We start from the raw sequence: 224865 nt of genomic DNA on the forward strand, positions 1-224865 counted from the left end.
CGGTGCCGCGCACCTCCTCGACGAGTTGGCGCGGGCGTAGATCTCGGGGGTGACTCAGGCTAGCCGCGACGGGAGGGAGGTCGCGGCTAGCCTGAGTCGCATGTGCGGTCGATATGCGTCGTCCCGGCGGCCCGAGGACCTGATCGACGAGTTCGAGGTCACCTCGAGCCGGATCGCTGCGCCTCTCGAGGCCGACTTCAACGTCGCTCCGACCAAGGAGGTGTACGCCGTCGTCGAGCGACCCCGCGCCAAGCAGGAGCCGGTCGAGCGACAGCTCCGGGTGCTCACGTGGGGTCTGGTCCCGTCCTGGGCCAAGGAGGCGTCGATCGGCAGCAGGCTGATCAACGCGCGCATGGAGACGGTCGCCGACAAGCCCGCCTTCAAGCGCGCCTTCGCCGCACGCCGCTGCCTCCTGCCCGCCGACGGCTACTACGAGTGGTACGAGACGGCCGAGCTCACGCGGGCCGGCAAGCCGAAGAAGCAGCCGTTCTACATCCACCCGGCCGACGGGGGAGTGCTGGCGATGGCGGGTCTCTACGAGATCTGGAAGGACCCGACGAAGGTGGAGGACGACCCGGATCTCTTCCGGTGGAGCTGCACGGTGATCACGACCGATGCGACCGATGACCTCGGCCGCATCCACGACCGCATGCCACTGGTGGTCTCGCCCGAGCACCGCGCGGCCTGGCTGGACCCGACGGCGGCGGATCCACGTGAGCTGCTCGACCTGCTCGAGCCCGCGATGCCCGGCCGTCTCGAGGCCTATCCCGTGTCGACCGCCGTCGGCAACGTGCAGAACAACGGGCCTGAGTTGATCAAACCCCTGCCCGTGCAGGCAGGATGACATCGTGAGCGAGACCCGCACGATGACCACACCGCTCGGTGACGCACGGCTGGTGTCGCACCGGTCGCGGCACCCGATCGCCACCCTGTTGCTCAGCCACGGAGCCGGCGGTGGCATCGAGGCGCAGGACCTGCAGGCACTTGCGAAGCACCTGCCCGGTCAGGGCATCAGCGTGCACCTGCTCGAGCAGCCCTGGCGTGTTGCCGGGCGCAAGCTCGCGGGCGCGCCCGCCACGCTCGACACCGGGCTGAGGGCCGTCGTGGACCAGATCCGTCCTCGCACCCCTCTGATCGTCGGTGGCCGGTCCGCTGGCGCGCGATCCGCCGCCCGTTGCGCCCGCGACCTCGGAGCCAGCGCGTGTCTGGCGCTTGCCTTTCCGCTGCACCCGCCGGGTCATCCGGAGAAGACGCGCGTCGGAGAGCTCCGCAACACGCGCGTCGCGACCCTCGTGGTGCAGGGGGAGCGAGATCCATTCGGCCGCCCGGAGGAGTTCCCCTCCGGCACCGAGATGGCGGTGATCCCTGCGGCCGACCACGCGTTCAAGGTGCCCAAGTCGGGCCCGCTGAGTCAGGCCGAGGCGCTCTCGGTGCTGGTCGAGGCAGTGCTCGAGTGGACCGTGCGCGAGGTCGGACGGGACTGACCGGCCCGGCCTGATGACCGGGCAACGCGCGGCGCGGGAAGAATTCGGACACCGGCACCGTTGAGCATCGACGTGACCGCCGTACTCGCCTCCGCCGCAGACTCCACTGCCGCTGACCTATTCTGGGGAGCGATGACTGACGTGGTGCCTGAGAACGAGACAGACGCCGAGCGCTCACTGCGCTTCGAGCGTGACGCCCTGCCCTTCCTCGACCAGCTCTATGGCGCGGCCCTGCGGATGACCCGCAACCCGACCGACGCCGAGGACCTGGTCCAGGAAACCTTCGCGAAGGCCTTCGCGGCCTTCCACCAGTTCAAGCCCGGCACGAACCTCAAGGCCTGGCTGTACCGGATCCTCACCAACACCTTCATCAACTCCTACCGCAAGAAGCAGCGCGAGCCGAAGCAGTCGATGTCCGAGGACGTCGAGGACTGGCAGCTCGCGCGTGCGGAGTCGCACACCTCTGCCGGACTCAAGTCGGCCGAGACCGAGGCGCTCGAGCACCTGCCCGACTCGCAGGTGAAGGACGCACTCCAGCGACTGCCCGAGGAGTTCCGGCTCGCGGTGTACCTCGCCGACGTCGAAGGCTTTCCGTACAAGGAGATCGCCGAGATCATGGACACTCCGATCGGCACCGTGATGTCGCGTCTTCACCGTGGTCGCCGCCAGCTGCGCGACCTGCTCTCGGACTACGTCCGCGAGAACGACCGTGTCCCTGTGAGCCGCGAGGAGGTCGTCTCGTGACTGCTCCCCAGAACGATTCAGGCCAGAACGATTCGGGCGAGAGCCCGAAGGGTGACTGTGCCGACTACCTCGAGCGCATCGTCTTCTTCCTCGACAACGAGCTCGACGAGGCCGACTGCAGCGCGGTCCGGCACCACCTCGACGAGTGTGGTCCCTGTCTGCGCAAGTACGACCTCGAGCGCACGGTCAAGCAGGTCGTCGCGCGCTCGTGCCACGAGTCGGCTCCCGAGGGCCTGCGCGCGCGGGTTCTCGTGCAGCTGCGCGAGGTCCACATCAAGATCACGGAAGTCTGAGCGGACCCGATTCGCCAATGTCGTCCTCTTTTGGGAGGATGAGCCGTTCGTCGATCCAGGAGGATGACCATGGGCAAGACCGGTCGTAAGCGCCGCGCTCGCAAGAAGAAGGGCGCGAACCACGGCAAGCGCCCCAACGCCTGATTTTCAGGCCAGCGCCCGAACCCCCAGCAATCTGCCGGGGGTTCGTCGCATTTCAGGACGCGCGCAGCTCGCGGTTGGTCTCGCGGAGCGCCTCGACGAGCACCAGCAGCAGATCACTGCGGACGCCGGGGCGCCCTGACCCCGGAGTGCCCAGCGTGACCTGCAGGTGCAGCGCGCGCAGGTAGTTCTGGGTGTTGAACGACCGGCAGGCCGCCTGTCCTGCGGGGTCGATCGCGATGGCGCCGTTGGCGAGACGCGCCACCCACGGCTCGAGGATGCTCATCGGCACGATGTCGCGTCCCAGGATGGCGATCGTCGCGCGTGCCAGCCGGTCCGGCTCGCCGGAAACCAGGCGGGTGCCGGTCGGGAGCAGCGTGCGGTCGGCGAGGACGTCGAGCAGGACGGTCAGCTCGGGCAGTCCGAAGTGCTGCGAGACGGCGAGCTCGGCGATCGCGTCGGCGCCGTGGGACAGCGCGAGCGCGGGCCCCTTGCCCTCGACGTGGCCGCGCAGGTCGCCCTCGCGAACGAACCAGGTGGCCACCCGGTCGCCCCACACGAGCAGCTGGCGGGCCGGCAGCACGCGGATGGCGTTCTCGCGGGCCACGCAGTCCGCCATGAGACGGGCCGACCAGCTGCGCCGGAAGACCGTGTCGGTCCCGGTTTCGCCGAGTCCGACCTCGAGTCCGGCGGACATCCCGTCGCCCAGACCGGCCAGGAGCTCGTCGTAGACGCCGGTGCGGATCCAGCGTGCCAGCTCGCCGTAGGCCTGGTCGGTGCGCTCGAGCGGGTCGATGCTTCCGAGGAGGGCGGTGAGTTCGGCGGTGACGTCGTCGAGCGGTCGATCCGTCGGCATGGGCGTCATGCCTCAATCGTGCCAGTGGAGTGGGTGAGGTTCCCAATTGGATTCCACTACTGTCGGGCCATGCCGACCCTGGACGAGATCGCCAGTGCACACACGGATCTGGATGCCGACGAGCTCGCCTGGCTCCATCTCCTCGTTGCGGACTGGCAGATCATCGCCGACCTGTCGTTCGCGGACCTCGTGCTGTGGCTCCCGGACCGGGAGGGACGCGGTTTCTGGGCCGGCGCGCAGCAGCGCCCCACCACCGGCCCGACCGCCCTTCTCGACGACGTCGCCGGCACGTTCATCCCCATCGGTCGCCGCGCCATGCTGGACATGGCGTTCAGCCAGGGCCGCGTCGTGCGCGAGGGGGACCCGGAGTGGGTCTACGACGTGCCCGTGCGGGTGGAGACCATCCCTGTGCGCCGCGGTGAGCGTGTGCTGGCCGTCGTCGCCCGCAACACGAACTTGCTCGGCGTGCGCACACCCAGCCTCCTCGAGCTCAGCTACATCCAGGCCGCCAGCGACCTGACCCGAATGATCACGCACGGGCTGTTTCCGGTCCCGGGTCAGCGCAGCGATCACGCCGACACCCCGAGGGTCGGTGACGGCTTCATCCGCCTCGACGCCGCCGGGAGGGTCGTCTACGCCTCGCCGAACGCCCTGTCGGTCTACCGCCGGCTCGGCCTCACCGGTGACCTGGTCGGCAACCAGCTCGTGGAGCTGACCCGGCAGCTGGTGCCGCCGCGCAACCGGCCCGACGAGGAGACGATCAGCGCCGTGCTCGGTGGGCAGGTCGCGCGCGACACGGAGTTCGCCTCGGACGGTGTCGCGCTGATCCTGCGCTCGCTGCCGCTGCGCCCGATGGGGGAGCTGGTCGGTGGCCTGATCCTGCTCCGCGACGTGACCGACCTGCGCCGGCGTGACCGCGAGCTGGTCACCAAGGACGCCACCATCCGGGAGATCCACCACCGGGTGAAGAACAACCTGCAGACAGTGGCTGCGCTGCTCCGCCTCCAGGCGCGGCGCATGGACAACCCGGATGCGCGGGCCGCGCTTGAGGAGGCCGTACGCCGGGTCGGGTCGATCGCCATCGTCCACGAAACGCTCAGCCAGGCAGTCGAGGAGCACGTCCCGTTCGACGAGATCGCTGACCGGCTGGGTCGCATGGTCACCGATGTCGGCGGGCTCGGCGACGCCGTCGAGGTACGCCGCGAGGGCAGCTTCGGCGTCCTCGTCTCCGAGGTCGCGACTCCGCTGGCGATGGTGCTCACCGAGGTCCTCCAGAACGCCGTCGAGCACGCCTACTCCGTGGGGAACGGTGGCCGCATCCGCGTCGAGGCGCGCCGACTCGTCGGACGGCTCCACGTCACCGTCGAGGACGATGGCGCAGGGCTGCCCGAAGGGTTCGACCTGGACGCATCGAGCAGCCTGGGGCTGTCGATCGTGCGCACCCTGGTCGAGTCGGAGCTCGACGGTCAGCTCTCACTGGGGCCGGCGCATGCTCCGCTCACCGGCGGAACGCGGGTCGAGATCGACGTGCCGGTGTCGTGAGGTCGCTCGATGCCGGCCCGGTGCAGGGGTCGGTCAGGCGGTGCGGACGCGGGCCCGGGCGTTGCGGCGCTTCAGCGCACGACGCTCGTCCTCGCTGAGTCCTCCCCAGACGCCGTGGTCCTGTCCCGCCTCCAACGCCCACGCGAGACACTGCTCGCGCACGTCGCAGCGACGGCACACCTGCTTGGCCTCCTCGATCTGGAGGATGGCCGGACCGGTGTTGCCGATCGGGAAGAACAGCTCCGGATCCTCGTCGAGGCATGCAGAGCGATGGCGCCAATCCACGGCTGGGGAACTCCCTCTATCGTCAGTTCACGCGTCCGGGTCTTTGAGAGCCGTCGCGAAAGTAAGTGGCGTTGTGAACGAGTTCACGAGCGCATCAGCAAGGTTCGCAAGAGTTGAGGCATAGGACAACCCCTGACAACCGTCACTTTGATCACAGATAGATTGGCAACGTGCCCGCCTCATCTGTGATTCCCGCTCCGCTGCGTGTCGCTGCGGCCTTCACTGCCCTGCAGGCGGTGGTCCTCGTGGTCTTGTCGATTGTCCAGATAGTGAACTTCTCGGGCGATCGAGTGGCCATGAACCTGACCACGATCGCGTTCTTCCTGCTCTGCGCGGTCGGCCTGGCTCTCTGCGCCCGGGCCCTGGTCCTCGGACACTCGTGGGCCCGCAGCCCGATCGTGCTCGCCCAGCTGATCCAGCTCGGCCTCGCCTGGAGCTTCGTGCAGGGAGGGGCGGGCAGCGGCGACAAGGCGGTGGCCTGGGTGCTCGCTGCCCTCGCACTGACCGTCCTGGTCGGCATCTTCCACCCGCGGAGCCTCGAGCACCTCGCCGACGAGGCCTGACTCCGCGTCAGGTGCGGCTCAGGCGGTGCCGTAGTCGCGCCAGCGCTCGCGCCTGCACCCGAGACACCTGCATCTGGCTGATCCCGAGCTCGGTCGCGACCTGCTCCTGGGTCAGCTCCTGCAAGAACCGGAGGACCAGCACCGTGCGCTCGGTCGGTGGCATCACGGCCAGATGTGCGTGCAGGTCGGTGCGGAGCTCGACGTCCTCGAAGCCCCCATCAGTGACTTCCCCGTCGACCCCCTCGTCGATCGGCACGGTGGACTGGGGATCGAGTGCGGTGGCCACTCGCCGCCGCGGCGCAGCCAGCCGCTCGGCGACCTCGTCGACGCGTGGTGTGCGCCCGAACTCCTGGGCGAGCGCCGCGGCCGCCGCAAGCGCCCTGGGACGCAGCTCGTGGACGTCACGGGGGAGACGGACGGTGCTCGCCCGGTCGCGCAGGTGGCGGCGCATCTCGCCGACGATCGTGGGAATCGCGTAGCCCACGAACGGGACTCCCCGCTCTGCGTCGTACCGGTCGATGGCGTGGATCAGCCCGATCGTGCCGACCTGGACCAGGTCCTCGAGTGGCTCACCGCGGTCCCGGAACCGCCACGCGCAGCGCTGCACGAGCGGCAGGTGCTGGTCCAGCAGCTCGTCGCGGGAGGTCGGATCGGCCATGGCTCCATCGAACGCTCCCGCCGCCGACCGCGCCACCTGCTCTCCACAGGCAGCGGATCAGCGCTGAGTGACCCGGGGGAGATGCAACAGGGCCCGGTCCGCCGAAGCGGACCGGGCCCTGCAGAGAAGAACGTCAGGCCTTCTTGGTCTCCCAGAAGATGGCCGCGATCTCGTCGATCTTGGCGAGCAGCTCGTCAGCGACGCCCGCGTCGAGGGTGCCCTTGGTGCCACCCGCGCCGGCCAGCTTGGTGGCCTCGTTGATCAGGGTGTGCAGGTTGGGGTACTTCTCGAAGTGCGGGGGCTTGAAGTAGTCGGTCCACAGCACCCACAGGTGCTCCTTGACCAGCGTGGAGCGCTGCTCCTTGATGAGGATCGCGCGGGTGCGGAAGTCCGGGTCATCGGAGTCGGCGACCTTGGCGATGAGCGCCTTGATCGACTCGGCCTCGATGCGGGCCTGGGCGGGGTCGTAGACACCACAGGGCAGGTCGCAGTGGGCCTGGACCTCGACGGTGGGGGCGAACAGTCGCTCAAGCATGCTCGGCGTCTCCTGTCAGTTCGGATCAAAAGTTGGGGGCATAGGTGCGACTGCGAGACTACCCCCATGCACAGCGAGCGCGAGGGGCACCCGGGGGTGGACTCGGGGGTGGGCTCGGGGGTGGGCTCGAGGGTGAGGCGCCGCTGGGGCTGGGCCATCGTCCGCGGACGCTCCATGGAGCAGGGTCTGCGCGATGGTGACCGCCTCCTGGTGCGCTGGGGTGCGTCGCCGCAGATCGGCGACGTGGTGGTGGCGCGGTTCCCCGACGGCACCCTCGCCGTCAAGCGTGCCGCCGAACGGCGTACGACGCGCACCGGCGCCCCGGGCTGGTGGCTGTTGAGCGACAACCCGGGCGAGGGAGTGGACTCGCGCCATCGGGGCGTCGTACCTGCGGAGGACGTGCTCGCCGTCGCCCGCAGGCTGGTCCGCAGGTGCCGGATACGTCACATTCCCAGTCCGGCCTCGTCCGTGGCGCCACCGGTGTGAAAGGATGGCCGTGAGGGAGAACCCCCGGTCGACCGGCTCCGCGACACACCATTCGCGTTGAGCCGGACCCATCCGAAACTTACGATTCCCGTGGAAAGTCTTGCCGAAATGGCCCAGATGAACGAGCTCGAGTCCACCGACCTTCCCGCGGTGCACCCGCTCGCTGGCGACCCGGTATTCGACCTTCACCTCGGCGGCAAGATGGAGATCCGCTCCTCGGTCGAGCTGGCCGGTGCCGAGGAGCTGTCGCTCGCCTACACCCCGGGCGTTGCCCGCGTGTGCGAAGCGATCGCCGCTGACCCCGAGATGACGCAGTACTACACCTGGGTCCCCAACACCGTCGCGGTCGTCACCGACGGCACCGCGGTGCTCGGACTCGGTGACATCGGCCCGGCCGCAGCCATGCCCGTGATGGAGGGCAAGGCGGTCCTGTTCAAGCAGTTCGGTGGCGTGGACGCCATCCCGATCTGCCTGGACACCACCGACGCCGACGAGATCGTCGAGACCGTCGTGCGCCTGGCGCCCAGCTTCGGCGGCATCAACCTCGAGGACATCTCCGCGCCGCGCTGCTTCGAGATCGAGGCGCGGCTCAAGGAGCGCCTCAACATCCCTGTCTTCCATGACGACCAGCACGGCACCGCCGTGGTCGCTCTGGCCGCCCTCAAGAACGCCCTGAAGGTCACCGGGCGCGAGCCCGGCGCCACCCGGGTCGTCATCTCGGGTGCTGGCGCTGCCGGTGTGGCCATCGCGAAGATCCTGCTGGGTGCGGGCATCACCGACATCGCGGTCATCGACCGCCGTGGTGTGGTGAGCTCCGACCGCTCCGACCTCACTCCGGTCAAGCGCGAGCTCGCCGCGCTCACCGCCGACCGCAACGGCCGCAAGGGCACGCTCGCCGACGCGATGAACGGCGCTGACGTCTACCTCGGCGTCTCCGGCGGCACCGTGCCCGAGGAGATCGTGGCCAGCATGGCCGCCGACGCGATCATCTTCGCCATGGCCAACCCCGACCCTGAGGTCCACCCCGACCTGGCGCACAAGTACGCCCGCGTCGTCGCCACCGGGCGCTCCGACTTCCCGAACCAGATCAACAACGTGCTGGCCTTCCCTGGCATCTTCCGCGGTGCCTTCGACGTCCGGGCCACCGCGATCACGGAGGGCATGAAGCTCGCCGCAGCCGACGCCCTTGCCGAGCTCGTGGGCGACGCGCTGTCCGAGGACATGGTCATCCCCGGTCCGTTCGACCCGCGCGTGGGTCCTGCGGTCTCCGCTGCCGTCTCCGCGGCCGCGCGTCGCGACGGCGTCGCCCGCGCCTGAGCGCCGCCGGACGTCCTACGAATGGTGGCCTCTGTGGCGCCGACCGTATGACGTCCCGATAGCGTTGCCCTTATGTTCGCCGTGTACGCCGAGTCCTTCTCGACCGAAGATCCACTGTCCGGCCTCGTGGTCGGGGAGCGCCCCGATCCGGTGGCCCCCGACGGCTGGACCACCGTCACCGTCAAGGCCGCCTCGATCAACCACCACGACGTCTGGTCGCTCAAGGGCGTGGGCCTCAAGGCCGACCGGCTGCCGATGATCCTCGGCTGCGACGCAGCCGGCTACGACGAGGACGGCAACGAGGTCCTCGTCCACGCCGTGATCTCCTCGCCCGACTGGATCGGCGACGAGACGCTCGACCCGAAGCGCTCGCTGCTCTCCGAGCTGCACCAGGGCACCTTCGCGGACAAGGTCATCGTCCCGAAGCGCAACGTGATCGCGAAGCCGGCGTCGATGAGCTTCGCCGAGGCAGCGTGCCTGCCGACGGCGTGGCTCACGGCGTACCGGATGCTCTTCACCCAGGGCGGCCTCAAGGCCGGCGACTCGGTGCTGGTGCAGGGTGCCGGTGGTGGCGTCGCGACCGCGCTCATCGTGCTTGCGCGCGCCGGCGGCCTGAAGGTCTACGCCACCAGCCGCGACGAGGAGAAGGGCAAGCGGGCGCTCGAGATCGGTGCCCACGAGGTCTTCGGGTCCAACGAGCGGCTGCCGTTCAAGGTCGATGCCGTGATGGAGACGATCGGCCGCGCGACGTGGGAGCACTCGATCCGTTCGCTGCGCCCCGGCGGCAAACTGGTCACCTCGGGCAACACCTCGGGCCCGAACCTCGACAACGCGATGCTGCCGCACATCTTCTTCCTGCAGCTGCAGGTGATCGGCTCCACCATGGGCACGCGTGGCGAGCTCGCGGCGCTCACTCAGATGCTCGACGCAACCGGCAAGCGTCCGCTGATCGACCGCGAGATCCCCATGACCGATGCCCGCGAGGGTCTGGCGGCAGTGGCCTCCGGCGACGTCTTCGGCAAGATCATCCTGACCCGCTGATGACCACTCACCAGGTTCACCTCGTCACCGGTGCCGGCTCCGGCATCGGCGCAGCCGTGGCCACCGCACTCCACGAGCGCGGCGACGAGCTGGTGCTTCTCGCGCGCTCGCAGCCGCGGGCCCACGAGCTCCGGCAGCAGTACGACGGAGCACGCGTCGTCGTCGCGGACCTGGCCGATCCCGGGCACCTCGAGCACGCACTGGCCGACGCCAACCTGCCGCCCCGGCTCGACTCGGTCCTCCACATCGCGGGCGTGGTCGACCTCAGCCCGGTCGCGGACCTGCCCTACGAGCAGATCCGCTCGCAGCTCGACGTGAACCTCGTTGCCCCGATGGTGCTCACCCGCGCCTGCCTGCCTGCGCTCCGCGCCGCTCACGGCCTGGTGCTGCTCGTGAACTCAGGAGCGGGGCTCACCGCACACGCGGGCTGGGGTGCCTACGCGGCCTCGAAGTTCGGTCTGCGCGCGTTCGCCGACTCGCTGCGTGCGGAGGAGGCTGCCCACGGGGTGCGAGTCACGAGCGTCTTCCCGGGCCGGACCGCCACCCCGATGCAGGAGAAGGTCCACGAGCAGGAGTCCGCGGACTACGAGGCGGGGAAGTGGATCCAGGCGTCGACCGTGGCCTCGACGATCCTCCACGTGCTCGACCTGCCGCGCGACGCGGTCGTGCCCGAGGTCAGCGTCCGCCCGGGTCCGCGCTGACGCGGTTGCGCGCACAGCTGACCACCTCGGCGAGGTCCAGGCCGTAGGCAGGGCCGTCGGTCGCGGCGTACTCCGCGAGGCGGCCGGCGCCGCGCTCGACGAGTCGGGCCGCACCGGTCTGGTTGCCGCGGGCCGCGTGGGTCAGCCCGACGCAGAGCTGGGCGAGCCCCTGCCACAGCGAGCGTTCACTGTCAGGGCTGGCCTTCCAGCGGGCCTCCAGAACTTCGTGTGCGGAGAACGGCCGACCTTCAGCGAGCAGCTCGCGTGCCCGGTCGAGGGTCTCGGCCGGTGGCAACGGCTCCTCGGAGACCGGCTCGACACCGCTCGTGCTCCCGTAGGGGAGTGGCCGCCCGAGCGCATCGCGGGGGCGTGCCTGCCGAGCGCGGCCCTCGTCGTCGCGGTCCCGGTCAGCCATGGGTGCCAGATTACGTGTGGCCGCCGGGAATTCGTTGGCGCGTGCACGTGTTGGGGCCTCAGTATCGACACGCGCGCCTTTTTTCCGCGCACCTGTCGGATCGGGCCAGGCCCGTTCGTGGAGTAGACGAACGGCGGCCACCCGGCCACCCGTATTCCTTCTGAAAGGCCTGGCCATGACTGCGCCCCTCGACACAGACGACCTCGCCCTCCCTGAGTCGGCGCTGCCCGATCCCGCGCTGGGCGCCGAGTCCGAAGCTGCGACAGCCGGCCGCACGCCGCTCGTGGTCAAGCTGCTGGTCCTCGCCACGTTCGTGGTGATCCTCAACGAGACGATCATGATCAACGCGGTGCCGCGTCTGATGGCCGACTTCGGTATCGACGAGCGCGCCGGACAGTGGATCTCCACCGTCTTCATGCTCACGATGGCGGCCGTCATCCCCGTGACTGGCTGGTTCCTGCAGCGAGTCAGCACCCGCTCTGCGTACGCCGTCGCGATGATCACCTTCAGCATCGGCACGCTGATCGGCGCCCTCGCCCCGACGTACGGCGTCCTGCTCGGTGGGCGCGTCATCCAGGCCGCGGGCACCGCGGTCATGATGCCGCTGCTGATGACCACCCTGATGACTGTTGTGGCCGAGCGTGACCGCGGCCGCGTCATGGGCAACGTGACGCTGGCGATCTCGGTCGCCCCGGCCCTGGGCCCGGCCGTGTCCGGCGTCCTGCTCTCGTTCGGCTCGTGGCGCCTGATCTTCTTCGCCGTCCTGCCGATCGCGGTCGTGGTCGGTGTGCTCGGCTTCCGCTCGATCCCCAACGTCGGAGAGCCGAAGAAGAGCCCGGTCAGCTGGATCAGCGTTGCTCTCGCCGCCCTGGGCTTCAGCAGCCTGGTCTTCGGGCTGAGCAAGTTCGGCACCGGAAGCTGGGTCTCACCGCTGGCGTTCACCCTCGTCGGCATCGCTCTCGTGGCGGCCTTCGCGGTCTACCAGCTGGTCCTGCAGCGCACCGGAGCACCGCTCCTCGACCTGCGCGCACTGACCCACCGCACGTACGCCGTCTCCCTGCTGCTCATGGCCGCTGCGTTCATGGCCTTCCTCGGCTCGATGATCCTGCTGCCGCTCTACCTGCAGAGCGAGGACGTCCGTGGCCTGAGCGCGTTGCAGACCGGCTTCATGGTGATGCCCGGCGGCCTGGCGATGGGGCTGCTCGGGCCTCAGGTCGGCAAGCTCTACGACCGCTTCGGTTCGCGCCCGCTGGTGATCCCCGGATCCATCGGCATGGTCGCGGCGCTGGCTGTCCTGAGCCGCATCCAGGTGGACACGCCGTACTGGCAGATCGTGGTCACCCACGTCGTGCTCATGGCCTGCCTGGCGGCGATCTTCACGCCCGTGTTCACCATCGGGCTCGGTGCGCTGCCGCCGCACCTGTACTCCCACGGAAGCTCCATCCTGGGCACGCTGCAGCAGGTCGCCGGCGCGGTCGGCACGGCCCTGCTCGTCGTCATCATGAAGAACCGGTCGGCCTCGTTGGCGGAGGCCGGTGCCGACAAGGCTGAGGCCTTCGTAGGCGGTCTGCAGTGGGCGTTCGTGGCCGGTGCGGTCTTCGGCGTCGCCGTGATCGTCTGCTCGCTGTTCCTGCCGGCCCGCATCGACTCGCCGGAGGGCGCACCCGCGCACCACTGATCGCAGTCTGATCCGCAAGAAGGCGTCCGCGCTGGTCGGGACTGTCGGTGGCGGGGCATAGAGTCACGGAGTGATCCGACGATGAGCAAGATGGACAACCTGCGCGCGATGCGCGAAGCCCGCTTCGAGGCAGCCCAGAAGGCGGCCAAGCCCGCAGCGCCGCGAAAGGCCCCGGTCGCCCCGGTGGCGCCGGCTGCGGCAAAGGACGCCGCCGTGACTGATGCTCCCGAGCCGGCTGACGCTGCGGAGCCGACTGAGGCCGGCAACTGTGGGCACCAGTCCATGAACGGTCGCCGCTGCACGCGCGAGGCCGGGCATGCAGCGAAGAGCCACCGCTACTCCTGACTGTCGGTCCTCGGCGCTAGCGTGGCGGGATGAGCATCGAGGTGCTGCCCGCCACTGCTGACCGGTTCGACGACGTGGCGACGATGCTGGGTCCGAAGAACCCGACGTCGTCGGTCTGCTGGTGCCTGAGCCACCGCATTGACGCGAAGCGCAACCGGTCGATGGCCGGACCCGAGCGAGGCGAGTTCGTCCGCGACCTCTGCGGCCGTGACGTGTCTCCGGGTGTCCTCGCCTATGCGGACGGGGAAGTAGTCGGCTGGGCCGCTGTCGCGCCACGCTCGGAGCTGCCGTTCGCGCGCTCACGCAAGATCCCGCACGTCGACGACCTTCCGGTCTGGTCGATCTGGTGCATCCGGGTCCGCCCGGGACATCGCGGTCAGGGGATCTCGCATGCCCTGCTGGAAGGCGCGGTTTCCTATGCGCGATCCCATGGCGCTCCGGTGGTCGAGGGCTATCCGACCGACAACGCGGGGGAGAAGGTCGACCTGACCATGGCCTACGTCGGCACCCGGCGACTCTTCGAGGCTGCCGGGTTCACCAAGGCGGCGGACACCGACGCGGTCTCCGGCGGCTTTCCCCGCGTGATCATGCGCCTCGACCTGCGCTGAACCTGGGCGGCTCAGACCTCCGCGAGGAACGCGTCGAGGTGCTTCCAGGCCCGGTCGCGAGCATCGACGCCGGCGACGAGGCCGAGGTGCGAGAGGCCGTCAGCCGCGGCGTACCGGGCGCCGGGGACCGAGCGGGTGCCGGCCTCGACCGCAGGGCCGTTGGCGATCGCGTCGGTGCGGCTGCCGACGAACAGGACGCGGGTGCGGATCGCGGAGAGGCGTACGGCGCGGGAGCGGGTCAGGTTGATGACGCCGCTGAAGAGCTCGTTCTTGGTGACCAGCCGGGTGTGCAGCTGGTTGTAGAAGCGGCCCGGGTAGCCCGGCATGCTGGCGATGAACTGGTCGATCGCCTCCGTGCGGGCGAGCACCTCGGTGTCGAGGATGTTGCGCGCGAGGAACCACGGCTTCGTGATCTCGCGAACCGGTGCCATCGCCCGGAAGCTGGCTCGGGTGAGGTGGCGCGGCACGCCGCCCATGAGCGCGGTGCCAGCGGTCATCAGGGTGCTGCCGAGCACGCGGTCGGCGTAGCGCAGCAGCTGCACTGCGGGGATGAGGCGGTAGTCGATCGGCGTGCCGAAGGCGGTGATCGAGGCGATCGGCAGCGTCGGGTGGGCCGCTGCGGTGAGCAGGCTGACCGTGCCACCGAGTGACCACGCGACGACGTCCACCGGCGCTCCGTCGTGCAGCGCGGAGACGCGCGCGATCGCGGTCGGGAGGATGTCGTCGATCCAGTCCTCGAAGCCCATGTTGCGGTCAGCGAAGGTGATGTCGCCGTAGTCGACCACGTAGGTCTCGTGGCCCTGCTCGAGCAGGTGCTCGGCGAGGCTCTGGCCCGGACGCAGGTCGTAGCAGTTGGTGGCGACGGCCAGTGGCGGGACCAGGAGCACCGGCCGGGCCGTGGTGGCCGGGGTGCTGCGCAGGTAGCGGCGCAGCTGGCGGTGCGGCTCGTCGTGCAGGACCTCCGCGGGGAGGCCGTCGTACTTCTCGATGCCCTCGCCGAACGGCGAGATGGCCCATGCGTTGCGCGCGGCCGCGGCAATCGTGGTCAGCCGGCTCGGCGCCGCGGAAACGGGGACGAGAGCAGCGCTGGAGGCGCCCGAGGGAACGACGTCTGTCGTCGCGGCAACCTCGGTGGGCGTCGTCATGGAAGGCATGGTCCTCAGGGTGGGGTCGGTTTCGGGCAAAGTCCATCAAAGGTGATGGGAATGACGCTCAGCGGGAGGAGTCCCAGCGCAGCGCGCCGATCAGCACCATGTGGAGCTGGCGACGGGCCCTCGCCGCGATCTGGCGCACCTCGTCGGTGCGTCCGCCTGCGCGGGCGAGCTCCTCGGCCTGCGCGAGCATCGCGTTGACGATCAGGTCCGCCAGGACGAGCAGGTCCTCCGATGACCAGCGGGTCACGCCGGGCACCCGGCCGATGTCAGCGGCCAGCTCGCTCTCGACGAGCTGGAGCTGGTGACGGACCGCGTCGCGGATGACCGTCGGGCCGGCGATGCGCTCGCGCGAGATGAAGCGCAGGTGCCGGTCGCTGTGGCGCGCGTGTGTCACGAGGGCCTCGAGCGACCTGTCGACGACGGCCAGGAAGAGCTCCCGGTCATCGGCGATCGGACCGCGGACCTCACGCGCGTCGCGCAGCATCGCGCGGAGCGCGTCGAAGGACTCCTCGACCAGGGTCAGGCCCAGCTCCTCGATGCCGGCGAAGTGCCGGTAGAAGGCGGTCGGCACGATGCCGATCTCCTTGGCGATCTGGCGCAGTGAGATCGCGGCCAGTCCGCCCTCCTCGGCGAGCGAGAGCGCCGCATCGAGGATCGCACGACGGGTGCGCTCCTTCTGCTCGGTGCGGGACACCCCTGGGCTCGACATGGCACCCAGTGTACCCAGAGTGAACACTTGTTCACTGAAGTGGTCAGGGTCACGGCGGATCCGGTTGACCGGCCCTCACGCGGCCGGTCATAGTTTCAGTGCACGATCGTTCACCGAGAGAACGGCCGTTCACCGAATCGAAAGGAGGGGCAATGAGCCTCGCAACGACCATCCTCCGGTCCCGAGCCGTCTCTGCCCTGACCTCCCCGCACGGCGTCGACCGCTACCTCGAGCTGGTGAACCCCATGTGGGCCGCCAACGAGGTCCGCGCCCGCCTGGTGGACATCGACCTTGAGGTCGACGTCCCGGGTGCCGCCCGCGTCGCCACGCTCACGTTCCAGCCCACCAGCACCTGGCGCGGCCACCGCGCCGGTCAGTACGTCCAGCTGGGCGTCGAGCTGCCGGGTGGTCGCCGCACCACGCGCTGCTTCACCGTCTCGAGCCCCGACTCCAAGCCGGGCGACCGGTTCACGGTCACCATGCGGGCCAACCCCGACGGCCAGGTCTCCCAGCACCTGGTCGAGCACGCCAAGCGGGGCACGATCGTCCACCTCTCGCAGGCCGAGGGCGACTTCGTCCTGCCGGACCACGTGCCCGACCACATCCTCTTCATCACCGGTGGCTCCGGCATCACCCCCGCCATGTCGATGCTGCGCAGCCTGCAGCGCCGCACGCACCGCGGCCGGATCACCTTCCTGCACTACGCCCAGTCCGAGGACCACCAGATCTTCAAGGACGAGCTCGCCGAGATCTCCCAGCAGGGCTACGGCATCGACCTGCACCTGGTCTACCCCGAGGCCGGCGGTCGCAACTTCTCCCCGATGGAGCTGGAGCGCATCGTTCCCGGCTTCCGCGACGTGGACACCTGGCTCTGTGGCCCGGCCGGTCTCGTCAACGCCGTCACCCCGGCGTACGAGGGCTCGGACAAGCTCCGGGTCGAGTACTTCAAGCCGCCGACGTTCAGCGGAGTTGCCGGTGGCGAGGTCAGCTTCGCGAAGTCCGGCGTCGCTGCCGAGAACTCTGGCGACAACATCCTCGAGCAGGCCGAGGCCGCGGGTCTGGCCCCTGCCTTCGGCTGCCGCATGGGCATCTGCTTCGGCTGTGTCGCGATCAAGAAGGAGGGCACCGTCCGCAACGTGCTGACCGGTGAGACCTCCTCCCTCCCCGACGAACAAATCCGCATCTGTGTGAGCACGCCTGAGGGCGACTGCTCCGTGGAACTCTGAAAGGAACTGACATGACTGTCACCCTGGACGCACCCGAGACGACTCCGGTCAAGCCCGCCAAGGGCCACAACGCCAGCAAGATCCCGCTCACGCCCGAGCAGCTCGACGCCTTCGGTGCCGAGATGGACGCGATCCGCCAGCGGACCGTCGCCAAGCTCGGCGACGAGGACGCGGCGTACATCCGCAAGATCGTGAAGTGGCAGCGCGGCCTCGAGGTCGCGGGCCGTGTGGGCTTCTACGTCCCGCCGCTGTGGCCCGCCGCCGTCGCCTCGCTCGGCGTCTCCAAGATCCTCGACAACATGGAGATCGGGCACAACGTCATGCACGGCCAGTACGACTGGATGGGCGACCCCGGTCTGAACTCCCGCGTCTTCGACTGGGACACGATGGCCCCGGCCGAGAACTGGAAGCACGGCCACAACTACGTGCACCACACGTACACCAACATCGTGGGCAAGGACCGCGACGTGGGCTACGGCATCCTGCGCATGGACCCGGACCAGAAGTGGCACCCGTACTACCTCGGCAACACGATCTACGCGTTCCTGCTGATGGTCTTCTTCGAGTGGGGCGTCATGGCGCACGACCTGGAGGCCGAAGAGGTCTTCGCCGGTCGTCGCAGCATGTTCCGCGGCGAGAACGCCCCGGTCTGGCGCAAGATCCGCAAGAAGGTCAGCAAGCAGGTCCTCAAGGACTACGTCGTGTTCCCGCTGCTGACCGGCCCGTTCTTCCTGACCACGCTGGCCGGCAACGCGATCGCCAACCTGATCCGCAACGTCTGGACCTTCAGCATCATCTTCTGCGGCCACTTCCCGGCCGGCGTCGCGTCGTTCTCCATCGAGGAGTGCGAGGACGAGTCCCGCGGCCACTGGTACTACCGCCAGCTGCTCGGCTCGGCCAACATCACCGGCGGCAAGCTCTTCCACGTGATGAGCGGCAACCTGTCGCACCAGATCGAGCACCACCTGTTCCCGGACGTCCCGGCCCGCCGGTACCCGGAGATGGCAGTCGAGGTCCGCGAGGTCTGCAACCGCTACGGCCTGCAGTACAACCAGGGCTCGCTCTTCAAGCAGCTGGCCACGGTCTACGGCAAGATCTTCCGCCTCAGCTTCCCGAACCGCACCAAGAAGGCCGACGTCGCCGCCACCTCGGTGGCACAGCAGGCGGTGGCGGCATGAGCCCGGACCAGGTGGTCCAGAGCCTCGCTCGCCTGAACACGTTCTGCGACGCCAGCGAGACCGAGCTACGCACGATCGCCGAGGCCGGAAGCATCGTGACGGTGCCGCAGGGCTGGTCGCTGATCTGGGAGAAGACGGGCGCCGACAAGGCCTACGTCGTCCTCGCCGGGGACCTCGACGTACGCCGTGGCAAGGAGGTCGTCGGGCACCTCACCGCTGGCGACGTCGTCGGTGAGGTCGCGATCGTCCGCCGCCGCCTGCGCACCGCAACGGTCGTCGCCGCCACGCCCCTCGAGGTCCTGCACTTCACCCGCGAGGCCGTCGAGCGCCTGTACGCCGAGGTGCCTGCCTTCCGCGCCAGCCTCGACCGTGCCGTCATCGAGCACGCCTGAGCCCGTGGCTTGAGACTGGCCTCACGTTGCCCGATCACTCTCAGGACAGGACACTGGATTCCATGACCGAGAAGTTGAGCAAGTCCGAGATCCGCAAGGACCAGATCCAGGACTCGGTGGAGGCCGCCACCCATGCTGTCGGCCAGGTCTCCAACGTGGTGATCGGCGCCGTCGGCGACGTGGTCAAGGCCGTTGGCGGTTTCGCCACCGACCTCTTCGAGATCCGCGAGGCTGCGAAGAACGCCCGCAAGGACCAAGGCGTGGAGGATGGCTCGGACGACGAGGACTGACCTCCGCCAGCCCCACCAGCAGAAATCACCCCCGACGCGAGTCGGGGGTGATTTTCGTTGGTGGCGGCGTTCTCGGCGCTACGTTGAGCCCATGGCGCGCAAGAGCAAGGGTGTCGCCCGCCGCATGATCGGAGCCGCGATCAGCGCCGGGCTCCAGGGCGACGAGGTCGGTGGCAGCACGCTGCGCGACGTGCGGCTCTGGGTGGATGTCGCCCGCAACCAGGTGTTGGGGGAGTTCCTCGAGCTGGAGGCGCGACCGGCAGGCCTGCGCTGCGACGTCGTGGTGACCGGCGAGCTGGTCGTGCCGCGCCGGGTCCGTCAACCGCGCGCCGTGCACCTCAGGCCGCTGGCGGTCGAGCTTGCTCCGCTGCGCAAGGTGACGTTGCAGCTCGAGGTGCCCGAGGCCGGACGCAAGGCGGCCGGTCGGGCGCTCGGCAGGGGAGAGGCAGTCACCGCAACGGTGACGTTGAAGGCGACCGACGCGCGCGGGCACGCCGCGAGTGTCGAACGCACGATCCTGCTCAGCCTCGCGCAGTAGCGGTCAGTCGTCGGGATCGTCGAGACGCGCCAGCCAGGTGGCGAAGCGCTCTATCGGGATCTCGAACTCGGGGAACGTGTCCACGAACTCCTGCATGCGGTCAGCGACCCACGCAAGGGTGACTTCCTCGTCACCCCTGCGCTTCTCGAGCTCTTCGAGCCCGCGATCGGTGAAGTACATGCCGTCAGGAGAACGCGCGGCCGAGGAGCTCTGCGTTCTCGACCTGGTGGCGCTTCGCCGTGCCCACCGCGGTGGTCGACGACGACGGACGCGTGATCGGCTGGACCGGACGGCCGAGCTCGTGCACCACGTTCAGCACGTACGACGGCCACGGGCCCTGGTTGAACGGCTCGTCCTGGACCCACTTGACGGTGGCGTCGGGGTACTTGGCCAGCTCGGCCTTGATCTCCTCGATCGGCCAGGGGTAGAGCTGCTCGACCCGGACGATCGCGACGTCCTCCCGCGCGAGCTTCTTGCGCTCCACGACGAGGTCCCAGGTGAGGCGACCGGACACGAGCAGGACCGTCTTGACCTTGGCGGCGTCCACCGAGTCGTCACCGATGACCGGCAGGAACGTGCCGTTGGTGAAGTCGGCCGGCTGGGAGGCGGCCTCCTTGCGCTTGAGCATCGACTTCGGGGTGAAGACGATCAGCGGCTTGTGCTCGCCGCCGAGCGAGTGGCGACGGAGCAGGTGGAAGTGCGACGCCGGGGTTGACGGCTGGGCAACGACCATGGCCTCGTCGGCACAGAGCGTGAGGAACCGCTCGATGCGCGCGGAGGAGTGGTCGGCGCCCTGGCCCTCGTAGCCGTGCGGCAGCAGCATCACGACACCGGAGTCCTGACCCCACTTGGTCTTGCCCGCGGAGATGTACTCGTCGATGACCGACTGCGCGCCGTTGACGAAGTCTCCGAACTGGGCCTCCCACAGGACGAGAGCGTCCGGGCGGGCGACCGAGTAGCCGTACTCGAAGCCGAGCGCGGCGTACTCCGAGAGCAGCGAGTCGTAGCAGAAGAACTTCGCCTGGTCCTCGGTGAGGTTGGACAGCGGGGTCCACTCGTCGGCGTTGTGGCGGTCGATGATCGTCGCGAAGCGCTGCACGAACGTGCCACGACGCGAGTCCTGGCCGGCCAGGCGGACCGGACGGCCCTCCATGAGCAGCGAGCCGAAGGCGAGGATCTCGCCCGTGCCCCAGTCGATCGGGCCGTCGGTGATCGCTGCGGCGCGACGCTGGAGCTGCGGCATGACCTTCGGGTGGACCGTGAAGCCCTCCGGCGGGGTGATGTAGGCGTCGGAGATCCGCTTGAGCACCTCGGAGGTGACTGCCGTGGTGGTCACGCCGGCGAGCTTCTCCGGGTAGTCCGGGACGGTCGTCCACTCGTCGGGCTTGGCGTCGGCGTCGCGCACGTCGGTGAAGACCCGCTCGAGCTGCGCCTGGTACTGGCGGAGGACCTCCTCGGCCTCCTCGATCGTGATGTCGCCACGACCGATGAGCGACTCGGTGTAGAGCTTGCGCACCGAGCGCTTCTGCTCGATGAGGTCATACATCAGCGGCTGCGTGTACGACGGGTCGTCGCCCTCGTTGTGACCGCGACGGCGGTAGCAGACGAGGTCGATGACGACGTCCTTGTTGAACGCCTGGCGGTACTCGAACGCGAGCCGGGCGACCCGGATACAGGCCTCGGGGTCATCGCCGTTCACGTGGAAGATCGGCGCCTGAACCATGCGGGCGACGTCGGTGCAGTAGAGCGACGAGCGCGAGGAACCGGGGGAGGTGGTGAAGCCGACCTGGTTGTTGATGACCAGGTGGATCGTGCCGCCCGTGCGGTAACCACGCAGCTGCGAGAGGTTGAGCGTCTCTGCGACGACACCCTGGCCGGCGAAGGCCGCGTCACCGTGGAGGAGGAGCGGCAGCACCGGGAACTCGTTGCCGCGGTCGAGCACGTCCTGCTTCGCGCGGGCGATGCCGGTGAGCACCGGGTCGACGGTCTCGAGGTGCGAGGGGTTCGCCGCGACGGAGACCTTGATCTTGTCGCCGCTGCCGGCGACGAACTCGCCGTCCGCGCCGAGGTGGTACTTCACGTCGCCCGAGCCCTGGACCGTGCGCGGGTCGATGTTGCCCTCGAACTCGCGGAAGATCTGGGTGTAGGACTTGCCGACGATGTTGGCCAGCACGTTGAGGCGGCCACGGTGGGCCATGCCGATCGCGACCTCGTCGAGGCCGGCCTGGGCGGCTGCCTCGCAGATCTCGTCGACGACGGGGACCGTGGTCTCGCCGCCCTCGAGGGAGAAGCGCTTCTGACCGACGAACTTGGTCTGCAGGAAGGTCTCGAAGGCCTCGGCCTGGTTGAGCTTCTGCAGGATCCGGAGCTGCTCCTCGCGGGACTCCTTGTCGTAGGGCTTCTCGACGCGCTCCTGGATCCAGCGGCGCTGCTCGGGATCCATGATGTGCATGTACTCGATGCCGGTGGTGCGGCAGTAGGAGTCACGCAGGATGCCGAGGATGCCGCGGAGCTTCATGAAGCGGCCGGAGCCACCGAACGAGCCGGTCGCGAACTCGCGGTCGAGGTCCCACAGCGTGAGGCCGTGCTGCTCGATCTCGAGGTCGGGGTGGCTGCGCTGCTTGTACTCGAGCGGGTCGGTGTCCGCCATCAGGTGGCCACGCACGCGGTAGGCGTGGATCAGCTCGAGGATGCGGGCCGGCTTCGAGATCTGGTCGTCGTGCGACGTCGCGATGTCGTTGGCCCAGCGGATCGGCTGGTAGGGGATGCGCAGCGAGCGGAAGATCTCGTCGTAGAAGCCGTCCTCGCCGAGGAGCAGCTGGTGCACGCGACGCAGGAACTCGCCGGACTGCGCGCCCTGGATGACGCGGTGGTCGTAGGTCGAGGTCATGGTCATGATCCGCGAGACCGCGTTGCGGGTCAGGGTCTCCTCGGAGGCACCCTGGAACTCCGGCGGGTAGTCCATGGAGCCGACGCCGACGATGGCAGCCTGGCCCTGCATGAGGCGCGGGACCGAGTTGTTGGTGCCGAGGCCACCGACGTTGGTCAGCGAGACCGTGGTGCCGGCGTAGTCGTCCATGCCGAGCTTGTTGTTCTTGGCCTTGCGGACGATCTCCTCGTACGCCGTCCAGAAGCCGGCGAAGTCCATCGACTCGCAGCCCTTGATGGACGGGGCCACCAGCTGGCGGGTGCCGTCAGCCTTCTGCTGGTCGATGGCGAGGCCCAGGTTGATGTGGGCCGGCGTGACCATGGTCGGCTTGCCGTCGACCACGGCGTACGTGTTGTTGTACTCGGGGTTGGCCTTGATGGCCTTGATGATCGCGTAGCCGATGAGGTGCGTGAACGACACCTTGCCGCCGCGTGCGCGCTTGAGGTGGTTGTTGATGACCGTGCGGTTGTCCCACAGCAGCTTCACCGGGATGTTGCGGACCGACGTGGCCGTCGGCACCGCCAGCGAGATGTCCATGTTCTTCGCGGTCGCGAGCGGGATGCCCTTGAGCGGCGCGTAGGTGGGGTCGTCCTTGGTCGTGACCGGAGCCGTCGGCTTCGGGTCACGCGGCGCAGGGGAGGTGGTGCCCTTGGCCGGCTCGGCGGCCTTGGTGTTGTCCGGCCGCGGCTTGGCGACCGGGATCGGCGCCGTCACCGGCGCGGCGGCGGGGGCCGCTGCAGCGGGGGCGGCCGGGGCCGCGGCGGCGGCCGTGACAGCAGCCGCTGCGGGCGTGCCGTTCGTCCCGTTTCGTCCGGCGAAATAAGCAGCCCACTCGGCTCCGACACTCGCCGGATCCTTCTGGTACTGCTCGAACATCTCGTCGACGAGCCACTCGTTGGCTCCGAAGTCGGAGGTGGGGTTCTGCTGCGAAGATTCAGCCACGGCTTGAATCGCCTCTTCCGGTGCGGCTACTGCTGGTGAGAACAACACGCCAAGGCTAGACCCACCCATGGGGAAATGTGGCAGGTGGGACCACCTATCGGGCAGGGTGAACGAAGACCCGACCCGGAGGGGAGCGCAACCTGATGCGCACTCGCTTGAAAGTCCATCCAAACCTCACAATTTCACAGTCCGGCCCGCAGCCCGGCCCGCAGCCCGGCCGCCGGCTCGTCCCGCTGCTCCTGTCGACGGTCCTCGTCGCCGGTTGCAGCAGCTCCGAGCCGTCGTCAGACAAGCCCGAACCAGAGACTGGTACGCCGAGCAGCGCCGCGCCGCGCGCAGCGATCGGCGCCGGGGTGACGGTCGGCCGGGTTGCTCCACCGGCGCGGGCTGCCGCGGTCAAGTCAGTGGGCGCGGTGGTCCAGCGCTGGGTGGACGCGGCGTACCTCACGCCGTCCGGTGACGTCGCCGCGGCGTTCCCCGGGTTCACGCCCGGGGCGGCAGAGCTCGCCGCCCGCGACCGGGGAGTCACGACGTTCGGCGGCACAGCCGATGCCGAGCTGGTCCCCGATGCCTCGTCGATCAAGGTCGACCTGCTCGGCACGGAGGGCAAGGCCCGAGGAGCGACCGCTCGTGTAGCGCTGACCCTGGACCCCGAGGGGGAGGACAAGGGAGCGACGAAGATCTCGGGCCGGCTGACGCTGGTCCCCGAGGGACCCGGCTGGCGGATCTTCGGCTACGAGCTCCAGCGTCAGTCACCCGACACCCGGAGCCGCCGGGTGATGGCGGGCGACGTCGGCAAGGAGACGGTCTGGATCCTTGCGGTCGGCTCGGACGCCCGTCGCGGGCAGCCGGTCCTGCGCAGCCGCGGGGACGCCATCCAGATGGTCGGCCTCAACACACGAACCGGTGCGGCGACGACGATCGGCGTGCCGCGCGACTCCTGGGTGTCGATCCCCGGCTACGGCTCCAACCGGATCAACGCCGCCCTCTACTTCGGCGGGCCGAAGGCGATGGGCCGCACCGTCGGCAACCTCGTCGGGGTCCAGCCCGACCACGTCATCGTCGCCAGCTTCTGGGGGTTGAGCGAGACCGTCGACGCGATCGGCAGGATCGTCGTGAACTCGAAGCGCGCGTTCTCCGACCAGTACCTCCAGCCGGGCTTCCGCAAGGGACGCAACCGGATCAACGGCCCCAGTGCCGTCAACTTCTCGCGGATCCGCAAGTCGCTGCCGGGCGGTGACTTCGACCGGTCGGCCAATCAGCAGGAGACCCTGCGTGCGATCCAGGCCGCCATTGGCCTCGGCATCGCCAAGCCGGGCTTCCTCGAGACCGGAGCGTTCGCGGCGCACCGCAAGCTGGAGACCGGCATGTCGATCACCGAGGTCTTCCGGATCGCCCAGGCGGTTGCGTCGATCGACCCGCGCAAGACCAGCGGCTGCGTCGTGCAGGGGAGCATCGGCAACGTGAATGGCGCGAGCATCGTGTTTCCGAACACAGCGGCTGCGCGGCGCTACGGCGATGACGCCCGCAAGGACGCCCAGATCAAGAGGTGCTGATCCGGAAAACTGAAAGTGCCCCCGGCAGGATTCGAACCTGCGGCACCCGGTACCGGAAACCGGTGCTCTATCCCCTGAGCTACGGAGGCATGCGCCACTCAGCGGCGCAGACAGGAGACTAGCGGGCGATATCGGTGCAAGAGAAACCGGTGCCCGCCGATAGGCTTGGCTGGTGACTCCCGAGGAACTTTCCAGCACCATCGTCGACGTCCTGACCGCTCTTGTGGCCCAGGGCGCTGTCACGCTGCCTGACGGCGCGCCCACGACGGTGACGGTGGAGCGACCCCGGCAGAAGGGCCACGGCGACTACGCGACCAACGTCGCGCTCCAGCTCTCCAAGAAGGCCGGCATGAACCCGCGCGAGTTCGCCGGCCTGCTGGCCGCCGGCCTCGAGGCGAGCGCCGGCATCGCCGCGGTGGAGATTGCCGGTCCCGGCTTCCTCAACATCACCGTCGAGGCGGGAGCGCAGGGTGCCGTTGCCGGGCAGATCGTCGCTGCCGGCGCGGCGTACGGCGAGACCGCGACGCTCGCGGGCCAGCGGATCAACGTCGAGTTCATCTCGGCCAACCCGACCGGTCCGCTGCACCTGGGCCACACCCGCTGGGCGGTCCTCGGTGACGCGATCGGCCGTGTGCTGGCTGCTGCGGGCGCCGAGGTGACCCGAGAGTTCTACATCAACGACCGCGGCGTCCAGATGAACAAGTTCGCCGCGTCGATCATCGCCGCCGCGCTGGGGGAGCCGACCCCCGAGGACGGCTACGCCGGTGCCTACATCGACGACCTGGCGAAGGCCGTCGAGGCCGCCAGCCCGGGCATCTTCGACCTGCCCGCCGACGAGCGCGTGATCGCGGTGCGGGCCAAGGGCTACGAGATCCAGCTCCAGGAGCAGCAGGAGCAGCTCGCCGGGTTCAACACGCACTTCGACGTGTGGTTCTCCGAGCTCTCGCTGCACGAGGAGGGCCAGGAGACCGGTGGCGTGCCCAACACGCTCGTGCGGCTCAAGGACCTCGGTCACGTCTACGAGGAGGGTGGCGCGCTGTGGATGCGCACCACCGACTTCGGTGACGACAAGGACCGCGTGCTGATCAAGTCCGACGGCGAGCTGACCTACTTCGCCTCCGACACGGCGTACTACCTCAACAAGCGGGCCCGCGGCTTCGACCACTGCATCTACCTGCTCGGTGCCGACCACCACGGCTATGTCGGCCGGCTCAAGGCAATGGCCGCCTGCGTCGGGGACGACCCGGCGCAGACCCTCGACGTGCTGATCGGCCAGCTGGTCAAGATCCTGCGCGACGGCGAGGAGCTCAAGCTGTCCAAGCGCGCCGGCACCATCGTCACGCTCAACGAGCTGGCGGAGGAGATCGGCGTCGACGCGCTGCGCTACTCGCTCGCGCGCTACCCCGCCGACAGCCCGCTCGTGCTCGACGTCGCGGAGATCACCAAGGCCTCCAACGACAACCCGGTCTACTACGTGCAGTACGCCCACGCGCGCACTTGCCGGATGAAGGCCAACGCTGCTGACCTCGGCATGTCCATCGACGCCGCGCGGGTCGCCTTCGACCCCGCGCTGCTCGACCACGAGCGCGACGGCGACCTGGTGCGGGCCCTCGCGGAGTACCCCCGCGTTGTCGCCGCGGCCGCGGAGCTGCGCGAGCCGCACCGCGTCGCGCGCTACCTCGAGGACACCGCCTCGGTCTTCAACCGCTGGTACGACACGAAGGAGTGCCGCATGCTCCCGCAGGGTGACGAGCCCGTCCGGCCTGCCAACCTCGCCCGCCTCGTGCTGGTCGAGGCGACGCAGACCGTGATCGCCAACGGCCTCGGCCTGCTCGGTGTCTCGGCTCCGGAGCGCATGTGATGGCCGGCCGCGTCCCGCCCGGTGACTTCACCGGCACCTCGCCCGTCTGGCTGCGCGAGCCCGCGGACCCCAATGCCCTCGTCCCGGTCCTGTGGTCGCAGACCGCGCGCAAGGACGAGTCCGGTGTGCTGCACGTGGGCGGCATCGCGATCCCGGACCTGGTCGCCGACGTCAACACCCCGGCGTACGTTCTCGACGAGGCGGACTTCCGTGCTCGTGCGGCGGCCTTCCGTGACGGGTTCGCTGGTTACGACGTCTACTACGCCGGCAAGGCGTTCCTGTCCGTCGCCGTGGCGAAGTGGGTCGCGGAGGAGGGGCTCTGCCTCGACGTGTGCAGCAACGGCGAGCTGACGGTCGCCCTGCGCGCTGGTGTCGACCCGGCGCGGATCGGCTACCACGGCAACAACAAGACCCCCATGGAGCTGCGTCGCGCGGTCGTCGCCGGCGTAGGCCGCATCGTCGTCGACTCCTTCCACGAGATCGAGCGGGTTGCGGCGATCACCGCCGAGCTCGGGGTCACGCAGGGCGTGATGATCCGGGTCACCGCCGGTGTCGAGGCGCACACGCACGAGTTCATCGCGACCGCCCACGAGGACCAGAAGTTCGGGTTCTCGATCTCGGCGGGTTCCGCCTTCGAGGCCGCGAAGGCGGTCGTCGCGGCTCCCGGCCTGGACCTGCGTGGCCTGCACAGCCACATCGGCAGCCAGATCTTCGACACCTCCGGGTGGGAGGTCGCGGCCCGTCGCGTGCTGGCGCTCCACGCCCGTGTCGCCGAGGAGCTGGGCCACGTCATGCCCGAGCTCGACCTGGGTGGCGGCTTCGGCATCGCCTACACGACCCAGGACGACCCGGCGGACCCGGCGGACCTCGCGGAGCGGATCACCAAGATCGTCGCGGGGGAGTGCGCCGCGCTCCAGATCGCCCAGCCGCACCTCTCCATCGAGCCGGGCCGCGCGATCGTCGGCCCGGCCATGTGCACCGTCTACACCGTCGGCACGGTCAAGACCGTTGCTCTCGACGGCGGGGCGAGCCGCACCTACGTCTCCGTCGACGGCGGGATGAGCGACAACATCCGCCCCGCCCTGTACGACGCCGACTACTCCTGCACCCTGGCTTCCCGTTCCTCGACGGCTGCCCCGGTGCTGGCCCGGGTGGTCGGCAAGCACTGCGAGTCGGGCGACATCGTGGTCAAGGACGAGTTCCTTCCCGGCGACATCGCACCCGGTGACCTGATCGCGGTGCCCGGCACGGGTGCCTATGGTCGTTCGATGGCCTCCAACTACAACCACGCCCTTCGCCCGCCGGTGGTCGCTGTGCGGGACGGCGCCGCGCGCGTCGTCGTACGGCGGGAGACTGAGGACGACCTCTTGGCAACAGATATGGGAGCAGACGCGTGAACACGAAACCGCTGAAGGTGGCGGTCCTGGGCTGCGGCTCCGTCGGTTCGCAGGTGGTCCGGCTGCTCGGTGAGCAGGCAGGGGACCTGGCGGCCCGGGTGGGTGCGCCGATCGAGCTCGCCGGCGTCGCCGTGCGCCGCCTGGACGCTCCGCGCGAGATCGACCTGCCCGCCGACCTGCTGACCACCGACGCGCTCGGCCTGGTCACGCGCGGCGACATCGACCTGGTCATCGAGGTGATCGGTGGCATCGAGCCCGCCCGGTCGCTGATCCTCGCTGCCCTCGAGAACGGCGCCTCCGTCGTCACCGCCAACAAGGCGCTGCTCGCGGAGGACGGTCCGACCCTCTTCGAGGCGGCGGCCAAGGCCGGTCGTGACCTCTACTACGAGGCGGCTGTTGCCGGCGCGATCCCGATCCTGCGCCCGCTGCGCGAGTCGCTGGCCGGTGACAAGGTCACCCGCGTGCTCGGCATCGTCAACGGCACCACGAACTTCATCCTCGACAAGATGGACACCTCCGGTGCCGGCTTCGAGGAGGCGCTCCAGGAGGCCCAGGCGCTGGGCTACGCCGAAGCCGACCCGACCGCTGACGTCGAGGGCTTCGATGCCGCCGCCAAGGCTGCGATCCTCGCCTCGCTCGCGTTCCACTCCCGCGTGACCGCCGCCGACGTCTACCGCGAGGGCATCGCCGATGTCACCGCTGGTGATGTCGCCTCCGCGCGCGAGATGAACTGCGTCGTCAAGCTGCTCGCGATCTGCGAGCTGCGCGGCGACGCCGTGTCGGTGCGCGTGCACCCGGCGATGATCCCGGCATCGCACCCGCTGGCCTCGGTCCGCGGTGCCTACAACGCGGTCTTCGTCGAGTCCGAGGCTGCGGGCCAGCTCATGTTCTACGGCCCGGGCGCCGGCGGTGCGCCGACCGCGTCCGCCGTCCTTGGTGACCTCGTCACCGTTGCCCGCAACAAGCTCGCGGGCACCCGTGGCGTCGGCGAGTCGTCGTACGCCGCGCGGGAGGTCCTCCCGATGGGGGAGACCGTCACCAGCTACCACGTCCAGCTCGACGTCGACGACCGCGCAGGCGTGCTCGCCTCCGTGGCGACCGCGTTCTCCGAGCAGGGTGTGTCGATCCAGACCGTCCGCCAGGAAGGCCGTGGCGCCGACGCGCAGCTCGTCGTCGTCTCGCACCCCGCAACCGACGCGCAGCTCGCTGCGACCGTCGAGCACCTGCGTGGCATGGACAGCGTCCGCGCCGTCACCTCGGTGATGCGCGTAGAAGGAGGAGAGTGATGGCCCACCAGTGGAAGGGCGTCATCGAGGAGTACCGCGAGCTGCTGGACATCCCGGCAGGCACCCCGGCGGTCACGCTCGGTGAAGGCGGCACCCCGCTGGTCTCGTCGGCCTGGCTCTCCGAGATCGCTGGCGGAGGCGCCCGGGTCTTCCTGAAGGTCGAGGGCATGAACCCGACCGGTTCCTTCAAGGACCGCGGCATGACCACGGCCCTGTCTGTGGCCGTCCACGAGGGTGCGCGCGCTGTGGTCTGTGCGTCGACCGGCAACACGTCGGCGTCCATGGCTGCCTACGCCGCCAAGGCGCGGGTGACCCCGATCGTGCTGGTCCCGGCGGGCAAGATCTCTGCGGCCAAGATGGCCCAGGCGGTCCTGCACGGCGCCAAGGTGATCATGGTCCGCGGCAACTTCGACGACTGCCTCAAGATCTCCCGCGGCCTGGCCGAGCACTATCCGGTCGCCCTGGTGAACTCGGTCAACCCGCATCGTCTCGAGGGCCAGAAGACGGCCTCGTTCGAGGTCGTCGACGCGCTCGGCGACGCCCCTGACTACCACCTGCTGCCCGTGGGCAACGCCGGCAACATCTCGGCGTACTGGCTCGGCTACAAGCAGTACGCCGACCTGGGTCGCGCCACGCGGCGCCCCGTCATGCGTGCCTACCAGGCCGAGGGAGCAGCTCCGCTGGTGACCGGCCAGGTCTTCCCGAATCCGGAGACCAAGGCGACCGCGATCCGCATCGGCAACCCGGCCTCGTGGAAGCTCGCGGAGGCCGCTGCTGCTGAGTCGGGCGGCCGTTTCGCCTCCCTGTCGGACGACCAGATCCTGTCGGCGCAGCGTGAGCTGGCTTCTCAGGACGGGGTGTTCGTCGAGCCGGCGTCCGCTGCTGGTGTCGCGGGCTTCCTCCAGGACATCTCGCGTGGGGACTCCTATGCGGGCGCGACCGTCGTCATCACGGTGACCGGTCACGGCCTCAAGGACACCGCCACCGCGCTCGAGGGCTTCGGCGACCTCGTCGAGACCATCGTCGATGCCGAGGTCGACGCTGCTGCGGCGGCTGCCGGCCTGATCTGATCGGCTGCTTCTGATGGCTCTCGTCTCCGGTCCGGTCCGCGTCACGGTCCCTGCGACCTCGGCCAACCTGGGTCCGGGCTTTGACGCCCTCGGTCTCGCGCTGTCGATGCGCGACACCCTGTCGGCGGAGGTGCTGCCGTCGGGCCTGGTCGTCGAGGTGACCGGTGCCGGGGCCTCCGACGTACCTCGCGATGAGTCGCATCTCGTCGTCCGCTGCATCCGGGCGGCGCTCGCGCGGCTGGGGGAGTCTGCTCCTGGCCTGCGCTTGACCTGCGAGAACGTGATCCCGCACTCGCGCGGTCTCGGCTCGTCCTCGGCCGCGATCGTCGCTGGCCTCGGTCTCGGGCGGGCGCTGGTCGTCCATGGTGCCGAGCAGTTGTCGGACGATGAGCTGTTCCGCATGGCTGCAGACATCGAGGGTCACCCCGACAACGTCGCCCCGGCTCTCTTCGGCGGCTTCACGATCTCCGGTCACGAGCCGTCGGGCTTCTTCTCGGTCAACTCGCCGGTCTCTCCCGTGGTGTCCGCGGTCGTCTTCGTGCCTCCGACGCCGGTCGAGACCAGGGTCGCGCGCGGACTGCTCCCGTCGACCGTCCCGCACGCCGACGCTGCGGCAAACTCCGGTCGCGCTGCGCTGCTCGTCGCGGCTCTCGCCGGCGATCCGTCGCTGCTGCTGCCGGCCACCCGCGAGTGGTTGCACCAGGACTACCGCGAGCCGGCCATGCCGGAGTCGCTCGCGCTCGTCCGCTCGCTGCGGGCTCTGGGCTTTGCCGCGATCGTTTCTGGTGCTGGGCCGACGGTGCTCGCCTTCGCGACCTCTGCGGACGCGCGGGCCGAGCTCCTCACTCGTATGCCCGAGGGCTGGGCGTCCCACGCGCTCGAGGTCGACCACGACGGCCTGATCGTCGGCTGACTGGGCTCGTGGCGCGGCCGCGATCATCGCGGCCGCAGCGACAGCGCTGGCCGCAGCGACACCGCGGCCAGTCTTCGAAGTCGTCGCAACAGTGGTCGAGCACCTCGAGCTCGTTGGGCGTTGGCATGCGGCGTGTTGTCATGGTCGTCTCCCTTTCGATTGGTGTGACTGACACGCTGTTGGTGGCCACCGAGATGTCCGGAGTGCCTGACTGGAGTTGTCCACAGGCTGCCGCCGACAGTCCTGACGATCGCCCGAATGGGTCATCGAAACCGTTACCTCTTCGTGATCCACAGGGTCTCTGATCAGCGCCTTTCCGGCCGGATGTTGTCGGTGGGTGGTGCTTGAGTGGGTGCATGGCCAACTCGGGCACGCGGTTCTCGGAGCTGTCGCGGAGGGATCTCCTCGACAGTGCTTCTGCGCGTGAGCAGGCCCGTCGCCGGGCCGACATCGACTTGTTGTTGATCGCGCGGGAGTGGGCCATCGCCAACGGCCCCGATGTTGTGCATCTGACGAGGGCCGGCAAGCCGGGTCGTGTCCGGCTGCGGGAGTACGGCGCGACCGGCACGCCGCTGGTGGCGTCCACCGCGGGTGCTCAGCTCGCCGCGAGGATGGGCCGGTCCACCGGCACCGGGGATCGGTGGATCGCGGACGTGGTCGACATCGAGCACCGCCTCCCGAGCATCTGGACCCGCACCCTGGCCGGTGCCGTGATGCCCTCCTATGCCCGCCACGTCGCCACCCAGACCCGGGCCCTGTCGGTCGAGGCCGCAGCCTACGTCGATGCCCGCGTCGCCGAGTCGGTCGATGGGCGGATCCCGTGGGGACGGTTCGAGGCCCTGGTGGCGGCCGCGGTCACCGCCGCCGACCCCGCGGCCGCGTCGGCGCGTGAGGAAGCGAACCGCAAGGCCCGCTACGCCCACAAGCACCTGTCGAATGAGGCTGGGATGGGCATCTTCACCATCCGCACAGACGCGTTCGGGATCGCGAAGATCGACGCCACCGTCGACTACCTCGCCCGCATCCTCAAGGACCTCGGCTCCACCGACGGTGAGGACGACCGCCGTGCCACCGCCGCCGAGCTGCTCGCCGACCCCGCAGCCGTGGTCAAGCTTCTGGCGGCGTACGCCGGATGGCGCGACCGACCCACCGATGATGCCGACGACGCACTCGCTCTGGCCTCCGATCGTGGTGGACGCGACCAGGACGACCGCACCGTCCTCGGCGACGCCGACGCCGACCCTGCCGGTGAGTCCCGCGGCATCGTCGACGCCGCCATCAAGCTGTGGGACCAGACCCACAACAGGCCCGACGACGGGCCCACTGACAACCCCAGCGACGGGTCCGGCGACGGGCCCACCGGCGGCGCCTGCGACGGCTCGTCTGGCGGCGGCAAGCCGGTCATCGACTGGTCGCGGTTGCTGCCGACGCTGACGATCTTTGTGCACCTCTACGGCGGCCGTATCACCCAGACCCCCGACAGGACCGGCAGCGGCCGCGCCGACGGGAGCACCGGAGGACGCACTGTGGTCGGTGCCGACCGCGACGGCTCGCCGGACCTGGTGCGTATCGAGGGCATCGGGGTGGTGACGGAGGCGTGGTTGCGGGGGCACTTCAGCCTGCACCCGCATCAGAAGGTGCGGTTGACTCCGGTGCTCGACATCGAAGGCCAGGCCCCGGTCGACGCCTGGGAGATCCCTGATCGACATCGCCAGGCCGTGCGCCTGATGACGCCGGCCGACAGCTTCCCGTGGGGATCCAGCAGCACCAACCGGTCTGATGGATGGCGAAGCATGCAGATCGACCACAACACCCCTTGGACCCCCGACGTCCCCGGGTTGTCCACGATCGGCAACTACGGCCCCCTGACCCAGTTTCACCACAACCTCAAAACCCACTGCGGGTGGGAAGTCCAGCAACCCTTCCCCGGCATCTACCTGTGGCGCGACCCCCACGGCGCCTACTACCTCGTGGACCACACCGGCACCCGCGCACTCGGCAACACCGGCTGAACGATGCGCGCACGACCATGCCGAGTTCCGTGCGCAAGAGTTCGTGCAGTTGGACGGCGGGCGCGGAGCGCGTGACGCATACTGATTGAGTGCAGGACCGAGCCATGCGGGATCAGAAGACGCTTGCGATTGTGACCAGCGTTGGGGTCTTCGTGCTTCTCGTTGCCCTACCCTGGCTGCGCTGTGGCTGATGGTGTCGATCTCTGACCTCGACAGGGACGTCATCAATTCAGGCTTTCGTCTGATCGTGGTTTTCGCTGCTGTGATCGCTGCCGTCCACCTCAAGTGGTCCTCTCGCCCGCGCTGAGGCGAGCATCCGCACGCACATGCCGCGGTCCGAGTGGAAGATCCCGCTACTCCAGCAACAACGCTCCGTTAAACAACGCTCCGTTAAACAACGCTCCGTTAGCGGTCGCTATGCGCGATATTTGGTTGCATGAAGCCGCGCCTGATCGCTGAACACGGGTGGCTGCTGTTGGTGGTCTACCTTCTGGTGGCCGTCGACGTGGCGGGCATGGCGGATGGTGATGTCCTATCCGCCGAGGCACTCGCTGCCCTAGTGGGGTTGTGCTCCTAGCTGCCGCAGTGATCCTGCGATCTGACTGGTACGAGGTGTGCCTGGTGCTGGGCTTCGCAGTGATTGCGGTGCCGTTCCTTCTGGATACCTGGGTCCCGACCTCGTCGCCGTTGGCACGGGTGTTGCTCTGGGCGTTTGCGCCGGCTATCTCGCAACTCGGACGAGTAGGACCGGCCGCTCGCGGCAGTCAATAGCCGACTAGGCGAACTTCGTTCGACGTCGTGGGGCGGAGTGACCCGCCCGCTCTTGCCGCGTTGGGTGCGGTGCTGCCGAGTCGACCGCGTCTCCAACTGAACTGCGATGACGCGGCTCAGGAGTCCTTTGCCGTCGCGATGGCCTTCTCAACGAACACGCAGACCACGATGTAGATGGGCAGGACGACAATCAACTTGAACATCACTCCCATCAACTCGACAAGGCCACCGTCCGGGTCACCTCCTGGAGCCGGAACCGGCTCCGGCAGGTAGAGCCGCCGAAGGACGAACGCCATCACGACGATTCCAATGCCGCCTAGGATCTCGATAGCGATGCGGGTGTCGCGGTCCATAAGGCGTCCTCCGTCACGGCGGGATCTGATGCGACTCGTCCGGATCCAGAATTGCACTCATCTGCTCCGAACGGAGCGCGCTGGTAGATAGCCGGGTCAGTGCTGGTGAATCGCCAGCCGCCATCGGCCAAGCCGTTCCATGAGGTGCCAACGCAACTCGGCGAGGCCCAGGAGAAGAAGACTCGCCGCAAGGAGGATGTCGCGTGCGCTCCCAACCGAAACAGCGAACAGCAGAGCGCCGAACATGGCGAAGCGAACCCACCGCAGTCGTACGAACCGACGTTCGTTGAGTTTGGCACCGTCACGGAGCCATCGCTTTGCCAGCGCTCCCGTCGGGTACCACCCTGCCAAGAAGGCCAGAATTGCCAACTTGTCGCCGTAGTCGGCCGTGCTCAACGCCACGACCACAAACGCGCCGATGAGGTAGATCGACAGCGGCGCGCTTTGCGCCAAGGCAACGGACTCGGGGGACGGCGCCGTGCGGCGCTCCCATTCCTCGAAAGTCTCGGGCGGGTTCACGGTACGACGCTATAGCGGCTGGCCCGGGGGCGCGGGGCTAACGAGCAACGATCTGCCCAACCCTTTCGAAGGGCGACCTAGGGCCAATCATCCGAGAGTCGTTCCCACTGGTATTCCGAACCGTGACCGAGCGCCGCCGTCGGGGAGCGGCCAACACCTGTGCACTACCGCACATCGGAAACCGCCGGTGTTAGGCTGGCAACGCGTCCCGGATCTGTGGACGCCGCCCACCCGGCCGCTTAGGCCGGAGGCACTCCTCCCTCACGCTGCCAGCGTCTATCGACGCCTGCGCGCGGGGAGGGCAACACGAGATAGCCGCCGGCATTCGAGCCTGAGCGGCACTGCGATCCGTGGGAAGGACCTCACGTGACTGAGACCATCGAAGGCCCCGCTGCTGCCAAGAAGCGCAGCGGCAGCCTCAACGCGCTGCTGCTCGCCGACCTGAAGTCGATGGCCGGTGGCCTGGGCATCGCGGGCGCCGCGTCGATGAAGAAGGCCGACCTGATCACGGCGATCAAGGGTGCCCAGTCGGGCGCCGCGTCGGCCGCGGCGAAGGGTGACGAAGCAACCGGTACGTCGAGTGAGCGGCCGCCGAAGGCAGCCCGTGCCCCGCGTGCAGCGAAGGCCGCGACGGCAGCTGAGCCGGCAGCGTCGGCGGAGCCCGCCGAGCGCCCCGAGCGCACCGAGCCGAACGACCGTGAGAACGCTTCCGAGAGCTCCGACGAGCCGGCTCCGCCGCGCAACCGGAACCGGAACCGCAACCGCGATGCCCAGCAGGGCAACCAGGCGGACGCCGACCAGGGCAACCAGCAGGACGCCCGGCACGACACTCAGCAGGACGCTTCGCAGGAGTCCGCCGGTGAGCAGGGCGGCAACCGCGAGGGCAACCAGCGCGGCCAGAACCAGCCCAACCAGCGCGGCCAGCAGGGCAACCAGCAGGGACGCCAGGGCGACCAGCAGCCCCGCCAGAACCAGCCCAACCAGAACCAGCCGAACCAGAATCAGCCGAACCAGGGCAACCAGGCCGGCCAGAACCAGGCCAGCCAGGACGGCCCCGACGGCGAAGGCACGGGCAACCGCCGACGCCGCGGTCGCGACCGCGAGCGGACCCCGGGTGCTCCGGGCCAGCGCGCGCGCAACGAACCCGACACGACGATCCTCGAGGACGACGTGCTGGTGCCTGCGGCCGGCATCCTCGACGTACTCGACAACTACGCGTTCGTCCGCACGAGCGGCTACCTGCCCGGCACGGAGGACGTGTACCTGTCGCTCTCGATGGTCCGGAAGTTCGGTCTCCGCCGCGGCGACGCGATCGTCGGCCAGGTGCGTCAGCCCCGCGAGGGCGAGCGCAAGGAGAAGTTCAACCCGATGGTCCGGATCGACTCGGTCAACGGGCTGGACCCGGAGTCGGCCAAGGACCGCGTCGAGTTCTCGAAGCTGACGCCGCTCTACCCGACCGAGCGCCTGCGTCTGGAGACCGACAAGGACAACATGATCGGTCGCGTGATCGACATCGCGGCCCCGATCGGCAAGGGCCAGCGCGGCCTGATCGTGAGCCCGGCCAAGGCCGGCAAGACGATGGTCATGCAGTCGATCGCCAACTCGATCACCGCCAACAACCCCGAGTGCCACCTGATGGTCGTGCTGGTCGACGAGCGCCCGGAGGAGGTCACCGACTTCCAGCGCAGCGTCAAGGGCGAGGTCATCTCGTCGACCTTCGACCGCCCGGCAACGGACCACACCCTGGTCGCCGAGCTCGCGATCGAGCGCGCCAAGCGACTCGTGGAGCTCGGCCATGACGTCGTCGTACTCCTCGACGGGATCACCCGACTGGGCCGTGCCTACAACCTGGCGGCTCCTCCCAGCGGCCGGATTCTGTCCGGCGGCGTCGACTCCGCGGCGCTCTACCCGCCGAAGAAGTTCTTCGGTGCGGCGCGCAACATCGAGAACGGCGGCTCGCTGACCATCCTCGCGACGGCGCTCATCGAGTCCGGTTCGAAGATGGACGAGGTGATCTTCGAGGAGTTCAAGGGCACCGGCAACATGGAGATCCGCCTGCGTCGCGACTTCGCGGACAAGCGCCTCTTCCCGGCCATCGACGTGGTCTCGTCCGGCACCCGCCGAGAGGAGCTCCTGATGAGCCCTGAGGAGCAGCAGATCATCTGGAAGCTGCGCCGCGTGATGGCCGGTCTCGACGGTCAGCAGGCGCTGGAGCTGCTGCTCGAGCGCCTGAAGAAGTCGCAGAGCAACGTCGAGTTCCTGATGCAGGTGGCGAAGACCACCCCTTCGCAGGATCACGCTGGCTGATCGGATGACCCCTCCGGGGTCACTGGACAGGTACGGTTTTCGCCGTGGCGAAGATCGTGGTTGCGGACGACGACGCGGACATCCGCGACCTCGTGGCCTTCAAGCTCGCCCAGGTGGGTCACGAGGTGACGGTGGTGGCGGATGGCTCAGCGGCGGTCGACGCCTGCCGGGAGGTCGGGGCAGACCTTGCCCTGCTCGACCTGATGATGCCGGGCATGGGTGGCCTCGATGCCTGCCGGGCGCTCCGGCTCGATCCCGCGCTGGAATCGATCCGGATCATCCTGCTCACCGCACGGGCGCAGGAGAGCGACATCGAGCAGGGTTTCGCCGCCGGTGCCGACGACTACGTCACCAAGCCGTTCAGCCCGCGTGAGCTCAGTGCCCGGGTCAGCGCCGCCCTCGGCCAGCCGTGACCGCGGGTCCTGTCCCGGACACCAGCGTCCGGCGCCGCCTCGTCTCGGTGCTCACGCTGATCCTCGTCCTGCTCTTCGCGACCGGCGGCCTCGGCCTGTTGAGTGCCTTCCTGTCGTTCCGAGCGGTGCACCACCTGACCACCGTCGTCCAGCCCGCGTCCTCCGCGAACGCGGCGATCCTGCAGGACCTGACCGACGCCGAGACCGGTGTCCGGGCCTGGGGTCTCAGCGGCGAAGCCAGTGCGCTGGAGCCCTACCGCACGGCCCTCGTCCGGCTGCCCGAGGACGAACGGGACCTGGCGAGGCACCTTCCGGAACGGCCCGGCCTGCGAGCCCTCGCGGACGAGCAGGAGCGACTCGCCCAGCGGTGGTTGACCGAGTACGCCGAGTTGCGCGTCTCCCGCCCGGGCGGATCGGACAACTACGACCCGGAACTCTTCTTCCACGGCAAGGAACTCTTCGACGAGCTGCGCACGATCCACGGACAGATCCAGTCGATCCTGGACGCCGACGTGTCGGATGCCCGCGAAATGGCCGTGAAGCGTGTGCGCAGGACCGGCATCGCGATCGCCGCGTTCACGCTGCTCGGACTCACCCTCGCAGCCTCGTCGGGCCGGCGCCTGCTCCGCGAGATCCGTGATCCCCTGGCCGAGCTCGAGGGAGTGGTGCAGCGACTGGCGCTCGGCGAGCTGGGTGCCCGTGCCCGGGTCCGTGGCCCGCGCGAGGTGCGTCTCGTGGCGCGCGCCCTCAATGCGCTGGCTGACGAGAGTGAGCGCAGCCGGGCCGCCGAGGCCTCGTTCACCTCGGATGTGCGCGCGCTGGACACCGCGCGAGGCGACTTCGTCTCCAACGTCAGCCACGAGCTCCGCACCCCGTTGACCGTCCTCTCCGGCTACCTCGAGATCGTCGAGGACGAGTTCTCGGGCGACGTGAGCGAGCACCACCAGCGGATGATCGACGCGTCGCGACGCAACGTTGACCGCCTGAGTGCGCTCATCGACGACCTGCTCACCCTCTCCCGTACCGAGAACCGGTCGACCGATCTCGAGCAGGTCGACCTGCGCCTGCTGGTCCGTGACGCTGTTCAGGACCTGCGCATGGCGTCGGGCAGGCGGGAGGTGGTGCTGACGAAGCAGCTGCCGGACGACGTGGTCCCCGTGCTGGCCGACCGGGGTCAGCTGGCTCGCGCGATCGTGAACGTCGTCGGCAACGCCGTGAAGTTCAGCCCTGCGGGTTCGGAGGTCCTGGTGCGCGTGGAGTCCACCGCGGATGAGGCCGTCCTGGTCGTCGTCGATCACGGCATCGGCATCCCGGCACGGGAGATCGGTGCCCTCGGCACCCGCTTCTTCCGCGCGTCGAATGCGATGGCGGCCGAGGTCCCCGGCACAGGGCTGGGGCTGCGAATCGTCCAGTCGATCGTCGACAACCACGCGGGTTCGGTGAAGGTGGACTCGGTCGAGGGTGAGGGCACGACCGTCACGATCCGGCTGCCGATTACCGGATGATGCCCTCCGAGTGGCAGAATTCTCTGCTGGCTCCGGTTCACGTGCGTCCACTCCGGACGGGCGACCCGGCACCCTTGACTCCCAGGAGAAAACCGTGAAGAAGGACATTCACCCGACGTACGTCCTCACCGACGTCACCTGCACCTGCGGCGCGTCGTTCCAGACCCGCAGCACGCTGAGCTCCGGCAAGATCCACTCCGACGTCTGCTCGCAGTGCCACCCGTTCTACACGGGCAAGCAGAAGATCCTCGACACCGGCGGCCGCGTTGCCCGCTTCGAGGCTCGCTACGGCAAGAAGTAGCACCTCACCGGCGCCGACCCCCGCGTTCTCGCGGAGGGTCGGCGTTCGGCATTTCTCGCCCGTCACATCTGGCTACACCCTCGCCCCAGGAGGCGGATTCTCGTGTTCGAGGCCGTTGAAGGACTCGCCGCGGAGCAGCTCGAGCTCGAGCAGCGGCTCGCTGAGCCGGCGACGCACGCCGACCAGGTGCTCGCGAAGCGCCTGAACCAGCGGTATGCCGAGCTCACCTCCATCGTGCGCACCTGGCGCGAGTGGCAATCCCTCGGGGACGACATCGAGGCTGCCCGCGAGCTCGCTGCCGAGGACCCGGAGTTCGCCCTCGAGGCGGAAGCCGCCGCGGCGGCCCGCGCAGCGACGGCCGAGAAGCTCCAGCAGCTGCTCGTCCCGCGCGACGCCAGCGACTCCAAGGACGCGATCCTCGAGGTGAAGTCGGGGGAGGGCGGCGAGGAGTCCGCTCTCTTCGCCGGCGACCTGCTCCGCATGTACACCCGGTACGCCGAGCAGCGCGGCTGGCGAACCGAGGTCCTGGACTCCACTCCGTCGGACATGGGCGGCTACAAGTCCGTGACCATGGCAGTCAAGGCCAAGGGCACTCCCGAGCCGGGCGAGGCGCCGTTCGCGCTGCTCAAGTTCGAGGGTGGCGTCCACCGCGTGCAGCGGGTCCCCGTGACCGAGTCCCAGGGTCGCGTCCACACCAGCGCCGCCGGCGTACTCGTGATGCCCGAGGCCGAGCAGGTCGACCTGGTCATCGACGACAACGACCTGCGCATCGACGTCTACCGCTCCAGCGGCCCCGGTGGCCAGAGCGTCAACACGACCGATTCGGCCGTGCGGATCACCCACGTGCCGACCGGCATCGTGGCGTCGTGCCAGAACGAGAAGTCCCAGCTGCAGAACAAGGAGTCGGCGATGCGCATCCTGCGGGCCCGGCTGCTCGCCGCAGCCGAGGAGGAGGCCAACGCCGTTGCCAGCGCCGCGCGCAAGAGCCAGATCCGCACGGTCGACCGCTCCGAGCGGATCCGCACCTACAACTTCCCGGAGAACCGCATCTCCGACCACCGCACCGGCTACAAGTCCTACAACCTCGACACCGTCCTCGACGGCGAGCTGGGCCCAGTCATCGACAGCTGCGTGCAGGCCGATCTGGCGTCGCGACTCGAGGCCCTCGATTGAGCGGCGCGATCCGGCAGCTCCTCGCTGACGCCTCTGCCCGCCTCGCCGATGCCGGCGTCGAGTCCCCGGACAGCGACGCCCGACTGCTCCTTGCCCACGTCCTCCGGGTCAACACCGGCGAGCTGCCGCTCCTCGACCTGACCGGCCGGCTCCCCGACCCCACCGAGGTCGCGTCCTACGACGCGTTGCTGGTGCGGCGCGAGAAGCGTGAGCCCTTGCAGCACCTGACCGGCGTGGCCCACTTCCGCCACATCGAGCTGGAGGTCGGTCCCGGAGTCTTCACCCCGCGTCCCGAGACCGAGCTGCTGGCCGGCTGGGCCATCGACAATGCCCGGGCAGCGGGGGAGAGCCCCGTCGTGGTCGACCTGTGCACCGGCTCGGGTGCCATCGCGAAGGCGATCGCCGACGAGGTGCCCGACGCCCGCGTCCACGCCGTCGAGCTGGACGAGCACGCGCACGGCTGGGCCGAGCGCAACCTGGCCGGCACCGGTGTCGACCTGCGCCAGGGCGACATGGGCACGGCGTTCGACGAGCTGGCCGGCGCCGTCGACGTGGTGGTCTGCAACCCGCCCTACATCCCGCTGGAGGCGTGGGAGTCCGTGGCCCCCGAGGCCCGCGACCACGACCCGCACCTGGCGCTCTTCTCCGGCGACGACGGACTGGTCGCGATGCGCGTGCTCGAGGCCCGCGCGGCGTTCCTGCTCAAGCCGGGCGGTGTCGTGGGTGCCGAGCACGCCGACGTGCAGGGGGAGTCCGCTCCGGCGGTCTTCGCGGCGACCGGACGCTGGACCGAAGTCCGCGACCACCGGGATCTGGCAGGTCGTGCGCGCTACCTGACCGCGCGACTGGCACGATGAGCCCCGTGAAGAGGTTCCCGGCCGACGATCCTGCCCAGCGCGAGGAGGCCCTCGAGGCGGCCACGCTCGCGGTCCGCCGCGGCGAGCTCGTGGTGCTGCCCACCGACACCGTCTACGGGCTGGGTGCCGACGCCTTCGACCCCGCCGCCGTACGCCGCCTGCTCGCGGCCAAGGGCCGTGGCCGGGAGATGCCGCCGCCGGTCCTCGTGGGCGCTGTGTCCACGGTCGACGCCCTCGCGGTGGAGATCCCGGACTGGGCACGGGCGCTGATCGAGGCGCACTGGCCGGGCCCGCTCACGATCGTCCTCAAGCAGCAGCCGTCGCTCCAGTGGGACCTCGGCGACACCCGCGGCACGGTTGCGGTCCGCATGCCCGACAACGAGATCGCTCTCGCGATGCTCGAGCGCACCGGCCCGCTGGCGGTGAGCTCGGCCAACCTGACCGGGCACCCGGCAGCCACCGACGCCGACGCGGCCGAGGAGATGCTCGCCGATGAGGTGACCGTGATCGTCGACGGCGGACCCACCCCGGGCAACACGCCCTCGACGATCGTGGACGCGACCGGCGCCACTGGCCGGATACTTCGTCCCGGTGCCCTGTCTCTCGAGTCCCTGAACGCGGTGACCGAGCCACTCGGCGTCACGCTCGTCGACGAGGGCTGACGTGCGCGAGTACCTCCTCGTCTTCCTGGTCGCGGCTTCGGTGACCTACCTGCTCACGGTGATCGCGCGCGAGATCGCGTTGCGCACCGGGGCAGTGGCGCAGGTCCGGTCCCGCGACATGCACGTCATCCCGATCCCCTACTTCGGCGGACTGGCGATGCTCGGCGGCATGACCGCGGCGTACTTCGTCGCGCGGCAGCTGCCGTTCCTCTCGCTCAGCACCGAGAACGTCTTCAGGGATGCGGGCGTCGTGCTCGGCGCAGGAGCCCTGATCTGCATGGTCGGTGTGCTGGACGACCTGCTGGAGCTCGATGCGCTGACCAAGCTGGGTGGCCAGGTGGTCGCCTCCGGTGTCCTGATCCTCTTCGGTGTGAAGTACCTGTTCCTGTGGGTCCCCGGCGACGTCCAGTTCTCCCTCCAGTCCGACCAGGCTGCGCTCCTGACCGTGATCACGGTCGTCGCGACGGTCAACGCGGTGAACTTCGTCGACGGTCTCGACGGACTGGCCGCGGGCGTGGTCGGCATCGGCGCCAGCGCGCTGCTGGTCTTCTGCTACCAGCTCGCCAACCTCAACGGGCAGACGCTCGCGGTGACCGGAGCACTTCTCGGAGCCCTGCTCGCGGGTGCGTGCGCCGGTTTCCTGTCCCACAACTTCCACCCGGCCAGGCTCTTCATGGGTGACAGCGGATCGATGCTGCTCGGGCTGATGCTGGCGGCCTCGGCGCTCACGCTCACCGGGCAGTTCCCGGCCGGTGACGTCTCGCGCGGCGGCGGCGGATCCGATGCCAGCCTGCTGCCGACGCTGCTGCCGATCATCCTGCCGCTGTCGATCCTGATCGTGCCGTTCGCCGACCTCGTCCTCGCGGTCATCCGGCGCACCCGGCGCGGCCAGATGTTCTACCACCCGGACAAGCAGCACCTGCACCACCGGATGCTCGAGATCGGCCACTCGCACCGCCGCGCGGTGCTGATCATCTGGCTCTGGGCCGCACTCGTCGCCTACGGCACCGTGCTGGCCAGCCTCTACTCCGGCCCGATCGTGCTCACGATCCTCGTGGTCTGGCTCGTGGTCACGGTCGTGCTGACCTTCGCCGTCCCGCGCGCACACCTGCCCCACGTCGACACCGTGCTGGGGACAGGGGAGTGATCCGCGAGGTCCGGCGCACCGCTGCCCTCGTCGCGGTGCTGCTGCTCGCGGTTCTCGGGGCGGCAGTCCTGGTCGACCGCTCCGCGGCGTACGGCGCGGCTGTCGGGGCCGCTGTCGTCCTCGGGGTCCTCGGGGGAGGGTCGATGGCCGTCAGCGTCGTGGCGCGCGCCCTGCCGGGCGCCTCGCTGCTCTTCGCACTCCTCACCTACACGCTCCAGGTGGTCCTGCTGCTGGCCGTCTTCGCCGGCCTCGACGACGCCGGGATCCTCGGCACCCGCATCGATCGCGAGTGGCTCTCCGGCACCGTCATCGCGGGCACCCTGGCATGGATCCTTGTCCAGATTCTGGTCGCCACGCGAGCGCGAATTCCGGCGTACGACGCGCTGCCGGAGCCCCATGAAGGTGAACCTAAGGGTGAGTAGTCCGAACAGGCCGATGCGGGGTGCGCACTCACGGCCTCACACTGGTAGGGTCCGTGGCGCGATGGCTCAGCAGGACAATCCCTCTGCACAACCCACCGAGAAGTCGCCAGGCGACCCCTGGCACGCCTTCGGTTACCTGATGTCCGGCGTGATCCTTTACGGGATCATCGGATGGGGCCTGGACCGGTGGGCCGGCACGGACTTCCTGGTGGGAATCGGGATCGTTTTCGGCGCGGTCCTGGGCATCTTCATGACCTGGCGCCGGTTCCTCCCGGCACCGCATGCGCCCGCCGCACCGAATGAGCCGCAGCACGACCAGCACAGCGACGAAGCAGACGAGACGCAGGAGAAGCAGTGAGCCTGATCGGGATGAACGTGATCGGCGCCCAGGATTTTGTGGCGCCGGGACCGGGCAACTTCGAACTCCCCGGTTTCTTCGAGATCGCGGGTCACCCCGTCACCAAGCCGATGTTCCAGCTGGTGCTCGCCGCCATCGTGGTCTTCGCGTTCTTCTTCCTGGCCGCGCGCAAGCGCGCCATGGTCCCCGGTCGCCTGCAGTACGCCGGTGAGGGTGCCTACGGCATGGTCCGCAACTCGGTTGCGCGCGACATCATCGGCAGCCACGACTTCCAGAAGTTCGTGCCCTACCTGGTGACGCTCTTCTTCTTCATCCTGGTGAACAACCTCTTCGCGTCGTTCCCTGGCATCCAGTTCCCGACGTTCTCGCGTGCCTCGATGGCCTACGCGCTCGCCGGCATGAGTTGGCTCGTCTACAACTGGGTCGGCGTGCGCAAGCACGGCCTGGTCGGCTACCTCAAGCTGCAGTGCGTGCCGACGGGCGTGAGCCCGATCATGTACCCGCTGCTGATCCCGCTGGAGTTCTTCTCCAACCTGGTGGTCCGCCCGGTCACGCTGGCCCTCCGTCTCTTCGCCAACATGTTCGCGGGCCACCTGCTCCTCATGCTGTTCGCGACCGGCGGCCTCCACCTGATCACCGAGGTGGGTGGCATCGGCTACGCCGTCGGCCCGGTCGCCTGGGTGCTCGCGATCCTGATCAGCTTCCTGGAGCTCCTGGTCCAGTTCCTGCAGGCCTACGTGTTCACGCTGCTGAACGCCATGTACATCTCAGGTGCGCTCGCAGACGAGCACTGAGAGCTGTTTGTCTCACCGTTCCAAGCACATCTTGCTTCACCTTAAGTAAGAACAACCGAAAGGAAATCGCCGTGGACGGCAACCTCAACATGATCGGCTACGGCCTCGCTGCCATCGGCCCCGGTGTGGGTATCGGTCTGATCTTCGCCGCCTACATCTCCGGTGTCGCCCGCCAGCCCGAGGCGCAGTCGCGTCTCCAGTCGATCGCGATCCTCGGCTTCGCGCTCGCCGAGGCGCTCGCGATCATCGGTATCGCGCTCGCGTTCGTCCTCTGATCGCCTGCCCGTTCCTGACCTGAAGGACCTCGCATGAAGTCGCTTGTCATCGCCGCTGCCGAAGAGGCTGCCGGTCACGCAGAGGAGCACGGCCCGCTCGCATTCGTGTGGGTGGAGTTCGTTCTCGCCCTGGTCGTGTTCGGCCTGCTCTTCTTCGCCATCAAGAAGTTCGTCGTTCCGAACTTCGAGAAGACCTTCGCTGAGCGCACCAACGCGATCGAGGGTGGTCTGGCCGCGGCCGAGACCAAGCAGGCCGAGGCTGACGCCAAGCTCGCCCAGCTCGAGCAGCAGCTCGCCGAGGCTCGCCACGAGGCTGCGCGCATCCGTGAGGAAGCGCGTGAGCAGGGTGCCGCGATCGTGGCGGAGATGCGGGAGCAGGCCCAGGCCGAGGCTTCCCGCATCGTCGAGCACGGCAAGGTGCAGATCGAGGCGGAGCGCCAGCAGGCGGTCACCTCGCTCCGTGCCGAGGTCGGCTCGCTCGCGACCGGCCTTGCCGGCCGCATCGTGGGCGAGAGCCTCGACGACGACGCTCGCCAGAGCCGTGTCGTCGAGCGCTTCCTCAGTGAGCTGGAGGGCGCACAGTGACCGTGCGTTCTGGTTTCCGGGGCGCCTCTGCTGAGGCGCTGGCCACGCTCTCCACCTCGGTGGAGAGCGCGGCCGACGCCGGCACGACGGGCACCGAGCTCTTCTCGGTGGCTGCCGTGCTGCGGTCCGAGCCGGCGTTGCGCCGGGTGGCGACCGATGTGTCGCTTCCTGCCGAGGCGAAGGCCGGCCTGGTCGACTCGATCTTCTCCGGCAAGGTGAGCGCTTCGACGCTCGCGCTGGTGAAGACGGCCGTCGGTCAGCGCTGGACCGCAACGCGTGACCTTGCCGACGTCCTCGAGCACCTCGGGGTCGTGTCGACCGTCCGGTCGACCGGAGGTGACGCCGGCCGCCTGGCCGACGAGCTCTTCACCTTCGCTGGTGCGGTCCGGGGCAACCCGGACCTGCGCGACGCCCTCTCGGACAGCGCCCGGTCGAAGCAGGACAAGGCGGACCTCGTCCGCGGACTCCTCGACGGCAAGGCGCTGCCCTCAACGGTGGCGCTCGCGGTGGAAGCCCTCTCGGGCTCGCACCGCACTGTGGACGCCGCCCTGACGGCGTACCAGAAGGTGGCTGCCGACGTGCAGGGCAAGGCGGCTGCGGTTGTCCGCGTCGCTCGCCCGCTCACGCCGGCCGACTCCGACCGCCTGGCTGCGGCGCTGTCGCGTCAGTACGGCAAGGACATTCACGTGAATGTCGTTGTCGAGCCCGCCCTGATCGGTGGCATCCGCGTGGAGATCGGTGACGACATCATCGATGGCACGGTTGTCAGCCGCCTGGACGATGCCGCGCGCAAGCTCGCCGGCTAGCCATCGGCTAGACAAAACAGAACTTTCAGCAGAACTTTCGAGCAGCAGACCAAGAGTGAGGAAGACCAAATGACGGAGCTGTCCATCCGTCCGGACGAGATCCGCGACGCACTGCAGCGCTTCGTGTCCGACTACAAGCCCGAGGCCGCGAGCCGGGAAGAAGTCGGCACCGTAGCCGAGGCCGGAGACGGCATCGCCCGCATCAGCGGCCTCCCGTCGGCCATGGCCAACGAGCTGCTCGAGTTCGAGGACGGCACGCTCGGCCTCGCGCTGAACCTCGACACCCGCGAGATCGGTGCCGTTGTCCTCGGTGACTTCGACAAGATCGAGGAGGGCCAGCCGGTCCGTCGCACGGGCGACATCCTCTCGGTCCCCGTCGGCGAGGGCTACCTCGGCCGCGTGGTCGACCCGCTCGGCAAGCCGATCGACGGCCTCGGCGAGATCACGGGCATCGAGGGCCGCCGCGCCCTCGAGCTCCAGGCTCCCACCGTCGTGCAGCGCAAGTCGGTCCACGAGCCGCTCGCCACCGGCATCAAGGCCATCGACTCGATGACCCCGATCGGCCGTGGCCAGCGTCAGCTGATCATTGGTGACCGCGCCACCGGCAAGACCACGGTTGCGATCGACACGATCATCAACCAGAAGCAGAACTGGGAGACCGGCGACCCGTCGAAGCAGGTTCGCTGCATCTACGTCGCCATCGGCCAGAAGGGCTCGACCATCGCCTCCGTGCGTGGCGCCCTCGAAGAGGCCGGCGCCCTGGAGTACACGACGATCGTCGCGGCTCCGGCGTCCGACTCGGCTGGTTTCAAGTACCTCGCTGCGTACACCGGCTCGGCCATCGGCCAGCACTGGATGTACCAGGGCAAGCACGTCCTCATCGTGTTCGACGACCTGACGAAGCAGGCCGAGGCCTACCGCGCCGTGTCGCTGCTGCTCCGTCGTCCGCCGGGCCGCGAGGCCTACCCGGGTGACGTCTTCTACCTGCACTCGCGTCTGCTCGAGCGTTGCGCGAAGCTCTCCGACGAGCTCGGCGCTGGCTCGATGACCGGTCTGCCGATCATCGAGACGAAGGCCAACGACGTCTCGGCGTTCATCCCGACGAACGTCATCTCGATCACCGACGGACAGATCTTCCTGCAGTCGGACCTGTTCGCGGCCAACCAGCGCCCGGCCATCGACGTCGGTGTCTCGGTCTCGCGTGTCGGTGGCGCGGCCATGACCAAGGCGATGAAGGCGGTCACCGGTTCGCTCAAGGTCGACCTCGCGCAGTTCCGCGCGATGGAGGCGTTCGCCATGTTCGCCTCGGACCTCGACGCCGCGTCGAAGCAGCAGCTGGCCCGCGGTCAGCGCCTCATGGCGCTGCTGAAGCAGCCGGCCTACTCGCCGTACCCGCTGCCGCAGATGACCGTGTCGCTCTGGCTCGGCACGTCGGGTCGCCTCGACGCGCTCCCGGTCGAGGACGTCATCAAGTTCGAGCACGAGTTCCTCGACTACCTGGGCCGCAGCCACGAGGGCATCCTCGCGGGCATCCGCGAGACCCAGAAGTTCGAGGACTCCACCGAGACGCAGCTCATCGCGGCGTACGACGCGTTCCTGGGCCAGTTCGAGACCTCGGCCGGCGGCTCCATCAAGCCGGGCACCGAGTCTGTCGAGGCCCTCGAGGACGAGAACGTGGCGCAGGAGCAGATCGTCAAGCAGAAGAAGGCCTGAACCAATGGCCGTATCGCTGCGTGAGTACCGCGCGAAGATCAAGTCGACCCAGTCGATGAAGAAGATCACCCGCGCCATGGAGCTCATTGCTGCGTCCCGCATCATCAAGGCGCAGAACCGGGCACAGGCGGCAGCGCCGTATGCCCGTGAGCTGACCCGTGCCGTGAGCGCGGTGGCGTCGTTCTCGAACGTCGACCACCCGCTCACGACCGAGCCGACCGACGCCAAGCGCGCCGCGGTGCTGATCGTGACCAGCGACCGTGGACTGGCGGGCGCCTACGCGAGCAACGTGCTCAAGGAGGCGGACCGCCTGGCGGAGAAGCTGCGGGCCGAGGGCAAGCAGGTCGACACCTTCATCAGCGGCCGCAAGGGCGAGGCGTACTTCAAGTTCCGCCAGCGTCCGGTGGTCAGGGTCTGGACCGGTTTCTCCGACCAGCCGACCTACGACATCGCCGCCGAGATCGGCCAGGCGCTGATCGACACCTTCCTCGATGAGGACGGCGTGGACGAGGTGCACGTCGTGTTCACCCAGTTCAAGTCGATGCTGCTCCAGGAGCCCCACACCGTTCGACTGCTTCCGCTGGAGGTCGTCGAGGGCACCGAGGCGCCTGAGGCCGACGAGCTCCTGCCGCTCTACGAGTTCGAGCCCTCTCCCGCAGAGGTGCTGGACTCGCTGCTCCCGAAGTACGTCCAGAGCCGGATCTTCTTCGCCCACCTGCAGGCCGCTGCTTCCGAGCTGGCTGCCCGTCAGAAGGCGATGAAGTCCGCTACGGACAACGCCGAAGAGCTGATCAAGAAGTACACCCGAATCGCCAACCAGGCCCGCCAGGCCGGCATTACCCAGGAAATCAGCGAGATCGTCGGTGGCGTCAACGCGCTGGCCGATGCAAACGCCGGGAGTGAGTGAGAGACATGACTGCCACTGTTGAAGAGACCACCACCGCGGGCACCGCGGGCGTCGGTCGCGTCGCCCGTGTCATCGGCCCGGTCGTGGACATCGAGTTCCCGGCCGACGCGATGCCTTCCATCTACAACGCGCTGAAGACCGACATCACCCTGGGCGACGAGACCACCGAGCTCACGCTCGAGGTCTCGCTGCACATCGGTGACGGCATGGTGCGCGCCATCTCCATGAAGTCGACCGACGGCCTGGTCCGTGGCACGCAGGTGCGCGACACCGGTGGCCCGATCACGGTTCCGGTCGGCGACGTCACTCTCGGCAAGGTGTTCAACACCACCGGTGAGTGCATGAACCTGGAGGACGGCGAGACCCTCGACGTCCAGGAGCGCTGGAGCATCCACCGCAAGGCCCCGGCCTTCGACCAGCTCGAGTCCAAGACCCAGATGTTCGAGACCGGCATCAAGGTCATCGACCTGCTGGCGCCCTACGTCACCGGCGGCAAGATCGGCCTGTTCGGTGGTGCCGGTGTCGGCAAGACCGTCCTGATCCAGGAGATGATCGCCCGCGTCGCCAAGAACCACGGCGGTGTGTCGGTGTTCGCCGGTGTCGGCGAGCGCACCCGTGAGGGCAACGACCTGGTCGTCGAGATGCAGGAGGCCGGCGTCTTCGACAAGGTCGCCCTGGTCTTCGGCCAGATGGACGAGCCGCCGGGCACGCGTCTTCGCGTGGCCCTGTCTGCGCTGACGATGGCGGAGTACTTCCGCGACGTCCAGAAGCAGGACGTGCTCCTCTTCGTCGACAACATCTTCCGCTTCACTCAGGCGGGTTCCGAGGTCTCCACGCTGCTCGGCCGCATGCCGTCCGCCGTGGGTTACCAGCCGAACCTTGCCGACGAGATGGGTCAGCTCCAGGAGCGGATCACCTCGACGCGTGGTCACTCGATCACTTCGATGCAGGCGATCTACGTCCCCGCTGACGACTACACCGACCCGGCCCCGGCCGCGACGTTCGCGCACCTGGACGCCACGACCGAGCTCTCGCGTGAGATCGCCTCGCTGGGTATCTACCCGGCCGTGGACCCGCTCACGTCGACGTCGCGCATCCTGGACCCGCAGTACATCGGCCAGGCGCACTACGACTGCGCGGTGCGCGTGAAGCAGATCCTGCAGCGCAACAAGGAGCTCCAGGACATCATCGCGATCCTCGGTGTCGACGAGCTCTCCGAAGAGGACAAGACCATCGTGTCGCGTGCTCGCCGGATCCAGCGCTTCCTGTCGCAGAACACCTACGTCGCCAAGCAGTTCACCGGCATCGAAGGCTCCTCGGTTCCGATCGCGGACACCATCGACGCCTTCAACAAGATCTGCGACGGCGACTACGACCACGTGGCCGAGCAGGCCTTCTTCATGTGTGGTGGCCTTGACGACGTCGAGGCCAAGTGGGCCGAGATCCAGGCTTCGCTCTGATGGCTGGTCAGCTTCACGTCGAGCTGGTTGCCGCCGATCGCATCGTGTGGTCGGGCGAGGCCAAGATGGTCATCGCCCGCACCACCGAGGGCGACGTCGGCATCCTGCCCGGACACGCTCCGATGCTCTCCCTGCTGGTCGATGGCGTCGTCGACGTCCAGACCAACGAGGGTGAGACCTGGGTCGCGGCCGTGGATGCTGGCTTCCTGTCGGTGGCCAACAACCGGGTCTCGATCCTGTCCGAGCACGCTGAGATGTCGCACGAGATCGACCTCGAGAAGGCGCGTCACGACCTCGAGCGGGCGAAGGCCTCGGGCGAGCACGGCGATGAGGCATCGGCTGCGGTGACCCGCGCCGAGGCACGGATCCGGGCAGTCGAGAAGGCTTCCTGAGTTTCGCCTGGACACCTGTTTAACGACCCCGGTCGTGTGGCGCTAGAGTTTCGCCACCGACCGGGGTCGACGCTTTGTGGGGAGGATGGATGGCCGCGTGGCAGTGGGGCGTTGAGGCGCTCGTGGCTGGGCTCTTCCTGGTCGTCTGCTTCGGTCTCTGCCTGGTCATCCGCCGTCGGCTGATCTCCCGCCACGGCGGCACCTTCGAGCTTGCCTACCGCGCCCGCGACGTTGTCGCCGGGCGCGGTTGGGTTCTCGGGATCGGTCGGTACTCCGGCGAGGAGCTCGAGTGGTTCCGGATCTTCTCGGTCTCCCCGCGGCCCCGGCACGTGTGGCACCGCAAGACGATGGAGTACGCCGGGCGGCGTGAGCCCGCGGGCATCGAGACGATGTCGCTCTACCCCGACCACGTGGTCGTGTCGTGCACGACGCCGACCGGTGGAGTGGAGCTCGCCATGAGCCAGCCCTCGCTCACCGGCTTCCAGTCCTGGCTCGAGGCCGGGCCGCCCGGCGCCGAGATCCACTGACCGCCTACCCTGACGCCATGGTGAAGCCTGCTGTTGCGATAGACCGGATCAACGCCGTCTTTGGCCGCCACCCCGGCTACCGGGCGCTGCACGCCAAGGGGCGCTTCTACACCGGCACCTTCACACCGACCCCGGCGGCCGGTGCGCTCTGTGCCGCACTCCACTTCCAGGCGCCGGTCCCGGTGCGGGTGCGCTGGTCCAATGGCGGCGGTCACCCCGGAGTCGGCGACCGCGCTCCCGACGTACGCGGCATGGCGGTCTCGTTCCGGCTCCCGGATGACACGGCGACCGACCTGCTCGGCCAGACCGCTCCGCGCTTTCCTGTGCGCACGGTCGAGGACTTCCTGGACCTGGTCGAGAGCAGCAAGCCGCACCAGGTGCCCGGGTTCCTGCGTCGGCACCGGGATGCGATCGGCGCGATCCTCGCCAACGCCAAGGCCAAGGCGATCATCGCGCCGTTCTCCTACGCCGAGGCGACGTTCTACCCGGTGCACGCCTACCGGTGGACGGCTCCTGACGGCACGCAGCGGTGGGTGCGTTATGTGCTCGAGCCGCTTGCGGCGAAGGATGAGCGCCCATCAGCGAAGATCTCCGGCAAGAACCGGCTCTTCGACGAGATGGAGGCCCGGCTGGCCGAGCACCCGGTGCGCTACCGCCTGCAGGTGACGGTGGCGTCGGCCGGTGACGATCCGCACGACCCCATGTCGGTCTGGAAGGGCGACCGGGTGATTGACGCCGGCACGGTCGAGGTCACCGCCACCGACCCCGCACGCGAGACCGGGGGAGAGATCGTGGTCTTCGACCCGACCCGTGTCGTGGCGGGCATCGAGCTCTCGAACGACCCGATCCTCCATTACCGCGCAGCTGCGTACTCCGAGTCGGCATCGCGCCGGATGGGCTGATGATGACGGAACCCCGGATCGTCATCACCTACTGCACCCAGTGCAAGTGGCTGCTGCGCGCCCAGTGGTACGCCGGGGAGCTGCTGACGACCTTCGCGGACGAAGTCGGTGAGGTCGCCCTCGCGCCGTCCACCGGGGGAGTCTTCCGGATCGATGTCGCCGGTGAGCCGGTGTGGAACCGCAAGCGCGACGGTGGGTTCCCGGAGATCACCGACCTCAAGCGCCGCGTCCGCGACCTGATCGCCCCGGAGAAGTCCCTCGGCCACGCGGACCGGGTGGATCAGTCCGAGGACTGACTGCGCTCTCCGCCCGGGACCCAGAGGACATCCCCGTTCTCACGGTTGGCGTACCGCGCCAGGATGAACAGCAGGTCCGAGAGCCGGTTGAGGTACTTGATCGCCAACAGGTTCATGGTCTCGCCGTGCTCGGCGTACGCCGCCCAGCCGGCCCGCTCCGCACGGCGTACGACGGTGCGCGCGACGTGCAGGTGGGCGGCCGGGATCGTGCCGCCGTTGAGGATGAAGGACCGCAAGGCGGTCAACGACTCGTTGTAGTGGTCACACCAGCCCTCGAGCCGGTCGATGTAGTCCTGCTCGACGCGCAGAGCGGGGTACTCCGGGTCGGGGACGACGGGTGTGCCGAGGTCCGCGCCGACGTCGAAGAGGTCGTTCTGGATGTGCGTGAGGACGGCGACGACATCGTCCCCGAGCGCGGCGGAGCCGGCCGCGTGGGCCAGGACGACACCGATCTGGGCGTTGGCCTCGTCGACGTCGGCATAGGCCACGAGACGCAGGTCGGTCTTCGAGGTTTCGCTCATGTCGGCCAGTCGGGTGGTGCCTGCGTCGCCGGTGCGCGTGTAGATCCGGGTGAGATTGACCATGCGCTGAGACTACCGACGCAACCGATCCGACGCGCCACGCGTCATACCGTGCAGGAGCGGGTACCGGGGATAGCGTGGGGAACGCGAAGGAGTCGTAGATGGGTGATGGCGTGGATGACGGGATGGACGAGCACAGCCTGGAGCTGAGCGGGTCCGTGGACGCGCGCACGAGCCGTGAGGTCCGGTCCGCGCTGCAGGCCCTGATCGAGGTGCCCGGGCGCATCGTGGTGGTCGATCTGCGCCGGGTGACCTCGGCGGACGTCATCGGGCTGCGTGTGATCGCTGCCGCCAGTCGCAATGCGTCGCTCCGGGGGAGCCGGGTCGTCCTCCGCGCCGCCCCGCCTGCCGTGCGCCGGCTGTTCACGATCTCGCGCCTTGCCCGCGTGGTGGAGTTCGAGGAGACCCGCCGGGTGTCGTGATTGCCACACCCGAGATGCGGTGACCAAGGCCACTGTCTCCCCTAGGCTGTCGGCTTATGAGCAAGGACAAGCCCTGGGTGATGCGCACGTACGCCGGTCACTCGACTGCCGCTGCGTCGAACGCGTTGTACCGCACGAACCTCGCGAAGGGTCAGACCGGACTTTCGGTGGCCTTCGACCTCCCCACGCAGACGGGTTACGACCCCGATTCGCCGCTCTCGCGCGGTGAGGTCGGCAAGGTCGGCGTGCCGGTCCCGCACATGGGTGAGATGCGCCGTCTCTTCCAGGACATCCCGCTCACCGAGATGAACACCTCGATGACCATCAACGCGACCGCCATGTGGCTGCTCGCGATGTACCAGGTCGCCGCCGAGGAGCAGAACCCCGGCATGGAGCCGGTCGAGGTCGCCGCTCTGCTGGCCGGCACCACCCAGAACGACATCATCAAGGAGTACCTGTCGCGCGGGACGTACGTGTTCCCGCCGCAGCACTCCCTGCGCCTGATCAGCGACATGATCGCCTACACGGTCAACAACATCCCCAAGTGGAACCCGATCAACATCTGCAGCTACCACCTGCAGGAGGCCGGCGCGACGCCCGTGCAGGAGCTCGCCTACTCGCTGACCACCGCCATCGCGGTGCTCGACGCGGTCAAGGCCGCCGGCCAGGTCTCCGAGGACGACTTCGAGAAGACCGTCGGTCGCATCTCCTTCTTCGTCAACGCCGGTGTGCGCTTCGTCGAGGAGACCTGCAAGATGCGGGCCTTCAACCAGCTGTGGGACGAGATCACCCGCGAGCGCTACGGCGTGCAGGACCCGAAGATGCGCCGCTTCCGCTACGGCGTCCAGGTCAACTCGCTCGGCCTGACCGAGGCGCAGCCGGAGAACAACGTCCAGCGCATCGTGCTGGAGATGCTCGGCGTCTCGCTGTCCAAGAACGCCCGCGCCCGCGCCATCCAGCTCCCCGCGTGGAACGAGGCCCTCGGCCTCCCGCGTCCATGGGACCAGCAGTGGTCGCTGCGCCTCCAGCAGGTCCTGGCCTTCGAGTCCGACCTGCTCGAGTACGACGACATCTTTGACGGCTCGCACGTCATCGCTGCCAAGGTCGCCGAGCTGGTCGAGGGCGCCAAGGCCGAGATGGACCGCGTGCAGGCCATGGGCGGCGCGATCCCTGCGGTCGAGTCCGGCTACATGAAGTCCAACCTCGTCTCGAGCCACGCGGCTCGCCGCGCCAAGATCGAGGCCGGCGAGGAGATCATCGTCGGCGTCAACAAGTTCGAGACCACCGAGCCGTCACCGCTGACCGCCAACCTTGACGAGGCGATCATGACCGCCGACCCGAAGGCGGAAGAGGCCGCGATCGAGTCCGTCCGCGCCTGGAAGGAGCAGCGCGACGAGACTGCTGTCACCGAAGCTCTCGCTCAGCTCGCGGCAGACGCCAAGACGGACAAGAACCTCATGGAGGCCACTCTGGCCGCCGCCCGGGCCGGTGCCACCACCGGCGAGTGGGCCGGCACGCTGCGTGAGGTCTTCGGCGAGTTCCGTGCCCCGACCGGTGTCTCCGGCGCAGTCGGTGTTGCCGAGGCCGGCACCGAGCTGACCGCTGTCCGCGACCGGGTCAAGGCCACCGGTGACGAGCTGGGCGGCCGCCTGCGCCTCCTGGTCGGCAAGCCCGGCCTGGACGGACACTCCAACGGCGCCGAGCAGGTCGCCGTGCGCGCCCGCGACGCCGGCTTCGAGGTCATCTACCAGGGCATCCGCCTGACGCCCGAGCAGATCGTCGCCGCCGCTGTGGCGGAGGACGTCCACTGCGTCGGCCTGTCGATCCTCTCCGGATCGCACATGGAGCTGGTTCCGACGGTGCTCGACGGCCTCAAGGCCGCGGGTGTCGGCGACATCCCGGTGATCGTCGGCGGCATCATCCCCGAGTCTGACGGCAAGAAGCTGATCGAGCTCGGCGTGGCCGCCGTCTACACCCCGAAGGACTTCGGCCTGACGGAGATCATGGGCGGCATCGTCGACGTGATCCGCAAGGCCAACGACCTCGACTGACGTGGAGCAGGTTGTCCAGCGTCTGTGACGCTCGCAACCTTTCAGGTAAGCCTTGCCTTAGTAGGTGCTACCTTCGGAACGTGGGCAAGAAGAAGTCGAAGTCAGGCAAGGGCTGCATGCCCAAGAAGGAGTGCTGCCTCAGCAAGAGCCGGTGTGGGCGTTGCCCCATCCGCATGCTGAAGGAGGGCACCATGCCGTCCGGCTACACCGTCCACAAGCGCAAGCTGGTCAAGGTCGGCAAGAAGGCCGCCTAGGTGATCTGTCAAGCAAGGCAGTCCTGCCTTGGTTGCGTTGTCCCAGTGAACCGCTAGCGTTTGCGGATCCGGGCGATCTGCCCGCAGTACAGACCACGAGGAGACACCCCATGGCCGCCCAGCGCTTCGTCGAGCAGCTCAACGCCCAGATCGGCAACGAGCTCGCTGCCCACAACCAGTACCTTGCGTGCGCGATCTACTACGACGCGCAGACGATGCCGCAGATGGCCGCCTTCTTCTACGGCCAGGCGCTCGAGGAGCGCGACCACGCCATGATGATGGTGCAGTACCTCCTCGACACCGACGCCGACGTCACGATCCCCGCGGTCCCGGCCGCGATCTCCACCTTCGACGACATCGTCGCCCCGGTGGCCCTGGCACTCGAGCAGGAGAAGCGCGTCACTGCCCAGATCAACGAGCTGATCCGGATCACCCGTGACGAGTTCGACTTCGCCTCCGAGCAGTTCATGGGCTGGTTCATCAAGGAGCAGGTCGAGGAAATGGCGACGATGAGCGACCTCCTCACTGTTGTCGGCCGCAACCTCGACAACATCAACAACATCGAGGCGTACGTCGTGCGCGAGCAGGGTGGCGAAGGGGTCGACCCGACCGCTCCGCGCGCCGCTGGCGCCTGACCCCGGACAATCCGCGCTAGCGTGCCGTCATGGCACGCGTGATCGTGGTCGGGGCAGGGGTGGTCGGGCTGACCTGCGCGGTCCGGCTCCTGGAGTCGGGTCATCGGGTCGACATCGTCGCCCGGGACCTGCCGCTGGAGACGACCAGTGCGGTCGCCGCCGCGTTCTGGTACCCGTACCGCGCGTTTCCGCAGGACCGCGTGACGGCATGGGCAGCCGTGTCGTACGCCGAGTACGTCGGGCTCGCCGGCGACCCTGAGGCCGGGGTCCGCATGGTCACGGGCACGGAGGTGCACCGGGAGCGCCAGCAGGATCCCTGGTGGCGCGCGGCGATGCCGTCCTCGCTGGATCGCGAGACGGCGCTCCCCGAGGGTTGCGCCGACGGGTGGACCTTCGTGACGCCGGTCGTCGAGATGCCGTTCTTCCTGCGCTGGCTGACGAAACGGGTCGAGGACCTCGGCGGCACGATCACCCGGATGAACCTCGCCGGGCTACCGCCGGTGGAGCCGGGTGGAGCCCAGGTGGTGGTGAACTGCTCCGGGCTGGGGGCTCGATTGCTCGGAAATGACCGCTCGGTGGTGCCGGTGAGCGGGCAGGTGGTGCGCGTGGCCCAGATCGGGCTCGATCGCTGGTGGCTGGACCCCGAGGGACCGACGTACATCGTGCCGCGGTCCGCGGACATCGTTGTCGGCGGCACGGACGTCGAGGGCGATTGGAGCCGCACGCCGTCGCCCGTCACTGCTCAGGAGATCCTGCGGCGCGCCTCGCGCCTGGTGCCCGGGCTGAGCCGCGCCACCGTGCTCGGCCACCGCGTCGGGCTGAGGCCGGTCCGGCCCGCCGTCCGGGTGGAGCGCGTCGGCGATGTCGTCCACTGCTACGGCCACGGCGGTGCTGGCGTCACACTGGCGTGGGGCACCGCGGACGAGGTCGCGGCGCTCGTCAGCTCTTGAGGAAGCTGCCCTTCAGGGCGACCGCGGCAAGGATGATGCCGACGGCCGCGCCGACAGTCCCCAGAAGTGCGATGGCAGGCGTCGTCTCGTGCCGCAGCACGCTGTGGACGACCACGACCACCACCATCACGACCAGTGCCGCGATCATGCGGTAGGCCACCTCTCCGAAGAAGAGGCGGAAGAACGACTGCGTGGGCGGCGCGGTCGACGTGAGCGGGCGCTCCTCGACGACGGCCGAGGGGTTCAGCGGTCCGTGGATGTGCGGGTACGTCGTCTCCACGCCGTCGGCCGTGACCGGGTCCTCGCTCCAGGGCGCAGTCAGCAGGTCGGTGTCGATCACCAGCAGCACGAGCGGCTGACGGACGTCGGCGTAGTAGCGGGCCCGCACGTCCTCCCACTGGTCGGCGCGGGAGGCGTGCAGGAAGCCGACCTCTTCGAGGGTCTGGCCGAGTGTCGACTGGGCGTAGGAACCGGCGAGCTTGGCGGCTTGCCAGCGTGATCGCTCAGCGATGTGGAAGATCAGCATCAGAACAGTCGGGCCGTCGGGTCGTCGAGCCCGCGGAGACCGTCGTAGTCGACGACCGCACAGAAGATCCCGCGGTCCTCGGCAAGGACACGCGCCTGCGGCTTGATCTCCTGAGCGGCGAAGATGCCGCGCACGGGCGAGAGGAGCGGGTCGCGGTTGAGCAGTTCGAGGTAGCGGGTCAGCTGCTCGACTCCGTCGATCTCGCCGCGCCGCTTGATCTCGACGGCAACGGACTGGCCGTTGGCATCCCGGCACATCAGGTCCACCGGTCCGATGGCGGTCGGGAACTCGCGGCGTACCAGCGTGAGTCCCTCGCCGAGCGTCGCCGGGTGGTCGGCGAGGAGCTCCTGGAGGTGCTTCTCGACGCCGTCCTTCTGCAGGCCGGGGTCGATGCCGAGCTCGTGCGCCGAGTCGTGGTGGATCTCCTCGATCAGGATCCGCAGCGTGTCCGGCTCGCCCTTGCTCGTTGCCTTCGAGGTGACCGTCCACTCGATCGCGCCGTCGTCCGTGGTGCCCTCGCGCACGGAGCACGGCGGGCTCATCCAGTTCAGCGGCTTGTACGAGCCCCCGTCGCTGTGCACCAGCACCGATCCGTCGGCCTTGATCATCAGCACGCGGGTCGCGAGGGGGAGGTGGGCAGAGAGGCGACCGGCGTAGTCCACCTGGCATCGAGCAACGACGAGTCTCACGCGAGGAAGCGTATCGGGCGGTCAGTTCGCCCGTTCACGTCGTGGGCCGACGTACTCGCGGGTAGCCACGCGTGGCAAGATCGCGCGCATGACCGACCTGACCAACGAGCAGATCGCTGACACGCTGATCCTGCCGTACCTCAACCACGCCATCCGCATGTTCGACGCGGGTTACGCCTCCGCCGTCGACATCGACAACGGCATGATCTACGGCTGCGGCTACCCCAAGGGCCCCATGACCGTTGCCCAGGAGCGCGGCCTGTTCACGCCGGCCGAGGGCTCGGCCGAGGCGACCGCCCCCGAGTTCAAGCTCGAGATCAACAAGGTCGGTGTCGTCGGCACCGGCACGATGGCCTCCGGCATGATCCAGGTCTTCGCCCAGGCCGGCTACGACGTCGTCTTCGTCGGCCGCAGCCAGGACAAGCTGGACGGCGTCATCTCCTTCATCGACAAGGGCCTCTCCAAGCTCGTCGAGAAGGGCCGGATCACCGAGGACGCCAAGTCCGACACCCTCGGTCACCTGACCGGCTCCACCGAGCGTGAGGCCCTGGGCGACGTCGACATCGTCGTCGAGGCGATCGCCGAGGACCTGGCCATCAAGTCCGAGCTGTACAAGGACCTCGACCGCATCTGCAAGCCGGGCGCGATCCTGGCCACGACCACCTCGTCGATGCCGATCACCAAGCTCGGTGAGGTCACCTCGCGTCCCGAGTCCGTCATCGGCATGCACTTCTTCAACCCGGCCACGATCCTGAAGCTGGTCGAGGTCGTCACCACCGACGCCACCTCCGCCGACGTCGCCGAGACCGTCCTCGCGCTCTGTGCGAACATCAAGAAGGTCGCCGTCTCGTGTGGCGACCGCTCCGGTTTCATCGTCAACTGCCTCCTGTTCCCGTACCTCAACGACGCGGTCAAGCTGCTCGAGTCGGGCCAGGCGACCATGGAGGAGATCGACGCCGCGATCAAGGAGCAGACCGGATTCCCGATGGGTCCGTTCGCGCTGCTCGACCTGGTCGGCAACGACGTCTCGCTCGCCATCGAGAAGGAGCTCTTCGAGACCTTCGGCGACGCCGCATTCGAGCCGGCTGCGACCCTGGTCGCCAAGGTCGAGGCGGGCGATCTCGGCCGCAAGACCAAGAAGGGCTTCTACGACTACAGCGCCTGAGTCGTCAGCGCCCGGGGCGCGGAGCCGGTCCTGATGGACTGGCTTCGCGCCCTTGCTTGTTGCGCGATTCTGGTGCTTGTAGTGGCGTGCACCGCACAACAAGTGCCCGTTTCACCGGCCGGCCGGTGAAACTGCCGCGGATCAGGCGCGGGCGAGCGCGACGGCTTCCGTCATCGCACCGGTCCAGGCCGGGCCGTGGCCGGGAAGGATCGTGTCGGCGTCGAGCTTGGCGATCACGTCGAGGCTGGCGTCGGCCTGCTCCGCGTCGTGCGCGAAGAAGTCGGGGAGGGGCTGGGGTCCGCGACGGCCAGTGATCGGGTGTCCGGTGATCAGCGCGTCGCCGGTGGCGACGACGCCCGCCTGCTTGAAGTGGTACGCCGTGTGGCCGGACGTGTGCCCGGGGGTCGCGACCGCGAGGGGGCGCCCGGGAAGGTCGAGCTTCTTGCCCGTGCGGCACGCCTTGATGTCGGGCACGGTCGCGTCGCGCGTCGCCCCGACGGCGAGGACACGAAGGCTCCAGAGCAGGACACGCGGGTTCCAGGCACGGACCAGGACATCCATCTCGGTGGCCTGCTGGAGGTACTCACGCTTCGCGTGCGGGACCTCGGCCTGGCCGGTGAACACCGGTGCCTCCAGTCCGCACCACGGCAGTCCGCCGATGTGGTCGACGTGCGCGTGCGTGATCAGGACGCCCGCGACGTCCTCGAGGCGGCGTCCGATGCGGGCCAACGAGGCACGGACCCGACTCGCATCCCCGGGGTAACCGGCGTCGACCAGGGTGACCTGGTCGCCTTCGACGACCAGGCCCCAGTTGACCAGGCCCGTCGAGGCGAGGTGGACGCCATCGGCGATCTGGGTGACGGAGAGGCGGGACACGTGGCCGAGGCTACCGCGCCGCACCGGGTCCCGCCGAGGACCCGTGACGCGGATGACAGACTTCGCCCGTGAGCCTCCACACCACGTCCTACGGCACCCAGGGCAGTCGCGTCGTCCTCTGCCACGGTCTCTTCGGCCAGGGGCGCAACTGGACCCAGCACGCCAAGGCACTTGCTGACCGCCACCGGGTGCTGCTCGTGGACATGCCCAACCACGGCCGTTCCGACTGGAGCGACCGCATGGACTACCCGTGGATGGCGGACCAGGTCGCCGAGCTGCTGGATCCTGCCGACCCGGTCGCACTGGTCGGCCACTCGATGGGCGCCAAGGCCGCGATGCTCGTTGCGCTGCGTCATCCACACCTGGTGGAGCGACTGGCGGTCGTCGACATGGCTCCGGTCGCCTACCCGCACGCATCGGGCTTCCTGGGCTACATCGACGCCATGCTCGCGATCGACCTCGCGACGCTGGCTGGCCGTGGCGATGCAGACGCGGCGCTCCGGGCAGCGGTCCCGGACGACGGCGTGCGCGGGTTCCTGCTGCAGAACCTGCACCGGGAAGCCGGCACCTGGACCTGGCGCCCCAACCTCCGCGTCCTGCGCGAGCAGATGTCGGTGATCGGGGGCTGGTCCGACGACTACGTGGCCGGCCTTGCGCCGTACCAGGGCCCGACACTGTGGATCGGCGGCTCGGAGTCGCCGTACGTCAAGGATGAGTACGCCGGAGCCATGGAGGCGCTGTTCCCGCGGACGCGCCGGGTGACGGTGAAGGGTGCCGGCCACTGGGTGCACTCGGAGAAGCCGGACGTCTTCCTCGAGGTGCTGCGCCGGTTCGTCGACTGAGGCCGGCCCTCAGCCGCCCGCCTGCCGAGCCCGGTACGCCGCGACGGCGGCGCGGTTGCCGCACGCCGTTGAGCAGTAGCGCCGGGACCGGTTGCGCGACAGGTCCAGCACGATGCCGTCGCAGTTCTCGTCGTCGCAGACGGAGAGCCGCTGCATCTCGTCGGACCGGATGACGTCGATCATGGCCATGGCGGTCTCGACGAGGATCTGGGTCCGGAGGCTGGAGCCTGGGGGCTCGGCATGGATGTGCCAGTCGAGATCGTCGTGTCGCACCAGCCGGGGGAGTGCGTCCGCCTCGGCCAGCCACGCGTTGACCCGGTCGACCGCGCCGTCACGGGTGCTCGTGAAGAGGCTGTGCAGGGGTTCGCGCAGGGCGGTGACCTCCTCGACGAGCTCGGCGGTGGCCGCCGGTGCGTAGCTGTAGCTGTGCTCGCGGAACCAGTTGTCCAGGTCCTCGGCGTCGGCCATCCGGTCCACGTCCATCGGATTGCTGTACCGGCTGTTGACCAGCGTCACCGCGGCCAGCAGGTTCATCTCCGTGTCATGAGCAAAAAGCATTTTGACAGGTTACATGATGGACATCTAACGTCATGTCCCATGCGGGGAATGACTCATGACATGCGCAGTGGTCTCCTGTGGTCCGTGCTGGCCGCGGTGACCTTCGGCTTCTCGGGCACGCTCGCGCGGCCGCTTCTCGACAGCGGCTGGAGTCCGGCCGCCGTCGTCCTGGTCAGGGTCTCCATCGCCTCCGCTGTCCTGCTGGTGCCCACTGTCCGTGCGCTGCGCGGCAACTGGAACCTCCTGCGTGCCAACGCGCGCCTCGTCACGGCGTACGGCGCCATCGCGGTCGCCTTCACGCAGTTCGGCTACTACAGCGCCGTGGCGCACATGGACGTCGCGATCGCGCTCCTGGTGGAGTACGCCGCGCCCGTGCTGGTGCTCGGATGGCTCTGGCTGCGCCACGGCCAGCGCCCGAGCCTGCTCACGGCTGCCGGAGCTGCGGTCGCGGTGCTGGGTCTGCTCTTCGTGATCGACGTCTTCTCGGGCGGCGCTCACCTGAGCACCGTCGGCATGCTCTGGGCGCTTGCCGCGATGGGCGGCTGTGGCGTCTACTTCGTGCTCTCCGCCCAGCACAGCACGCTCCCGCCGGTGGCACTCGCCGGCTCGGGACTGTTGCTCGGTGCGCTCCTGCTGGGCGGTGCGGGCGCCGCCGGACTCGTGGAGCTCCGGGCCACGACCGCGTCCGTCCACTTCCGTGACCTGACGGTCCCCTTCTGGTTGCCGCTGCTCCTGGTGGGCGTGGTGGCGACCGCCGTTTCCTACCTGTCCGGCATCAACGGCTCGCGACTGCTGGGCTCCCGCCTGGCGTCGTTCGTCGCGCTGCTCGAGGTGGTTGCCGCGCTCGTCGTCGCGTGGGTGCTGCTCGGTCAGCAGCCACACCTGACCCAGGTGCTCGGAGGTGTCGCTGTCCTCGCCGGCGTGGTCCTGGTCAAGCTGGGCGAGCCTGCGCCCCCGGTGGTGCTCCCGGAGCCGGACGAGCGCGGTGCCGGCCTCGACCTCGTCGCCTGAGGCTTGTAGCGAGCTAGCTTGCTAGCTCGCGTCCTGCCGCTTCACGAGGACCTCGCGCACGATCAGCAGGATGGCGGCGGCCACCGGCACTGCCATGAGCGCGCCGACGACGCCCAGGAGCGCGGCACCGATGAGTGCGGCGATCAGGGTGACCGAACCCGGGACGTCGACCGACTTCTTCATCACCTGCGGGTAGATCAGGTAGTTCTCGACCTGCTGGTAGGCGAGGTAGAACACCAGGCAGATCAGCCCGGTCGTGACCGACTGGGTCAGGCCGATGGCGGAGACGATCACCATCGCGATCGTCGCGCCGACCATCGGGATCAGCGACAGCAGGCCGACGACGAAGCTCAGCGCGACGGCGTACTCGCCGAGGCCGACGACGAAGAGGAAGACCAGCGAGGTCAGCGCGGCGCAGATCGAGACCACGAAGGCTCCCGAGACGTAGCCGCCGACACCCGCCACGATCCGGTCGCCCAGAGAGGTGACCCGGGCCCGGCGTGACGCCGGGGCGAGCCGGTAGAGCGCGTCCTTGATCGTGGGGAGCGACGCCAGGAAGTAGAGCGTGAGCACGATGACGATGAAGGTGCTGCCGAGCGCGGAGAGGACGGCGATGCCGAACCCGAGCACGCCACCGAAGAGCGACTGGGTGAACTCACCGTCGCTGATGTAGTCCTTGGCCTTCTCGATGATCGCGTAGTCGTCGTTCCACTGCTGGATGCGCTCGTTCTGCTGGAGCTGGTCGAGCCAGCCCGGCGCGCTCTCGGTGATCAGTGCGATCTGGTCGCCGATCACGGGCGCGATCGCCGCGACGAAGAGCGCCAGCGTGGCGATCACCAGCGAGATGACGGCGACGACCGACCAGGCGCGCCCGATGCGGCGTCCCCGGAGCTGGCGACGCATGCACCACTCGACGAGCGGGTTCAACCCGGCCGCGAGGAACAGCGCCATCACGATCAGCACCAGGATGGAGCTGATCGAGATGAGCAGGCCGAAGAGCCAGTACGCCGTGAGTGCGCCGAGGCCGCCGAAGATGCCCCAGTAGAACGGCCCGTGGGCGAGAGGAGCCCCCGACTGCCCGCCCCGGGTCACCCTCACTCCTCGCCGAAGCCCGCGACAACGTCGCGCAGGGCTCCGAGCTGGGCGACGATCGCGTCGCGACGCTTGCCCAGGCGGGTCACCTCGGCCTTGAGGGCCGCGAGCTCGCGCTCGGCGTCGGCCTGGCCGGCGCTGGTCAGGCTCTCGGCCTGTGAACGCGCGGAGGCGACGATCTGCTCGGCCTCGCGACGGGCACGGAGGAGCAGGGCGTCGGACTCGGTCTGGGCCTGCTGGCGCTGGGCGTTGGCCTGCGCGATCGCCTCGCCGGCGCGGTTCTCGGCCGCGGTGGCGCGGTCCTCGGACTCCTTGACCAGGCGTCCGGTCTCGCCGAGAGCGCTGGTGTGGTGGTCGGCGGCTTCCTTGGCCAGGCGCTCCTTCTCGACCGCGAGGGTGCGGCGGGCCTCCTGGACCTCGCGGTCGGCGGCGGCGCGGGCCTTCTCCGCCTCGCGCTGGGCGCCGGTGCGGAGCTCGCTGGCCTCCTGCTGCGCTGCGAGGCGAAGCTGGTCGGCCTCGCGCGCTGCGGAGGCGCGCAGGTCGGCGGCCTCGCTGCGGGCGAGAGCGCGCTCCTGCTCGGCGTCGGCCAGGATCCGGGCGCGCTGCTCGTCGAGCTCCTTCAACTGCACGACGCGCATGTCCTCCGCCTCGCGCGCGGCCTCGGCGCGGATCGCCTTGGCGTCGGCGGTCGCCTGCGAACGGATCTCGGCACCCTCGGCGATCGCGGCGGTGCGGATGTCGTCGGACTCCTCCTCGGCGAGGCGGAGCAGCTCGTTGGCGCGGCCGCCGAGGCTCGCGTAGGAGGGCTTCTCGGACTCGGAGAGCCGGGTCTGGGCAGCCTTGAGCTCCTTCTCGAGCTCGAGGACGCGCTTCTCGCTCTCGCCCAGGCTCGCGCCCAGGCCGGCCTTCTCGCCGGAGAGCTGGCGCAGCAGCCCGTCGACGGCAGCGGTGTCGTAGCCACGGCGTACGACGGGGAGTGCGGGCAGCGCGGCAGCGCGCGGCGCGGGTGCGGCGGCAGTGGGGCGGGCCGGGGCGGGTGCGGCAGCAGCAGCGGGGCGGGCCGGGGCGGCCGGGGCGGCCGGGGCGGCCGGGGCCTGCTTGACCACCGGGATGACCTGCGTCGGCTCCGTGTCGGAGTCCGCACGTCCGGACTGCGTCGCCGGCTTGGCGGGCGCGGGAGCAGCCTTCGAGGGGGTGCTCTCGGACTTCTCGCCGAAGATGGACAGACCGTCGTCGCTCATGCTTTTTCCTTCACCAGATCGTGGTCTCGGGGGATAGGCCATCAGTCTGGCTGATCGACCCAACGAACACACCCCGACTCTCCGTGCGGAAAGTCGGGGTGTGAAGTGCTCCACAGTGGGGAGCAGAGGTTGCTACAGGTGCTTGTCGCGAGGCCTCTGAATCAGATGCCGCGGAACAGGTTGATCTTGTCCAGGTGCTTCGCGCGGAGCTCGGCATTCTTCACGCCGAGGCCCTCCTCCGGGGAGAGGGCGAGCACGCCGACCTTGCCCTGGTGCTTGTTGTGGTGCACGTCGAGAGCGGCCTGGCCGACGTCCTCCAGCGAGTACACGCGGGAGAGGGTCGGGTGGATCTTGCCCTGCGCGATGAGGCGGTTGGCCTCCCACGACTCGCGGTAGTTGGCGAAGTGCGAGGAGATGATCTTCTTGAGGTTCATCCACAGGTAGCGGTTGTCGTACTCGTGCATGTAGCCCGAGGTCGACGCGCAGGTGGTGATGGTGCCGCCCTTGCGGGTGACGAACACGCTCGCGCCGAAGGTCTCGCGGCCCGGGTGCTCGAAGACGATGTCGATGTCCTCGCCGCCGGTGAGGTCGCGGATGGCGGCGCCGAAGCGCTTCCACTCGCGCGGGTCCTGCTTGGTGCCCTCCTCGTTCCAGAACTTCGGAGCGAGCTCGGAGCGGTTGATGACCATCTCGGCGCCCATGTTGCGGACGATCTGCGCCTTCTCCTCGTTCGAGACGACACAGACCGGGTTGGCGCCACCGTTGAGGGCGTACTGCGTGGCGAAGCCACCGAGGCCACCCGAGGCGCCCCAGATCAGGACGTTGTCGCCCTGCTTCATGCCGCCACCGTTCTTGGAGACCAGCTGGCGGTAGGCGGTGGAGTTGACCAGGCCCGGGGACGCGGCCTCTTCCCAGGTGAGGTGCTCCGGCTTCGGCATGAGCTGGTTGGCCTTGACCATCGCGACGTCGGCGAGGCCGCCGAAGTTGGTCTCGAAGCCCCAGATGCGCTGCGACGGGTCCATCATCGTGTCGTTGTGGCCGTCGGGAGCCTCGAGCTCGACCGAGAGGCAGTGCGCGACGACGCGGTCGCCGGCCTTCCACTTGTTGACGCCCGGACCCACGGCGAGGACAACGCCGGCGAGGTCGGAGCCGACGATGTGGTACGGCAGGTCGTGGCGCTTGCCGAGGTCCGACTCGCGGCCGTAGCGCTCCAGGAAGCCGAACGTCGAGACGGGCTCGAAGATCGAGGTCCAGACGGTGTTGTAGTTGATCGCGGACGCCATCACGGCGACGATCGCCTCGCCGGCGGCAAGCTCCGGCATCGGGACGTCGTCAAGGTGCAGCGACTTGCGCGGGTCCTTGTCGCGGGACTTGACGCCCTCGAACATGTCGACCTCGTCCTTGTGGACGGTGACAGCGCGGTAGGACTCGGGAAGCTCGAGGTTCGCGAACTCCTCCGCCGGTGCTTCGGCGAGGATCGCGTCGAGGATGTTCTGCACGGGTTTGCTCCCTGTGGTCAGGTACGGATGCTGGCGCAGAATACCCGCGGGTAACCCCCGCTGGCTGCTGCTGTGCTGGACGTCTCAGTCGCGCTTGAAGGACTCTTCAAGCGGTCAGTTCTTCTAGTGTGCGTGGGTGCTCGGCTCGACCAGCTCCACGAGCACGCCGCCGGCGTCCTTGGGGTGGATGAAGTTGACCCGGCTGTCGGACGTGCCGCGCTTCGGGACGTCGTACAGCAGGCGCAGACCGCGCTCGCGCAGGATCGCGCAGACTGCGTCGATGTCGGTGACGCGGTAGGCGAGCTGCTGCAGGCCCGGGCCCGACTTCGCGAGGAACTTGCCGATCGTCGTGTCGGGGGAGAGGGGAGCGAGCAGCTGGATGAAGGAGCCGGTGTCACCGACGGCCACCATGGCCTCGCGCACACCCTGCTCCTCGTTGGTCTCCTCGTGGGCGACCTTCATGCCGAACTTCTCGGTGTAGAAGGCGATCGCCACGTCCAGGTCCGGGACGGCGATGCCGACATGGTCGATGGCGATGAAGAGGTGCTCGGGGATCTCAAGGTTCGAGGAAGTCATGTCCCCATGGTCGTACGCCGCGTCCCGGGCACCGTGACGGGGTCCACATCCCAGTCACCTACCGGGTGTCCGGGGGCGAGGACTACGCTCGAAGCATTCACAGCTTTTCCCATTTCAGGAGGAAACATGTCCGGATCTGTCATCGTCGCGGGTGCGCGCACCCCGGTCGGCAAGTTCCTGGGCGGGCTCTCCAGCCTGTCCGCCGCTGACCTCGGTGGCATCGCGATCAAGGGCGCCCTGGAGAAGGCCGGCATCTCCGGCGACCAGGTCGAGTACGTGATCATGGGCCACGTCATCCAGGCCGGCACCGGTCAGATCACGGCGCGCCAGGCTGCGGTCAAGGGCGGCATCCCGATGAGCGTTCCGGCCAACACCATCAACAAGGTGTGCCTCTCGGGCATCAACGCGATCGCCCTGGCCGACCAGCTGATCCGCGCTGGCGAGCACGACATCATCGTCGCCGGTGGCATGGAGTCCATGTCGCAGGCCCCGCACGTCGTCCCCGGCTCGCGCACCGGCACGAAGATGGGCGACTGGAAGCTCATCGACTCGATGATGTACGACGCGCTGCACGACCAGTTCACCAACCAGGGCATGGGCAACCTGACCGAGGGTTGCAACGCCGCCGGCGCCCACCTGACCCGCGAGGAGCAGGACGCCTTCTCCGCGCAGTCGCACCAGCGTGCTGCTGCTGCCTGGAAGAACGGCGTCTTCGAGGACGAGGTCGTCCCGGTGACCGTCTCCAGCCGTCGCGGCGACACCGTCGTCAGCGAGGACGAGGGCATCATCGCCAGCACCACCGTCGAGTCGCTCGGCAAGCTGCGTCCCGCCTTCGCGAAGGACGGCACCATCACGGCCGGTTCTGCCTCGCAGATCTCCGACGGTGCGGCCGCGGTCGTCGTCATGAGCAAGAAGAAGGCCGAGGAGCTCGGCATCGAGTGGCTCGCCGAGATCGGTGCCTCCGGCCAGGTCGCCGGCCCCGACTCGACGCTGCAGCTGCAGCCGGCCAACGCGATCGAGAAGGCCGCCAAGAAGCAGGGCATCTCGGTCTCCGACATCGACCTCTTCGAGCTCAACGAGGCCTTCGCCGCTGTCGGCATCGAGTCGGCGCGTCAGCTCGGCATCACCGAGGACAAGGTCAACGTCAACGGTGGCGCCATCGCCATCGGTCACCCGCTCGGCATGTCGGGCGCCCGCATCACGCTGCACCTCGCGCTCGAGCTCGCTCGTCGCGGTGGCGGCACCGGTGCTGCCGCCCTGTGCGGTGGCGGTGGCCAGGGCGACGCCCTGATCATCACGGTTCCGGCCAAGGCCTGACTGACCGAGCTTGATGGTTTCTTCTGAACCGAACACCGCAACGGCCGGCCGACCCAAGGGTCGGTCGGCTGTTGCCGTTCCGGAGCTCGTCTCACAGGCGCGCTCGGGTTCCCCTCGAGCCGTTGCGCGACTGATCACGCTCGTCGAGGAGGCCTCGCCGTTGCTGCGGGAGGTCATGCGGGAGATCGCCGCGCACACCGGCTCAGCCACCGGCAGGGCCCGCATCGTCGGGCTCACCGGCTCGCCGGGCGTCGGCAAGTCGACCTCCACGTCGGCGCTGGTGACGGAGATGCGCAAGCAGGACCTGCGCGTCGCCGTACTCGCCGTGGATCCGTCGTCGCCGTTCTCCGGCGGCGCGCTGCTCGGCGACCGCGTGCGGATGTCCGACCATGCCACCGACCCGGGGGTCTACATCCGGTCCATGGCGTCGCGAGGCCACCTCGGCGGGCTCTCGTGGTCGACCCCCCAGGCGCTCCGCGTGCTCGACGCGGCCGGCTTCGACGTGATCCTCGTCGAGACCGTCGGTGTCGGTCAGAGCGAGGTCGAGGTGGCCGGTCTGGCCGACACCACGATCGTGCTGCTCGCCCCGGGCATGGGTGACGGCATCCAGGCCGCCAAGGCGGGCATCCTCGAGATCGGTGACATCTACGTCGTCAACAAGGCCGATCGCGAAGGCGCCCACCAGGTGCAGCGGGACCTGCGCGGCATGATCGCCCTCTCCGACAGCTCGGGGCGCGGTGACCACGCGTGGAAGCGGCCGATCCTGGCCACGGTTGCCCAGCAGGGCACCGGGGTCCCCGAGGTCGTCACGGCCATCGAGGAGCACCACCGCTTCCTCGTCGAGAGCGGCGAGCTGGCTCGGCGCCGCGGTCGGCGCGCGCGGGTCGAGGTCGAGGAGATCGCCCTCGGCGAGCTCCGTCGCAGATGGGGTGCGGTCTCCGGTCGAGGCGACCTGGAGGCCCTCGCTGCCCGGGTCGCGGCCGGCGAGCTCGATCCCTACGCCGCCGCGGACGAGCTCCTCGGCAACCAGGTGTGACCTGCGCCGGCGGGTCTGGTCGCCAGCGCGCCTGCGTGCGCTGAGGCAGGACTCCTGTTACCAATGGGGTTGACTACCTGTGTGCCCAGCTGGCGCGCACATCCCGGGACCGTGAGGACGACCTAGCAATGAACGTCAAGAAGCTGATCCTGCTGGTCGGAGCGCTGTTCATCGCGTTCTGGCTCTTCCAGGACCCGCAGGGTCTGGCCGACGTTGCGAGCACCTTCGGGGAGAAGGGCTGGGACGTGACCCAGCAGCTCTTCGAGTCGGTCATCTCCTTCGTGTCCTCGATCTCGTCCTAGCCGGGCGGCCATGGGACTGGTCCAGCGCCTCACCGACCCGAACATCCGCAAGCACCTGCTGCGGGACGAGGGTGAGGTCATCGTCGACGAGGTCAGCCACCACTGGGTGGTCTTCGTCGTGCCGGTGCTGGAATACCTCCTGGCGATCGCGGTGCTGATCGCGTTCCCGTTCTTCCCGGTGGACCTGGCCTGGCTGCCGCTCCTGCTCGCGTTCGCGATCGCCGTCCACGCGACGTACCGGTCGCTCGTCGAGCACATGGACCGCTTCGTCATCACCAACATGCGGGTGTTCCGGGTCAACGGCGTCTTCTCCCAGCAGCTGGCCACGATGCCGCTGAGCAGGATCCTCGACATCACCGTGCAGAAGCCGTTGCGCGGCCGGGTGCTCGGCTACGGCCACTTCGTCTTCGAGTCGGCTGCGCAGGCACAGGGTCTGCGCGAGATCCGCTACGTGGCACGCCCGGACGCGCGTGACCTGGCCATCCAGCGGGTCGTGCAACGCGCCGGCCTGCGGGGCCCCAAGGTCAATTGATGGCCCTCGACTTCGACCCGATCGACGAGGCCGCGCGGCAGTGGACCCTGCGCTGGGGCTACGAGTCCGGTGCAGTGCCCGCGATGCACGCGGTGACGTCGCTGATGCGGGTCCAACAGCTCGTGCTCGGGGAGCTCGACGCGATCCTCAAACCCCACGACCTGACCTTCGCGCGCTACGAGGCGCTCGTGCTGCTCACGTTCTCGTCGCGAGGGTCGTTGCCGCTCGGGAAGATGGGCGAGCGCCTGCAGGTGCACCCGACGTCGATCACCTCGATCGTCCAGCGCCTCGCGGGCCAGGGCCTGGTCGCGCGGCTCAGGCACCCCGACGACGGCCGGGCTGTCCTCGCCGAGATCACCGACGCCGGTCGGGCACTGGTCGAAGCTGCCACCGCCGACCTGGTCGCCGCGCAGTTCGGCCTCGGCTCGCTCGACGACGAGGCGCACAAGACGCTCTCCGAGCTGCTCCGCCCGGTACGACGCGCGGCCGACGACGCCTGAGGGGTCCCCGAGACCCGCTCTCAGGAGACTCGCGCGACCGTCTCGCGGACGATGACCGTCTGGCCGGCGATGCAGGCCGCGGCCTCGCTGGCGAGGAAGAGGACAGCGCTGGCGACGTCGTCCGTCGACTCGGCATCCGCCGGGTCGACGACGCCGCTGAGCTCGGGCACGACCGGACGAGTGACGGCAAGGCTGGTCGACACCGCGTTGACGCGAACGCCGCCGCCGCCCCAGGAGACGCCCTGCCGTGCGGTGTGGCTGATCAGGTCGGCATGTGCCGACGCGGCACCACGGCTGAACGCGAACCACTCACGCAGCGCGTGGGTGTGGATCACGGCGCCGCCGCCGCGCAGAGCGCTGCTCTCGAGCCACGGACGCAGCTGTCGGGTCAGCTGCACCGGACCGACGTGGCCATCCGCAACGGCCTCCCGCACGAGGTCGGGATCCTCCTGGGCAGCGTGGGGGAGTCGCAGCCCGGCGGCGTTGACGAGCACGTCGACGGGCCCGATCTGCGCAGCGAACTCCGCGAGTGCCTCGGCGTCGGTCAGCTCGAGCCGGTGGTGCTCGATGCCGGTCAGGTCCTCGTCGGAGGTGGTGGCGCGGCTGCGCGGCCCGGTGGCGACGACCTGCGCGCCGCTGTCCGCGAAGGCCCGGGCGATGCCCAGGCCGAGTCCGCGGGTGCCGTCGGTGACGACGACCCGGCGTCCGCTGAAGTCAAAGGTGGCCATGCTCATGGCGGTTGTCCTTCCCGAGAGAACGACCTGATCATGCCACGGCCCGGGCCGATCCCCCTTCGTGCCGGGGCCGGTTCGGATCGCTGGGTGGTCTCGGGGAAGATGGGGGCATGACGCAGCAGCCGTTCTCCCGCCCCGGTGCCTTTGACCTGTCGTCCCTGAGGCGGCCCACTCCCTCAGCGAACGATGCGGGCGGCCCGGGCAGTGGCGGGGCCGACGGCAGCGTGGGATCGGCGTACTCCATCGAGGTCACGGAGCAGAACTTCCAGGGCGTCCTCGAGGCGTCCATGACGGCTCCGGTCGTCCTCGTGTTCCACTCGCCGACGCGCTCGCCCGAGTCCACGACGTACGCCGCGCACGTGACGTCGGTGGTCGACCAGTTCGACGGCCGGTTCCTGACCGGTGTCATCGATGTGGACGCCGTGCCCCAGATCGCGCAGGCGATGCAGATCCCGCAGGTCCCGCTGCTGCTGATCCTGCTCGACGGTCGCCCCGCCAGTCAGCCGATCCCGGGTCTGTTGTCCGGCGAGGAGCTCGACACGCTCTTCCAGACGATCGGGCAGCAGCTCACGGCGCAGGGCGTGACCGGGCGGCACCAGCCGCGCACGGCGCCTCCGGCCGAAGGCGCCGAGTCGGGCGTCGACCCGCGCTACGCGCCGGCACAGGACGCACTCGAAGCCGGTGACATCAACCGTGCGGTCGAGGAGTACCAGAAGCTCGTCGACGGCAACCCTGCCGACGTCGAGGCTGCGGCAGGCCTGGCCATGGCCAAGGTCCTCCAGCGCACGCAGGACGCCGACCTCAACGCGGCGCGCGTCGCGGCAGCTGAGGCGCCCGACGACGTCGACGCGCAGACGATGGTCGCCGATCTGGACATGCTCGGCGGCCACGTCGAGGACGCCTTCAACCGGTTGATCGCGCTGGTTGCGCGCACCGCCGGCGATGACCGGGCCAGGGCCCGCGAGCACCTGATCGGCCTCTTCGCCGCAGTCGGCAACGACGACCCCCGGGTTCTGCGTGGTCGCCAGAACCTCGCGTCCGCTCTGTTCTGAGAACCGTCTGGCCGGCCCGCTGGCCGATAAACCGGTGGAGAAGCGTGACGCGTCCACCGAGACTGTCTGAGTGAACCGTCGAGACTCCCTGCTGGCCCTGTCGGTCATGGTGATCTGGGGAGTCAACTTCCTCGCCATCGAGTGGGGGCTGCGCGACGTACCGCCGCTGCTCTTCGCCGCTCTCCGGTTCGTCGCGGTCCTCGTCCCGGCGATCTTCCTGGTGGCCCGTCCGCAGGTCTCGTGGTGGACCCTGGCCGGCGTCGGGCTGTTCATGTCGGCCGGCCAGTTCGGCTTCGTGTACGCCGCGATGGAGGCTGGCCTGCCGCCGGGGATCGCCGCGCTGGTGCTCCAGGCGCAGGTCGTCTTCACGATCGTCATCGCCGCGGGAGTGCTGCGCGAGCTGCCCACACCGGTGCAGGCGCTCGGCATCGTGGTCGCCGCACTCGGACTGGCGATCGTCGGGACAGGACGTGGGGGAGACGTGACGGTGACCGCGCTGCTGCTCTGCCTGGCCGGTGCTTTCAGCTGGGCGATCGGCAACGTGGTGGCCCGCGCGGCCAAGGCACCCGGGGGACTCGGAGTCACCGTCTGGTCGGCGCTCTTCGTGCCGCTGCCGCTGATCGCCGTCTCGCTCCTCGTCGAGGGGCCTGAGCGCGTCAGCGACGCCCTGACCGGGATCGGCTGGGAAGCGATCGCCTCGACCGTCTTCACCGCAGGAATCAGCTCGTTGCTCGGCTACGGCATCTTCAACAGCCTGCTCGCGCGCAACCCGGCGCACCTCGTGGTGCCCTGGGTCCTGGTCGTCCCGCCGGTCGCGATGGTCGCTGCCTGGATCGCATTCGGAGACCGTCCCAACACCGACGAACTGGCTGGGGGCGCGGTCATGCTGCTGGGCGTGCTCGTGGCCCTGCGCCCGCCTGCGACGACGCGTGTGGAATCACCCGCGCCGGCGCTGGTTCAGCTGCCGGACTCCGTGTAGGTCGAACCACCGCCGACGTTGGCGAGCGCGGAGGCGATGCGGCGGGCGGTGAACTCCGCAGCACGCTCGGCCACCTCCTCGGGCGTGCAGAAGGCGACGTCGCGGATCTCGCGCTCCTGCATCACGACCTCCTCGAGCACCGAGGTGTCGCGGACGCCTCCGTCGAAGACCAGGCAGAGCGCGTCGTCCCAGCCACCCCACGGGGGAAGCCAGTCGGTGAGCAGGAGCGGGCCGGGCTCGACGGTCAGGCCGAGCTCTTCCTCGGCTTCGCGGACTGCGGCGAGCTGGGGCGACTCGCCCACCTCGACGACGCCGCCGGGAAGGTCCCAGTCCTTCTTGTAGGTCATCTGGCACAGCAGCACGCGACCAGAGGTGTCGCGGATCAGCACCTGGCCGATGGCGCGCTTGCGCGGCAGGAACGAGTTGAGGAGCGCCCGGAAGCCCGCGGGCTCGTGCACCGGTGCATCCGAGGCGAGCCGCGCGAAGACGATGCGGTCCGCTCCCTCGACGTACCCCCGGAGAGTGCCCTCGCGGTGCAGGCCGGACCAGGTCGCCACGCGCTGGCCGACCTCGTCGGCAGGGTCGATCAGGACCTCGACGCGACCATGGCTGGCCAACGCCTGCTGGACCGCGTCCGACACCGTGCCGACGGCGTCCAGGAAGCCGCGCTCCTGGACCTGGAGCGCCCACGAGATCCGGGAAATGCCCTCGGCGATCGTGGTCGAGGTGACGGGCTGGTCGGGCACGGCACCACCCTAAGGGGTGGCTGTCCGCCCGGGCTGTCGCGACCCGTCAGCTGGCGTTCGTGCCCAGGTAGCGAACCCGCACGTCGATTGACGCGGTCTGGCTCGCACCGACGTTGTGGTTGCTGAAGAGCTTGATGTACTGCCCGACGTTGCAGGTCACGATGGCGCTGAGCTGCTGGCCCTGGGGCGTCGTGAAGCTCTGCACCTGTGCGTCGTCGACCCGATGGCTCTCCGAGGGCTGGGAGAACTCCGTCGCGTCGACGAGGTGGAAGACGCCGAGGGTGGTCGTGGCGCGCCCCGTGCTGCTGATGGTGCCGAACTGCCAGGTCACGGTCGCATCCACGAGCCACTGGCCGGACTGCGTGCAGGCGATCCGCGTGTTCTGAGCCGGGTCGAACATGCCCGCGGAGTAGTTGTACGGGTTGGTGAAGCTCCACACCGTGAACGGCGCGGAGTTGCTGATCGACTGCCCGCTGCTGTTGCGGAAGTAGCCGGCGGGCATGCTCGTCCCGCCTGCAGGTCCCGTCGGTCCGGTGGCGCCGCTGGGACCAGCCGGTCCGCTGGGTCCCGTTGCTCCTTGCGCTGCGAGGAGACCCCAGTACGCCGAACCGCTGGCCGGGGTGCGGCCCGTCGAGGGAACCTTCGCCAGCCACGACGACCCGGCGTACGTCACCACGTCGAGCGCGGCGAACGGGGTGCCTGCAGCCCACGCTCCCCGGTAGCGGTAGCCCTTGCTCCAGCTGATCGTGCGCTCACCGCTCTTGCACCGCTTGCCCGCCTGGTGGTCGATGATCCGGACCGCCGCGGTGCTCTTGTTCACGCACGCAGTGATCTGGCCCGAGGTCGTCGAGGGGATCGCCGCGAAGGCGACAGCGCCACCGACCAGGGTGGCCACCGAGGCCCCGGCGATGAACCCGGGCAGGTGCCGACGGATGAGCGGAGCTGCCACGGAGGACCTCCCGGAGGATGGGTACTTCCCTCAGCGAAGCACCCACGGATGGCTCGTGTCCGGCGTTTGCCCGAAGTGGCTCTCTTGCGGAGCTAGCTGCGACGCAGCCACACCGTCGCGAGGGGAGGCACGTTGATCTCGGCCGACGCGGGCTGGCCGCTCCACGGGATCTCCTCGGCAACGACACTGCCCAGATTGCCCACGCCGGAGCCGGTGTAGTCACCGGCATCGGTGTTGAGCACCTCGTCCCAGGTGCCGGTGGCGGGCAGGCCGATCCGGAACCCGATGTGGGGCACCGCGCTGAAGTTGCTGACGCAGACCAGGTCGGGTGACTCACCACCGCGCCGGATGAACGAGAAGAGCGAGCGGCCGGCGTCGTTGGCGTCGATCCAGGTGAAGGCCTCGGGGTCGGCATCCGCGGCCCAGAGCGCGGGGGTGTCGCGGTAGACGCCGTTGAGGTCACGCACCAGGGACAGGAGTGCCTTGTGCTCGGGGTTGTCGAGCAGCCACCAGTCGAGCTCGCGGGCCTCGGCCCACTCGGACTCCTGGCCGAACTCGCAGCCCATGAAGAGCAGCTGCTTGCCGGGGTGCGCCCACATGTAGCCGTAGTAGGCACGGAGGTTGGCCAGCTCGCGCCAGCGGTCGCCGGGCATCTTGCGCAGCAGGGAGCCCTTGCCGTGCACGACCTCGTCGTGGGACAGGGGAAGCACATAGCGCTCCGACCAGGCGTAGGCGAACGTGAAGGCCATCTCGCCGTGGTGCCAGGAGCGGTGGACCGGATCGCGCTGGATGTAGCCGAGCGAGTCGTGCATCCAGCCCATGTTCCACTTCAGGTCGAAGCCCAGGCCGCCCCACTCGGTCGGCCGGGTCACACCCTCCCACGCGGTCGACTCCTCGGCGATGACCATCGCGCCCGGCACGGTGCGGTGCACGGAGTCGTTGAGCTCGCGCAGGAAGTCGACGGCCTCGAGGTTCTCCCGTCCGCCGTGGACGTTGGGTGTCCACTGCCCCGGCTCGCGGGAGTAGTCGAGGTAGAGCATCGAGGCGACCGCGTCGACGCGCAGGCCGTCGATGTGGAACTCCTCGATCCAGTAGAGCGCGTTGGCGACGAGGAAGTTGCGCACCTCGGGGCGGCCGAAGTCGAAGACCAGCGTGCCCCAGTCGGGGTGCTCGCCGAGGAACGGGTCCGGGTGCTCGTAGACCGGCTCGCCGTCGAAGCGGGCCAGCGCGAACTCGTCCTTCGGGAAGTGGGCCGGCACCCAGTCCAGGATCACGCCGATCCCGGCCTGGTGCAGCGTGTCGATCAGGTGGCGCAGGTCGTCGGGGGAGCCGAGGCGTGAGGTGGGCGCGTAGTAGCCCGTGACCTGGTAGCCCCACGACCCGCCGTACGGGTGCTCCATGACCGGCAGGAACTCGACGTGGGTGAACCCCGCGTCGACGACGTACGCCGTGAGCTGGTCGGCGAGCTCGCGGTAGGAGAGACCCGCGCGCCACGAGGAGAGGTGCACCTCGTAGACCGACATCGGGCGCGTCGCGGGGTCATGCGCCCGGCCGGCGAGCCACTCCTTGTCGCCCCACTTGTAGCTGGACTCGGTGACCACCGAGGCGGTCAGCGGAGGGATCTCGGCGGCCCGGGCGAGCGGGTCTGCCTTGTCGCGCCAGACGTCGTCACGACCGCGCAGGTGGAACTTGTAACGCGCGCCGGCGACGACGTCCGGGACGAAGAGCTCCCAGACGGCCGAGCCGCGGGAGTGAAGGCGGTGGCCCTCGCCGCGCCAGTTGTTGAAGTCACCGATGACCTCGACCTCGAGCGCGTTGGGCGCCCACACCCGGAACATCGTGCCCACCGGATCGTGCTGCGGTTGCGCACCGAGCACGCGCCAGAGCTGCTCGTGCCGTCCCTCCGCAATCAGGTGGAGGTCGAGCTCGCCGAGCGTGGTGGAGGTCATCGGTCACCCATCATTCTTCGTGGATCATTCGTCGTCGATCGCCTTCTCGGCGATCTCGGCCTGCAGCGACCGGAGCTTGCGGATCTTGCGCTTGTCGTTCCAGCGGAGCAGGCCCCACCAGGTGAGCATCAGGAAGACCAGGCCGGCCACGACGGCGCCCGAGGCGGTCGCGTTGCGGAACCCAGGCCCATTGACATCGAGGATGCGCTCGCCGGCGTGCGCGCCGTCGCCGGAGCCGAGCACGATCCCGAGTGTGAGCAAGTTGGGGAGCGCGAGCACTGCTGCGATCAGGAGGATGAAGAGCCGGAGTCCCAGCTTGAAGCCGCGCAGCGCCTGCCTCGCGATCACGAGCGGGATCAGCGTGCAGAAGAAGCCGAAGCCGAGGCCGTAGAGCGTGCCGACGGTCATCCTTCCGTCGATGCGGTCACCGAGGTACTGCGCCCACTCGCGGGGCACGATGGCCACGGCGAGGACCCCAGCCAGTAGCGCCAGCAAGGCGAGGAAGACCAACAGTCCGAAGCGGACCATCCAGGACTTCGCTGAGGTCTTCCGCTTCGGGGACGCGGCAGGGTTGGTGGTGGTCCCGAGGGTGTCGTCGTTCATGGCGTCACTCTGCAACAGCCGGGGGTGCTCCGCCAGCGAGGCGCGCCACCGCCGACAGGGGGATCATCACCCAGCCGGGGCGGTTGCGGGCTTCGTAGACGCACTCGTAGACCGCCTTGTCCGCCTCGAAGGCCGCAAGAAGGACTCGCTCGGCAGCGGTCACCTCACGCCCGGCGTACGCCGCCACGAAGGCGTCCCTGTTGCGCTCCGACCACTCGTCGGCACGGTGCAGCCGTTGCTCGACGACGTCGCTCTCGGCGCGAGGGTCGGAGTCGAACTCGCGGTGGACGACCTGCGCGGCGTAGTCGAAGGAGCGGAGCATGCCGGCGACGTCGCGCCACACCGATTCGGGAAGCAGGCGGTCGGCCAGCGGCCGGGCGGGTTCGCCCTCGAAGTCGACGAGCTTCCAGCCCTTGACGGTCCGCAGGGTCTGGCCGAGGTGGAGGTCGCCGTGGATGCGCTGGACGGTCAGGCCCTCGAGCCCGGCGACGGCGGCGAAGAGTGGCCGCAGCTGCTCCGCGTACGCCGCCAGCTCGGGGAGGACGTCCACGGCGGCGTCGAGACGTGCCGTCATGCCGTCGGCCACCTGCTGGAGGGCGGCCTGGTCGAGCTGCTCGGTGGGGAACTCCTCGGCGAGGACGACATGCGTCTCGGCGAGGGCGATGCCCAGTCGGGCCGACTCGCCGGCAAAGTCGCCGCCCACCTCGTCGGCATGCAGATCGGCCTCGGCGAACAGGTTGCGCACACTCGCCCGGGCGAGCTCCCACCCGTCGCTCGCGGTCCGCAGGAACTGTTGCAGCATCGCCAGCTGGATCACGGATCCGCCGGATCCCTCCGGGGCTTCGCCGGTGACGTCGAGCCATCCGTAGAGGGCGGCGACGTGGTCGCACCCGGCGCGCGTGAGCACGTCGTGGACCTGGATGTCCGGGTTCACCCCCGGGGTGACCTTGCGGAAGACCTTCATCAGCGCCTGCTCGCCGAACACCACCGATGAGTTCGACTGCTCCGCTGAGAGCATCGCGGCCTGCGCGGTCAGGTCGAGCTCCTCGTCCGCGGAGCGGTGGAAGAGCAGGCCGTCGGCGGCCGTACCAGCGGTCGGCTCAGCGGTCGGGGCGCTCCCGAACGCCCGGAGCCACAGTGCCATCGCCTCGCGGTCGTGCACGGCGTCGTAGACGTGCAGGTCGTCCCAGCGGCCCACGAAGGCGTGCTCGAGGCGCTCCTCTGGCTCACGACGCAGGGACAGCGGCACCTGGTAGAGCTCGACCCCTCCGACGCCGTCGTCGTAGGTGACGCTCACCAGCTCGACGACGACCTGAGCGCCTCCGTCGCCGCCGAGCTCGCCGGCACGGCGTGCGCCGGTGACGCGGAAGGGGCGTCCCTTCCCCCCGAACCAGCGCGCGGTCCCGATGAACCGCTCGAGATCCGGGTGGAAGTCAGCAGGGATGGGGGGCAGCGTGGTTGCGGGGTTGGTCACGAGCCGGTCGCCTCCTCGGCGGATCGGGAGAGTCGGAACCAGTAGAAGCCGTGGGCGCCAAGTGTCAGCAGATAGGGCAGTTCCCCGATCGGCGGAAAAGGAACCCCGCCGAGCAGCTCGATGGGCGAGCTGCCCTCCCAGCGCCGCAGGTCGAGCTCGATCGGCTGCGGGAAGCGGGAGAGGTTGTTGACGCAGAGGATGACGTCCTCGTTGCCCTCTGCGTCGATGTGCTCGCGGACGTAGGAGAACACCGTCGGGTTGGAGCCGCCGAGGTCGTGGAACGTGCCGAGGCCGAACGCGGAGTGCCGGCGGCGAGCGTGGATCATCCGCTGCGTCCAGTGCAGCAGGGACGAGGTGTTCTCCAGCTGGGCCTCGACGTTGACCGACTGGAAGCCGTAGACCGGGTCCTGGACCACGGGCAGGTGCAGCTTGCCCGGAGTGGCCGAGGAGAACCCCGCGTTGCGGTCCGGTGTCCACTGCATCGGAGTGCGGACGCCGTCGCGGTCGCCGAGCCAGATGTTGTCGCCCATGCCGATCTCGTCGCCGTAGTAGAGGACGGGTGAGCCGGGCAGGGAGAGCAGCAGTGCCGTGAACAGCTCCATCTTGTTGATGTCGTTGTCCAGCAGGGGAGCGAGCCGTCGGCGGATGCCGATGTTGGCCTTCATCCGCGGGTCCTTGGCGTACTCGGACCACATGTAGTCGCGGTCCTCGTCGGTGACCATCTCCAGGGTCAGCTCGTCGTGGTTGCGCAGGAAGATGCCCCACTGGCAGCCGTCCGGGATCGCCGGTGTTTCCTCGAGGATCTCCGAGATCGGGTAGCGCGACTCGCGGCGCACGGCCATGAAGATGCGCGGCATCACCGGGAAGTGGAAGGCCATGTGGCACTCGGTGCCGACCCAGTTGCCGTCCGTGTCGTGCTGGCCGCCGAAGTACTCGACGACGTCGGCCGGCCACTGGTTGGCCTCGCACAGCAGCACCGTGTCGGGGTAGTTGGTGTCGACGAAGGTGCGCACGGCGCGCAGGAACTCGTGGGTCTCCTTGAGGTTCTCGCCGTTGGTGCCCGGGCGCTCGTAGAGGTAGGGAACCGCGTCGAGCCGGAATCCGTCGAGACCCATGTCGAGCCAGAACGAGAGTGCCTCGAACATCGCCTCGTGGACCTTCGGGTTGTCGAAGTTGAGGTCCGGCTGGTGGCTGAAGAACCGGTGCCAGAAGTACTGCTGGCGGACCGGGTCCCAGGTCCAGTTGGAGGGCTCGGTGTCGACGAAGATGATCCGCGCGTCCTCGTAGAGCTCGTCGGTGTCGGACCACACGTAGAAGTCGCCGTAGGGGCCGTCGGGGTCGGAGCGGGAGGCCTGGAACCACGGGTGGGCGTCCGAGGTGTGGTTCATGACGAAGTCGACGATCACCCGGATCCCCCGGGCGTGTGCCTCGTTGAGGAAGAACTGGAAGTCGTCGATCGACCCGATCTCGGGGTGCACACCGATGTAGTCCGCGACGTCGTAGCCGCCATCGCGCAGCGGGCTCGGGAAGAACGGCGGGATCCAGAGGCAGTCGACGCCGAGCCACTGGAGGTAGTCGAGCTTCTCCGCGAGGCCGAGGAAGTCACCGGTGCCGTTGCCGTCGGAGTCGCGGAACGAGCGGACCAGCACCTCGTAGAACACTGCGGTGCGGAACCACTCGGGCTGGCTCTTCATGATCGACTCCGTCATGCGGGGCTCCTGACGGTGAGAACGTGGGCGGGCTCGTCGCGCGGGTCGAGCCGGACGTAGTTGCTGGCCGACCAGGTCCAGTCCTGGCCGCTGATCTCGTCATGCACCTGGAAGACATCCGGAAGGCCGAGGGCCGCGGGGTCCAGGTGGACCAGCGTCTCGTGGGTTGCATGGGGGTCGACATTCACCACGACGATCACCGTAGACCGGCCCTGGTCAGTGACCGCGGACTTGGAGAACGCCAACACCTGCTCGTCGTCGGTGTGGTGCACGCGCAGGTTGCGCAGCTGCTGGAGGGCCGGGTTGGCCCGCCGGATCTCGTTCAGCCGCGTGAGGTACGGCGCCAGCGAGCGGCCCTCGGCCGCCGCGGCGTCCCAGTCGCGGATCCGGACCTGGTACTTCTCGGAGTCGGCGTACTCCTCCGAGCCGGGCTTCACCGCGACGTGCTCGAACAGCTCGTAGCCGGCGTAGACACCCCAGCTCGGGCTGCCCGTGGCGGCGAGCACGGCGCGGATCTTGAACGCCGCCGGACCGCCGTACTGGAGCGAGGCGTGCAGGATGTCGGGGGTGTTCACGAAGAAGTTCGGCCGCATCAGGTGCGCGGACGAGTGGGCCACCTCCGCGAAGTAGGCCTCCAGCTCGCGCCGCGTCGTGCGCCACGTGAAGTAGGTGTAGGACTGGTGGAAGCCGACCGAGCCGAGAGCGTGCATCATCGCCGGGCGGGTGAACGCCTCGGACAGGAAGATGACACCCGGATCGATCCCCCGGATCTCGGCGAGCAGTCGCTCCCAGAAGGCGACCGGCTTCGTGTGCGGGTTGTCGACGCGGAAGACTCGCACCCCGTGTTGCATCCAGTGGCGGACCACCCGGAGCACCTCGTGGTAGATCCCGTCCGGGTCGTTGTCGAAGTTGACCGGGTAGATGTCCTGGTACTTCTTCGGCGGGTTCTCGGCATAGGCGATCGTGCCGTCGGCGCGCGTCGTGAACCACTCCGGGTGCTCCGCCACCCACGGATGGTCGGGCGCGGCCTGGAGCGCCAGGTCGAGCGCGACCTCCAGACCCAGCTCGGTGGCCCGGGCGACGAAGGCGTCGAAGTCGTCGATCGTGCCGAGGTCGGGGTGCACGGCGTCGTGGCCGCCGTCGCGCGAGCCGATCGCCCACGGGGAGCCCGGGTCCCCGGGCTTGGCGTTGGTCGCGCCGCCGGGCTCCTCGGCTGTGTTGGGGCCCTTGCGGTTGACCTCGCCGATCGGGTGGATGGGCGGCAGGTAGAGGACGTCGAAGCCCATGGCGGCAACGGCGTCGAGACGCTTGGTCGCGGTCTCGAAGGTGCCGCTGACCACTTCGCCGCTGTCCGGGTCGACGTAGGCACCTTCGGAGCGCGGGAAGAACTCGTACCAGCTGCCGACCAGGGCGAGCCGCCGATCGGCGTACGCCGCGAAGGGGCCCTCGATGCTCACGAGGTCGCGGACGGGATGCCGCGTCAGCAGGTCGGTCAGCTCGTCGGAGAGCAGCACCGCCAACCGGTCTCCGGTCTCGGCGCGACCGGGGCGCTCGGCGGCCTTGACCGCCCTGGTGAGCACGCCTCGGTCGCCACGCTTCAGCCCGTCGCGGTCCACGCGGGCGAGCAGGAGGGCAGCCTCGGCGAACATCAGGTCGACGTCGATGCCGGCGGGCACCTTGATCCCGGCCGCGTGCTTCCACGTCGACCACGGGTCCGACCAGGCGTGGATCTCGAAGGTCCAGGGGCCCTCGGCGTCGGGTGTCAGCCACGCCTCGTAACGGTCGACGGCGCCTGCGACGGGCGCCATGCGGAGCGGACTCCGTCGTGCGCCGTCGGGGTCTGTCGCGACGACCTCGGCTGCGAGCTTGTCGTGCCCCTCACGAAAGACGGTGGCGCGCACGGGGAAGGGTTCGCCGACCGTGGCCTTGGCAGGGCGGCGACCGAGGTCCACCACGGGGAAGACGTCCATGACAGGGATGCGACCGACCATGAGCCAACCCTAGGGGTGCCTGTGGGTTACTTCACAGTCGCTTCGCAAACGTTTTCTCTCGCGAGGCAGGGATCACGGAGGCGGCAGGATGAAATCTCTGCCGATTCGCGTCATGATGGGGTGGTTGCACCGTTTCGTCGGTGGAAGCCGACGAGACGCTCTCGGGAAATAGAAGTGGAGATCAGCCAGATGGACGCGCTTTTGCTGCTCCTGTGCATCACGGGCATTGCGGCTCTGTGTGTCGGCCACATGCTGCGCAACCGCCAGGTCCACGCGGAGCACTGGCTCTGGAAGAAGCAGCGGCTCACCCGCGCGCGCTTCCTGCTCCACGGCGGCGGCGCTGTGAGCACCCTGAGTGCCCTCGCGCTCTTCATGAGCTGACCCCTGCGTCTTCAGGGCCGGCGAAGGGTCAGCGCGGTGACCCGTGCGACCACCATCGCCAGATAGAGCATCCCCGCGATCTGCTCGAGCATCACGAACGACCGCGCGTGCGGCGTCACCGGCACGATGTCGGAGAGTCCTGTGCTGCTCAGGGTCGTGACCGACAGGAACAGCAGGTCCATCCAGCTCCGCGGGTCGCCCGCGTCGACGGCAGCGATGAACGAATCCGGCCACACGATCTGCACCGCGGCGTACAGGTAGGCGAAGGCCCACGCGAGCACGGTGAAGGTCGCACCCGTTGCCCACAGCTCGTCGGTCGTGGCGACGTCGTCGGCGAACATGTACCGCACCAGGGCGTAGGTCGTGTAGACGTAGAACGCGCTGTGGAAGAGCGCTGAGACGAGCACGACGGTCTCGTTGCCCGGCACGAAGCCCTCGGCAACGGTGAGGACCACGACGGGCAGGCCGAGCAGCACCGCCAGCCACGTGAGCGCCGGGGTCAGCCGCACCGCCCGGACGGCGAGGGTCAGCACCAGCAGCCCGAACACCCCGAAGACGGCCCTGCCCACCGGCTGGTCGCCGAGGAAGGGGTAGGCGACGATGCCGAGGAGCTGGACGAGCAGCAGCACGGCAGACGGGTGGCGACGGCCCAGGTCGATGGTGTGGGAGAGCGGCGAGGTCACGGTGCCACCGTAGTCATCGGGCAGCCCGACAACGGCTCAGCACTCGCGCAGCACCAGCACGGCCCGCCCCGCGAGCTTGAGTGTCGCGCCAGTGGCGAAGCGCGTGCCGACGGTGAGGTCCGGGTCGGTGCTGACGGCGACCTCGGCGGTCTGCACCCAGTCGTTCTCGGGCAGCAGGATCGGCGTCGCGTCGGGTGCGGCGTTGAGCCAGATCACGAACGACGCGTCGATCTGCTGCTCGCCTGTGGGGCCGGGGGAGCGCAACGGCTTGCCGGACACGAACATCCCGATCGCCTCGAGCTCCGGGTCGTGCCAGTCGGCCGGGGTCATCTCCCGGCCGCTCGGGTGCAGCCACGCGAGGTCCTTGGGGCCGTCCTTGATCGTCGGTCGACCCTCGAACCAGTGCCGCTGACGCAGTGCGGGATGGTCACGCCGGATCCGCAGCGCGGTCTTCGTCAGCTCGTAGACGTCGAGCCATGCGTCGTCGGGTCGCCAGTCGACCCAGGACGTCTCGTTGTCCTGGCTGTAGGCGTTGTTGTTGCCGAGCTGTGTGCGCCCGCGCTCGTCACCCATCGTCAGCATCGGGACGCCGTTGGTGAGGCACAGCGTGAGCATCAGGTTCGCCGCCTGGCGCCGGCGCAGCGCGAGGATCTCGACGTCGTCGGTCTCACCCTCGAACCCGTGGTTGTTGGACCGGTTGTTGTCGGTGCCGTCGCGGTTGTCCTCGCCGTTGGCCTCGTTGTGCTTGTGGTCGTAGGAGACCAGGTCGCGCACGGTGAAGCCGTCGTGGGCGGTCACGAAGTTGACCGAGTTGTACGCCGAGCGGCCGTCGTCGGCGTACAGGTCGGACGAGCCGGCGAGCCGGGTGGCGACCTCGCGGATCCCCCCGCTGTGGCCGAGCCAGAAGTCGCGCAGGGTGTCGCGGTACTGGTCGTTCCACTCGACCCACGGGGGCGGCATGCGGCCGACGAGGTAGCCGTCCATCGACGCGTCCCAGGGCTCAGCGATCAGCTTCACGTGGCGCAGGATCGGGTCCTGGCCGATCGCGACCAGCAGGTCGCACGCCATGTCGATGTCGTAGCCGGTGCGGGTCAGGGCGGACATCAGGTCGAAGCGGAAGCCGTCGACGTGCATCTCGGTGACCCAGTAGCGCAGCGAGTCGAGGATCAGCCGCAGCGCCTGCGGGTTGTTGGTGTTGACCGTGTTGCCGCAGCCCGTGACGTCCCAGTAGGTGTCGTCGAACATCCCGTCGACGCCCTTGACGCGCTTGTAGAAGCCGCGGTCGTCGAAGCCGCGGAAGCACAGGGTGGGCCCGAGCGGTCCGCCTTCGGAGGTGTGGTTGTAGACGACGTCGAGGAGGACCTCGATGCCGGCGGCGTGGAAGGCCTTCACCATCTGCTTGAACTCGGTGACCTGCTGCCCGCGGTCACCCGAGGAGCTGTAGGCGCCGTGCGGTGCGAAGTAGCCCAGCGAGTTGTAGCCCCAGTAGTTGGCCCGACCGTCCTCGGCGAGCGCGGTCTCCGAGTAGAACTGGTGGACCGGGAGCAGCTCGATCGCGGTCACCCCGAGGTCGCGCAGGTAGTCGACGACGGCGGGCGTTCCGAGCCCGGCGTACGTGCCGCGGAGCTCCTCCGGGACCCGGTCGTGCAGGGCGGTCATGCCCTTGACGTGCGCCTCGTAGATGACGGTGTCGCGCCAGCGGCGGTACATGGGGGAGTCGTCCCCCCAGTCGAAGCCGTCGCCGTTGGAGTCGCCGACGACGACGGAGCGCGGGACGTACGCCGCGGAGTCCACGTCGCTGCGGGTTTCCGGGGTGCCGTGGACATAGCCGAAGACCGCGGGGTCGACCCGGAACTCTCCGGAGATCGCCCGGGCGTAGGGGTCGAGCAGCAGCTTGCCCGGGTTGAAGCGCAGCCCGTTGGCGGGCTCCCACACTCCGTCGACCCGGTAGCCGTAGAGCTGTCCCGCAGGAACCTGGGGGAGCGCTCCGTGCCAGATGCCCTGGGTCTGCTCGGTGAGCTCGTGGCGCGTCTCGAGTCCGTCGTCGTCGAACAGGCACAACCACACCGCAGCCGCCTCGGGGGCGTGCACGGCGAAGTTCGTCGAGTCGGGCGACCAGGTCGCGCCGAGGGGGAAATGGCGGCCCGGCCACACCGGAGCCACCTGGCCAAGGAACGTCCACAAACCCGGGGTCACCCAGCCATCCTCCCGGATGCGGGGAAGAATGCACGGCGTACTGATGGGTAGCCCATCTGGCGGTCTGTACGCAGACGAAATCGATGCGAGGAGTGGCACGACATGGGTGAGTTCGTCCGACTTGAAGTTGCCGACGGCGTGGGCACGATCCGTCTCGAGCGTCCCAAGATGAACGCGATCAGCCTCCAGGTGCAGGCTGAGCTGCGCGAGGTCTGCGCCGAGGCGACCGAGCGCGACGACGTACGCGCGGTCGTGGTCTACGGCGGCGAGCGGCTCTTCGCGGCCGGCAACGACGTCGCCGAGATGGCCGAGATGTCGTACGCCGACATGGTCAAGGCCACTCGTGGTGTCTCTGCCGCCGCGAGCGCCATCGCCGACATCCCCAAGCCCGTCGTCGCTGCAGTCACCGGCTACGCCCTGGGCGGCGGCTGCGAGCTGACGCTGGCCGCCGACATCCGCATCGCGGCCGACAACGCCACGTTCGGCCAGCCCGAGGTCCTCCTCGGCATCATCCCCGGCGCCGGCGGCACGCAGCGTCTTGCGCGCCTGATCGGTCCGAGCAAGGCCAAGGACATCATCTTCACGGGCCGGTTCGTGAAGGCGGACGAGGCGCTCGCGATCGGTCTCGTCGACCGCGTGGTGCCCGCCGAGTCGGTCTACGACGAGGCGGTGGCGTGGGCGAAGCAGTTCTCCGGTGCGGCAGCCCTGGCGCTGCGCGCGGCGAAGGAGTGCATCGACCGCGGCCTGGAGACCGACCTCGCGACGGGTCTCGCGATCGAGCAGCAGCAGTTCGCGTCTGTCTTCGCGACCGAGGACCGCACGATCGGCATGACCTCGTTCCTGGCCAACGGCCCGGGCAAGGCGGAGTTCGTCGGCAGGTGAGCCTTTGTTCGTGTCCCGGCCGGGCATCGCTCGGCTAGGGTCACGAGTCGACGCAGCACGCACACAGCACCACGAAGGAAGGGCGGCCATGGCCGACGCGCAGGACAAGCCGACGCAGGACTCGACCGAGGTCACCCCCAAGGCCCCGACGAAGGCTCGCAAGCCGCGTGCACCCAAGGTCACCCTGAGTGTCGGTGGGGTGCGTCGCTACGCCGCGCAGGCGGTCTGGTTCATCTGTGTCGTGTTCGCGCTGTTCCTCGCGGTGGGAGCGCTCACCTATGCGCTCAACGCCAACCCGGACAACGGGCTCGTCGACTTCGTCCGGACCTGGGCCAACCGGGTCGACCTGGGTGTCTTCAGCCCGGTCAACGGCATCAAGGAATTCACCGGCGAACATGCCGACGTGAAGAACGCCCTGTTCAACTGGGGACTGGGGTCGGTCTTCTGGCTGGTCCTGGGGCGCATTCTCGACCGCGTGCTCCGTCCCTGAGCCTGGGCAACATCGCGCCACAGCGGTGCCGTGTGAGGCACCACACCGTGGACCGCGGTTCCGTGGCAGGGCAACGCGCCAGTAACATCACGAACAAATCCGACTGCACAGGAGGGGCCTCCGGGCCACACCATGAACATTGTTGTCTGTGTGAAGCACGTGCCGGACGCCACGGCCGACCGCAAGTTCGAGAGCGACAACACCGTCGACCGCGTAGGCGTCGACGGTCTCCTCTCGGAGCTTGACGAGTACGCCGTCGAGCAGGCGCTCCAGATCGCTGAGAAGAACGAGGGCTCTGAGGTCACCGCGATCTGCATCGGCCCTGAGGGCGCGGTTGACGCTGCCCGCAAGGCTCTGCAGATGGGTGTCGACAAGGCTGTCCACGTCGTCGACGACGCCATCGCTGGCTCCGACGCCGTTGCCACCTCGCTGATCCTGGCCGAGGCCATCAAGAAGATCGGTGTCCCGGACCTGGTCATCACCGGCATGGCCTCGACGGACGCCGGCACCTCGCTGGTCCCGGCGATGCTGTCGGAGCGCCTGGGCCTGCCGCAGGTCACCTTCGCCTCGGTCGTGGAGACCCAGGGCGACCAGATCCGCGCCAAGCGTGACGGCGACGCGGCCACCGAGGTCATCGGTGCCACGCTGCCCGTCGTCCTGTCGGTCACCGACCAGACCGGCGAGCCGCGCTACCCGTCGTTCAAGGGCATCATGGCGGCCAAGAAGAAGCCGCTCGAGGTCCTCTCGCTGTCCGACCTCGGTGTCGACGCCGGTCAGGTCGGTCTCTCGGTGGCGTGGACCGCTGTCGAGTCGACCACCGCCCGCCCGCCGCGCACCGCTGGCGAGATCGTCAAGGACGAGGACGGCTCGGGTGCTGCTGCGCTCGCCGGGTTCCTCGCTTCCAAGAAGTTCATCTGAGAAGGCTGAGGAATAGATAGCCATGGCTGAGATTCTGGTTCTCGTCGACCACGTCGACGGTGCTGTCCGCAAGACCACCAACGAGCTCCTCACGATCGCGCGCCGCATCGGCGAGCCGTCGGCGGTGTTCATCGGCTCGGGCGAGGCCCCGGTCGAGGCGCTGAAGAAGTTCGGCGCCGAGAAGATCTACGTCGTCGACGACGCGGAGATCAAGGGCTACCTCGTTGCTCCCAAGGCCGAGGTCCTGCAGCAGATCGCGGCGACCGCCAACCCGGGCGCCATCCTGATCTCGTCCTCTGCCGAGGGCAAGGAGATCGCCGGTCGCCTGGCGATCAAGCTCGGCTCGGGCGTCATCACCGACGCCGTGGACGTTGCCGCTGACGGCACCACCACGCAGTCGGTGTTCGCGGGCAACTTCACCGTGAACGCGAAGGTCACCCAGGGCACTCCGATCATCGCGGTCAAGCCCAACGCTGCTGCTCCTGAAGAGGTTGCTGGCGCGGGTGCGGTGGTTCCGACCGCCGTCACCATCTCTGACGTGGCCAAGGCTGCTCAGATCGTGGCGTCGCAGCCGCGTCAGTCCACGGGTCGTCCCGAGCTCACCGAGGCCGCCATCGTGGTTTCGGGTGGCCGTGGCACCGGTGGCGACTTCACCGCGGTCGAGGCGCTCGCCGACGTCCTCGGTGCTGCTGTGGGTGCCTCGCGTGCCGCTGTCGACTCCGGCTGGAAGCCTCACACCTTCCAGGTCGGCCAGACCGGCAAGGTCGTCTCGCCGCAGCTCTACGTGGCCAACGGCATCTCCGGTGCGATCCAGCACCGCGCCGGCATGCAGACGTCGAAGACGATCGTCGCGGTCAACAAGGACGAGGAGGCGCCGATCTTCGAGCTCGTCGACTTCGGCGTCGTTGGCGACCTGCACACGGTCCTCCCGGCGCTGACGGCCGAGATCACCGCTCGCAAGGGCTGATCTTCACCTCGCTGCAAGCGAACGCCCCGCTCTCCTTCGGGAGGCGGGGCGTTCCGCATTTCCGTTGACACGTCGCAACCTCGAGGTCGACACGGCCCAACCTCGAGGTCGACACGGCCCGACTTTGACGCGACGCCGCGCTTCGGTCGTCTTACGGCGCGGTCGCGTGAATAGCGTGAAGACTTTTCGTCAGCATGTGACGAAAAGTCTTCACCTTGATGCGGTCGACCTCATGCGGCGCCAGGTCGAGTCGAGGTTGCGACGTGTCGACCTCAGGACTCGACGCCGAGGGCGCCGAGGATGTCCTTCTCGGGAAGGGGAGCGGCCTCGACGGAGCTGGACGACGTGGCGGCGACCGCGTTGGCGACGAGCTGGCGGCGGGACTCGGTGAACGTCGTGCGGATCGTGCCCTCGCCCTGCTCGAGTGCCTTGAGGTTGCGCGCCCGGACCTCGCGGCCCCACTTGTCCGCGGCGACGAGACCGTCGCACTGGACCTTGATCGACTCGATGATCGACCAGATCGTGTCCTCGTCGATCAGAGGCGTCTGCGACGCGCGGGCGGTCTCGGTGACTGCCTTCCCGGTGGCCTCGAATGCGCCCTTGACCAGGTCGTTCGTGCCCTTCTGGACAGCGCTGCCCATCTCGGCGCCCTCCTGCGCCAGGGCCGCCTGCTGCCACATCGCCAGCGACGTGCGGGCGGAGGGGAGACCCATGGTGCGGAACACCTGGCAGCGGCGCTGCATCGTCGCGGAGACGAGGATCAGGTTGCGGATGGACGGAGCCTGGGCGTAGCCGAGGAAGAACTGCTGGCGCCAGTCGAACCAGGTCTTCTCGATCTCGCTGCTCGCGGTGGCCAGCTGGCCGTGCAGCTCGCGGAGCTCGTTGACCGTCATCGTGCGGTCCTGGAACTGCACCGACCCCATGTCGCCCAGGACCTCGGCGCCCTTCAGCGCCTCGTCGGCCGCCGCGAAGTCGGCGCGCACGACCTCGTTGATCTGCTCGAGGGCCGCGAGCACCGCGACGACGTCCTGGAGCGTCTCCACGGTGTTCTTGTGCAGCTGCTGCCCGCGCGTGACGTTGTCGGCGAGGCGCAGCTCCATCTCCTTGAGCTTCGTCTCGGCGATGTCGATCTTGTCGGAGATCGGCTTGGCCTCCCGGACCAGCGTCTTCAGGCTGTACGTCGCGCCGCGGATGAAGTCGACGACCTTGCGGACCGCGCTCTCGACCTTCTCGTTGCGGTACTTCTTCTGGAAGCCGTCCATCTCGCGGAGGAGGTCGTTGACCATGTCCTCGGCAGGCGGGACCTTGATGTCGCGCTGGGCGGCGAGGAGCTGGGTGCTCGACGCGTTGAGCTTCGTGAGCACCGGCTCGCCGAAACGGATGATCGCCTGGAAGTCCCCGACCATCTGGGCGGCGACGCCAGGAGCGTTGCGCTCGAGGTCGGCGCGCTGCTCATCGGTCAGCAGCGATCGGAACTGGAACGTCGCCTCCGACGGCGCGGCTGCCGCTGCGTCCTCGGGGGTCACCTTCGCGAGGGCGGACTCGAGAGCGGTTGCGGGCTCCGGGTTCGACTCGGGAGCACCGAGGAGCTCCTTGAAGTTGACGCCCGGAAGGGCCGGAGGCGTGGGCGTTGCGTTGCTCATGACGGCTTGTCCCCCTGGGGATCGGTTGGGTCGGAGTAGATGTCCTTGACGGTCGCGTTCATCGAGCCGACCAGCGACTCGAGGGCGACCTTGAACTCAAGATCCTGGCTGGCGTTGACCTGCCGGATGTTGGTGACGAGCTGGTCGTCGGTGGCGGCCACGGCCTCCTCGACCTCGGCCCGCCGGGCTGCGGCGTTCTCCCAGAGCCGCGGGCTGCGGATCAGGTCGAGGTAGTAGTCCGGACCGAGGGCGCGCTCGAGCTTGGTCAGCACGTCGATGTACTCGATCGAGGCGATGCGCACCTGCTGCTCCGTGCCGGTGCGCCGGATCCTGCGGAACAGCTCGCGCACGTTGGCCCGGATCGAGGTGAGCCGCTGGGCTGCGGCCGGGTCGAACTCGGATCCGTGAAGCGTCTGGAGGGAGTCGAGGCGGGCGAGGACGTGCCGCAGCTCCTCGGGTACGTCGCGGGCCGTGGTGGCGGTGCCGCCCTGCCGGAGACGGCGTACGACGAGGGCGCCGGCTGCGGCGACCACGGCGAGGCCGACCAGGCCGCCGCCGACACCGACGACGGTGCCGAAGCCGGAGCCACCGTCGTCGCCGCCGGATCCCGAGCCGCCCGATGTGGAGGTCCGCCAGCTGTCGCTCTCGAGGGTCTGGAGAACCGCAGCGCCGCCCTCACTCTCGCCCGCACTGTTCAGGGCGGTGAGGAGAGCAGTGGCATCGTCGCCAGCTGTGCCGTAGGAGTCGCGCGGACCGTCGATGACGACGATCACGGTCTCGTAGTCGTCGGTGGCTCGCAGCAGCTGGGCGGCGAGGCCCGAGGCGCTGAAGGTCTGCGTCGCATCCTCGGGCAGCGCGACCACGGCCACGTCCTGCTGGCTGGCCACGCCCTCGATCGCACTTGCCGAGGAGAGATCCGCCGACTGGTCGACGTACACCGCGGAGCCCTGCAGCTCCTCGGCGGCGTCCTGGACGTAGTCGACCTCGGTCCGGACCAGCCAGACGGGAACGATGGGGGACAGGGTCATGGCATCAGAAGTTGTTGATGACCGACGCGAAGACCGCGTCGATCCGCTCGGGGTCGGATGCGTCGAACGACTGGCCGCCGGAGGCCTTCGCGATGCGCGCGAGGACGTTCTTGTTGGCGTCGTCGCTGTAGACGATGGTGAAGATCCGGACCGGCGTGTCCGCCGCGCCCTCCTTGGCCGACCGGTTGATCTTCACCAGGAGGGAGTCGATGGAGGTCTCGGAGTCGGTGTCCTCGCCGTCCGAGAGCACGACGATGGCGTTGATCCGGCCCGGCTGGGCGTTCTTGACCATGTAGTCGTAGGCCTTGCTGATCGCGTCGTAGAGCGGGGTGCCGCCGCGGCGTGCGTGGGCGAGGTCCTCGATCTGACCTTCGAGCTTCTCCCGGCCGCTGCCGAGCGCTCCGAACGGGTGCACGGGCACGAGGTTCTCGCCGAGGTCGCTGCGGACGTCGGTGGTGAACGCCCAGACCCCGACCTGGTCGCTGGGCCGGAAGTGGTCGAGCGTTCCGGTCGCGCCGTCGATCGCTCCGTCAAGCCGGGTGCGACCGTCGCCGATGCCCTCGTCCATGCTGCCCGAGATGTCGATCAGCTCCAGGACAGCCGACGGCTTGCGGATCTCGAGCCACTGGTCGATGGCTGCCGAAACGACCTCAGGTGTCGGCTTCGGCAGCGTGACCTTCGGCTGCGCGGGGTCGATGCCGATGGAGGCATTGAGGTCCTGCGACACGTCGACGCCGTTGAGCACCGGGCGGAAGCCGTAGGACGGCAGCACCTCCTGCGCCGGCTTCGTCTGGAGGAAGTCGACGAACGCCTTGCCGGCTGCCTTCTGTGCCGCGTTGACCCACGGCTCGTCGAGCACGACGGCGGGGTTGTCGGACCACATCGATCCACCGGACGGGTAGACGGCGACGAGCTTCTCGCGCGGCGGCACGAGGTCCTCGCCCGGCTGCACGGTGTGGCTGTCCGGGTTGCCCTTGTTGTAGTTGAACAGCGACGTCTCCTCCAGCGCCACGGCCGAGACGTACGCCGAACCGCCGGCGTTGCGTGTCCCGTCGTACAGCGTCTTGAGGACCGCGCCGGTGGTGTCGCCGTAGTGGATCGCGCCGGACTCGAACGTCCGCGAGAACTCCTTGGCCTTCGCGACATCCGCGGTGCTCAGGTCCTTGGCCTTGCCGGACGCGGCGTAGGACTGCATGAGGATGATGGACAGGCCTGTGGTGGAGGTGTTGGGGTTGGTCTTCGCGATCTTGAAGTCGCCCCAGAGCGGCTTGCCGACGCTCGACCAGCCCTTCGGGTCGGAGACCAGCCGGCCGATGTCCTGGAGGCTGATCGGCTTCTGCGGGTAGCCGAGCGCCTTCGCCATCGACTCCGGCACGCCGAGCACGACCGGAGTGCGGGCGAACGACGTGGCACCTGCGACGCCGTCGTTGCCGGCTGCCTCCACGCGGTCCGTCCACACAGTCGAGGCCGGCGACCAGATCGTCGGCCAGAAGGCCCGGTCCTTCAGGGGCCAGCTGTCCGGGTCGGCGCCAAGGATCTTTGCGCCGTTGCCGGACGACACGTTGATCGGGTAGATCGTCGCGCACTCGTCGAGGCCGTCGTGCAGCTGCGACTGCTTGAAGTCCTCGCCGAGCTTCTCGATCAGGTTGACCTTCTCGGAGGACGTCGCGACGACGACGCTGGTGCAGCCGTCCTCACCCGGTGCGGCACCCTCGGGGCCGCCCCCGTTGCCTCCGGTTCCGGTCGAGCAAGCGGCTGCGAATGTGGACGCGGCGGCAATGAGGGCGGCGGCGGCCGACCTGCGCAGGTTCCTCATGGAATGTCCTCTGGGGTCGTGACGACCGGTCGCCCTAAATCCTAGGTCGCGATGAATCTAGTACGGGGTGGTCAAGGTTTCGGTCATCAACGTGAAGACTTTTCGCCAGCATGTGACGAATTGTCTTCACGCTCAAGCAGTGGCGCGAGCGATCGTGGGGAGCAGCAGGTCGTACGCCGCCGATGTGAGGTGGAAGCCGTCGTCCAGGAAGGCGTCCGGGCCGAGCGGAGCGAGCAGCGAAGGCGTGTCGATCACCGTGCCGCGTGCCGCAGCCACGTGGGCCGCAGCGGAGCGGGCGAACTCGGTGAGCCTCGCGTTGCTCCAGCCCTGTGCACGCACCTCGTCGGCGCCCGGGCTGGTGACCAGGACGACGCGTCCGGGCACGCGTGCGACGAGGGCCTCGATCTCTCGCGTGAAGACATCCAGGGGCACCTCACGCCACCCGGCGTCGTTGGTGCCGATCGAGACCACCACGACGTCGTACGCCGCGAGGTCGAGGCCGTCGACCTGCGTCGCGAAGTCCGTGGCAACGGCACCACCGAAAGCGCGGACCGTGGCGTCGGGGAGCTGTGCCACCAGGGCGGGGCCGACACGGGCGAGGTGACTGTCTCCGAGGACGAGGACGCTCATGGGGCGAGACTACGAGCGCTGTGCACGCCGGGCCGCGCGGCGCAGCGCGGGCACGTAGAGCAGGTGCCCGAGCTGGCTGATGTGGATGCCGTCGGGAGTGCGACCGGCACGGCCCAGTCGCGCGATCACGGCCGGGGTCTCCACGACGGTTCCTCCGGCCGCCCGCACGACGGCGGAGGCCTCGACGGCGTAGCGCGCCATGTGAGCGTCGTCGTAGCCGACCGCCCGCGCGTCCGCCCCCGGACTGGTCACGAACACGAGCGGGGTGCCGGCCAGCCGACCGATCACGGATTCGATCGCCGCAAGGAAGTGGGGCAACGGCACCGGTCGCGAGCCCGCGTCGTTCGTGCCGACACCGAGCAGCACGACGTCGTAGCCGGCTGGATCGAGCTCTCCCAGCTGGTCGAGGACCTCGGGGGCGGTCGCGCCACCAACGGCGCGATTGGTGGTCTCGCGGGCGATGAGCCGGGGGTAGCGGGCGAGCCGAGCCAGCTGGCTGTCGCCGAGCATGAGAACGCGCATGGGTCGAAGCGTAGGGGCCCGTAGGCTTCTCCTGTGAGCATCGAGCAGGACGTCAAGGCAGCAGCGACCCGCGCCCGTGAGGCGAGCCACGAGCTCGCCCTCGCCACCCGTGCGGTCAAGGACGCGGCGCTGATCGGCATGGCCGACGCGCTGATCGCCAACCAGGACACCATCCTGGCCGCCAACGCGGAGGACGTGGCGCGTGCCGAGGCAGGCGGCACCGAGCCCAACATCATCGATCGGCTGCGCCTCACCGAGGACCGGATCGCCGGCATGGCCGACGGACTGCGCACTGTTGCCGGCCTGGCTGATCCGGTCGGTGAAGTGGTCCGGGGCAGCACCCTGGCCAACGGGCTCGAGCTGCGGCAGGTGCGGGTGCCGTTCGGCGTGGTCGGGATGATCTACGAGGCTCGCCCCAACGTCACCGCTGACGCCGCGGGCATCTGCCTCAAGTCCGGCAATGCCGTCCTGCTGCGTGGCAGCTCCAGTGCGCGGTCGAGCAACGCCGCGATCATCGACGTACTCCGTGACGCGGTGGAAGCCGCCGGCCTGCCGGCCGACGCCGTCCAGGCCGTGCCGGGGGACAGCCACGACAGCGTCAAGGCGCTCATGCGTGCGCGCGGCCTCGTCGACGTGCTCATCCCTCGCGGTGGCGCGGGCCTGATCCGCAGCGTGGTCGAGGAGTCGACCGTGCCGGTCATCGAGACCGGCGTCGGCAACTGCCACGTCTACGTCGACGCGCGCGCCGACCTCGACAAGGCGCTCAGCATCGTCATGAACTCCAAGACCCACCGCACCAGCGTCTGCAACTCGGCTGAGTCGCTGCTGGTGCACGAGGCGATCGCGGATGAGTTCCTTCCGGTCGTCATCGAGGCGCTCCAGGGCGCGGGCGTCACGATCCACGGCGACGACCGCTTCACCGAGTACGACGGTGTGCAGACCGCCACCGACGAGGACTACGGCGTCGAGTACCTCGCCCTCGAGATCTCGGCGAAGGTCGTGTCGGACCTCGACGAGGCGATCGGCCACATCCGCCGTTTCTCCAGCCAGCACACGGATGCGATCGTCACCGAGGACCAGACGGCCGCGCGTCGTTTCACCGCGGCTGTCGACTCGGCGGCGGTGCTGGTCAACGCGAGCACGCGCTTCACCGACGGCGGCGAGTTCGGCTTCGGTGCGGAGATCGGCATCTCCACCCAGAAGCTTCACGCGCGCGGCCCGATGGGACTGCCGGAGATGACCAGCACCAAGTACATCGTGATCGGCGACGGGCACACGCGCTGACCCTGTAGGTTTTCGGCCATGGTTGCGTGGGGCAATGAAGCCGTGCAGGGGAGCAGCGGGGCAGCTGCGTGAAGTCCATCCTCGGTACCCTGGGCTTCAGCCTGCTCGGGTCGCTCATCCCGATCTTCAACGTCGAGGTCTACCTGATCGCGATCGCCACCCAGATCCCGAGCTCGGCGGTCATCCCGGTGTCGATCGCCGCGGGTGCGGGCCAGACCCTCGGCAAGATCGTCTGGTACCACGCGTCCGCTCGCTCGATGGACCTGCCGTTCGTGCAGCGCCGCTTCGAGAAGCCGAAGTTCAAGGCGCAGTACGAACGCTGGGAGCGCGTGATCAACGGGCACCCGTGGGCAGGCGCGGGGATCACCTTCGCGTCGGGCCTGATCGGCTTCCCGCCGTTGCTCGTGATCGGCGCCATCGGCGGCGCGCTACGGATGAACCAGGCCGTCTTCATCAGCATGATCTTCCTCGGCCGCACGCTGCAGTCGTGGGCGATCCTGATCGGCCTGGTGTCGTTCTTCGAACTCACGCCACTGTTCCACTGAGTCGCTGAACCGGACGGCCGACCGCTATTCTGTGCGCCATGTCGCTGAGCACCCTGGTCATTGCCCTGTCCGAGACTGTTGCCGAGCACTCCGCTGAGCCCGCAGTCTCGCCCTACACCGTTGGTGCTGTTGCGCTGGGCATCCTGATCGTGATGCTGCTGATCCTGCTTGCCTTCGGCGGCGGTCGCGAGCACAGCTGACCATGGGTCGGCGGCGCGTGGGGGTCATGGGCGGCACGTTCGACCCGATCCACCACGGCCACCTGGTCGCCGCGAGCGAGGTCCAGTCGTGGTTCGACCTCGACGAGGTCGTCTTCGTGCCCACGGGCAATCCCTGGCAGAAGACCCGCAGTGCGGGACGCGACGTCTCGCCGGCGGAGCACCGTTACCTGATGACGGTGATCGCCACGGCTGCCAACCCGCGCTTCCGCGTCTCGCGCGTGGACATCGACCGCAACGGTCCGACGTACACGATCGACACGCTGCGCGACCTGGCCGCGGAGATGCCGGACGCGGACCTCTACTTCATCACCGGCGCTGACGCGCTGACCAACATCTTCACCTGGCGTGACGTGGACGAGCTGTTCGCCCTCGCGCATTTCGTGGGCTGCACCCGGCCGGGCTACGACATGGGCCCCGGCACGTTGGAGAACATCCCGGCGGACCGTGTGACCATTGTCGAGATCCCGGCACTGGCGATCTCCTCCACCGACTGCCGCGAACGCACCCATCGCGGGGAACCGATCTGGTACCTCGTGCCCGATGGCGTCGTCCAGTACGTCGCCAAGCACCAGCTCTATTCCAAGGACTCCGCATGACCGGCATCGAACCCTCCATCGAGCTCATCCACGTCGCTGCCCGCGCGGCCGCTGACAAGCTCGCGACCGACATCCTCGCTTTCGACGTGAGCGAGCAGATCGGCATCACCGACGCGTTCCTGCTCGTGTCGGGCAAGAACGAGCCGCAGGTCAACGCGATCGTCGAGGAGATCGAGGACAAGCTCCGCGAGATCGGCGCCAAGCCGATCCGCCGCGAGGGTCGCCGCGACGGCCGCTGGGTCCTCCTGGACTTCGGCGACATCGTCGTCCACGTGCAGCACGAGGAGGAGCGCCAGTACTACGCCCTCGAGCGGCTGTGGCGCGACTGCCCCGTGATTTCCCTGCCCGCTGATCTGCACGGCCCCGTCGCTCCCCAGGAGTGAGCTGCTGCTCATGAGTGATGCTCCCCGCCGGCTGATCCTGCTCCGGCACGGCCAGACCGCCTGGAACGCCGAGGGGCGCGCTCAGGGGCACTCCGACATCGAGCTGGACGACTCCGGCCACGAGCAGGCCCGCGACGCGGCGCCCTGGGTCGCGGCGTACCAGCCGGTGGCGCTGTGGTCCTCGGACCTGGCCCGCGCGCGCCAGACCGCGGCGTACGTCGCGAAGGAGACGGGGCTCTCCGCTGTCTTCGACGAGCGGCTGCGCGAGTTTGCGCTGGGGGAGCGCACCGGGCTGACGAACGAGGAGTTCGGGGAACGCTTCCCCGAGCAGTACGCCGCGTTCCGCGAGGGCCGCTGGGACCCCCTGCCCGGCATGGAGACCACCGAGGAGCTGGGGGTCCGTGTGACCGCGGCGCTCGAGGAGCTCGCGGACACGCTGTCGCCGGGGGAGACCGCGGTCGCCGTGGCGCATGGCGGAGCGATCAAGGTGAGCGTCATGGCGCTGCTCGGCTGGACTCCCGAGATCGCACAGGCGCTCCGTCACCTGAGCAACTGTGGGTGGGCGGTGCTGGAGCTCGAGGGGTCTGGTGGGGGCCGCTGCTGGCGTCTTGCCGCGTGGAACCGCGTGGTTCCGGACCCCGATTTCACTTCCTCGTAGCCGTTGGCTAATATTCCTTCTCGTTGCCCGGTCATCCGGGAGACACCCTGGGGGTGTGGCGCAGCTGGTAGCGCACCTGCATGGCATGCAGGGGGTCAGGGGTTCGAGTCCCCTCACCTCCACAGGACAAGGAGCGGCCTCCGAACTGCGGAAACGCAGCTCGGAGGCCGTTTCACATTTCCGCCGAAGGCTCTGCACAGGCTGGCTCCTGCCACACTTGCCGACGTGAGCGCACCGGCACCCCAGCCCATGATCCTGCTCGTCTCGGGCGACGAGATCGACGTCCTGTCCGAGCAGTTCGGTCGCTACGAGCATGAGTACGACGTGGTTCCCGCGACCAGCGCCGCGGACGCGACGAACCTGCTGTCGAGCGCTGTCGCCGAAGGCCGACCAGTCGCGCTGATCGTCACGGACTCCGTCCTGCCCGACCAGAGCGTCCTCTACGCACTGCACGACTGGCGTGCGCTGGTGCCGACCAGCCGCCGGGTCGTCGTGATCCCGATCGCCCGCTTCGCCGAGGACACCGTCACGCTGCGGCCGTCGCTGCAGAAGGGAAAGTTCGACACCTACCTGGTGCTCCCGCAGGGGCAGCGCGATGAGGAGTTCCACTACGCGATCACCGAGCTGCTGAGCGACTGGGGCGCGACGGTCGCGGTCTCCGAGATCGACAGCATCCGGATCATCACGCCGGAGGCCAGTCCGATGGCGCTGGCGGTCAGGGACTTCCTGGACCGCACCGGGTTTCCCCACCGGACCTACCCGCCCGACTCGCCGCAGGGACGAGAAGCGCTGGCACTCCTCGACAACGCCAGCACGCCGACGTACCCGTTGGTGCACCTGACGTCTCGGCCCTTCGCCGACCGGCCGATCATCGCCCCGACCTCGGTGCGCGAGCTGTCGGCACTGATGTACGGCCGCCCGTCCGACATCGAGCTCGACGGCGTGGTCGACCTCGCCGTTGTCGGCGCCGGGCCGGCCGGCCTCGCCGCGGCTGTGTACGGCGCCTCCGAGGGCCTGAGCACCGTCGTGCTCGAATCCGACGTCATCGGCGGACAGGCCGGCACCAGCTCGATGATCCGCAACTACCTCGGCTTTCCGCGCGGCATCTCCGGGATGCGGCTCGGGCAACGTGCCCGCACGCAAGCGATCCGGTTCGGCGCCCGGTTCTTCACCGGGTGGCCGGTCGAGTCGCTCCAACCGGGCAAGGACGGCGCACCGCACGTCCTGGTGACCAGCGGCGGCGAGGTCCGGGCCCGGGCAGTGTTGGTCGCCTCGGGGGTTGCCTACCGCCGCCTGGGCGTCGCGCCGCTGGAGGAGCTGGTCGGTGCCGGGGTCAACTACGGCGCTGCGATGACTGCTGCTCGTGAAATGGAGGACCGCGACGTCTACGTGGTGGGCGGCGGCAACTCCGCCGGGCAGGCGGCCGTGCACCTGGCCCGGTTCGCCCGCTCGGTCACCGTCCTGATCCGGGGGAAGGACCTCACCGCGACCATGTCGGCGTACCTCATCGACGAGATCGAGTGGAATCCGCGCATCACCGTCCGGGTTGCCACCGAGATCATCGACGGTGGTCCCGATGACAGCGGGCAGCTCGGCTGGCTCCAGCTCTGCGACGTGCGGACCCGGGTGGAGGAACGGGTCACCGCGGCCGGTCTGTTCCTGCTCATCGGCGCGGCCCCGCACTGCGAGTGGCTCGGAGACGAGGTGCTCCGCGACGAGCACGGGTTCGTCCTGACCGGCCGCGACGTGCCGACCGACCGATGGTTCGACGAGCTGCCTCCGGAGAACCTTGCGACCTCCGTCCCGGGCATCTTCGCCGCAGGCGACATCCGGTCGGGATCGATGAAGCGGGTCGCGGCGGCGAGCGGCGAGGGCGCCTCGGCGATCTCGCTGGTGCACGGATACCTCGAGGGGCTGCCTGCTGACGGACGGTGACCGCGGGGTTCGCGACGATCAGGTCGCGGGAAGCAGGACCGTCACCCGCATCCGGTCGTCGTGGTCGCACGGCAGGTCCACGGGAGCGCCGTGGATCGTGTGCTGCCCGTCGGAGCAGAGCCGCACCTGGCCGCCGGCCGCGGTGACCAACTGCTCGACGAGCGCGAGTCCGAGACCGGATCCGGGACGCGACCGCGCCTCGGGGGCCCGCGCGAATCGGCGTGTGGCCTGCGACAGCATCTCCGGGGACATGCCGGTCCCGGCGTCGGTCACCGTGAGGACCGCCCAGCCGCCGTCGCGGCGTACGTCGAGCTCGACGGGGGTCGTGCCGTGCAGCAGGGCGTTGTCGAGCAGGTTGGCCACGATCCGCTCGAGGGTGTGGGCATCGGCGTCCGTAGTGACGTCCCCCTCCACCCGCACCCGTACGCCGCGGCGCGCGGCGTCGCGGGCCTCGGCGACCTGGCGTGCGACAGCACCCAGGTCTGCACCACCTGCTCGCCGCGCGGCCGGGTCACCCTGCTCGAGCAGCTGCGTGCTCAGGGAGACCAGCCGCTCGACGTCCTGGTCGAGCTCGTCGAGCGTCTTCTCGTGCTCGGCGACCGAACGGGTGCGGCTGCGGGCGAGCTGGATCCGGGCCTTCACGAGGGTGAGCGGTGTCCGCAGCTCGTGGCTGGCGTCCTCGACGAACTGCTGCTCCCGCTGGAGGGCGGCTTCCTGCGCGTCGAGCATCTCGTTGAGCGTGTGGCCCAGTCGCGTCACCTCGTCGTCGCGGTCGGTCGGGACGTCGAGGCGAAGCCCCTGCCCACCGGCGGCGATCTCGGCGGCCCGGGAGCGGTAGCGCTCGACCGGCCGAAGCGCGGACCTGGCCAGCAGGTCACCGACCACGCCGGCGATCAGCAGCGAACCGAACCCGGCGATCAGCAGCTGCGCGAGCAGCTCGCGGAGCGCCTCGTCGCGATGGGCGCGGCGTACTGCGACGGCGAGCCAGGGCCCGTCGGGACTGGCGCGGACGACCCGGACGCGGAGCGGGCGCACGGCCCCGACCGGCAGCAGGGCGCCACGATCGACGCTGACCGCGCCGCGGTCGGGCATGTGCGAAGGCTTCACCAGCGCGTGGGGTGGGGCGGCGCCACCTCGATCGCGCACGATGCCGCCCGGGACCAGCACCTGCCAGTCCGCGCCGGTCGCATTGGCCCGGTCGACGTCCGACATGGTGCCGTCGGCCCGCACCAGCGGAGCAATGGTCTGGGTCGCCCGGCGCAGCTCGATGTCGAGGGCACGGTTGAGGGCGTACTCCACCCGCCAGTAGACGAAGACGCCAGCGCCGGTCAGCAGCACGAGCATCGCGGCCACGAAGCCCGCCACCAGTCGTGCGTGCAGGGGGAGGCGGTTCACGAACCTCACCTGGGCACCTCGATGCGGAACCCCGCGCCGCGCACGGTCGTGATCGTCTCCGTCCCGAACGGTCGGTCGATCTTGGCCCGGATCCGGGCCAGGTGGACGTCGATGACGTTGCTGCCGATGTCGGTCTCGCCGTCCCAGACCCGGTCGAAGAGGTCATAGCGCGAGACCACCCGGCCCGCTTCCTGGACCAGCACGTGCAGGATGTCGAACTCGCGGGCCGACAGGTCGATCGGGGTCTCACCGCGGGTCACCCGGCGGGCATCCGCGTCCACGACCAGGTCGCCGACGCTGACGATGGCCGGGGTGAGCAGCGCCGAGCGGCGCACCAGCGCACGGAGCCGGGCCATCAGCTCGCCGAGGTCGAACGGCTTGGCGAGGTAGTCATCCGCGCCAGAATCCAGGCCGTTGATCCGGTCACCGATCTCGCTGCGGGCGGTCAGCATCAGCACCGGCGTCGTCACACCCGCCTCCCGCAGCCGGCGGCAGACGGTCACGCCCTCGAGCCCGGGCAGCATCCAGTCCAGCAGCAGGACGTCGTAGGGAAGGCCTCCAGGAAGTGCCCGGCCGAACGCCGACAACCCGTCGCCGACGAGCTCGACCTCCCAGCCCTCCTCGGTGAGCGCGGTCTCGAGGAGCGCTCCGAGCCGGACGTCGTCCTCGGCCACCAGGATCTGCATGGCCCTACTCTGCACTGCCCTGGGGCACTTCATGATCGTGTAAGGCGCGCGTTCCTACGGTCGGCCCATGGACGCCCTCCCGCTGCTCGCTGACCGCCCTCCGCTCGGTGCCACAGCCACCTCGACAGCCACCGCTGTTCAGAGATGTGTCGTCGTGGTGCCGACCTACAACGAGGCCGAGTCACTGCCGCGGCTGCTCGACCTGCTGGCCTCGGTGCGGACGTCGGTCGCCGGCGGCTGGGCACTCGATGTGCTCGTCGTTGACGACGGCAGCCCGGACGGCACGGCCGACCTCGTGCGCAACCACCCGGCGTACGGCGCGTGGCTGGGGCTGCTGGCCCGCGAGGGCAAGGGCGGCCTCGGGTCGGCGTACCGGGCCGGGTTCGCGCACGCCCTCGACGCCGGGTACGACGTGGTGGTCCAGATGGACGCGGACGGGTCGCATCCGGCGTCGGGGCTTCCGGCGATGCTCGAGCGGATGCGTGACCACGACCTGGTGATCGGGTCGCGCTACGTGCGCGGCGGTCGCACGGAGAACTGGCCGCTGCGTCGGCGTCTGCTCTCGACCGGCGCCAACGCCTATGCGCGCGGTGCACTCTGGCTGCGGACCCACGACGCGACCGCCGGCTTCCGGGCCTGGCGCAGCGATGCCGTCCGGGCGGCCGGGGTCCTGGCGGGGGAGTCGGACGGCTACGGGTTCCAGGTGGAGAACACCTGGCGTGCCGAGCGCGCCGGGCTGCGCGTTGCTGAGCACCCGATCACGTTCGTCGAGCGGACCGGCGGCGTCTCCAAGATGGATGGCGCTGTCGCGCGCGAGGCGCTGGGCCTGATCGCGCGGTGGCGCTGGCTCGAGCTCGTGGAGCGGACCCGTCGGCATGCCTGGGTGATCGCGTTGATCGCCCTGGCTGTCCTGCTCCGGGTGCCGCACCTGAACCGGCCGCTGGGGCCGGACGAGGCCGGGTTCCTGATGCTCGCCGGGCAGTGGCAGCCGGGTTCGTCGCTCTACGGCGACCACTGGGTCGACCGGCCACCGCTGCTGGTGATGATCTTCCAGCTGGCCTCTGCGCTGGGCGGGGCGGTCCCGCTGCGGCTGATCGGGGCACTGGCTGCGGCCGCGTCCGTCGCGCTGGCGGCGTGGCTCGGCGCGCGGGTGACGTCGCGCCGGGTCGGCCCGATCATCGCCGCCGCGGTGGCGGTCGTGCTGCTCGACAGCCCGCTCTTCGGGGGCGCCTCGGTCAACGGCGAGCTGCTGTCGGTGCCCCTGGTCCTGGCCGGGGTGTGCTGCGTCCTGCGGGCCGGCGAGCCTGTGCACGGGCGTGGTCTGTGGTGGTGGGGACTCGCCGGCGCAGTGGGCGCAGGAGCGGTCCTGGTGAAGCAGAACATGCTGGATGTCTTCGTGGTTGCCGGCGCTGTGCTGGTGTGGCAGTTCGTGCGGGTCGGCAAGCGTCCCGCTCTGCTTGCGGGCTCGGCGTTCGGGCTCGGGGCGGTGGCCGTCACAACCGCCGTCCTCGGGTACGCCGCCGCTCACGGCACCGCGCCGCCGGCGCTCTGGGACGCTGTCGTCGCCTTCCGCTTCGAGGCCTCCGCGGTGATCTCGTCCTCGGCTTCCTCGGCCACTCCGGAGCGGGCGAGGCTCCTTGCCTGGGCCTGGCTCAGCAGTGGTGCACCGCTGCTGCTGGCGGTGGCGGTCATGCGTCGTCGGGGGCGGGTGCCGGACACCCGTCTGCCGCTCGGTTGGCTCGCCGGGCTGTTGCTCGGATGGGAGGTCATCGGGGTGGTGGCTGGCGGGAGCTATTGGCCGCACTACCTGATCGGGACCGTCCCGGGCACGGTCTTCGTGGTCGCCCGAGGTCTCGCGGGCGGCGCCCCGGTGCGGCGCTACGTCATCGCGCTGCTGGTCGCCGCGACCTCGCTCGTGGTGGCCGGGACCATGATGACGGCCTCCGCATCGACGCCCCTGACACCGCAGGGGATCGATGCGGTCAAGGACTACCTCCGGACCCACGCCGGTCCGGGCGAGACCGGTTTCGTGGCCTATGGGCACGCCGAGATCCTGGAGGCGGGCAATCTCACGAGTCCCTATCCGCAACTGTGGAGCCTGCCTGTGCGCGTGCGGGACCCACAGCTGCGCGAGCTGGCTGCCGTGCTGTCCGGACCGGACCGGCCGACCTGGGTGGTCACGCGCGCCGAGGGGCTGACCTCGTGGGGGATCGACGCGCGTGCTGCGCAGTCCGTCCTGGATCGGAGGTACGTCGTGGTGCACGACGTCGGCTCCTGGCGGGTCCTGCACGTGCGGTCGTAACCGCACACCCGTGCCCTCCAGGCCGGGTCACCGGAAGTCCCGCGACCGCGGCGACGCCCTGACCGTCAGCTGCTCGAGCCGGTCGGCCATCAGGTTGATGACGCCGTCCTTGGTGTGCTGGATCTTTCCGCGGATCACCAGTGCGGCCGAGGTGCGGGCGACGCGGCGATAGCGGGCCCAGGCTCCGGGGGAGACGATCACGTTGAGCAGGCCGGTCTCGTCCTCGAGGTTGAGGAAGGTGACCCCGCCAGCCGTGCCCGGGCGCTGGCGGTGGGTGACCAGCCCGGCGGCTTCGATCCGATCCCCGTCGGGCACGTTGGAGACCGAGGTGATCGGCAGGACGCCGCGGGCGTCCAGGTCGGCGCGGAGGTGACGCATCGGGTGGTCGCCGGGACTGAGACCGGTGGCCCACAGGTCGTGCACCATCTGCTCGTCCTCGGTCAGCATCGGCAGCAGCGGTGGCTGGTAGGAGAGTCCGCCGAGGTCGAGCTGGTCGGGTGCCAGCGCCGAGGCCTCGCGGGAGATCCAGAGGTCCTCCCTCCGGTGGGTGGAGATGGCTCCGGCGAGGGCAAGCGCCTCGAGCTGAGGGGTGGTCAGGTCCACGCGCATCGCCAGGTCGGCCTGGTCCCGGAACGGTCCACCCGCTTCCCGGGCAGCCACGATCTGCTCGGCCAGGTCGACGCTGATCGTGGTCACGTCGGAGAGCCCGAGCCGCACGCCCCAGCCGAGGTCGCGGTGGTGGGTGTGGGTGAGGTCGGGATCGGTCCGGTCGAACTTGCCCACCGGTGGCTGCTCGAAGGCGAGGCAGGAATCGAGTCCGGTCGGTCCGTCGTAGGACGGGAGGCGCTCGAGACCGGCATGCACTCCCGAGACGTCGAGCGAGGGACCGAGCACCGTCACCCCGTGCCGCCGCGCATCTGCGCTCAACGACTGCGGGGAGTAGAACCCCATCGGCTGCGCGCGCAACAGCGAGGCCAGGAACGCCGCGGGGTAGTGCAGCTTCATCCACGAGCTCGCATAGACCAGCACCGAGAACGAGATCGAGTGGGACTCGGCGAAGCCGAAGTTGGCGAAGGCCTGGATCTTGGCGTAGATCTCGTCGGCCTTCTCGTCACTCAGCCCGTTGTCCTTCATGCCCGCTCGCAGCTTGGCCTCGAGCGACTCGATGCGCTCCACGCCGCGTTTGGAGCCCATGGCGCGGCGCAGCAGGTCGGCGTCGGCGGGAGTGCAGTTGCCGACCGCAACCGCCATCTGCATCAGCTGCTCCTGGAAGAGCGGCACACCGAGCGTGCGCTTGAGCACCGGCTCGAGCAGGGGGTGGTCATAGGTCCACTCCTCACCGCCCCGCCGGCGGAGATAGGGGTGGACCGCCCCGCCCTGGATCGGGCCGGGCCGGATCAGCGCCACCTCGATGACCAGGTCGTAGAAGGAGCGCGGCTTGAGCCGGGGGAGCGTGCCCATCTGGGCCCGGCTCTCCACCTGGAAGACCCCGATCGAGTCGGCGCGGCAGAGCATGTCGTAGGTGCCCTGCTCCTCGCGCGGCATCGTCTCCAGCGTCCAGCGCTCACCGAGGTGCTCGGCGACCAGGTCGAAGCTGTACTGAAGAGCGGCGAGCATGCCCAGCCCGAGCAGGTCGAACTTCACCAGCCCCATCCACGCGCAGTCGTCCTTGTCCCACTGCAGCACGGTGCGGTTGGCCATGCGGCCGTGCTCGATCGGGCAGACCTCGCCGACCGGGCGGTCGGTGAGCACCATGCCGCCGGAGTGGATGCCCAGATGGCGCGGGAAGGTCAGCACCTGCTGGGCCAGCCCCACCACGGATTCGGGAATGTCACCGTCGACGCTGACCTTGCTCCAGCTGTCGATCGCCTTGGACCAGGCATCCTGCTGGCCGGGGGAGAAGCCGAGTGCCTTGGCCATGTCGCGAACGGCGTTCTTGGGGCGGTAGGTGATCACGTTGGCGACCTGCGCGGCATTGCGTCGGCCGTATTTCTTGTAGACGTACTGGATGACCTCCTCGCGGCGGTCGGAGTCGAAGTCGACGTCGATGTCGGGCTCCTCGTCGCGCAGGTGGGAGAGGAACCGCTCGAACGGCAGGTCGTAGAAGATCGAGTCGACCGAGGTGATCTTGAGGACGTAGCAGATCGCCGAGTTGGCCGCGGATCCCCTGCCCTGGCAGAGGATCCCCTGCTTGCGGGCAAAGTCGACGATGTCGTGCACGATCAGGAAGTAACCGGGGAAGTTCTTCTGCTCGATCACCGCGAGCTCCTTCTCCAGCCGCTCGTAGACCTCGGGCCCGGCACCCGGGTAGCGCTCGGCGGCACCCGCCCAGGCCAGCTCGCGAAGGCGCTGCATGGGGGTCTGCCCGCCGAGGTCGAGCTTCGGCAACCCCGGCTTGGCGGCCCGCAACGGGAAGGCGAGGTCGTCGGCGATCTCGACGGTGCGCTCGACCGCGCCCGGGTAGCGCCGGAACCTCCGCGCCATCTCGTCGCCGCTGCGCAGGTGAGCCCCGTCGCCGCCGGGCAACCAGCCGTCGAGCTCGTCGAGGCTGCGCCGGGCCCGGACCGCCGCGAGCGCGGAAGCCAGCGGGTGTCTCGCCGGTGTCGCGTAGTGCGCGCCCGTCGTCGCAATCGTGGGTACGCCGAGGCGCGCGGCCACGCGGGACAGCGCGTCGTTGTGGTGGCTGTCCATCGGCTGCCCGTGATCGAGCAGCTCGACCGCCACGTTGCCGACCCCGAAGAACTCACGCAGCCGGGCCAGCTCACGCGCGGCCGCCTCCTCGCCTGCAGCTCGATCGGCGCCGGCGACGAGTGCGCGGCGTACGGCACCTTTGCGGCAGCCGGTCAGCGCCATCAGCTCGCCGCGTGCTCCTGCCGCGAGCGTGGCGAGGTCGTAGACGGGGCGACCCTTCTCCGCACCACCGGCCAGGTGCGCGTCGGTGAGCGCACCGGCCAGCCGGTGATAGCCGGACTCGCGGCGGGCCAGCAGCACCAGGTGGTCGCCGACCGGGTCGGCCACGCCCTGCTGGGGTGAGGGCAGACCGAGCGAGACCTCGGCGCCGTAGACGGTCAGCAACGAGGGGTAGGCCTCGGCGGCCTCGGCGAAACGCACCACGCCGTAGAGCCCGTCATGGTCGGTCAGCGCGATGCCGTGCAGCCCCAGCCGGTTGGCCTCGATCACCAGCTCCTCGGGGGATGAGGCACCGTCGAGGAAGCTGTAGTGGGAGTGGGCGTGCAGCTCGGCGTAGGGCACCGAGGAGGCAACGGCCTCCACCGACGGCGCCCGGAACGGCTGCCGCTTGCGGGAGAACGCCGGCCCGTCGCCACCGTCGAGTCGAGACGGCGCGGGGCGGCCTCCTGCCGACCGACCACTGTGGATCCGCTCGAGCTCCTTCCAGGAGATCGGCGGGTTGTGCCACCCCATCAGCCGGTGCCCATCATGTCGACGACCGGTCAGTCATAGCGACCCTCGACCGACCACGGCCCGTCGGCGCCCGATCCGGTGCCGAAGTCCTCGCCCAGCAACAGCCAGGCCTGGTCGTGCTCGTCGACCAGCTGGATCCGGTCGACCCGGCGCTGCTCGGCGGGGTCCCACCAGCGCTGCCGGATCGGCCAGGGCCCGGCCCAGGCAGCCACCCTCCGCGGGCCGCCCTGAGGATCGAGGGAGCCGGGATCGAACCAGACCGGATCGGCGGAGAGCTCGCCCCGCGGGCTGACCCGGACCGTCGCCCGCGACGCGTCGAGCAAGCGCACCTCGACCGGCTCGTCGTAGACCAGCGACGGCGCCAGCCCGGGCAGGCTGCCGGGCCACGGCTGGTCGGCCCGCCGGACGGCCGCGGGCGGGGCGGCATCGCCCCACGGCCGCAGCAGGCAGCGCTCGGCCAGCAGGCGCCCGCCGCCCAGCGCCGGAGCGAGTACGCCGCGGTGCCCGAGGCGCCCCTGCAGCCGGGTGGCGGTGTGGTGGATCCGGTCATCGGGACCGTCGCGCCACAGCCCGCCGGCGTGGGCTGCCGCGTCGTCGAGGGCGACCGGCGCCACCTCGACCCGGAGCACGGTCCCCTGCTCGCGGGCAGCCAGGGAGGCGAGCGCGGAGGCGGACGCGCCCTGCAGCTGCCAGCGGATCCGGTCAACGACCTCGACCGAGGTGAAGTGGCGGGGGTGGGTCCACACCTCGACGTGAGGACGGACCCGGTCCTCGGTGTGGATCGCGATCTCGATCTGGCTGCACACCAGCTGTCGCCGGGTGAGCGTGGTGACGAACTCCTCCGCCATCGCCCGGCACCCGAACGCCACCTGGTCGACCCGGTCCAGCCCGGGCTCGAAGACCACCTCGCGGGTCAGGTCGGCGGGAGCTTCGTCGGGACGGACTGGTGCCACCTCCTGACCGCTGGCCAGCTGGTGCAGCGCCAGCCCCTCCGGACCGAAGCGGGCCCGCATGCTGCTCGCGGGGAGTGCCGCCACGTCGCCGAGGGTCTCCAGGCCGAGCCGGCGCAGCACGGGCAGCACCTCGGGATCGGCGGCAACGCCGAGCGGGAGGGCGGCAAGAAAAGCAGGACTCGACCCCGGAGGGACCACACGCAGGGGAGCCGAGACCTGGGTGGCCCGGGCCGCGAGCTCGGCGGCGTGCACTCCGTCGGCGATGCCGATGCGGACGTCGACCAGGTCGCCGATGCCGCGCACCTGCTCGACCAGGGCCCGGGCCGCGGCCTCCTCGCTGCCGTAGTAGCGGGCGGCGCCGGCGACGTGCACGGCGACGGCGCCCGGGCGGCGTACGTCGACTCCGGGGACGATCTCGTCGACGGCACGCAGGACCGGCTCGAAGGCACGCGCGTCGCGCAACGAGTCGTGGGGGAGCAGCACCAGCCCGGGGCAGCGGTTCTGTGCCTCACGCTGCCGCAGGCCGGGCGTCACTCCCTCGACATCGGCAGCGGGGGAGCAGGAGTGCACCCGCCCGCGGTCCATCAGGGCGAGCGGAGCCGCGGGGTCCAGGCCCTGGTCGACGCGGGCGGCGAGCAGGGACCACCCCGGGCACCACAGGACGAGACTGCGCTTCATCTCAGGCTTCAGCTCGGGCTTCATGAGACCTCCAGGTGGTGACGGCTGGTGCGGCCGGCGCGGTGGCTGACCTCGACCGCGATCCGGCGGGAGAGGAGGCAGCCGTGGCCGGTGCCGAGCCCCCTCCAGCCGGCCGGGGTTGCCTGCAGGTCGGCCTGCGCGCCCGGCCAGCAGCCGGGGGCGCCGGTCAGCAGCAGCGTGCAGCCGCGCTCGCGCAGCCGGGCAGCGAGCCGGGCTACCTCGCCGGGAGGCAGCCGCACGGGGGCGGCCAGCACCACCGGGACGATCTCGGCCAGCGCCGCGACCACGGTGCTCCACTGGTCGCCGGGGGACGGCACGAGCAGCACCCGGTCGAGGTCGAGCCCCTGGCGTGCGGCGACCTCCATGCCCAGCCCCGGCAGCCCGACGATGCCGCACCAGGCGCCCTGCCGACAGGCCTCGGCGAGCAGGACCAGGGCAAGGGTGAGCGAGCCGCTGACGGAGTACGCCGCACCGGCGCGCAGGCCTTGCGGGAAAGCGGATCGCAGCGCCTCGGGCACGCCGAAACCGACCACGTCACCCGGCGCCTCCTGCCCCTCGAGGCGGCGGATCTGCGCACGCAGCGAGGCCAGATCGGGGGCGAGAGCGGGGGCAAGGGACACCTCTCCATGTTCGAACAGACGTTCGAACATGTCAATCCGGGAAGAGCCGGATCGTGAGGCTGTGAGACAGGTATTGGCCGATCGGCGAAAACGATCGTAGATTTGATCAGATCGATTCACCTGTGGGGAGAAGAATGTGGCCGTGCTGACCGTGGATGCGCGGGCTGATCGTCGCCGCGCCGAGCTTGCCGAGTCGGCCCTGCAGACGCTGAGCGAGCTGGGTTACGCCCGCACCAGCGTGCGCGACATCGCGCAGAAATCGGAGTACTCCCACGGAGTCCTGCACTACTACTTCAAGGACAAGGCCGAGCTGATCGCCGAGGCCGTCCGGCTCTACAAGACCCAGTGCGCCCAGCGCTACGACGGCGTCATCGCGGCCTCCACCACTGCCGAGGAGCTGCTCGACGGCTTCTGCCTCAAGCTCGTCGAGTCGCTGGTCGAGGACGCCAACTACCACCGCCTCTGGTACGACTTCCGCGTCCAGGGGATGTACGTCGAGGGCTACCAGGACGCCGTCCTGCAGATCGATGCGCTGCTCGAGGACATGATCTGGCGCGTCGTCTCCCGCTACGCCGAGCTGGCCGGCCGCGAGGTCGGGCTCCCGTCGGTCGTCATCTACGGCTGCCTCGACGGGGTCTTCCAGAAGTCGCTGCTCGACTACCTGGCCGGCCGCGAGGGCATCGGTGAGGCACTGGCGGCGACCGCTCGCGGTGCGTTGCCACTGTTCCTGGCCCCTGCCTGACGAGGTAGCATGAGGGCCGTGTGCACGACCCTGCTCCTTCGCCAGCCGCGCTGATCTGACGATCGCGCGGCCACCCTCCTGACCGGGAGGGTTTTTTTGTGCCGGAGAGCAGCCCTGACCAGGAGACGAGCATGACCGAGCAGACCCCCACGCCCCACGCCGACGAGCCCGCGTCGTACGACGTCGAGGCGACGCAGGCGAAGTGGCAGGAGCGCTGGGACAAGCTCGACCTGTTCACCGCCGACGAGGCAGTCGTGCGCTCGGGTGAGCGCGAGAAGCGCTACGCGCTGACGATGTTCCCCTACCCCTCGGGTGACCTGCACATGGGTCACGCCGAGGTCATGGCGCTGCACGACGTCATCGCGCGCTACTGGTGGCAGCAGGGTCACGAGGTCATGAACCCGATGGGCTGGGACTCGTTCGGCCTCCCCGCGGAGAACGCCGCGATCAAGCGCAACGAGCACCCCGCGACGTACACCTACGCCAACATCGAGACGCAGTACCAGTCGTTCAAGAAGTACGGCATCAGCTTCGACTGGTCACGCCGGCTGCACACCTCCGACGAGGAGTACTACCACTGGACGCAGTGGCTCTTCCTGAAGTTCCGTGAGCGGGGCCTGGCCTACCGCAAGAACTCGGCCGTCAACTGGTGCCCCAACGACCAGACCGTGCTGGCCAACGAGCAGGTCGTCGACGGTGCGTGCGAGCGCTGTGGCGCCGAGGTCACCAAGCGCGACCTCACGCAGTGGTACTTCAAGGTCACCGAGTACGCCCAGCGCCTGCTCGACGACATGGCGCCGCTCGAGGGTCGCTGGCCCGACCGCGTGCTGACCGCCCAGCGCAACTGGATCGGCCGCTCCGAGGGTGCGCACGTCGACTTCGACCTGAACCTGGCCGACGGTTCGACGCAGACCGTGACCGTCTACACGACCCGTCCCGACACGCTCTTCGGCGCCACCTTCATGGTCGTCGCTGCTGACGCTGCGCTGGCCACCGAGATCGTCGCGCCCTCGCAGGCGGACGCGCTGGCGGCGTACGTCGTCGAGGTGCGCAAGGAGAACGACATCTCCCGCCTCGCGACCGACAAGCCGAAGACCGGTGTCGACCTCGGCGTCACCGCCGTCAACCCGGTCACCGGTGAGCAGATCCCTGTGTGGGCAGCCGATTACGTGCTCGCCGACTACGGCACCGGCGCGATCATGGCCGTGCCCGCGCACGACCAGCGCGACCTCGACTTCGCCCGCGCCTTCGACCTCCCCGTACGCCGCGTGATCGACGTCCCCGGTGCGGAGAACCCCGAGGAGAGCGGCATCGCGACCGCCGGCAACGGTGTCTACGTCAACTCCGGCTCGCTTGACGGGCTCGATGACAAGGCCGCCGGCATCCGCGCCACGATCGACCTGCTCGAGGAGCGCAAGACCGGCAGCGGTGCGGTCAACTTCCGCCTGCGTGACTGGCTGCTCTCGCGCCAGCGTTTCTGGGGCTGCCCGATCCCGATCATCCACTGCGAGAAGTGTGGCGAGGTGCCGGTCCCCGAGGACCAGCTCCCCGTCGTGCTCCCGGAGCTGACCGGTGCCGAGCTCAAGCCCAAGGGCACCTCACCCCTGGCCGCCGCGACCGACTGGGTCAACGTCGACTGCCCTTCCTGTGGCGGACCGGCCAAGCGCGACACCGACACGATGGACACCTTCGTGGACTCGTCGTGGTACTTCCTGCGCTACTGCTCGCCGAAGTTCGAGGGGGGTCCGTTCGACCCCGCCGACGTGAAGCTGTGGGGACCCGTCGACCAGTACGTCGGCGGCCTCGAGCACGCGGTGCTCCACCTGCTCTACTCGCGCTTCTTCACCAAGGTCCTGCACGACATGGGGATGATCGACTTCGTCGAGCCGTTCACCGCGCTGCTGGGGCAGGGCGTCGTGATCAACGAGGGCAAGAAGATGTCCAAGTCGCTCGGCAACGGCGTCAACCTGGGTGAGCAGATCGACAAGTTCGGCGTCGACGCGGTCCGGCTGACGCTGGTCTTCGCCTCCCCGCCGGAGGACAACATCGACTGGGCCGACGTCTCGCCCGAGGCATCGCTGAAGTTCCTCAAGCGGGCCTGGCGCCTCTCGGGTGACGTGACCTCCGAGCCCGGCACCTCCGTCGACGGGGGAGATGTGGCGCTGCGCCGCGTCACCCACAAGACCGTCCACGAGTGCACCGACCTGCTCGAGCGCCACCGCTTCAACGTCGTCGTCGCGCGCACGATGGAGCTGGTCAACGCCACCCGCAAGGCCATCGACTCGGGCTGTGGTGCGGCCGACCCGGCCGTGCGCGAGGCCGTCGAGACGGTCGCGATCCTGCTGTCCCTCGTCGCGCCGTACACCGCCGAGGAGATGTGGGAGCGCCTCGGCCACGAGCCGTCCGTTGCGAAGGCTGGCTGGCCCGTCGTCGACGAGTCGCTGCTGGTCGCCGACACCGTCACCGCGATCGTGCAGATCCAGGGCAAGGTCCGGGCCCGGCTCGAGGTCGCCCCGTCGATCAGTGAAGCCGACCTCGAGGCTCTGGCCCTCGCGGACGCCGGCGTGCAGCGTGCCCTGGAGGGCAAGCAGGTGCGCAAGGTGATCGTGAAGGCGCCCAAGCTCGTGAACATCGTCGCCGGCTGACGGCGCCAGCGCGCTACATTCGGCAGATGGCTGACTCCAGGCCCGCGCGGCGCATCGCGATCGTCACCGACTCGACGGCCTCCCTGGCCCCCGAGGTGGTGGCGGAGCATGCCATCACGGTGGTCCCGGTGCAGGTGATCATCGGCGCGACGTCGTACGACGACGGCATGGCGACGCCGTCGATGGTGGCGCACGCGCTCGAGCACTGGACCCCGGTCTCGACCTCGCGGCCCAACCCGTCGACGTTCGTCGAGGCCTATGAGAAGGCCGTCGCGGCGGGAGCGACCGAGATCATCTCGCTGCACATCTCCGCTGACCTGAGCGGCACCTTCGACTCGGCGAAGATCGCGGCCAAGGAGCTGAAGGCACAGGGCGTCAAGGTCACCGTCGTCGACAGCCGGCAGACCGCCTTCGCACTCGGGTACGCCGTGCTGGCGGCCGCCCACGTCGTCGAGAACGGCGGGTCCGCGCGCACGGCGGTCACCGCCGCTCGGGCCCGGGCTGCGGCCTCCGCATCGCTGTTCTACGTCGACACCCTCGAGTACCTGCGGCGCGGTGGACGGGTCACCGCCGTGGCCGCGATCCTTGGCGGTGCGCTGTCCGTGAAGCCGCTGCTCCGGCTCGCCGAGGGGAAGATCGAGTCGTTCGAGAAGGTCCGCACGGCAGGCAAGGCCCTTGCCCGCCTGGAGGAGCTCGCCGCCACGCACGCCACCTCGACCCTCGAGGGCGCACCGGTCACGGTGACCGTCGGCCACCTCGCCAGCCCCGATCGGGCGCGCGTGCTGGCGGAGAAGCTCGCTGCCCGCCTCGACGTGGTGGGTGACGTCGAGATCGCCGAGCTCGGTGCCGTGCTCGGTGCGCACGTCGGCCCGGGCATGGTCGCGGTCGCTGTCGCTCCGGCGATCGACTGACCCTTCGGGGATCGGCTGACTCTTCGGGGATCGGCTGGCCGGGACTTCTCCACAGGTCGGCTGGCGGTCGGTTTCGCTCACGGCCGCTGCTGCCTAGCGTCGAGCCATGGGATCGCGGCAGGACTACGACGAAGCGCTGGCCCGACGGCTGGCGCTGTTGCGTGCGGAGCTGACCGGCACGCTGCCGCCAGCGAAGCAGGTTGCGCGGGACGAGCGCCCCAGTCAGCTCGACGAGTTGCTGGACGGGCCGCCGCGAGAGTCCGCGCGTGAGCACACCGTGGAGCACCCCGCGCCTGAGGAGGCTGGCGACGCCGTCGGGGGCGTGCCGCTCACGACGTTGCCGGTGCCCGGGCGCCATGCATCGCGCAGGTTCGCGGCGCCGGGGTGGCTTCCCGAGACCGCGCTGGGCCCGGGCCCGGTTGCAGTCGTCGCGGTGCTGCTCGCTCTCGGGCTGGCCGTGACCGCCTGGTGGGTGCTGCGCAGTCGCCCCGAGCCGGTCGACGCTGCAGTTCCCGTCGCGGCGGGGATCGCGACGCCGCTCGCCGTTCCGGGGACCAGTGTCGCGCCCGCGCCGAGCGCGCCGGCCGAGGTGGTGGTCCATGTGGCCGGTCGGGTCAGGCGGCCCGGCATCGTCGTGCTGAGTCCGGGCGCGCGGGTGATCGATGCGCTCAAGGCAGCCGGCGGTTCCCGGCCCGGCGTCGACCTGGTCGGGATCAACCTCGCGCGCCCGCTGGTCGACGGGGAGCAGGTGCTGGTCGGGGTGGGCGAGCCCGTGCCCGCAGTGGGATCCGCCGGCCCGGCCGGAGCGGGGAGCGGCGTGGATGCCGCGGGCATGGTCAACCTCAACACCGCCACCCCTGCCGAGCTCGAGGAGCTGCCCGGCGTCGGCCCGGTGACGGCCGCCTCGATCGTGACCTTTCGCGAGGAGCACGGCTCCTTCACGAGTGTCGACGAGCTGCTCGACGTCAGCGGCATCGGTGAGGCAACCCTCGCGGAGATCGCACCGCACGCCACGGTCTGAGCCGTGCAGGTGGCTGCGCGAGACCTGCGTGGTCCCGCTCTCGGGCTCGCGGCGTGGGTCGGCGGGCTCCTCGTCCTCGGCGTACCTCCTCGTGCCGGCTGGATCCTCGCCGGGCTGACTCTGGTGGTCCTCGGGCTGGTCGCGCACCGGAAGCCGGAGCTGCGCCGATCGGTGTGCACATGGGTGCTGGTGGCGCTCGCTGTCGCCGGGGCGGCGGCGCTGCGCGTGGAGGGCACCCGGACCGGTCCTGTCGCCGACCTCGCCGAGCAGCGGGCCGCGGTCACGCTCCGCCTGCGCGTCACCTCCGACCCGGTGCGGCTCGAGGGCGCCTATGGCGCCGGGGTCCGGCTGCGCGCCACCGTCCTGGAGGTACGCCGCGGCGACATCGCCCTGCGGGTCCGATCACCGGTGCTCGTCCTTGCAGACGGGTCCTGGAGCGACGTGGAGCTGGGCAGCGAGCTGCAGGCACGAGGCCGCCTGGCGCACGTCGCTGACGGCGACCTGAGCGCGTTGGTGAGTGCGCGGGGCCGGCCCGAGGTGCTGCGCGAGCCCGGTCCGCTGTGGCGGGCGGCCGCCGTCATCCGTGGGGGAGTCCGGGACGCCGTGGCTGATCGTGGTCCGCCGCAGCGCGACCTGGTCCCGGCCCTGGTCGATGGTGACGACGCAGGTCTTCCGGAGCAGGTGCAGGCAGACTTCCGGGTGGCTGGGCTCACCCACCTCCTCGCCGTCAGCGGCACCAACCTGACCCTGGTGGTGGGCGTCCTGCTGCTCGTGGGCAAGGCCTGCGGCGTGCGCGGGCGCTGGCTGCTGGTGCTGGGCGTCTTCGGCATCGCCAGCTTCGTGCTGGTGGCCCGCACCGAGCCGAGCGTGGTCCGGGCCGCCGCCATGGGCTCGGTGGCACTGCTCGGGTTCGGCAGCAACGGCCGCGACCGGGGCCCGCGTGCGCTGGGCCTGGCGGTGCTCGGGTTGTTGCTGATCGACCCGTGGCTGGCCACCACGGTCGGGTTCGCGCTGTCCGTGCTCGCGACCGCCGGCATCCTGTTCCTGGCCCCCAGGTGGACCGCGGCGCTGTCGCGCTGGATGCCACCGTGGCTCGCGGCGGCCATCGCTGTGCCTGCTGCGGCCCAGCTCGCGTGCACGCCGGTGGTCGCCGCGATCTCCGGTGAGGTCAGCCTGGTGGCGGTGCTGGCCAACCTGCTCGCCGGTCCGTTCGTCGCGCCCGCAACGGTGGCCGGCCTCATCGGTGGCCTGCTCGAGCTGGTCTGGCATCCGCTCGGCGCTGCGGTGGGCTGGATCGCAGCTGCGTGTGCCGCGACGATCATCGCGATCGCCCGGCACTCGGCCGCCCTGGCGACTCCAGCAGTGTCGTGGGGGACCGGACCGCTCGCCCTGGCGGTGCTGACCGTCCTGTGTGTGGCGGTCGCAGCCTGGTCGGGGCGGCTGCTCGCGCGGCGTACTCCGTCAGCGGTGCTGTCGGTCGGACTGGCCGTGGTCATGCTGGTGCCGCCGCCGAGTCCGGGCTGGCCACCGGAGGGGTGGGTCTTCGCGGCGTGTGACATCGGGCAGGGCGACGGCCTGGTGCTCAACGCGGGCGATGGTGCCGCGGTTGTCGTCGATGCCGGGCCCGATCCGGCGTCGATGGACCGATGCCTCGACCGGCTGGAGATCCGGCGGGTGCCGCTGGTCGTGCTCAGCCACTTCCACGCCGACCATGTCGACGGCCTCGGCGGGGTCTACGACGGACGCGAGGTCGGCGAGGTGGACGTGACCGGCCTGGCCGAACCCCTCGAGCGGGTGGAGACGGTCCAGGAGATCACCGGCGACCGTGCGCTGGTCCCGGCCTACGGCGTCACCAGGCAGATCGGTGACGTGAGGCTGCAGGTGGTCGGCCCCGTGCCGGGAGTCGAGCAGCACGGGTCCGCCGCGGACTCGGGAAGTGGACCGAACAATGCGTCGGTGGTGCTCGTGCTCGACGTGCGCGGAGTCCGGATGCTCCTGGCCGGGGACGTCGAGCCGGAGGCGCAGCGTTGGCTGCAGCGCACGCTGGCCGGCCTCACGGTCGACGTGTTGAAGGTGCCCCATCACGGCAGTCGCTACCAGGACACGGACTGGCTGGCCTCGCTCGGCGCCCGCGTCGCGGTGATCAGCGTGGGCGCGGACAACGACTACGGACACCCGGCGCAGAGCACGCTCGACGTGCTCACCGCGACAGGGGCCGCGGTGCATCGGACCGACACGGACGGGGACGTCGTGGTGGTCGCCGGACAGGACGGTCTGGAGGTCGGGACCCGGAAGTGACCTGTCGGTGCGGTGTGACAGGGTTGCACCCATGGCCGGACCGCAGGTGCTGGGCCGGGTCACGCTCGTGACCGGCCCGGAGGAGTTCCTCAACGAGCGCACGGTGGTCACCGCACGCGCCGCGGTGAAGGCGATCGATGCCGAGGCCGAGTTCTCCGAGGCCCGCGGCGGTGACCTGACGCTGGCGACGTTGGGCGAGCTCGCGGCTCCCTCGCTCTTCTCCAGCACGCGGTGCATCGTGGTGCGCCAGCTCGAGGACGTCCCCGACGAGTCGGTCGAGGGTCTCCTGGACTACTGCGCGTCTCCTGTCGAGGAGATCGCCCTCGTGCTGGTCCACTCCGGCGGACAGAAGGGTTCCGGCGTCCTGGCCAAGCTGCGCAAGATCGCCACCGTCACTGAGGTCAAGTCGGCTCCGTTGAAGGCGTCCGAGTTCGCCGGCTTCGCGGTCTCCGAGGCCCGCCAGCACGGTGCCCGCATGGACTCCGAGGCTTCCGCTTTCCTGGTCCAGGCCGTCGGTCAGGACCTGCGCTCGCTGTCTGCCGCCGCGCACCAGCTGGCCAACGACTTCCCCGGCGAGCCGCTGACCATCGACAAGGTCAAGCGCTACTTCGGCGGTCGGGCCGAGGCGAAGTCGTTCGCGGTCGCCGACGCTGCGTTCCACGGGCGGCGTGCGGCAGCGCTCGAGGAGCTCCGCTGGGCGCTCGACAACGGCACGCCTGCGGTCCTGATCACCTCTGCCTTCGCCGGTTCGGTCCGCGGCCTGGCGAAGTTCGTCGGCGCACCGCGCGGCATGCGCGAGGCCGACCTGGCCCGCGAGGTCGGTGTCCCGCCGTGGAAGCTGCGCACGATCAAGGACCAGGCACGCTCCTGGTCGCCCGGGGGACTGGCCGGCGCGATCCAGGCCGTGGCCAAGGCTGATGCGGACATCAAGGGCGCGGCCTCCGACGCGGCGTACACGTTGGAGCGCCTGGTCCTCACCGTCGCTGCCCTCCGCGACCCGCGCTGACCTTTTCGGCTGGCGGGCGGGTGCGGCCTGCGCCGGGGAGGTCTCCCTCCGTGCAGCTCGCGCTGCGCTCGCTGGCGCTCGCGCCGGCTCGACGTTCGGGAGACCTCCCCGGCTCCGGCCGCAGGCTCCGTCACTGGCCGCGCGTGTGGAGGGCCGTATTCAACGGGACCGGTGATCTGGGCCGTGCAGGGCCCTCCTGAAATGACAGAAGGCGCCATCCCCGAGGGGACAGCGCCTTCCGAGGAAGAGTGCGGCTCAGAGAGCGGCGGCCTTCTTGGCGATCGAGGACTTGCGGTTGGCAGCCTGGTTCTTGTGGATGACGCCCTTGGACGCAGCCTTGTCGAGCTTCTTGAGCGCAACCTGAGCGGCCTCGGCGGCGGCGGTCTTGTCGCCGGCCTCGGCGGCCTCGCGGAACTTGCGGATCGCGGACTTCAGGCCGGTCTTGACCGACTTGTTGCGCTCGCGAGCAACCTCGTTCTGCTTGTTGCGCTTGATCTGGGACTTGATGTTCGCCACTGCGGAACCTTTGCGTGTGGTGGATGTTCGGTCAGTAAGTCTGGTGATGCGGTCGGCGCGCTCCCTGGCCCTGGCTAGAGGGATGGGGCACAGCCAGAACACGCGACGGGCAAGATTACCAGTGCAGTTGCGGGCAGCCCAAATCGCACCAGCCCCAGGAATGTGCAGACCTCAGGACCAGCCACGTCGCGCTGCGAGCCAGTCCCACAGTACGTCGCCCACCTGCTGCTGGTAACGCCGGAGGTGGGGGGCGCTGACCGGGACCGGGTCGAGCGCCGACTTGAGGAAGTAGCCCGCGAGCAGGGCCAGCCAGGTGTCCACGTCGTCGGCAGGTACGCCGCGGGTCAGGCGCCGCTCTGCCAGCAGCGCGTCGGCGTCGAACGACCCGTCCGTATCGCCGCGGGCGAGAGCCAGCAAGGTGACGGTGTCGAGCCAGTCCGCTCCCTCGACCGGCCAGGTCCAGTCGATGATCCAGGCCTGTCCGGCGGTGTCGACGAGGAGGTTGTCGGCCCGGATGTCGGTGTGGACCAGCGTCTCGCCGGCGCACGCCTCGCCGAACCTGGCGGCCAGGGCAGACGCCTCGGCATGGTGGTCGAGGTCGCCGCGGTGGGGCACCGCCTCCCAGTAGCCCGGCCAGGCGGCGAACTCGGCGCTCACCCGGGTGGCCTTGACCGGCACCGGGGTGAGGAGCACCGCTGCGTGCTCGAGGGCATCCAGGCAGGCCGTGAGGTCGGCTGCCGACCAGGGCAGGCGCGGCAGCGTGCCGTCGACGTACGTCGTGGAGAGGACGACCCAGTCGTCGTCGATGAACCACTCCAGCGACGGCACCGGCAACGAGGGGTGGAGCCGGCGGAGCACGTCGATCTCCGCGCGGTAGGAGACCGACGAGCCGCGCTGTGCCTTGGTGGAGGCCGCCTTCACGAAGTGGCGGGACCCGTCCTCGCAGGTCAGCACCGATGCGAACCCCGGGGTGAAGCCCACGTCGCAGGCCTGGGCCGAGACCACCGGCGAACCGCAACGGCGACCGATCTCGAGCCGCAGGTCGGCAGGGAGGAACGGCCAGGTGATGCGGCGGGCCGTGGGGTGGTCGGGTGTCCGGACCGATGGGAGCGGGGTCACGGGAGCATTGTGCCCGCGTGTGCGTGGCGGGCCGTGAATGCATGGGAGAATGCGGGGGCCCTCCGGGGCCAGCACCGTCCCCGCCGAGCAATCCGAGAAAGTCGCCTGTGTCCTCCACCGCACCGCAGCCGGGCAAGACCGACCCGTCGATCATCCGCAACTTCTGCATCATCGCGCACATCGACCACGGCAAGTCGACCCTGGCCGACCGCATGCTGCAGCTGACCGGCGTCGTCGGTGAGCGCGAGGCGAAGGCGCAGTACCTCGACCGGATGGACATCGAGCGCGAGCGCGGCATCACCATCAAGTCGCAGGCCGTCCGCATGCCGTGGACCGTGCCGGCCGACAACGCGGCGGGTGCCGAGCCGGGCACCTACATCCTGAACATGATCGACACCCCGGGCCACGTCGACTTCACCTACGAGGTGTCCCGCTCGCTCGAGGCCTGTGAGGCCGCGATCCTGCTGGTCGACGCCGCGCAGGGCATCGAGGCCCAAACGCTCGCCAACCTCTACCTGGCCATGGGTGCCGAGCTCCAGATCATCCCGGTGCTCAACAAGATCGACCTGCCCAGCGCCAACGTCGAGAAGTACGCCCTCGAGCTGGCCAACCTGGTCGGCTGCGAGCCCGAGGACGTGCTGCTCACCTCCGCCAAGACCGGCCTCGGCGTCGAGAACCTGCTCAACGAGATCGTTCGCCAGGTGCCTGCGCCTGTCGGTGACCCGAACGCTCCCGCCCGCGCGCTGATCTTCGACTCGGTCTACGACACCTACCGCGGCGTGGTCACCTACGTCCGGGTGGTCGACGGCTCGCTGAAGCACCGTGAGCGGATCCGGATGATGTCCACCGGCGCCGTGCACGAGATGCTCGAGGTCGGCGTGATCAGCCCCGAGCCGATGAAGGCCGGCGAGCTCGGTGTCGGCGAGACCGGCTACCTGATCACCGGTGTGAAGGACGTCCGCCAGTCGCGCGTCGGTGACACCGTCACGCTCCAGCACCACGGCGCGGACGAGCCGCTCGGCGGCTACGACCACCCGAACCCGATGGTCTACGCCGGTCTCTACCCGATCGACGGCGACCAGTACCCCGAGCTTCGTGACGCCCTCGAGCGCCTCCAGCTCAACGACGCCTCACTGACCTACGAGCCGGAGACCTCCGGCGCGCTCGGCTTCGGCTTCCGCTGCGGCTTCCTCGGTCTGCTCCACATGGAGATCACCCGTGAGCGGCTCGAGCGCGAGTTCAACCTCGACCTGATCTCGACGGCGCCCAACGTGGTCTACCACGTGACGATGGACGACGGCACCGAGATCGAGGTGACCAACCCGAGCGAGTACCCCGACGGCAAGATCGCCGAGGTTCGCGAGCCGGTCGTGAAGGCCACGATCCTGTCGCCGTCCGACTACATCGGCACGATCATGGAGCTGTGCCAGAACAAGCGCGGCACGTTGCACGGCATGGACTACCTCTCCGAGGACCGTGTCGAGATGCGCTACACGCTGCCGATGGGCGAGATCGCCTTCGACTTCTTCGACCAGCTCAAGTCCAAGACCAAGGGCTACGCCTCGCTCAACTACGAGTTCGACGGTGAGCAGCCGGGTGACCTGGTCAAGGTCGACATCTTGCTCCAGGGCGAGCCGGTCGACGCGTTCTCCGCGATCGTGCACAAGGACGCGGCGTACGCCTATGGCGTGATGCTCGCCGGCAAGCTGCGCGAGCTGATCCCGCGGCAGCAGTTCGAGGTGCCGATCCAGGCCGCCATCGGCGCCCGCGTGATCGCCCGCGAGACCATCCGCGCCATCCGCAAGGACGTCCTTGCCAAGTGCTACGGCGGCGATATTTCGCGTAAGCGGAAGCTGCTGGAGAAGCAGAAGGAAGGCAAGAAGCGGATGAAGATGGTCGGCCGCGTCGAGGTGCCGCAGGAGGCCTTCATCGCCGCGCTGTCCACCACCCAGCCCGCCGAGAAGCCCAAGAAGTAGCCCGTGCGGCTCGTGCACCGGGTCCGCCTCGACGCCGGGGGAGACACCGCGGCGCCGGGCGGAGCGGTGACGGGTGCGCTCTGCGGGCACTGGAAGCACGACGGCCCGTGCCGCTGGCCGCACTCGACCCGCGCAATCGAGCGCGGCGGAGCGCTGGTGCTCGACATCACCGTCGACTGCCCACCGGCCGACGAGGACGACGTACGCCGTCGGGTCGCCGCCGCGCTGGCAGCGGGGGAGATCACCGGCCCCGATGATCGTCGTACGACCTGGGAGCTGGTCCGCTGACACTGCGGACCAATTTCGTGGTCCGGCTGCGGGCGGATCTCCCGGGCTGAAGAATCTCGGCCATGACCGAGAACACCGTGCCGCTTCCCCCTGCTGGCTGGTTCCCCGATCCCGAGGTGCCCGGCCAGATGCGGTGGTGGGACGGGGTGCAGTGGCAGGCGAGCCGCGCGCCGCAACGCCGGCCGCTCGGCAAGGACTTCGGTCGTCTCGGTCGGGCGCTGGTGATCCTTCTGGGCCTCCATGGCGCGTTCTACCTGGTGACCTTCGGTCTTTACACCTGGGGCGTGAGCCCACTCGCTGACGCCTGCGACGGGGCCACCTGGATCCAGTCCCCTGGCATCTTCGACGTGATCGAGCTGTCGGCGGGAGTCCTGAGCTGGATCTCTCTCCTGGCGTGCATCGTCGTGTGGTGCCTCTGGCAGTTCCAGCTGGCGCAGTCCACGCTCCGTGGCTCGGTTCGCAGATCACCTGGCATGCACGTGGGGTCGTGGTTCATCCCGATCGTGTTCTGGTGGTTTCCCTACCAGAACATGAAGGACCTCTGGCAGGTCTACGTGTCCCGGGTCAACCTCTCGCCCCTTGGTTGGTGGTGGACCCTCTGGCTCGTCGCGAACTTCTTCAGCAACGGGTTTGGGCGTTTCTTGTGGAGGTCGGATGACGATGACCTTTCGTTTCACGCATACAACGTTCTCGGCTTGATCGAGTCCGCAATGTGGCTTGTGTGCACTGCCTTTGCGATCAGGATCGTTCAACGCCTCACCCGTCGCGCCCTTGCGAGAGAGGGAGAGGACGCAACGGCGCTCCCAGCCTGACCGCGCGCGGCATACTCGGCGTTGATGAGCCACCCGATCGAGCGGCACCTGCTGCGGGCGAAGGACCTCGCCGACCGGCACTACACGGAGCCGATCGGTGTGATCGCCATGGCGCAGGCGGCGGGACTGAGCCGTGCTCACTTCAGCCGGGTCTTCAAGGAGACCTTCGGGCAGTCGCCGCACGTCTACCTGCTGACCCGGCGACTCGAGCGCGCGGCGGCGCTGCTGCGCCACACGGATCACTCGGTGGCGGACATCTGCATGAGCGTGGGCCTGACCAGTGTCGGCTCGTTCACCACCAGCTTCAAGCGGATGTACGACGCGACGCCGACCGCTTACCGGGCCGCGGCGCCTCCCGCCTCGGCGTACGCGGTCGTGCCGGCGTGCGTGATCCGGGCCTACGGTCGTCCGTCCCACGTCCCCGAGCGCAAAGCCGAGTCGGGCAGCTGACGGCGCCTGGTGGGCGCTGCGGCGGGATAACCAGTGGGCACGGCGTATCTGCGCGTGGGACGGTCGTCGCATGGGGAAGCTGCATGAATCCATCGACGGCCGGCTGAAGGACTTCATCGAGGGCCAGCCGGTCTTCTTCGTCGCGACGGCACCTCTCGGCGCGGAGGGGCACGTCAACGTGTCGCCGCGCGGCCTGCCGGGGACGTTCGCGGTGCTCGACAGCCACACGTTCGCCTGGCTGGATGTGACCGGGAGCGGCAGCGAGACCATCGCGCACCTTCGCGAGAATGGCCGGATCACGGTGATGTTCTGCGCGTTCTCGGGTGCTCCGAACATCGTGCGGCTGCACGGTCGCGGCCGCATCGTCACGCCGTACGACGAGGGGTTCGCGTCGCTCGCGGAGCACTTCAGCGAGCAGCCCGGGACCAGAGCGGTGATCGTCGTCGACGTCGAGCGGATCTCCGACTCGTGCGGCTGGGGTGTCCCGCGGATGACGCTCGACGGGCATCGCGATCTGCTCGGGCCGTACTTCGAGCGCAAGGGCGCCGAGGGCAGCGTCGCCTACCGCGTCGAGAAGAACCGGACCAGCCTCGACGGCCTGCCGGCGTACGACTACGACCCCGCCGGCGAGTAGTTCAGGACAGGCCCGCCTGGATCGCGACGATCGCGGCCTGCACTCGGTCGCGGCTGCCGGTCTTGGCGAGCACGTTGCCGACGTGCGTCTTCACGGTGCTGACCGTGAGGTGCAGGCGCGCGGAGATCTCGGTGTTGTTGAGGCCGAGCCCGATCAGCCCGAGCACGTCGCGCTCGCGGCCGGTCAGGTCCAGTCCGTCGAGCATCGCGGGTCGGGTGATGGCCGAGGTCTGCTTGACGCGCTGGAGGACAGCACCGGTGACCTGCGGCGAGAGGATCGACGACCCCGACGCGACGGTGTGAACAGCCGCGACCAGCTCGCGGGCGCTGCACCGCTTGAGCAGGAATCCCTGGGCGCCGGCGGCGATCGCGTCGAGGACGTAGGCGTCGTCGTCGAACGTGGTCACGATGATCACGGCTGGCGCGTGGGGGAGCCGGGCGAGCGCGCGGGTCGCCTGCAGGCCGTCGACCACAGGCATCCGGATGTCGACGAGTGCCACGTCGATGCGCGGGTCGGCCTCCACCGCCGAGAGGAAGGCACGTCCGTCGGCCGCCTGGCAGGCCACCTCGATGCCGGGGTCGGCGGAGAGGATCAGGCTGAAGCCCTCGCGCACCATGTCCTGGTCGTCGACCACGGCGACGCGGATCATGCGGGGACCACCGGGATCAGTACGTCGATCATGGCGCCGCCGCCGGGACGACGGGCGAGCTCGAAGGTGCCGTTCAGGGCGGTGACGCGCTCGTTGATGCCGAGCAGGCCCGTCCCGCGTTCGACGGCTGCTGGGGGACCGATGCCGTCGTCGCTGACCCGCAGCCGGACCTGGCCAGTGAGGCGCTGGACCTCCACCCAGACCGACCGGGCACCGGCGTGGCGGGCCACGTTGGTGAGCGCCTCCTGCGCGACGCGGTAGAGCGTCAGCGTGCCGATCTCGTCGAGCCCGTGGGCGGGATCGATCTCGACCGTGACGTCCACGCCGTTCTGCCGGAGCGGCACGGCGAGGAGCTCATCGATGTCGCTCAGCCGTGGCGGGGCGCTGACGGAGAGCGGGGCGTTCGGGTCGCGGAGGTGGACGACAAGCGCGTCCAGCTCCTGGAGGGCGGTCCGGCCGGCGTCTGCGATCCGGCGCAGTGCGGCTTCCGGCTCTGCGACCTGACCCGCTTCGGCCTGGACGACCATCGCTGTCACGTGGTGGCCGACGACGTCGTGGAGCTCGCGGGCGAGGTTGGTGCGTTGCTCGAGCCAGGTGGCCTGCGTGCGGAGCTCGTCAGTCTCGGCGGCAAGAACGGCGTTGCGCACACGCCCCCGCAGAATCGTCGCAGCAACCCACCCGACGAGCGTCGCGAAGAGGGGCACGAGGTTGGGGCCGTCAACGATCACTGTCGTCGCGAACCAGCCCAGAACCCCGGCCATCCAGCCCGCGAACGGCCGCGGGGCGGGGTCCTCGAACAACGACAGGAAGACGAGCGCAGCGACGCACCACACGAGGTACACGGCCTCGGTGGTGTTGCAGTAGGCAACGACTGAAGCTGCGATCGCGAGGATCAGCCACCGCTTCGAGGGGATGAAGCGCGAGATCACGACTGCGATCGGCGCAATGAGCCAGACCCAGGTGAAGTACCCGAGCATCGTGGCGGTCGCCGCACCGTAGACCGCGGAAATCGTGACGGCCACCGCGACGGCGCCGTACGCGATCGGGCGCTGGCGGGCCGGCTCGTTCAGCCACCGGGTCCATGCAATCTTCACCTCCGCATTCTCGGTGACGCGCGAGGTGATCGGGGAGTGCCGCGCGTGAAGTCGGTACCCGGGTACCAACCCGCCACCACCCACAGTGCCGATGCGCGAGAAACGACGGCACACCAGGCGGATCCGCGAGGGGTGCCCCGGCCGCGAACCTCGGGCCATGACGACGATCGAGCACCTCCAGCCAGCCCCGGCCACCGCACTGCAGAACCCGGGCCCGTTCCTGACCGTCCCCAACGCGGTCACCCTCGTCCGGACGCTCGCCGCCGTCGTGCTCGGAATGATCGCGCTCGTGCGGCAAGACGCGACGCTGCTCGTCGCGGCGTACTCCTGCTACTGGCTCGGCGACATGCTCGACGGCTGGAGCGCGCGCCGGCTCGGTCAGGAGACGCGGGCGGGGGCGGTCTTCGACATCATCTGCGACCGCGCCTGCACGGCGATCGCATGCGCGGCGCTGGTCGTGATCGTGCCCGACGCGCTGGTTGCCGCCGTGGCGTTCCTGCTGTCGTTCATGGTGCTCGACACGATGCTGTCGCTGGCCTTCCTGTGCTGGCCGGTGCTGAGCCCGAACTACTTCCACCGGGTTGATCGCCGCGTGTGGCTGCTCAACTGGTCGCCCGCAGCCAAGGCCCTGAACACCGCCGGCGTCGTCGGTGCGCTCGCCCTCGGCCAGTACGCCGTGGCCCTCGCCGTCACGCTCGTCGTCGGAGGCATCAAGGTCTGGTCACTGGTCCGGGTGGCCCGACTCCTCGACGCGCCCGCGCGGCTGTCGTGAGCGACCTCGCGACGGCGCTCGGCGGTCTGCTCTTCGGCTTCGGGTCGGCGATCGTGCCCCTGTTCAACGCCGAGGGGTACGCCGTGATCGCGTCCGCGCGGGGAGGCGTGATCACGGCCGTCTGCATCGCCCTGGCCCTCGGTGTCGGCCAGACGGTCGGCAAGCTGCTGCTCTTCGAGACCGCACGTCGTGGGAGCGCGCGGCTGTCGAGGCTGATGCGCCGGGACCGGCACGAGCCGGGTCGCTGGTCGGCCCGCGTACGCCGCCTGCTCGGCGAGCGGCGTACGGGAGTGCCGCTGGTCCTGCTCTCCTCGACCGTCGGACTGCCGCCCCTGGCGGTGGTGGCGATCGCGGCGGGTGCGTCGCCGCAGCGCCGGATCGAGTTCGGCGCTGCCTGCCTGGTCGGGCGCCTGGTCAGGTTCAGCGCGCTGGCGGTCCCCGCGGCGCTGGCGCTGTCGTGAGGCCCTCGTGGCAACAGGAGCTTGACTATCCAGATGTGCGCGACCGGTCTGCCGTCCACCATCGCCTGACGGCGACGTTCACACGGCCGACGCCTAGTCTCGCCGCATGCAACTGATCGAGGGCGCCGGAGTCTGGACACCACCGTCAGAGGCGGAGAACGACTGGGCCGAGCACCTACGGACCCCGGATCTGTCCGTCGGGACCTACTGCATCCCAGCGGGAGGTCTCGACGACCAGAGTCCGCACACCGAGGACGAGATCTACGTGGTGACACAGGGCCGCGCCACGATCGTCACGCCCGGTGGCTCGGCAGAGGTCGAGCCCGGATCGGTGATCTTCGTGCCGGCCGGTGAGGTGCACCGGTTCATCGACGTCACCGAGGACCTCGCGCTGCTCGTGGTGTTCGGCCCGGCCTACGGGTCTCGCGCGGCGAACCCGAACTGATCCTCAGCTGCAGCGGGGGAGCCGAAGCTTGCTGAGCGGCACGGCGGCTGCCATCGCCCGATAACCCGCAGCGCTGAAGTGCGGGTGGTCGCCGCCGTCGTACTCCGGACGGAGCCGCGACGGGTCCGAAGGATCGCGCACCGCCTTGTCGAAGTCGACGACGCCGTCGCTGAGGCGCTGGGCACGGATCCACTGGTTCACAGCGACGCGCGTGGGCTCACCGAGGAAGCCGTAGTTGGGCGGCTGGATCGTGCCGTTCTGCGCGGTGAGTGTGCCGAGCAGGATGCGTACGCCGCGGGCATGGGCTGCAGCGATGGCCTTCTTGTAACCCGCGACGAGCTGGTCCCGGGTGGCCAGGAGCTGTCCGATGTCGTTGATGCCCTCGAGCAGGATCACCGTGGTGACACCAGGGCGATCGAGTGCGTCGCGGGTGAAGCGGGACAGCCCGGAGGGACCGAAGACCGGCACGACGGCGTCGTTGAGCAGCATGTTTCCGGAGATGCCGGAGTTCGCAACCGACATTGGCAGACCTGCGTTCTTGATCCGGCGAGCGAGCTGGTCGGGGTAGGCAACGAACTTGTCGATGTTGTCCGCGGAGAGCACGAAGGGGAGCGCCTCGGCCTCCGTGCCGTCGGTGATCGAGTCGCCGAAGGTGACCACGGTGCCGACCCGGTTGCGTGCACGGACGTCCATGCCCGTGAGATACGGGATGCCCTGAGGGAGGGCCGGGACCAGGCCCGGGAGCGGCACGCCGAAGAAGCCACCGGCGCCCATGTCGTGCGTGTGGTTGCCCGACAGCGGCGGGCTCTGCCAGGTGGTCTGCTCGGAGATCGCGTGCTGCGTCGCCGGGCCGGGTGCGCCGACGACGTGGATGCTGACCAGCAGTCGGCGGAAGGTGCCGAAACGGATCCGCACCGGGTCGGTCAGCACCTCGCGGCCCTGCGGGATCACGACGCGTCGGTGGCCGCCGGCGAACGTGATGTTGTGCAGCGTGCCGGCCTCGATCGACGCACCCTTCAAGGTCGGGTGCTGCTTGCCGACCGTCGCATCGCCGAAGGTGACCGGCCCCGAACCGAAGCGGTTGGAGAACCGGAATCGCGCCACGGTCCCACCGCGCAGGGGCGAGACCTGGATGCGGAACGTCTGCTCGATCGGCGGCTGGGAGAGCAGCGCGTCCGAGGGCGCGGCGTACCAGGAGGCGACCCAGTGTCGACCGCTGCACGACGGCAGTGCGGAGTACGCCGCCGGGGTGGGGACGCCGGGCAGGCCGACGACGGTGGTGAGCGTGGACACGACGGCGAGCACGAGACCCGAGAACGACAAGCGGCGCATGGGGGCCTAACGGTGACGCGGCGTCTCGGTTACAGGAGCGCACGATTCGAGAAGCCAGCGACCGGGTGCGCTCCCTAGCGTTGAGGCATCACCTCGGGGCAATTCCCGGGGCAACTCTCAAGGAGACGACGATGTTCAAGCTTTCCACTGCGCAGGTCTGGGTCCACGATCAGGACGAGGCGCTGAAGTTCTACACCGAGAAGCTCGGCATGGAGGTCCGCACCGACGTGACCGTTGCCGAGATGGGCAACTTCCGCTGGCTCACGGTGGGTGTCCCCGGGCAGGACGTCGAGATCGTGCTGATGGCCATCCCGGGTGCGCCGATGCTCGACGAGGCCACCCAGGCCGAGATCGCCTCGCTGACCGCGAAGGGCTTCGCGGGCACGGTCTTCTTCACGACCGACGACTGCCGCAAGTCCTACGAGGAGCTGAGTGCGCGCGGCGTCGAGTTCACCGAGACGCCGGAGGAGCGGCCCTACGGCATCGACGCGGGCTTCCGGGATCCGTCGGGCAACTCGTTCCGGCTGACGCAGGTCGTCGACCTGGTCTGAGGCCACCTCGCTCGCGGCTAGGCTGCACCTCCCGACGAACTGAGGTGCAAACGTGGTCGCGAGCCGAGCTGCTCGAGAGCGGAAGGCCGGCGCTGAGGCTGGCCCGCTGGCGAAGGTCAAGATCGATCTCGCCGACGATGGCCAGTTCGTCTACAAGATCAGCTGCACCGAGTGCGCGGGGCGCGGCCACCTCAAGTGGTCGGCGTACCGGCCCGGCAACGACAACGGCTTCATGGCGTCCATGGACCGCTGGATCTTCCACCTGGTCGAGAAGCACCCGGACTCCGACGCGCCCTGCCTGGCCTACCTCGCGGCCGCTCAGCAACGGCTGCACGAGCGACGCGAGCAGCAGTAGGCATGTACGGGCGTGCGCTGGCTTCCACTGCGTTGGCCTACGCGGTCGTCCACCATCTCGGACTGCTGCCGTCGGGACTCGGCTCGACCGTTGACGGCACGCGCGTCGCGGACTGGCTGGACCTGGCGATTCCGTGGCTGGTGCTCATCCCCGCTGCGCTGACCCTGCAGGCCGCACAAGTCGGACGACGCGTCTGGTGGATCTTCGGCGCGGGCGCGCTGGCCTATGCCAACGGTCACGGCATGCACCTCGCCGCCAACTCGGTGGGCAACATCGATCCCGGTCCCACCGCCCATCTCTGGGACGAGGTCGTCGGCCACTACATCTGGTACGCCGGCGTGGCCGGTCTGCTTGCTGCGCTGGCCATGTCGATGGTGGGTCGCCCGCGGCCGCCGGTCATCGGTTACCTGCTGACGGTGGCGGTCGGGCTGACCTGGGCATCCAACGCGGTGGGCGGCGGCACCGAGTGGTTCAGCCTCGCCGCTTCGCTCGTGGCCGTTTGGTGGGGATGGACGCAGCGGCGCCAGCTCGGCGTCGTACTCCTGGTCGGGTTCGCGCCGGCCGCCGTCATGCTCGTCGGAACACTGGCGGGCATCGGGTGAACGAGCCGTTGAGCTACTCCGACCCCGGTGCCACCGAGGTGGCCGAACCAGTCTGGCGCCGTGCCACGCCCGGCTTTCGCCGGTTCGAGCGCACGGTCGTGATCGGGCAGGGAGACGACTTCTGGGTCGAGGTGTCCTCGCGCATCCTCGAGTGGGGCATCAAGACCCGCAGCGGGTTCTCGATCGAGCCCGCGAAGGGCGACGCACTGCGCGTCCGCGCAGGTGCAGACCTGTCGCTGGTTGCCCATGTCGGCCCGCTGCGGATCCGCGAGCCGGTCCGCATCGTCACGGTGGTTGCGCGGCGCGACCGGTCGGGGTTCGCCTACGGCACGCGTCCCGGTCACCCGGTCTCTGGCGAGGAGGCGTTCGTCGTCCACCGCGGGCCTGACGGGACGGTGTCGCTGACGCTGCGGTCCCTGACCCGGGCGCCTCGCGGGCCGTGGCGCCTGCTCTACCCGATCGCCCTGGTCGCCCAGCGTTTCTACCGTCGGCGCTACTTGCGCGCTCTGCTCGCCTGAGACACGGCGCCAGAGGGCTGGACCGGCCATTTCGGCCCGGCCCGGGCAGCGAGACCGTCGGTACCCTCAGATCGAGTCGCGGCGGGCGGTCAGCCAGGCGTTCTCGGCCGGGTTGCCCGCGAGTCGGATCGCCTCGTCGTACGCCGCGAGGGCAGCGTCGCGACGCCCGAGCCGCCGCAGCAGATCCGCCCGGGTGGCCTGGAAGGCGTGGTAGCCAGCCAGTGACCCGGCAAGCCCGTCCACGAGCGACAGCGCCACCTCAGGGCCGTCCAGCTCGGCCACCGCGACCGCGCGGTTGAGCGCGACCACGGGCGAGGGGTCGATCGCGGCGAGCCGGTCGTAGAGCGCGAGCACCTGACCCCAGTCGGTCATCGTGACGTCGAGGGCGTCGGTGTGCACGGCGTTGATCGCGGCCTGCAGCTGGTAGCGCCCCGGTCTGTTGCGCGCCAGGCAACGCCGCACGATGGCGTGGCCCTCGTCGATCAGGGCTGCGTCCCACAGCCGGCGGTCCTGCTCGTCCAGCGTCACCAGCACGCCGTCGACCACGCGCGCCGGTGAGCGCGCCTGGGTGAGCAGCATCAGGGCCAGCAGCCCGTCGGTCTCGGGGTGGTCGGGCAGCAGCGAGCTGGTCAGCCGCGTCAACCGGATCGCCTCCGCGCACAGGTCCTCGCGCACTGGAACCAGCACGGAGTCCTCGCCCGAGGCGGCCTGAGCCCGGCTGATCGCGCCCGAAGCCAGGTAGCCCTCGTTGAAGACCAGGTAGAGCGCCGCCAGCACCGCACTGATCCGCGACGGCAGATCACCCGCAGCAGGCACCCGATAGGGGATGTGCGCCTGCTTGATCTTCGCCTTCGAACGCGTGATCCGTTGCGCCATCGTCGCCTCCGGCACGAGGAACGCATGCGCGATCTCGGCCACCGAGAGTCCGCCCAGCAGACGCAGGGTGAGCGCGACGCGGTTCTCCGGCGCGAGCGCCGGGTGGCAGCAGGTGAAGATCAGCCGGAGCCGGTCATCGTCGACCGGCCCGGTCTCCTCGGGATCCCTGCGCATCTGTTCGTCCATGAGAGTCGCCTCAGCTTGCTTCGCGTCGCGCCGGCCTTCCCGGCGTACCCGGTCCAGGGCCTTGTTCGTGGCGACCGTGGTCAGCCATGCCCCCGGATTGGGAGGTACGCCGTCGCGCGGCCAACGCTCGACCGCCACCACCAGCGCCTCGGACGTCGCCTCCTCGGCGATGTCGAGGTCGCCGAAGCGACGGGCGAGCGTGGCCACGACACGGCCGTGCTCAGCGCGGAAGACCTGCTCGAGATCGGTCACTCAGCCGGGTCACTCAGTCGGCGGCTCAGGCTGGAAGGGCCGCACCTCGACCCGACCCGCGCACGCCGCAGAGCCACGCTGGGCCCAGTCGAGTGCCTCGTCCAGGTCAGCCGACTCGATGATCCAGAAGCCGCCGAGGAACTCCTTCGACTCCGAGAAGGGGCCGTCGGTGACCAGGGCCTCGCCCTTCGTGTTGTCGACCGTGGTGGCCGACTCGATCGGCTCGAGGCCACCGGCGAAGACCCACTTGCCGGCCTCCTGGACCTCCTTGTTGAAGCGGTCGACCGCCTCGAAGATCGGCTGGAGCTCCTCGGGAGTCATCGACTCGAAGTCCTCGGTGCCGTCGTGGTGAACGGAGAGCATGTACTGCGCCATTGTCCTGGTCCTTTGCGATTGTGGGCGCCGGGCTGATCTTCCGGGTCCCATCCTGTCCTGACACTCACTCCACGAACAGGCGCGGGCCGATACGACAGCCCGCGGAACTTTCTTTTCCGGTCAGTGCGAGTGCGGGGGAACGACAGCGCCCTCGGACGGCTGCACGATCACGAACCCGCGACCACCGAACTGCACCTGGAACGCCTCACCCGAGCCGCGCCCGATCAGTGCACCCGCGGTCGCGGTCGACTTGATGGCGGTCTGCAGGTCGACCGACCAGGCGACCAGCGCGTTGGCGTCCGCGAACGTCGGCGCCTCGGCCGCGTCGAGCACGACCGGGTCGCCCTCGGTCGTGATGGCCACCCAGCCAGTGCCACGCAGCGTGGTGTTGAACAGCCCGCCCGCCACGATCGACCCGCCGCGCACGCGCTCGACATTCCAGTCGAGAGAGCCGGAGAAGGCCAGCACGCTGGCGCCGTTGATGGAGATCCCGCTGTTCTCAAGGCGCAGGATGTGGACCTTCTTCGCGGTGTCCGCGAGGAACACGTCGCCCTGCCCCTCGACCCGCATGAGGGACAGGCCCTCGCCGGTGAGCGCCTTCTTCAGGAAGCGGGCCGCGCCTCCGCCCTGGTAGGTGAAGTTGACCCCGCCCTGGTAGGCCACCATCGCGCCCTGGCGGGCCATGAACGGCTCGGCGACCCGCACGCGGAGCAGCCGGTCGTTCTGCAGGGACGGACCAGGCTCAGTGCTGGTGGTCTCCCCGTAGCGGCCGTCGATCAGGTCGCCGCTGATGGTCCCGGCGAACCCGGCCGCGGACGCGGTGGTCGGCGCGGCTGCCGGGGTCGCAGGCGCGGGCGCTTCCGTGGGGGCCGGATCGGTGGTCTGGACGCCGTCGTCTGCGACGTGTTCGGTCCAGCTGTCGCCGGTCCAGTAGCGGAGTTCGTGCTTGCCGGTCGGGTCCGGGAGCCAGGCTGCTGCAGTCATGGATTCATCGTGCCAGCGCCGCCCCAGAAACGGAGTTCCCGTGCTCGGGCAGAATCGGGCTCGTGACCATCCCGCACGTGAAGTCAGTCAACGTCGGTCAGCCGCGTGCCACGAGTGGCACGCGGGAGCAGCGCACCGCCATCGGTAAGGAGCCGGTCGCCGGTCCGGTCCATGCAGGTCGGTTGGGGCTCCGGGGTGATGCCGTGGGCAGTCCGGACGTCCACGGCGGGCCCGACATGGCCGTCTATGCTTTCGCGCGCGAGGACCTGCACGCCTGGCAGCGCGAGCTCGGGGTCCAGCTCCCGGACGGCTGGTTCGGTGAGAACCTGACCACACTTGGCATCGACGTGAACGCGGCGCTGGTGGGGGAGCGGTGGCGGATCGGAGGTGCACTCCTCGAGATCGCGAAGGTCCGGATCCCGTGCAACACCTTCCAGATCCGGATGGCGGAGGCGGGAGGGCCGACCCGTGGGTGGGTGAGGAAGTTCACTCAGCAGGCCCGGCCGGGGCCCTATCTCCGGGTGCTCGAAGAAGGTGCGATCCGTGCCGGTGATCCCATCGAGGTGGTCCACCGGCCCGATCACGGCGTGACGGTGACCGATATGTTCCGTGCGCTGACGACCAACGTTGAACTCCTGCCGGGGTTACTCGAGGTCGACGGTCTCTCCGAGTCCGTTTTGCGCAAGGTTCGGGACTCCGGTTACTGACCAGTCATCGCGGCGCTACGCTGCCGCCATGCCGATCAACCGCGATGCTTCTTTCCTGGAGACCATGCCGGCCAACCTGGCCGTCCAGTTCCTCGACCGGGCGAAGACCTCGGGTCCCCTCGAGGCCTACCGCTTCCCGGCCGGCAACGGCTGGGAGTCCGTGACCTGGGCCCAGGTCGGGGAGCGCGTCCGCAACCTCGCCGCTGGCCTGATGGCGCTGGGCATCGAGCCCGAGCAGCGGGTCGCCATCCTGTCCGGCACCCGCTACGAGTGGATCGTCGCCGACCTGGCGATCGTCTGCGCCGGTGCCGCGACGACGACCGTCTACCCGTCCACGGGCGGCGACGACACGGCGTACATCCTCGCCGACTCGGGCAGCCGCCTGATCTTCGTCGAGGACGACAGCCAGGTCGAGAAGGTCGCCGCTCACCGCGCGGAGCTCCCGGAGCTGGCCACCGTCGTCAGCCTCACCGGTGGCGGCACTGAGGGAGTCCTCTCCCTGGCCGACCTCGAGAAGCTCGGTGCCGAGCACCTCGCCGCCAACCCGACCGCGATCGACGACCAGGCGACCGCCATCGGCGCCGACCAGCTCGCGACCCTGATCTACACCTCCGGCACCACCGGCAAGCCCAAGGGCGTTCGCCTGCAGCACAAGTCGTGGGTCTACGAGGGCGAGTCGATCAAGTCGCAGGGGATCCTCGACGAGAGCGACCTGCAGTTCCTGTGGCTGCCCATGGCCCACTCGTTCGGCAAGGTGCTGCTCTCCACCCAGCTCGCGTGCGGGTTCGCCACCGCGATCGACGGCCGGGTCGACAAGATCGTCGACAACCTGGGCGTCATCCAGCCGACCTTCATGGGCGCCGCGCCCCGCATCTTCGAGAAGGCCTACGGCCGGATCATCACCACGGTCGCCGCCGAGGGCAAGAAGGGCATCTTCGACAAGGCCTTCGCCGTCGGCCTCGAGGTCCGGGCGCTCCAGGCAGCCGGCAAGTCCGTTCCGCTGCCGCTCAAGCTGAAGTTCAAGCTCTTCGACAAGCTGGTCTTCACCAAGGTGCGCGCGCGCTTCGGTGGCCGCATCAAGTTCTTCATCTCGGGCTCGGCCGCGCTCAACCGCGAGGTCGCGGAGTGGTTCAACGCCGCGGGCCTGGTGATCCTCGAGGGCTACGGCCTCACCGAGACCTCCGCCGGCGCCTTCGTGAACCACCCCGACCAGAACAAGATCGGCACGGTCGGCGTGGCGTTCCCCGGCTCCGAGGTCCGCATCGCCGCAGACGGCGAGGTCCTGATCAAGGGCCCGAACGTCATGGAGGGCTACCACAACCTGCCCGAGGCGACCGCCGAGACGCTGGTGGACGGTTGGCTGCACACCGGTGACATCGGTGAGCTGGACGCCGACGGCCACCTGCGGATCACCGACCGCAAGAAGGACCTCTTCAAGACCTCCGGCGGCAAGTACGTCGCGCCGACCGCCATCGAGTCGCAGTTCAAGGCGGTCTGCCCCTACGTCGCGAACATGCTGGTCCACGGCAACGAGCGCAACTTCGTCTCGGCGCTGATCACGCTCGACCCCGACCTGATCGCGGGCTGGGCGGCCGAGAACGGCCTCGAGGGCAAGTCCTACGCCGAGATCGTCACGTCCGATGCCTGCAAGGCGATGGTCGCCGGCTACGTCGAGGAGCTCAACTCGCGGCTCAACCGCTGGGAGACGGTGAAGAAGTTCGTCATCCTCGAGCGCGACCTCAGCATCGAGTCCGGCGAGCTGACCCCGTCGCTGAAGGTCAAGCGCAAGGTCGTCGAGACCAACAACAAGGAACTGATCGACTCGCTGTACGTCTGAGTCGTCCGGACCGGACAGTTGGCCCGATGCGGTCGTGCGATCAGTCGCGCGGCCGCATCGGCCACATCGAGGCCCGGTAGTCGTCGTACGCCGCGCGGAGCGCCTCGCCCGGCCAGTCCGCAGGCTGGAGCGCCGGCGGGAGGAGCGGGTCGCCCTGCAGGTGCCTGACCATGGCGGCGACGAGGGTGAACCGGTCAGCGGGGGAGTCGAGCGTGCCCGGCAGCGCGACCAGAAGGTCACGCCCGTAGGCCGCCCACTCCTCGAGGTCCCACAGCTCAGCGGCGAGCGTCGCCGGATCGCCGAGGGGCCGGCTCTCGAAGCACTGTGACACGGCCAGCAGCTCGGGTGGCCAGCCGCGACGCAGGTTTGCCGGACGGGTCCAGACGCCTTCGCGCAGCTCTGCGACCCGCATGTCCTGCAGCTGGGCCCGGAGGGCAGCGCGATCTGCGGCGCTCCGGCCCGTCGCGGTCACGATTGCCATCTCCCAGGTGCCCTCCCAGGGTCGGGTCTCGGGGTGGTGCACCTCGTCGACCCGCTGCTGGCGGGCGATGAGCCGCTCGCTGAGCGTGTACGCCGCGTCCTCGCGCAGCAGGTCGCCGCGCGTGACCATGCGGGAGAGCGCGGCCCGCGTGGCAGTCTCGGTGAACCCGAGGACCTCCATCCCGGCAACCAGCGCCGAGGCGTGGAGCGTCGGGGGATGGGTCGCCATCAACGCGGTGAGCACCGCGGAGCGTGCGGACACCGGTCGGAGCAGCGGCTGTGACATACGTCGAATCTTACACACTCGACACGGCTGCAGGAGAAGTGCAATGCTGGCCCCATGCCTGAACTGACACGTCGCGGGGACGTCTTCGTCCTCGACATCAGCAACACCCCCGACGGTGACCACCGCTTCACCTACGACCGGATCGCGGCGCTCGACGCAGCGCTGACCGAGGTCGAGTCGAGCGCCGGTCCGGCCGCGCTCGTGATCACCGCGCAGGGCAAGTTCTTCTCGAACGGCCTGGTCCCTGAGCTCTTCGTCGAGCCTGGCTACACCGCGTCGTACCAGCGGCTCCTGGCGCGCTTCCTCGTGACCGAGCTCCCGACGGTCGGCGCGCTCAACGGACACACGTATGCCGGTGCACTCCTGTTCGCGCTGGCGTTCGACGAGCGCTACGCCCGCACCGAGCGTGGCTTCCTCTGCCTGCCCGAAGCGCAGATCAAGGTCCCGTTCACCACCGGGTTGGCCGCCGTCGTCATGGCCCGCCTGTCGCCCCAGGTCGCCCACCGCGCGATGGTCCTCTCGCACCGCTTCGACGCCGTCTCGGCGCTCGAGGCCGGGCTGATCGATGGGTCGGCACCCGTGGAGGAGCTCCTCGAGACGGCAGTCGCGCGCGCCGCCGAGCTCGCTCCGCTGCGTGGCCCGGTCCTCGCCTCCATCAAGAACGCCCGCTACGCGGGCGTCGTCGACTCATTGCACCGCACCGAACAGCTCACCATCGCCACTGACTCAGAGGGAGCCACCGCATGACCGAGAAGAGCCTCCAGGGACGCACGATCCTCATGTCCGGCGGCAGCCGCGGCATCGGCCTCGCGATCGCCGTTGCGGCCGCGCGTGAGGGTGCCAACGTGGCGATCCTCGCCAAGACCGACGTCCCCGACCCGCGCCTGCCCGGCACGATCCACACCGCCGCGGCGGAGATCGAGGCCGCTGGCGGCCAGGCGCTGGCCATCGTGGGCGACGTGCGTGACGAGGAGTCGGTCGAGGGTGCCGTCGCGAAGACCGTCGAGCGCTTCGGCGGCATCGACATCGTGGTCAACAACGCCTCTGCCATCAACCTGGCCGGCACTGCTGACCTCGCCATGAAGCGCTTCGACCTGATGATGGCGATCGAGCACCGCGGCACCTACCTGCTGACCAGCAAGGCGCTGCCGCACCTGGTCAACGGAGTGAACCCGCACATCCTCTCGCTCTCGCCGCCGATCAACCTGGACCCCAAGTGGCTCGGCCCGCACCCGGGCTACACGCTGGCGAAGTACGGCATGTCCCTGCTGACGCTCTCCTGGGCGGCGGAGTACGCCGAGGCAGGCGTCGCGTCCAACTGCCTGTGGCCCGAGACCCTGATCGCGACCGCGGCCGTGCAGAACCTGCTCGGTGGTGATGCGGCCATCGAGAAGTCGCGCACCCCTGAGATCGTCGCTGACGCTGCCGTCGAGATCCTGAAGAAGCCGTCGCGCGAGGTCACCGGCAACGCGTTCATCGACATCGATGTCCTCCGCGACGCGGGCGTGACCGACTTCAGCAAGTACGGCGGCACGGGCGAGCTCGAGTACGACCTCTTCGTCGACCCGCCGGCCGACGGCTCGCGCCCGGCCTGACTCTCACCCCTGCTCGTACATCAGCGATCGAGGAGTGTCGAGGTGCTCTCCGGTCTCGATCAGCGTCTTGAGACCGGAGAGGATCATCGGCCACCCGCCGTACAGCTCGGCGTTGGCGCTCGGCGGCAGCTGGTCGTGGACCACGGTCAGCCGGCATGACGTCCCGACCGGCTCGATCTCCCAGGTGACCCGGGTGGTCCCCTGCGCGCGGACCTCGTCGCTCCACAGCGCGGTGAAGGTCTGCACGAGCAGGCGCGGGGGATCGACGACCACGTTCTCACCGGAGGCGATCTCCACGCCGGGGGCGCTGGAGCGGTAGCTGGATCCCTGCTCCCAGGACGATTCAGGTGCCATCCCGAAGCTGTACGCCGCGCGCTGGGTCGGGTCGGTGATCGCCTCCCAGAGCCGCTCGGGAGTGGTCTTGATGAATATCTCGAAGACGGCGGTGTCGCCGACAGGCGCGGAGCCGTCCGCGAACGAGACGACCTTGCGGTCCTGGCGGGTGTTCTCCTGCATGGTTCAGTCCTCCAGTTGCTTCTTGAGCTCGGTGACCTTGTCGACCCACGGCTCGGCGTACTTGCTCACCCAGCGGTCCTGGATGAGCCGGATGGGGACGGGATTGAGGAAGTGGAGCTTCTCGCGGCCGCGCTTGCGGGCGACGACGAGGCCGGCCTCCTCCAGCACCTTGAGGTGCTTCATCACGCCGAAGCGCGACATGTCGGTCTGCTGGGCGATGACCTGCTCGAGGGCACGGAGGGTCTGGCCGTCCTCGGCGAAGAGCGCATCGAGGAGCGCCCTCCGGGTCGGATCGGCGAGTGCCTTGAACACGGCGTCCATGACCCCACCATAGGTGACCTTTTAGTCACCTATCAAGGTCAGGGCTGGATGGACAGGACGATGAATGCCGCGAGAAGCACCAGGTGCACGCCACCCTGGAGTGGCTTGGCGCGTCCAGGCACGACAGTCAGGATGCTGACGATGGCGGTCATGAAGAGCAGGACGATCTGCATCGGTTCCAGCCCGAGGTGGAGGGGCCCGTCGAGCCAGATCGAGGCGACCGCGATGGCGGGGATGGTCAGCCCGATGCTCGCCATGGCCGAGCCCAGAGCCAGGTTCAGGCTGGTCTGCACCTTCTCCTGGGCGGCAGCGCGAGTGGCGGCGATCGACTCGGGCGCGAGGACCAGCACGGCGATCACCACACCGACAAAGGCGTGGGGGAAGCCGAGCGCCGCAACCCCGTCCTCGATCGCGTAGGACTCGATCTTGGCCAGTCCGACCACGGACACCAGCGCCAGCATCAGCAGGCCCAGGCTGATCAGCGCCTGCCGGTCCGACGGAGGGTCGGCATGGCCGTCCCCGTCCTCGTCGATCGGCCCGCGACCGCTGGTCACCGGCATGAAGAAGTCGCGGTGGCGGATCGTCTGGGTGAACACGAAGAGGGCGTAGAGCGCGAGCGAGGCGCTCGCGGCAAAGGCGAGCTGCCCGGGCGCGAACTCCGGACCGGAGCTGCTCGTCGTGAACCTCGGCAGCACCAGGCAGACACCGGCGAGGGTGATCACGGTGGACAGCGCCGCGCCGGTCCCCTCCGGGTTGAACACGGCGAGGTGGTGCTTCAGGGAGCTGACCAGCAGGCACAGGCCGACGATGCCGTTGACGCTGATCATCACCGCGGCGAAGACCGTGTCGCGTGCGAGGGTCGAGGTGTCCTCGCCGCCCGAGATCATCAGCGTGACGATCAACGCCACCTCGATCACCGTCACGGCCACCGCGAGCAGCAGCGAGCCGAACGGTTCGCCCACCCGGTGAGCAACGACCTCGGCGTGGTGGACCGCTGCAAGGACTGCGCCGACCAGGAAGAGCGCGATCGCCGCAGCAGCGAGCCCCTTGGGGTGGCTGCCCCAGATCGCGGCGAGCAGCGCGAACGAGGCAAGGGGTACGACTGTGGACCACGAGGGGCGTTGGCGCACGGCAGTCATGGCCAGACCCTACGGGCAGGTCCTCAGAAGCCGAGCGAGGCGGCCTTGAGTGCGGTGACGTGCGCGTCCGGGCCGTCGAAGGAGAGCCCGTGTGTCTGCTTGCGCCCGTAGAGGAAGAGCACGAGCTCACCCACGTCGCCCGACAGCACGACCGGGTTCGCGCCGCGGCGCAGCGTCATCGTGTCGCCGCTGTCGGTGCGTCGCAGGCGCACCGGGACGCCTGCGTTGACCACGAGCGAGCGCCCGAGCACCGGGAGTACCCGCCAGAGGGCGTTGCGCAGCCTGCGCGAGTGGACGCGGGGCTCCCAGCCCGGACGCGCGCGGCGTACGTCTTCGTGGTGCACGAAGAACTCGACCGTGTTCGCCAGGGAGTCGACGCCGGGCAGCGAGAGTGGCGACCAGGCGGTGCGGACGCGGTCGACAAGAGTGGCGAAGTCATGCTCCGCGGTGCGGTCGACCGCGCGGTCGTGGCGGTCTGCGAAGGCGGTCACCACGATGCCGATCCCGTTGTGGGGTTGGCGATCACGCACCACGAGGTGGGCCATGAGGTGCCGCACGTCCCAGTCGCCGCTGAGGGTCGGAGCATCCGGGCCGACCGTGAGCGCCAGGTCGCAGAGCAGCTCGCGTTCGGTCCTGGCAGCGGAAGTCACCGGCCCAGACTAAGCCGGGAAAATCCAGTGGGGAATGTCGGACCCCACTCCTAGAGTTGCGACTTGCGTGAGGGACGGGGTCAAGGACAGGTGAGCAGCAGCGTGAGCACTCGGACGTCGACCTTGAGGGACGGCTTTGCCGTCATCGGTGTCGGGATCCGGCGCGAGCCGTGGATCTTCGCCGCGTCGACCCTCGGCAGCGTGCTGTTCGGCGCGTTGACCGTCGCCGATGCCTGGGTCCTGGGCTGGTCCACCGAGCACGCAGTCCTGCCCGCGTTCCGTGACGGCGAGATCTCGGCAGGCCTGCTCTGGGCGGTGCTCGCCCTCTTCGTCGGCGTCGCCATCCTGCGTGCGGTCGGCATCGTCGCCCGCCGCCTCGGCGCCGGCATCATGCAGTACCGGCTCCAGGCGCACGACCGACGTGCCGTCACCCGCCAGTACCTCCGCCTGCCCATGGAGTGGCACCAGCGGCACCCGACCGGCGAGCTGCTCTCCAACGCCAACTCGGATGTCGAAGCCGCCTGGAGCCCGATCGCGCCGCTCCCGATGGCCGTCGGCACGATCGTGATGATGGTGATCGCGATCGGGCAGATGCTCTTCGCCGACGTCGTCCTGGCCCTCGTCGGCCTGCTGGTCTTCCCGGCCGTCGTGCTGGCCAACGTCAGCTACCAGAAGGCCGCGTCCCCGCTGATGACGAAGGCGCAGGCCCTGCGCAGCGAGCTGAGCGGCATCGCGCACGAGTCGTTCGACGGCGCCCAGGTGGTCAAGACCCTCGGTCGCGAGACGGAGGAGACCGCGCGATTCGCCGAGGTCGCGCACGCCCTCCGCGACGTCTCGGTGCGCGCCGGCCGCGTCCGCGCGGCGTTCGACCCGGTGCTCGCCGCGCTGCCCAACCTCGGCGTCCTCATCGTCCTCGCCGTGGGTGTGGCGCGCGTGCGCAGCGGCCACACCGATCCGGGCGACGTCGTCACCATCGGCTACCTGCTGACGATCGTCTCGTTCCCGATCCGCTCGATCGGCTGGCTGCTCGGCGAGTTCCCGCGCAGCGTCGTTGGCTACGGCCGCGTCGCGCGCGTGCTGGCCGCCTCCGGCGAGATGCAGTACGGCGCCGCGCGCCTGGCCGCCACGGGCCCGGCCGCGCTCGAGGTCGACCGCCTCTCCTACGCCTACGACGCTGCGGTGCCCGTGCTCTCGGACGTGAGCTTCGAGGTCGCGCCCGGGCGGTCGGTGGCCCTGGTGGGCGCGACCGCGGCGGGCAAGAGCACGCTCACCACGCTGATCACGCGGCTGGTCGACCCGGACGCGGGCGCGATCCGCGTGGACGGCACCGACCTGCGCGACCTGGCTCCGGCGGCACTGGCCGGTGCGGTGGCCGTGGTGCCGCAGACGGCCTTCCTGTTCGACGACACCGTGCGCGGCAACGTGACGCTCGGCGCGGCGATCGACGATGCCGAGGTGTGGGCCGCTCTGCGCACGGCGCAGGCCGATGGGTTCGTCGCAGCGCTGCCGCACGGCCTCGACACCCGCCTGGGCGAGCGCGGCACCAGCCTGAGCGGCGGCCAGCGCCAACGCGTCTCCCTGGCCCGCGCGGTGGTCCGCAAGCCGCGACTCCTCGTCCTGGACGACGCCACGTCGGCGGTCGACCCCGAGGTCGAGGCGCGCATCCTGTCCGCCCTGCGGGAGGACGCCGGCGACGGGGGAGCGACCCTGGTCGTGGTCGCCTACCGCAAGGCCACCATCGGTCTGGCCGACGAGGTGCTCCACCTGGCGGACGGCCGCGTCGTCGACCGCGGCACGCACCAGGAGCTGCTCGACCGCTCACCCGTCTACGCCGACCTGGTCAACGCCTACGAGACCGAGCCCGCCGCCCAGTCCGCCGCCCAGTCCGCCGCCCCGTCCGCTGCGCAGTCAGGGGAGGACGCATGAGCACCACGACCTCCGAGCGCGTGGCCGGCACCGTCGACACCGGCGAGGAGCTTCCCGCTCTCCAGACCATCCGCCGCGGCATGGAGATCTCACCCGAGCTCCGCCAGGGCCTCGGTGTGACCCTGCTGCTCGCCCTCGTCGCGACGATCGGTCAGGTGGTCGTGCCGATCACGATCCAGCAGACGCTCGACCACGGCCTCGGTCCGGCCGGGCCGGACACCGGTTTCATGGTCCGCATGGGGCTGCTCGCCGCCGTCGCAATCCTGGCGACCGGCGTCGCGTCCTACGTCATGACGACGCGGCTGTTCACGCAGGCCGAGCGTGGCCTGGCGACGCTGCGGATCAAGGCGTTCCGCCATGTGCACGACCTGCCGTTGCTCACGCAGAACACCGAGCGTCGTGGTGCCCTCGTCTCGCGCGTCACCAGCGACGTCGACCAGGTCAGCCAGTTCCTGGTCTTCGGCGGCATCTTCGCGATCGTCAGCATCGGCCAGATCATCGTCGCGACGGTGATCATGCTCGTCTACTCGTGGCAGCTGTGCCTGGTCGTGTGGCTCTGCTTCGCGCCGCTCTTCCTGAGCCTGCGCTGGTTCCAGCAGCGGCTCTCCGACGCCTACGGGACCGTCCGTCGCCAGGTCGGCGCCCTGCTCTCCGCGATCGCCGAGCCGGTCGTCGGTGCCACTGTGGTCCGTGCCTACGCCGTGCAGGACCGCACACAGCAACGCATCGACGACGCGATCGCCGCGCACCAGTCCGCCAGCACCAAGGCCCAGGGGTTCACCGCGTTCTCGTTCTCGCTGGGCGGCCTGTCGGGTGGCCTGGCCAACGCCGGAGTCCTGATCGTCGGCATCTGGCTGGGCTTCGCCGACCAGATCAGTGCGGGCGAGGTCATCGCCTTCGCGTTCCTCGTCACGCTCTTCGTGATGCCGGTGCAGATGGGCACCCAGATCCTGACCGACGCACAGAACGCACTGGCCGGCTGGCGCCGCGTCATCGGCATCCTCGACACCCCGGCCGAGCTGGTCGACCCCGGTGCCGACGGTGCGGTGCTTCCGCGTGGCCCGATCGCCGTGGAGTTCCGCGACGTGGGCTTCGCCTACCCCGGTGGCCCGCCGGTGCTCCGTGACATCGACCTGGCCATCGCCCCGGGCACCCGCGTGGCCGTCGTCGGCGAGACCGGGTCCGGCAAGTCGACCCTCGCCAAGCTGCTGACCCGGCTGATGGACCCGACGGATGGCTCGGTGCTCCTCGACGACGTCGATGTCCGCCAGATCTCCAACGCCAGCCTGCGCCGTTCGGTCGTCCTGGTGCCGCAGGAGGGCTTCCTGATCGACGCCACGATCCGCGAGAACGCCCGATGGGGTCGCCTGGGTGCGACCGACTCCGAGATCCGCGAGTCGGCGATCGAGCTCGGGCTGGTCGACTGGCTCGACGGCCTTCCCCACGGCCTCGACACCGTCGTCGGTCAACGCGGCGAGTCGCTGAGTGCGGGGGAGCGGCAGCTCGTTGCTCTGCTCCGGGCCCACCTGGTCGACCCCGACCTGCTGGTCCTCGACGAGGCCACGAGTGCTGTCGACCCGCAGCTGGAGATGCGCATGGCGCGGGCGCTCGAGCGGCTCATGTCGGGTCGCACCTCGGTGACGATCGCGCACCGGCTCAGCACCGCCGAGAACGCCGACGAGGTCGTCGTCGTCGACCGCGGCCGCATCGTGCAGCGCGGGCGCCACCAGGACCTGGTCGCCGAGGGCGGGGTCTACGGCAACCTGCACGCGTCCTGGGTTGCCCAGCACGGCTGAGGCACGCCCCTCGCCCAAGTAGGCTGGCGCGGTGACCGACCAGCTGGACCCCGCCCTCGCCGCCCGCCTCAAGCGCACCGACGACGGGCTCGTGCCTGCCATCGCGCAGCAGTTCGACACCGGTGAGGTGCTGATGATGGGCTGGATGGACGACGAGGCACTTCGCCGCACCCTGACCACGGGCCGCGCCGTCTACTGGAGCCGCAGCCGCCAGGAGTACTGGGCGAAGGGCGACACCTCCGGTCACGTCCAGCACGTCAAGGAGGTCCGCCTCGACTGCGACGGTGACACCCTCCTGGTCAAGGTCGACCAGGTCGGCGCCGCCTGCCACACGGGCGACCGCACCTGCTTCGACGCCGACCTGCTGGGCCCCGCGTGACCGGGAGGCGCACCTTCGGGCCGCTGGTCCTCGTCGGACTCGGCTCGGCTGCCCTCGCCTCGGTCGCCGCCAGCAAGGCTTGGACGACCACCGCCACGCCGGGCGGCGCGCCGTTGCCGATCGCGATTCCGGACCACGGCCTCGACCGCCAGTCGCCGCTCGCTGCGTCGCTCGCCCTCGTCGTACTCGCTGCCTGGGGTGTCCTGCTCGTCACCCGCGGTTGGGTACGCCGCGTTCTCGCGGGCGTCGCGCTCCTGGCCGCTGGCGGCGTCGTGGCGACCACCGTCGAGGCGCGCTCGTCGCTTCCCGATGCGGTGGCGCGCGACCTTGCTGACCTCGGACTTCAGGGCAAGGACCTGCTCCGGGCGCAGAGCGGGACGACGATGACCGGCTGGTGGATCGCCGCTCTGGTCGCCGGCGTCATCTGCGTCCTCGCCACGTCGGCGGCGCTTCGCTTCGTCCGCGACTGGCCCGAGATGGGGACGCGCTACGACGCTCCCACGGGGGCCCCGGCGCCCCTGCCTGCGCCCGAGGACCGCTCCAGCATCGACCTGTGGAAGTCGCTCGATGCTGGTCAGGACCCGACCCTTGGCCCCAACGAGCCCCGGGCCTGAATAGACTGTCGCCGGTACTACGCGAGCAACGAGGAGAACACCGCGCATGTCTGACTCTCACGGCAACACCCCGGCGGCCTGGACCGCGGTCTTCATCGGTCTCGTTGCCTTCGTCGTGGGCGGCGTCGGCCTCATGTTCAGCCCCTTGAACTACACGGTCTTCTGGATCGGCATCGTGCTGCTCCCGATCGCCCTCGTGGTCTACGTCGCGATGAACAAGATGGGCTTTGGCAACACTGGCCACTGAGCCGGTCACCCACGCTGACCGGGCCGCCGGCCGAGCTCGTCGGCTGGTCGGTCCGCTGGGCCTCGCTGGCGTCTGCCTGGCGGGCGCCGCAGCGCTCCACCTCCGCGATCCTCACGAGTCCGGATCCTGGGGGTTCTGCCCGTTCCTGGTCGTCACCGGTCACCCGTGCCCGGGATGCGGCGGCCTGCGTGCGGTCAACGACCTGACGAACCTCGACGTCGTCAGCGCGGCCTCGAGCAACCTGCTCTTCGTGGCGAGCCTCCCGCTGCTCGCCTTCCTGTGGGTTCGCTGGGCGGCCGGCGCCTGGACGGGATCTCCGCCCCGACCGCTGCGCCATGGCACGGCGCTCGTCGTGGCTGGTCTGGCGGCCGTCCTGCTGTTCTGGCTGGTGCGCAGCCTGCCCTTCGGGGCCTGGCTCGCTCCGTAGCCCGTTGCGCGAAATGCAGTTCGGCGCCTGACTCCTCCGCACGGAGGGTCAGACGCCGAACGATGCTGCGGAGCCGGTCAGCTCTGGTAGCCCTTCATGAAGCCGTCCATCGCGCCGGTGGAGAAGAGGATGATGTTGAGCACGAGCGCGAACGCCGCGAGGCAGATTGCGATGATGCCCATCGTGCGGCCGTTCTTGACCTTGCTGGCGCCGCCGAGGGTGCCGCCGGAGGCCGCGATCTCGCGCGATGCCTTGCCGCTCATGATCAGCGGGGCGATGCCGAGCAGGCCGAGGAAGGCACAGCAGAAGACGCCGATCGCGCCGAGGACGAGGCTCACGATGCCCAGGATGAAGATGGTGCCGGCCTGCGGGTGCTCCTGCGGGGCTCCGCCGTACGGCGACTCGCCGTAACCCGGCGGCGGCGGAGGCATCGGGGTGTTGAAGTCAGACATGAGGTCCCCCTCGAGATGGAGCGTCACGGGACTGTGCCGCTCGTTGCATCGCAGGCTAGCGGGAACACCGCGCCGAGCGTGGAACCCGGACGCGGTGTGTGGAGCGCGCGTGAGACGCTTGGGCGGCTCGGTCAGACTGACCGGAAGCCCAGGACCAGCGCCATGCAGGAGCAGTTGTGACCACCACGTCGGTGCTCGACGAGATCATCGTCGGAGTGCGTGAGGACCTCGCCGTGCGCGAGGCAGCCGTGTCGTACGACGAGGTCGTGGCGCTCGCCGCAGCGGCTCCGCCGGCGCGTGACCCGATGCCGGCCTTCCGTTCGCCGGGCACGAGTGTCATCGCCGAGGTGAAGCGCAAGAGCCCGAGCAAGGGTGACCTGGCGACGATCACCGACCCGGCCGCACTCGCCCGGCAGTACGCCGACGGCGGGGCCCACGCCATCTCCGTGCTCACCGAGCAGCGTCGCTTCAACGGCTCGCTCGAGGACCTGCTCGCAGTCCGTGCTGCGGTCGAGACCCCGCTGCTGCGCAAGGACTTCATGGTCACCAGCTACCAGATCCACGAGGCCCGCGCGGCCGGCGCCGATCTGGTCCTGCTGATCGTCGCCGCACTCGACGACACCCAGCTCAAGGCACTCCACGACGAGGCGACCGGGCTCGGCATGACGGTGCTGGTCGAGGTCCACGACGAGGAGGAGACCCGGCGCGCGGTCGACCTCGGCGCGAAATTGATTGGCGTCAACGCCCGCAACCTGAAGACACTGTTGGTCGACAACGACACCTTCGGGCGGCTCGCGCCGCTGATCCCGGACGACCGGGTGAAGGTGGCCGAGTCCGGCATCACCGGCCCCGACGACGTGGCCCGGTTCGCCTCCGAGGGCGCGAACGTGGTGCTGGTCGGCGAAGCGCTGGTCAAGGACGGCGACCCTGCCGTCGCCGTGCGTTCCATGACTGGACTGACAGGACTGTGATGAGCGAGAAGCCGATGCCCGAGACGACCTGGGATGCCGACGAGTTCGGATGGTTCGGTGGCGAGGGTGCCTGGGGTGGCCGCTTCATGCCCGAGGCCCTGGTTGCCGCCCTCGAGGAGCTGACCGTTGCCTACAACGAGGCGATGGCGGACCCCGAGTTCGTGAAGGCCTTCGAGGACTCGCTGGTCGACTACGCCAATGTCCCGAGCCCGCTCTACGAGGCGAAGCACCTCTCCGAGCAGTACGGCGTCCGCATCCTGCTCAAGCGCGAGGACCTCAACCACACCGGCGCGCACAAGATCCGCAACGTGCTCGGCCAGGCGCTGCTCACCAAGCGCATGGGCAAGACGCGCGTGATCGCCGAGACCGGGGCCGGCCAGCACGGCGTCGCCTCCGCCACAGCTGCGGCTTACTTCGGCCTCGACTGCACCGTCTACATGGGTGCGGTCGACACGAGGCGCCAGGCCCTCAACGTCGCGCGCATGGAGCTGCTCGGTGCCAAGGTCATCGCCGTCGAGTCGGGCTCGGCGACGCTCAAGGACGCGATCAACGAGGCACTGCGCGACTGGGTCGCCAGCGTCGACCACACGGCGTACCTGTTCGGGACGGCGGCCGGCCCGCACCCGTTCCCGAGCATGGTCCGCGACTTCACCCGCGGGATCGGCGACGAGGCGCGTGCCCAGTGCCTCGCGAAGTACGGCGTGCTGCCGGACGCCATCGCGGCCTGCGTCGGTGGCGGCTCCAACGCCATCGGCCTCTTCACCGCCTTCCTCGATGACGCCGACACCGCGATCTACGGCTTCGAGGCCGGTGGCGACGGTGTCGAGACCGGGCGCCACGCCGCGACGATCGTGGCCGGCGGCAGCGGCGTGCTGCACGGCGCTCGCACCTACGTGCTCCAGGACGACGACGGCCAGACCATCGAGTCGCACTCGATCTCGGCCGGCCTCGACTACCCGGGCGTCGGCCCGCAGCACGCCTGGCTCGCTGCCAGCGGCCGCGCGACCTACGAAGCCGTGACGGACGCCGAGGCCATGAAGGCCTTCCAGCACCTGGCCCGCACCGAGGGCATCATTCCGGCGATCGAGTCGAGCCACGCGCTCGCCGGCGCGCTCCGCCTGGCGCCGAAGCTGGCTGCCGAGAAGGGGAAGGACGCGATCCTGCTCATCAACCTCTCTGGCCGCGGCGACAAGGACATGGGCACCGCGCTCGACTACTTCAACCTGGGTGAACCGACAGGAGAGACCGCGTGAGCACGGTCCTGAACACCACCGGTCGGGCCTTCGAGAAGGCCCGCGCCGAGAACCGTGCCGCGCTGATCGGCTACCTGCCGGCCGGGTTCCCGGACCTGCAGGGCTCCATCGACGCGATCAAGGTGATGGTCGAGCACGGCTGCGACATCATCGAGATCGGGCTGCCCTACACCGACCCGGTCCTCGACGGCCCGACCATCCAGGCCGCTGCCCAGCAGGCGCTGGACAACGGCATCCGGACGAAGCAGGTCCTCGAGGTCGTCGAGGCGGTGGCCGCCTTCGGCGCGCCGACGCTGGTGATGACCTACTGGGGGCCGGTCGAGCGTTACGGCGTCGAGAAGTTCGCCGCCGACCTCGCCGCTGCCGGGGGAGCAGGCCTGATCACGCCCGACATCACCCCGGACTTCGGCCAGGAGTGGATCGCGGCAGCAGACAAGCACGGACTCGACAAGGTCTTCCTCGTGGCGCCGTCCAGCACTGACGAGCGCATCGCGATGACGACGGCCGCTGCGCGCGGCTTCGTCTACGCCGCCGCGGTCATGGGCGTCACTGGCAAGACCGCCGCCAACATCGACATCGTTGCGCCGCTGGTGGCGCGCACCAAGGCGACCACGACCACGCCGGTCGGGGTGGGCATCGGTGTCTCCAACGGCCAGCAGGCGGCGGAGATCGCCGCGCACGCCGATGCGGTCATCGTGGGCTCCGCCTTCGTCAAGACCCTGCTCGAGGCTCCCGACCGGGAGACCGGTTTGCGCAACCTGGCCGCGCTCACCGAGGACCTCGCCGCCGGGGTACGCCGTGGCTGATCGGGCCACCCGGTTCGCCCGCCGCTTCGCGCTGTCCGTCCTGGCCGCTGGTCTCGCCCTCGTGCTGACCGCCTGTGGTGGGTCGCCCGAGACGTCACCGGTCTTCCACGGTTCGCGCCTGGGTGCGCCGTGGGACGTCCCGACGACGGCCCTGACGGACGCCGACGGGAAGGACTGGTCCTTCGCGGAGGCGACCTCGCCGCTGACGCTGGTCTTCTTCGGATACACCGAGTGCCCGGACATCTGTCCGCAGGAGATGGCCGACATCACCAGCGCACTCGTCCGGCTCACCCCCGAGCAGCGCAAGCAGGTCGAGGTGGTCTTCGTGACGACCGACCCGGCGCGTGACGACCCGGCCGCCCTGACCCGCTACCTCGGCGCGTTCGACGCGTCGTACACGGGGCTGACGGGGAAGCCCGAGGCGCTGGCGGAGCTCACCGCCGCCTTCCACGTCTACACCGAGAAGGGGCAGGCGGCCATGAAGGGCGGCACGGGCTACCTCGTGGCACACGACGACCACACGTTCGCCGTCACTCCCGACCACCAGGTCACCGCCCTGTGGAACCGTGACCGCACGAGCGCCCAGCTCGCCGAGGACATCAGCGCCCTCCTGGAGGAGACGTCGTGACCAGCTTCTACATCCCGAGCCCGGCCAACGGGGTCTGGCACCTCGGGCCGCTGCCGATCCGCGGCTACGCGCTCTGCATCATCGCGGGCATCATCCTCGCGGTCTGGATCGGTGAACGCCGCTGGGTCGCCCGCGGCGGCAAGCCCGGCCAGATGTCCGACCTCGCGCTCTGGATGGTCCCGTTCGGGCTGGTCGGCGGCCGGCTCTACCACGTGATCACCGACCACGCGCTCTACTTCGGCGAGGGCAAGCACCCGATCGAGGCGCTCTACATCTGGCGTGGCGGCCTGGGCATCTGGGGCGCCCTCGCACTGGGAGCGCTCGGTGCCGTCATCGGGGCACGGGTCATGGGCATCCGTGTCGTGCCGCTCCTCGATGCGCTCGCACCCGGTGTGCTGATCGGGCAGGCGTTCGGGCGCTGGGGCAACTGGTTCAACCAGGAGCTCTTCGGCAAGCCGACGGACCTGCCGTGGGCACTGGAGATCGATCCGCTGCACCGGCCCGCCGGCTACGACCAGTACGCGACCTTCCACCCGACCTTCCTCTACGAGTCGCTGTGGTGCCTGGCCGCGTTCGGGGTGCTGATCCTGCTCGACCGCCGCTTCCAGCTGGGCCACGGCAAGGTCATCGCGCTCTACGTGATGACCTACACCGCCGGTCGCGGATGGATCGAGATGCTCCGCATCGACCCGGTCGAGCTGAGTGACGTCGGTGGGCTGAGGTTGAACGTGTGGACCTCGATGGTCGCGTTCGCCCTCGCCGCGGCGTACCTGCTGTGGGCCTCGCGGCGCGCGTCCTTCTCCGGTCGTGAGGCCTCGGTCTACCGTGACGGTCATGACGACGCCGCACTCGCAGGAGCCCCCGGCTCCGATTGACCACGAGCACCCCGATGTGACGGGTGGCTGGCTCCGCCCCGCTGTCTTCGGCGCGATGGACGGCCTGGTCTCCAACGCGGCGCTGATCGCGGGCGTCGCGGGTGGCACGCGCGACCACACGGATGCGAGCGTCGTCGTCCTGGCCGGTCTGGCCGGACTCGCCGCGGGTGCCTTCTCGATGGCCGCCGGGGAGTATGCCTCGGTGGCCAGCCAGTCGGAGGCAGCCGAGCGTGAGATCGCGATCGAGCGCCAGGAGATCATCGACAACCCGGCGGGGGAGAAGGCCGAGCTCGCCGAGATGCTGGTGCTGCGCGGCGTCGACCCGGAGATCGCTCGCCAGGCGTCCGACCAGATGCACGGCAACGTCGACGACGCACTCGCCGTGCACAGCCTCGCCGAGCTTGGGGTGAACCCCGACGAGCTCGCGTCGCCGGTCACCGCTGCGGTCAGCTCCTTCCTCTCCTTCGCGCTCGGCGCCCTCGTTCCCGTGCTGCCGTATCTGTTCGGCGCGGTGAGCCTGGTCCCGGCGCTGCTCCTGACCCTGATCGCGCTCTTCGCCTGTGGCGCGGTGGTCACCCGGTTGACCAGTCGTCCCTGGTGGTTCGGCGGGCTTCGCCAGACGCTCCTCGGCGGGGCCGCCTTCGGGCTGACGTACGTCGTCGGCATGGCGGTCGGTGGCTCCGGGATCGCCTGAGCGTGCCTATGCTGGCGCCGTGCTGACCTCGGGACCCCGTGCCACCGCCCGCATCCTCGCCGTCGTCATCGCCCTGACGGCGAGCGCGAGTCTCGTCGGGTGCTCCGCGTCGGTTCCCGAGCAGGCAGCGCAGTCGCCCGGCGCCTCCGGTACGCCGACGGCCGGCCTGGCGCCGGCAGCGGCCAGCACGACGTACCGGATCGTCGCGGCCGGCGACATCGCCTGCCCGCCGGGATCCTCCGTCACGCCCGTGACCTGCCGCCAGGCCGACACGGCCCGGCTCGCGGCGGCGCAGTCGCCGCACGCCGTCGTTCCGCTCGGCGACCTGCAGTACGAGCGTGGTTCGCTCGCCGACTTCCAGGGCTCCTACGCGTCGAGCTGGGGCTCCCTGAAGTCCATCACCCGGCCCGTCGTCGGCAACCACGAGTACAAGACCGCGGGCGCTGCGGGCTACTACGCCTACTTCGGGCGCAAGAGCCCCGGCTACTACGCCTGGAACGCCGGGTCGTGGCGGATCTACAGCCTCAACAGCAACTGCTCGATCATCGACTGCGCGGCCGAGACGGCGTGGCTGCGCCGCGACATGGACGCCAACCCGCGCAAGTGCCAGATCATCACGATGCACGGGCCGCGGTTCTCCTCGGGCCTCGAGCACGGCAACGCGCCGTACGTCGCTCCGTTCTGGCGGGTGGCCTACAACCACCGTGCGGACATCGCCCTCGCGGGCCACGACCACGACTACGAGCGGTTCGTCCGCATGGCGCCCGACGGGACGAAGCGTCCCTACCGCGGCATCCGGTCGTTCGTCGTCGGCACGGGCGGCAAGTCGCTCTACCACCTCGGCACCCGCAAGCCCGGGTCGGCGTACTTCCAGGCCACCCGTTTCGGCGTCCTGCGCCTCGACCTCGGGGCGTCGAGCTACACGTGGCGCTACATCACCACGGATGGCGTCGTGCGCGACCAGGGCACCAGCAACTGTCTCTGAGACGCCCGTCACGTCGGCCTCGGCCGCGAAAACCGGAGGAGGCCCGAAAGGGCCGTGGTGGTAGTCTGGCGCTTCCGCTTGGGCCAATGTCGTCCCCTGCATCTTCATCATTGATCTGCAATGCCGATTCGTCGCGCCTTCAGGGCGCGGCGCAGACGACGACGGGAGAATGCCCATGCACGCATTCCCGCCGCCCCAAGGGCTGTACGACGGAAACCACGAGCACGATGCGTGCGGCGTGGCCTTTGTTGCGACCCTGACCGGCGTGGCCAGCCACGACATCGTTGCGAAGGCGCTCACTGCGCTCCGCAACCTCGAGCACCGCGGTGCCACCGGCGCCGAGCCCAACTCGGGCGACGGCGCGGGCATCCTGTTCCAGGTGCCGGACGCGTTCTTCCGCGATGTCGTGGACTTCGACCTTCCGGCCGCCGGCGCCTACGCCGCGGGCACCGCCTTCATCCCGGGTGACGCCGACGCCGTTGCGAAGACGCGCCAGCGTATCGAGGAGCTCGCGGTCGAGGAGGGCCTCAAGGTCCTCGGCTGGCGCACGGTCCCCGTGGTCACCGACATGCTCGGCGCGACTGCGCTGTCGTGCATGCCTGCCTTCGAGCAGCTCTTCGTCGCCGGCACGGAAGCCCTCACCGGGCTCCCGCTGGACCGCCAGGCCTTCTGCCTGCGCAAGCGTGCCGAGCACGAGACCGGCGCCTACTTCCCGTCGCTCTCCTCGCGCACGATCGCCTACAAGGGCATGCTGACGACCGACCAGCTCGACAAGGTCTTCCCCGACCTCGTCGACGAGCGCGTCGCGTCGGCAGTCGCCGTGGTGCACTCGCGCTTCTCCACGAACACGTTCCCGAGCTGGCCGCTGGCCCACCCGTTCCGCTTCATCGCGCACAACGGTGAGATCAACACGGTCAAGGGCAACCGCAACTGGATGCGTGCCCGTGAGGCCCTCCTGGCCTCCGACGCCATCCCGGGCGACCTCGCTCGCCTCTACCCGATCTGCGACCCCGAGGCCTCCGACTCCGCGTCGTTCGACGAGGTCCTCGAGCTGGTCCACCTCGGTGGCCGCTCGCTGCCGCACGCCGTGCTGATGATGATCCCCGAGGCGTGGGAGAACCACGGCGAGATGGACGAGAAGCGCCGCGCGTTCTACGAGTTCCACTCCACCGTGATGGAGCCGTGGGACGGCCCCGCCAACATGGTCTTCACCGACGGCACCCAGGTCGGCGCGGTCCTCGACCGCAACGGTCTGCGCCCCGGTCGCTTCTGGGTCACCGACGACGGCCTGGTCATCTACGGCTCCGAGGCCGGTGTCCTCCACGACATCGCGCCCGAGAAGATCGTCCGCAAGGGCCGCATGCAGCCCGGCAAGATGCTGCTCATCGACACCGCTGAGCACCGCATCGTCGAGGACGACGAGTTCAAGGACGCCCTCGCTGCAGAGCACCCCTACCAGGAGTGGCTCGACGGTGGCCTGATCCGCCTCGAGCAGCTGCCCGACCTTGAGCACATCGTGCACACGCACGCGTCGGTCACCCGCCGCCAGCAGGTCTTCGGCTACACCGAGGAAGAGCTGCGCGTCATCCTCTCGCCGATGGCCAACACCGGCATGGAGGCGCTCGGTTCGATGGGCACCGACTCGCCCATCGCCGCGCTCAGCGAGAAGCCGCGTCTGCTCTTCGACTACTTCGCGCAGCTCTTCGCGCAGGTCACGAACCCGCCGCTGGACGCCATCCGCGAGGAGCTCGTCACCTCGCTCTACGGCACCATCGGTCCGGAGTCCAACCTGCTCGAGCCGTCGCCGGACTCCTGTCGCCAGGTGGTCCTGCAGTTCCCGGTGATCAGCAACGACGACCTGGCCAAGATCCGTCACATCAACCGTGACGGCGACAAGCCCGGCTTCATCGCCCACGTCTCCCGCGGCCTGTACAAGGTCGACGGCGGTGGCGACGCGCTGGCCGCGCGCATCGACGAGATCTGCGCCGAGGTCTCGGCCGCGATCGCCGAGGGTGCCCGGATCATCGTTCTGTCCGACCGTCACTCGACTGCGGAGCTCGCGCCGATCCCGTCGCTGCTCCTCACCGGTGCCGTGCACCACCACCTGGTGCGCGAGAAGACCCGCACGCAGGTCGGCCTGGTCATCGAGGCCGGCGACGTGCGCGAGGTCCACCACGTCGCGCTGCTGGTCGGCTACGGCGCGACCGCGGTCAACCCGTACCTTGCCATGGAGACCGTCGAGGACCTCGCTCGCGACGGTCACTTCGTCAAGGTCGACCCCGAGGTCGCCGTCAAGCACCTGATCAAGGGCCTCGGCAAGGGCGTCCTCAAGGTCATGTCGAAGATGGGCGTCTCGACCGTCGCGTCCTACACCGGTGCCCAGATCTTCGAGTGCATCGGTCTCTCGCAGTCGGTCGTCGACAAGTACTTCACCGGCACGACGTCCAAGCTCGGCGGCATCGAGCTCGAGACCATCGCCGAGGAGGTCGCCAGGCGGCACGCCACGGCGTACCCGAAGGACGGCATCGCGCCGGCCCACCGCGAGCTGCCCATCGGCGGCGAGTACCAGTGGCGTCGTGAGGGCGAGCCGCACCTGTTCGACCCGGAGACGGTCTTCCGGCTGCAGCACGCCACCCGCCAGGGTCGCTACGACGTGTTCAAGCAGTACACCGCCCGGATCGACGAGCAGTCCGAGCGGCTGATGACGCTGCGTGGCCTGTTCAAGTTCGCCGATGGCCGCGAGCCGATCAGCATCGACGAGGTCGAGCCGGTCAGCGAGATCGTCAAGCGGTTCTCGACCGGTGCCATGTCCTACGGCTCCATCTCGCAGGAGGCGCACGAGACGCTGGCTGTCGCCATGAACTCGATCGGTGCGAAGTCCAACACCGGTGAGGGTGGCGAGGACGCCGACCGTCTCTACGACCCGAAGCGTCGCTCGTCGATCAAGCAGGTTGCCTCGGGACGCTTCGGCGTCACCTCGGAGTACCTCACGAACTCCGACGACATCCAGATCAAGATGGCGCAGGGTGCCAAGCCCGGCGAGGGTGGCCAGCTGCCCGGTCACAAGGTCTACCCGTGGGTGGCCAAGACCCGGCACTCGACCCCCGGCGTGGGCCTGATCTCCCCGCCGCCGCACCACGACATCTACTCGATCGAGGACCTGGCCCAGCTGATCCACGACCTGAAGAACGCCAACCCGGCGGCTCGGGTCCACGTGAAGCTGGTCTCCGAGGTCGGCGTCGGCACGGTTGCCGCGGGTGTCTCCAAGGCCCACGCGGACGTCGTCCTGATCTCCGGTCACGACGGTGGCACCGGCGCTTCGCCGCTGACCTCGCTCAAGCACGCGGGTGGCCCCTGGGAGCTCGGTCTCGCCGAGACCCAGCAGACCCTGCTGCTCAACGGCCTGCGCGACCGCATCGTCGTGCAGACCGACGGCCAGCTCAAGACCGGTCGTGACGTCGTCATCGCCGCCCTGCTGGGTGCCGAGGAGTTCGGTTTCGCGACCGCGCCCCTCGTCGTCAGCGGCTGCATCATGATGCGCGTCTGCCACCTCGACACCTGCCCGGTCGGCGTCGCCACGCAGAACCCCGTTCTGCGTAGCCGCTACTCCGGCAAGCCCGAGTTCGTCGTGAACTTCTTCGAGTACATCGCTGAGGAGGTGCGTGAGCTCCTCGCCGAGCTCGGTTTCCGCACGCTCGAGGAGGCCGTCGGCCACGTCGAGGCGCTCGACATCCGCGACGCGGTCAACTACTGGAAGGCGTCGGGTCTCGACCTGACCCCGATCCTGCACAAGGTCGACCCCGCGGGCGATCACGGCCAGTACGACGGCCAGACCCTGTTCAACTCGCAGGGCCAGGACCACGGTCTCGACAAGGCGCTCGACAACGAGCTCATCGCGATCGCCCAGCCGGCGCTCGAGTCCGGTGAGCCCGTGCGTGCGCAGCTCGAGGTCCGCAACCTCAACCGCACGGTCGGCACGATGCTCGGCCACGAGGTCACCAAGCGCTACCGCGGCGCGGGCCTGCCCGACGACACGATCGACATCACCTTCACCGGTGCTGCGGGTCAGTCGTTCGGTGCGTTCGTCCCCAAGGGCGTCACGCTGCGCCTCGAGGGCGACGGCAACGACTACGTCGGCAAGGGTCTCTCGGGCGGCCGCATCGTGATCCGCCCGGACCGCGCTGCGACGTTCAAGGCCAACGAGCACATCATCGCCGGCAACACGATCGCCTACGGCGCGACCGGTGGCGAGATCTACCTGCGCGGTGGTGTCGGCGAGCGGTGCTGTGTCCGCAACTCGGGCGCAACCGTCGTGACCGAGGGTGTGGGCGACCACGGCTGCGAGTACATGACCGGTGGTCGTGTCGTCGTGCTCGGCAAGACCGGCCGCAACTTCGCCGCGGGCATGTCCGGCGGTGTTGCCTACGTGCTCGACCTGAAGCCGTTCCGCGTCAACCAGGAACTCGTGGAGCTCGAGCCGGTCACCGGCAAGGCTGCCGACGAGCTCAAGGCGATCGTGACCAAGCACTTCGAGGAGACCGGTTCCGCGGTCGCCGAGGAGCTGCTCGCCGACTGGGAAGCCGCCCTGCCGCGCTTCACCGAGGTCATGCCCAGCGACTACAAGCGCGTTCTCGAAGCTCGTGAGGAGGCCCTCGAAGAGGGTCTCAACGAGGACGAGGCCGCCGCACGGATTATGGAGGTCCTCCATGGCTGACCCGAAGGGCTTTCTGAAGGAAGGCCGCCAGGTCGCGACCCGTCGCCCCGTCGACGAGCGCGTCACTGACTGGAAGGAGGTCTACCCCGATGGAGGCATCGGGCGGACCCTGCTTCCGATCATCGTCAAGCAGGCCGGGCGCTGCATGGACTGCGGCATCCCGTTCTGCCACCAGGGCTGCCCGCTCGGCAACATCATTCCCGAGTGGAACGACCTGGTCTGGCGCAACGACTGGGAAGGCGCGATCGAGCGTCTCCACGCGACCAACAACTTCCCGGAGTTCACCGGTCGCCTGTGCCCGGCTCCCTGTGAGACGGCCTGTGTCCTCGGCATCAACCAGGACCCGGTGACCATCAAGAACGTCGAGGTCTCGATCATCGACAAGGCGTGGGAGTCCGGCTTCGTCCGGCCCCAGCCGCCGGAGTGGCTCTCGGGCAAGACCGTCGCCGTCATCGGCTCGGGCCCTGCTGGCCTGGCCGCTGCGCAGCAGCTGACCCGCGCCGGTCACACGGTCGCCGTCTACGAGCGTGCCGACCGCATCGGTGGCCTGCTCCGCTACGGCATCCCCGAGTTCAAGATGGAGAAGGCGCACGTCGACCGTCGCCTCGACCAGATGAAGCGCGAGGGCACCGTCTTCCGCACCGGCGTCAACGTCGGCGAGGACCTCACCGGCGCCCAGCTCCGCGAGCGGTACGACGCAGTCGTGCTCGCCATGGGCTCGACCGTCGCCCGTGACCTGCCGGTCCCGGGCCGCGAGCTCAAGGGCATCCACCAGGCGATGGAGTTCCTGCCGCAGGCCAACCGCGCTGCTGTGGGCGACACGGTGGACGGCCAGATCATGGCCACCGACAAGAACGTCGTCATCATCGGTGGCGGTGACACGGGTGCTGACTGCCTCGGCACCTCGATCCGCCACGGCGCGAAGTCGATCACCCAGCTGGAGATCATGCCGCGTCCGACCGAGGACCGTCCCGACGGACAGCCCTGGCCGACGTACCCGATGACCTACCGCGTCTCCTCGGCCCACGAGGAGGGTGGCGAGCGCGTCTACGCCACCTCGACCGTGGAGTTCCTGGGCGACGCCGACGGCAACGTCCGCGCACTCAAGGTGACCGAGGTGGACTCGAAGTTCCAGCCGGTCGAGGGCACCGAGCGCGAGATCATGGCCGAGCTCGTGCTCTTCGCTATGGGCTTCGTCGGTCCCGAGAAGCCCGGCGTCATCGAGCAGCTCGGTGTCGAGCTCGACGAGCGTGGCAACGTCAAGCGCGACCTGGACTACGCCTCGTCCGTCGACGGCGTGTACGTCGCGGGCGACGCCGGTCGTGGGCAGTCGCTCATCGTGTGGGCGATCGCTGAGGGCCGCTCGGCTGCCGCCGCGGTGGACAAGTACCTCACCGGCTCGACGACGCTTCCCGCGCCGATCCCGCCGACCGCACGACCCCTGATGGCCTGATCCACCGGCTTGATCCGCTGGGCGACCCGGTGACTCTGGAGACAGGGACACCGGGTCGCCCTCATTTCGTCAGACGTTTGCCCGGGGTGACTGGGTGGTAACCGTCGCTGGCCACTAGGGTCGGGGTGTGCGTAGAGCAAAGATCGTGTGCACGCTGGGCCCCGTCACCTCGAGCCAGGAGCAGATCCAGGCGCTGGTCGACGCGGGCATGGACGTTGCCCGGATGAACATGAGCCACGGGTCCCAGGAGGACCACGCCGAGGTCTATGGCCGGGTGCGGACCGCAGCCGATGCCCGCGGACGCGGGGTGGCGATCTTCGCCGACCTGCAGGGGCCCAAGATCCGCCTCGAGCGCTTCTCCGGTGGGCCGGTCCGGCTGCAGAAGGGCCAGGCCTGGTGCATCACCACCCGCAGCGTCGACGGTGACCGCATGGTCAGCGGCACGACGTACAAGGGGCTGCCGGGCGATGTGAAGACCGGCGACCCGCTGCTGATCGACGACGGCAAGGTCCGGCTGCGGGTCACGGGCGTCGACGGCGACGACGTGCACACCGAGGTCGTCGTGGGCGGCTGGGTCAGTGACAACAAGGGCATCAACCTGCCCGGCGTGCCCGTGAACGTGCCCGCAATGTCGGAGAAGGACATCGAGGACCTGCGCTTCGCGCTCGCCCTGGGCGTCGACTTCATCGCCCTCTCCTTCGTGCGCAGCGCTGCTGACGCCGAGGACGTCCGCAAGATCATGCGCGAAGAGGGTCGTCTGGTCCCGGTCATCGCCAAGGTGGAGAAGCCGCAGGCGGTCGACGCGCTCGAGGAGATCGTCGAGGCATTCGACGGCGTCATGGTCGCCCGTGGTGACCTGGGCGTCGAGTGTCCGCTCGAGCAGGTTCCCTTCATCCAGAAGCGGATCATCGACCTGTGCCGGCAGAACGCGAAGCCGGTCATCGTGGCCACCCAGATGCTCGAGTCGATGATCAAGTCACCGGCGCCGACCCGCGCCGAGGCCTCCGACGTCGCCAACGCGATCATCGACGGCGCCGACGCGGTCATGCTCTCGGGCGAGACGAGCGTCGGGGACTACCCGATCGTGGCCGTCGAGACGATGGCGCGGATCCTGGCTGCCGCCGAGGACCACAGCCTCGACCACATGCGTGCCCTCGACTGGAACCCGCGCACCACGGGCGGCATCATCGCCAAGGCGGCCGCCGAGGTCGCCGAGCGGGTGGGCGCGAAGTACCTTGTCGCCTTCACCACGAGCGGCGACTCGGCCCGGCGGCTCTCGCGCTACCGCGGTCCGATCCCGATCCTCGCCTTCACCCCCGAGGCCACCACCCGCTCGCAGCTCTCGCTGGCCTGGGGTGTCGAGACCTTCAAGACCGTCATGGTCGAGCACACCGACCAGATGGTGCGGCAGGTCGACGAGCAGCTCCTCAAGATCGGTCGCGTCAACGAGGGTGACCTCGTCGTCATCATCGCCGGCTCGCCTCCGGGCATCCCCGGCTCGACCAACGCGCTGCGGGTCCACCGCATGGGTGACGCGATCAACGAGGTCACCCCGGCCTACCGCTCGCTGCGCTGACCGGTTTCAGGTGGATTGCTCAAGTGGATGCTCTCGCAGGGTTTCGCGAACCAGTGATGGATAGACGAGTTCGCGGACAGTGCGCAGGGCGGTCACTTGCGTAGTCACCCGGATGGCGAGATCGTCGAGGATCTGGGTCAAGCCAGCCAGCTTGGGCACGACAGGACCGAACCTCATGACGGTCGCGTGGCAGAGCTCGGGGACAGGACCGGTGTCGAGGCCCATTGAGCTGGCAAGTCGACGGCGAAGGTCGACAAGTTCTGGGCAGTTGCGCGCGACGGCGACGACCCCTGACGATGCGGGCAAGAGCTCAGTCAGGTCGATCTCGAACGGCGTAGTTTCGTTCGCAGTTGCATCTATGGCGGCGAGCCAGTGCTCCTGGTGCCGGTCCCACTGCGCTACCTTCTCGCGCCGCGAGTTCGGACTCCGAGCCCGAATAATGTTCAGAACCGAGATGTGAAGCGCGGTAGACGGCACAAGATGCTGGGTGGGCAATCCCGGGTATAGGACGTCGAGTACCTCCTCGACGGCGGCCGTCGCGTAGTTATCGAGGTCTACCTGGAGGTTGAAGGCGAGGCACTCAGTGCCCCAGAGCGGATCGGGCATGAGATCGCTCTGAACAAGCATCGCTGGGTCGAAGGTCAGCCCTCGGATCACGCCCACAGCAGCCCCGACGCTGCAGGGGAAGGCTGAAGATCTCGGAGGACATGATTCCGGTGCATGCCTGAGGATGGCATCCGTTAGGCCTTGAGGCCGATCAGGCGGTCGAGTCGAGCAACAGCCGGTCGGCGCGAGACGGAGATGGTCTTCCAGCTGGACTGCTTCCAAGGGATGTCGAGCAGGTCCAGCGCCCAGCAGCAGAGAGCGCGAATGTCGTCGGAGTTGTTGCTGAACTGCCAGCGTGGATAGTCGTAGCGCTTCATTTCTCCGGCGACCAACTTCCGAGTCCAGTTGGCTGAGCGCGCCCCATCGGAGTGGAACAGTCCGCGAACGAAGTCGGCCGGGTGTGCCGACACGATGTCCTTCTGCCATTGGTCGAGCTCGATGAGTCGGTCATGCTTGCGTCCTGGACCGTGTTGCGGAAACAGGCAGGGCCAGTGTTTCCAACTCACCGTAGTGATGACGGCACCCGGTCGGAGGCGGGTGTGCGGTTGTCCTCCTGGCTTCACCAACTTCATCAGCTCGATGATGTGCCGGTTCAACTCCACGTACTTCTGGTCATTCACGATGTGCAGGCCATAGACGCCCCGAGGCGCGAGGCTGATGTGCCCGTCGCCGAGGTACCAGCCGAGGAGCTCGGCATAGGCCCGCTGATCCAGGTCGGCTTCTTCGCACCGGGGGCACGGCACATGTGAATGAGCTTGACCCCGAGGGAGCCCGCGGCGCTGATACAGGCGACGCCATCGCCGGATCGTCTTGATCGCGACCCCATGAATCCGTGCATTCTCAGCATCCGCTAGGCCGCGATCTGAGGCAGCAAGTGCGCTGGCGACGACGGCGTCCGAGCGAACGTGGGGCACGGGGTCAGTCTGTTCCGAGCCACCGACAATCGGCTGGCAGGTTCCACAAGGATCGCCGCTCTGCTGGTGCCGAGTGTGGGATTCGAACCCACAAGCCCTTTCGGGCAACGAGGTTTGAGCTCGTCGCGTATGCCATTCCGCCAACCCGGCTAACAGCGGCCAATGTTAGCGCTGGCTTTGCCCCGTCAAGATGCGGGGGAGTGCCACCCCGGTTAGCATCGCGGCGTGACCGTCTCCACAAAGCCCCGTGTCCTCATCGCCGAGGACGAGGCCCTCATCCGCATGGACCTCGCCGAGATGCTCGTCGAGGAGGGGTACGACGTCGTCGGGCAGGCCGCGGATGGCGAGCAGGCGATCGCGCTGGCGGAGGAGCTCCGCCCTGACCTGGTCGTGTGTGACGTGAAGATGCCCAAGCTCGACGGCATCGCCGCGGCGCAGCGCATCGCCGAGCAGCGGATCGCGCCCGTGGTCATCCTGACCGCCTTCGCCCAGCGTGACCTGGTGGAGCGTGCGCGGGACGCGGGTGCGATGGCGTACCTCGTCAAGCCGTTCAGCCGCAACGACCTGGTGCCGGCCATCGAGATGGCGATGAGCCGGTTCGCCGAGCTGCAAGCGCTCGAGACGGAGGTCGGTGACCTCACCGAGCGCCTCGAGACCCGCAAGGCCGTGGACCGCGCCAAGAGCGTCCTGCAGAAGGACCTGGGCCTCTCCGAGCCTGACGCTTTCCGGTGGATCCAGAAGACCGCGATGGACCTTCGCCTGTCGATGCGGCAGGTCGCTGACGGCGTGCTCACCCACGGTCCGGGCGAGACCGCGAGCTGATCGTCCCGCGTGCCCTGATTTTGTCTCGGGCCGGTCACGGTTTGTCACCGATTGGCTTCGGCCACGCCGGACCTGGCGAAGGTCTAGGGGTGTAGGGGGCCTCCACCCCTAGACTGCCAAACAATCCATTTGACGAGACGAACGGGAGTTCTCCTGTGGCTCCAAGAGTCAGGGCAGTTGCCTTGCTCCTGGTCACCCTCGTCGCGATCGTTCTGGCCCTTCCGGCCCAGGCGCTTGCGACGGCTCCGGTGGCCGCACCCGGCGATGACACGGCAATCACGGTCACCCTCACCGATGAGTCGAACAAGGATGCCGAGGGCAATTCGACCCCGGTTCCCGGCGTTCGACTCGTGGTGAGCAACGACGGCGGCGAACTCGGCTCAGCCGAGACCGATGCCGACGGTCGCGCAGTGCTGCCGGTCCCCGAGAAGGGCACGTACACCGTCACTCTCGACGAGAAGACGCTTCCTGCGGGGATCGTGCTCGACGAGGACACTGCCAACGAGCTGACGGTGACCGTGCGTCTCGACGGGCCGACCAACTTCGCGCTGTTCCCGATCGGCGTCGAGAAGGCCGACACCTCGAGCTTTGCCGATGACCTCAGCTCCAGCATCGTCTCGGGCGTGAAGTTCGGCCTGATCGTCGCGTTGGCCGCGCTGGGTCTGTCGCTGATCTTCGGTGCCACCGGACTCACGAACTTCTCGCACGGTGAGCTGGTGACCCTCGGCGGTGTCGCCACCTGGTTCTTCGACCGGCAGCTCGGATTCCCGGTGATCGTGGCCGGTGTGCTCGCGGTGCTGCTCGGTGCCGGATTCGGCTGGGCGCAGGACCGGGCGCTGTGGCGCCCGCTGCGCTCGCGGGGGACCGGCCTGATCGCGATGATGATCGTGTCGATCGGCTTCGGCATCTTCCTGCGGAGCATCTACCAGTACTTCTTCGGCGGCTCGACCAAGTCGCTGTCGAGGTACACCGGCCAGGCCCGCCACGACTACGGCATCGTGTCGCTGGCCGACAAGGAGATCGTCATCCTCCTGGTCGCGATCGTGGCGCTCGCTGCCGTGTGCGTGGCGCTGATGAAGACCCGGCTCGGCAAGGCGATGCGGGCCGTCTCCGACAATCCCGCCCTCGCTGCGTCATCGGGCATGCGGGTCGACGGCGTCATCGCCTGGGCCTGGATCGTCGGCACGGCGCTGTCGGCACTCGCCGGCGTGCTGCTCGCCGTCAACAGCCAGGTCAACTTCCTGATGGGCTTCAAGATGCTGCTGCTGGTCTTCGCGGCGGTGACCCTGGGCGGTCTCGGCACCATCTGGGGTGCCCTGATCGGCTCGATGGTGATCGGCCTGATGGTGGAGGTCGGTCCGCTGTTCGGAGTGCCGTCCTCGATCAAGGAAGTCGGCGCCCTCGTGGTGCTGATCCTGATCCTGCTGGTCCGGCCACAAGGCATCCTGGGTCACCGAGAGCGGATTGGTTAGGGGCGGCGAGATGGACATCATCGAGATCCTGCGGACCGCGCTCACCCAGGCGCTGGGTCCCAACGCGGTCGTCTTCGCCCTCGCGGCGATCGGCCTCAACATCCACTTCGGCTACACCGGGTTGCTGAACTTCGGCCAGGCCGGCTTCATGGCGGTCAGCGCGTACGCGCTGTCGGTCACTGTCGTGACGCTGGGCATGCCGTTCTGGGTCGGCGTCGGCTTCGCGCTGGTCGCCCCCGTGATCCTGGCGATCCTCCTGGGTGCTCCGACGCTGAGGCTGCGAGCCGACTACCTGGCCATCGTCACCATTGCCGCGGCCGAGATCATCCGCTTGATCGTCGGCTCGGTGGAGATGAAGGACACCTTCGGTGGATCGAACGGCCTCAACGGCTACTCGAGCACCTTCAAGTCGCTGAACCCGTTCTCCGGGCCGCTCGACCTCGGGATCTTCCGGCTCAGCCGCGACGACCTCTGGTCCGCCGTGGTCGGCTGGGTGCTGGTCGGCCTTGGTTGCCTGCTGGTCTGGGCGCTCATGCGGAGCCCGTGGGGCCGGGTGCTGCGGTCGATCCGTGAGGACGAGGACGCCGTGCGGTCGCTCGGCAAGAACGTCTTCGCCTACAAGATGCAGGCGCTGATCCTCGGCGGCATGTTCGGCGGTCTGGCTGGCCTCTTCCTGGCCCTCAAGCAGTCGTCGGTCGTTCCCAGCGACTACAGCACCAACATCACGTTCTTCGCCTACACCGCGCTCCTGCTCGGTGGTGCTGCGCGGGTCCTCGGCCCGGTGGTCGGCTCGATCATCTTCTGGTTCCTGCTCGCTGGCCTCGGCTCGGTCTTCGGCCAGCTCACCGAGGGTGCGGACCCGATCCTTCCGACGTGGCTGATGGACAGCACCCAGGCCAGTCTGGTCCGTTACATCGTGACCGGCCTGGCGCTCATGCTGCTGATGATCTACCGACCCCAGGGGATCTTCGGCGACCGGAGGGAGATCGCAATCGATGCCCGCTGACATCAACGCCGCAGTCGAGGCCGGTGACCTCGAGGTCGCCGCCGGCCCGATCATCGTCGGCAACAACATCACGCGCCGGTTCGGCGGCCTCACCGCCGTCGACGTCGAGAGCATCGAGATCCCGCGCGGCAAGATCACCGCACTGATCGGCCCCAACGGCGCCGGCAAGACAACGCTGTTCAACCTGCTCACCGGGTTCGACCGTCCCGACAGTGGAGAGTGGGCGTTCAACGGACGCTCGCTGGCCGGCGTACCTGCGTTCCGGGTGGCGCGCCTCGGCATGGTCCGGACGTTCCAGCTCACCAAGGTGCTGGCCAAGCTCACCGTCATCGAGAACATGCGACTGGGAGCCACCGCGCAGCGCGGCGAGCGACTCTGGGCCGCTCCGTTCCGGGCGCTGTGGAGCAGCCAGGAGCAGGAGATCACGGCCCGCGCGGACGACCTGCTGGCCCGCTTCAAGCTCGACGCCAAGCGCGAGGACTTCGCTGGATCGCTCTCGGGTGGTCAGCGCAAGCTTCTCGAGATGGCCCGAGCGTTGATGGTGGACCCAGAGCTGATCATGCTCGACGAGCCGATGGCCGGAGTCAACCCGGCCCTCAAGCAGTCACTCCTCGGCCACGTGAAGTCGCTGCGCGACGAGGGCCGCACCGTGCTCTTCGTCGAGCACGACATGGACATGGTCCGCGACATCTCCGACTGGGTGATCGTCATGGCCCAGGGCCAGATCGTCGCCCAGGGCACGCCCACCGAGGTCATGGCGGACCCGAAGGTGATCGACGCCTACCTGGGCGCCCACCACGACGCCGACCTCAGCGAGGTCGAGCAGATCGTCGAGGCCGAGGTTCTCGAGGAGCTTGGCCAGACCGAAGGAGAGCAGCCATGAGCGAGCCCACCAGCGATGATGTGGCGGCCCTCCGCGCGGCGCATGTAGCCGCTGCCGAGGGAGCGGTCCTGAGGGCTGACAACCTGATCGCCGGCTACCTCCCCGGCGTCAACATCCTCAACGGCGCCGACCTCTACTGCCAGCGCGGCGAATTGGTCGGGATCATCGGGCCCAACGGTGCCGGCAAGTCGACCCTCCTGAAGGCGCTCTTCGGCCTGGTGAAGGTGCACACGGGCTCTGTCGTGCTCGAAGGTGAGCCGATCACCGACCTGCGCGCCGACCAACTGGTCGCGCGCGGCATCGGTTTCGTGCCGCAGACCAACAACGTCTTTCCGAGCCTCACCATTGAGGAGAACCTCCAGATGGGCTGCTACCAGCGGCCCAAGACGTTCGCCGAGCGGTTCGGGTTCGTGACGGACCTCTTCCCCACACTGGGCACCCGCCGTGCGCAGCGGGCCGGCTCCCTGTCCGGTGGTGAGCGGCAGATGGTCGCCATGGGCCGGGCGCTGATGATGAACCCCTCGGTGCTGCTGCTCGACGAGCCGTCCGCCGGCCTGTCGCCGGTCATGCAGGACGAGGTCTTCGTGCAGACCCGCAAGATCAACAAGGCCGGCGTCTCGGTGATCATGGTCGAGCAGAACGCCCGCCGCTGCCTGCAGATCTGCGACCGCGGTTACGTCCTCGACCAGGGACGCAACGCCTACACCGGCACGGGACGCGCGCTCGCCGATGACCCGAAGGTGATCGAGCTCTACCTCGGCACGCTCGGCAAGACGGGCTGAGCGACGTACCAGCGCACGACCTGCCGACGCACGACGCACCACAAGAGAAGGGCCCCCGAGCCGAAGCTCCGGGGCCCTTCCTTGATGTGCTGGATCAGATCGTGCCGGAGATGTAGTCGATGGCGCTGATCTTGTTGGCTGCGTCGTACTCGTAGATGCCGATGGACGCCGCAGTCGGGCTGCCGGTCTCGCCGAGCTCGATCGGGCCGGAGACACCGTCGTAGTCGATGTCCTCACCGTCAGCGAGCAGGGCTGCGCAGTCCTTGAACGTCGTGCACTTCTCGCCGCCGGTGGTGACGTCGACGATGTTGGCAGCGACGTCGTTGCCCGCGTCGCTCTCGGCCGCGATGGCCGCGAGTGCCGAGACGATGGTGGCGTCGTAGGACTCAGCCGCGTAGGCCCAGTCCTTCAGCTTCGGGTCGATCTCGAGCAGGCGCGACTTGAAGTCCTTGGCGGTCTCGGCGCCCGGGATCGTGCCCTTCGTGCCCTTGAGGGTGCCGGGCGGCAGGGGCGCGGTGGCGTCCTTGCTGTAGTCGGCGGTGTTGCCGTCGACGAAGTACGTCGGGACGTCCTGCGGGCCGACCTTGGAGGCGATCAACTGCGGGATGATCGAGGTGGTCTCCTCGAAGGCGATCAGGAGGATGGCGTCCGCGCCGGAACCCGCGATCTCGGTGACCTGGGAGTCGTAGGACTGGGCCTTCTCGCCGTAGAAGACGGTGTCGGCAACCTTGGAGCCGGCCGCCTCGAGGTTCTTCTTGACCTCCTCGGCGAGGGTCTCGCCGTAGGCGTCCTGACGGGCCAGGATCGCGACGTTCTTGCGGCCGTCCTGGAGCAGCAGGTTGGCCATCACGGCACCCTGGAGGATGTCGGACGGTGCCGTGCGGAAGTAGTTGTCCGGCTTGGCGAACTTGCCGTTGTCGAAGTCGGTCGACGTGTTGGCGGGCGAGAACATGACCGCGCCGGACGACATGATCTTGTCGACCACGGTCATCGAGACACCCGACGAGGCTGCACCGACGATGACGTCGGCGCCCTTGTCGAGGAGCTTGTCGGTCTCCGCCGGGGCGATGCCCGAGTCGGTGTCGCCCGAGTCGGCGCGGACGTGCGCGACGTCCTTGCCGAGGACGCCGCCAGCAGCGTTGATGTCCTTGACCGCGAGGTCGACGCCGGCGAACTCCGGCGGGCCGAGGAAGGCAAGGCTGCCCGTGGCAGGGAGCAGGGAGCCGAAGGTGAGGACGCCGTCGCCCTTGGCGGCAACCGGCTTGTCCACCTCCTCGTCCTTCTTCTCCTCGGCGCCGCAGGCGGAGAGCGCGAGGGCGAGGACTGCCGAGGTGGCAGTCGCCTTCGCCCAGGTGGAGGTACGTCGATTCACGTCAAGACCTTTCGTAGAACGAACAAACTGACGGGAGCTGCCCGAGGCAGGCGGGATCTTTCGGGCCACGCTAGACCCGGGTGATCTGCCTCTTTCGTCTCGAACCATGTCGTTAGCGAACCGTTACGTCAACGGGACTGGCCGAGGAAGCTCGCGACGGAAATCGGGGGAGGGGAGACAGCCCCTGAACCGGGGCGTAGGCTTCCTGCGGGTCAGAGACCCGCAACGGGGGTTGCAACGGGGGACGTTGTGTCTGTCGAGCGGGGGAGGTATGTCATGAGTCGTGCTTCGTTCCACGTCAGGGCGGTCGAGCTGGATGACGCCGATGGCCTGATGGAGCTGTGGCAGTCGCGGATCGGACGCACCGGTCAGCAGGAGATCACGCGCCACGACGTTCCGTCGACGGTGCGCAAGGTCCTGGCCAGTGACCGTGAGCGCATCGCAGTCGCGGAGGTCAACGGCCGGATCGTGGGTGCGATCTACCTGCGTGTCGGGCCGCTGATGCCACTCACCAGCGATCAGGCGGTCTTCGCCAGCCTGCTGAAGGTGCATGAGGAGTTCCGTCGTCGCGGCGTCGCGCGGGGCCTGATGGAGGCCGCGGTCTCCTGGGCGGAGGAGCAGGGCATCGCCCACGTCGTCAGCATCTCCAGCGGCGCGTCTCGCGACACCAACCGCTTCCTGGCCCGCATCGGGCTGACCCAGGCTGCCACGCTTCGCGTTGCCCCGACCGCCGCACTCCGCGCCCGCCTGCCGATCGACGTGCCGGCCGTGGTCCGCGGCGTACCGGCGCAGCAGCGCAACCTCAGCCAGGTCCTGGCCGCGCGTCGTTCGATGCGCCGCAGCCAGGACGCAGTCTGAGCTGAGCGGTCAGCCCTTCGGCGCGGCGATCAGCGCAAGCGTGATCCGCGACGTGCACAAGCGCCTGCCGCTTTCGTCGGTGATCACGATCTCGTATGCCGCGGACGTGCGGCCGCGGTGGATGGCCGTCGCGACTCCGGTAACCAGACCCGAGGTTGCTGCCCGGTGATGGGTGGCGTTGATGTCGACGCCGACCGGGACCTTGTCGGGATACGCGTGGATGCCAGCACCGAGGGATCCGAGTGTTTCCGCGAGGACCACCGATGCGCCACCGTGCAGGAGCATGAAGGGCTGGGTGTTGCCCTCGACCGGCATCGTCGCGACCAGACGGTCGGCAGACGCCTCGAGCAGAGTGATCCCCATCTTGTCGTTGAGCGCGCCCATCGGGATGATCGCAAGGAGCTCGTCGACGGGGATGCCATCGATGGACTCGGGCAGTGCAGATTGAGTCATGACGCCATCCTGCCCGATCCCTCCAGCGCACGAGCGGTCGGTCGGCCCGGATAGAGTCGCACCGTGCCTGAGACGTCGCTTGCCACTGGTCGCCCCCGCCTGCTTCTGCTCGACGGTCACTCGCTGGCCTACCGCGCCTTCTTTGCGCTTCCGGTGGAGAACTTCTCGACCGCGACGGGCCAGCACACCAACGCGGTCTACGGCTTCACCTCGATGCTGGTCAACGTCCTGCGCGACGAGCAGCCGACCCACGTGGCGGTGGCCTTCGACGTCTCGCGACAGACCTTCCGCCTGGCGGAGTACTCCGAGTACAAGGCCAAGCGCAACAAGACCCCTGACGAGTTCAAGAGCCAGCTCCCGCTGATCCAGGAGATGCTCCGCTCGCTGCGGATCACCTATCTCGAGCACGACGGCTACGAGGCCGACGACATCATCGCGACATTGGCCACCCAGGCGACGGCCGACGGCTTCGACGTCCTGATCCTCACCGGTGACCGCGACTCGCTGCAGCTGGTCAACGACACCACGACGGTGCTCTACCCGATGCGCGGCGTCTCCGACCTGGCCCGCATGACCCCGGCAGCCGTCGAGGAGAAGTACGGCCTTCCCCCGCACCGCTACCCCGAGCTGGCCGCTCTGGTCGGCGAGACCAGCGACAACCTGCCGGGTGTCCCGGGCGTCGGGCCCAAGACCGCGGCCAAGTGGATCGCGACCTACGACGGCCTTGAGAACCTCATCACGCACGTCGACAAGGTGACCGGCAAGGCAGGCGAGAACCTCCGCACCCACCTGGGCGACGTCATCCGCAACCGGCACCTCAACCGGCTGGTCACCGACCTGACCCTCGACAAGCGGCCCGAGGAGCTCGGCCGTGAGGAGTGGGACCGCCCGGTGGCGCTCGAGCTGCTCGACGAGCTGGAGTTCCGGGGCGAGCTCCGCACCCGCCTGCTCGACGTGGTCGGTGCCGCTGAGGAGCCCGTTGCCGAGGACACCGGTTTCGCGCTCGATGGCCGCAAGCTGGCGGCGGGCGAGGTCGCCGACTTCCTGGCCTCGCTCGGCACCGGGCTGGCGGGCGTCCAGGTGCGCGGCCAGTGGGGCTCGGGCACCGGCGTGGTGGAGGGCCTCGCGATCGTCGACGCGGCCGACCACGCGGCGTACGTCGACGTGGCGGCGTTGAGCGTCGAGGACGACGCTGCGATCGCCTCGTGGCTCGCGGCCGCCGACCGTCCCAAGGTCCTGCACGATGCCAAGGGGCCGTCGCTGGCCTTGTCCGCACAGGGTTGGGAGCTCGGTGGACTCGTCACCGACACGGCCCTCGCGGCGTACCTCGTGCAGCCGGACCAGCGCTCCTACGACCTCGGCGACCTGACCCTGCGCTACCTCAAGCGCGAGCTCCGGCAGGAGACGACGCAGGAGCAGGACGGGCTCTTCGACGCTGCTGACCTCGGTGAGGGCGACGACGCTGCGACGACCGCGATGCTGCATGCTCGAGCGATCCTCGAGCTCGCTGCCGTCCTCGACACCGAGGTCGACGAGCACGGCGGCACGCGGCTCCTGGCCGAGGTGGAGCTCCCACTCGAGCAGCGGCTGGCCACGCTGGAGCGCACCGGCATCGCGGTCGACATCGACCACCTCGAAGGTCTCGAGGCGCACTTCGCGGCCGAGGTGCGCAAGGCGGCCGACGAGGCGTTTGCGGTGATCGGCAAGGAGATCAACCTCGGCTCGCCCAAGCAGCTCCAGGTGGTGCTCTTCGATGAACTGGGCATGCCCAAGACCAAGAAGACCAAGACGGGCTGGACCACCGACGCGGATGCGCTGCAGGGGCTCTTCGAGAAGACCGGGCACCCGTTCCTGGAGTATCTGCTGCGCCACCGCGACGTCACGCGGCTGCGCCAGACGGTCGAGGGCCTGCTCAAGACGGTGCAGCCCGACGGTCGCATCCACACGACGTTCAACCAGCTGATCGCGGCGACGGGTCGACTCAGCAGCACCGACCCCAACCTGCAGAACATCCCGGTCCGCACCGAGGAGGGGCGCCGGATCCGTGAGGCGTTCATTGTCGGATCGGGCGGTGACGTCGAGTTTGAATGCCTGATGACCGCCGACTACAGCCAGATCGAGATGCGGATCATGGCTCACCTGTCGGAGGACCAGCAGCTGATCGAGGCGTTCCGCTCCGGCCACGACTTCCACTCGATCACGGCGTCGAAGGTCTTCGGCGTTCCGGCTGATGCCGTCAGCGTCGAGCACCGCGCCAAGATCAAGGCGATGAACTACGGCCTGGCCTACGGCCTCTCGGCGTTCGGTCTTTCCCAACAGCTCAAGATCGAGCCGTCCGAGGCGCGGGTGCTCATGGAGGAGTACTTCGAGACCTTCGGCGGCATCCGTGACTACCTCGGCGGCATCGTCGACGAGGCCCGCCGCAGCGGCTACACCGAGACGATCATGGGCCGCCGGCGCTACCTGCCGGACCTCACCAGCGACAACCGGCAGCGCCGCGAGATGGCCGAGCGCATGGCACTCAACGCGCCTATCCAGGGCTCTGCGGCCGACCTGATCAAGGTCGCGATGCTCAACGTCGACGCGGCCATCGCCGAGGCTGGGCTGCGGTCACGGATGCTGCTCCAGGTCCACGACGAGCTCGTGTTCGAGGTGGCAGCGGGAGAGACCGAAGCGCTGACTGCCCTTGTCCGCAAGGAGATGGGCGGCGCGGCGGACCTGGCCGTCCCGCTCGACGTCTCGGTCGGCACCGGCCGCAGCTGGCACGACGCCGCGCACTGAGCCGCCGCCGGACTGCCGGGCTCAGGCGGCGGCAGCCTCGGTGGTGCGCGGTGCGGTCTCCTGCACGGGCGCAGGGTGGCGCACGATCCAGTAGCTGACCGCGAGCAGGGCGGCGAAGAGCACCGCGTCGGCACCGATCACGACAGCGAGCAGGCCACTGACCGAGGTCGTGGTGAGGCCGAGCGCGACCATGCAGGCGAGCGTCACCCACACGAGGTGGATGGAGTGCTGGCCCTGGCGTGCGATCACTGCGTAGACGAGAAGCTGGAGCATCGACAGGAACGTGCCGAGGATCGCGAAGAGCCACAGCTTCGGCTCGATCGCGGCGTACTCCGCGCCGCCGACGAAGATCATGGCGAGCTCCGGAAGGACCGCCGCACCGATCGTCGCGCCGGCTCCTAGCAGCGCAACCGCAGTCAGGCTGCGGGTCAGTGCCTTGCGCCTCTCACTCACCGTGGACATGGTCGGGAAGGCCACCACGACGACGAACTGGGGCAAGAAGAGCACGGCCTTGCTGAGGATCAGGCCGCCGGCGTACAGGCCCGCGGCATGGTCGTCGAGGACGTTGCGGGCGACGATGATGTCGACGTTCGACAGGGCGAAGAAGGCCAGCAGGGCCTGGGAGTTGTGCAGGGTCTCGCGGACCACTTCGCGGAGCCGGTGGTCGGTGGTGTCGATGCCGGGCTGGCGCGTGTGGCGCAGTGTCCACCAGCCGACCAGGACCGGGATGACCTGACCGAGTGCCACACCGACCATCGCCGTGAACTCGTCGGGGCGCCATGCGATCAGCGCCCATCCGATCAGGAGTCGCGGCACGCCGTTGGCCAGGTAGAGGACTGCCAGGGGATACCACCGGCGCTCGCCCTGGAGGATGCCCGCCTGGCCACCCATCATCGTCATCGGGACGGCGATGAGCGCCATCAGGATCGCGGTCGGCATGCTGTCGAGGCGCAGCACCTGGTTGACCACCGGGCTGAGGGCCAGCATGACGACACCGAGGACGAGGGACGCCCGCCAGGTGACCCGGAGGATGTTCTGCTCGATCTGGGCGACGTGGTCCGGTGTCGAGGAGATGCGTCGGGCCGCTGTCGCCTGGAGGCCGAGCTGGAGCACGGAGACCACGAGCAGCGTGTTCATCATCGCGACAAGGGCTCCGTAGGACCCCGGCCCGAGCATGCGCGCGGCAATCATCGTGAATCCGTAGGTCGCAATGCTCATGACTGCCATGGCAACTGCGATGGAGCTGCCACTGCGAAGGATGCGTTGGAGCACAGAACCGGATTGATTCACCACTCAATGAGTTTTGCACGGTATGAGTGAAGGGATCATGAACTCCCACAAGACCCCCGATGACGTCGTCATGTTGTATGGCTCACACAATCCGGCCTACTGTGGTGGTGGCGCTGTCATGGGGCATAGGCGAGCGCCCCGGACCTTGGGAGGGGTCCGGAGATTCTGAGGGAGAGGGCGCGCGACTGCGCGCTCTGAGGGAGGCACGCATTCATGCGCGCGAATTTGTTGTCCGGACTGCTGCTGAGCTGTGCAGCTGTCCTCGTCGTGTGGTCCAGTGCCGCGCTCGACCTTGACCTCGAGTCGGTCGCCCTGCTGGGCGCCGCACTCGGCGCGGTCGTGGCCCTCGTGCCCGATCGCTCCACGGCGAGCCGGCTCGCCGGCTTCGGCGCCGGTTTCGTCATCGCCTGGATCGGCTACGCAGCGCGGGCGCTTCTCCTGCCTGACAGCTCGAGCGGACGCGCGGTTGCGGTCTTCCTGGTCGTCATGGCGTGCGCGACCGTTGCCGCGGTTGCACAGGAGCGGATCCCGCTGTGGAGCCTGCTGCTGGGGACCGCTGCACTCGCGGGCGGGTATGAGCTCACGTACGCCGAGTCGCCGTCGCAGATGCTCGACACCTCGGTTTCGGCTGCGACGACGCTGCTCTTCACCACCGGAGTCGGGTTCCTCGCAGCATGCATCATCCGCCCGATCGACGGGTCCGCCCGCGGCCGCAGTGCCGGGCTGCGCCCCGAGCCTTCAGCGGGCCGCGCCACGGCACGCCTCGACGAGATGATGGAGGCTGGCCGATGAGGAGGATTCACAGCGCCACGCGTCGCATCGCTGCGGCCGCTGCTGCGGTCGCTGTCGCCGCACTGGCCACTGGTGAACCGACTGCGAGGGCAGCCTCGGCAGCCGGCGGGGACCAGGTCGACATCGTCAACACCGAGACCGTTCAGGTGTACATGGACGCTGACGGGACCGTCGAGTCGAGCCGCGTCTACGAGCAGCTCGTGCTCAAGGGGACGGGCAACGTCACCGTCAAGAACCCGGTGTCGACCGAGGGCTTGCGCAACCTCGACGGATTCGGCGACTTCGACGTCGAGGACGGCGAGCAGATCGGCACCTTCGATGTCGACGGCGTCACCCGGGCCCGGAGCGTCAGCGACTACGACGGCACCCTCCCGCTGGACATCGATGTCTCCTACTCACTCGACGGCAAGGAAGTGGAGCCGGGCGACGTCGTCGGCGAGGCCGGGGATCTCAAGGTCGAGTTCACGGTGGAGAACGTCACCTCCGAGTCGCAGGAAGTGACCATTCCTGACGGCAAGGGCGGGACGGTCACGCGCACCGTCGACGTCGCGATCCCCATGGTCGGCTCGCTCACCACGGTTGCGCCCAGGAACTTCACCGACGTGAAGTCCGATCAGGCCAACATGGCGGGTGACGGCAAGGGCGGCATCAAGCTCACCTTCACCATGACTCTGTTCCCGCCGATCGGCGCGGCCAAGGCGACCTTCGGCTACACCGCCGCGATCGAGGACGGGGTCGTCCCGCGGATCGACGTCAGTGCCCTTCCGGTGAACCCGCTGAAGAGCCCGAGCTTCAAGACGGCTGCGACCAGCTATCAGTCAGGTGCGGACACGGGCACGGCGCTGGCTGATGGCGCACTGGAGATCGACACCAACCTGCTCAAGCTGCGCGACGGCGCCAGCGACCTCCTTGCCGGACTGTTGCAGCTGCACGCCGGCTCCGAGGAGCTCCAGACCGGCCTCGCGGGCAAGGCTGCTCCTGGGGCGAAGAAGCTCGCTGCGGGCGCGGGCGACCTCGATGACGGCCTCGGCCTGATCGACGATGGTGCAGGCAAGGCGGCCGCGGGCGCGGGCGCTCTCGCGGACGGCACCGGCACCGCACACGCCGGCAGCACCAAGCTGCGCGACGGACTGGGCCAGATCAGCGACGGCCTGTCCCAGCTGTCCTCGAGCGAGGGTCTGCCGAAGGCTGCGGCTGCAGTGGACCTGCTCAAGGCGGGGGTCGACCAGATCCTCGCCGGTTTCGGCTCGGTCGGTCAGACCGGGACCCTCATGGATGGGCTGGCCCGGATCGAGGCAGGTGCCGGCCAGCTGAGCGCTGGCGCCACCCAGCTTGAGGGGGGTCTCGGGCAGCTGGCTGCTCCGTCCGGCCTTCCGGCGGCGAAGGGCGGGGTCGACCAGGTGAAGGCCGGTCTCGACCAGTCCCTGGCCGCGGGCGGCAGCCTGGACCAACTGGCGGCCGGCCTCAATGCGCTCCTCGCGCTTGACTGCGGCCCGGTCTGCCAGAGCGTGATCACCAACCAGATCCTGCCTGGTGTGGCCACGAGCCGCACGAACCTGCAGGCTGCGTCCGGTGGGCTGGGACAGGTGTCGGCTGGTCTGGCGTCTGCCATCTCCGGACTCACGCAGCAGTTGGTCCCGGGGGCGCACGCCCTCGCGGCCGGGGCCGCCGATCTGGCGGCTGGTGCGACCCAGGCGAAGGCAGGGGCAGGCCAGCTCAAGGGCGGAGTGGTCCAGGTCCGTGATGGTCTGGAGGCCCTCGACGCAGGTCTTGCCTCAGCGGTCGCGGGTGTCCTCCAGCTCGATGGCGGCGCCTCTGACGCGTACGCCGGGTCCTCGGACCTCGCCGACGGCCTGGGCACGATCGACACCGGCGCCGGAACCCTCGCCGAGAAGCTCGGGCTGCTTGCGGACGGTGTCACGCAGGTCCACGACGGATCGGGGCAGCTGGCCGCGGGTGCTGACGAGCTCTCCACGGGCATCACCAGTGCTGCCGAGGGATCGGGGAAGCTCGCCGACGGCCTCGGCGAAGCAGCCAAGGGCGCACCCAAGCTGGTCGACGGTGCCGGGCGTCTCTCCACGGAGGGCAGCAAGGTCATCGCCGGCAAGGGGGCGGACACCGCTCAGAACTACGGCACGCTGTACGCCGTACTCGAGGAAGGTGCCAAGCGCGCGGACGCCGAGCGGATGGCGTACGGCGCACCCTCCGACGCAGTCGGCCTGACGGCGTACACGTACGTGATCAAGGCCGAGGACGGTGAAGGTGGCCGCAACTGGATTCGCACGGCCGGCGGCGTCGTGCTGCTCGCCGCGGGTGGTGGCGTGATGCTGCTCCGGAGGAGGCTGTTCGTCTGAGCCGGCTCAGGCCGTCGCGAGGAAGATCGCGGTGCCCGGGGTGTACTTGCCGCGGATGTGGGACCAACCTCCCCAGATGCGCTCGTGCCCCTCGGGCCACTCCGGCTCCTCGAGGCGCTCGATCCGGAAACCTCCCGAAGCGAGCAGCGACACCCAGTCGCCCAGCGTGCGGTGGTGCTCGACGTACGCGACGCGGCCGGTCTCGTCGTCCACCTCGACGTACGGCGTGCGGTCCCAGTAGGACTGCGACGCGACGAGCCCCTCCTCGGAGGGGTCGTCGGGGAACATCCAGCGCGTCGGGTGGGTGATGGAGAACGCGAACCGGCCGCCGGGACGCAGCACGCGGTGCGTCTCGGCGATCGCGCGCTCGATGTCGCTGACGAACTGGAGCGCGCCGAAGGAGGAGAAGACAGCGTCGAAGCTGTCGTCGGGGAACGGCAGGTGCGTGGCCGTGCCCGTCACGACCGGCACCGCGACCCCGCTCGCCTCGTCGATCCGCCGCGAGTGCTGGAGCTGGCGGTGCGAGAGGTCGAGCCCGATCGCCCGGGCGCCGCGCGCGGCCAGCCAGCGCGAGCACTGCGCGGCGCCGCAGCCGACCTCGAGGATGTCCTGGCCGCTCAGCTGCGAGCTCTCGCCGAGCAGCGCGTACTGCTCCTCGGTGCAGCCCTCGGGTCCCCAGATGAAACCGACGTCGCCGAGGAACTCCCCGTGCGTCGACTGGTACTCATCGGCATAGACGTCCCAGTCGGGGCCATTGGCCCGCCGGGACTCGGCCTCGTCGACTGCCCGGCGCTCCACGCGCACGGACGGCCTGGACTCCTGCTGCTCCACGAGCGCTGAGCCTAGCCGTCCAGCCGAGGGACGACTGCGGATGGGAGGATCGGCAGGTGGATCTCTTCGAGTCGTTCGCCTCCGGCCTGAGTCCCGTCCCGGGCGGGCGTTCGGCGGAGTCGTTCCTCGCGCAGGGCGCGGACGAGGTGAGTGTCGTCCGGCTCTGGGTGAGGCCGGACCGACGGGGCGCGGAGGGCTGGGCGATCGAGGTGGCGCTGCTGACGCTGCTGCGCGGGGTGGTCCCGGTCCCCGAAGTGCGTGAGGTACGCCGACCGGTCGGCGAGATGCCGGCCCTGGTGGTCACGTCGTTCCTGCCCGGCGAGCGGCTCGACGTGCTGCTGCCCGACCTGACCGGACCGGCGCTGCAGAAGGTGGGGGAGTCGCTCGGCCAGCTGCTCGACCGGCTCTCCGGTGTGGCGATGCTTCGGGCGGGCGAGTTCGCCGATGCGGAGCTGTCGATCGCGCCGTTCCCGCCCGGCGAGCGGACCGCCGGTCGGGCATGCCTGGTGCACGGAGACCTGGGCGCGGCACGCGTTCTGGTCGACCCGGTCCGGCTCGAGGTGACCGGCCTGCTGGACTGGGAGCAAGCGCACGCGGGCGAACCCGGGGCGGACCTCGTCACCGTCCGGGGCTGGGCGCCGGATCCCCTCGCTGACGCCGCGGAGGCGGCGTACCGTCGATTCTGGCCCTGATCACCGTCCGCGTGGGGAGCCCGGTTGGACTGGGGTCGACAGCGCTGCGTAAACTTATGGTTGCGCCAGAGGTCTGCCTGTATCCCAGACGTAGTGGACTCTCGCTCGCTATCACCACACCGTTCGGTGTGAACGTCTCATCGGTAGTGAAACAGGGCTTGTGGCGTGCCCGCACAACACCCATCCACCCAAGGGACAACTCCTTCCTATGACGAGCACCATCATTCTTCCGGACTACGACGCGCCGCAGATCGCGATCAACGACATCGGGTCCGAAGCTGACTTCCTCGCGGCAATCGACGCGACGATCAAGTACTTCAACGACGGCGACATCGTCGAGGGCACCATCGTCAAGGTGGACCGCGACGAGGTCCTCCTCGACATCGGCTACAAGACCGAGGGCGTCATCCCCTCGCGCGAGCTGAGCATCAAGCACGACGTCGACCCCAACGAGGTCGTTTCCGTGGGTGACATCGTCGAGGCCCTGGTTCTCCAGAAGGAGGACAAGGAAGGCCGTCTGATCCTGTCCAAGAAGCGCGCACAGTACGAGCGCGCCTGGGGCACGATCGAGCAGGTCAAGGAAGAGGATGGCGTCGTCGAGGGCACCGTCATCGAGGTCGTCAAGGGCGGCCTCATCATCGACATCGGCCTCCGCGGCTTCCTGCCCGCGTCGCTGGTCGAGATGCGTCGCGTCCGCGACCTGCAGCCGTACGTCGGCCAGGTCCTCGAGGCGAAGATCATCGAGCTCGACAAGAACCGCAACAACGTGGTCCTGTCGCGTCGTGCGTGGCTCGAGCAGACCCAGTCCGAGGTTCGCCAGGGCTTCCTGACGCAGCTGCAGAAGGGCCAGATCCGCAAGGGTGTCGTGTCCTCGATCGTCAACTTCGGTGCGTTCGTGGACCTCGGCGGCGTCGACGGCCTCGTCCACGTCTCGGAGCTGTCCTGGAAGCACATCGACCACCCGTCCGAGGTCGTCACCGTCGGTGACGAGGTCACCGTCGAGGTTCTCGACGTGGACATGGACCGCGAGCGCGTCTCCCTGTCGCTCAAGGCCACCCAGGAAGACCCGTGGCAGCACTTCGCCCGCACCCACCAGATCGGTCAGATCGTTCCCGGCAAGGTCACCAAGCTGGTGCCGTTCGGTTCGTTCGTCCGCGTCGAGGAGGGCATCGAGGGCCTGGTGCACATCTCCGAGCTGGCCGAGCGCCACGTGGAGATCCCGGAGCAGGTCGTCCAGGTCAACGACGACGTCATGGTCAAGATCATCGACATCGACCTCGAGCGTCGCCGCATCTCGCTGTCGCTGAAGCAGGCCAACGAGACCGCCACCGCCGCTGACGTCGAAGAGTTCGACCCGACGCTCTACGGCATGGCCGCCACGTACGACGACCAGGGCAACTACATCTACCCCGAGGGCTTCGACCCGGAGACCGGTGAGTGGCTCGAGGGCTTCGACGCTCAGCGCGCCACCTGGGAAGAGCAGTACGCCAAGGCGCACACCCGCTGGGAGGCCCACGTCAAGCAGCAGGCCGAGGCGAAGGTTGCCGACGCCGAGGCCGGCGAGGCTTCGTCGTACTCCTCCGAGGCTCCGGCCGTCGAGGGTGGCTCGCTCGCTTCCGACGAGGCGCTGCAGGCGCTCCGCGAGAAGCTCACCGGCGGCAACTGAGTAACTGCCACCAAGCACTGAAAGCGGCGGTCACCCCTTCGGGGTGGCCGCCGCTTCGGCGTTCTCAGGCCAGTGGGATCCAGCTGGGACCGAGCGGCCGGACCTTGCGCGGTTCACCGCGCCCAGCGGGTGGGTTCAAACATGTCCGGACGGTGGCTGCGGGGGAGCTGACCGTCATGGCGCGTGCCGTAGCCGTCGCCCTGCACGATGCGGAAGAGGTACGCAGCAACGGCCAGGACGACCAGGCTCAGGATCAGGATCTCGGTCATGGCACCAATTCTGCGCCGGGGAAGATCCTGCCACCAGTGGCAGACATGACGATGTCCGTTGATTTTCTGCCACGGCTCTGGCACGGTGGGTTGATGCTGACGAATGTGGCCGTCCTGGCCTACGAAGGCGTTGCCCCCTTCGAGCTCGGAGTGCTCTGCGAGGCCTTCGGCCTGGACCGCTCCGAGAACGGTGTCCCGCGGCTCGACTTTGCCGTGTGTGCTGCGGACGCCAAGCCCATCCGGACCTCGATGGGCTTCTCGATCCAGGTGGACGAGGGGCTCGACCGCGTCGCCTCGGCCGACCTCGTCGCGGTTCCGGCGATGCCGCGCGGCGGGGTGGCGCCGGAGCCGATCCGCGACGCCCTGCTCGCGGCGTACGAACGCGGAGCCCGCATCCTCTCGGTCTGCAGCGGAGCGTTCACGCTGGGTGCCCTGGGATTGCTCGACGGTCGCGAGTGCACGACGCACTGGATGTTCACCGACGAGCTGCAGCGCCGGTTCCCGCTCGCGCGGGTCATCCCGGAGGTGCTCTACGTCGACTCCGGCCAGGTCGTCACGAGCGCCGGCTCCGCTGCCGGGCTCGATGCGGCGCTGCACATCTGGCGCCAGGAGCACGGCGCATCGGTGGCCAGCATGGTCGCCCGCCGGGCCGTGGTCCCGCCGCACCGCGACGGCGGCCAGGCGCAGTACATCGCCCGCGCCGTGCCTGCCTGTGACGCGGAGACGCTGGGCCCGTTGCTGCTGTGGATCCTGGAGAACCTCACCGAGGACCACGGGGTCGAGACCCTGGCGAGGCGGGTGCACATGTCGCCGCGCACGTTCGCGCGCCGCTTCCGTGACGAGACCGGCTCGACGCCGCACAACTGGGTCACGCGGCAGCGTGTCGCGGCCGCCGAGGAACTGCTCGAGACCAGCGAGCAGCCGGTTGAGTGGATCGCTGCGGAGGTCGGCTTCGCCAACGCCGCGATCCTGCGCCACCACTTCACCAGGACACGCGGCGTCAGCCCCCAGCAGTACCGCCGCACGTTCTGTCCGTCGCCCGGAAGGGCGGTCGTCGAAGCCGGCTGAACGGTCGACGTGCCAGCGGCCTAAGGCCTCTCGTCGTCCGCTTCGGCGGCGAGCTCACGTCGACGCACCTTGCCGGTGAGGGTGCGGGGGAGCTCGTCGCTGAAGCGGTACTCCTTCGGGCGTTTGGGTGGCGCGAGCCGCTCGCGCGCCCAGCCGTCGAGCTCGTCCTCGCTCGCGGTGCCGACGACCGTCGCCACGACGCGCTGTCCCCACTGCTCATCCGGTACGCCGTACACGGCGACGTCGGCGACCAACGGGTGCTCGGCGAGCGCGTTCTCGACCTCGGTGGGATAGACGTTCACGCCGCCCGTGATCACGAGGTCCTCGCGGCGACCGTCGAGGTGGAGGTAGCCCTCCGTGTCGAGCCGGCCCAGGTCGCCGACGCTGAACGCCGGGCCATCGGGAGTGGCGCGCCACGCTTGCGCGGTCTTGTCGGGGTCGTTGAAGTAGCTGAACCGGGCGTGCTCGGGGACCGTGCACCAGATCTGGCCATCGTCGTCGACCGCGATGGTGCGCCCGGGGCGCGCGCGCCCGACCGTGCCGGGGCGGCTGAGCCACTCCTCGCTCGCGCAGGCGGTGAACTGGCCCTCCGTGGAGCCGTAGAACTCCCAGGTCGATCCGGCGGGGAAGAGGTTGATGATCCGGCGCTTGACCACGTCCGGGCAGGCGGCGCCGGCGTGCGCGACGAGGCGGAAGCAGCTCAGGTCCGGAGTCCCGTGCGCGTCCCAGTGCGCGAGGAGCCGCTGCAGGTGGGCCGGCACGCAGAACATGGTGGTGGGGCGTTCGTCGTCGATGATCTGCGTGATCCGCTCGGGGTCGAATCCGGGCTGCCGCCCGTCGCTGTCGAAGCCGACGACGCGACCACCGGCGAGCAGGGTCCCGGTGGCGAATCGCAGCGGGGCCGAGTGGTAGAGCGGGCTCAGGACGAGGTTCACATCGGTGGCGTTGAAGCCCCACAGCTCGCGCTCCTCGGCGACCAGCCTGCGGGCGTTGTCCTCCGAGAGCAGCCCGCTGAAGACGCCCTTCGGGGTGCCGGTCGTGCCGCTGGTGACGTGCATCGGCCGGCCCCTGGGGAGCTCGCGCTTTCGTTCGGTGACGAGTGTCGGGAGTTGGGATTCAGCGGTGATCGTCCGCGCAGGCTGGAGATTGGCGAGGATCCGCTCCCGCTCGTGCGGGGTCAGCCGCGGATCCAGCGGCACCGGGAAGATCCCCTCGGCCAGCAGCGACAGCACCACATCGACGTACGCCGTCGAGCCGGGGACGAGCAGGGCCACCCGGTCCCCGGGCTGGAGGTCGGCGAGCGCGGGAGTCACCCGCCCATCCTGCCCGCTCACACCCCACCCCGCCGAGATGTCGAGTCTGGTCGGGCGGTCAGTGTCGTATCGAGGTGACGCCGTTCGTGGTGGAGGTACAAGGTGGTCATCAGGACCGCCGGCAACCGAGGAGAACTGCCATGACGCACTACCTGCTCAGCGTGCACGGACCGGCCGAGCGCGACGAGTTCGGCAACTACGGCTCGAAGGAGGAGATGGAGGAGGCGTTCGCGGCGACCGGTGCCTTCAACGACAAGATTCGTGCGGATGGATACTGGGTCTTCGCCGGCGGGCTTGCTGCGGCGACGACCGCGACCGTCGTGGACGGCACGGGAGAGACGCCGATCATGACCGACGGGCCCTACCTCGAGACCACGGAGGTCATCGGGGGCTTCTGGGTCGTCGACGCTCCCGACCTCGACGTGGCCCTCAAGCTCGCGGCCGAGGGATCCAGGGCGTGCCGGGGCAAGGTCGAGGTCCGGCCCTTCGACGGCCTTGCCTGACTGCGCATGGACTTCGTCCTCATTCCCGGCGCGACAGGTCGTGCCTGGTACTGGCACCTCGTCGCTCCGCGTCTGGAGGCGGCAGGGCACCGGGTGATCTCGGTGGAGCTGCCCGCGGACGACGACACCAAGGGACTCACGGACTACGCACAGGCCGTGATCGATGCAGCAGGTACGACGACGCGACCCGTGGTTGTGGCGGCATCGCTGGGAGGGTTCACCGCGCCACTGGTGGCCGGGCCGCTCGACACGACGACAATCATCCTGGTCAACGCGATGGTCCCGCTTCCCGGCGAGATGGCCGATGACTGGTGGGGCGACACCGGCATGGAGAAGGCGCGCATCGCGCGAGCAAGGCGGCTCGGGTATCCGGTCGAGTTCGAGCTGGATGCGTACTTCCTCCACGACGTGGATCCCGACGTGATCGCGACGGCCGACCCGAAGGCGGACCAGTCCGACCGGCCGATGCGGGACCCGTGTGCGTTCGAGACGTGGCCGGCACGGGTGATCGCCATCGCTGGCCGCGACGACCGCTTCTTCCCGCTCGAGTTCCAGCAGGATCTGGCCCGGACCCGGCTCGGCGTCGAGCCGATCGTCGTACCCGGAGGGCACCTGGTGGCCCTGAGCCACCCCGAGGAGCTCACCGCAGCAATCCTCAAAGCCGCCGACTCGGAAGGGGAGAGGCCCTGAGAGACTTCGCGGCATGACTCTTCGAGTGGGCCTCACAGGCGGCATCGCCTCGGGCAAGAGCACCGTGTCCCGGATGCTGGCGGACCTCGGCGCCGTGATCATCGACTCCGACCTCATCGCGCGCGAGGTCGTCGAGCCGGGCACGGATGGGCTCGAGGAGGTCGTGGCTGCCTTCGGCGAGGAGATCCTGACCGAGGACGGCGCGCTGGACCGCCCGCGGGTCGGCGCGATCGTGTTCGCCGACCCCGAGAAGCGCAAGGTGCTCGAGGGGATCATTCACCCGCGCGTCTTCATGCGGGCGATCGAGATCGATGAGGCGGCGGGGGAGCACGCCGTGATCGTCAACGACATCCCGTTGCTCGCCGAGACCAACCAGGCTGACCGCTTCGACGCGGTCGTCGTGGTCGACGTACCGACGGAGCTCCAGGTCGAGCGCATGGTGCGCGACCGCGGCATGAGCGTCGAGGAGGCCGAGTCGCGGATCGGTGCGCAGGCCACCCGCGAGCAGCGGCTCGCCATCGCGACCTACGTCATCGAGAACACCGGCACCCTCGAGGACCTGAAGCAGAGCGTCGCCGACGTGTACGCCGCGCTGCTCGCCCGGGCCTGAAATAGGGACAACCCCCGCCGGGGGTGGGCGAGGGTTGTCACGTTGGAAGGCGCTGGGTCAGGCCGCGAGGTCCGGGTCGGCGAACCGGCGGAGCTTCTGCAGCGCCTCGCGCTCGAGCTGGCGCACGCGCTCGGCGGAGATGCCGTGACGCGCACCGATGTCGGCGAGCTTGTGCTGCCGGCCGTCGGTCAGCCCGTAGCGACAGCGGATGATGTCCGCCGCGCGCTCGTCGAGCTGCTCGACCAGCTTGTTCAGGCGCTCGCGGGCCTCGACGTCGAGCATCTCGAGGTCAGGACCGGGAGTGGAGTCCTGAGCCATGAGGTCGCCGAGCGAGGTGCTGCCGTCCTCGTCGAGGGGAGTGTCGAGGCTGATGTGCTCGCGGCCCCAGGCCATCAGGTCGAGGATGCGCTCGATGGGGGAACCGAGCTCCGCGGCGATCTCCTCGGGCTCGGGGTCGCGACCGAGCTGGCGCTCGAGCGTGCGGCGGGCGCTGCCGATCTGGTTGATCTCCTCGACGACGTGCACGGGGAGACGCACGACGCGAGCCTGCTGGGCGATGCCGCGGGTGATCGCCTGACGCACCCACCAGGTGGCGTACGTCGAGAACTTGTAGCCCTTGGTGTAGTCGAACTTCTCGACCGCGCGGATCAGGCCGGTGTTGCCCTCCTGGATCAGGTCGAGCATCGGCATCTGCGCGCGGCCGTACTTGCGGGCGATGGAGACGACGAGGCGGAGGTTGGCGGTGATGAACTGCTGCACCGCGCGCTCGCCCTCCTCGGCGAGCCACTCGAGCTCCTCCTTGGTCGCGCCGCCAGGAGCGCGGTTCTTGCCACTGCGTGCGTAGCGACCCTGGGCGAGGAGCGACTCGGCCATCAGGCCCGCCTCGATGGTCTTGGAGAGCTCGACTTCGGTCGACGCGTCGAGCAGCGGAGTCCGGGCGATCTCGTCGAGGTAGAGGCCAACGCTGTCGCGTCCCTCGATCTCGCGCGTCGCGGACCTTGCGGTAGTGGCCATGTCTGGCCCTCCTTCCCCTGTGCGGCAACGGGGGTGTGCTGCCGCACGTCTCCTTTGCAACGCTCCGACCTACTGCCGGATTCCCGGTACCCGGGGCGTTGTCCTTCACTCCCTACGACGTACGTTCCCGCGCAGAAGTTGCGTCCGGCAATGAATCTCAGGGACTTCTCAGGGGCGGAGGGCCAAAACTCAGGGGTGAGGGGACAAAAGGCCCAACTTCTCGAGGATCCACGCCATCGTGAACGCGCGGTCGTGCCAGGCCTGGTAGCGCCCGGAGACGCCGCCGTGGCCGGCCGCCATCTCGGTCTTGAGCAGGAACTCGCGCCGTCCGGTGGCGGTGGCGCGCAGCTTGGCGATCCACTTCGCCGGCTCGACGTAGAGCACGCGGGTGTCGTTGAGGGAGGTCTCCGCGAGGATCGGCGGATAGTCCACGGCCGCGACGTTGTGGTAGGGCGCGTAGCCGCGCATGCACGCGTACGTCGCGGGGTCGGCCTCCGGGTTGCCCCACTCCTCGTACTCCATGACCGTGAGCGGCAGCGAGCTGTCGAGCATGGTGGTCAGCGCGTCGACGAACGGCACCTGCGCCACCACGCCGGCCCACAACTCGGGAGCCAGGTTGGCAATGGCGCCCATGAGCAGGCCACCCGCACTGCCGCCCTCCGCCACCAGGCGGTCCGGCGAGGTCCAGCCCTCCGCGACCAGGTGACGCGCACACGCGATGAAGTCGGTGAACGTGTTGGGCTTGGCGAGGAACTTGCCGTCCTCGTACCAGTGCCGGCCCATCTCGCCACCGCCACGCACGTGCGCGATCGCGAAGCCGGCGCCCCGGTCGAGCAGCGACAGGCGGGCGACCGAGAAGTAGGGATCGATGGATGCCTCGTAGGAGCCGTAGCCGTAGAGCAGCACGGGCACCGAGCCGTCACGCGGAGCACCCGCGGGCACGACCAGTGAGATCGGCACCCTGGTCCCGTCGGAGGCGGTGGCCCAGATCCGGTGCTCCTCGTACGCCGCGGGGTCGAACGGGCGGCCATCGGGAGCGGGAAGCACCTCGCTCGCCTTGAGCAGCGTGAGCGAGCGGTTCGCCACGTCGTACGAGTAGACGGAGCCGGGACGGGCCATCGTCGTGTAGCCGAGGCGCACGACGGGCTGGTCGAACTCAGGGTTGCTCCCCGAGCCGATCGTGTAGACCTCGTCGTCGAACTCGACGAGGAAGTCATCGGCAACACCCGCGGAGTCGAGCGGCAGGATGCGCAGCCGGGTCAGCCCCTCGCTGCGCTGGTGAACGACCAGGTGGCCCGAGAAGGCGTCGACGTCCTCGAGACGGACACCCTCGGTGTGGGGGATCAGCGCCTTCCAGCCGTCGGGATCGGTCGGAGTGATCGGTGCGATGCCGAGCTCGAAGTCCGGGCCGTTGGCGTTGTGCAGCACGAGGAACTGGTCCTCGCCGCCGATCACCGCGTGCTCGAGGTTGTACTCGACACCCTCGACCCGCGGCCACTCGCGGAAGCCGGCAGCACGGTCCTGGGTGTCGAGGACGCGGTAGGCGGAGGTGGTCTTCGAGCCGCTCGCGATCATCATGAACCGGTCGCTGCGGGTCCGTCCGATGCCGAGCCAGAAGCGCGCGTCGGTCTCCGTGTAGACCAGCTCGTCGTCGGCCTGCGTGGTGCCGAGGGTGTGCTTCCAGACCTTGTCCGGGCGCCAGGAGTCATCGACGGTGGAGTAGTAGAACGCATCTCCGGACGGGTCCCAGGTGGCGCCACCCATGACGCCGGTGATCTCGTCATCCAGCAGTTCCCGGGTCGTGAGGGAGAGCACGCGGATCGTGTAGCGCTCGTCGCCGACGACATCGGTCGCAAAGGCGATCAGCTGGGAGTCGGGGGAGACCGCCGAGCCGCCGAGCGAGAAGAAGTCGTGGCCCTCGGCGAGCACGTTGAGGTCGAGCAGCAGCTCCTCGCCGGGCAGCGCCGGCTGGTCCGGTGCGCAGTCCTCGGCGGGACGAGGCGGAACCCAGTCGCCAGCCGCGCGGATCGGGACGCGGCAGCTGGCGCCGTACTCCTTGCCGGCGAAGCTGCGCGAGTAGTACCAGTGACCGCGGATCCGGTAGGGCACGGAGAGGTCCGTCTCGCGGGTGCGTGCCTTGATCTCGTCGAAGACCGACTGGCGCAGGTCGGCGAGGTGGGCGGTCCGGGACTCGGTGAACGCGTTCTCGGCCTCGAGGTACGCGATGACCTCGGGGTCCTCCTTCGCACGCATCCACTCGTAGTCGTCCACGAAGGTGTCGCCGTGGTGTGTGGCGCTCAGCGGCACCTTCTTCGCCGTGGGTGCCTGGGGGGACGCGCTCTGCTCCTGCATGGCGGTGAGCGTAGCCGGGCGAAGCAGGCCATCCAGCACAGCGCGGGGGAGTCACGCCATGATGGGAGTCATGACGCGACGCATCGACCTCAACGCAGACCTCGGCGAGGAGGTCACCGATGACGCCGCCCTGCTCACCGTCGTCACCAGCGCGAACGTGGCCTGCGGCTACCACGCCGGTACGCCGCAGACGATGCGCTTCGTCTGCGAGGAGGCGGCGCGACTGGGTGTGGCGATCGGCGCGCAGGTGAGCTACCTGGACCGCGAGAACTTCGGCCGGCGGCCGCTCGACATCGCTCCGGCTCTGCTGGAGCAGCAGGTCCTCGACCAGGTCGGAGTGCTCGTCGACATCGCGGAGGCCGCGGGCACGGACGTCTCCTATGTGAAGCCGCACGGCGCGCTCTACAACCGGGTCGTCGACGACGAGGAGCAGGCCTCCGCTGTCCTGGTCGGGTCGGGCTCGCTCCCCGTGCTGGGGCTCCCGGGTGGGGCACTGCTCCGGCTCGCTGTCGACGCCGGGCGCGAGATCCGGCTCGAGGGATTTCCGGACCGCGGCTACACGCCCGAGGGCCGGCTGGTCCCGCGCGACCAGCCCGGTGCCCTGATCCATGACCCGGAGGCGATCGCTGCGCACGCGGTGGCGTTGGCCGAGTCGGTGGACTCCGTCTGCGTCCACGGTGACTCCCCGGGCGCTGTCGTGGCCGCGAGGGCGGTGCGTCGTGCCCTGGAGATCGAGGGTTGGGACGTCGCCCGATGGTGACCCCGTGGTGACGCCGTTGCTCCGTTGTCGGGCCGTCGGCGTGGGCGGCCTCCTGGTCGAGGTGGTCGACGCGGGCCAGGCGCTCGACCTGGCGCTCTGGGCGCGCGGTCGTATCCACTCGGTGGACATCGTTCCGGCTGCGCGGACGGTGCTCTTCGACGGCTGTGTGCCGGAGCGCGTGACTGCCGTGCTGCGTGACTGGATGCCCGGAGGTGATCTGCCCGAGGGGCCGATCGTGGAGCTGGCCGTGGTCTACGACGGTCCCGATCTCGCCTCGACCGCGTCCCTCATCGGCATCACGGCGGAGGACCTGGTGGAGCAGCACACGGCGATCGAGCACGTGGTCGCCTTCTGCGGCTTCGCGCCCGGGTTCGGCTATCTGGCCGGATCACCCTGGGACGTGCCGCGGCTGGAGGCGCCACGACCGCGGGTCGAGCCCGGATCGGTCGGCCTGGCGGGCACCTGGACGGGGGCATACCCGTCGGCATCACCCGGTGGCTGGAGGCTGATCGGACGCACCGAAGCGGTGCTCTGGGACCCGTCGCGACCCGAGCCGGCCCTTCTTGCGCCCGGCACGCGGGTGAGGTTCGTGGCCCGATGACGCTGACGATCATCGATGCCGGCGCGCTGACCACCGTCCAGGACCTCGGTCGGCCCGGCCATGCCCATCTCGGGGTGCCACGGGCCGGCGCTCTCGATGCTCCCGCTGCCGCGCTCGGCAACCGCATCGTCGGCAATCCACCCTCGGCCGCGGTGCTCGAGACCACCGTCTCCGGGTGCACCCTCCGGTCCCAGACCGGTCACTGGATCGCGGTCACCGGTGCTCCGTGCCACCTCAGCGTCGACGGCCACCAGGCGGCGTTCGCGGCACCCGTCTGGGTGGCCCCGGGGGCGACGCTCGTGGTCGGTCCGGCGACGTCCGGCGTGCGGACCTATGTGGCGGTCGCTGGTGGCATCGCGGTCGCGCCGGTGCTCGGCTCCCGCTCCACCGACACGCTCGCCGGGGTCGGACCACCGCTGGCCTTGGCCGGGATGGACCTCCCGATCGGCGTACCCACGCGCGAGCCGCAGGCGCACGACACTCCACGCCCGCCCGCTGCCGGGCCGCTCCGGTTGCTGCCGGGACCACGAGCGGACTGGTTCACCGATCCCCTCGGTCACCTCTGCGCGACGTCGTACGCCGTGGGGGAGGCGTCCAACCGCATCGGTCTGCGACTGCACGGCGCACCGCTGCCCCGGGTGCGTGCGGGTGAGCTGGCCAGCGAGGGCATGGTGCTCGGGGCCGTGCAGGTGCCGCCCGACGGCCAGCCCGTGGTGTTCCTCGCCGACCATCCCGTGACCGGTGGCTATCCCGTCGCCGCGGTGGTCCACCCCGATGACCTCCATCGCTGCGCGCAGCTGCGTCCAGGCGAGCAGGTCAGGTTTCGTCGGGCGTGACCTCGGAGGAGTAGTGGCCCAGCGCGGGGTCGTCGGCGGCGTATGACCTGACGGGGCCCGGCCCCGTCTCCGCCGTCTCGAACCGGACCGTCACGACGCCCTTGCCCGAGCCCCACACCCAGCCGCGACCCATCTCCGCGTGGACGACGTCCTGCCCCGGCCACCAGCCGCGGCCGTAGCGGGACTCGAGCTGGGGGATGTCGTCCTCGGGTGTCTCCTCCTCGGTGGCGCCGAAGAGGTCGTCCTGCACCCAGTCGGCGAGGCCGGAGACGCCGACCCCGAGGAGGCGCACGCCACCAGTGGTGTCGAGATCGGCGAGCAGGGTCCGGGCGATGCGGGCGATCGTGGCGGAGCTGTCGGTCGGGGACGGGAGCGTGGCCGAGCGGCTCAGCGTCGTGAAGTCGTAGAGCCGCACCTTGATGCTCACGGTGCGGCCGGACAGCCCGTGCTTGCGCAAGCGCTCTGCGACGTGGCCCGCCTGCCGGGTGAGCAGGCTCTCCATCACCTTGCGGTCGGTCAGGTCGTCCTCGTAGGTGCCCTCGACACTCACGGACTTCGTCTCGCGCTCGGCCACGACCGGGCGGCTGTCGAGGGCCCGGGCGAGGTGCCACAGGCTGTGCCCGTGGGCGCTGCCGACCTGGCTGACCAGCTCGTCCTCGCTCACCGCCTCGAGCTCGGCGATGGTCTGGACCCCCGCGCGACGGAGCCGCTCCGCGGTGGCAGGTCCGACGCCCGGGATGACCGTGACCGACATCGGCCGCAGCAGCTCCTGCTCCGTGCCCGGGGCCACGATGACGAGGCCGTCGGGCTTGTCCAGGTCGCTGGCCACCTTGGCGATGAACTTCGAGGTGCCGAGCCCGACGCTCGCGGTGAGGCCACCGGTCACCTCCTTGACCCGCGCCCGCAGCTCGTGGCCGAACGAGGTGAGCGACTCGACGTCGTACGCCGGGAGGTCGGCCGCCGCGAGGTCGACGAAGGCCTCGTCGAGGCTCAGCGGTTCAACGAGCGGCGAGACGCTCCGCAGGAGCTCCATGACCGCTCGCGACGCCTCCTGGTAGGCGCCGAACCGGCCGGTCAGGAAGGCTGCGTGCGGGCACTTCGCGCGGGCCTCGCGTGTCGACATCGCCGACCGGACACCGAAGACGCGGGCCTCGTAGGAGCAGGTGGCGACGACTCCGCGACCACCGACGCCGCCGACGATCACCGGCTTGCCGCGCAGCGACGGCTTGTCGCGCTGCTCGACGGAGGCGAAGAACGCGTCGAGGTCGATGTGGAGGACCGAGGCGTGCGGTCTCACGGGGCTGCGGGCGGTCACGATGCCAGGACCCTATCCGTCGCTACCGACAGCCCTGTGGACCTGCGCGGCCCGGTTTTCGCACACGGAGCGCGAGGCGCCCGGGGTGATCCACCGGGGGCGAGGTGCTGCGGGACCGCAGCCGGTCAGCCCGGGAAGTCCATGTCATGAAGACACCCACCACACTCACCGCCCGCAGCCCGGAAGACCTGATGGCCGTCGTCCCCGCCGTGCTCGGGTTCCACCCTGAGGAGTCGCTCGTCATGCTCACCTTCGGCGGCGGAGGTGGGTTCCACGCACGGATCGACCTTCCCGCCGAGCCAGCGCAGCTGCCCGAGGCCTGCTTCGCGCTCCTCCAGCCCGCCCGGCGTCAGGAGGTGGAGAGGGTCATCTTCATCGCGTACTCCGCTGACGCAGAGCGAGCGAGCGCGGTGGCGCTGGCGGTGAGCGACGTCTTCGACCTCGAGGGGTTCGACGTCATGGAGCCGCTGCGCAGCGACGGCTCCTCCTGGCACTTCGTCTGCAGCTGCGACGACCCCGACCACGTCGGCCCCCATCCGTACGACGTGTCGGCCCACCCGTTCACGGCCGAGGCCGTTCTGGACGGCCGGGTCACCCACGCGACGCGCGACGAGCTGGCAGGCACGCTGTCTCCCGACGTCGAGGCAACAGGACGGGTCGAGGCCGGCCTGGTTGCACCGCCACCCAGGCGCGACCGCGCCCGGGAGCAGCGGCGCATGGAGAAGCTGGTCCGCCGCCACACCCGCGAGCGCACCGAGCCGTCGGATGCTGACGTCGTCTGGCTCGCCCTCGCCTGCACGGACGTGCTCGTCCGGGACGTCGCGCTGTTCCTCGTTGACCGAGGGGGCGCCCGCGACCACGCCGACTTCTGGCGGTCGGTCATGCGTCGCACGCCGGAGCGTTGGCTGCCGGGGCCTGCGGCGATGCTCGGCTTCTGTGCCTGGCTCGCCGGTGACGGCGCGCTCGCCTGGTGTGCAGTCGACCGGTGCCGCGAGGTCGACCCGGACTACTCGCTGGCCGACTGCGTCGCCGAGCTGCTGACCCGCGCCGTGCCGCCGCATACGTGGGGCACGGAAACGTGGGGACGCTGAGCCGTCGGTTGCCTGTCAGCGGAGCCGGAGGCGTTGCCAGGTCCGCTGCTCGCCGGTGGACGGCCGGTGCCAGCCTGACTTGGTGACGACGACGAACCAGGGGAGCGGCGCCTCTGCTTCGCTGAACGCTGCCCGTGCTGCGGCGAGCCACGCGACGTCGAGGTCGTGCGGCTCCGGCACCCCGACGCGGGTCAGCCAGACCCCGGGGAGTGCCTCCTCGTCCTGCATACGCAACAGCCCCGCGACCAGATCGGTCCGGAGAGCGTGATCGGGACGTGCCGGTTCGCTGAGCTTGTGCCGTGATCCATCTGGCAGACCCACGTGGATGGCAGGGGCGAAGACCCGTGCCCGCGTCGATCTGCGTAGGTCGAAGACAGCCCGCCGCAGCGCGGCGTACATCGGATCGTCGAGTGGCGCCACATCCATCCCGCCACCTTGCCCCAGCCGGTCTCTCCATCGGAGTGCTCGTCCACAGGGCCGAACCAGACTGCGGCAAGATGGGGGCATGGCCTTCCAGATCGCCCAGGACCCCGCTGCTGACCAGGTGCTCACCGACAGCTCGTTCGCACTGCTCGCCGGCATGGCGCTCGACCAGCAGTATCCGATGGAGCATGCGTTCCGTGGCCCCGCGAAGATCCTTGAGCGCTTGGGCAGCATCGACCCCCGGGACATCGCGGCGGCTGACCCCGAGGCATTCGCGGCGCTTTGCGCGACGACGCCCGCAGTCCACCGTTTCCCGGGCTCGATGGCGGGCAAGCTGCAGGCGCTGGCTCAGCTCATCGTCGACGAGTACGACGGCGACACCGCCCGCCTCTGGAACGAGGCCGCTGATGGCAAGGACCTCCTCAAGCGGATGACCGCGCTCCCCGGGTTCGGCAAGCAGAAGGCGCAGATCTTCGTGGCGCTGCTGGCCAAGCAGGTCGGCGTCCGCCCAGCGGGTTGGGAGACGGTGGTCGGTGACTACGCGCTCGACGGCTACCGCTCGGTGGCCGATGTGGTGGACGGCGATTCACTGCTCAAGGTGCGCGCCTACAAGCAGGAGAAGAAGGCCGCAGCGAAGACAGCTGCGCCTACGGCGTGACATCGCCCCTGCCCGCCCGTTGACTCACCGAGGGTCGATGGCGGGGGAGCCTTGATTCCCGTGGCAGAATGACGGCGCGGCTCTTGACGACAGCGGGCCCTGCCGCGCCCCAAACTCAGTTTCACCGAGAGGTATTCGTGTCGCGCAAGCTGCTTCCGGCCGAGGTCCTGTCCCACCCCGAGATCGTTGGGCTGGTGACGCTCGCCGAGCCGACCGGCACGCTGACGCCGGAGCAGGTGCGCCAGGCGAGCGAGGCCGCGGCCATCGAGCCGCGCCACCTCAAGGCGCTCCTGGTCCACCTCGCTGCCGAGGGGATCACCGTCGCGGTGAACGTGGACGACCACCACAAGGCCGTCGCCGCGACGACCGCCCGCAAGACCACCACTGCCAAGGCCCCGGCAAAGAAGGCAGCCGCGCCGGCCAAGCGGGCTGCCGCTGCTCCGGCCGCCTCCGACGTCGACGAGGCACCGGCCGCGCCCGCCAAGAAGGCCCCTGCGCGCAAGACCGCTGCCAAGAAGGCTGCCGCGGCTCCCGCCGAGACCGTTGAGGTCGTCGTGGGCCCCGATGGCACCAAGGTCCTGCCGGACCTGCCGGACGAGCAGTTCGAGAAGGACGTCGTCGCCGACCCGACCATCAAGGAGGACGAGAAGAACGCGTCCTTCGTGGTCTCCGCGGCCGACGAGACCGACGAGCCTGCCCAGCAGGTCATGGTCGCCGGCGCCACGGCCGACCCGGTCAAGGACTACCTGAAGCAGATCGGCAAGGTGCCCCTCCTCAACGCCGAGATGGAGGTCGAGCTCGCCAAGCGGATCGAGGCCGGCCTCTTCGCCTCGGAGAAGCTCTCCAAGGGCGGCAAGATCACCCCGAAGCTCCTCGACGAGCTCGAGTGGATCACCGCTGACGGTGGCCGCGCCAAGAACCACCTGCTCGAGGCCAACCTCCGCCTCGTCGTCTCCCTGGCCAAGCGCTACACCGGCCGCGGCATGCTCTTCCTGGACCTGATCCAGGAGGGCAACCTCGGTCTGATCCGCGCGGTCGAGAAGTTCGACTACACCAAGGGCTACAAGTTCTCGACGTACGCCACGTGGTGGATCCGTCAGGCCATCACCCGCGCCATGGCCGACCAGGCGCGCACCATCCGCATCCCGGTGCACATGGTCGAGGTCATCAACAAGCTTGCACGCGTCCAGCGCCAGATGCTCCAGGACCTGGGCCGCGAGCCCACCCCGGAGGAGCTGGCCAAGGAGCTCGACATGACCCCGGAGAAGGTCATCGAGGTCCAGAAGTACGGCCGTGAGCCGATCTCGCTGCACACCCCCCTGGGTGAGGACGGCGACTCCGAGTTCGGTGACCTGATCGAGGACTCCGAGGCCATCGTCCCGGCTGACGCCGTGTCGTTCACGCTCCTCCAGGAGCAGCTGCACGCTGTCCTCGACACGCTCTCCGAGCGTGAGGCCGGTGTCGTGTCGATGCGCTTCGGCCTGACCGACGGCCAGCCGAAGACGCTTGACGAGATCGGCAAGGTCTACGGGGTCACGCGCGAGCGCATCCGCCAGATCGAGTCGAAGACCATGTCCAAGCTGCGCCACCCGTCGCGCTCGCAGGTCCTGCGCGACTACCTCGACTGATTCTTTTCTCCGCACGACGCCCCCGGCCGCTGTGGCCGGGGGCGTCGTGCATTTCGCCCGCGGTGACAGGATCGGCCCCATGACTCGCCGGGGGATCCAGGACTCCATACCGCTGTTCATCCCGGCGATCCCGTTCGCCTTCGTGCTCGGAGTCGCGATCCTCGACTCCGGCATGAACGAGCTGGTCGGCTGGTCCAGCTCCTCGATCGTGTACGCCGGGGCGGCACAGCTCACGCTCGTCACCCTGCTCGGAGGAGGCGCGGCCTGGTTGGCCGCCGTCAGCGCCGCCCTCGTGGTCAACAGTCGCCACGCGTTGTACTCCCTGGCGCTGGCGCCGACCTTCCAGCGCCAACCTGCCTGGTTCCGCTGGCTGGGGTCGGCTCTCCTGATCGACCAGGTCTTCGTCCTCGCGGAGGCGCGCAAGGACGACTCCGCCGCGGACTTTCGCCGCTACTACCTGAGCTCCGCACTGTTCTTCGTCGTCGCCTGGAACCTGTGCGTGGCACTCGGCCTGCTGATCGGGCCTGCCGTGCCGACGGAGTGGGGCCTTGCGTTCGCCATTCCGGTGATGTTCACCGGAATGCTGATCGGCGGGTTGAACGCGCCGCCCAAGGTCGCTGCCGCCGCAGTCGCTGCTGCGGTCACCGCGCTGGCCGCGGGGATGCCCAACCGCACCGGGCTCCTGGTCGGTGCCGCTGCGGGCATCGCCGCCGGCATGGCAGTGGCGCGGGCACGCCGATGACGGATTTCGCGGCGGTGCTCGTCGTCGGCGTCGGCACCTTCCTGAGTCGAGGGATCTTCATCCTCGGCCTGGCGAACCGCCGGATCCCGGTCCCGGTGCTCACCGCCCTGGAGTACGTCGGGCCGGCGACGCTGGCCGCTCTCGTCGCCTCCCTGATGACGGCCGGCGGGGAGCTGGTGCTGGGGTGGCCGGAGGCTGCCGGCCTGGCTGCAGCCGTGGGCTGCGGCGTGCGCACACGCAACCTGACGGTCATCCTGCTGGCTGGCATGACGGCGTACTGGGTGGGACACGCTCTCACCTGAGCCGGGAAGTTTCCTCCCCTGGGAGGACGCGGTGACCCGCTTGCCGGAGAACACTGGCGGACATGGAGATCGCAACCCTGACCCGCTGGTACCTCGGCTTCGGACTCGGCCGGAGCCTCTTGCGGATGGCTGCGCGACGCGGAGACATGATCCCGCGGGCGCTCGTCGACCCGTCGCTCCAGGCGGATCCCTATCCGTTCTTCGAGGAGCTGCGTGCGCGCGGCCCGGTCGTGCAGGAGCGGCTGACCGCGGCGACCACGTCCCACGCCGCGACGAAGGAACTCCTCCGCAGCCCGGATGTGGGTGTGGGCGGTGGGCACGGCGAGCTGCCGAAGCCGTTGCGTCGTCTTCTGGCCGGTCTGCAGCGCGCCCAGGTGCTCGGTCCGATGGACCCGCCGTCGATGCTGGCCGTCGACGCGCCCAGGCACACCCGCTACCGCAAGCTGATCTCGCGCGAGTTCACAGCGCGTGCAGTCGCTAGGCACGAGGAGCGGATTCAGGCTGTCGCCGAACGGCTCCTCGACGACCTGGCAGCGGAGACCGGGGACGTCGACATCGTCCAGAGGTACGCCACGCTGCTCCCCGTGGCCGTCATCGGCGACCTGCTCGGCATCCCCGACGACCAGCGCGACGAGCTGCTGCGCCTGGGGAACGACGCTGCCCTGACCCTCGACCCGGGCCTCGGCCTCGCGGCGTACCGTCGCGCGGAGAGGTCGATCCGCGAGCTGCACGCGATGATCGAGGCGCACATCGTCCGGCTGCGCGAGAACCCCGGAGAGGACCTGCTCAGCCGTCTGGTGATGCTGGAGGGTGAGGATGCGCTCACCGACGTCGAACTTCATGCGATCGCCCTGCTCACCCTCGGCGCCGGCTTCGAGACCACGGTCAACCTGATCGGCCACGGCGTGCTCCTCCTCGCCGAGCACCCGGAGCAGCGCGCCCTGCTCACCGACAGGCCCGAGCTCTGGCCCAATGCGGTGGAGGAGATGCTCCGCATCCAGCCGCCGGTCCAGTTCACCCTCCGCGTGACCTACGTGCCGACCACGATCGCGGGCCAGACGATCGCGAAGGGGATGCCGGTGACGGCGATGATCGCCGCCGCGAACCGAGATCCTTCGGTGTTCCCGGAGCCGGAGCGTTTCGACGTCACGCGGGCCAACGCGCACGACCACCTCGCGTTCTCGGCAGGGGAGCACTACTGCGTGGGCTCCGGGCTGGCCCGCCTCGAAGGCGCGATCGCGCTGCGCACCCTCTTCGAGCGCTTTCCTGATCTCGCCGTGACCGGCACGCCCGAGCTGCGGGAGACCAGGGTGCTGCGCGGCTACGACCGGATCCCGGTGGTGCTCGGTACCCGCGTCGCGGCAGGATGAGTGCATGTTCACCGTCGCGCTCGTCCTTGCCGGCCTCGCCGCGCTCCTGCACGTCTACATCTGGGTCCTCGAGTCGCTGGTCTGGTCGACGAAGGGACGACGCGTCTTCGGGATCTCCGCCGAGCAGGCCGAGGCGAACCGGCAGTTCGCCTACAACCAGGGGTTCTACAACCTGTTCCTCGCGATCGGCACCGGTGTCGGTGTCGCCTTCGCGGCCGGCGACTGCCACTGGGGCATCCCGCTGGTCGTCTTCGGCACGGCCTCCATGCTCGGCGCCGCGCTGGTGCTGGTGACGGATGACCGCACCCAGGTGCGCGGGGCGCTCGTGCAGGGCACCTTCCCGGCTCTCGCGCTGATCGCCCTCGCACTTCACGCTCTCTGAGCCGGGACCCGGCCAGGGGTTGCGAGCGGGGAGCCCCAGCCCCCGGGCCTGACGCACCCGAGCCCCCGGACCTGGAGCCCCCGGACCCGGCCCGTGCCTCTCTCCCGAGGTTCAGTCCGGCCTGTTCGGGCAGGCTCGTGGAGGCGATGGTCAGAGCGATCGGCCGACAGGCAGAGTCGGGAACTGGTGTTGACCCGACATGGCGGGTTCATCGCGGGACACCAGCCAGGATCCGGTGGTTTGGGGTGGGCGTCCGTTCCTGGGACTCCTCGACGCGCAGACTGCGCGCCGGATTCGGCAAATGGGGAATCTGTCATGTCCAAGCTGCACCCACACCTGAGCCGCCGCACTCGTGCGGCCGCCTTCGGCCTCGTCCTTGCCGTGGCCGGCACCGTCACCGCGGCGGTACCGAGCTCCGCCGAGGTCGCGGACGACACAGTCTTCGAGCTCGACCGCAACGCGGTCAACCAGACCCCCAACCCGACGGGTCACGACTGGAGCGACTTCGTCGGCGGAGGAACGGCCGGCTCGCTCGCGACCTCGGGGATCGTCGTCGACCCCAAGGGCGAGACGATCTTCAGCACTGGTGGTTCCAAGGATGACCTGGACATCCCGAGCTGGCGGCACTCGTCCGGCTCGGTCCCGGACAAGGACGAGATCACCAACGCGTACGCCGCGGCGTACAACGTCGACGGTGACCTGGTGACCTACTTCGGGTCCGATCGTTTTGCGCAGAACGGCTCGGCCAACGTCGGTTTCTGGTTCCTCAAGAACCAGGTGCCCAACCCTCTTCCCGCCAACGGCACGTTCGGCATCGACCACGAGGTGCACGACGTCCTCGTGCTGAGTGAGTTCACCAACGGCGGAGCGGTCTCGACGATCGAGGTGTGGGAGTGGAACCCGGCGCAGGCCAGTGCCGGCGGCAACGGAGTGCTCAAGAAGCTCTTCCCGACCGGTGCAGCGACAACGGCCGACTGCACGGTTGCCGGGCACTCCCCGCTCGCATGCGCGACCGTCAACGCGGCTGGCATCTCCGCTCCGTGGCCGTACACCCCGAAGCAGGGCCCGGCGGGCACCATCCCGAAGGGCGGGTTCTTCGAGGGCGGCGTGAACTTGAGTGAGCTGCTGGGCACCACCCCGTGCTTCTCGTCCTTCCTCGCCGAGACCCGGTCCTCGCCGTCGCTCGACGCGACCCTCAAGGACTTCGTCTCAGGCTCGTTCCCGCTGTGCAGCGCGAACATCAGCATCGGTGACAGCGACACGAACGCGATCGGTGAGCAGCACACGTTCACCGTGACCGTGAACAAGGTCGTCGCAGGTACGTCGTCGCCGGTCTCGGGCAACCACCCGGCCGTGACGCTGAGCGACAGCCCTGATGTCGGCGCCGACCTGCACGTCCTGGTCAACACCTGTGACAGCGTCGACACCGACGGTGCCGGACCGGACACCGGTGCGGGCACCAACGCCAGCGGGCAGTGCGTCGTCACGTTCTACTCGGACAAGGCGACAGTGGTCACCGGCTCGGCGACCTCATCGGTCGACCTCGGTGGCGGCACCACGGTGGCCGTGGCCACCGGCACGGCAAGCAGCCCGAATGCTGTGAAGACCTTCGTCGACGGCACCCTGCGCTGGCTCAAGCACGACCACCAGGGGACCCTCCTCGGGGGAGCCACCTTCTGGGTCTGCCAGACCACGGGCTACGACAGCAGCACGAACCCGGACACCTACCCGCCGATCGCGGACACCAACCCCGACCCGGGCAAGGACAACGACAGCCGCTGCATCGTGGTCGCTGACAACGGATCGGCCGACGACGATCCGACCGCGGGTGAGTTCCAGATCGACGACGTCTTCCTGGGGACCTACACGATCCAGGAGAAGGCGGCACCGTCCGGCTACCAGCTCGATCCTGACGAGGTGACGGTCAACGTCGCCTTCGACAGCCCGGGCACCGCCGAGATCAACGAGTCGATCGGCCAGCCCGCGTCCGCGTTCGTCAACATCCCGCTCTACAAGGTGATCGTGCTGACCTGCACGACCACCGGTGAGCTCGTCGACTCGACCGTTGACGAGGACCCGAACACGGCGGGTGGACAGAAGGCGACCATCACCGACGCACCGGAAGGGCTAACTGAGGCCGAGTTGTGTGGCCTCGGTGGAGCGTCGTACGACAACAGGGCACCGGCGACCTACGACTACGCCGTCGAGGTCCCGGACGAGGCACCGCTGCTTCCGTAGAGCGTGTCGCGACGCCAGGGGCTCGCCCGGTTCCGGCCGGGCGGGCCTCTGGCTCCGTCAGCCGGCTGCGACCAGTGCCACAGCGACGCCGCACAGCGCCAGGCCCAGACCTTGCGACCGGCGGATGTGCTCGTGCAGCACCGTGGCGGCGAGCAGGATGGTGAAAGCCGGGTAGAGGCCGGAGAGCACGGCAGCCACCGTGATCGAACCCTCGTGGCGAGCGAAGACGAACGCAACGGTTGCGCCGACTCCCAGCGCGCCGCAGAGGACGCCGGGCAGTGCGGCGCGGTCGCGAGGCACCCAGGCCGCACGCGCACCGGTGGCCAGGAGGGCGACGACGGCGGCCGCCACGAGCTGGTTGAGCCCGAGGGGCAGGAGGCCGCCATCCTCGGAGACCTGCGAGAGCGCGGCGAACTGACCGCCGAAGCCGAGCCCGGCGAGCACGCCGTCGATCACGCCCGCTGTGCCGGCGCGGCCCGACCCGGGGTCGCGGGCGACGAGCCAGATGCCGGGCAGAGCCGCCACGATCCCGAGCCAGACGAGCGCTGCGGGACGCTCGCCGACGGCGAGGGCGACCACGACAGGAACGACGGCCGCGCCGACGCCGGAGATCGGTGCGACGACGCCCATGCGCCCACCCGCGAGACCGCGGTACAGGAATCCCGTGCCGATGCCTGCGCCCACGCCGCCCACGGCACCCCAGCACATGTCGGCGCCGGTCGGGTCGCTGATCAGCAGCGGTGACGCGAGGATGACCAGGACGGCGCCCGCCACCGCGGCGACGAAGGCGACCGCCCACGGCGACGTACGGCGTGAGGCCAGGCCGCCGACGAAGTCGGCGACGCCGTAGAGCAGAGCCCCGGTGAGGGCGAGCAGGACGGCCATCAGGTCGTGATCGCGCCGACGAACAGGGCGGAGGCCGCGATCAGGCCGGCCGTGAGCTCGATCAGCAGGGAGAGGCCGACCGCCTTGAGGGCGGTGACCGTGGTGCCGCGCGCTCTTGTGTGCCCGACGCGTCGGTGCTCGGCGAGGTAGATGCCGAGGACGAATCCGAGCGGCAGGCCGATGACCGGGACCACGAAGAACCCGACGATGCCGAGGACGGCACCGAGCAGGATGGAGCTGGTGGGCACGCCGGCGTTGCGCAGGTGGCGTCCGGGCACGGCGTACTTCACGACGGTGCTGAGCGCGATGAGCACCGCGACGAAGCCGAGCACTGCCCAGCCACGCGGCTCGTTGACCACCGCCGACCAGCCGGCGACGACGGCCAGGATCAGCAGCGTGCCCGGCATGACGGGGACGAGGATGCCGACGAGACCGATGGCAACGCCGAGCAGGAACAGCATGTCGAGCGGGAATTCCACGAGGTCACCTTGTCTGAGAAGGCATGGTCTGAGAAGGCATGGTCAGAGAAGCAACCAGCCCCGGCGCCCGTTTCCGGGGCCGGGGCTGGTGTGTGCTGGGGGAGGAGCGCTCAGTCCTCGTGGACGGCGGGTGCGGACGGCGCGAGCTTGTGGGTCTCGTCCTGCACGTTGACCGCGATCTCACGAAGCTTGTCCTCGTGCTCGCGGGCGTGGTGTGCGCAGAAGAGCAGCTCGAATCCGGAAGCGAGCTCGACGCGGAGGTAGGCCTGGGCGCCGCAGCGGTCGCAGCGGTCGGTGGCGGTCAGGGTGCTGGCGGGAGCAACTGCGGTAGTCACAATCGGCCTCTCTTTCTCCGTGGTGTCCGGCTCAACGAGCGACAGGGGGAGTTGATTCCCCGAACCGCCGGTGGTTCCGGCCACATCCATCCAACCATTGCGCGTCCAGACGCTCCGGTTGGTGCCTCACCTTGTGGACATTTCTGCCGATGAGACGTCAGGTACCCGTCAGTGTGACGCCGCAACCGCTCTCGAGGTTGCGCTTTCACTCCGATATGACCCGAATGACATCGCTTCGTGACCCTTTGGTGTGTCGCCAACATACAAACCCGCGCAAGGGATTTCCGTGAGGGCGTGCCTGCAAGGGCCTTGCGCGTGTCGCAGGTAGATTCACTCCCGACATGACAAGCGTGAAGGACACCCCGATCGACAACACGTACAACGCCGCACACCTCCTGGTCCTCGAGGGCCTCGAGGCGGTTCGCAAGCGTCCCGGCATGTACATCGGCTCCACCGACACCCGCGGGCTGATGCACTGCGTGTGGGAGATCATCGACAACGGCGTGGACGAGGCGCTGGTCGGCGCCGCGAAGCGCATCGAGGTCACCCTGCACAAGGACGACTCCGTCGAGGTCTACGACGACGGCCGCGGCATCCCCGTGGACAAGGAGCCCAAGACCGGGCTCCCGGGCGTCGAGGTGATCTTCACCAAGCTGCACGCCGGTGGAAAGTTCGGCGGCGGTTCGTACGCCGCGACCGGCGGCCTGCACGGCGTCGGTGCGTCCGTGGTCAACGCGCTCTCGGCCCGCCTCGACGTCGACGTCGACCGCTCGCCGTCGCAGACCGGCATGTCCTTCCGCCGCGGCCAGCCCGGTGTGTTCGCGGCCGAGGGTCCGAAGGCGACCTTCGACGCGCAGTCCGGCCTGACCCGCAAGGGCAAGCGTGTCGCCAAGGACCGGACCGGCACCCGGATCCGGTTCTGGCCGGATCGCCAGATCTTCACCAAGGACGCCGACTTCGTCTACGACGAGCTCGTCACCCGCGCCCGCCAGACGTCGTACATCGTGCCGGGGCTGGAGCTCGTCATCCGTGACGAGCGACCGGCGGAGCCGGTGACCGAGAGCTTCAAGCACGACGGTGGCATCTCGGAGTTCGCCGAGTTCCTCGCGACGGGGGAGCCGGTCACCGACGTGCTCCGCCTCCAGGGCATGGAGACGTTCACGGAGACCGTGCCGATGCTCGACGAGGCGGGTCACATGACGCCGCAGGACGTCGAGCGAGAGCTGCACGTCGACGTGGCGATGCGGTGGACCAACAGCTACGACACCGAGCTGCGCTCCTACGTCAACGTGATCGCGACGCCCAAGGGCGGCACGCACGTCAGCGGCTTCGAGACCGCGGTGACCAAGGCGTTCAACGACGTCATGCGCGCCAGCAAGGTGCTCAAGGTCAACGACACCGACGTCGTCAAGGACGACGTGCTCGAGGGCCTCACGGCGGTCGTGACCGTGCGCCTGGCCGAGCCCCAGTTCGAGGGGCAGACCAAGGAGATCCTCGGCACCCCGGCGGCGCGCACGATCGTTCGTCGTGTGGTGCAGCGCGAGATGGCCGCGTTCCTGAGCTCGACCAAGGCCGCCGACAAGCGCCAGTCGAAGCTGGTGATGGAGAAGGTCGCCGGAGCGGCCAAGACCCGCATCGCGGCACGCACCCACAAGGAGACCCAGCGCCGCAAGAACGCGCTGGAGTCGTCTGCGCTGCCCGCCAAGCTGGCCGACTGCCGCAGCAGCGATCTGGACCGCACCGAGCTCTTCATCGTCGAGGGTGACTCGGCCCTCGGCACCGCGAAGCTGGCGCGCAACTCGGAGTTCCAGGCGTTGCTCCCGATCCGCGGCAAGATCCTCAACGTGCAGAAGGCGTCCGTCGCCGACATGTTGAAGAACACCGAGTGCGCCTCGATCATCCAGGTGGTCGGCGCCGGCTCGGGACGCACGTTCGAGCTCGATGCGGCCCGTTACGGCCGGATCATCTTCATGGCCGACGCCGACGCCGACGGCTCCCACATCCGGTGCCTGCTGGCGACGCTCTTCTTCAAGTACATGCCCGACCTGATCACCTCCGGTCGGGTCTACACCGCCGTGCCGCCGTTGCACCGCATCGAGATCCTCCAGCCCAAGAAGGGCCAGGACAAGTACGTCTACACGTACTCCGACGACGAGCTGCAGCGGAAGCTGGCGGAGCTGAAGAAGAAGGGCGCCCGGGTCAAGGACCCGGTGCAGCGCTACAAGGGTCTTGGCGAGATGGATGCCGACCAGCTGGCCGAGACCACCATGGACCCGCGCCACCGCACGCTGCGCCGGATCACCGTCGACGACGCCGCCAGTGCCGCCGAGGTCTTCGAGCTGTTGATGGGTTCCGAGGTGGCTCCGCGCAAGGAGTTCATCGTCCAGGGCGCCTACGACATCGACGTCGACGCCCTCGACGCGTGATCGGCTCGCAGTCGGGGCCCCAGGCCCGCGCGGCCGCCGTCAAGCAGCTGAAGGCCCGTGGCGCGAAGCCACGGCGCGGTCATCTGCGCTTCGCCGTGGGCGACCTGTTCTGGTACGTCGACCCGCGACTCTCCGGCGGCTCGCTCGTGATCGAGGTCGGGTGCTGGACGCCGGAGCTGCCACCTGAGCCGGATGGTGGCGCGGTGGACTGTCCGCTGCTCGTTGATCACCCAGTGGCCGATCCGGTCGCCGGCGTCGATCGCCTGGTCGACCTGTTGAGCGCGATCGGCGACCTCGCCACGCTCGGCGACCGGCTCGCGGACCTGCCGGGCGCACTCGTCGACAAGTCGCTGCGCGAGCTGATCGCGGGCGGCTGACGCTACGGTTCCCGGGTGACCATGATCGCGATCCAGGACCGGCTCTTCCCCCACATGCGGTGCTTCGGGTGCGGCCCGGACAACGCGGAGGGGCTCCGGCTCAAGAGCTTTCCGGACGGTCCGCGGCGGGCGGTGGCGGAGTTCCTGCCGTGGCCTGCCCATGACAACGGGCTCGGCTACCTCAATGGCGGGATCATCGCGACGGTCCTGGACTGCCACAGTGCCGCGGCGGTCATGCAGCACGCCGACGAGCAGGGCTGGGGCCCCTTGCCCGGGGCCGCGCTGGCCTATGTGACGGCAGGGCTCGACCTGTCCTATCGGCGGCCAGCCCCACTGCACGACCCGGTCTCGCTGGTCGCTGAGGTGCAGGAGGCGTCGGAGGATGCGATCACGTGCGCTGTCCGCCTCGAGTACGACGGCAAGGTCCGGGCCGAGGCGACCGCGCTGTGGAAGCGGTGGCGCGCCCGCTGATCGTGACGGGCGTCGGTGCTCGCTGGTCTGGACCAACCCCAGCGGCAACCCCGTGCTGGCAGTCCCCGGGCGCGATGGCCCATCAGGTCGGTGTCCCGACCGGTCGGGCGTGCCAGATTCGGTCGAGGGAGGGATCAAACCGACGGAGTGATCCCCAATGGCTTCAAGAACTCGACCTGCACACCGGCGTCTCTGGGGGATCGGGCTCACCGCCGTCCTCATGGCTGCACTGACGCTCACCCCATCAGCGAACGCGGGCAAGCCACCCGCACCGACGCTCTCCGGACAGGCGAGCTCCTACAGCGGTGACGCAGCGGTCATCGACATCGACGCGACGCTGCTCGGCACCCTCGTGGCCGGCGTACACCTGGTCGACGCGGGACCTCTCGCCGCCTCCGGTGGATCAGATGCCGAGGAGCTGCTGCACCTGAGCAGCCCGGCCCCGATCGCACTCGACGCCAGCGTCGCGCTGGCCACCACCCTCGGCTCCGGACAACTCGCCACGTCGTTCGCGTCAGTCGCTGCGTTGTCCCTGGGTGTCGACGCCGGCCTGGCCAGCGTCGCCGACGTCAGCGCGGGGGTGCTCCAGGCGACTACACGTGCGGAGTGCGTCAACGGCTCCGCATCGCTCTCCGGCAGCGCCAGCCTCGCCAACGCATCGATCAGCGTCCTCGGTGGTCCTGCGATCGTGCTGCCGGTCAACCCGGCACCCAACACCACGATCAACGTGGGTGGGCTGGCGTCCCTGACGCTCAACGAGCAGATCGTCACGCCCGGCGCGATCACGGTGAACGCCCTGCACCTGACGGTGAACGTGCCTGGGGTGGCGGCGGTCGACGTGATCATCTCGCACGCCCACTCCGACATCGCCTGCAACGGGACCCAGCCGCCCGCCTGCTCCGTCAAGGACTTCGTGACTGGTGGCGGGTACGTCGTCAGGGACGGCCGCCGGGTCAGCTTCTCCGTGCACGGTGGCCTCGACAAGACCGGAGCCTTCCGTCCTTCAGGCGTCAACGTGGTGGACCACGGGACCGGTCAGCACATCCAGTCGAAGGGGATCGACGCCTACGGCGATCCGTCGCCGACCAGCACCAAGCGGGTTCTCCATTTCCCGAATGGCAACTGGACCGTCTCGGTCGCGGACAACGGCGAGCCGGGAAGCGCGGACACGTTCCAGATCGCCGGGCCGGGCTACACCGCCGGAAGCACCACGAGCGCGATCGCTGGCGGGAACATCCAGCTCCACCTGCCGAAGGGATGTGGAGACGCGAAGCCCCCGAAGGGCCGCAGGTAGCGGCCACCGTCGGGCGTAGCTGCGGGCCAGCTACGCCCGCCGGTCGTCGGGTGCTGCCAGAATCTGCCCATGACGACCCTCGGCACTCCGCTCTCTCCCGCTGCGACGAAGGCGCTGCTGCTCGGCAGCGGTGAGCTCGGCAAGGAGGTCGTGATCGAGCTCCAGCGCCTCGGCGTCGAGACCATCGCCGTCGACAGGTACGCCGATGCGCCGGCCATGCAGGTCGCACACCGGTCGCATGTGATCGACATGCAGGACCCCGTGGCCCTGCGGGCGCTGCTGGAGTCTGAAGCGCCGGACCTGGTGATTCCCGAGATCGAGGCGATCGCGACCGAGGTCCTGGCCGACTTCGAGGACCGGCTCCGCGTCGTGCCCACTGCACGGGCGACAGTGCTCACGATGAACCGCGAGGGCATCCGCCGCCTCGCTGCCGAGGAGCTCGGCCTGGCCGCGTCGCCGTACGCGTTCGTGGAGACGTTCGCCGAGTTTGCCGAGGCAGCGGACAAGCTTGGTTGGCCGGTCGTCATCAAGCCGGTCATGTCGTCCTCCGGCAAGGGCCAGTCGCTCGTCCGCACCGCCGCCGACCTCGGGGCTGCGTGGGAGTTCGCGCAGACCGGCGGCAGGGGATCGCAGACCACCCGCTGCATCGTCGAGGGCTTCATCGACTTCGACACCGAGATCACGCTGCTGACCGTTCGCCACGTCGACGGGACGCTCTTCCTCGACCCGGTGTTCCACCGCCAGGTCGACGGTGACTACGCCGAGTCGTGGCAGGAGTCAGCAGGCACGGAGTGGCCGTGGCTGCCGGCGGCGCAGGAGTGCGCGCGTGCGGTCACCGATGCCCTCGGCGGGTGGGGCCTGTTCGGCGTCGAGCTCTTCATCCGCGGCGACGAGGTGATCTTCTCCGAGGTCTCGCCGCGTCCGCACGACACCGGCCTCGTGACGCTGGTCAGCCAGGACATCAGCGAGTTCGGGCTGCATGCGCGCGCTGTCCTCGGGTTGCCGGTCGCTGTCACGCGGTGGCCGGGCGGTGCCGCCAGCTGGCCGGTCAAGGTGCACGGCTCGGGCGTGCCCTCGTTCGCCGGCGTGCCCGCGGCGTACGAGGTGGATCCGAGCGTCCAGGTGCGGCTCTTCGGCAAGCCGCGCGTCGACGGTGAGCGGCGCGTTGCGGTGACGATGGCGCGTGGTGCCGACGCCGATGCCGCCCGCGCACTCGCGAAGGCCGCCGCCGACGCGATCACGGTCGCCCTCGCCTGATCCCCGACCGTCAGGGTCAGGGCATGGATGGAGCCGTGTTCGTGGCCCGTCAGAACTTCTGCTGGATCAGTCCGGTGTCGACGTAGTACATGAAGCCACCGACCTTCGTGGTCTTCGGGATCAGCGGGTGCGACCGGACCTTCTGGACGTCCTCCTGGAGCGCGGCGATCTGGTCTGCGACCACGTGGAAGGGCTGCCAGGATGCGTCGACCCCCGCGGACTTGCCGACCTTGACCCGCAGGTCCTGCTCGGTGAACTTGGCCATCGCGCAGCTCGTGTGCGGGATGATCAAGATCCGGTCGACCTCGAGCAGGTGGGTGGCAAGCACGAGGGCCTCGAGAGCGGGGTCGTAGACGCGGCCCCCGGGGTTGCGGAAGATCTTGGCATCGCCCGGCTCGAGGCCCAGCATGCGCAGCGGGTCGATGCGCGAGTCCATGCACGTCACGATGGCCACCCCGGCGTGCGCGATGCCATCGAAACCGGCAAGCGCGAAGTCGGCGGAGTACTCCTTGTTGGCAGCGAGAAGATCGTCGAAGTCACCCATGGGACGAAAGGTAGCGGAGCGTGGATTTCGGCCGCATTGCGTCGCCCGCACATTGGTACGTCGACATGCGCACTTGAAGAGCACTTCAGATCACCGGCAACTGGGTGGGCGGCCGCTAGCGTCTGGGTATGGGGATCACGCGTCGCGGGCTGCTGACCGGAGCACTGGGCGGTGCTGCCACGCTCGCCGGCGCCGGAGCCCTGGTCGACGTGGACGTCCTTCCCGGCCGTGTCGCCTTCCGACGCGAGCTCGGTCTCAACGGAGACGCGGGCCTGATCCCTGACATCGAGCCCGGCGAGGTCGAGCACGGCACGCTGGCCGGGGCCGACTGGTGGATCGCCCGTCCGCCGGGTGCGACGGGCACGCTCCCCGTTGTGGTCGCGCTGCACGGAGCTCACAGCTCGGCGGAGGACTGGCTGCGCACGATGGGTCTCGACCGCTTCCTTGCCGCGTCAGGTGCGTCGTTCGCGCTGGCCGGCATCGACGGCGGCACGAAGGGCTACTGGCACCCGCGCGACGACGGTCATGACCCGCGCGCACTCGTCCTTGACCACTTCCTGCCGCTGCTCGCGAGCCACGGACTGGAGGCAGAGAGCCCGGGCCTGCTGGGCTGGTCGATGGGCGGCTATGGCGCGCTGCTGTTCGCCAGCGAGCTCGACCGCAAGGTGCCGGTCGTCGCGACCAGCCCCGCCCTCTGGAACTCGTACGACGCGACGGTCGCGGGTGCCTATGACAGTCGCGCAGACTTCGAGCGCTGGCGCATCCTCGGCGACGGCACCCGCCTCGATGCGCTGCGGAAGCTGGAGATCCGGGTCGACTGCGGCCGCGGCGACCCGTTCCTCGGCGGGGTGAAGGACCTGCGGGACGAGCTGCCCGATGCGGAGGTCCACCTCGCCGCGGGCGCGCACGACGCGGCGTACTGGACGAGGGTGCTGCCGGCTCAGCTGGCCTGGCTCGGCTCCCGGATGGACTGACGACCGCCGAGCAGGACCAGCGCCAGGACGCCGGCGATCGCTGCGCAACCGGCGGCACCCAGGAAGACCACGTGCTCCTGGATCAGGGCCGCGTCCTCAGGCGTCCTGCCGGTGGCCAGCGCCGCGTGGAAGCGGCGCAGGCCGATGGTGGTCAGTGCCGAGATGCCCACCAGCATGCCGATCATCCGCGCCACGACGACGAGCGCAGTGGCGACCCCGTGCACCGCCGCGTCGGTGTGGGCGAGCAGGGCAGCGTTGACCGGAGCCAGCGCAAGGCCGAACCCGAAGCCGCACAGGAGCAGGACCAGCGTGCTCGAAGGGTGTGTCAGCGATCCCTCGTCCCAGCGGGACATCGCCAGGAAGCCGAGCGCAGCGCACGCCATGCCGAGCGCGGCGACCGGCCCGGGGGAGTAGCGCCGGGTGAGCTGGCCTCCGACCACGGCGCCGACGGGCAGCGCCACCAGGAACCGGACGAGCACGAGGGCGGCCATCAGCTGGGAGTCGGGGTAGAGAGTCGTGCGGGCGTAGATCGGGATGTCGACGAGCGCGGCGATCAGCGCGGCACCTGTGAGCAGGCTGACCAGGAGCGCGCCCCAGGCCGGTCGCTCGCGCAGGGCAGCACGGGGGATGAGTGGGGCGCTGGCACTGCGGAGGTGGAGGACGAGGGCGATGGACGCGGCGAGGGAGCCGAGGAGGTACCACCGGCCCTGTGGTGCGAACACCTGGACCTCGGGATCGGCTGTCGCGAAGGCGAGCACGATGCCCCCGAGCGCGATGGCCAGCAGCGTGGCGCCGGGGAGGTCGGCCTGGCGGAGCGCCCCGAGCCAGCTGCGCAGGTCGACGAGCGGTCGGCGGGCCAGGAAGCAGCGGGCGACGAGCACGGCCACCGCGCCGATCACCGTGACGCCGAGCGGGGTGAGCCAGCGCCCGTCTCCGGCGTACGGGATGAAGAGCTGGCCCCAGGTCAGGTCCTGCTGGATGCGTGCGGGCCGCAACGCCAGGACGACGTACGCCGCGACGGCGACGCCGAGGGCGAGGAGGGCGAGGGGATCGGGCCAGAGCCGACCTCTCGGGGCGCCAGACCTGACCTCTCGGCGCGCCAGTTCTGGCCTTTCGGCGGGTGCGGTGCGGGTGACGAGGAGGAGGGTGAGCGCCAGCAGGACGGCGACCACCAGGTTGACCATGAAGATCGCCTGCCACACGGTCAGTGCGAGGACGAGGGCACCGAAGAGGGGACCCAGGACGCTGCCGATCTCCTGGACAGCCGAGACGACGCCGAGGGGGACCGCGCGACGGGGAGCCGGGTAGAGGTCGGCGACGAGGGCGAGGGTGGCCGGGACGAGCCCGCCGCCACCGACTCCCTGGAGGAACCTGCCCGTGACCATCGAGCCCAGGTCCCACGAGAACGCGGTGACGAAGGACCCGATCGCGAAGACCACCAGGGACATGACCAGGACCGGCACCCGGCCGCGGAGGTCAGCGATGCGGCCGATCAGCGGCAGCATCGCGATGTAGCCGAGCAGGAATCCGGAGATGATCGGCGCAGCCCGTTGCAGGTCGCTGATCGGCACACCGGCGGTGGCCATCATGTCCGGCAGCGCGAGCACGACGACGTAGGTGTCGGCGGCTGCGAAGGCCACGGCGATCGACGCCAGCGCGAGCAGGGCGCCAGGTCGCCGCGACAGGGTCACGGTGCGGAGATCTTCTTCTCGACGCCGTACTTCTCGATGTCGATCGTGTAGGTCACGTCGCGCTCGCCGGGGTAGAAGGCACCGGTCAGCTCCGTGCTGCGCAGGTGGCCGTCCGAGGTGATCTCGTAGAGCACCGAGAAGTCACCGGAGCTCGCGCTGGGCACGAGGAGCTGCACCTGCGCCGCGCTGAGGGTGCCGGAGTACTGGGTGAAGATCTCCTTGTTGTCGTCCCCGCCACGCACGGACTCGCCCTCCTCGAGGCCGGTCGTCTCGATCAGCAGGTCGGAGACGCCGCCGTCGGTGGCGAGCAGGAGGCCCGGGTCCGGGACGCCGAAGCGTGCGGGGTCGATCTCGGAGAAGTCCGGTCCGAGGAACGGGGACTTGGCCCAGACCTTGCCGTCGATCGCGATCACCTCGGCGCTGTCGGAGAAGCCCATCGCCTTGAGGTCGATGGTGCCCTCGAAGGATGACGGGTGCATCGCGGTGCCGCTGCCGCCCACGAGCAGGGCGCCCGAGGAGCTCTGGGGCAGGCCGGCGGACGTGATCGTGAGGTCGACGCCCGACGTCTCGTCGAGCAGCTCCTTGGCGTGGGCGAGCACGTCGTTGGGGGTATCGCCGGACGGCTTGTCGTCACTCGACCCGGAGCACGCGGTGGCGCCCGCGAGGAGCGTCACCGAGAGAAGAAGGGCAAGGGGCCGGAGTGTGCGGATCGACATGCCGTCAGCCTCCCACAGGGGTGGGCTCGAGCGGCCCGAGCTGCACGACCACGGGTGCCGCGCACGCGACGATCGGCTGGGCCGCGGGCACACCCGACCCGTCGCGCTTGCCGTCGGGGGACGGCAGGTCGACCGGCGAACCGCTGGCCGCGGCCGCACGCGCCGGGGCCTCACCGGCCCACGCGAAGACCAGCACGTCCTCGCCCTTGAGGAAACGGTGGCAGCGCACGCCGCCGGTGCCGCGGCCCTTGGGCGGGTACTCGGTGAACGGGGTGACCTTGACCGATCCGGACTCGGTGCCCGGGAGCGCGGTCGAGGAACCGGACGAGGTCACGACCACCGCGTCGTCGGACACGGCGCCGAACCACGCGACGTACTCGTCGTCGGCGAGGCGGATGCCAGCGATGCCGCCGCCCGAGCGGCCCTGGGGACGCACCCCCTCGGCGGCGAAGTGCAGGAGCTGTGCGGTGCTGCTGATGAAGCACAGCGTCTCGGTGCGGGAGGTCAGCTCGAGGGCGCCGACCACCTCGTCTCCGTCCTTCAGCGAGATGAACTCCCAGTCGTCCTTGGCCGCGAGGTACTCGGGGTTGACCCGCTTCACGATGCCCTGCTTCGTGCCGACCGCGAGCCCCAGGCTGTTCTCCGCGAACGACGTGAGCCCGAGCACCCGCTCGCCGGCGTCGAGCGAGATGAACTCGCTGACCGGGGCACCTCCGTTGAGGTGCGGGTCGTTGGCGGTCGAGGGCAGCGTCGGGAGGTCGAGCACGCCGATCTTGATGACCCGGCCGCGGTTGGTGAGCGCACCGATGTCGCCGCGGGCCGTTGCCCGGACCGCCGAGACGACCACGTCGTGCTTGGCGCGCCCCCCGCCATCCCCCGGCGGGTCGACGGTCGTGGTGCGGGCCAGCAGGCCGGACGAGGAGAGGTAGACGAAGCACGGGTCGTCCGCGACCTCGAGTGGCACGGCGCTCGTGACCGGAGCTCCGGCCGACTCCAGAAGCACGGTGCGACGCGGGGTGCCGAAGGTCTTCGCGACCTCGGCCAGCTCGTCGGAGACCACCTTGCGGAGCAGCTTCTCGTCGCCGAGGATCGCGTCGAGCTCCTCGATCGTGCGGCGCAGGTCCTCCTGCTCCTTCTCCAGCTCGAGCTTGCTGAACTTCGTCAGCCGGCGCAGCGCCATGTCGAGGATGTACTCGGCCTGCACCTCCGAGAGCTCGAAGATGTCGATCAAGCGCTCCTTGGCGCCCGCGGCGTTGTCGGAGGTGCGGATCACCTGGATCACCTCGTCGATGTCGAGGATCGCGATCAAGAGGCCCTCGACCAGGTGCAGCTTGTCCGCCGCCTTCCTGCGCCGGTACGCCGAGCGGCGGCGCACGACCTCGAAGCGGTGCCCGAGGAAGACATCGAGCAGCTCCTTGAGGCCGAGCGTGCGCGGCTGTCCCTCGACCAGGCAGACCGCGTTGATCGAGAACGACTCCTCGAGCGGGGTCATCTTGTAGAGCTGTTCGAGGATCGCCTCGGGGTGGAAGCCGTTCTTGACCTCGATGACGAGGCGCGTCGGGTTCGCCATGTCGGAGAGGTCCTTGATGTCGGAGATCCCCTGGAGCTTCTTGGCCTGGACCAGGGTCTTGATCCGCTCGACGACCTTCTCGATGCCGACGTTGTAGGGCATCTCGGTGACGACGATGCCCTTCTTGCGGCCCATCGTCTCGATGCGTGCGGTGGCCCGCATGCGGAAGCTTCCGCGCCCGCTCTCGTAGGCGTCGCGGATGCCGTCGAGGCCGATGATCTTGCCGCCGGTGGGCAGGTCGGGACCCGGGATGAAGCGCATCAGGTCGTCGACGGTGGCCTTGGGGTGGGTGATCAGGTGGCGCAGCGCCTGGACCGTCTCGACCAGGTTGTGGGGCGCCATGTTCGTGGCCATGCCGACCGCGATGCCGGTGGTGCCGTTGACCACCAGGTTGGGCAGCGCGGACGGGAGCACGGTCGGCTCGGTCTCGCGGCTGTCGTAGTTGGGCTTGAAGTCGACGGTGTCCTCGTCGATGGATGCGGTCATCGCGAGGGCCGCAGGGCTCATCCGGGCCTCGGTGTATCGCATTGCGGCCGGGCCGTTGTCGGGCGAGCCGAAGTTTCCGTGGCCGTCGATGAACGGGACGCGCATCGACCACGGCTGCGCCATGCGCACCATCGCGTCGTAGATCGCGGAGTCGCCGTGCGGGTGCAACCGACCCATGACCTCGCCGACGACGCGGGCCGACTTAACGTGGCCACGGTCGGGCCGCAGGCCCATGTCCTGCATCGTGTAGAGGATCCGTCGCTGCACGGGCTTGAGCCCGTCACGCGCGTCGGGCAGTGCCCGCGCGTAGATGACGGAGTAGGCGTACTCGAGGAACGAGGAGCGCATCTCGTCCCGGACATCGATGTCGAGGATGTGCTCCTCGAAGTCGTCGGGCAGCGGTGGTGGGGTGGTGCGTCGGGCCATGCGCGCATTCTCCCCGGTACGCCGCGTGGATCAGGACGTGGCACGCCGCATGGTCGGCCTGGGCTGGTGCAACCTGCTCGTCACGGTGGACCGATAGATTGCTGCCGTGACCGACGCCCAGCAGGTTCCCGCGCCGCCCCGCCACTGGGAAGCCGATGTCCTGCTGCTTGACGGGGGCACTGCGCACATCCGTCCGATCCGGCCGGAGGACGCTCCGCGGATCGTCGAGTTCTACGCGCGGGTGTCCGACGCGTCGAAGTACTACCGCTTCTTCGCGCCCATGCCGAAGCTCTCCCAGCGCGACCTCAAGCGCTTCACGGAGGTCGACCACACCGGCCGCGTCGCCTTCATCCTCGAGCTCGCCGACCGGATCATCGCGGTCGGGCGCTTCGACGTGATCGAGCCGGGGGAGGCGGAGGTCGCGTTCCTCGTCGAGGACCGGCACCAGGGCCGCGGCATCGCGCAGATCCTGCTGGAGCACCTCGCCCAGGCCGGCCGTGAGGTCGGCGTACGCCGCTTCGTCGCCGAGGTCCTGCCCGACAACAAGCGGATGATCGCCACGCTGGAGGCGGCCGGCTACCAGGTGGCCGGCGGTGTGCAGCACGGCGTGATGAGCCTCGAGTTCTCGATCGACCCGACCACGATGGCCATCGGCGTGATGTCGGCGCGCGAGCACCGTGCCGAGGCGGCATCGATCGCCCAGTTCTTCGCGGCACGCTCGGTCGCGGTCATCGGCGCCAGCCGCCGCCAGGACACCATCGGACAGGCCCTGGTCCGCAACCTCGTCACCGGCGACTTCACCGGCCGCGTGTACGCCGTGAACCCGGCCGCCGAGGCGGTCAGCGGCCTCCCGGCGTACTCCAGCGTGTCCGACATCCCCGACCAGGTGGACCTCGCGATCATCGCGGTGCCCGCGACCGCGGTCCACGACGTCGTGCTCGACTGCGCGGCCAAGGGCGTCAAGGGCCTGGTCGTCATCTCGTCCGGCTTCGCCGAGACGGGGGAGGAGGGACGCCGTCGGCAGCGCAAGCTCGTCGGTCTCGCCCGCTCCTACGGGCTGCGACTGATCGGGCCCAACTGCCTCGGTGTGATCAACACCGACCCCGAGGTGCGGCTCAACGCCTCGCTGTCGCCGCTGATGCCGGCGCGTGGTCGCGCGGGCTTCTTCTGCCAGTCCGGTGCGCTCGGCTCGGCGATCCTCGAGAAGGTCAACAACCGGGGCCTCGGCCTGTCGACGTTCGTCTCGGCGGGCAACCGCGCCGACGTGTCCGGCAACGACCTCCTGCAGTACTGGGAGGAGGACGACTCCACCGAGGTGGTCCTGCTGTACCTGGAGTCCATCGGAAACCCGCGCAAGTTCTCCCGCGTCGCGCGCCGCGTCAGCCGCCGCAAGCCGGTCATCGCCGTGCGTTCCGGGCGAAGCACGCAGGGCGTGCCGATGGGCCATGCGGTCCGGACCTTCGCCGCACCGAGCGGTGCGATCGATGCGATGTTCCGGCAGGCCGGCGTGATCCAGGTCGACACCCTGGACGAGATGTTCGACGTCGCCCAGCTGCTCGCGCACCAGCCGCTCCCGGCCGGTCGCCGGGTCGCGATCGTCGGAAACTCCGACGCGCTCGGCCTGCTCGCCGCCGACGCGGCCGCCTCCGCGGGCCTGGTGGTGAGCAAGTCCGTCGAGCTCGGTGCCGATGCGGGTGCGGAGGACTTCGAGGACGCGCTCGACCGGGCCATCGACGACCCTGCCGTCGACGCGGTCGTCGCGGTCTACATCCCGCCCCTCAACACCACCGGCGTCGAGGTCGCCAACGTGTTGGCCGCGGTCGGTGAGCAGTCCGACAAGCCGCTGGTCTCGACGTTCCTCGGCGCGGAGGGTGTTCCCGAGCTGCTGCGGGTCCCCGACGTCGCGGGAGCCACCGCGGGGCGCGGCTCGGTGCCGTCGTACCCGGCGGTGGAGGCGGCCGTGCGCGCGCTCGCCCAGGTCGTCGAGTACGCCCTGTGGCTGCGCACCCCGCAGACCGACGTCGCCGAGCTCGACGTCGACCCGGACCGCGGGCGCGCCGTGATCGAGGGCGTCCTGCGCACCTCGCCGCGCGGTCGCGAGCTGCAGTACGACGAGCTCCGCGAGCTGCTCGACGCCTATGGCATCGACCTCTGGCCCCAGCGCCCCGTCTTCACGATCGAGGAGGCGCTGGCGGCCGGCGAGGAGTTCGGCTGGGACGTCGTGCTCAAGGCGACCGCCGAGCGGTTCCGGCACCGACCCGACCTGGCCCACGTCTGGCGCAACATCGGCGACGCGGGCGACATGCAGCACGCCTGGACGGCACTCCGGGCGATCATCGACCGCCCGGACGAGGCGGGTTTCGTCGTGCAGCCGACCGCGAAGCCCGGTGTGCCCGTCAGCATCGCCGCCGAGGAGGACCCGCTCTTCGGACCCGTCGTCTCCTTCGGCATCGCCGGTCCGCTCTCGGAGCTCCTCGGCGACCGTGCCTACCGCATCCCGCCGCTGAGCGTGCACGACGCACGCGCGATGACCCGCGAGATCAAGGGCTCGCCGATGCTCTTCGGCTACCGCGGCAGCGAGGTCGTCGACGTGGACCGCATCGAGGACCTGGCCCTGCGGATCGCGCGTCTGAAGAACGACCTGACGCAGCTGCAGGCAGTCGCCCTGCCCCTGGTCATGGCCGGTCGTGAGGGTGCCCCCGTGCTCACGGCGACCGCCCGAGTCGAGCCGTTGACCGACCAGCGCTCCGACTGGTTCGCCCGACGGCTCAACCCGCACCCCGGTGACACCCTCAGCGACTGAGGCTCACGGTTGCAGGAAGGCGAACTGGGCGACCTTGTTCGGCAGGTCGACCTGCGGGCCGTCGACGAATCCCACGCGGCGGAACAGGTCGATCGAGGCAGTGTTGGCGGCATCCGGTTCGACGACGAGCCGTGCCACCTCGGGCCGGTCGAAGAGGGTGTCCCTGATGTAGCAGGTGACCTCCATCGTGTGGCCCGCGCGGATGGCCGTGTCCGCGAGGAACAGGTGGACGCCGAGGTCGCCCGGCTCGCGGTCGTAGAACTCACCGAGCTCGTCGACCCCCGGATCCCAGGTCTGGAACAGCCCGACCGGAAGGCCGTCGATCTGGAGCACGTACGCCGCGAGGTGCGGCTGGTCCTGGATCCACGCGTAGATCTCGCCGACCTCCTCGCGCGGCTTGTCGAGCATGCCCCAGTAGACGGCGCGGGGCTCGGTGACCCAGCCGTGGAGCAGGTCGAGGTCGGCGACGGGGTCGAGGTCGCGGTGGGTGATGGACACGGGGGTCTCCTCGGTGAGCTGCGCCCAGTCAGTGACCAGGGGCAAGGTGCCGCCGCACGCCCAGGTGGCGTGCTGGTCGGCGTGGTGGGGATCCGAGGGGTCGCCCGAGATGCCCAGAGGCACGACCCAACGGCTGTGTGAACGGTCTGCGAGGTCCCACGCGTAACGGGCCACCGAGCCACGAACGCAGACCCCGGTGCCGGGCAGCCAGCTGGCCGCCCGGACGGTGTCGCCGTCGCCCGCCAGGGGTGTTGACGGTGACGTGCGCTCGTGGGGCAGCCCGAACTGCTCCAGCGCGTGCAGGGGGTGGAAGCGATGCCGCTCCGGCCAGCTCGCCCTGGCGTGCTCTGTGGCGAGCTCGGCCGCACACTCCCTGACGACCGGCGCGAGATCGATGCCGAAGGGCGTGCCGTGCTCGACGAGGACGTGAAGGGAGGCGGCGACGCGGCCCGGGAGCGAGGACCACGGCTCGAAGAGCGGCCCGTGCGGCGAAGGCTCCCTCAACGGAGAGAGCTGAGGGGCGGCGCAGATCGCATCGACCACCCGCTCACGCAACCCTGCGAACCATGCTGCGCCCGGGGACCCGTCCATCGCGCCGCCCCAGGCCGGCCGGAGCTCCGCCGGGACGAGGTCGAGGAGTCCGGCCAGCTGCGTCTGCTGGACGTCCGCGAGCACCTCCGCGGCCGAGGTGGCATCGAGCGCCGGTGCCGCGGAGAGGAGCTCCCGGATTCGGTCGGCGCGGAATGGAGGAGCGAAGTCGCGGCCCAGCACGTCGTACGCCGCGCCGCCGCGCTCGTTGGCGGTGACGAAGGCTCCGTCAGGCGCCACCTCGGTCCGGGGCAGGCCGGAGACCCACCCCGCCCAGTCACCGGCATCGGAGCGGACCGGGACGACACCAGCCACCCTGTGCAGGACGCGCCCCGCGCTGTCAGCGATGACCACGTTGTTCACCGGCTCCACCCAGTGCTCGAGGGCGGCGTCGACGTCGGCGACGGTCCGGGAGCGGAGCAGGGGCAACAGCGCGCCGAACCCGAGGTCGCCGAGATCGTGCGCGGGAGTCTGGAGCACGAGCGCCGTCCCGTCGGAGGGGTCGCCGAGGACGACCGGACCGCGCGCCGTGCTCAGCACGTCGATCTGCACCGGAGCGGCATCGCGTACGACGATGGTCTGCGTCTCCCGGGTCACCGACTCCGAGGGCGAGAGCGGGTGCAGGTCCTGGTAGTCGGCCACCGCGTTCGTGACAGCCCAGGCGACCGACCCGGCGTGCCCGAAGTGCTGGACGCCGGGAACACCCGGGAAGGTGAGCCCGACCACGTCGAAGCCGTGCAGGCTGTCCGTGCAGGCCAGCCTCACCTGGAGGTAGACGTTCGGCGCCTCGAAGACCCGATGTGGGTCGCCCGCCACGAGCGGAGCGCCGGACGTGGTGCGGCCGCCGCCCACGGCGTACGCGTTGCTGCCGCCGGCCAGCCCCTCGGTCCGGAACAGGTCCGCGTCCTCGCCGAGGACGTCGCGCGCGCGGGCGTGGAACAGCTTCGACGGGAACGAGCCGAACAGGACGTGCTGCACCTGGAACACCGCCAGCGGCGTCCACGGCTGCCACGCTCCGGGAGAGGCGCCCAGTGCCTCCAGCTCGACGCCGGTTGCGCCCTCGTCGAAGGCGGTGTTGACCCCGTCGACGTACGCCGCGAGGAAGTCGCGGGTGTGCGTGTCGAGACGTGACCAGGCAGTCTGCGCGATCGCCTCGAGCCGGGTGCGGCGCGCGAACACGTCCCACTCGACACCTGCCGGACCGAGCAGCTCGGCGGTGCGGCCCTCGCCGCGGAGCCGCTCGATCTCCAGCTGCCAGGCCCGGTCGCGCGCGGTGACCTGGCCCTGCTCGAAGGCGAGGTCTCCGAGCGACGACGCCCGGATGTGCGGGATGCCCCACGGGTCGCGGAAGACGGTCACCCTTCGACCGGCCCAGCCACCGGACCTGCAACAGGGTTGACGAGCGTGCCGGCGAACATCAGCGACTCCGACTGGTCGGTGATGTCGACCATCTGCAGCGTGTTGCGCAGCTGCAGGCGGTTGAGGCACGAGTGCCGGAACTCCGCCCGCAGGAAGTCGTAGCGTGCAGCAGCCTCTGCCAGCTCCGGGTGGTCCGCGGCGTGGTCGGCGATGCAGGCCCGTGCCTCCGCCCAGAACGCCGCCTCCGGCAGGACGCCCTCGTCGTCGAGGATGGCGGCCAGGTAGCGGAGGAAGCCGTCGAACACATCGGTGTGCACCGGCAGCGACAGGTCCTCGAAGGGCACGTCCGCGCGGACCCGCGCGACCTCGGGCGGCAGTGGCCGGTCACCGATGACCGCGATCTCCTCGCCGATGTCCTTCATGAACATGCGCACGGGGACATGGTCACGCAGCACCATGATCAGGTTCTCGCCGTGCGGCATGAACGCGAGGTCGTGCGCGAGCAGGCAGTGCACGACCGGCCGCAGGTAGGCGTCGAGATAGGTCCGCACCCAGGCTCGGGCGGGGATCCCGGACGCGCGGACGAGCTCCGCGGCGTACGAGGCGCCGGCGTGGTCGCGGTGCAGCAGTGCCGCCATGGTGGCCGCCCTCTCGCCGGGTGCCAGGCGCGGCACGGGCGACTCGCGCCACAGCGCAGCCACCATCTTCCGGTACGCCGAGGGGTCCGACAGGCCGTGGAACACGTCACCGGTCCACCCGATCGCGGCCAGCTCGCGCAGCACTCCGAAGCCCCGCTCCTTGAGCTCCACGTCGCCCTCGACGAGGTCGGCGACCCAGTCGTTGATCGCCGGAGTCGCCCGCATGTAGGCAGGGGAGAGCCCGCGCATGAAGCCCATGTTCTGGATCGACAGCGCGGTCTTCACGTAGTGCCGCTCCGGCCGACTGGTGTTGAAGTAGGTCCGGATCGACTGCTGCGGACGGTGCTCGTCCTCGCCCTCGCCGAGCAGCACCAGGTGTCGTCGGGCGACGTCGGGCGCGAAGGTGATCGCGAGCTTGTGGCGCCACTGCCACGGGTGCACGGGCAGGTAGCGGTAGTCGTCGGCCTCGAGCCCGAGCACCGCGAGGCGCGAGGCGAACCGCGCCAGCGTCGCGCCACCCAGCTCGGCCGCGTAGAGCGCCTCCTCGGACACTCCGCGCCCCAGCGACAGGTGGGACTGGTCACGACGGACCGCCAGCCACAGCAGCCGCAGGTCGTTCGACGTCTCGGGAGCCCAGCGCGCGTGGTCCTCGATGTCGAAGCCGATCCGACCGTTGTTGGCGACGAACGCCGGGTGACCCTCGCTCATCGCTCCCTCGACGGTCTGCTGGTCCGCGTCGACCAGCTCGGCGGCGGTGAGCCGCTGGTGCGCGATCTTCCAGCAGGACGAGGCGAGCGTGGCCGCGATCTCCTCGAGGTACGTCGGCAGCAGCTGCGGCGGGATCCCGAGCACCGGTGCGAACTCGACGATGAACGCCTGGGCGTCGAGTGGCGCCTCGACACCGTCGGCGCGGCGGATCAGCGACCCGGCATCCACGACCCAGTGGTCCAGTGCGAACCTCCGGGCACAGAAGCTGTACGTCGACACCGGCCCGTGCAGCGCGAACCCGGCCCCGCCCGTTGTCACCGGTGCCAGGAGCCGCTCGTGGGCGAACTCCGCGATCGCCTTGGCGACCAGGGCCCGCTCGGCCCGCTCGAGGTTCTCCGGTGACAGGTGACCGGCCGGCGAGGTCGCCGCGAAGGCGGCGCGGGTGCACACGGAGAGCATTGCGGTCTTGCCGGCCAACGGGATCTCGCGGAGCTCGGTGAAGCCGGCATCGGTGTTCTTGCGGCGGATCGCCTCGTTGCGGGCATCCGGCTCGACGACGACACGACGGACCGCTGCATCGCTGAAGCAGTGCTCCATGACGGCGCGGAAGACAGCCGTCGTGTATCCGGCCACCGGTTCTCCCGACGTCGGCCCGATCAGCACGTGCATGCCGAGGTCGCCGTCCGCGAGGTCATCGATCAGGTGCGTGAGTCCGGCGAGATCGCTGCGCGCAGGGTCGTAGGTCTCGACCAGGAACGCCGGGGCGCCGTCGACGCGGCCCAGCCACGCGTCGTGGTGCGGGTGCTCGGCGATGCGGTGGTACTCCGCAGCCACGTCCGCCGCGGTCGCGGCGAGCATGCCCCAGTAGACCGATCGCGGGTGGGTCACCCAGCGGTGCAGCGCGCCGACGTGGGTCTCGACGTCGAGGGGTTCGATGGTGATCCTCACTGGCCTGCCTCCCGCTCACTCCGGTCGTGGCCGATCCGGAACCTGTCCGGCACCCCGAACTCCTGGAACGCGACCCGCTTCTCGATCGGGTAGACCTCGCGGCCCAGCACGGAGGCCAGGATCACCGAGTTGCGGTAGGCGCCCATGCCGAGATCCGGAGCCACGAAGCCGTGGGTGTGCTCCTCGCCGTTCTGCACGAAGACCTCGCGCCCCGTCCTGTCGACGGCGTACGTCGCAGACGCGGCGTACCGGCCTCGATCGTCGAGCCGCAGCCGGTCGCGCACGGGTTCGAGGAACTCCGGCAGGCCCGTCCGGTAGCCGGTCGAGAGGACGACAGCGCCGCTGCTGAACGCGTAGTGCTCCCCGGTCTCGGTATGGGTGAGCTCGAGGCGGTATGCCGAGTCGCCGTCGGTCGGGGTCATCCCGGTCAGCTCGCTCGCGGTCAGCAGCGTGGTGGCCGCGCTCCCGTCGATCGAGCGCGTGTAGAGCAGGTCGTGGATCGCGTTGACCGTGTCGCTGCTGATGCCCTTGTAGAGCTGCTGGTGCGACGTCAGCAGCCGCGCGCGGGTCGTGTCATCGAGGCCCTGGAAGTACGCGGTGTACTCCGGCGAGGTCATCTCGAGCGTGAGCTTGGTGTACTCCATCGGGAAGAACCGCGGGCTCCGGGTCACCCAGGTCAGGTGATAGCCGTGGTCAGGTTGTGCGGTGAGCAGGTCGAGGTAGACCTCGGCGGCGGACTGGCCGCTGCCGACGACGGTGATGCTCTCGCGCGCGAGCACCTCGTCGCGGCGGGTGAGGTAGTCGGCCGCGTGCAGCGCCGGGCCGGCCGCCTGCGCGGCGACGGCGTCGCGCGAGCACTCCGGGAGGTACGGCGCGGAGCCCGTGCCGAGCGCCAGCCGGCGACCCCGCACCACATCGCCGTTCGCGGAGGTGACGACGTAGGACGAGCCGTCGTGCTCCACCGAGGACACCCCGAAGCCGAAGCGGATCCGGCCGGCCGCTGCGAGCTGGTCGGCGACCCACTGGCAGTACTGGTTGTACTCCCGGCGGTGCGGGAGGAAGCTCTCGCGGATGTAGAACGCGTAGAGGCGCCCGGTCTGCTTGAGCCAGTTGAGGAACGAGAAGCGCGAGGTCGGGTCCGCGAGCGAGACGACGTCGGCCAGGAACGG

The 224865-nt window shown here is 69.4% G+C and carries 223 protein-coding genes and 3 tRNA genes (2 of these 226 only partly in view); 148 read left to right on the forward strand and 78 right to left on the reverse strand.

All coding sequences use genetic code 11. The features are described from left to right. From D4739_RS11945 to D4739_RS17435, 6 genes are all read left to right on the forward strand, one after another. Positions 1 to 40: the 3' portion of a hypothetical protein gene (locus tag D4739_RS11945; protein WP_120060827.1), read on the forward strand. It extends 707 nt beyond the left edge of the window; only the last 40 of its 747 coding nucleotides appear in the window; the start codon falls outside the window, past its left edge; it ends in the stop codon at positions 38 to 40. 60 nt (positions 41 to 100) lie between these two features. Next, positions 101 to 844, forward strand: coding sequence for an SOS response-associated peptidase (locus D4739_RS11950; RefSeq protein WP_120060828.1), 744 nt, complete (start codon positions 101 to 103; stop codon positions 842 to 844). 4 nt (positions 845 to 848) lie between these two features. Further along, positions 849 to 1484: an alpha/beta hydrolase family protein gene (locus tag D4739_RS11955; protein WP_338016273.1), complete on the forward strand. Its 636-nt coding sequence runs from the start codon at positions 849 to 851 to the stop codon at positions 1482 to 1484. A gap of 132 nt (positions 1485 to 1616) precedes the next feature. Continuing rightward, entirely contained in the window at positions 1617 to 2228 is a 612-nt protein-coding gene (locus tag D4739_RS11960; RefSeq protein ID WP_120060829.1) for a sigma-70 family RNA polymerase sigma factor, read from the forward strand. Then, complete coding sequence (rsrA, locus tag D4739_RS11965; RefSeq protein WP_120060830.1) at positions 2225 to 2521, forward strand: mycothiol system anti-sigma-R factor; 297 nt, start codon at positions 2225 to 2227, stop codon at positions 2519 to 2521. The genes D4739_RS11960 and rsrA overlap by 4 nt, the downstream gene beginning before the upstream one ends. 69 nt (positions 2522 to 2590) lie before the next feature. Then, the gene (locus D4739_RS17435) at positions 2591 to 2665 is read left to right on the forward strand and encodes a 50S ribosomal protein bL37 (RefSeq protein ID WP_369759046.1); all 75 of its coding nucleotides are present in this window, start codon (positions 2591 to 2593) and stop codon (positions 2663 to 2665) included. A gap of 52 nt (positions 2666 to 2717) precedes the next feature. Here D4739_RS17435 and D4739_RS11970 read toward each other — a convergent pair whose 3' ends face one another. Further along, positions 2718 to 3527: a DUF2785 domain-containing protein gene (locus D4739_RS11970; RefSeq protein ID WP_120060831.1), complete on the reverse strand. Its 810-nt coding sequence runs from the start codon at positions 3525 to 3527 to the stop codon at positions 2718 to 2720. 60 nt (positions 3528 to 3587) lie between these two features. Between D4739_RS11970 and D4739_RS11975 the strand changes: the two genes are divergently transcribed. Next, the gene (locus D4739_RS11975; RefSeq protein WP_120060832.1) at positions 3588 to 5060 is read left to right on the forward strand and encodes a sensor histidine kinase; all 1473 of its coding nucleotides are present in this window, start codon (positions 3588 to 3590) and stop codon (positions 5058 to 5060) included. Between the two features lie 33 nt (positions 5061 to 5093). On the opposite strand, the gene D4739_RS11980 is transcribed toward D4739_RS11975, so the two are convergent. Further along, positions 5094 to 5345 (reverse strand): WhiB family transcriptional regulator, encoded by a 252-nt coding sequence (locus D4739_RS11980; RefSeq protein WP_027863177.1) that lies wholly within the window; start codon positions 5343 to 5345, stop codon positions 5094 to 5096. A 170-nt stretch (positions 5346 to 5515) separates the two neighbouring features. On the opposite strand from D4739_RS11980, the gene D4739_RS11985 reads away from it, so the two are divergent. Next, the gene (locus D4739_RS11985) at positions 5516 to 5908 is read left to right on the forward strand and encodes a hypothetical protein (RefSeq protein WP_147384906.1); all 393 of its coding nucleotides are present in this window, start codon (positions 5516 to 5518) and stop codon (positions 5906 to 5908) included. 7 nt (positions 5909 to 5915) lie between these two features. Here the strand turns inward: D4739_RS11985 and D4739_RS11990 are convergent, their stop codons facing one another. Both D4739_RS11990 and sodN read right to left on the reverse strand, forming a co-directional pair. Further along, positions 5916 to 6566 (reverse strand): sigma-70 family RNA polymerase sigma factor, encoded by a 651-nt coding sequence (locus D4739_RS11990; protein WP_120060834.1) that lies wholly within the window; start codon positions 6564 to 6566, stop codon positions 5916 to 5918. Positions 6567 to 6699: 133 nt separating this feature from the next. Further along, positions 6700 to 7101, reverse strand: coding sequence for a superoxide dismutase, Ni (gene sodN, locus D4739_RS11995; protein ID WP_120060835.1), 402 nt, complete (start codon positions 7099 to 7101; stop codon positions 6700 to 6702). Positions 7102 to 7167: 66 nt separating this feature from the next. Between sodN and D4739_RS12000 the strand changes: the two genes are divergently transcribed. The 4 genes from D4739_RS12000 to D4739_RS12015 all read left to right on the forward strand — a co-directional run bounded on the left by D4739_RS12000 (position 7168) and on the right by D4739_RS12015 (position 10646). Continuing rightward, entirely contained in the window at positions 7168 to 7587 is a 420-nt protein-coding gene (locus D4739_RS12000; RefSeq protein WP_120060836.1) for a S24/S26 family peptidase, read from the forward strand. Between the two features lie 108 nt (positions 7588 to 7695). Beyond that, entirely contained in the window at positions 7696 to 8904 is a 1209-nt protein-coding gene (locus tag D4739_RS12005; protein ID WP_120060837.1) for an NAD(P)-dependent malic enzyme, read from the forward strand. A gap of 72 nt (positions 8905 to 8976) precedes the next feature. Continuing rightward, entirely contained in the window at positions 8977 to 9945 is a 969-nt protein-coding gene (locus D4739_RS12010) for a zinc-binding dehydrogenase (RefSeq protein WP_120060838.1), read from the forward strand. Beyond that, positions 9945 to 10646, forward strand: a complete 702-nt coding sequence (locus tag D4739_RS12015) for an SDR family oxidoreductase (RefSeq protein WP_120060839.1) — start codon at positions 9945 to 9947, stop codon at positions 10644 to 10646. The genes D4739_RS12010 and D4739_RS12015 overlap by 1 nt, the downstream gene beginning before the upstream one ends. On the opposite strand, the gene D4739_RS12020 is transcribed toward D4739_RS12015, so the two are convergent. Then, positions 10621 to 11061, reverse strand: a complete 441-nt coding sequence (locus D4739_RS12020; protein WP_120060840.1) for a DUF309 domain-containing protein — start codon at positions 11059 to 11061, stop codon at positions 10621 to 10623. The two genes, D4739_RS12015 and D4739_RS12020, sit on opposite strands and share 26 nt — an antisense overlap. Before the next feature lie 175 nt (positions 11062 to 11236). Between D4739_RS12020 and D4739_RS12025 the strand changes: the two genes are divergently transcribed. From D4739_RS12025 to D4739_RS12035, 3 genes are all read left to right on the forward strand, one after another. Next, positions 11237 to 12739 (forward strand): MDR family MFS transporter, encoded by a 1503-nt coding sequence (locus tag D4739_RS12025; RefSeq protein ID WP_120060841.1) that lies wholly within the window; start codon positions 11237 to 11239, stop codon positions 12737 to 12739. Positions 12740 to 12820: 81 nt separating this feature from the next. Further along, positions 12821 to 13084, forward strand: a complete 264-nt coding sequence (locus tag D4739_RS12030; protein ID WP_120060842.1) for a hypothetical protein — start codon at positions 12821 to 12823, stop codon at positions 13082 to 13084. 29 nt (positions 13085 to 13113) lie between these two features. Further along, positions 13114 to 13692, forward strand: a complete 579-nt coding sequence (locus tag D4739_RS12035) for a GNAT family N-acetyltransferase (RefSeq protein WP_120060843.1) — start codon at positions 13114 to 13116, stop codon at positions 13690 to 13692. An 11-nt stretch (positions 13693 to 13703) separates the two neighbouring features. Here D4739_RS12035 and D4739_RS12040 read toward each other — a convergent pair whose 3' ends face one another. Together D4739_RS12040 and D4739_RS12045 are read right to left on the reverse strand one after the other, a co-directional pair. Next, positions 13704 to 14837: an alpha/beta hydrolase gene (locus D4739_RS12040; RefSeq protein ID WP_238473630.1), complete on the reverse strand. Its 1134-nt coding sequence runs from the start codon at positions 14835 to 14837 to the stop codon at positions 13704 to 13706. A gap of 67 nt (positions 14838 to 14904) precedes the next feature. Further along, positions 14905 to 15555, reverse strand: coding sequence for a TetR family transcriptional regulator (locus D4739_RS12045; RefSeq protein ID WP_120060844.1), 651 nt, complete (start codon positions 15553 to 15555; stop codon positions 14905 to 14907). A 152-nt stretch (positions 15556 to 15707) separates the two neighbouring features. Here D4739_RS12045 and D4739_RS12050 point away from each other — a divergent pair, with 152 nt between their 5' ends. From D4739_RS12050 to D4739_RS12070, 5 genes are all read left to right on the forward strand, one after another. Then, positions 15708 to 16781, forward strand: a complete 1074-nt coding sequence (locus D4739_RS12050; protein ID WP_120060845.1) for a ferredoxin reductase — start codon at positions 15708 to 15710, stop codon at positions 16779 to 16781. Positions 16782 to 16792: 11 nt separating this feature from the next. Next, positions 16793 to 17959 (forward strand): fatty acid desaturase family protein, encoded by a 1167-nt coding sequence (locus tag D4739_RS12055; RefSeq protein ID WP_120060846.1) that lies wholly within the window; start codon positions 16793 to 16795, stop codon positions 17957 to 17959. After that, entirely contained in the window at positions 17956 to 18351 is a 396-nt protein-coding gene (locus D4739_RS12060; RefSeq protein WP_120060847.1) for a cyclic nucleotide-binding domain-containing protein, read from the forward strand. The genes D4739_RS12055 and D4739_RS12060 overlap by 4 nt, the downstream gene beginning before the upstream one ends. A gap of 62 nt (positions 18352 to 18413) precedes the next feature. Next, positions 18414 to 18641: a hypothetical protein gene (locus D4739_RS12065; protein ID WP_120060848.1), complete on the forward strand. Its 228-nt coding sequence runs from the start codon at positions 18414 to 18416 to the stop codon at positions 18639 to 18641. 91 nt (positions 18642 to 18732) lie between these two features. Further along, entirely contained in the window at positions 18733 to 19179 is a 447-nt protein-coding gene (locus D4739_RS12070) for a hypothetical protein (protein ID WP_120060849.1), read from the forward strand. A 3-nt stretch (positions 19180 to 19182) separates the two neighbouring features. Here the strand turns inward: D4739_RS12070 and D4739_RS16905 are convergent, their stop codons facing one another. Together D4739_RS16905 and D4739_RS12075 are read right to left on the reverse strand one after the other, a co-directional pair. Further along, on the reverse strand, positions 19183 to 19359 hold the full coding sequence (locus tag D4739_RS16905; RefSeq protein ID WP_182920404.1) for a DUF6104 family protein: 177 nt from the start codon (positions 19357 to 19359) through the stop codon (positions 19183 to 19185). A gap of 4 nt (positions 19360 to 19363) precedes the next feature. Further along, positions 19364 to 23050: a multifunctional oxoglutarate decarboxylase/oxoglutarate dehydrogenase thiamine pyrophosphate-binding subunit/dihydrolipoyllysine-residue succinyltransferase subunit gene (locus D4739_RS12075; protein ID WP_238473631.1), complete on the reverse strand. Its 3687-nt coding sequence runs from the start codon at positions 23048 to 23050 to the stop codon at positions 19364 to 19366. Positions 23051 to 23193: 143 nt separating this feature from the next. Between D4739_RS12075 and D4739_RS12080 the strand changes: the two genes are divergently transcribed. Then, positions 23194 to 24606 (forward strand): LCP family protein, encoded by a 1413-nt coding sequence (locus D4739_RS12080; protein WP_147384907.1) that lies wholly within the window; start codon positions 23194 to 23196, stop codon positions 24604 to 24606. Between the two features lie 16 nt (positions 24607 to 24622). Here D4739_RS12080 and D4739_RS12085 read toward each other — a convergent pair. Beyond that, positions 24623 to 24695 (reverse strand) — tRNA-Arg (locus D4739_RS12085). Between the two features lie 83 nt (positions 24696 to 24778). Here D4739_RS12085 and argS point away from each other — a divergent pair. The 6 genes from argS (at position 24779) to D4739_RS12115 (ending at position 33145) form a co-directional block, all read left to right on the forward strand. Continuing rightward, positions 24779 to 26467, forward strand: a complete 1689-nt coding sequence (argS, locus tag D4739_RS12090) for an arginine--tRNA ligase (RefSeq protein ID WP_120060852.1) — start codon at positions 24779 to 24781, stop codon at positions 26465 to 26467. After that, entirely contained in the window at positions 26467 to 27864 is a 1398-nt protein-coding gene (gene lysA / locus D4739_RS12095; RefSeq protein WP_120060853.1) for a diaminopimelate decarboxylase, read from the forward strand. Before argS ends, lysA begins: the two co-directional genes overlap by 1 nt. Continuing rightward, a complete protein-coding gene (locus tag D4739_RS12100; RefSeq protein WP_120060854.1) occupies positions 27861 to 29150 on the forward strand; it encodes a homoserine dehydrogenase in 1290 nt (429 codons plus the stop codon). Before lysA ends, D4739_RS12100 begins: the two co-directional genes overlap by 4 nt. Next, on the forward strand, positions 29150 to 30220 hold the full coding sequence (gene thrC, locus D4739_RS12105; RefSeq protein WP_120060855.1) for a threonine synthase: 1071 nt from the start codon (positions 29150 to 29152) through the stop codon (positions 30218 to 30220). Before D4739_RS12100 ends, thrC begins: the two co-directional genes overlap by 1 nt. Positions 30221 to 30233: 13 nt before the next feature. Continuing rightward, a complete protein-coding gene (gene thrB / locus D4739_RS12110; protein WP_120060856.1) occupies positions 30234 to 31133 on the forward strand; it encodes a homoserine kinase in 900 nt (299 codons plus the stop codon). 356 nt (positions 31134 to 31489) lie between these two features. Then, the gene (locus D4739_RS12115; RefSeq protein WP_120060857.1) at positions 31490 to 33145 is read left to right on the forward strand and encodes a hypothetical protein; all 1656 of its coding nucleotides are present in this window, start codon (positions 31490 to 31492) and stop codon (positions 33143 to 33145) included. 887 nt (positions 33146 to 34032) lie between these two features. Here D4739_RS12115 and D4739_RS12120 read toward each other — a convergent pair. After that, entirely contained in the window at positions 34033 to 34269 is a 237-nt protein-coding gene (locus tag D4739_RS12120; RefSeq protein WP_120060858.1) for a hypothetical protein, read from the reverse strand. A gap of 96 nt (positions 34270 to 34365) precedes the next feature. Next, the gene (locus D4739_RS12125; protein ID WP_120060859.1) at positions 34366 to 34788 is read right to left on the reverse strand and encodes a hypothetical protein; all 423 of its coding nucleotides are present in this window, start codon (positions 34786 to 34788) and stop codon (positions 34366 to 34368) included. Positions 34789 to 35154: 366 nt separating this feature from the next. Here D4739_RS12125 and rho point away from each other — a divergent pair, with 366 nt between their 5' ends. From rho to D4739_RS12230, 21 genes are all read left to right on the forward strand, one after another. Next, the gene (gene rho, locus D4739_RS12130) at positions 35155 to 37095 is read left to right on the forward strand and encodes a transcription termination factor Rho (RefSeq protein ID WP_120060860.1); all 1941 of its coding nucleotides are present in this window, start codon (positions 35155 to 35157) and stop codon (positions 37093 to 37095) included. A 44-nt stretch (positions 37096 to 37139) separates the two neighbouring features. Continuing rightward, positions 37140 to 37508, forward strand: a complete 369-nt coding sequence (locus tag D4739_RS12135; RefSeq protein WP_120060861.1) for a response regulator transcription factor — start codon at positions 37140 to 37142, stop codon at positions 37506 to 37508. After that, on the forward strand, positions 37505 to 39013 hold the full coding sequence (locus D4739_RS12140; protein WP_120060862.1) for a sensor histidine kinase: 1509 nt from the start codon (positions 37505 to 37507) through the stop codon (positions 39011 to 39013). The genes D4739_RS12135 and D4739_RS12140 overlap by 4 nt, the downstream gene beginning before the upstream one ends. Positions 39014 to 39107: 94 nt before the next feature. Then, positions 39108 to 39314 (forward strand): 50S ribosomal protein L31, encoded by a 207-nt coding sequence (rpmE, locus tag D4739_RS12145; RefSeq protein ID WP_120060863.1) that lies wholly within the window; start codon positions 39108 to 39110, stop codon positions 39312 to 39314. Positions 39315 to 39416: 102 nt separating this feature from the next. Continuing rightward, a complete protein-coding gene (prfA, locus tag D4739_RS12150; protein ID WP_120060864.1) occupies positions 39417 to 40487 on the forward strand; it encodes a peptide chain release factor 1 in 1071 nt (356 codons plus the stop codon). Beyond that, entirely contained in the window at positions 40484 to 41344 is an 861-nt protein-coding gene (gene prmC / locus D4739_RS12155; RefSeq protein ID WP_120060865.1) for a peptide chain release factor N(5)-glutamine methyltransferase, read from the forward strand. The genes prfA and prmC overlap by 4 nt, the downstream gene beginning before the upstream one ends. Continuing rightward, entirely contained in the window at positions 41341 to 42006 is a 666-nt protein-coding gene (locus D4739_RS12160; protein ID WP_120060866.1) for an L-threonylcarbamoyladenylate synthase, read from the forward strand. The genes prmC and D4739_RS12160 overlap by 4 nt, the downstream gene beginning before the upstream one ends. 1 nt (position 42007) lies before the next feature. Beyond that, positions 42008 to 43153, forward strand: a complete 1146-nt coding sequence (locus D4739_RS12165) for a glycosyltransferase family 4 protein (RefSeq protein WP_120060867.1) — start codon at positions 42008 to 42010, stop codon at positions 43151 to 43153. After that, on the forward strand, positions 43150 to 43575 hold the full coding sequence (locus D4739_RS12170) for a hypothetical protein (protein WP_120060868.1): 426 nt from the start codon (positions 43150 to 43152) through the stop codon (positions 43573 to 43575). The genes D4739_RS12165 and D4739_RS12170 overlap by 4 nt, the downstream gene beginning before the upstream one ends. Positions 43576 to 43636: 61 nt before the next feature. Continuing rightward, entirely contained in the window at positions 43637 to 43933 is a 297-nt protein-coding gene (locus D4739_RS16910; protein WP_182920405.1) for an AtpZ/AtpI family protein, read from the forward strand. Beyond that, positions 43930 to 44727 carry a F0F1 ATP synthase subunit A gene (gene atpB / locus D4739_RS12180; protein ID WP_238473632.1) on the forward strand — a complete coding sequence of 266 codons (798 nt, stop codon included), beginning with the start codon at positions 43930 to 43932 and terminating at the stop codon, positions 44725 to 44727. Before D4739_RS16910 ends, atpB begins: the two co-directional genes overlap by 4 nt. Before the next feature lie 71 nt (positions 44728 to 44798). Then, positions 44799 to 45002, forward strand: a complete 204-nt coding sequence (gene atpE / locus D4739_RS12185; RefSeq protein ID WP_056908071.1) for an ATP synthase F0 subunit C — start codon at positions 44799 to 44801, stop codon at positions 45000 to 45002. 33 nt (positions 45003 to 45035) lie between these two features. Continuing rightward, complete coding sequence (locus D4739_RS12190) at positions 45036 to 45587, forward strand: F0F1 ATP synthase subunit B (protein WP_120060869.1); 552 nt, start codon at positions 45036 to 45038, stop codon at positions 45585 to 45587. Beyond that, positions 45584 to 46393, forward strand: coding sequence for a F0F1 ATP synthase subunit delta (locus D4739_RS12195; protein ID WP_120060870.1), 810 nt, complete (start codon positions 45584 to 45586; stop codon positions 46391 to 46393). The genes D4739_RS12190 and D4739_RS12195 overlap by 4 nt, the downstream gene beginning before the upstream one ends. 69 nt (positions 46394 to 46462) lie before the next feature. Then, positions 46463 to 48106 (forward strand): F0F1 ATP synthase subunit alpha, encoded by a 1644-nt coding sequence (gene atpA, locus D4739_RS12200; protein WP_120060871.1) that lies wholly within the window; start codon positions 46463 to 46465, stop codon positions 48104 to 48106. A gap of 4 nt (positions 48107 to 48110) precedes the next feature. Further along, entirely contained in the window at positions 48111 to 49013 is a 903-nt protein-coding gene (locus D4739_RS12205; RefSeq protein ID WP_120060872.1) for a F0F1 ATP synthase subunit gamma, read from the forward strand. Positions 49014 to 49018: 5 nt separating this feature from the next. Then, a complete protein-coding gene (gene atpD, locus D4739_RS12210; protein WP_120060873.1) occupies positions 49019 to 50473 on the forward strand; it encodes a F0F1 ATP synthase subunit beta in 1455 nt (484 codons plus the stop codon). Next, positions 50473 to 50865 carry a F0F1 ATP synthase subunit epsilon gene (locus D4739_RS12215; protein ID WP_120060874.1) on the forward strand — a complete coding sequence of 131 codons (393 nt, stop codon included), beginning with the start codon at positions 50473 to 50475 and terminating at the stop codon, positions 50863 to 50865. Before atpD ends, D4739_RS12215 begins: the two co-directional genes overlap by 1 nt. Before the next feature lie 89 nt (positions 50866 to 50954). Beyond that, positions 50955 to 51392: a DUF2550 domain-containing protein gene (locus D4739_RS12220; RefSeq protein ID WP_120060875.1), complete on the forward strand. Its 438-nt coding sequence runs from the start codon at positions 50955 to 50957 to the stop codon at positions 51390 to 51392. A gap of 17 nt (positions 51393 to 51409) precedes the next feature. Beyond that, entirely contained in the window at positions 51410 to 52294 is an 885-nt protein-coding gene (locus D4739_RS12225; protein ID WP_120060876.1) for a catalase family peroxidase, read from the forward strand. Then, positions 52294 to 52590 carry an Rdx family protein gene (locus D4739_RS12230; RefSeq protein WP_220699285.1) on the forward strand — a complete coding sequence of 99 codons (297 nt, stop codon included), beginning with the start codon at positions 52294 to 52296 and terminating at the stop codon, positions 52588 to 52590. The genes D4739_RS12225 and D4739_RS12230 overlap by 1 nt, the downstream gene beginning before the upstream one ends. Here the strand turns inward: D4739_RS12230 and D4739_RS12235 are convergent. Then, on the reverse strand, positions 52575 to 53174 hold the full coding sequence (locus tag D4739_RS12235) for a cob(I)yrinic acid a,c-diamide adenosyltransferase (RefSeq protein WP_120060877.1): 600 nt from the start codon (positions 53172 to 53174) through the stop codon (positions 52575 to 52577). The two genes, D4739_RS12230 and D4739_RS12235, sit on opposite strands and share 16 nt — an antisense overlap. 98 nt (positions 53175 to 53272) lie before the next feature. Between D4739_RS12235 and D4739_RS12240 the strand changes: the two genes are divergently transcribed. The 5 genes from D4739_RS12240 to D4739_RS12255 all read left to right on the forward strand — a co-directional run bounded on the left by D4739_RS12240 (position 53273) and on the right by D4739_RS12255 (position 57483). Continuing rightward, the gene (locus tag D4739_RS12240; RefSeq protein WP_120060878.1) at positions 53273 to 53593 is read left to right on the forward strand and encodes an STAS domain-containing protein; all 321 of its coding nucleotides are present in this window, start codon (positions 53273 to 53275) and stop codon (positions 53591 to 53593) included. A 56-nt stretch (positions 53594 to 53649) separates the two neighbouring features. Then, on the forward strand, positions 53650 to 55644 hold the full coding sequence (locus tag D4739_RS12245) for a protein meaA (protein WP_120060879.1): 1995 nt from the start codon (positions 53650 to 53652) through the stop codon (positions 55642 to 55644). Between the two features lie 80 nt (positions 55645 to 55724). Beyond that, positions 55725 to 55898, forward strand: coding sequence for a hypothetical protein (locus tag D4739_RS16915; protein ID WP_182920503.1), 174 nt, complete (start codon positions 55725 to 55727; stop codon positions 55896 to 55898). A 110-nt stretch (positions 55899 to 56008) separates the two neighbouring features. Continuing rightward, a complete protein-coding gene (locus D4739_RS12250) occupies positions 56009 to 56533 on the forward strand; it encodes a ferritin (RefSeq protein ID WP_120060880.1) in 525 nt (174 codons plus the stop codon). A 29-nt stretch (positions 56534 to 56562) separates the two neighbouring features. After that, a complete protein-coding gene (locus D4739_RS12255) occupies positions 56563 to 57483 on the forward strand; it encodes an FAD-dependent oxidoreductase (protein WP_120060881.1) in 921 nt (306 codons plus the stop codon). Here the strand turns inward: D4739_RS12255 and D4739_RS12260 are convergent. Both D4739_RS12260 and nucS read right to left on the reverse strand, forming a co-directional pair. Beyond that, positions 57473 to 58009, reverse strand: coding sequence for a DUF952 domain-containing protein (locus tag D4739_RS12260; RefSeq protein WP_120060882.1), 537 nt, complete (start codon positions 58007 to 58009; stop codon positions 57473 to 57475). The genes D4739_RS12255 and D4739_RS12260 overlap by 11 nt on opposite strands. Then, positions 58009 to 58698, reverse strand: a complete 690-nt coding sequence (nucS, locus tag D4739_RS12265; protein WP_120060883.1) for an endonuclease NucS — start codon at positions 58696 to 58698, stop codon at positions 58009 to 58011. Before nucS ends, D4739_RS12260 begins: the two co-directional genes overlap by 1 nt. An 88-nt stretch (positions 58699 to 58786) precedes the next feature. Between nucS and D4739_RS12270 the strand changes: the two genes are divergently transcribed. Beyond that, the gene (locus D4739_RS12270; RefSeq protein WP_120060884.1) at positions 58787 to 59863 is read left to right on the forward strand and encodes a 3-hydroxyacyl-CoA dehydrogenase family protein; all 1077 of its coding nucleotides are present in this window, start codon (positions 58787 to 58789) and stop codon (positions 59861 to 59863) included. Between the two features lie 141 nt (positions 59864 to 60004). On the opposite strand, the gene D4739_RS12275 is transcribed toward D4739_RS12270, so the two are convergent. Further along, positions 60005 to 60739: an MBL fold metallo-hydrolase gene (locus tag D4739_RS12275; protein ID WP_120060885.1), complete on the reverse strand. Its 735-nt coding sequence runs from the start codon at positions 60737 to 60739 to the stop codon at positions 60005 to 60007. Positions 60740 to 60807: 68 nt separating this feature from the next. Between D4739_RS12275 and D4739_RS12280 the strand changes: the two genes are divergently transcribed. After that, positions 60808 to 61581 (forward strand): alpha/beta fold hydrolase, encoded by a 774-nt coding sequence (locus D4739_RS12280; protein WP_120060886.1) that lies wholly within the window; start codon positions 60808 to 60810, stop codon positions 61579 to 61581. 9 nt (positions 61582 to 61590) lie between these two features. Here the strand turns inward: D4739_RS12280 and D4739_RS12285 are convergent, their stop codons facing one another. Then, positions 61591 to 62139: a CGNR zinc finger domain-containing protein gene (locus D4739_RS12285; RefSeq protein ID WP_120060887.1), complete on the reverse strand. Its 549-nt coding sequence runs from the start codon at positions 62137 to 62139 to the stop codon at positions 61591 to 61593. Between the two features lie 60 nt (positions 62140 to 62199). On the opposite strand from D4739_RS12285, the gene D4739_RS12290 reads away from it, so the two are divergent. Then, entirely contained in the window at positions 62200 to 63150 is a 951-nt protein-coding gene (locus tag D4739_RS12290; protein WP_238473633.1) for a DMT family transporter, read from the forward strand. Between the two features lie 21 nt (positions 63151 to 63171). Here D4739_RS12290 and D4739_RS12295 read toward each other — a convergent pair whose 3' ends face one another. The 4 genes from D4739_RS12295 to mce all read right to left on the reverse strand — a co-directional run bounded on the left by D4739_RS12295 (position 63172) and on the right by mce (position 67558). Then, positions 63172 to 64242 (reverse strand): AI-2E family transporter, encoded by a 1071-nt coding sequence (locus D4739_RS12295; protein WP_238473634.1) that lies wholly within the window; start codon positions 64240 to 64242, stop codon positions 63172 to 63174. 2 nt (positions 64243 to 64244) lie between these two features. Then, positions 64245 to 65483, reverse strand: a complete 1239-nt coding sequence (locus tag D4739_RS16700) for a coiled-coil domain-containing protein (RefSeq protein WP_147384909.1) — start codon at positions 65481 to 65483, stop codon at positions 64245 to 64247. Between the two features lie 161 nt (positions 65484 to 65644). After that, complete coding sequence (ccrA, locus tag D4739_RS12310) at positions 65645 to 66982, reverse strand: crotonyl-CoA carboxylase/reductase (RefSeq protein ID WP_120060892.1); 1338 nt, start codon at positions 66980 to 66982, stop codon at positions 65645 to 65647. 123 nt (positions 66983 to 67105) lie between these two features. After that, entirely contained in the window at positions 67106 to 67558 is a 453-nt protein-coding gene (gene mce, locus D4739_RS12315; RefSeq protein WP_120060893.1) for a methylmalonyl-CoA epimerase, read from the reverse strand. A gap of 126 nt (positions 67559 to 67684) precedes the next feature. Between mce and D4739_RS12320 the strand changes: the two genes are divergently transcribed. The 5 genes from D4739_RS12320 to D4739_RS12335 all read left to right on the forward strand — a co-directional run bounded on the left by D4739_RS12320 (position 67685) and on the right by D4739_RS12335 (position 71245). Then, complete coding sequence (locus D4739_RS12320) at positions 67685 to 68875, forward strand: acetyl-CoA C-acetyltransferase (RefSeq protein ID WP_120060894.1); 1191 nt, start codon at positions 67685 to 67687, stop codon at positions 68873 to 68875. Positions 68876 to 68888: 13 nt separating this feature from the next. Then, on the forward strand, positions 68889 to 69911 hold the full coding sequence (gene meaB, locus D4739_RS12325) for a methylmalonyl Co-A mutase-associated GTPase MeaB (protein ID WP_120060895.1): 1023 nt from the start codon (positions 68889 to 68891) through the stop codon (positions 69909 to 69911). A 128-nt stretch (positions 69912 to 70039) separates the two neighbouring features. After that, positions 70040 to 70213, forward strand: a complete 174-nt coding sequence (locus D4739_RS16920; protein WP_182920406.1) for a hypothetical protein — start codon at positions 70040 to 70042, stop codon at positions 70211 to 70213. Positions 70214 to 70223: 10 nt separating this feature from the next. After that, complete coding sequence (locus D4739_RS12330; RefSeq protein WP_120060896.1) at positions 70224 to 70745, forward strand: PH domain-containing protein; 522 nt, start codon at positions 70224 to 70226, stop codon at positions 70743 to 70745. Continuing rightward, positions 70745 to 71245, forward strand: a complete 501-nt coding sequence (locus tag D4739_RS12335; RefSeq protein ID WP_120060897.1) for a MarR family winged helix-turn-helix transcriptional regulator — start codon at positions 70745 to 70747, stop codon at positions 71243 to 71245. The genes D4739_RS12330 and D4739_RS12335 overlap by 1 nt, the downstream gene beginning before the upstream one ends. Before the next feature lie 20 nt (positions 71246 to 71265). Here the strand turns inward: D4739_RS12335 and D4739_RS12340 are convergent, their stop codons facing one another. Next, the gene (locus D4739_RS12340; RefSeq protein ID WP_120060898.1) at positions 71266 to 71979 is read right to left on the reverse strand and encodes an SDR family NAD(P)-dependent oxidoreductase; all 714 of its coding nucleotides are present in this window, start codon (positions 71977 to 71979) and stop codon (positions 71266 to 71268) included. A 110-nt stretch (positions 71980 to 72089) separates the two neighbouring features. Here D4739_RS12340 and D4739_RS12345 point away from each other — a divergent pair, with 110 nt between their 5' ends. Further along, the gene (locus D4739_RS12345; RefSeq protein ID WP_120060899.1) at positions 72090 to 73031 is read left to right on the forward strand and encodes a co-chaperone YbbN; all 942 of its coding nucleotides are present in this window, start codon (positions 72090 to 72092) and stop codon (positions 73029 to 73031) included. Positions 73032 to 73101: 70 nt separating this feature from the next. Beyond that, a complete protein-coding gene (locus D4739_RS12350; protein WP_120060900.1) occupies positions 73102 to 74010 on the forward strand; it encodes an EamA family transporter in 909 nt (302 codons plus the stop codon). Here the strand turns inward: D4739_RS12350 and D4739_RS12355 are convergent. From D4739_RS12355 to D4739_RS12390, 7 genes are all read right to left on the reverse strand, one after another. Beyond that, positions 73989 to 74756: an NUDIX domain-containing protein gene (locus tag D4739_RS12355; RefSeq protein WP_120060901.1), complete on the reverse strand. Its 768-nt coding sequence runs from the start codon at positions 74754 to 74756 to the stop codon at positions 73989 to 73991. The genes D4739_RS12350 and D4739_RS12355 overlap by 22 nt on opposite strands. A gap of 46 nt (positions 74757 to 74802) precedes the next feature. Beyond that, positions 74803 to 75705 carry a collagen-like triple helix repeat-containing protein gene (locus tag D4739_RS16925; RefSeq protein WP_182920407.1) on the reverse strand — a complete coding sequence of 301 codons (903 nt, stop codon included), beginning with the start codon at positions 75703 to 75705 and terminating at the stop codon, positions 74803 to 74805. A 92-nt stretch (positions 75706 to 75797) separates the two neighbouring features. After that, a complete protein-coding gene (gene glgB / locus D4739_RS12370; protein ID WP_120060903.1) occupies positions 75798 to 77654 on the reverse strand; it encodes a 1,4-alpha-glucan branching protein GlgB in 1857 nt (618 codons plus the stop codon). A 24-nt stretch (positions 77655 to 77678) separates the two neighbouring features. Further along, positions 77679 to 78257, reverse strand: a complete 579-nt coding sequence (locus tag D4739_RS12375; protein ID WP_120060904.1) for a hypothetical protein — start codon at positions 78255 to 78257, stop codon at positions 77679 to 77681. A gap of 4 nt (positions 78258 to 78261) precedes the next feature. Next, positions 78262 to 79731: a maltokinase N-terminal cap-like domain-containing protein gene (locus tag D4739_RS12380; RefSeq protein WP_238473635.1), complete on the reverse strand. Its 1470-nt coding sequence runs from the start codon at positions 79729 to 79731 to the stop codon at positions 78262 to 78264. Continuing rightward, positions 79728 to 81440 (reverse strand): maltose alpha-D-glucosyltransferase, encoded by a 1713-nt coding sequence (treS, locus tag D4739_RS12385; protein ID WP_120060905.1) that lies wholly within the window; start codon positions 81438 to 81440, stop codon positions 79728 to 79730. The genes D4739_RS12380 and treS overlap by 4 nt, the downstream gene beginning before the upstream one ends. Further along, on the reverse strand, positions 81437 to 83431 hold the full coding sequence (locus D4739_RS12390; RefSeq protein WP_120060906.1) for an alpha-1,4-glucan--maltose-1-phosphate maltosyltransferase: 1995 nt from the start codon (positions 83429 to 83431) through the stop codon (positions 81437 to 81439). Before D4739_RS12390 ends, treS begins: the two co-directional genes overlap by 4 nt. Before the next feature lie 189 nt (positions 83432 to 83620). On the opposite strand from D4739_RS12390, the gene D4739_RS12395 reads away from it, so the two are divergent. Beyond that, a complete protein-coding gene (locus tag D4739_RS12395) occupies positions 83621 to 83812 on the forward strand; it encodes a hypothetical protein (protein ID WP_147384911.1) in 192 nt (63 codons plus the stop codon). An 11-nt stretch (positions 83813 to 83823) separates the two neighbouring features. On the opposite strand, the gene D4739_RS12400 is transcribed toward D4739_RS12395, so the two are convergent. Both D4739_RS12400 and glgX read right to left on the reverse strand, forming a co-directional pair. After that, positions 83824 to 84495, reverse strand: coding sequence for a potassium channel family protein (locus D4739_RS12400; RefSeq protein ID WP_220699286.1), 672 nt, complete (start codon positions 84493 to 84495; stop codon positions 83824 to 83826). A 36-nt stretch (positions 84496 to 84531) separates the two neighbouring features. Next, positions 84532 to 86691, reverse strand: coding sequence for a glycogen debranching protein GlgX (gene glgX / locus D4739_RS12405; RefSeq protein WP_120060908.1), 2160 nt, complete (start codon positions 86689 to 86691; stop codon positions 84532 to 84534). Between the two features lie 102 nt (positions 86692 to 86793). Here glgX and D4739_RS12410 point away from each other — a divergent pair, with 102 nt between their 5' ends. From D4739_RS12410 to D4739_RS12425, 4 genes are all read left to right on the forward strand, one after another. Continuing rightward, positions 86794 to 87573, forward strand: coding sequence for an enoyl-CoA hydratase/isomerase family protein (locus tag D4739_RS12410; RefSeq protein WP_120060909.1), 780 nt, complete (start codon positions 86794 to 86796; stop codon positions 87571 to 87573). 88 nt (positions 87574 to 87661) lie between these two features. Continuing rightward, positions 87662 to 88063, forward strand: coding sequence for a hypothetical protein (locus tag D4739_RS12415; protein ID WP_238473636.1), 402 nt, complete (start codon positions 87662 to 87664; stop codon positions 88061 to 88063). A gap of 150 nt (positions 88064 to 88213) precedes the next feature. Continuing rightward, entirely contained in the window at positions 88214 to 88981 is a 768-nt protein-coding gene (locus D4739_RS12420) for an electron transfer flavoprotein subunit beta/FixA family protein (RefSeq protein WP_238473637.1), read from the forward strand. Positions 88982 to 89003: 22 nt separating this feature from the next. Next, positions 89004 to 89948: an electron transfer flavoprotein subunit alpha/FixB family protein gene (locus tag D4739_RS12425; RefSeq protein ID WP_120060911.1), complete on the forward strand. Its 945-nt coding sequence runs from the start codon at positions 89004 to 89006 to the stop codon at positions 89946 to 89948. A 272-nt stretch (positions 89949 to 90220) separates the two neighbouring features. Here the strand turns inward: D4739_RS12425 and D4739_RS12430 are convergent, their stop codons facing one another. The 5 genes from D4739_RS12430 to D4739_RS12450 all read right to left on the reverse strand — a co-directional run bounded on the left by D4739_RS12430 (position 90221) and on the right by D4739_RS12450 (position 95587). Beyond that, complete coding sequence (locus D4739_RS12430) at positions 90221 to 91591, reverse strand: toxic anion resistance protein (RefSeq protein ID WP_120060912.1); 1371 nt, start codon at positions 91589 to 91591, stop codon at positions 90221 to 90223. Continuing rightward, a complete protein-coding gene (locus tag D4739_RS12435) occupies positions 91588 to 92619 on the reverse strand; it encodes a hypothetical protein (RefSeq protein ID WP_120060913.1) in 1032 nt (343 codons plus the stop codon). The genes D4739_RS12430 and D4739_RS12435 overlap by 4 nt, the downstream gene beginning before the upstream one ends. A gap of 4 nt (positions 92620 to 92623) precedes the next feature. Next, positions 92624 to 94435 carry a substrate-binding and VWA domain-containing protein gene (locus tag D4739_RS12440; RefSeq protein ID WP_120060914.1) on the reverse strand — a complete coding sequence of 604 codons (1812 nt, stop codon included), beginning with the start codon at positions 94433 to 94435 and terminating at the stop codon, positions 92624 to 92626. Positions 94436 to 94567: 132 nt separating this feature from the next. Continuing rightward, the gene (locus D4739_RS12445) at positions 94568 to 95065 is read right to left on the reverse strand and encodes an SGNH/GDSL hydrolase family protein (RefSeq protein ID WP_120060915.1); all 498 of its coding nucleotides are present in this window, start codon (positions 95063 to 95065) and stop codon (positions 94568 to 94570) included. A gap of 9 nt (positions 95066 to 95074) precedes the next feature. After that, complete coding sequence (locus D4739_RS12450) at positions 95075 to 95587, reverse strand: SGNH/GDSL hydrolase family protein (RefSeq protein ID WP_120060916.1); 513 nt, start codon at positions 95585 to 95587, stop codon at positions 95075 to 95077. A gap of 33 nt (positions 95588 to 95620) precedes the next feature. Between D4739_RS12450 and D4739_RS12455 the strand changes: the two genes are divergently transcribed. From D4739_RS12455 to D4739_RS12485, 8 genes are all read left to right on the forward strand, one after another. Further along, positions 95621 to 96871: a glutamate-5-semialdehyde dehydrogenase gene (locus D4739_RS12455; protein ID WP_120060917.1), complete on the forward strand. Its 1251-nt coding sequence runs from the start codon at positions 95621 to 95623 to the stop codon at positions 96869 to 96871. A gap of 68 nt (positions 96872 to 96939) precedes the next feature. Further along, positions 96940 to 97416, forward strand: a complete 477-nt coding sequence (locus tag D4739_RS12460; protein ID WP_120060918.1) for a hypothetical protein — start codon at positions 96940 to 96942, stop codon at positions 97414 to 97416. 38 nt (positions 97417 to 97454) lie between these two features. Next, a complete protein-coding gene (locus D4739_RS16930) occupies positions 97455 to 97616 on the forward strand; it encodes a hypothetical protein (protein WP_182920408.1) in 162 nt (53 codons plus the stop codon). Positions 97617 to 97642: 26 nt separating this feature from the next. Further along, the gene (gene nadD / locus D4739_RS12465; protein ID WP_238473734.1) at positions 97643 to 98233 is read left to right on the forward strand and encodes a nicotinate-nucleotide adenylyltransferase; all 591 of its coding nucleotides are present in this window, start codon (positions 97643 to 97645) and stop codon (positions 98231 to 98233) included. Further along, a complete protein-coding gene (gene rsfS, locus D4739_RS12470; RefSeq protein ID WP_120060920.1) occupies positions 98230 to 98616 on the forward strand; it encodes a ribosome silencing factor in 387 nt (128 codons plus the stop codon). Before nadD ends, rsfS begins: the two co-directional genes overlap by 4 nt. A gap of 10 nt (positions 98617 to 98626) precedes the next feature. Beyond that, positions 98627 to 99274, forward strand: a complete 648-nt coding sequence (locus D4739_RS12475) for a histidine phosphatase family protein (RefSeq protein WP_120060921.1) — start codon at positions 98627 to 98629, stop codon at positions 99272 to 99274. 49 nt (positions 99275 to 99323) lie between these two features. After that, a tRNA-Ala gene (locus D4739_RS12480) sits at positions 99324 to 99396 on the forward strand. Positions 99397 to 99499: 103 nt separating this feature from the next. Further along, a complete protein-coding gene (locus tag D4739_RS12485; protein ID WP_147384913.1) occupies positions 99500 to 101209 on the forward strand; it encodes an NAD(P)/FAD-dependent oxidoreductase in 1710 nt (569 codons plus the stop codon). Positions 101210 to 101227: 18 nt separating this feature from the next. On the opposite strand, the gene D4739_RS12490 is transcribed toward D4739_RS12485, so the two are convergent. Next, positions 101228 to 102604: a sensor histidine kinase gene (locus D4739_RS12490; protein WP_238473638.1), complete on the reverse strand. Its 1377-nt coding sequence runs from the start codon at positions 102602 to 102604 to the stop codon at positions 101228 to 101230. Between the two features lie 5 nt (positions 102605 to 102609). Then, on the reverse strand, positions 102610 to 103290 hold the full coding sequence (locus D4739_RS12495) for a response regulator transcription factor (protein WP_120060923.1): 681 nt from the start codon (positions 103288 to 103290) through the stop codon (positions 102610 to 102612). A gap of 67 nt (positions 103291 to 103357) precedes the next feature. Between D4739_RS12495 and D4739_RS17075 the strand changes: the two genes are divergently transcribed. Next, positions 103358 to 105592, forward strand: a complete 2235-nt coding sequence (locus D4739_RS17075) for a polyprenol monophosphomannose synthase (RefSeq protein ID WP_220699287.1) — start codon at positions 103358 to 103360, stop codon at positions 105590 to 105592. A gap of 27 nt (positions 105593 to 105619) precedes the next feature. On the opposite strand, the gene D4739_RS12505 is transcribed toward D4739_RS17075, so the two are convergent. The 3 genes from D4739_RS12505 to D4739_RS12515 are packed head-to-tail and all read right to left on the reverse strand — an operon-like array spanning position 105620 to position 111287. Beyond that, complete coding sequence (locus tag D4739_RS12505) at positions 105620 to 109015, reverse strand: error-prone DNA polymerase (protein WP_120060924.1); 3396 nt, start codon at positions 109013 to 109015, stop codon at positions 105620 to 105622. Positions 109016 to 109044: 29 nt separating this feature from the next. Continuing rightward, the gene (locus tag D4739_RS12510; RefSeq protein WP_120060925.1) at positions 109045 to 110670 is read right to left on the reverse strand and encodes a DNA polymerase Y family protein; all 1626 of its coding nucleotides are present in this window, start codon (positions 110668 to 110670) and stop codon (positions 109045 to 109047) included. Continuing rightward, positions 110667 to 111287: a hypothetical protein gene (locus D4739_RS12515; protein ID WP_147384915.1), complete on the reverse strand. Its 621-nt coding sequence runs from the start codon at positions 111285 to 111287 to the stop codon at positions 110667 to 110669. Before D4739_RS12515 ends, D4739_RS12510 begins: the two co-directional genes overlap by 4 nt. A 142-nt stretch (positions 111288 to 111429) precedes the next feature. On the opposite strand from D4739_RS12515, the gene D4739_RS12520 reads away from it, so the two are divergent. The 6 genes from D4739_RS12520 to holA all read left to right on the forward strand — a co-directional run bounded on the left by D4739_RS12520 (position 111430) and on the right by holA (position 119910). Further along, positions 111430 to 112029, forward strand: coding sequence for a TetR/AcrR family transcriptional regulator (locus D4739_RS12520; protein WP_220699288.1), 600 nt, complete (start codon positions 111430 to 111432; stop codon positions 112027 to 112029). A gap of 131 nt (positions 112030 to 112160) precedes the next feature. Further along, positions 112161 to 114674 carry a leucine--tRNA ligase gene (gene leuS / locus D4739_RS12525; RefSeq protein WP_120060928.1) on the forward strand — a complete coding sequence of 838 codons (2514 nt, stop codon included), beginning with the start codon at positions 112161 to 112163 and terminating at the stop codon, positions 114672 to 114674. A gap of 26 nt (positions 114675 to 114700) precedes the next feature. Further along, on the forward strand, positions 114701 to 115585 hold the full coding sequence (locus D4739_RS12530) for a DegV family protein (RefSeq protein WP_120060929.1): 885 nt from the start codon (positions 114701 to 114703) through the stop codon (positions 115583 to 115585). Between the two features lie 106 nt (positions 115586 to 115691). Beyond that, positions 115692 to 116606: a helix-hairpin-helix domain-containing protein gene (locus D4739_RS12535; protein WP_220699289.1), complete on the forward strand. Its 915-nt coding sequence runs from the start codon at positions 115692 to 115694 to the stop codon at positions 116604 to 116606. Between the two features lie 9 nt (positions 116607 to 116615). Next, positions 116616 to 118904, forward strand: coding sequence for a ComEC/Rec2 family competence protein (locus tag D4739_RS12540; RefSeq protein WP_120061893.1), 2289 nt, complete (start codon positions 116616 to 116618; stop codon positions 118902 to 118904). A gap of 31 nt (positions 118905 to 118935) precedes the next feature. Beyond that, entirely contained in the window at positions 118936 to 119910 is a 975-nt protein-coding gene (gene holA, locus D4739_RS12545; protein WP_120060930.1) for a DNA polymerase III subunit delta, read from the forward strand. Between the two features lie 255 nt (positions 119911 to 120165). Here the strand turns inward: holA and rpsT are convergent, their stop codons facing one another. Both rpsT and D4739_RS12555 read right to left on the reverse strand, forming a co-directional pair. Continuing rightward, a complete protein-coding gene (rpsT, locus tag D4739_RS12550) occupies positions 120166 to 120426 on the reverse strand; it encodes a 30S ribosomal protein S20 (RefSeq protein WP_120060931.1) in 261 nt (86 codons plus the stop codon). A 171-nt stretch (positions 120427 to 120597) separates the two neighbouring features. Beyond that, on the reverse strand, positions 120598 to 121545 hold the full coding sequence (locus D4739_RS12555; protein WP_120060932.1) for a phosphotransferase: 948 nt from the start codon (positions 121543 to 121545) through the stop codon (positions 120598 to 120600). Between the two features lie 41 nt (positions 121546 to 121586). Between D4739_RS12555 and lepA the strand changes: the two genes are divergently transcribed. The 5 genes from lepA to D4739_RS12580 all read left to right on the forward strand — a co-directional run bounded on the left by lepA (position 121587) and on the right by D4739_RS12580 (position 125705). Further along, positions 121587 to 123521 carry a translation elongation factor 4 gene (gene lepA, locus D4739_RS12560; RefSeq protein ID WP_238473639.1) on the forward strand — a complete coding sequence of 645 codons (1935 nt, stop codon included), beginning with the start codon at positions 121587 to 121589 and terminating at the stop codon, positions 123519 to 123521. A 3-nt stretch (positions 123522 to 123524) separates the two neighbouring features. Next, on the forward strand, positions 123525 to 123809 hold the full coding sequence (locus tag D4739_RS12565; protein WP_120060934.1) for a hypothetical protein: 285 nt from the start codon (positions 123525 to 123527) through the stop codon (positions 123807 to 123809). Positions 123810 to 123871: 62 nt separating this feature from the next. After that, a complete protein-coding gene (locus tag D4739_RS12570) occupies positions 123872 to 124621 on the forward strand; it encodes a DUF4328 domain-containing protein (protein WP_120061894.1) in 750 nt (249 codons plus the stop codon). A 24-nt stretch (positions 124622 to 124645) separates the two neighbouring features. After that, positions 124646 to 125071: a helix-turn-helix domain-containing protein gene (locus tag D4739_RS12575; RefSeq protein WP_120060935.1), complete on the forward strand. Its 426-nt coding sequence runs from the start codon at positions 124646 to 124648 to the stop codon at positions 125069 to 125071. Positions 125072 to 125141: 70 nt separating this feature from the next. Further along, positions 125142 to 125705 carry a pyridoxamine 5'-phosphate oxidase family protein gene (locus tag D4739_RS12580; protein WP_120060936.1) on the forward strand — a complete coding sequence of 188 codons (564 nt, stop codon included), beginning with the start codon at positions 125142 to 125144 and terminating at the stop codon, positions 125703 to 125705. 1 nt (position 125706) lies between these two features. Here D4739_RS12580 and D4739_RS12585 read toward each other — a convergent pair whose 3' ends face one another. Both D4739_RS12585 and D4739_RS12590 read right to left on the reverse strand, forming a co-directional pair. Next, complete coding sequence (locus D4739_RS12585) at positions 125707 to 126354, reverse strand: response regulator transcription factor (RefSeq protein ID WP_120060937.1); 648 nt, start codon at positions 126352 to 126354, stop codon at positions 125707 to 125709. Then, positions 126351 to 127448 (reverse strand): sensor histidine kinase, encoded by a 1098-nt coding sequence (locus D4739_RS12590; protein ID WP_182920409.1) that lies wholly within the window; start codon positions 127446 to 127448, stop codon positions 126351 to 126353. Before D4739_RS12590 ends, D4739_RS12585 begins: the two co-directional genes overlap by 4 nt. Positions 127449 to 127605: 157 nt before the next feature. Here D4739_RS12590 and D4739_RS12595 point away from each other — a divergent pair, with 157 nt between their 5' ends. The 3 genes from D4739_RS12595 (at position 127606) to D4739_RS12605 (ending at position 129126) form a co-directional block, all read left to right on the forward strand. Beyond that, positions 127606 to 128220, forward strand: a complete 615-nt coding sequence (locus D4739_RS12595) for a CDP-alcohol phosphatidyltransferase family protein (RefSeq protein ID WP_120060939.1) — start codon at positions 127606 to 127608, stop codon at positions 128218 to 128220. After that, positions 128217 to 128681, forward strand: a complete 465-nt coding sequence (locus tag D4739_RS12600) for a hypothetical protein (RefSeq protein ID WP_120060940.1) — start codon at positions 128217 to 128219, stop codon at positions 128679 to 128681. The genes D4739_RS12595 and D4739_RS12600 overlap by 4 nt, the downstream gene beginning before the upstream one ends. 106 nt (positions 128682 to 128787) lie before the next feature. Next, positions 128788 to 129126: a cupin domain-containing protein gene (locus D4739_RS12605; protein ID WP_120060941.1), complete on the forward strand. Its 339-nt coding sequence runs from the start codon at positions 128788 to 128790 to the stop codon at positions 129124 to 129126. A 3-nt stretch (positions 129127 to 129129) separates the two neighbouring features. Here D4739_RS12605 and D4739_RS12610 read toward each other — a convergent pair whose 3' ends face one another. Next, positions 129130 to 130458, reverse strand: coding sequence for a GDSL-type esterase/lipase family protein (locus D4739_RS12610; protein WP_120060942.1), 1329 nt, complete (start codon positions 130456 to 130458; stop codon positions 129130 to 129132). Between the two features lie 131 nt (positions 130459 to 130589). Between D4739_RS12610 and D4739_RS12615 the strand changes: the two genes are divergently transcribed. Genes D4739_RS12615 through D4739_RS12630 form a run of 4 tightly spaced genes read left to right on the forward strand, consistent with a single transcriptional unit; the run spans position 130590 to position 132484 of the window. Further along, the gene (locus D4739_RS12615; RefSeq protein WP_120060943.1) at positions 130590 to 131009 is read left to right on the forward strand and encodes a VOC family protein; all 420 of its coding nucleotides are present in this window, start codon (positions 130590 to 130592) and stop codon (positions 131007 to 131009) included. Positions 131010 to 131061: 52 nt separating this feature from the next. Then, positions 131062 to 131364 carry a hypothetical protein gene (locus D4739_RS12620; RefSeq protein ID WP_120060944.1) on the forward strand — a complete coding sequence of 101 codons (303 nt, stop codon included), beginning with the start codon at positions 131062 to 131064 and terminating at the stop codon, positions 131362 to 131364. A gap of 2 nt (positions 131365 to 131366) precedes the next feature. Further along, the gene (locus tag D4739_RS12625) at positions 131367 to 131966 is read left to right on the forward strand and encodes a hypothetical protein (RefSeq protein ID WP_120060945.1); all 600 of its coding nucleotides are present in this window, start codon (positions 131367 to 131369) and stop codon (positions 131964 to 131966) included. Continuing rightward, a complete protein-coding gene (locus tag D4739_RS12630) occupies positions 131963 to 132484 on the forward strand; it encodes a DUF1990 family protein (RefSeq protein ID WP_220699290.1) in 522 nt (173 codons plus the stop codon). The genes D4739_RS12625 and D4739_RS12630 overlap by 4 nt, the downstream gene beginning before the upstream one ends. Positions 132485 to 132550: 66 nt before the next feature. On the opposite strand, the gene D4739_RS12635 is transcribed toward D4739_RS12630, so the two are convergent. The 3 genes from D4739_RS12635 to D4739_RS12645 all read right to left on the reverse strand — a co-directional run bounded on the left by D4739_RS12635 (position 132551) and on the right by D4739_RS12645 (position 135157). After that, entirely contained in the window at positions 132551 to 133798 is a 1248-nt protein-coding gene (locus D4739_RS12635; protein WP_120060947.1) for an RNA polymerase sigma factor, read from the reverse strand. Positions 133799 to 133807: 9 nt separating this feature from the next. After that, a complete protein-coding gene (locus tag D4739_RS12640; protein ID WP_120060948.1) occupies positions 133808 to 134173 on the reverse strand; it encodes a YciI family protein in 366 nt (121 codons plus the stop codon). Between the two features lie 120 nt (positions 134174 to 134293). Next, entirely contained in the window at positions 134294 to 135157 is an 864-nt protein-coding gene (locus D4739_RS12645) for an AIM24 family protein (protein ID WP_120060949.1), read from the reverse strand. A 62-nt stretch (positions 135158 to 135219) separates the two neighbouring features. Here D4739_RS12645 and D4739_RS12650 point away from each other — a divergent pair, with 62 nt between their 5' ends. Both D4739_RS12650 and D4739_RS12655 read left to right on the forward strand, forming a co-directional pair. Then, a complete protein-coding gene (locus D4739_RS12650) occupies positions 135220 to 135864 on the forward strand; it encodes an MOSC domain-containing protein (protein ID WP_120060950.1) in 645 nt (214 codons plus the stop codon). A 28-nt stretch (positions 135865 to 135892) separates the two neighbouring features. Continuing rightward, the gene (locus D4739_RS12655) at positions 135893 to 137701 is read left to right on the forward strand and encodes an AMP-dependent synthetase/ligase (RefSeq protein ID WP_120060951.1); all 1809 of its coding nucleotides are present in this window, start codon (positions 135893 to 135895) and stop codon (positions 137699 to 137701) included. Positions 137702 to 137741: 40 nt separating this feature from the next. On the opposite strand, the gene D4739_RS12660 is transcribed toward D4739_RS12655, so the two are convergent. After that, the gene (locus D4739_RS12660; RefSeq protein ID WP_120060952.1) at positions 137742 to 138467 is read right to left on the reverse strand and encodes a PaaX family transcriptional regulator C-terminal domain-containing protein; all 726 of its coding nucleotides are present in this window, start codon (positions 138465 to 138467) and stop codon (positions 137742 to 137744) included. Between the two features lie 54 nt (positions 138468 to 138521). On the opposite strand from D4739_RS12660, the gene D4739_RS12665 reads away from it, so the two are divergent. Together D4739_RS12665 and D4739_RS12670 are read left to right on the forward strand one after the other, a co-directional pair. Then, positions 138522 to 139214, forward strand: a complete 693-nt coding sequence (locus tag D4739_RS12665) for an enoyl-CoA hydratase-related protein (RefSeq protein WP_120060953.1) — start codon at positions 138522 to 138524, stop codon at positions 139212 to 139214. Beyond that, positions 139211 to 140062 carry an SDR family oxidoreductase gene (locus D4739_RS12670; RefSeq protein ID WP_120060954.1) on the forward strand — a complete coding sequence of 284 codons (852 nt, stop codon included), beginning with the start codon at positions 139211 to 139213 and terminating at the stop codon, positions 140060 to 140062. The genes D4739_RS12665 and D4739_RS12670 overlap by 4 nt, the downstream gene beginning before the upstream one ends. A gap of 3 nt (positions 140063 to 140065) precedes the next feature. On the opposite strand, the gene D4739_RS17080 is transcribed toward D4739_RS12670, so the two are convergent. Genes D4739_RS17080 through D4739_RS12685 form a run of 4 tightly spaced genes read right to left on the reverse strand, consistent with a single transcriptional unit; the run spans position 140066 to position 142688 of the window. Continuing rightward, positions 140066 to 140578 carry an SRPBCC family protein gene (locus D4739_RS17080; RefSeq protein ID WP_220699291.1) on the reverse strand — a complete coding sequence of 171 codons (513 nt, stop codon included), beginning with the start codon at positions 140576 to 140578 and terminating at the stop codon, positions 140066 to 140068. A gap of 3 nt (positions 140579 to 140581) precedes the next feature. Continuing rightward, positions 140582 to 140899 (reverse strand): ArsR/SmtB family transcription factor, encoded by a 318-nt coding sequence (locus D4739_RS17085; RefSeq protein ID WP_220699292.1) that lies wholly within the window; start codon positions 140897 to 140899, stop codon positions 140582 to 140584. Between the two features lie 38 nt (positions 140900 to 140937). Continuing rightward, the gene (locus D4739_RS12680) at positions 140938 to 142038 is read right to left on the reverse strand and encodes a calcium:cation antiporter (RefSeq protein WP_120060955.1); all 1101 of its coding nucleotides are present in this window, start codon (positions 142036 to 142038) and stop codon (positions 140938 to 140940) included. Positions 142039 to 142061: 23 nt separating this feature from the next. Then, positions 142062 to 142688, reverse strand: a complete 627-nt coding sequence (locus D4739_RS12685) for a TIGR03085 family metal-binding protein (RefSeq protein WP_120060956.1) — start codon at positions 142686 to 142688, stop codon at positions 142062 to 142064. 102 nt (positions 142689 to 142790) lie between these two features. Between D4739_RS12685 and D4739_RS12690 the strand changes: the two genes are divergently transcribed. Genes D4739_RS12690 through D4739_RS12715 form a run of 6 tightly spaced genes read left to right on the forward strand, consistent with a single transcriptional unit; the run spans position 142791 to position 148077 of the window. Further along, on the forward strand, positions 142791 to 144614 hold the full coding sequence (locus D4739_RS12690; RefSeq protein ID WP_238473640.1) for an ABC transporter ATP-binding protein: 1824 nt from the start codon (positions 142791 to 142793) through the stop codon (positions 144612 to 144614). After that, positions 144611 to 146410 (forward strand): ABC transporter ATP-binding protein, encoded by a 1800-nt coding sequence (locus D4739_RS12695; protein ID WP_120060958.1) that lies wholly within the window; start codon positions 144611 to 144613, stop codon positions 146408 to 146410. The genes D4739_RS12690 and D4739_RS12695 overlap by 4 nt, the downstream gene beginning before the upstream one ends. A gap of 31 nt (positions 146411 to 146441) precedes the next feature. Further along, complete coding sequence (hisI, locus tag D4739_RS12700; RefSeq protein ID WP_120060959.1) at positions 146442 to 146789, forward strand: phosphoribosyl-AMP cyclohydrolase; 348 nt, start codon at positions 146442 to 146444, stop codon at positions 146787 to 146789. Beyond that, positions 146786 to 147403 (forward strand): Trp biosynthesis-associated membrane protein, encoded by a 618-nt coding sequence (locus D4739_RS12705; protein ID WP_182920410.1) that lies wholly within the window; start codon positions 146786 to 146788, stop codon positions 147401 to 147403. The genes hisI and D4739_RS12705 overlap by 4 nt, the downstream gene beginning before the upstream one ends. A 46-nt stretch (positions 147404 to 147449) precedes the next feature. Further along, positions 147450 to 147650, forward strand: a complete 201-nt coding sequence (locus D4739_RS12710) for an HGxxPAAW family protein (RefSeq protein WP_120060961.1) — start codon at positions 147450 to 147452, stop codon at positions 147648 to 147650. Next, the gene (locus D4739_RS12715) at positions 147631 to 148077 is read left to right on the forward strand and encodes a DUF2752 domain-containing protein (protein ID WP_120060962.1); all 447 of its coding nucleotides are present in this window, start codon (positions 147631 to 147633) and stop codon (positions 148075 to 148077) included. Before D4739_RS12710 ends, D4739_RS12715 begins: the two co-directional genes overlap by 20 nt. 77 nt (positions 148078 to 148154) lie before the next feature. On the opposite strand, the gene D4739_RS12720 is transcribed toward D4739_RS12715, so the two are convergent. After that, complete coding sequence (locus D4739_RS12720) at positions 148155 to 148529, reverse strand: DUF4190 domain-containing protein (RefSeq protein ID WP_147384917.1); 375 nt, start codon at positions 148527 to 148529, stop codon at positions 148155 to 148157. A gap of 176 nt (positions 148530 to 148705) precedes the next feature. On the opposite strand from D4739_RS12720, the gene trpC reads away from it, so the two are divergent. From trpC to pyk, 10 genes are all read left to right on the forward strand, one after another. Further along, the gene (gene trpC / locus D4739_RS12725) at positions 148706 to 149500 is read left to right on the forward strand and encodes an indole-3-glycerol phosphate synthase TrpC (RefSeq protein WP_120060964.1); all 795 of its coding nucleotides are present in this window, start codon (positions 148706 to 148708) and stop codon (positions 149498 to 149500) included. Beyond that, complete coding sequence (gene trpB / locus D4739_RS12730) at positions 149500 to 150753, forward strand: tryptophan synthase subunit beta (protein WP_120060965.1); 1254 nt, start codon at positions 149500 to 149502, stop codon at positions 150751 to 150753. Before trpC ends, trpB begins: the two co-directional genes overlap by 1 nt. Beyond that, positions 150750 to 151559 (forward strand): tryptophan synthase subunit alpha, encoded by an 810-nt coding sequence (trpA, locus tag D4739_RS12735; protein ID WP_238473641.1) that lies wholly within the window; start codon positions 150750 to 150752, stop codon positions 151557 to 151559. The genes trpB and trpA overlap by 4 nt, the downstream gene beginning before the upstream one ends. Further along, a complete protein-coding gene (locus D4739_RS12740) occupies positions 151552 to 152187 on the forward strand; it encodes an SCO family protein (RefSeq protein ID WP_120060966.1) in 636 nt (211 codons plus the stop codon). Before trpA ends, D4739_RS12740 begins: the two co-directional genes overlap by 8 nt. Beyond that, positions 152184 to 153062, forward strand: coding sequence for a prolipoprotein diacylglyceryl transferase (gene lgt, locus D4739_RS12745; protein ID WP_120060967.1), 879 nt, complete (start codon positions 152184 to 152186; stop codon positions 153060 to 153062). Before D4739_RS12740 ends, lgt begins: the two co-directional genes overlap by 4 nt. Continuing rightward, the gene (locus D4739_RS12750) at positions 153022 to 153756 is read left to right on the forward strand and encodes a VIT1/CCC1 transporter family protein (RefSeq protein WP_120060968.1); all 735 of its coding nucleotides are present in this window, start codon (positions 153022 to 153024) and stop codon (positions 153754 to 153756) included. Before lgt ends, D4739_RS12750 begins: the two co-directional genes overlap by 41 nt. A gap of 19 nt (positions 153757 to 153775) precedes the next feature. Next, complete coding sequence (locus tag D4739_RS12755; protein ID WP_182920411.1) at positions 153776 to 154741, forward strand: metallophosphoesterase family protein; 966 nt, start codon at positions 153776 to 153778, stop codon at positions 154739 to 154741. A 175-nt stretch (positions 154742 to 154916) separates the two neighbouring features. After that, entirely contained in the window at positions 154917 to 159455 is a 4539-nt protein-coding gene (gene gltB, locus D4739_RS12760) for a glutamate synthase large subunit (protein ID WP_420799019.1), read from the forward strand. Next, on the forward strand, positions 159448 to 160908 hold the full coding sequence (locus tag D4739_RS12765; RefSeq protein ID WP_120060971.1) for a glutamate synthase subunit beta: 1461 nt from the start codon (positions 159448 to 159450) through the stop codon (positions 160906 to 160908). The genes gltB and D4739_RS12765 overlap by 8 nt, the downstream gene beginning before the upstream one ends. A 127-nt stretch (positions 160909 to 161035) precedes the next feature. Then, positions 161036 to 162484, forward strand: a complete 1449-nt coding sequence (gene pyk, locus D4739_RS12770) for a pyruvate kinase (protein WP_120060972.1) — start codon at positions 161036 to 161038, stop codon at positions 162482 to 162484. A 6-nt stretch (positions 162485 to 162490) separates the two neighbouring features. Here the strand turns inward: pyk and D4739_RS12775 are convergent, their stop codons facing one another. The 3 genes from D4739_RS12775 to D4739_RS12785 all read right to left on the reverse strand — a co-directional run bounded on the left by D4739_RS12775 (position 162491) and on the right by D4739_RS12785 (position 164154). Further along, positions 162491 to 163090: a hypothetical protein gene (locus tag D4739_RS12775; protein ID WP_182920412.1), complete on the reverse strand. Its 600-nt coding sequence runs from the start codon at positions 163088 to 163090 to the stop codon at positions 162491 to 162493. Between the two features lie 134 nt (positions 163091 to 163224). Beyond that, a complete protein-coding gene (locus D4739_RS12780; protein ID WP_120060974.1) occupies positions 163225 to 164004 on the reverse strand; it encodes a transcriptional regulator in 780 nt (259 codons plus the stop codon). A gap of 64 nt (positions 164005 to 164068) precedes the next feature. Further along, a tRNA-Leu gene (locus tag D4739_RS12785) sits at positions 164069 to 164154 on the reverse strand. 75 nt (positions 164155 to 164229) lie between these two features. On the opposite strand from D4739_RS12785, the gene D4739_RS12790 reads away from it, so the two are divergent. From D4739_RS12790 to D4739_RS12810, 5 genes are all read left to right on the forward strand, one after another. Continuing rightward, positions 164230 to 164826 carry an ANTAR domain-containing response regulator gene (locus tag D4739_RS12790; RefSeq protein WP_274380490.1) on the forward strand — a complete coding sequence of 199 codons (597 nt, stop codon included), beginning with the start codon at positions 164230 to 164232 and terminating at the stop codon, positions 164824 to 164826. Positions 164827 to 165008: 182 nt separating this feature from the next. Further along, entirely contained in the window at positions 165009 to 166298 is a 1290-nt protein-coding gene (locus D4739_RS12795) for a branched-chain amino acid ABC transporter permease (RefSeq protein ID WP_182920413.1), read from the forward strand. 10 nt (positions 166299 to 166308) lie between these two features. After that, entirely contained in the window at positions 166309 to 167304 is a 996-nt protein-coding gene (locus D4739_RS12800) for a branched-chain amino acid ABC transporter permease (RefSeq protein ID WP_120060976.1), read from the forward strand. Beyond that, the gene (locus D4739_RS12805) at positions 167294 to 168187 is read left to right on the forward strand and encodes an ABC transporter ATP-binding protein (protein ID WP_120060977.1); all 894 of its coding nucleotides are present in this window, start codon (positions 167294 to 167296) and stop codon (positions 168185 to 168187) included. Before D4739_RS12800 ends, D4739_RS12805 begins: the two co-directional genes overlap by 11 nt. After that, positions 168184 to 168969, forward strand: coding sequence for an ABC transporter ATP-binding protein (locus D4739_RS12810; RefSeq protein ID WP_120060978.1), 786 nt, complete (start codon positions 168184 to 168186; stop codon positions 168967 to 168969). Before D4739_RS12805 ends, D4739_RS12810 begins: the two co-directional genes overlap by 4 nt. A gap of 94 nt (positions 168970 to 169063) precedes the next feature. Here the strand turns inward: D4739_RS12810 and D4739_RS12815 are convergent, their stop codons facing one another. Then, entirely contained in the window at positions 169064 to 170341 is a 1278-nt protein-coding gene (locus D4739_RS12815; protein WP_120060979.1) for an ABC transporter substrate-binding protein, read from the reverse strand. Positions 170342 to 170617: 276 nt separating this feature from the next. Between D4739_RS12815 and D4739_RS12820 the strand changes: the two genes are divergently transcribed. Continuing rightward, positions 170618 to 171199, forward strand: a complete 582-nt coding sequence (locus tag D4739_RS12820; protein ID WP_120060980.1) for a GNAT family N-acetyltransferase — start codon at positions 170618 to 170620, stop codon at positions 171197 to 171199. Between the two features lie 9 nt (positions 171200 to 171208). Here the strand turns inward: D4739_RS12820 and D4739_RS12825 are convergent, their stop codons facing one another. Next, the gene (locus tag D4739_RS12825; protein ID WP_120060981.1) at positions 171209 to 171652 is read right to left on the reverse strand and encodes a hotdog fold thioesterase; all 444 of its coding nucleotides are present in this window, start codon (positions 171650 to 171652) and stop codon (positions 171209 to 171211) included. A 63-nt stretch (positions 171653 to 171715) separates the two neighbouring features. Here D4739_RS12825 and polA point away from each other — a divergent pair, with 63 nt between their 5' ends. Next, entirely contained in the window at positions 171716 to 174433 is a 2718-nt protein-coding gene (gene polA / locus D4739_RS12830; RefSeq protein ID WP_120060982.1) for a DNA polymerase I, read from the forward strand. Positions 174434 to 174454: 21 nt separating this feature from the next. On the opposite strand, the gene D4739_RS12835 is transcribed toward polA, so the two are convergent. After that, positions 174455 to 175726 (reverse strand): lipopolysaccharide biosynthesis protein, encoded by a 1272-nt coding sequence (locus tag D4739_RS12835; protein WP_338016275.1) that lies wholly within the window; start codon positions 175724 to 175726, stop codon positions 174455 to 174457. Between the two features lie 210 nt (positions 175727 to 175936). Between D4739_RS12835 and D4739_RS16705 the strand changes: the two genes are divergently transcribed. Then, positions 175937 to 176515, forward strand: a complete 579-nt coding sequence (locus D4739_RS16705; RefSeq protein ID WP_147384918.1) for a hypothetical protein — start codon at positions 175937 to 175939, stop codon at positions 176513 to 176515. Further along, positions 176512 to 178869 (forward strand): hypothetical protein, encoded by a 2358-nt coding sequence (locus D4739_RS12845; RefSeq protein ID WP_182920415.1) that lies wholly within the window; start codon positions 176512 to 176514, stop codon positions 178867 to 178869. The genes D4739_RS16705 and D4739_RS12845 overlap by 4 nt, the downstream gene beginning before the upstream one ends. Before the next feature lie 6 nt (positions 178870 to 178875). Here D4739_RS12845 and D4739_RS12850 read toward each other — a convergent pair whose 3' ends face one another. Beyond that, positions 178876 to 179700, reverse strand: a complete 825-nt coding sequence (locus D4739_RS12850) for a class I SAM-dependent methyltransferase (RefSeq protein WP_238473643.1) — start codon at positions 179698 to 179700, stop codon at positions 178876 to 178878. 56 nt (positions 179701 to 179756) lie between these two features. On the opposite strand from D4739_RS12850, the gene D4739_RS12855 reads away from it, so the two are divergent. Together D4739_RS12855 and rpsA are read left to right on the forward strand one after the other, a co-directional pair. Then, positions 179757 to 180392, forward strand: coding sequence for a phosphotransferase family protein (locus tag D4739_RS12855; protein WP_120060986.1), 636 nt, complete (start codon positions 179757 to 179759; stop codon positions 180390 to 180392). 208 nt (positions 180393 to 180600) lie between these two features. Further along, positions 180601 to 182058: a 30S ribosomal protein S1 gene (rpsA, locus tag D4739_RS12860; protein WP_120060987.1), complete on the forward strand. Its 1458-nt coding sequence runs from the start codon at positions 180601 to 180603 to the stop codon at positions 182056 to 182058. Between the two features lie 113 nt (positions 182059 to 182171). On the opposite strand, the gene D4739_RS16935 is transcribed toward rpsA, so the two are convergent. Beyond that, positions 182172 to 182327, reverse strand: a complete 156-nt coding sequence (locus D4739_RS16935; RefSeq protein WP_182920416.1) for a hypothetical protein — start codon at positions 182325 to 182327, stop codon at positions 182172 to 182174. 93 nt (positions 182328 to 182420) lie between these two features. Here D4739_RS16935 and D4739_RS12865 point away from each other — a divergent pair, with 93 nt between their 5' ends. Continuing rightward, complete coding sequence (locus D4739_RS12865) at positions 182421 to 183395, forward strand: helix-turn-helix domain-containing protein (protein WP_120060988.1); 975 nt, start codon at positions 182421 to 182423, stop codon at positions 183393 to 183395. Positions 183396 to 183415: 20 nt separating this feature from the next. Here the strand turns inward: D4739_RS12865 and D4739_RS12870 are convergent, their stop codons facing one another. After that, the gene (locus D4739_RS12870; RefSeq protein ID WP_120060989.1) at positions 183416 to 184708 is read right to left on the reverse strand and encodes a class I adenylate-forming enzyme family protein; all 1293 of its coding nucleotides are present in this window, start codon (positions 184706 to 184708) and stop codon (positions 183416 to 183418) included. A 140-nt stretch (positions 184709 to 184848) separates the two neighbouring features. Between D4739_RS12870 and D4739_RS12875 the strand changes: the two genes are divergently transcribed. From D4739_RS12875 to coaE, 3 genes are read left to right on the forward strand one after another with little or no spacing between them, the layout of a single operon-like run. Beyond that, positions 184849 to 185211 carry a YciI family protein gene (locus D4739_RS12875; RefSeq protein WP_120060990.1) on the forward strand — a complete coding sequence of 121 codons (363 nt, stop codon included), beginning with the start codon at positions 184849 to 184851 and terminating at the stop codon, positions 185209 to 185211. A gap of 6 nt (positions 185212 to 185217) precedes the next feature. Continuing rightward, the gene (locus tag D4739_RS12880) at positions 185218 to 185901 is read left to right on the forward strand and encodes an alpha/beta fold hydrolase (protein ID WP_120060991.1); all 684 of its coding nucleotides are present in this window, start codon (positions 185218 to 185220) and stop codon (positions 185899 to 185901) included. A gap of 13 nt (positions 185902 to 185914) precedes the next feature. Next, positions 185915 to 186511, forward strand: coding sequence for a dephospho-CoA kinase (gene coaE, locus D4739_RS12885; RefSeq protein WP_120060992.1), 597 nt, complete (start codon positions 185915 to 185917; stop codon positions 186509 to 186511). A gap of 57 nt (positions 186512 to 186568) precedes the next feature. Here coaE and D4739_RS12890 read toward each other — a convergent pair whose 3' ends face one another. Together D4739_RS12890 and D4739_RS12895 are read right to left on the reverse strand one after the other, a co-directional pair. Next, positions 186569 to 187525, reverse strand: coding sequence for a sigma-70 family RNA polymerase sigma factor (locus D4739_RS12890; RefSeq protein WP_120060993.1), 957 nt, complete (start codon positions 187523 to 187525; stop codon positions 186569 to 186571). A gap of 189 nt (positions 187526 to 187714) precedes the next feature. Continuing rightward, positions 187715 to 189877 carry a S9 family peptidase gene (locus D4739_RS12895; protein WP_120060994.1) on the reverse strand — a complete coding sequence of 721 codons (2163 nt, stop codon included), beginning with the start codon at positions 189875 to 189877 and terminating at the stop codon, positions 187715 to 187717. A 70-nt stretch (positions 189878 to 189947) separates the two neighbouring features. On the opposite strand from D4739_RS12895, the gene D4739_RS12900 reads away from it, so the two are divergent. Genes D4739_RS12900 through D4739_RS12910 form a run of 3 tightly spaced genes read left to right on the forward strand, consistent with a single transcriptional unit; the run spans position 189948 to position 192074 of the window. Next, entirely contained in the window at positions 189948 to 190637 is a 690-nt protein-coding gene (locus D4739_RS12900) for a 5-oxoprolinase subunit PxpA (protein ID WP_120060995.1), read from the forward strand. Between the two features lie 4 nt (positions 190638 to 190641). Continuing rightward, positions 190642 to 191238: a 5-oxoprolinase subunit B family protein gene (locus D4739_RS12905; protein ID WP_120060996.1), complete on the forward strand. Its 597-nt coding sequence runs from the start codon at positions 190642 to 190644 to the stop codon at positions 191236 to 191238. After that, positions 191235 to 192074 (forward strand): 5-oxoprolinase subunit C family protein, encoded by an 840-nt coding sequence (locus D4739_RS12910; protein WP_120060997.1) that lies wholly within the window; start codon positions 191235 to 191237, stop codon positions 192072 to 192074. The genes D4739_RS12905 and D4739_RS12910 overlap by 4 nt, the downstream gene beginning before the upstream one ends. On the opposite strand, the gene D4739_RS12915 is transcribed toward D4739_RS12910, so the two are convergent. Beyond that, a complete protein-coding gene (locus D4739_RS12915) occupies positions 192055 to 193371 on the reverse strand; it encodes a DNA polymerase IV (protein WP_120061898.1) in 1317 nt (438 codons plus the stop codon). The genes D4739_RS12910 and D4739_RS12915 overlap by 20 nt on opposite strands. A 164-nt stretch (positions 193372 to 193535) precedes the next feature. On the opposite strand from D4739_RS12915, the gene D4739_RS12920 reads away from it, so the two are divergent. After that, a complete protein-coding gene (locus tag D4739_RS12920) occupies positions 193536 to 194480 on the forward strand; it encodes a DUF4192 domain-containing protein (protein ID WP_120060998.1) in 945 nt (314 codons plus the stop codon). Between the two features lie 15 nt (positions 194481 to 194495). Here D4739_RS12920 and D4739_RS12925 read toward each other — a convergent pair whose 3' ends face one another. Further along, positions 194496 to 194708: a hypothetical protein gene (locus D4739_RS12925; RefSeq protein ID WP_120060999.1), complete on the reverse strand. Its 213-nt coding sequence runs from the start codon at positions 194706 to 194708 to the stop codon at positions 194496 to 194498. A 277-nt stretch (positions 194709 to 194985) separates the two neighbouring features. Here D4739_RS12925 and D4739_RS12930 point away from each other — a divergent pair, with 277 nt between their 5' ends. The 7 genes from D4739_RS12930 (at position 194986) to D4739_RS12960 (ending at position 202223) form a co-directional block, all read left to right on the forward strand. Then, positions 194986 to 195561: an HhH-GPD-type base excision DNA repair protein gene (locus D4739_RS12930; RefSeq protein ID WP_120061000.1), complete on the forward strand. Its 576-nt coding sequence runs from the start codon at positions 194986 to 194988 to the stop codon at positions 195559 to 195561. Between the two features lie 137 nt (positions 195562 to 195698). Further along, positions 195699 to 197189, forward strand: a complete 1491-nt coding sequence (locus D4739_RS12935; protein ID WP_120061001.1) for an RNA polymerase sigma factor — start codon at positions 195699 to 195701, stop codon at positions 197187 to 197189. 79 nt (positions 197190 to 197268) lie between these two features. Next, on the forward strand, positions 197269 to 197931 hold the full coding sequence (locus tag D4739_RS12940) for an AzlC family ABC transporter permease (protein ID WP_120061002.1): 663 nt from the start codon (positions 197269 to 197271) through the stop codon (positions 197929 to 197931). Further along, a complete protein-coding gene (locus D4739_RS12945; RefSeq protein ID WP_120061003.1) occupies positions 197928 to 198233 on the forward strand; it encodes an AzlD domain-containing protein in 306 nt (101 codons plus the stop codon). Before D4739_RS12940 ends, D4739_RS12945 begins: the two co-directional genes overlap by 4 nt. Before the next feature lie 62 nt (positions 198234 to 198295). Continuing rightward, positions 198296 to 199603, forward strand: coding sequence for a cytochrome P450 (locus D4739_RS12950; protein ID WP_120061004.1), 1308 nt, complete (start codon positions 198296 to 198298; stop codon positions 199601 to 199603). Positions 199604 to 199607: 4 nt separating this feature from the next. Next, the gene (locus D4739_RS12955) at positions 199608 to 199985 is read left to right on the forward strand and encodes a DUF1304 domain-containing protein (protein ID WP_120061005.1); all 378 of its coding nucleotides are present in this window, start codon (positions 199608 to 199610) and stop codon (positions 199983 to 199985) included. Between the two features lie 315 nt (positions 199986 to 200300). After that, complete coding sequence (locus D4739_RS12960) at positions 200301 to 202223, forward strand: prealbumin-like fold domain-containing protein (protein WP_120061006.1); 1923 nt, start codon at positions 200301 to 200303, stop codon at positions 202221 to 202223. 57 nt (positions 202224 to 202280) lie between these two features. Here the strand turns inward: D4739_RS12960 and D4739_RS12965 are convergent, their stop codons facing one another. The 3 genes from D4739_RS12965 to D4739_RS12975 form a co-directional block, all read right to left on the reverse strand. After that, complete coding sequence (locus D4739_RS12965) at positions 202281 to 203108, reverse strand: EamA family transporter (protein ID WP_120061007.1); 828 nt, start codon at positions 203106 to 203108, stop codon at positions 202281 to 202283. Next, positions 203108 to 203587 carry a DUF456 domain-containing protein gene (locus tag D4739_RS12970; protein WP_238473644.1) on the reverse strand — a complete coding sequence of 160 codons (480 nt, stop codon included), beginning with the start codon at positions 203585 to 203587 and terminating at the stop codon, positions 203108 to 203110. The genes D4739_RS12965 and D4739_RS12970 overlap by 1 nt, the downstream gene beginning before the upstream one ends. Positions 203588 to 203697: 110 nt before the next feature. Continuing rightward, positions 203698 to 203922 carry a DUF7455 domain-containing protein gene (locus D4739_RS12975; protein WP_120061008.1) on the reverse strand — a complete coding sequence of 75 codons (225 nt, stop codon included), beginning with the start codon at positions 203920 to 203922 and terminating at the stop codon, positions 203698 to 203700. 341 nt (positions 203923 to 204263) lie between these two features. Here D4739_RS12975 and D4739_RS12980 point away from each other — a divergent pair, with 341 nt between their 5' ends. From D4739_RS12980 to purT, 5 genes are all read left to right on the forward strand, one after another. Next, positions 204264 to 206348 (forward strand): DNA gyrase/topoisomerase IV subunit B, encoded by a 2085-nt coding sequence (locus D4739_RS12980; protein WP_120061009.1) that lies wholly within the window; start codon positions 204264 to 204266, stop codon positions 206346 to 206348. Further along, the gene (locus D4739_RS12985) at positions 206345 to 206725 is read left to right on the forward strand and encodes a hypothetical protein (RefSeq protein ID WP_120061010.1); all 381 of its coding nucleotides are present in this window, start codon (positions 206345 to 206347) and stop codon (positions 206723 to 206725) included. The genes D4739_RS12980 and D4739_RS12985 overlap by 4 nt, the downstream gene beginning before the upstream one ends. A gap of 21 nt (positions 206726 to 206746) precedes the next feature. Continuing rightward, positions 206747 to 207196: a PaaI family thioesterase gene (locus D4739_RS12990; RefSeq protein WP_120061900.1), complete on the forward strand. Its 450-nt coding sequence runs from the start codon at positions 206747 to 206749 to the stop codon at positions 207194 to 207196. Between the two features lie 220 nt (positions 207197 to 207416). After that, on the forward strand, positions 207417 to 208490 hold the full coding sequence (locus D4739_RS12995; RefSeq protein ID WP_120061011.1) for a choice-of-anchor P family protein: 1074 nt from the start codon (positions 207417 to 207419) through the stop codon (positions 208488 to 208490). Between the two features lie 69 nt (positions 208491 to 208559). Then, a complete protein-coding gene (purT, locus tag D4739_RS13000; RefSeq protein ID WP_120061012.1) occupies positions 208560 to 209747 on the forward strand; it encodes a formate-dependent phosphoribosylglycinamide formyltransferase in 1188 nt (395 codons plus the stop codon). Between the two features lie 49 nt (positions 209748 to 209796). Here the strand turns inward: purT and D4739_RS13005 are convergent, their stop codons facing one another. Continuing rightward, positions 209797 to 210291, reverse strand: coding sequence for a beta-class carbonic anhydrase (locus D4739_RS13005; protein ID WP_120061013.1), 495 nt, complete (start codon positions 210289 to 210291; stop codon positions 209797 to 209799). 128 nt (positions 210292 to 210419) lie between these two features. Here D4739_RS13005 and D4739_RS13010 point away from each other — a divergent pair, with 128 nt between their 5' ends. Next, entirely contained in the window at positions 210420 to 211265 is an 846-nt protein-coding gene (locus D4739_RS13010; protein ID WP_120061014.1) for an alpha/beta hydrolase-fold protein, read from the forward strand. Here D4739_RS13010 and D4739_RS13015 read toward each other — a convergent pair. The 3 genes from D4739_RS13015 to D4739_RS13025 are packed head-to-tail and all read right to left on the reverse strand — an operon-like array spanning position 211232 to position 216154. Continuing rightward, the gene (locus tag D4739_RS13015) at positions 211232 to 212956 is read right to left on the reverse strand and encodes an MFS transporter (protein WP_120061015.1); all 1725 of its coding nucleotides are present in this window, start codon (positions 212954 to 212956) and stop codon (positions 211232 to 211234) included. The two genes, D4739_RS13010 and D4739_RS13015, sit on opposite strands and share 34 nt — an antisense overlap. Then, positions 212953 to 213672, reverse strand: coding sequence for an LppX_LprAFG lipoprotein (locus D4739_RS13020; protein WP_120061016.1), 720 nt, complete (start codon positions 213670 to 213672; stop codon positions 212953 to 212955). The genes D4739_RS13015 and D4739_RS13020 overlap by 4 nt, the downstream gene beginning before the upstream one ends. A gap of 4 nt (positions 213673 to 213676) precedes the next feature. Further along, the gene (locus D4739_RS13025; protein ID WP_120061017.1) at positions 213677 to 216154 is read right to left on the reverse strand and encodes a DNA gyrase/topoisomerase IV subunit A; all 2478 of its coding nucleotides are present in this window, start codon (positions 216152 to 216154) and stop codon (positions 213677 to 213679) included. A 106-nt stretch (positions 216155 to 216260) separates the two neighbouring features. On the opposite strand from D4739_RS13025, the gene D4739_RS13030 reads away from it, so the two are divergent. Beyond that, complete coding sequence (locus tag D4739_RS13030; protein ID WP_120061018.1) at positions 216261 to 218957, forward strand: bifunctional acetate--CoA ligase family protein/GNAT family N-acetyltransferase; 2697 nt, start codon at positions 216261 to 216263, stop codon at positions 218955 to 218957. Positions 218958 to 218960: 3 nt separating this feature from the next. On the opposite strand, the gene D4739_RS13035 is transcribed toward D4739_RS13030, so the two are convergent. The 3 genes in view from D4739_RS13035 to D4739_RS13045 are tightly spaced (each overlapping or abutting the next) and all read right to left on the reverse strand, a layout consistent with a single transcriptional unit that may run on beyond the window. Then, positions 218961 to 221402, reverse strand: coding sequence for a GNAT family N-acetyltransferase (locus tag D4739_RS13035; protein WP_120061019.1), 2442 nt, complete (start codon positions 221400 to 221402; stop codon positions 218961 to 218963). Further along, positions 221399 to 223696 (reverse strand): GNAT family N-acetyltransferase, encoded by a 2298-nt coding sequence (locus D4739_RS13040; RefSeq protein WP_120061020.1) that lies wholly within the window; start codon positions 223694 to 223696, stop codon positions 221399 to 221401. Before D4739_RS13040 ends, D4739_RS13035 begins: the two co-directional genes overlap by 4 nt. After that, a protein-coding gene (locus D4739_RS13045; protein WP_120061021.1) for a lysine N(6)-hydroxylase/L-ornithine N(5)-oxygenase family protein crosses the window boundary here: on the reverse strand, positions 223693 to 224865 show its 3' portion. The gene runs 183 nt beyond the window's last position; the window shows 1173 of its 1356 coding nt (coding positions 184-1356); the start codon falls outside the window, past its right edge; its stop codon occupies positions 223693 to 223695. The genes D4739_RS13040 and D4739_RS13045 overlap by 4 nt, the downstream gene beginning before the upstream one ends.

This window comes from Nocardioides cavernaquae (genome assembly GCF_003600895.1).
Lineage (GTDB): Bacteria > Actinomycetota > Actinomycetes > Propionibacteriales > Nocardioidaceae > Nocardioides > Nocardioides cavernaquae.

Coding starts and splice junctions, on each gene's coding strand:
- D4739_RS11970 (WP_120060831.1), bottom strand. CDS start 3,527: ATGACGCCCATGCCGACGGATCGACCGCTCGACGACGTCACCGCCGAA.
- D4739_RS17080 (WP_220699291.1), bottom strand. CDS start 140,578: ATGCAGGAGAACACCCGCCAGGACCGCAAGGTCGTCTCGTTCGCGGAC.
- D4739_RS12015 (WP_120060839.1), top strand. CDS start 9,945: ATGACCACTCACCAGGTTCACCTCGTCACCGGTGCCGGCTCCGGCATC.
- D4739_RS12285 (WP_120060887.1), bottom strand. CDS start 62,139: ATGCTTTTTGCTCATGACACGGAGATGAACCTGCTGGCCGCGGTGACG.
- D4739_RS12190 (WP_120060869.1), top strand. CDS start 45,036: ATGAAGTCGCTTGTCATCGCCGCTGCCGAAGAGGCTGCCGGTCACGCA.
- D4739_RS12615 (WP_120060943.1), top strand. CDS start 130,590: ATGTTCAAGCTTTCCACTGCGCAGGTCTGGGTCCACGATCAGGACGAG.
- D4739_RS16930 (WP_182920408.1), top strand. CDS start 97,455: ATGTCGCTGAGCACCCTGGTCATTGCCCTGTCCGAGACTGTTGCCGAG.
- D4739_RS12395 (WP_147384911.1), top strand. CDS start 83,621: ATGGACGCGCTTTTGCTGCTCCTGTGCATCACGGGCATTGCGGCTCTG.
- D4739_RS12805 (WP_120060977.1), top strand. CDS start 167,294: ATGCCCGCTGACATCAACGCCGCAGTCGAGGCCGGTGACCTCGAGGTC.
- D4739_RS12340 (WP_120060898.1), bottom strand. CDS start 71,979: ATGAGCATGGCCACCTTTGACTTCAGCGGACGCCGGGTCGTCGTCACC.
- D4739_RS12440 (WP_120060914.1), bottom strand. CDS start 94,435: ATGAGGAACCTGCGCAGGTCGGCCGCCGCCGCCCTCATTGCCGCCGCG.
- D4739_RS12655 (WP_120060951.1), top strand. CDS start 135,893: ATGCCGATCAACCGCGATGCTTCTTTCCTGGAGACCATGCCGGCCAAC.
- leuS (WP_120060928.1), top strand. CDS start 112,161: ATGACCGAGCAGACCCCCACGCCCCACGCCGACGAGCCCGCGTCGTAC.
- D4739_RS12575 (WP_120060935.1), top strand. CDS start 124,646: ATGAGCCACCCGATCGAGCGGCACCTGCTGCGGGCGAAGGACCTCGCC.
- D4739_RS16700 (WP_147384909.1), bottom strand. CDS start 65,483: ATGAGCGACGACGGTCTGTCCATCTTCGGCGAGAAGTCCGAGAGCACC.
- D4739_RS12695 (WP_120060958.1), top strand. CDS start 144,611: ATGAGCACCACGACCTCCGAGCGCGTGGCCGGCACCGTCGACACCGGC.
- D4739_RS12055 (WP_120060846.1), top strand. CDS start 16,793: ATGACTGTCACCCTGGACGCACCCGAGACGACTCCGGTCAAGCCCGCC.
- D4739_RS12290 (WP_238473633.1), top strand. CDS start 62,200: ATGCGCAGTGGTCTCCTGTGGTCCGTGCTGGCCGCGGTGACCTTCGGC.
- D4739_RS12940 (WP_120061002.1), top strand. CDS start 197,269: ATGACTCGCCGGGGGATCCAGGACTCCATACCGCTGTTCATCCCGGCG.
- D4739_RS16905 (WP_182920404.1), bottom strand. CDS start 19,359: ATGTACTTCACCGATCGCGGGCTCGAAGAGCTCGAGAAGCGCAGGGGT.
- rpsA (WP_120060987.1), top strand. CDS start 180,601: ATGACGAGCACCATCATTCTTCCGGACTACGACGCGCCGCAGATCGCG.
- D4739_RS12235 (WP_120060877.1), bottom strand. CDS start 53,174: ATGGTCAATCTCACCCGGATCTACACGCGCACCGGCGACGCAGGCACC.
- rsfS (WP_120060920.1), top strand. CDS start 98,230: ATGACCGGCATCGAACCCTCCATCGAGCTCATCCACGTCGCTGCCCGC.
- D4739_RS12965 (WP_120061007.1), bottom strand. CDS start 203,108: ATGGCCGTCCTGCTCGCCCTCACCGGGGCTCTGCTCTACGGCGTCGCC.
- D4739_RS12215 (WP_120060874.1), top strand. CDS start 50,473: ATGGCTGGTCAGCTTCACGTCGAGCTGGTTGCCGCCGATCGCATCGTG.
- D4739_RS12220 (WP_120060875.1), top strand. CDS start 50,955: ATGGCCGCGTGGCAGTGGGGCGTTGAGGCGCTCGTGGCTGGGCTCTTC.
- D4739_RS16705 (WP_147384918.1), top strand. CDS start 175,937: ATGCGCGCGAATTTGTTGTCCGGACTGCTGCTGAGCTGTGCAGCTGTC.
- D4739_RS12595 (WP_120060939.1), top strand. CDS start 127,606: ATGACGACGATCGAGCACCTCCAGCCAGCCCCGGCCACCGCACTGCAG.
- D4739_RS12245 (WP_120060879.1), top strand. CDS start 53,650: ATGAGCAAGGACAAGCCCTGGGTGATGCGCACGTACGCCGGTCACTCG.
- D4739_RS12255 (WP_120060881.1), top strand. CDS start 56,563: ATGGCACGCGTGATCGTGGTCGGGGCAGGGGTGGTCGGGCTGACCTGC.
- D4739_RS12530 (WP_120060929.1), top strand. CDS start 114,701: ATGGCTGACTCCAGGCCCGCGCGGCGCATCGCGATCGTCACCGACTCG.
- D4739_RS12225 (WP_120060876.1), top strand. CDS start 51,410: ATGGTGAAGCCTGCTGTTGCGATAGACCGGATCAACGCCGTCTTTGGC.
- D4739_RS12505 (WP_120060924.1), bottom strand. CDS start 109,015: ATGGGGTGGCACAACCCGCCGATCTCCTGGAAGGAGCTCGAGCGGATC.
- D4739_RS12960 (WP_120061006.1), top strand. CDS start 200,301: ATGTCCAAGCTGCACCCACACCTGAGCCGCCGCACTCGTGCGGCCGCC.
- D4739_RS12030 (WP_120060842.1), top strand. CDS start 12,821: ATGAGCAAGATGGACAACCTGCGCGCGATGCGCGAAGCCCGCTTCGAG.
- D4739_RS12450 (WP_120060916.1), bottom strand. CDS start 95,587: ATGCGCGTTCTCATGCTCGGCGACAGCCAGCTGGCTCGGCTCGCCCGC.
- D4739_RS12570 (WP_120061894.1), top strand. CDS start 123,872: ATGACCGAGAACACCGTGCCGCTTCCCCCTGCTGGCTGGTTCCCCGAT.
- D4739_RS12950 (WP_120061004.1), top strand. CDS start 198,296: ATGGAGATCGCAACCCTGACCCGCTGGTACCTCGGCTTCGGACTCGGC.
- D4739_RS12000 (WP_120060836.1), top strand. CDS start 7,168: ATGCACAGCGAGCGCGAGGGGCACCCGGGGGTGGACTCGGGGGTGGGC.
- glgB (WP_120060903.1), bottom strand. CDS start 77,654: ATGACCTCCACCACGCTCGGCGAGCTCGACCTCCACCTGATTGCGGAG.
- lysA (WP_120060853.1), top strand. CDS start 26,467: ATGGCCGGCCGCGTCCCGCCCGGTGACTTCACCGGCACCTCGCCCGTC.
- D4739_RS12330 (WP_120060896.1), top strand. CDS start 70,224: ATGGGACTGGTCCAGCGCCTCACCGACCCGAACATCCGCAAGCACCTG.
- D4739_RS12920 (WP_120060998.1), top strand. CDS start 193,536: ATGAAGACACCCACCACACTCACCGCCCGCAGCCCGGAAGACCTGATG.
- D4739_RS12980 (WP_120061009.1), top strand. CDS start 204,264: ATGACAAGCGTGAAGGACACCCCGATCGACAACACGTACAACGCCGCA.
- D4739_RS12925 (WP_120060999.1), bottom strand. CDS start 194,708: ATGCAGGACGAGGAGGCACTCCCCGGGGTCTGGCTGACCCGCGTCGGG.
- D4739_RS11975 (WP_120060832.1), top strand. CDS start 3,588: ATGCCGACCCTGGACGAGATCGCCAGTGCACACACGGATCTGGATGCC.
- holA (WP_120060930.1), top strand. CDS start 118,936: ATGGCCGGACCGCAGGTGCTGGGCCGGGTCACGCTCGTGACCGGCCCG.
- thrB (WP_120060856.1), top strand. CDS start 30,234: ATGGCTCTCGTCTCCGGTCCGGTCCGCGTCACGGTCCCTGCGACCTCG.
- atpD (WP_120060873.1), top strand. CDS start 49,019: ATGACTGCCACTGTTGAAGAGACCACCACCGCGGGCACCGCGGGCGTC.
- D4739_RS12375 (WP_120060904.1), bottom strand. CDS start 78,257: ATGAACGACGACACCCTCGGGACCACCACCAACCCTGCCGCGTCCCCG.
- D4739_RS12045 (WP_120060844.1), bottom strand. CDS start 15,555: ATGTCGAGCCCAGGGGTGTCCCGCACCGAGCAGAAGGAGCGCACCCGT.
- D4739_RS12020 (WP_120060840.1), bottom strand. CDS start 11,061: ATGGCTGACCGGGACCGCGACGACGAGGGCCGCGCTCGGCAGGCACGC.
- D4739_RS17085 (WP_220699292.1), bottom strand. CDS start 140,899: ATGGACGCCGTGTTCAAGGCACTCGCCGATCCGACCCGGAGGGCGCTC.
- D4739_RS13010 (WP_120061014.1), top strand. CDS start 210,420: ATGGGGATCACGCGTCGCGGGCTGCTGACCGGAGCACTGGGCGGTGCT.
- D4739_RS12035 (WP_120060843.1), top strand. CDS start 13,114: ATGAGCATCGAGGTGCTGCCCGCCACTGCTGACCGGTTCGACGACGTG.
- D4739_RS13020 (WP_120061016.1), bottom strand. CDS start 213,672: ATGTCGATCCGCACACTCCGGCCCCTTGCCCTTCTTCTCTCGGTGACG.
- D4739_RS12580 (WP_120060936.1), top strand. CDS start 125,142: ATGGGGAAGCTGCATGAATCCATCGACGGCCGGCTGAAGGACTTCATC.
- D4739_RS17075 (WP_220699287.1), top strand. CDS start 103,358: ATGGACGCCCTCCCGCTGCTCGCTGACCGCCCTCCGCTCGGTGCCACA.
- D4739_RS12910 (WP_120060997.1), top strand. CDS start 191,235: ATGACGCTGACGATCATCGATGCCGGCGCGCTGACCACCGTCCAGGAC.
- D4739_RS12115 (WP_120060857.1), top strand. CDS start 31,490: ATGGCCAACTCGGGCACGCGGTTCTCGGAGCTGTCGCGGAGGGATCTC.
- D4739_RS12775 (WP_182920412.1), bottom strand. CDS start 163,090: ATGCCCGATCCGCTCTGGGGCACTGAGTGCCTCGCCTTCAACCTCCAG.
- D4739_RS12640 (WP_120060948.1), bottom strand. CDS start 134,173: ATGGCGCAGTACATGCTCTCCGTTCACCACGACGGCACCGAGGACTTC.
- D4739_RS12535 (WP_220699289.1), top strand. CDS start 115,692: ATGGGATCGCGGCAGGACTACGACGAAGCGCTGGCCCGACGGCTGGCG.
- D4739_RS12335 (WP_120060897.1), top strand. CDS start 70,745: ATGGCCCTCGACTTCGACCCGATCGACGAGGCCGCGCGGCAGTGGACC.
- D4739_RS12955 (WP_120061005.1), top strand. CDS start 199,608: ATGTTCACCGTCGCGCTCGTCCTTGCCGGCCTCGCCGCGCTCCTGCAC.
- D4739_RS12670 (WP_120060954.1), top strand. CDS start 139,211: ATGACCGAGAAGAGCCTCCAGGGACGCACGATCCTCATGTCCGGCGGC.
- D4739_RS12475 (WP_120060921.1), top strand. CDS start 98,627: ATGAGTGATGCTCCCCGCCGGCTGATCCTGCTCCGGCACGGCCAGACC.
- mce (WP_120060893.1), bottom strand. CDS start 67,558: ATGACTTCCTCGAACCTTGAGATCCCCGAGCACCTCTTCATCGCCATC.
- D4739_RS12800 (WP_120060976.1), top strand. CDS start 166,309: ATGGACATCATCGAGATCCTGCGGACCGCGCTCACCCAGGCGCTGGGT.
- D4739_RS12720 (WP_147384917.1), bottom strand. CDS start 148,529: ATGTCTGACTTCAACACCCCGATGCCTCCGCCGCCGCCGGGTTACGGC.
- D4739_RS11990 (WP_120060834.1), bottom strand. CDS start 6,566: ATGGCCGATCCGACCTCCCGCGACGAGCTGCTGGACCAGCACCTGCCG.
- D4739_RS12430 (WP_120060912.1), bottom strand. CDS start 91,591: ATGAGCAACGCAACGCCCACGCCTCCGGCCCTTCCGGGCGTCAACTTC.
- D4739_RS12895 (WP_120060994.1), bottom strand. CDS start 189,877: ATGCAGGAGCAGAGCGCGTCCCCCCAGGCACCCACGGCGAAGAAGGTG.
- D4739_RS12825 (WP_120060981.1), bottom strand. CDS start 171,652: ATGACTCAATCTGCACTGCCCGAGTCCATCGATGGCATCCCCGTCGAC.
- D4739_RS12880 (WP_120060991.1), top strand. CDS start 185,218: ATGGACTTCGTCCTCATTCCCGGCGCGACAGGTCGTGCCTGGTACTGG.
- D4739_RS12605 (WP_120060941.1), top strand. CDS start 128,788: ATGCAACTGATCGAGGGCGCCGGAGTCTGGACACCACCGTCAGAGGCG.
- gltB (WP_420799019.1), top strand. CDS start 154,917: ATGCACGCATTCCCGCCGCCCCAAGGGCTGTACGACGGAAACCACGAG.
- D4739_RS16920 (WP_182920406.1), top strand. CDS start 70,040: ATGAACGTCAAGAAGCTGATCCTGCTGGTCGGAGCGCTGTTCATCGCG.
- D4739_RS12040 (WP_238473630.1), bottom strand. CDS start 14,837: ATGACGACGCCCACCGAGGTTGCCGCGACGACAGACGTCGTTCCCTCG.
- D4739_RS12845 (WP_182920415.1), top strand. CDS start 176,512: ATGAGGAGGATTCACAGCGCCACGCGTCGCATCGCTGCGGCCGCTGCT.
- D4739_RS12610 (WP_120060942.1), bottom strand. CDS start 130,458: ATGCGCCGCTTGTCGTTCTCGGGTCTCGTGCTCGCCGTCGTGTCCACG.
- D4739_RS12875 (WP_120060990.1), top strand. CDS start 184,849: ATGACGCACTACCTGCTCAGCGTGCACGGACCGGCCGAGCGCGACGAG.
- nadD (WP_238473734.1), top strand. CDS start 97,643: ATGGGCGGCACGTTCGACCCGATCCACCACGGCCACCTGGTCGCCGCG.
- D4739_RS12680 (WP_120060955.1), bottom strand. CDS start 142,038: ATGACTGCCGTGCGCCAACGCCCCTCGTGGTCCACAGTCGTACCCCTT.
- D4739_RS12945 (WP_120061003.1), top strand. CDS start 197,928: ATGACGGATTTCGCGGCGGTGCTCGTCGTCGGCGTCGGCACCTTCCTG.
- D4739_RS12230 (WP_220699285.1), top strand. CDS start 52,294: ATGATGACGGAACCCCGGATCGTCATCACCTACTGCACCCAGTGCAAG.
- D4739_RS12205 (WP_120060872.1), top strand. CDS start 48,111: ATGGCCGTATCGCTGCGTGAGTACCGCGCGAAGATCAAGTCGACCCAG.
- lepA (WP_238473639.1), top strand. CDS start 121,587: ATGGGAGAATGCGGGGGCCCTCCGGGGCCAGCACCGTCCCCGCCGAGC.
- D4739_RS12060 (WP_120060847.1), top strand. CDS start 17,956: ATGAGCCCGGACCAGGTGGTCCAGAGCCTCGCTCGCCTGAACACGTTC.
- D4739_RS12585 (WP_120060937.1), bottom strand. CDS start 126,354: ATGATCCGCGTCGCCGTGGTCGACGACCAGGACATGGTGCGCGAGGGC.
- purT (WP_120061012.1), top strand. CDS start 208,560: ATGACGACCCTCGGCACTCCGCTCTCTCCCGCTGCGACGAAGGCGCTG.
- treS (WP_120060905.1), bottom strand. CDS start 81,440: ATGACGGAGTCGATCATGAAGAGCCAGCCCGAGTGGTTCCGCACCGCA.
- D4739_RS12510 (WP_120060925.1), bottom strand. CDS start 110,670: ATGAAGCCCGAGCTGAAGCCTGAGATGAAGCGCAGTCTCGTCCTGTGG.
- D4739_RS12900 (WP_120060995.1), top strand. CDS start 189,948: ATGACGCGACGCATCGACCTCAACGCAGACCTCGGCGAGGAGGTCACC.
- D4739_RS12660 (WP_120060952.1), bottom strand. CDS start 138,467: ATGTCACAGCCGCTGCTCCGACCGGTGTCCGCACGCTCCGCGGTGCTC.
- D4739_RS12240 (WP_120060878.1), top strand. CDS start 53,273: ATGGGTGATGGCGTGGATGACGGGATGGACGAGCACAGCCTGGAGCTG.
- D4739_RS12750 (WP_120060968.1), top strand. CDS start 153,022: ATGACGACGCCGCACTCGCAGGAGCCCCCGGCTCCGATTGACCACGAG.
- D4739_RS12025 (WP_120060841.1), top strand. CDS start 11,237: ATGACTGCGCCCCTCGACACAGACGACCTCGCCCTCCCTGAGTCGGCG.
- D4739_RS12810 (WP_120060978.1), top strand. CDS start 168,184: ATGAGCGAGCCCACCAGCGATGATGTGGCGGCCCTCCGCGCGGCGCAT.
- trpB (WP_120060965.1), top strand. CDS start 149,500: ATGAGCGAGAAGCCGATGCCCGAGACGACCTGGGATGCCGACGAGTTC.
- meaB (WP_120060895.1), top strand. CDS start 68,889: ATGGTTTCTTCTGAACCGAACACCGCAACGGCCGGCCGACCCAAGGGT.
- D4739_RS12445 (WP_120060915.1), bottom strand. CDS start 95,065: ATGAGCGTCCTCGTCCTCGGAGACAGTCACCTCGCCCGTGTCGGCCCC.
- sodN (WP_120060835.1), bottom strand. CDS start 7,101: ATGCTTGAGCGACTGTTCGCCCCCACCGTCGAGGTCCAGGCCCACTGC.
- D4739_RS12995 (WP_120061011.1), top strand. CDS start 207,417: ATGGCTGCACTGACGCTCACCCCATCAGCGAACGCGGGCAAGCCACCC.
- D4739_RS12425 (WP_120060911.1), top strand. CDS start 89,004: ATGGCTGAGATTCTGGTTCTCGTCGACCACGTCGACGGTGCTGTCCGC.
- D4739_RS12005 (WP_120060837.1), top strand. CDS start 7,696: ATGGCCCAGATGAACGAGCTCGAGTCCACCGACCTTCCCGCGGTGCAC.
- D4739_RS11960 (WP_120060829.1), top strand. CDS start 1,617: ATGACTGACGTGGTGCCTGAGAACGAGACAGACGCCGAGCGCTCACTG.
- D4739_RS12065 (WP_120060848.1), top strand. CDS start 18,414: ATGACCGAGAAGTTGAGCAAGTCCGAGATCCGCAAGGACCAGATCCAG.
- D4739_RS12990 (WP_120061900.1), top strand. CDS start 206,747: ATGATCGCGATCCAGGACCGGCTCTTCCCCCACATGCGGTGCTTCGGG.
- D4739_RS12080 (WP_147384907.1), top strand. CDS start 23,194: ATGCGCACTCGCTTGAAAGTCCATCCAAACCTCACAATTTCACAGTCC.
- D4739_RS12320 (WP_120060894.1), top strand. CDS start 67,685: ATGTCCGGATCTGTCATCGTCGCGGGTGCGCGCACCCCGGTCGGCAAG.
- D4739_RS12865 (WP_120060988.1), top strand. CDS start 182,421: ATGCTGACGAATGTGGCCGTCCTGGCCTACGAAGGCGTTGCCCCCTTC.
- D4739_RS12765 (WP_120060971.1), top strand. CDS start 159,448: ATGGCTGACCCGAAGGGCTTTCTGAAGGAAGGCCGCCAGGTCGCGACC.
- D4739_RS12070 (WP_120060849.1), top strand. CDS start 18,733: ATGGCGCGCAAGAGCAAGGGTGTCGCCCGCCGCATGATCGGAGCCGCG.
- D4739_RS12250 (WP_120060880.1), top strand. CDS start 56,009: ATGGCCGCCCAGCGCTTCGTCGAGCAGCTCAACGCCCAGATCGGCAAC.
- D4739_RS12930 (WP_120061000.1), top strand. CDS start 194,986: ATGGCCTTCCAGATCGCCCAGGACCCCGCTGCTGACCAGGTGCTCACC.
- D4739_RS12260 (WP_120060882.1), bottom strand. CDS start 58,009: ATGCTGATCTTCCACATCGCTGAGCGATCACGCTGGCAAGCCGCCAAG.
- D4739_RS12390 (WP_120060906.1), bottom strand. CDS start 83,431: ATGGTCGGTCGCATCCCTGTCATGGACGTCTTCCCCGTGGTGGACCTC.
- atpA (WP_120060871.1), top strand. CDS start 46,463: ATGACGGAGCTGTCCATCCGTCCGGACGAGATCCGCGACGCACTGCAG.
- D4739_RS12710 (WP_120060961.1), top strand. CDS start 147,450: ATGTCTGACTCTCACGGCAACACCCCGGCGGCCTGGACCGCGGTCTTC.
- D4739_RS12120 (WP_120060858.1), bottom strand. CDS start 34,269: ATGGACCGCGACACCCGCATCGCTATCGAGATCCTAGGCGGCATTGGA.
- D4739_RS12410 (WP_120060909.1), top strand. CDS start 86,794: ATGGGTGAGTTCGTCCGACTTGAAGTTGCCGACGGCGTGGGCACGATC.
- D4739_RS16935 (WP_182920416.1), bottom strand. CDS start 182,327: ATGACCGAGATCCTGATCCTGAGCCTGGTCGTCCTGGCCGTTGCTGCG.
- D4739_RS11950 (WP_120060828.1), top strand. CDS start 101: ATGTGCGGTCGATATGCGTCGTCCCGGCGGCCCGAGGACCTGATCGAC.
- coaE (WP_120060992.1), top strand. CDS start 185,915: ATGACTCTTCGAGTGGGCCTCACAGGCGGCATCGCCTCGGGCAAGAGC.
- D4739_RS12625 (WP_120060945.1), top strand. CDS start 131,367: ATGTACGGGCGTGCGCTGGCTTCCACTGCGTTGGCCTACGCGGTCGTC.
- D4739_RS12890 (WP_120060993.1), bottom strand. CDS start 187,525: ATGGCCACTACCGCAAGGTCCGCGACGCGCGAGATCGAGGGACGCGAC.
- D4739_RS12050 (WP_120060845.1), top strand. CDS start 15,708: ATGAGCCTCGCAACGACCATCCTCCGGTCCCGAGCCGTCTCTGCCCTG.
- D4739_RS16910 (WP_182920405.1), top strand. CDS start 43,637: ATGGCTCAGCAGGACAATCCCTCTGCACAACCCACCGAGAAGTCGCCA.
- D4739_RS12645 (WP_120060949.1), bottom strand. CDS start 135,157: ATGACTGCAGCAGCCTGGCTCCCGGACCCGACCGGCAAGCACGAACTC.
- D4739_RS12160 (WP_120060866.1), top strand. CDS start 41,341: ATGAGCCCCGTGAAGAGGTTCCCGGCCGACGATCCTGCCCAGCGCGAG.
- D4739_RS12820 (WP_120060980.1), top strand. CDS start 170,618: ATGAGTCGTGCTTCGTTCCACGTCAGGGCGGTCGAGCTGGATGACGCC.
- thrC (WP_120060855.1), top strand. CDS start 29,150: ATGGCCCACCAGTGGAAGGGCGTCATCGAGGAGTACCGCGAGCTGCTG.
- D4739_RS12435 (WP_120060913.1), bottom strand. CDS start 92,619: ATGACCCTGTCCCCCATCGTTCCCGTCTGGCTGGTCCGGACCGAGGTC.
- D4739_RS12010 (WP_120060838.1), top strand. CDS start 8,977: ATGTTCGCCGTGTACGCCGAGTCCTTCTCGACCGAAGATCCACTGTCC.
- D4739_RS13025 (WP_120061017.1), bottom strand. CDS start 216,154: ATGGCCCGACGCACCACCCCACCACCGCTGCCCGACGACTTCGAGGAG.
- D4739_RS12415 (WP_238473636.1), top strand. CDS start 87,662: ATGGCCGACGCGCAGGACAAGCCGACGCAGGACTCGACCGAGGTCACC.
- D4739_RS12665 (WP_120060953.1), top strand. CDS start 138,522: ATGCCTGAACTGACACGTCGCGGGGACGTCTTCGTCCTCGACATCAGC.
- D4739_RS12270 (WP_120060884.1), top strand. CDS start 58,787: ATGACCGACCTGACCAACGAGCAGATCGCTGACACGCTGATCCTGCCG.
- D4739_RS13005 (WP_120061013.1), bottom strand. CDS start 210,291: ATGGGTGACTTCGACGATCTTCTCGCTGCCAACAAGGAGTACTCCGCC.
- D4739_RS12495 (WP_120060923.1), bottom strand. CDS start 103,290: ATGCAGATCCTGGTGGCCGAGGACGACGTCCGGCTCGGAGCGCTCCTC.
- D4739_RS12345 (WP_120060899.1), top strand. CDS start 72,090: ATGACGCAGCAGCCGTTCTCCCGCCCCGGTGCCTTTGACCTGTCGTCC.